This is a genomic window from Microbacterium meiriae (genome assembly GCF_040685015.1).
Lineage (GTDB): Bacteria > Actinomycetota > Actinomycetes > Actinomycetales > Microbacteriaceae > Microbacterium > Microbacterium meiriae.
Genome location: NZ_JBFBHD010000002.1, coordinates 842909 through 1073594, shown reverse-complemented (window position 1 = coordinate 1073594; position 230686 = coordinate 842909). Strand labels below are relative to the sequence as shown.

Here is a 230686-nt window from a genome sequence, read left to right as displayed (position 1 = left end):
CGTGCAAGGAGCCCCGTGACTGAAACCTCCCGCGTGCGGATCGTCGATTCCGCCGATGTGTCCGCCGACGCCGTCATCGGCGACGGATCCTCCATCTGGCACCTCGCCCAGGTCCGCGAGCAGGCCCGCCTCGGCGAGAACTGCATCGTCGGACGCGGCGCGTACATCGGTACCGGTGTGGAGATGGGCGACAACTGCAAGGTGCAGAACTACGCCCTGGTCTACGAGCCCGCCAAACTCGGCGACGGCGTCTTCATCGGGCCCGCCGTCGTGCTCACCAACGACACCTACCCCCGCGCGATCAACGCCGACGGGAGCCTCAAGAGCGCCCACGACTGGGAGCCGGTCGGGGTCACGATCGAGCGCGGCGCGTCGATCGGCGCCCGCGCGACCTGTGTCGCCCCGGTGACGATCGGCGCCTGGGCGACGGTCGCGGCCGGCGCCGTGGTCGTCAAGGACGTCCCGGCGCACGCCCTCGTCGCCGGCGTCCCCGCCCGGCGCATCGGCTGGGTCGGCGAGGCGGGCGTCCCGCTCACCCGTGGCGACGACGAGAACACCTGGGTGTGCCCCGCGACCGGGGCACGCTTCATCGAGACCGACGGAACACTGACCAAGGAGACCGTGTGAGCGAGTTCATTCCCCCCGCCAAGCCCCTCATCGGCGACGAAGAGCGCGAAGCCGTCGACCGCGTCCTGCGCAGCGGCATGGTCGCGCAGGGGCCCGAGGTCGCCGCCTTCGAGCAGGAGTTCTCCGCGCACTTCGTGCCCGGTCGCCCGTCCGTGGCGGTCAACTCCGGTACCGCGGGTCTACACCTCGGTCTGCTCGCCGCCGGAGTCGGCCCCGGCGACGAGGTCATCGTGCCGTCCTTCACCTTCGCCGCGACCGGCAACTCGGTGGCGCTCACCGGGGGCACCCCGGTCTTCGTCGACATCGAGCCGGACACGTTCTCCCTGGACCCCGAGGCCGTCGCCGCCGCGATCACGCCGAAGACCAAGGGCATCCTCCCCGTGCACCTCTACGGGCACCCGGCCCGGATGCGCGAGCTCGAGGCCCTGGCAGCCGAACGCGGCGTCGCCCTGTACGAGGACGCGGCCCAGGCGCACGGCGCGTCGCTGGACGGCCGTCCCGTCGGCTCGTTCGGCGAGTTCGCCATGTTCAGCCTCTACCCGACGAAGAACATGACCAGCGGCGAGGGCGGCATGGTGACCACGGCGACCGAGGAGATCGCCCGTCAGGTCAAGCTGTTGCGCAACCAGGGCATGGAGCGGCAGTACGAGAACGAGATCGTTGGCTTCAACGCCCGCATGACCGACATCCACGCCGCGATCGGTCGTGTGCAGCTGACCAAGGTGGACGGCTGGACGAAGACCCGTCAGCAGAACGCCGCCTTCCTCGACGCGAACCTGCAGGGCGTCGTCGTCCCGCCGGTCGCCGACGGCGCCGTGCACGTGTACCACCAGTACACGATCCGCGTCCCCGAGGATCGGGACGGCTTCGTCGCCGCCCTGAAGAACGAGTACAACGTCGGCGCCGGCGTGTACTACCCGATCCCGAACCACCGCCTCCCGTCGCTGACGCACTTCGCGCCCGGTCTCGACTTGCCGGAGACGGAGCGCGCCGCGCGCGAGGTCGCCTCGCTGCCCGTGCACCCGTCGCTCAGCCAGGGCGACCTCGAGCGCATCGTCGCCGCCGTGAACGCCGTCGCGAAGGCGGGTGCCTGATGGCAGACCTGCGCGCCGGTCTCCTCGGCGTCGGGATGATGGGTCGCCACCACGCCCGCGTGCTGCGCGAGCTGGACGGTGTCGAGCTCGTCGCGATCGCCGACCCGGGCGGCGACCCGCACGGCGTCGCGGGCGACCTGGAGATCCTGCCCGACATCGACGCGCTCATCGACACCGGCATCGACCTGGCCGTCGTCGCCGTGCCCACGCGGTTCCATGAGGATGCGGCGCTCAAGCTCGCCGCCGCGGGAGTCCACACCCTCGTCGAGAAGCCGATCGCGCACACGGTGGACGCCGGCCGGCGCATGGTCGACGCCTTCGCCGCGGCGGGTCTGGTCGGAGCGGTCGGGCACATCGAGCGCTTCAACCCGGCCGTGCAGGAGCTGCGCCGCCGGATCGAGGCGGGGGAGCTCGGCGCCGTGTATCAGGTGGTCACACGCCGGCAGGGCCCCTTCCCGTCGCGGATCGCGGACGTCGGGGTGGCGAAGGACCTCGCCTCCCATGACGTCGACCTCACGGCCTGGGTCGTGCAGAGCGACTACGAGCGGGTGTTCGCGCAGACCGCCTTCAAGAGCGGCCGCGAGCACGAGGACATGATCACCATCACGGGCCGCACCGCCAACGGCGTGATCGTGAACAACATCGTCAACTGGCTGAGCCCGATGAAGGAGCGCGTCACCGTGGTCACGGGGGAGAAGGGCGCGTTCGTCGCCGACACCTCCACCGGCGACCTCACCTTCTACGCCAACGGCACGATCCCCCTCGAATGGGAGTCCGTGTCCTCCTTCCGCGGGGTCTCCGAAGGAGACGTCACGCGCTACGCGTTCGCCAAGCGCGAGCCGCTGCGCGTCGAGCATGAGGCCTTCCGCGATGCCGTGCTCGGGCAGCAGACCGACGTCGTCACCATGGAGCAGGGACTGCGGACGCTGGCCGTGGTCGAGGCCGCCCTCGAGTCATCGCGGACCGCCGAGTCCCGGACCCTCTGACAGCCGGAGGGGTCGGCACGCGCGGGTAGCAGGCCGGCCCTGGACGGACCTCTCACCGCTGCGCTGCCGACCGCTCGGCGAGAGCGCGCGCGTAGACGTCCCGGTAGGCGTCCCGCCGTGCCCCGGGGGAGAATCGCCGTGCCGCGTCCGCAGCGATACGCGTCCGGCTCCACCGGTCGGGATCATCGCGGAGGTCGACGATCGCGTCGGCGACGGCGTGGGGACTGCGGGGCCTTACCAGGCGAGAGGCTTCGCGCGGGAGGAACTCCTCGTGTCCTCCGGTTCCGGTGGCCACGACCGGCAAGCCATGGGCCAGGGCCTCGGCGATGGCCACGCCGAACGTCTCGGTCTCGACCGGCAGGACGAAGATGTCTGCGGCGAGCAGCTCCGAGGACAGCCCGGCGGGAGAAAGCTGACCGGCGAGGCGAACGTGCCCCCCGACCCCCTCCTCCGCGGCGATCGCGCGCACGTCTGCCTCGAGAGGGCCGCTTCCCACCCACACCAGCTCGGCATCGATCCCCCGTGCCCTCAGCAGCGCCAGGGCTCTGATGGCGATGTCCGGTCCCTTCCGGGCGACGAGTCCGCCCACGGCGATCAGTCGCATCCGGGCGGGGATCGCGCGGTCGGTCACAGCATCGACGGGGGTCATGACCTCGTTCCCGATGACGGTCGACGGGCGACGACGGTGCTGGTCGATCACCCGCCCGAGCGCGGCGCTGACGGCGACCGTCTCAGTCGGTCGAGCGAAGAGCGTCTTCAGCAGGCGGAGAGATACGGCGCTGCGGACGGAGGCGGGTGGTGTGACGAGCGCGGAATAGTGCTCGGTGTGGATCCACGGTTGCCTGACGTGTACGAAGCGAGCGGGGATCAAGGCGGGCAACGCCATCGTGTGCAGCACGTCGTGGGTGTGCAGCAAGGCCTTCAGCGCACGCACCGCCCCGGGGAACGTCGCCGGCTGCGCGAAGGAGAAGGGCACGCGCACGATCCGCATGCTGTCGGCCTCATCGACCGGCGATCCCGCCTGGGCCGGCGGACACAGGTGCAGCACCGTCACATCCTGCTCCCGGCGTAGCAGCTCCACGTCGCGAAGGTTGAAGATCCCCACGCCCTCGGCACCGGGAGTGGGGAACCAGGGGGTGACGACGAGGACGCGCCGGCGGCGACCGAGGTCCGCGACGCTCACGAGACGGCGGCCTCGACGCCGGCGAGGTCGGCAGCGACGGTGCGTGCGCGCGCCGCCCAGGTGTGCTCGTGTCGCACCTCCCGCGCGCGCGCTGTGGCGGCGCGGAGTGCGTCGGGCGATGCGGACAACTCGTCGAGCAGAGCGGTGAGCGCGCCGGCCGTGTACGGGATCGCCCACCCGATGCCGTTCTCCTCGACGAAGTCACCTGCCAGTGTCCCGGCGGTCGCGACGATGGGCTTGCCGTGCCCGAGGTACTCGTACAGCTTCAGCGGGGCCGCGAACTCGCGGTACTCGATCGGCTCCATCAGCAGCGAGCCGATGTGCGCGTCCGCGTACAGCGGCTCCAGCTCGGCGCCCGACCGGTGCACCACGCGGGTTCGCGGCCCCAGCACATCCGAGTACCGATGCTCGTTGGCCGCCCACTCCGCCTCGCGCGTGCAGATCGTCATGGTGGCCTCTGCGCTGGCCTCGACGCCTCGAACGGTCTGCTCCATCCGGTAATAGTCGTTCGTCCCGCCGACGTAGAACAGTCCGAGCCCGGTGGTGGGGGCGACGCTGTCGATGGCCTCCGAAGCCGGCGGGAGGGACGCCGCCTGGGGACGATTGGCGGTCGGCAGGTACTCGGCCATGCGCATCGAGGGCAGGTAGATGCGGTCGACCGCTGAGCGGTAACCGCGCAGGTCTGCCCGGTACCGCCAGCGCAGGACGGACGCATACGGCTGACCGACGCGCTTCGCGTACTCCTCGAACTGCCAGTAGATGTCCCGGTAGAACAGCCCGACCGGGATGCCCGCGCGGCGGCACGCACGGAGGAATGCGATGTCGCGTGTCAGGCTGGTCGCGGGGGTCACCGGTTCGCCGAGACCGGTGGGCGTGGTCGCGGCCTCGGAGTAGACGAAATCGAAACGTCGTCCGTCGCGGATCGCGGTGCGCAGCTCCCGCATCCGGTCGCGGCGCTCGGCGTGCGTGCCTGAGACCTCGTGGACGTCGTACCCGATCTCCTCGAACGCGCGGCGCAAGCGCACGGGACGGATGCCACTGGCGCTCACCGCGTCCGGGTTCAGCCGGAACGGCACATGGAAGATCATCGCGGGGCGTGCGGTCACTGTCTCGGTCCTTCAGTCCTGCGGGACGATCGCCTGGATCGCCCGGTGCCAGATGTCGTTCTGCGGCTCGGCGGAGAGCTCGGCTGCGGACGCGTGCGACCGCGTCTTGAAGCCCTCGACCTGCTCGGGGGTGAGCGCATCGAGCGCGGCGGTCAAGGACGCCGGTTCGAAGTCTGCGGTCACGATCCCCAGGTCGTGTTCTCGGAGGATCTCGACCATCGACGGCGTCGGGCCGATGACCAGCGCGAGCCGCGCCTGCACGTAGTCGAAGAACTTGTTCGGCAGTGCGAGCTCGTTGTTGGTGTTCGTCGGCGGCAGCACGTGGATGCCGACGTCGTAGTCGTTGAGCGTCTCGATGAGCTCCGCGGACGGCACGGGGGGAAGGATCCGGATCCTGTCGCCCAGCTCGTCGGCGAGGGCCGTGAGGCTCCGGTAGTAGTCGGTGCCCTGCCCGACCAGGTAGAGATCCAGTGTCGCGCCGGAGGTCGACTGCGCCACGGCCCTCATCATGTTCTCGATCCGGCGACTCGGCTGGCTCCCGCCGGAATGGACGAGGCGCAGCGGACGGGACACCGGCGTCGGCGTGAGGTCGTGCAGCCTGGTGGCGTTGAGGACGACGCCGCCGTCGATGCCGAATTCGTCGCGGTAGCGATCGGCGATCGTGCGGCTCACCGTGGTGGCGGACGGGATCCGAGCCGCCCAGCGCTGGAGCTGCCAGCGGTAGTAGGGCTGACGCAGCTTCCGCCAGGCGGCGCTGTTGTCGTGAAGCCCGAGCCAGTATTCGTGGAGATCCAGGTGGATCTGCTCCGGGGCAGCCAGGGCGAGTGCGAGACCGACGGTGTCGAGGTCGTTGGCGAGCACGGCGTCGAACGACTGCCGACGAAGGAAGCGTCGCGCGCGGCGGACCGCCGGCGTGCTCCAATAGGCGCTGCGGTAGAGGTGGGCACGGATGAGCAGAGCGCGCAGCAGCACCGCCCACCGCGGCTCGGCCTCGGCGAGCTCGACGTGGGCGACGCTGGAAGCGGGGGCGGGCCCGTAGCCGCAGGTCACGACGTCGGCGGTCTCGGACAGACGCGCGATCTGCTTCAGTACTCGTGCATCCGACGCCACCTTCGACAGCGACAGGACGAGGACGCGGGGGCGGCCGGCGGTCATGCGCTCCCTCCGCCCGCGAGTCCGGCGAGCCGAGCCTGCACCTCGAAGTCGGCCACCGACGCGACCACCTCGTCGAAGGTCCCGACGCCGCCGACGACGCCGTTCTCGAGGTACAGCACCTGGTCGTAATCACGGATCGTGGCCAGGCGGTGGGCGATCGTCATGAACGTCACCTCTCCCTGGAGGGCCCGCATGGCTTCCATGACCCGTCCCTCCGTGGCCGTGTCGAGCGCGCTCGTGGCCTCGTCCAGAACGAGGACGAGCGGATCGGCGTAGAGCGCCCGTGCGATTCCCAGGCGCTGCTGCTGTCCTCCCGAGATCGCGAGCCCGCGCTCGCCGATACGGGCGTGGATGCCGCCTGGGCGGGAGAGCAGCTCGTCGAGCTGCGCCTGTTCGAGCACCTTCCGCACCTGATCCTCGTCGAAATCGTCCGTCCAGGTGAGGGCGACGTTCTGGGCGATGGAGGCGTCGAAGAGGGCGACCTTCTGAGGGACGTAGCCCACGCGAGAGCGCCACTGCGTCAGGACGTCATCGAGCGGCACGTCGTCTATCGAGATCAGCCCGCCGGTGGGTCGACTCAATCCGAGCGTGATGTCGATGAGCGTCGACTTCCCGGCGCCGGACGGCCCGACCACCGCGAAGCGGGATCCGAACGGCACGGTCAGCGAGACGTCCTGCAGGACGGCGCGCTCGGAGCCGGGGTACCGGAAGGTCACGTCGCGCAGCCGGAGCTCGCGCGGGTCGTCCGGCAGCGGGACCTCCACGCGCGCGACGGACCGCGCCGCCGGCGAGGACTGCGCCTCCTCGTCGGCGACGCGCGACAGCTCGCGGATCACGTCCTTGGCGTAGACCTCATTCGCGGATGCCGCGTTGAAACTCGTCTGGATGCCGTTCATGGCGGGGATCATACGGAATCCCGTCGCGGCGAAGAGGGAGATCGAGACCACTGCCGCGTCGATGCCTCCGAGCAGGAAGCTGGTGCCGCCGATCAGGAGGAAACCGCCGATCAGCGCTGCCTCGAACGAGTACTTCGGCACGATCCCGAGGAAGGAGATGTTGGCGCGCGCGGTCGTCGCGCGGCGACGGAGGCGCGTGACCTCGGCGCCCACCTCGTCGAGCTTGCCGCGGAGGGTGACCTCCTTGAGCGCCTCCATCATCTCGGTCATCACCGTCGCCACCCGATAGCCGTACTTCCGGTTGTGCTGACCGGCGAGGCGAGTGCGGGCGGTGACGACCTTGAGCATCACCAGCGAGATCAGCGACAGGTACACCACGGCTATCAACGCGGTGAGCGGCTGCGACAGCACCAGAACGCCCAGGACGGAGACGAAGGTCAGCGCGTTCCCGGGGACCTGGGAGAGGGGGAGGATGAATCCGAGGTTGGTGTTGGCCATCGAGCCGTCGACGATCCGCGTGATCTCCGCCGTGCTGAGAGAGGACCGATCCTGCCAGCTGCGCCGCGTGAAGGCGCGGAACAGACGGTTTCCTACCTCCAGTTCGTACCGTGCGAAGCGCCGGGTGGCGAACCAGTGCAGGATCACGGCGAGCACGCCCTTGAGGATGAAGAGGGCGCAGACGACGACGACGACCCAGACGGTCGCCGCTTCCGGGATCTCACCGATCAGTGGCAGGACGATGGGCTTGCCGCTGGCCAGCGGCGTCACGGACAGGACGATCAGCCCGAGCGCGAGGGTGTCCAGGATCGCCAATGCCGCGGTGAAGATCGAGTACCAGGTGTAGAAGGGCTTCGCCCCTCGCGGCAGCACTCCGAAAAGCGCGACCAGTGTGTGCCACAGGCTCTTCACCCGGCGTCCTCCAATGCTGATCCCGCCGGGTGATCGTGTGGCCGGCGGCGAACGGCGCCGCACCCGAGTGGCGGCGCCTCCGTCCCGGCGCATCTCGTGCTCCGGGGTTCACGGCCTCTTCCAGGCCTCTGTCAGAATAGCCGTATGCCTTTCGTTTCGACTGTGAGCCGCGTGCGCGCCGAAGGTGCCGCGGGAGCGACCCGGTGACGGCCGATCCGCGTCATCGCCGCGCGCTGCTGCTGTCCTACTCCGACATCGAGACCGATCCGCGAGTTCGTCGTCAGGTCGATTGGCTGATCTCGGACGGATGGGAGGTCGAGACGCTCGGCCTCGGCGGGCATCCGTCGCCCCAGGTCGTCGAACACCACGTGCTCGGGCCCGCGCCGCGCTGGACCACCACGCGATGGGGGACACTTGTCGCGCAGTTCCTGTTGACCGCGCCGGCACGATTCCGCGTGACGGTGACCAGCCGCATCCCTGAGGCGCTCCGCGCGCGGGTGCGGAGCGGGCGCTACGGACTCATCGTCTTCAACGAGTACGAGTTCACTCCCTGGGTGGACGACCGCCGCGATTTCACGCCCGAGGCTCTCGCCGGAAGACTGCATCTGGATCTGCACGAGTACCGGCGGACGGATCGTCGCCGCGACACGATCGGCGGGCGGCTCACGGCCGGGCACTACCGCTGGGTGCGCCGGCACATCGGAGCTGTGGCGTTCACCAGCCGGACCGTCGTGTGCGCGCCCATCGGAGAGCTCTACGCCGAGGAGTTCGGCTTCCCCGCGCCGGCGGTGGTGCAGAACGCGCCGCCTTTCGTCGCGCAGGAGCCGTCTCCGGTGGACGAGGGCGAGATCCGCATGCTCTTCCACGGCATGCCCAGCATGCACCGAGGGTTCACCGAGATCCTCGACGCGATGCGCACGCTCCCGCCCCGCTTCTCGATGACGTTCATGATCATGCCCAACGCCTTCATGCACGGCTGGCTGCGCGATCAGATCGCCGCGCATCCGGCCAGGGACCGCCTCCACATCGTGCCGCCGGCTCCGATGCGGGAGATCGCCGAGCGGGTCAACGAATACGACATGGAGATCATCTTCTATCGCCCTCGGGAGAAGAACCTCGAGTTCGCGCTGCCGAACAAGTTCTTCGAGTCCATCCAGGGCCGCCTCGCGATCGTCGTCGCAGACGGGCGGACGATGGCGCCCATCGTCCAGGAGTGGCAGAACGGGGTGGTGGTGACCAGCGGGTACGAGGGCGACGATCTGGCCTCCGCGCTGCAGGGTCTCACCGCGGCGGACGTCGAGCAGATGAAGCGCGGTTCGCATGCCGCCGCCGAGCGGCTGAACGCCGCCGCCGAAGGACGCAGCTTCCTCGAGGCGCTCTAGTCGATGCCCGGAGCCCCGGCGTGCGGGCGGGGGAGCGGGGGCGTTTAGACTTGTGTCCCGTGAAGATCGTCAGCGTCGTCGGGGCCCGCCCGCAGTTCGTCAAGCTCGCCCCCATCCACAAGGCCGCGAAGGCGGCCGGTGTCGAGCACGTCATCGTGCACACCGGCCAGCACTACGACCCGATGCTGTCCGATGTGTTCTTCGAAGACCTCGGGATCGGCACCCCCGACGTCCACCTGGGCGTCGGCAGCGGGTCCCACGGTGTGCAGACCGGCGCGATGCTCGCGGCCCTCGACGCCGTCTTCGACGAGCACCGCCCGGACTGGGTGCTGGTCTACGGCGACACCAACTCCACCGTCGCCGCCGCCCTCAGCGCCGTGAAGATGCACATCCCGGTCGCGCACCTCGAGGCGGGTCTGCGCAGCTTCAACCGGCGTATGCCCGAAGAGCACAACCGGGTGATGACCGACCACGCAGCCGACATCCTCCTGGCGCCGACCCAGGTGGCCGTCGACCATCTCGCCGACGAGGGGCTGGCCGAGCGCACCGTGCTCGTCGGTGACGTGATGACCGATGTCCTCTTCGAGGTGCGGGACGAGGTCTCCGGGCGCCCGTCCGTGCTGCTCGAGGAGCTGGGCCTCGCCGCCGGCGGGTACTACGTCGCCACGATCCACCGCGCCGAGAACACCGATGACCCGGCCCGTCTCGCCGAGGTCGCCACCTCGCTGGCGGGCCTGGACAAGCCGGTCGTGCTCCTCGCTCACCCGCGCGTGGTCGCCAAGGCCGCTGCGCACGGCATCGAGCTGACCCAGGGAACGCTCATCGCGCACGCGCCGCTCGCGTATCCCGAGCTCATCGCCGCCGCGCTGTCCAGCGCGGGCGTGGTCACCGACTCCGGGGGGCTGCAGAAGGAGGCGTTCCTGCTGGGCGTCCCGTGCACGACGGTGCGTACCGAGACGGAGTGGGTGGAGACGGTGCAGCTCGGCTGGAACGTTCTCGCCAACACCGCCGAGGAGATCGCCGCCGGGGTCACCCGTCCCCGCCCCGCCGACACCGACGAGGCGCCGTACGGCGACGGACATGCGGCGGAGCGGGTGGTGTCCGAGCTGCTCCGCGCCGCGGGGACCACCGACCGCGCGTGACCGCCGCCGCCCCCGTGCTGCGCGAGCGCCGCGGCTTCCGCACCGATGTGCAGGGGCTGCGGGCGATCGCGGTCGGGCTGGTGCTCGTCTACCATGCGGGCATCCCGGTCGTCACCGGGGGGTACGTCGGCGTCGACGTGTTCTTCGTCATCTCCGGCTTCCTCATCTCCAGTCACCTGCTGGAATCGCTGGAGCGGCACGGGCGCATCCGTTTCGCGGACTTCTACGCCCGTCGTATCCGGCGGATCCTGCCGGCCTCGCTCGCCGTGGCGTTGCTGACCGCGATCGCCGCGATCGCATTCGTGCCGCCGCTCGCGCTGGAGCGCGTCCTCCGCGACGCCCTGGCCACGATCCTCTACGTGCCGAACGTCTGGTTCGCGATCCAGAACACCGACTACCTCGCCGACCACTCGCCCTCGCCGTACCAGCACTACTGGTCGCTGGGCGTGGAGGAGCAGTTCTACCTCTTCTGGCCACTGATCCTGCTCGCGCTGTTCGTCGTGCTGCGCCGGCGGACGGGGATGGTCGTCGCCGCGATCGCCGCGCTCGGCGTCGCGAGCCTGGTCGCCGGCATCGTGCTCACGCCCGTCAACCAACCGGCCGCCTTCTTCCTGCTCCCCACGCGTGCGTGGGAGCTGCTGATCGGCGCACTGGTCGGTGCGATCCTCCTGCACGGCGCGTTCCGTGTGCCGGCCTGGTTCGGCGCCGTCGGAGGGTGGGCCGGTATCGCCCTGGTCCTGGCCAGCGCCGTGTTGTACGACGACGCGACGGTCTTCCCCGGCACGGCGGCGATCGTGCCGACCGTCGGCACGGCCCTCGTCATCCTCTTCGGCGCAGGCTCTCCGGCGTGGGGCCCCACGTGGGTGCTCTCTCTGAGGCCGATGCAGTTCATCGGTCTCATCTCGTACTCGCTGTACCTCGTGCACTGGCCGCTGCTGATCGTCACGCAGTCCGCGGTGGGGGAGGAGCACCCGTTGCGCCTGCTGGTCAAGATCGGCCTCGGCATCGTGCTGGCGGTGCCCCTCGCCTGGCTGCTCTTCCGCTTCGTCGAGACGCCGCTGCGGGCACCCGGCTGGCTCACCCGCCGGCGCCCGCGGTTCACGCTGCTCGGTACGCTCGCCCTCACCCTCGTGCTCGCCGCAGGCCTGACGGGCGCGGCGCACTGGGCCTCCGCGCGCGACGTCGGCACGGGTGATGCCGTGGCCGCCGCTCCGGACTTCCCGACGGACCCGCCTCGCGGCACCGGTTTCGTGCCGCGGAACATGACGCCGTCGCTCGCCGACGTGGCTGCAGATCTGCCCGTCCTCTATGCCGACGGCTGCCATCACGACGTCTCCCAGGAGGAGGTCCAGGACTGCACCTACGGGGACGGCGAGACGGCCGTCGCGGTCTTCGGCGACTCGCACGCGGCCCAGTGGTTCCCCGCGGTCTCGGAGCTCGCCGAGGAGCACGGGGGCATCGCGCTGTCGTCGTACACGAAATCCTCGTGTCCCGCCGTCTCCACCACGGTGCTGGATAAGGACGTGCCGTACACCTCCTGCGACCGCTGGCGCGAGGCCGTCCTGGAGCACCTGGAGGAGTCCCCTCCGGCGCTGGTCGTGATCTCCAGCTACGCGCACTACGATCTCGCCGACGCCTCCGACGCCCAGGCACGCACGCAGGACTGGGAGGCAGGCATGCGCACGACCGTCGAACGCCTCCGCGCCGCCGGTTCCGAAGTGCTCGTCATCGCGGACACCCCGCGATTCGAGTCGCCGCCGGCCACATGCATCTCCGCAGATGTGCTGGACACCACCCGGTGCGACGGCGCGCGCGACGAGGTCCTCGATGCTGCGTTCACCGCCGCGGAGAAGCGTTCCGTCACCGCGGCGGGCGGTGTGTACGTCGATCTCACCGACTACGTGTGCGACGACAGCGTGTGCCCCGTGATCATCGACGACCTGCTCGTCTATCGCGATGTGAACCATCTGACGACGGCCTTCGTGTCGTACCTCGCCCCCGCCCTCGAGGAGCCGTTCCGCGCCGCACTCGGCGACCGGGGCTAGAGGCGTGTCGGCGCGCCGCTCCTGGCGCGCGTCCAGCCGGTGCCCCCGTAGACTAGGCATCATGCGTATCGCCGTCGTGGCCCTCGGAAAGATCGGGCTTCCCCTCGCCGTCCAGTTCGCCTCCTCCGGTCACGATGTGATCGGCGTCGATGTCAACCAGAAGGCGGTCGACATCATCAACGCCGGGCAGGAGCCGTTCCCCGGCGAGGCCCACCTGGCGGAGAAGCTGCAGGAGCTCGTCCCCTCCGGCCGTCTGCGCGCCACGACCGATTACGCCGAGGCGATCCCGGGAGCCGACGCCGTCGTGCTCGTCGCACCCGTGTTCGTGAACGACGAGACATGGGAGCCGGACTTCCAGTACATGGACTCGGCGACGCGATCGCTCGCCGAGCACCTCACGCCCGGCACCCTGGTGTCCTACGAGACGACGCTGCCCGTGGGGACGACCCGGAACCGCTGGAAGCCCATGCTCGAAGAGGGTTCCGGCCTGACGGAGGGCACGGACTTCTTCCTCGCCTACTCGCCGGAGCGCGTGCTCACCGGGCGGGTCTTCGCGGACCTGCGCAAGTACCCGAAGCTCATCGGCGCGCTGTCCGATGAGGGGAACCGTCGTGCTCGCGAGTTCTACGAGTCCGTCCTGCAGTTCGACGAGCGTCCCGATCTCCCTCGCCCCAACGGCGTGTGGGACCTCGGGACGACGGAGGCCTCGGAGATGGCGAAGCTCGCCGAGACGACGTACCGCGACGTGAACATCGGTCTGGCCAACCAGTTCGGCCTGTTCGCCGCTGCGCACGGTATCGACGTCTACAAGGTGATCGAGGCCTGCAACTCGCAGCCGTACAGCCACATCCACCGCCCCGGCATCGCCGTCGGTGGACACTGCATCCCGGTCTACCCCCGCCTGTACCTGTCCACCGACCCCGACGCCGACATCGTACGCGTCGCGCGCCAGCTCAACGCGTCCATGCCGGAGCGCCTGGTGGCGCAGGCGGAAGGCATCCTCGGCGACCTGAGCGGTCTGCGGGCGGTCGTGCTCGGGGCCGCCTATCGCGGCGGCGTCAAGGAGACGGCGTTCTCCGGCGTGTTCCCGACCGTCGAGGCGCTGCGCGCCCGCGGAGCCGAGGTCGTCGTGCACGACCCGCTGTACACCGACGAGGAACTGCGGCGACTCGGTTTCGAGCCGTACGGCCTCGGTGGACCGGTCGACCTCGCCATCTTGCAGACGGACCACGCCGACTATCGTGAGCTCAGCCCGGCCCAGCTGCCGGGAGTGAAGCTGCTCGTGGACGGTCGCGCGGCCACGGACGCCGCGCTGTGGTCCGGAACGCCGCGGCTCGTGGTGGGGACGGCAGCCTGATGGATCTTCTCGTCGTCGGGTCGGGTTTCTTCGGCCTCACCATCGCCGAGCGCGCCGCGGAAGCGGGCCGCACGGTGACCGTCATCGATCGCCGCTCGCACATCGGCGGCAACGCCTACAGCGAGGCGGAGCCCGAGACCGGGATCGAGGTGCATCGCTACGGTGCGCACCTGTTCCACACGTCGAACGCGACGGTGTGGGAGTACGTCAACCGCTTCACGTCGTTCACGAACTACGTGCACCGCGTCTACACGACCCACAAGGGCGTCGTCTTCCCGATGCCGGTGAACCTGGGGACGATCAACCAGTTCTTCCAGGCCGCGTACACGCCGGACCAGGCTCGCGCTCTCGTCAAGGAGCAGGCGGGCGAGTTCGATGCGAAGTCCGCGACGAACTTCGAGGAGAAGGGCATCGCCCTCGTCGGCCGCCCGCTGTTCGAGGCGTTCTTCCGCGACTACACCGCGAAGCAGTGGCAGACCGACCCGCAGAAGCTCTCCGGAGACATCATCAGCCGGCTCCCGGTGCGCTACACCTACGACAACCGGTACTTCAACGACACCTGGGAGGGCCTGCCCACGGACGGCTACACGGCGTGGCTCGAGCGGATGGCCGACCACCCCCGCATCGAGGTGAAGCTGGACGTCGACTACTTCGACGAGTCCCAGCCGCTGAACAAGAAGGCGACCGTCGGTCAGGTCCCGGTGGTCTACACCGGTCCCGTCGACCGCTACTTCGACTACGCCGAGGGGGCGCTGAGCTGGCGCACGCTCGACTTCGAGCAGGAGGTGCTGGACGTCCGCGACTTCCAGGGCACCAGCGTCATGAACTACCCGGACATGGACGTGCCGTACACGCGCATCCACGAGTTCAAGCACTTCCACCCGGAGCGCAAGGACGTCTACGAGTCCGAGAAGACCGTGATCATGCGGGAGTTCTCCCGGTTCGCCGAGCGCGCCGACGAGCCGTACTACCCGGTGAACACCCCGGCCGACCGCGAGGGCCTGCTGGCGTACCGCGAGCTCGCGAAGGGGGAGAAGGACGTCCACTTCGGCGGTCGCCTCGGCACGTACCAGTACCTCGACATGCATATGGCCATCGGGTCGGCGCTGTCGCTCTGGAACAACACTCTCTCCTAGACTCGGAATCGTGAGTCACGCTGCTGTCGGGGCGCCCGGGACGCCCCGGCGCTATCTGCATTCGCTCTGGCTGCTGTCCGCGCGCGACCTCAAGGTCCGGTATGCGACCAGCTTCCTCGGTTACGTGTGGTCGGTTCTCGACCCGCTGGTGATGAGCGCCATCTACTGGTTCGTGTTCACGCAGGTGTTCAGCCGCGACGTCGGCGAGCAGCCGTACATCATCTTCCTCATCAGTGCGCTGTTGCCGTGGGTGTGGTTCAACAGCTCGGTGTCGGACTTCACCCGGGCGTTCAAGAAGGACGCCCGCCTCGTCCGCTCGACGTCGATCCCTCGTTCCATCTGGGTGAACCGCATCGTCCTCAGCAAGGGCATGGAGTTCCTGTTCTCCCTGCCGGTGCTGGTGCTGTTCATCGTCATCAACCTCCTGTTCGAGAGTCATGCCGACCAGGTCGTGCAGATCGGCTGGGGCGTGCTGTGGGTGCCGGTGGCCATCCTCATGCAGACCGTGCTGCTCGTCGGGCTCGGCCTGCTCGTCGCTCCGCTGTGCGTGCTCTACACCGACCTCGAGCGCACCACCGCCCTCATCCTGCGTGCGATGTTCTACGCGACACCGATCATCTACAACGTCACGGACCTGCCCGGCATCTTCCAGACCCTCGGCGCCTTCAATCCGCTCGCGGGGATCTTCATGCTGTACCGCATGCCGTTCTTCCCCGATCAGTGGAACCCGTTCACGCTCACCGTCAGCGCCGTGATGTGCCTGCTCATCCTCGCGCTCGGCGTCTGGGCGTTCCGACGTCTCGAGCGCCCCGTCCTGAAGGAGCTGTGATGGACGCCGCGATCGTCGTGCAGAACCTCGGCGTCCGCTTCCGCCGCAACCGTCGCGGGCAGCGGAACTTCAAGGACCTCTTCGCAGGAGCGTCCCGGCGCTCGCGTCCCGGCGAGTTCTGGGCGCTGCGTGACGTCTCCTTCACCGTGCAGCCGGGTGAGTCGATCGGCGTGGTCGGTCGGAACGGGCAGGGCAAGTCGACGCTGCTCCGCCTCGTGGCCGGCGTCCTCCTGCCCGATGAGGGCACGGTGAGCGTGAACGGCGGCGTCGCCCCGCTCATCGAGATCACCGGCGGATTCGTCGGCGACCTCACGGTCCGGGAGAACGTCCGCCTGACCGCCGGACTGCACGGCATGTCGAAGGACGAGGTCGCCCGTCGGTACGACGACATCATCGCCTTCGCCGAACTCGCCGGATTCGAGGAGACGCCCTACAAGCACCTCTCGAACGGCATGAAGGTGCGTCTGGCGTTCTCCGTCGTCTCCCAGCTCGACGAACCCATCCTGCTCGTCGACGAGGTGCTCGCGGTCGGCGACAAGGCCTTCAGGGAGAAGTGCTACAAGCGCATCGACGAACTGCTCTCGGACGGCCGCACGCTGTTCTTCGTCAGTCACAACGAGCGCGACCTGCGCCGGTTCTGCACCAGGGGGCTGTACCTGGATCGCGGCACGCTCGCCATGGACGCCCCGATCAAGGACGTCCTGGACCGCTACAACGCGGACTACTCCGTCTGAGACGACGCACCGACCCGGAGTGTCAGAGGCCGACGAGGCCGCGCAGATCTGCCGCGGCGGAGCGTGCATCGGCGATCGCCCCTGACACTCCGGAGCCGCTCTCGATCGCCGCTCGCAGTGCTGCGAGGCGCTGCGCGTAGGTCTCCACGCCGGAGCGCCAGGGGTCCTGGATGGACGACGGCGGCAGTGCGTCGCCCAGGCGCTGTGCATCGTCGATCAGGGAGTCGACGACGGGGATGGCGTCCTCGGTGCTCGCCCCCGTGACGATGTCGAGGCCGGGCTCGACGGCGCTCAACCAACCGGACACCTTGTCCCGGAAGACTTCGAGCGTCGGGTCATCGACCGGCGGCGCGGACGTCATCGGCGTCGGCTCCTGCGATGAACCGACAGGCGGCGTCCCGGACGCCCCTGGGCTCGGCATCCCACCGCGGAAGACGGCGAAGAACAGGACCAGCGCGATGACGGCCAGCGCGGTGACGCTCAGCCCGACGATCAGCCACACCCGGCCGGTGCGCTTCGGCGCGGGGGGAAGCGGGGCCCACCGTACCTCGGGCTGCGGCTCGTCCATGTCAGGCCTCCAGAGGGCTCATCGGCTCCCAGGTGCGATCGCGACCGATGCGGCCGCCGTCCCTGAGCCCGCGGAACAGGTTGCTCGTTCCGCGGACGGTGCGCTCCACGAAGACGAGCCGGATCAGCTCCTTGAAGAACGTCGCGGTCGTCCCGAGACCGAACAGCACGGGGTTGTAGACGCCGTGCACCCGGTAGTACTGCTTGATGAAGGCCCGGTTGCGCATGATGTAGTAACGGTAGGCGTTGCTCGAGGCGTTCATGTGCCGGATGCCCATGTCCCATTGGCGGATCTCGCGAGTGCGGCGCAGCACGAACTCGTCGACGATGACCGCGGTGGTCAGGCGCGAGGCCAGCCACCCGTACATCTGGTCGTCCCAGTAGATGAAGAAGCGGGGGTCGGGGAGGCCGATCTGCTTCACGATCGAGCGGTGGATGAACATCCCCTCGAAGCAGCCGCTGTTCATCTCCTTGTAGCCGGAGGAATCGAAGCCTGCAGGGGCGAAGGGGATCGGGATGCCCATGCGCTCCGCGATGCGGTACTGCCAGTAGAACTCGCTGCCGTCGTAGTCGTAGCGCCGTCCCTGGATGCTCTTGAAGCGCGGTGCCCAGGCGCCCATTCGGGCGAGACCGTCCGGGAGCACTTCGACGTCGTCGTCCATCATCCAGATCCACTGCGCGCCGAGGTCGTACGCCGTGCGCATGCCCTCGCTGAATCCGCCGGACCCGCCGGTGTTGACGTCGAGACGGCGATACACGAGGTCGGTGCCGATGTCGTCTCGGAAGGACTCGACGACGTCGGTCGTATCGTCCGAGGAGGCGTTGTCGATCACGATCACGTGGCCCGGCTTCGGATCCATCGCGGTGATGCTCGTGAGCAGGCCGGTCAGCAGATGCGAGCGGTTGTACGTGACGATGACGATCGCGGCGGAAGAGGGATCGAAGGCAGGAGCCTCGGTGGTCATGCCTTCTCCTCGAAGACCTGCTGCCAGGATTCGGGTGAGACGAGCTCCGGCAGTGCTTCCCGGTACTGACGCTGCAGTTCGGGCCATCGACGTCGCAGCTGAGCGTGCAGACGCACGGTGTCTCGGAGCATGCGGCGGTACTTGGCACGGTCGCGCGTGTAGATGTTCTTCCCGGACCCGTCGGCGGCGCTCACGAGCGCGCTGTCGTACAGCGGGACGCGCCACCAGTGTGCGTCACCCTTCCCGAACTCCACCTCCGGCCGAGCGATGTTCGCCGGGTCAGGGCGGTGCACCCAGTGCGAGAGCAGCGTCTTCAGCGTGAAGATCCGCAGTCGCAGGCCGGTCGGGCTGTCGAACTCGTTCTTCGGCAGCCGCTTGTAGACCTGTCGTCCGCGGCGCGAGTGCAGCACGCGCGCAGGATCGCGATGGACCACCGTCTCCGGGTATTCCGCGGCCAGGGCGCGTGCGGCCGGCATCGCCGTGGCCAGGTTGCGGCGCATGTGGTCGGGTCCGGAGAGCACGTCGCGGAGGGCGCGATTGCGCAGCGCCACCGGGTAGTACTGCATCATCATGAGGTGCTTCAGATCGACGCGCCGGCTGTGCACGATGAGGCGGCCGCCTCGGGGTGCTCCGGAGTGCAGGAGCCCGGCGACGATCCGGTTGCGGGCGTGGAAATAGGCCTGCCAGTCGATCGAGTCGTCCTTGTTCACCCAGGAGACGTGCCAGAGCGCGACGCCGGGCATCGACACGGTCGGGAAGCCCGCCTCGCCGGCCCGCAGGCAGAACTCGGCGTCGTCCCACTTGATGAAGGCGGGAAGGGACAGCCCGACCTTGCGCACCGCGTCGAGCGGGATGAGGCACATCCACCAGCCGTTGTAGTCGGCGTCCATCCGCATGTGCAGCAGCGGCGACTGGCGCAGGTTGGCGACGCCGAAGTCGTGCGGCATCTTCTCCTGGTAGAGGTTGCGCCACATGAACGGCCCCTCGTCGACGACCTCCGCCCAGCCGTGCAGCTTCGGGCGGTCGAGGAGGTCGAACATGTGTCCGCCGACGAGCACGGGCGTCGTCGCGAACTGACCGAAGACGATGGAGCGCCGCAGGGACTCCGGCTCAATGCGGACGTCGTCGTCCAGCAACTGCACGAAGTCGCTCTCCGGGCGCTGCAGGGACTCGTGCATCGCTCGGGCGAAGCCGCCCGATCCGCCGAGGTTGCCCTGGCGGATGACCTGCAGCGTCTCGCCCAGGCGCTCGGCGACCTCGGCGTAGCCGTCCTGGTCCGCGACGAGCTGCGTGCCCTGGTCGACGAGGAAGATGCGGTCGACGAACTCCAGCGCATCAGGGGAGGAGGCGAGCGCCCTCAGGGTCTCCACGCAGTAGTCGGGCTTGTTGTACGTCGTGATGCCGAGCGAGGCCTTCCCGGTGCGGGCAGGCTCCTGCTCGGTGGTCCACTCCGCGCCCTCGAGCACGGCGGGCTTCTCGTCGGCGACGATGTCGAACCAGATCCAGCCGCCGTCGCTGTACTGGGTGAGGTCGAGGTCGAACGAGGTCGTCGCCTCGCCGGTGACCTCGCGAGTGGCCACGCGCTGGCGGACTCCGCCGCCGTTGGAGCGGTAGACGAGGATGGTCGCCGGCCCCGTGGTCCGTACCGTGAGCTGCACCTCGCGGACGCTCGTCCAGTGCTGCCAGTACGACGCGGGGAAGGCGTTGAAGTAGGTGCCGAGGGAGACGCGCCGACCGGCCACGATCCGGGCGCGGTGCCGTCCCAGGATGTTGCCCAGGTGCGCGCGGCTGGAGACCCGGACCGGTTCCTCCTCGATCACCGACCACGTTTCCGGATCCGCGTACAGCGGGAGAAGATCGGGGTCGCGATCGAGCGGGAAGACGACGTTCTGAAGGACGTGGGCCACAGGGAGGTTCTCCGTTGTTGGTGCCGCGGTTGCTGCCTGAGGGGCAGCACGCGACTCGACGAGCAGTGAGTAGCCTACCGGTGGTCGCCTTCGGATCTGCGGAGAGCCGACCCCCTGCGCTCGGCGCGTCTGGCTAGACTGGCCGCGATGAAGGTACTGATCACCGGCGGGGCCGGCTACATCGGATCGACCGTGGCGACGGCGTGCATCGAGGCCGGGATCGAGGTCGTGGTGCTCGACGATCTGTCCACCGGGCTGGCGGCCTTCGGGGAGGGACGCCACCTCTACGTCGGCGACATCGCCGACGCCGCCGTCCTCGACCGGCTGCTGAACGAGCACCCCGACATCGACGCGGTCGTGCACTGCGCCGCGCGCATCGTCGTGCCGGAGTCCGTGGCCGATCCGCTCGGCTACTACGACAGCAACGTCGGCAAGACGATCACGCTCCTCCGGCGCCTCCGCGATGCGGGCATCCCGCGCATCGTGTTCAGCTCCTCCGCCTCGATCTACGCGGGGGAGACGGGCGACGGGGTCGACGAGAGCGGGCGTCTCGCTCCCTCGAGCCCCTATGCGACCACGAAGGCCATGGTCGAGCAGATCCTCTCCGATGCCGCCGCCGCCGGGGACTTCCGGGCCATCGCGCTCCGCTACTTCAACCCGATCGGTGCCGACCCGAAGCTCCGGACCGGACTGCAGAACCCCACGCCGTCGCACGCGCTCGGCAAGATCATGCAGGCGCGCGCGGCCGGTGAGCCTTTCACGATCACCGGCACGGACTGGGCCACCCGTGACGGGTCGGGCCTGCGGGACTACATCCACGTCTGGGATCTCGCGCTCGCACACGTCGCGGCGGTGACCCGTTTCGACGACGTCACGACGCCGGAGCAGCCGTACCAGGTGATCAACCTCGGCACCGGAGACGGTGTCACGGTACGGGAACTCGTGCAGGCGTTCGAGCGCGTGACCGGGGCACCGCTGCCTGTGGTCGAGACCGATCGTCGGCCCGGCGACCAGGCCGGGGCCTTCGCGATCGTGGACCGGGCGCGCGAGGTGCTGGGGTGGCGTGCGGAGCGCTCCGTCGACGACGGCGTGCGCGACGCGCTCGCCTGGGCGGAGAAGCTCCCCACCGTCCGCTGACCGCCCGCCGAGCTCACTCCTGTGGGCGCAGGGTGGGAATGGTCCCCGTGTGCGCCGCGTCGATGTTCTCGCGCCACGACCGGGACTGACCGGCGCGGAGTGCGCACAGCGCGAGCATGAACCACCCGGCGCCGACGAGGGTGAAGCTCTCGAACATCGAGTCCACCGCAAGGGTCACGAGCGTGATCGGCGTCCAGGCGTAGACGACGGAACGGCGGACGCTCGCGACCAGCCAGGAGCGGATCAACGCGATCCCGCCGAGCAGCAGGAACAGCACCAGCCCTGCCGCGCCCAGCTGCAGCAACACGTCGAAGAAGGCGTTCAGCGCGCTCTGGTGCCGGTCGTCGAGCTGGAAGTTGATGAACGTGAAGGGGTACTCGCCTCGAGCCCAGTCGCCGAACCACCCCCACCCGGTGATGGGCTTCACGGCGACGAAGTCGAGGATCATGTTCCACAGCTCGGCCCGCATGGAGAAGTCGGAGCCGGCGTCGAGCAGCGCGATGATCTGGTGACGCAGGGCGAACGCGACGGTGAGGGCGAGAGCGACCAGGACCCCCAGCGCCCATTGCACCAGGTTCCGACGCGCCGGAGCGGTGTGGCGGACGATGGTGAGCGCGACGGTCACGATCCCCACGGCGACCGCCAGGACGAGCACCGTCGGTGAGGACGACAGGAACGCCAGGCCGCCGGCCAGGGCGACGGAGACCACGGCGAGCGGGGGGTCGACGGACTGGGTGCGCCACTCGATGACGAATGTGATCAGGGCGAGCACCGCGATGAAGCCGAGCATGTTGCGGCTGCCGAACAGCCCCTGGACCGGACCGCCGGCGGCGAGGTTGCCCTGGATGTCCAGGAACGCGAACGGGAGGTCGAGGAGCACCCCCGAGAGGATCTCCACGCCGAGGGAGACGCCGAGGAGCACGCGCAGGGTGTCGCCGAGTGCGCGGACGGTCTGGAGCGTGTCGCGGATGTGCCCAATGGTGATGGCCAGGAACGCGTACCCGAAGAGCGACAGCCAGCCCAGCACGGTGTCGGAGCGGTCGGTCGTCCACACCAGGCTCACGAGCGCCCACGCGAGGAACGCCAGCAGGGAGGAGGGCGCGATGCGCAGCGGGGACAGCTCCTCCCTGCGCACCCAGAGGATCGCGGCTCCCAGGAGGCACAGGGCGGTGATGACGGTGGCGAGGGTGACCGGCGACGTCATCCGTCCGATGGCGAACGAGCCGAACACGGCGGTCAGTGCCGCGAGCGTGAAGGCCCTGGCCATCTCGGCCGAGCCGAGGAGACGGGCGAGCGGATGCACCGTCACGGCACCCGCCGCGTCGCCGTGCCGCGCTCGAAGACGAGGTCGCGCTCGCCGACGCCCACCAGCGGCACCGACTTGAGCTTGAACGACAGCAGCACCAGGAGCAGCCAGCCCCACAGCATGATCGGCGTGGACTCGGTGAGGCCCTGCACCAGGAGGACGACGGTGAACAGGCTCGGCAGCAGCGTCAGCGGGGAGTAGGGGCGGTGGGCATCGAGGTCCCACCGCGGGCGATCGACGGCGAAGAACCAGGAGCGCCACAGCAGGCTGCCGTACGCCACGGCCATCAGCACGAGTCCGAGGACGCCGAGCTGCAGCAGCACGTCCAGCCACATGTTGTGGGCGTGGAACACGGTGATCCCGTGGTCGACGATCCAGCCGTCGAAGGCAGGGTCCGTGGGGACCCACGGGCTGGAGAAGCCGTTGCCGATGACCGGGTGCTCCCCGACGCGTCCCAGGACCGCCGCCCAGATCTTGTTCGAGCGGCCGGTGAGATCGGCGCTGCGGCCGAGGAGACCGAGGAGGGGCTCGCGCAGCAGCCACAGGGCGAGGGCGAGGACTGCGGTGGACCCGATCGCGACGACGTAGATCCGGGTGCGGGCGGTCGGCGACGCTGCACGGCGCATCAGCAGGGCGACGACGAGGACCACGGCGGCTGCACCGGCGCACGCGAGCGCGGTCGCGGACGCGGTGCGGAAGAGGAAGTACGCCGCGAGGATCATCCACAGCGCGAGTGTCGTCCGCCAGCGGGCCTTCGCCGCGAACAGCACGCCGAACGTGATCAGCGCGAACAGCGAGACGATGCCGAGCAGATTCGCGTTGCCGAGGATGCCCTGGATGCGTCCCCCGTCGAACAGGTTGTCGCGGACCCAGTACCACTGGGGATCGATCTTCCCGGCGGGGATGTCCGCGAAGTTCGGCAGGAGAGGGCCGTGCAGGACCAACGACACCCACAGCTCGAGTGCGAGGGAGAGCCCGAGGATCCACTTGAAGGCGGACGACAGGGCGCGCACGATCTCGTGCCAGGTGAGCACGTGCGCGATGAACAGGCCGTTCACCGTGACGGCGGCCAGGAGCATGCCCGTGGCGACGGTGGGAACCCGCCACTGGGACCAGGCGACGGAGAGGAGGGCGAGCGCGGTGTAGCCGACGGCCGCCCAGGGGAGCCGGCGCCAGCGGAAGGGCTGCGGGCGGTTCCTCGCGAGCATCGGGACGCCGATCGCGAGGGTGGCCGCGCTGAAGAGCGCGAGCACGATCGCGGCGCCGATCTCGCCGAGCAGGTTGTACACCGCCGAGTGCGCGAACGCCACGAAGAGGACGGCGATGACGTATCCGCGCAGCAGGAGGTGCCCCGTGGACTCGCGCTCGGGCGCGGTGGGCAGGGCTGCCACCGGGTGCTTGGTGTACTGGGCCATCGCGACTCAGGCTACCGCGACGTGCCCGGATCCGACCTGTCCGTCGCACCGGGCTCTACGCTGGGGGCATGCTGCGCAGCCTCACCAACGTGCCCCGCGACTATGCCTGGGGATCGCCGTCCCTCCTCGCCGAGCTCGAAGGCCGCACCCCGACGGGTGCGCCGGAGGCCGAGGTCTGGTTCGGCGACCACCCGGGAGATCCCGCCGACCTCGCGGACGGGGGGACGTTGGACACGGTGACGGGCGGCACGCTGCCGTACCTGCTCAAGCTCCTCGCCGCCGCGCGGCCGTTGTCGATCCAGGTGCACCCGACCAGGGAACAGGCCCAGGACGGCTGGGCCAGGGAGAGCGCGCTGCCGCTGGACGACCCGCGGCGGAACTACCGCGACGCCAACCACAAGCCGGAGCTCATCGTCGCCCTGAGCGACCGCTTCGAGTCGCTCAGCGGCCTGCGTCCGATCGCGGACACGCTGCGCCTGCTCGAGGCCCTCGAGGACGGTCCGGGGGTGCGGGCCCTGCGGGAGCGGCTCTCGGGTGACGGCGACCCGCTCGGCGACGCGATCGGGTGGCTGCTCGGTGGAGGAGCGCAGGAGGAGGTCGCGGAGATCATCGGCGCCGTCGCCGCCGCCGGCGCCGCAGGGGAGGAGTTCCCGGCCCTGCGTGCGGTGGCCGCGATCGCCGAGAGCTCGCCGGGTGATCCCGGGGTCGTCGTCGCCCTGCTCATGAACCACCTCGTGCTGCGCCGCGGCGAGGGCGTCTTCCTTCGGGCGGGGCTGCTGCACGCCTATCTCTCCGGCCTCGGTGTCGAGATCATGGCCGCGAGCGACAACGTGCTCCGGGGCGGTCTGACCCCCAAGCGCATCGATGTGCCCGAACTGCTCGCCGTGCTGGACACCACGCCCGGCGAGGTCCCGGTCCTGCGGCCCGCGGGCGACGAAGCCGTGACGACGTACCCGGTGCCCGTGCCCGACTTCGCCCTCCGACGGGTCAGGATCGACGACACGGCGGTCACCCTGGACGTGTCCGGCCCGACCATGGTGCTGGCGACAGCCGGCTCCGTCCGGGTGACGGCGGAGTCGGGAGCGGAAGTCTCCGTCCCGATCGGCACGGTGGCGTTCGCCGACGCCGACGAGCGCTCCCTCACGCTGTCCGGGGCGGGCGAGGTCTTCGTCGCGACCCCCGGCCGCTGAGGGGTCGAGCGCAGGCGCGCGACACGCCGGTGGAAGCTCATGAACCTTCAAGAAACGCTTGAGGGTTTACGATCCGCGACTTGACCCGAGCGAATGACACGGGTGTAATTAGGTGAGCACGGCCCGCCAGGGGGGCGGTTTCTGAAGGGTTGGAGGTCGAGATGACGGGTTACCGTTCCGATGTGCCGGAGAACTGGTTCGTCGATCCGGTCAACCTCGGTGTTCCCGGGGTCCGCCGGTCCGACCCGGACGACGACAACGCCCTTGCCTGGCAGAGCGACGCGCTCTGCTCCCAGACCGACCCCGAGGCCTTCTTCCCGGAGAAGGGCGGCTCCACGCGGGATGCCAAGCGCATCTGCACGGCGTGCGACGTGCGTGGCGAGTGCCTCGAATACGCGCTGGCCAACGATGAGCGCTTCGGCATCTGGGGCGGGCTCTCCGAGCGCGAGCGGCGCAAGCTCAAGCGCCGCGCCAGCTGACGCCTCCACGGCGCGGCTTCGTGGGCGCGCCGGGAGCGGTGCGCTTCCTGGACTGACGCCCCGCATAGGCTGACCACGTCATGCCAGCCCGAGTTCATGCCCTCATCGTCGCGCGCCCCGGCCCCTCCGCCCGCGCCCAGCTCCTCCGCACGCTCGACGCCGTCCGTTCCCAGACGCTCCCGCCCGCGGCCGTCACGCTGATCATCTGCGGCGACGCCACCACAGCACGGGAGAGCGACGCCGTCGCCGCCACCGTCGAGGGCATCATCGAGGCGCGGTCGTCGACCTCGTTCGCCGAGGCCCTCGAGCTGGCGCGTCCACGCGTCCTCGACGGATCGGCGATCTGGATCCTCGCGCAGGACACCGCGCCGCACCCGCGGGCGCTGGAACGGCTCACGGGCATGTTGGAGCGTTCCCCGTCCGCGGCGATCGTCGCTCCGAAGCTCGTGGCCACCGACAACGAGCGCGAGATCGTCTCCCTCGGCGTGAGCATGACCACCTTCGGCCGCTCGGTCGAGCTGGCCGCCGGGGAGCTGGACCAGGGACAGCACGACCGGATGGACGACGCCCTCGGGGCGGACATCCGCGGCCTGCTCATCCGCGGCGAGGTGCGCGACGCGCTGCGGCCGGACCCCGCCCTCGGCGGTGCCGACGAGGGCCTCGACCTCGGCGTCCGCGCGCGGCTCGGAGGCGGGCGTGTGGTCCTCGCCCCGGCTGCGAGGGTCTCCGCGGCCCCGGATGGTCCGGCGGCGCTACCGGCAGGACGAGCCCGGAGGGCATTCGTCACCCGTCTCGCCCAGCTCCATCGGCGCCTCGCCTATGCGCCCGCGGCCGCCGTGCCGCTGCACTGGCTGACCTTCCTGCCGCTCGCGCTGTGGCGTTCCCTCACCCATCTCATCGGCAAGCGGCCCGAGGCGGTGTCCCCGGAGTGGGGCGCGGCTCTCCTCGCGATGATCCGCTTCGGCGCCGTGGCGCGATCGCGCGCCCGTATCCGCTCGTTCCGATCCTCCACCTGGGCGAGCATCGCCCCGTTGCGGGTCACCCCCGCGCAGCTGCGGCGCCGGCTCGACGACGGTCATGGCAGCGAACACGGTGCCGTCAGCGAGCTCCGCTTCTTCTCCGGGGGTGGGGCCTGGGCGGTGCTGGCCGCGCTCGTCGTGAGCATCGCCTCCTTCACCAGCCTCCTCGCCTGGCCGGCGCTGGGGGGCGGGGGCCTCCTGCCCCTGCGCGAGACCGTCGCCGCGCTGTGGCAGGACGCGGCGTGGGGGATGCGCGGGCTCGGCATCGACCTCGTCGGCCCTGCGGACCCGTTCGCCGCGATCGTCGCGGTGCTGGGCTCGCTGTGGCCCGGGGCGCCGTCCTTCGCGATGGTGCTGCTGTGGATCCTCGCACTGCCGCTCGCCGTCCTCGGGGGATGGTTCGCCGCGACCCGCGTCACCGACCGAGCCGGCCTGCGCATCTTCGCCGGCATCGCGTGGGCGCTCGCGCCGACGTTCCTCACCGCACTCGTGGACGGTCGGCCTTCCGCCGTGCTCGTCCACCTGCTGCTCCCGTGGCTGTTCCACTCGGCGGTGGTCGCCCACCGTTCCTGGGGCGCGGCCGGAAGCGCGTCCCTGCTCCTGGCGGCGGTCGTCGCCTGCGCGCCGGTCCTCGCTCCGGCGCTCGCGGTGCTGTGGGTCGTGGCTCTGGGGATCGTGCTGGGAACGGCGCAGTTCCGCGGGGCCGGCCGCCTGCTCTGGCTCCCGCTGCCGACCGCGGCGCTATTCGCTCCTCTGATCTTCTGGCAGCTCGCCCACGGCACGGCCCTCGGTCTGCTCGCCGATCCCGGACGGACGTGGCTCGGGCCGCAGGCGGCCGCCGACGCCGCCGGTCGCCTGGCGATCGCCGGTGGCTTCCCCACGAGCGATCTGGCAGGGTGGGCGACCGTCCTTCCCGGCACCTGGGCGGCGCTGCTGTGCGCGCCGCTCGCGCTGCTCGCACTGGGATCCGCCGTCTCGCCCCGGTGGCGTGCGGGGATCACCCTGCTGGTCGTCGCGCTCAGCGGACTCGCCACGGCGTTCCTCGCCGTCGGTGTCAGCGTCGCCTCTGCAGGAGCGACCGCGGTCCCGCTCTGGCCGGGCACCGGTCTGAGCCTCGCCTGGATCGGCGTCGTCGGCGCGGCGACGATCACGCTGGACACGGCGCTCACGCTTCCCCGACTGCGCGTGGCCGCCACGGGACTGGCCGCCCTCGCGCTGGTGGTGTGCGCGGTCCCCGCCCTCACCGCGTTCCACGGCGACCGTTCCGCGCTGACCAACGGCCCCGAATCCACGCTGCCCGCCTACGTGCGTGCGCAGGCGGCCGGGGACCGTCCGATCTCCACTCTCATCCTCACGCCGCAGAACGACGGCGGTCTCGCCGTCGAGGTGGTGCGCGGCGCGAGCGAGACCCTGGGAGCGCAGACGACGATGCTCTCCACGGCGGTCGAACCGCAGGGGACGGACCTCGCCGTCCTCGCCGTCGATCTCATCTCCGCCCGCGACTTCGACGCGCCGGCGCAGCTCCTCGCGCAGGGGATCAGCTACGTCCTCCTCGCCGAGGTACCGGGCGAAGGGGATCGCGCACGCACCCTGCGCACGGCCTCCGTCGCCGCGATCGACCAGCGGGCGGGCCTCGTGCAGGCCGGTTCGACGGACCGCGGGGTCCTCTGGCGCCTCGAGGGCGAGCCGGCGGAGCCGGCAGCGCTGAGCGCGACGCAGGAGGGGACCGCCAGGGTCGTCGTGACGCTGCAGCTCCTCGTCGTGCTCGCCGCGCTGCTCCTGTCCATCCCGACGCGCGCGTCGCGTCGGGCCGCCAGAGCGCAGTCGAGGATCGTCGGCAGGGCGCCGGAGGAACCTCTGGTCCTGCCACGCCACGCGGAGGACTCGGTGCCGGACGCGGCCGTCGTGCCGCCGGTCGGTACCGTCGAGGACCCGCAGGACGAACCCGCGCTCGCCGACGAGGCACTCGCCCCGATCGCCGACGCCGAACCCGCTGACGACGGTGCAGACCCCCGCCCGACGGCGGACGGCGAGGAGGACCGGCCGGATGTCTCGTCCGCCGACCACCAGGGAAGCACCAGCTCCGAGGAGGACCACCGATGACGGGCACTCGCGCGTTCCGCGTCGCCGCGACCAGCGCACGGGTCGTCACCGGCGTCGTGGTCGCCGCCGCCTGTGTGCTGGGCGTCGCGACCGCCGTGCACGCCCCCTGGCCGACCGTCACGCACGAGCCGGCGCAGGAGCGGGTGACCCCGCTCCCCGGAGACAGCGTCCTGGTGTGCGCCGGCGACTTCCGCGCGCTCGGTCGCAACACGGCCGCGCCGTCGGAGATGCGCCGGGCGGCGACTCCCGAGCTCACAGCGGGAGGCACGAACGGCGTCCCGTCGCAGACGGGGCTCGCGGTGCCTGACCTCGTGGACGGGCAGGAGGTGCCGGTGCTCACCGGAGCCGTCGTGGGGCGGTCAGCACCGCTCATCGCCGGCGCCGAGTCGTCGACTCTCGCCGCGGAGGACCTCGCCGGCTTCGCCGCCTCACCCTGCGGAGTGCCTCGGCTCGAGTCGTGGCTCGTCGGCGGGTCCGTGGGCACCGGAGCCGAGGACGTCGTCCTCCTCGCGAACACAGCCGACGTCCCCGCGACCGTGACGCTCGCGGTCTACGGATCGGCCCGCGGCGGACGGACGGTCATCGTCCCGCCGCGCACGCAGACGGCACTGCCGCTGACGTCCATCGCTGCGGGCAACGACGTCCCCGTCGTCAAGGTGAGTGCGGTCGGAGCGCCCGTCCGCGCCGTTCTGCAGTCGGCGCTGATGCAGGTGCTCGACCCGGTCGGGGCCGACCAGCAGGAAGCGGTGTCGGGCCCGCAGCAGCACGTCGTGCTCCCCGGCGTGCAGGCCTTCGCGGCAGCAGGGGACCAGGGCGACATGACGGTGCTGCGTCTGCTCGCGCCCGGAGCGGACGCGCTCGCCGAGGTCCGTGTGACCGCCGAGGGGGGTGGTGCCGGTCTGGACGCGTTCACGGTGCCGCTCACCGCCGACGAGCCCGCGCAGGTCTCGCTCAGCGGTCTCGAGCCGGGGACCTACACCGTGGAGATCGAGGCCGATGCCCCCGTCGTCGCCGGGGTGCGGCAGCAGGACGGCTTCGGAGCGGACTCCGATTTCGCGTGGGTCACCCCCGCACCGGAGATCGACGCGGAGGTCGCCTTCGCCGTGCCGTCCGGTCCGTCCCCGCGGCTGCAGCTGGCCAACACGTCCGATGAGGAGACCACCGTCTCCCTCTCGACCATCGACGGGGGCTCGCCGCAGGAGATCGTCATCCCGGCGGGGGAGACCCGTGGCCTCGACGTCGCAGCGGACACGACCTACGTGCTCCGTCCGGAGGGAGAGGTGCACGCCGCCGTCGCGATGACGGCGCCCGGCGCCCTCGCCGTGCTTCCGGTCCCGCCGTCGCCGGGGGTCGAGGCGTCGATCACCGTCTACCCCTGACGGGCGGGGTCAGCGGCCGTGGCCGAGATCCCACGGTTCCCGGCCGACGTACTCCGCCGCCGCACGGAAGACGGCACTCTCGATCGCCATCCGTCGATGCGCGGCGTCGTCGTGTCCCGGCGGGAGCAGCCGCTCGATCGGGATCCGGAAGAGGACGATCCTCCGCTGATCGCGGTCGAGGTGCCAACGCGGCACCTCGCCGTCGGCGTCGTACGTCGGCAGCGCACCGATCTCGAATCGGACGTCCTGGAGTTCCGGCCACGTCCCGCGCAGGAACTCGACCGCTGTGCCCACGGTGAGGTCGAAGCGATCGATGCGGCCGTCCAACGGGGCAAGCGGCGGCTTCACGACTTCGCTGCGTCCGAGACGACCGTGCCGGCCGTGCCTGGCACCGCGGCGAGCGGTGGCGGCGGGGACGGAACGGCGACGGGGCATGCCGAAAAGTCTAGGCGCTGTGGCGGCTCCCGGCGCGGCAGCCCCGCCGCCGCCGGGAGGCGCCGTACGCTGACGGAGATGGACGGACGACTGTGCTCGAAGGTCGGCTGCGCGCGCGAGGCCGTGGCCACCCTCACGTATGACTACGGGGATCAGATGGCCGCGCTCGGGCCGCTCGGTGCGGCGAACGATCCGCAGGCGCACGACCTCTGTGCGCCGCATGCGGACCGCCTCTCCGTCCCTGCGGGATGGCTGGTCGTCCGCCACGAGGCCCTGCGCGCCTGACCGACGCGACCGGCGAGGTGGTCAGGCGCCCAGACGGCGACCCGTCAGTCGCTCCGCACGTCGATCCGCGTTGTCCAGCGCGCGGCGTTCGCGCTCGCGGCGGAGGACGGTGACGCCGACCAGCACGAGCTCGGGCGGCGCCGCCGGTACGGGGGAGAGGAAGGGTGCGGCCTCGGCGAGCAGGTCGCGGGCCACGCGTTCCCGAGCAGCCGGGAGCATGCGCGGGGCGCTCACGAGGAATTGGGAGATGCGGCGGGCGAGCCGATCAGGAAGCCGCGCCACGTCGGCGACCTGCGCCCATGCCGTCAGCGCCGGAGGCAGCGTCGGGGCGAGCGTGACCAGCTGCGGGGTGCGTACCCGCTGGCTGTACGTGCCGGCGACCAGGTCGCCGAGGCGCTGGGAACGCGCCGTGAAGGCCCCGACCAGGACGGCGAGGCCGCCGAAGGTGAGATAGATCTCGAGGACGCCGAGCAGGGCGCGGATGAACGCGTGGCGGAACCCGGCCGCTCCGCCGTCCATCCGTACGATCCTGCCGCCGACGGCGAGCTTTCCGAGGCTGCGTCCCTTCAGCGCCACCTCCATCGTGATCGGCAGGATCACGAAGCTGATGACGAGGGAGGCCACGAGGGCGATGCGGTCGGTGGCGGTGTCGAGCACGCCGATGTCGAGAAGCCAGATGCGAAGGAAGATCGACCCGACGAAGACGGCGTAGCCCAGCAGCATGTCGATGACGGCGCCGGCCGCCCGGAGGAGGAACCCCACCGGCTGGACGTCGATCGCGACCGCCTCGCCGGAGAGCACCTCGTCGGAGACGTCGATCTGCGCGGACATGAGTACAGTAAATCAGGTGGATGCCGATGCCCTCACCGATGCGCGCCGGTCCGAATGGGAACGGCTGGACACCCTCAGCCGTGCCCGCCTGGACGGTGCCGGTGTCGACGAGCTCATCGTGCGCTACCGTGCCGCATCGGCCGACCTCGCGGAACTGAAGACGTCGGTCGGGGAGTCCCCGCAGGGCGCCTACCTCTCCACGATCCTCGTGCGTGCGCGGCTCCGGCTCACGGGGGCCGCGGACAGCATCCTCACCCAGACGTCGCGGTTCTTCCGCCTCCAGCTCCCCGCGGCGCTCTACCGCCTGCGTCGGACGACCCTGGTCATCGCGCTCGCCTTCGTGGCGGTCGCCGTCGGCACGGCCGCGTGGATCGCCGGTGACCCGGCGCTCGTCGCCACGCTCGGTCCACCGGACGCCTTGGAGCAGTACGCCGACGAGAGCTTCACCGGCTACTACACCGAGAACCCCGCAGCGGTGTTCATGGGGATGGTCTGGACGAACAATGCCTGGATAGCGATGCAGTGCGTGCTGTTCGGGGTGACCGGCATCTGGCCCGTCTACATGCTCGTGCAGAACGCCATGGGGCTGGGCACGTCGGGGGCGATCATGGCGATCCACGACAAGGCCGACCTCATGGTCCTGTACATCCTTCCCCACGGGATGCTGGAGATGACGTGCATCTTCGTCGCCGCGGCCGCCGGCCTGCACATGTTCTGGGCCTGGGTCGCGCCGGGCCACCGCACCCGCGGCGAGGCGCTCGCGGAGGAGGGCAGGGCGCTGGCCACCGTCGCCCTCGGGCTCGTGTTCGCGCTCTTCCTCTCCGGGCTGGTCGAGGGGTTCGTCACCGGATGGGCACTGCCCTGGCCGGTCAAGATCGGCATCGGTGCCGCGGCCCTCGCGGTCTTCCTCATCTACACGCTCGTGATCGGCAGGCGCGCCTATCGCCGCGGCGAGACCGGTGACCTCGTCGAGTACGAGTCCGGCACGCCGCGGCTCGTGGCGGGCTGAGGCACGGCGACCGCCGTCAGAGCCGCCCCGCCGCCTTGAGCTCGAGGTAGCGGTCGGCGATCCGCGGCGGGAGGTCCTCGGGGTCCGCGGCGATGGCTTCGCCACCGGCGCGGCGGATCGCGTCCGCGACGTTCTCGGCGTCCCGGAGCGTGCGCTCGGCGGCGGCGGCGAGATAAACGTCCTCCCGGGACTCCCGCGCGCGGGTGAGGGCGGCGATGCCGTCGTCCGTGACCGAACCGACCAGCACCGTCATGGCCCGTGAGGCGTCAGGGAAGGCACCGAGGAAGCCCCGTGCCGACTCGGCGGCGTCCTGCGCCGTGAGCACGACGAGAAGAGAAGGACGCGTGGTCAGCGTCCGCACCGCCGCGAAGGCCCCATGCCAATCGGTGTCGACGAGGCGGGCGTGCACCGGAGCCATGGCGTCGGTGAGAGCCGGCAGGAGCGCCGCGCCGTCCACCCCGGTCACCCGTGCCCTGGTCACCCTGTCGTGCATGAGCAGGTGCACGTGGTCGCCTGCCCGTGCCGCGAGCGCGGAGAGCAGGAGCGCGGCCTCCAGCGCCGCGTCGAGTCGTGTGCCGTCGCCCACCCGGGCTGCGGCCGTGCGCCCGGTATCGACGATGAGGACCACATGCCGGTCGCGCTCGGGGCGCCAGGTGCGCAGCATCGTCGTCCCCGCTCGTGCCGTCGCCCGCCAGTCGATGGAGCGGACGTCGTCCCCTCGCACGTACTCCCGCAAAGAGTCGAACTCGGTGCCCTGTCCCCGGACCTGGATGCTGGTGTTCCCATCGAGCTCCCGCAGCCGCGCCAGCCGCGAAGGCAGATGCTTGCGCGAGGAGAAGGCGGGCAGCACACGGATCGCGCCACGGACGGGGTGCAGTGCCTGTCGGCCGGCGAGCCCCAGGGGACCGCGGGAACGAAGCACGACGAAGGCGCTGACGAGCTCGCCACGGCGTCTCGGGCGGAGGGGGATGTCCACGCGCCGCCGTTCCCCGGGCGGAATGCGCAGGTGCTGCCGTTCCGACGGCGCTCCCGCGGTGGGCTGCCACGCGTCGCGGAGCAGGACGTCGAGCGTCCGCGTCCCCCGGTTCTGCACCGCCACGCTGACCGGCACCTGCTCGCCGAGCCGGGCGCGCGACGGGACGCGACGGGTGACGGTCGCCGCGCGCGGGTCGCCGGCCAGGACGACGTCGACGGCCACGAGGAGGAGGCACAGCCCGATCCACCCGCCCAGCACCGCATACGGCGGAAACCCCGCCAGCCCGGTGAGGACCAGCGGCACGATGCCGACGGCGAGGGCGACGGCGAGACGGCCCGAGACGAACACCTAGATCGGCACCCGGGTCTGCTGCACCACGGATGTCAGCACGGCGTCCGCCGACACGCCCTCCATCTGCGCGTCAGGACGGAGCTGGAGACGATGCCGCCAGACCGGGACGAGCATCGTCTGCACGTGGTCCGGCGTCACGGCGGTGGAGGCGTTGAGCCAGGCCCAGGCCTTGGCCGCGGCGAGCAGTCCCGTCGAGGCGCGGGGGCTCGCCCCGAGCTTGACGGAGGGGGAGTGGCGGGTCGCGCGGGCCAGGTCGACCACGTAGCCGAGTACGTCGTCGGTCACCTCGACCCGGGCGGCGGCCCGCTGGGCGGCGCGGATCTCGTCGGCGCCGATCACGGCCTCCACACCCGTGAGGTCGCGCGGCGAGAAGCCCTGGGCATGGCGCCGGAGCACGGACACCTCGGCGTCGCGCTCCGGCATGCCGACGACGAGTTTCATCAGGAAGCGGTCGAGTTGGGCTTCGGGCAGAGAGTAGGTCCCCTCGTGCTCGACGGGGTTCTGCGTCGCGGCGACGAGGAACGGGTCGGGCAGCGCGCGACTGACGCCGTCCGCGGAGACCTGTCGCTCCTCCATCGCCTCCAGGAGCGCCGCCTGGGTCTTCGGGGGCGTGCGGTTGATCTCGTCCGCGAGCAGGATGTGCGTGAACACGGGGCCCGCGCGGAAGTCGAACTCCCCGGTCCTGGCGTCGTAGACGAGGGACCCCGTGACGTCGCCGGGCATCAGGTCGGGCGTGAACTGGACGCGTTTGGTGTCGAGCCCGAGAGCCCGGGCGAACGACCGCACGACCAGGGTCTTCGCCACGCCGGGAACACCCTCCAGCAGCACATGGCCGCGCGCCAGGAGCGACACGAGCAGGCCGGTGACCGTGCCGGCCTGGCCGACCACCGCCTTGTCGACCTCGGTGCGGACGCGGTGCATGGCCTGTCGCAGCGCGGCGTCGTCGGCGGGACTGTTCTCGTCGGTCACGGGGTCTCCTCGGCTTCGGTCGGGAAAGGGGTGTGGGGCGGACGGATGGTCATGTGCCGCTCCGCGGGGACTGCGCGCTCGTCTCCACGGCGGTCTCGAGCTCGTCGAGGCGACGGGCGAGCGCGACGAGGGCGGCGTCGTCGGTGGGCGGAGGTCCCGCCAGCAGGCTCTGCAGCGTGCCGCGCGGGATCCGGAGACGGTCGGCGGCGGCGTCGGCGATCTCGTCCGCGTCCGCGTGCACAGCCAACCCGAGTCGTCGGGCCAGTCGCCTACGAGTGCCCTCCCGCAGTGCGTCCGCGGCGTGCGGGGCGTCCGCGGCCCTGGCCGTCAGCCGCGCGCGTCCGTGCATCGTCTCTGACGCGCGGACGGTCACCGGAAGGGTCTCGGCCACGAGCGGGCCGAAACGTCGGCCGCGGGCGAGCGCGACGGCCAGGCCCGCGGCGAGCAGCAGCAGGATCGCCGGGGTGACCCAGTCCGGGGTGAGGCTCCCGAGCGTGTCGGGGGTGGTGCCTTCGATGTCGGTGTCCTCGAACGACGGGACGTACCAGACGACCCGGTCGGTCTGCCCGAGCAGGGCGAGTCCGAGCGCGGCGTTGCCGTCCTCGGCGAGGGCCGCGTTGCTGAACAGCTTCACACCCTCGACCACCGCGCGGTAACCGTCCCTCTCGTCGACGAGCACGGCCGCGGCATCGTCCTCGCCGAAGCACCCGGTCACGTCGTCTGCGGGGGAGAAGAGCCGATCAGGGCGGATGGCGCCGACTTCGGCGAACTCGGGGACCGCGCAGGTGGCTGTTCTCGGCGCGGCCGAACCCGACGCGTTCTCGCCGATCGCGAGTTCGGCCAGCAGATGCGTGCCTGTGGAGAGGATGACGACGCGGTCGGCCGGCGCGAGGAGATCCGCCAGGGCGTCGTCGGAGAGCGTGTAGGGGTTGGTCAGGGCCAGCGTGGTGTCCTCGTCGAGGGCGGCGGCTGCCGCGGCCCGCGAGCGGACGACCTCGACCTCGACTCCCTGGTCCCGCAGCAGCTCGGCCAGGGCCAGGGCGCCGGTGCCGGACCGGCTCTCCGGATCGAGGGTGCCCCGCGCGCCGGGGCCGCTTGCCGCGAGTTGGGAGGCTGCGAGGGCGACCGCGACCACGAGCGCCGCGACGAGGAGCCACCCGAGGAGAGAGGCGGTCCGACGCCGCGGGCGCTCGGCGGTGGTGTCGACGGCGATCTCGTCCGATGCGATCGTCGTCACGCGGGCACCCCCTCGGGGCGGTGGGCGCGGAGGCGCTCGTCCGTCGCGGCGAGGTGCCGGTAGTCGTCCTCCGTGGCGGGATGCCGTAGGTAGCGCACGTCGTCGAAGGACGCGGCGGCCCGCCGCAGGGCGTCCGCCTCGTCGGTGAAGACCGCGCTCGCGGACCGGGCGAGGGACTGCGCCGTCGCTCCGGGCGCCGGATCGATGAGGTCGCGCTCGAGCAGGCTGCGGGCGATCGCGCGGTAGTGGAGCACGACCGCGGCGTCCCAATCGCTCTGGCGTGCGCTGCGCTCGGCGTCGGCGCGGAGCTGTGCCGCGCTGCGGTCGTCGGCGGCGCCGAGGAGGTCGCCGTGCGCGCGCCGGATCGCTCTCGAGCGTCGGGGGCGTCCCCACACGATCAGCGCGGTGACCAGAGCCGCGGCGATGAGCACCGTGACCACGATGAGTGCGGCCGGGCCGACGCTCGCCCCGTTCTCCCCGCTGAAGAGATCGGCGAGGAAGCGCATCACGTCGCGGGCGAGGAGGTCGAACCACGTGGGCTTCGCGTCCGCGTACCGCGGATTGGACAGCTCCTCCTCGGCCCAGCGTCGCGCTTCGTCCCCGTCCGGGACGAAGACGTCGTCGAACCGTCGCATCATGACGGCGGGGTGCTGCCCGGCGCCGTCCATCCGGCTGCGTCCTCGGCGGACGGCGGGGCGGGAGGGGCCGGTGCGGGCGGCGGCGGAGGGGCGAACGCGGTCGGCGCGGGAGAGGTCGGGAGAGGACCCGCCGCCCCCGGGAACGGCATCGGCGCCACGGGGGGCCCGCCGTACGCCGGGGAGCCGTAGCCCTGGGACATCATCACGTGCTCCGGCACCTGCCGGGGCGGGGGAGCGCTGGTGACCGCACGGGCGGGATCGATCGCGAACGGGTCGCCGAGCTGGTCTTCGGGCACACCGAGGTCGCGGCGCTCCACGTGGGAGAGGAGCGTCTGGTCGAGTCCCTCGTAGCGCATCCGGCAGTCGAGGTAGACGAGCACGCCGCCGGTGCTCTGCACGACGATGGTGATCGCCTGCAGGATCAGCAGCAGCACCTGCGGGGCGAGGAGGGCGAAGACGTACGCGATGACGGCGCTCGGCTCGCTGGACCCGGTCGGGGCGATGACCGTCCCGAGGAACGAGGAGAACATGGCGGTCGGGATGCTGACCACCTGCATCGCCAGGCCCATGATGAGGCTGATGAGGAAGGTCACGCCGAACGCGACCCAGAACCGGCCGCGGGTCAGGCGCCACGACCGCACGAACGCCTCCCGGAAGCGGGCCCGCTCCAGCACGAGGATCGACGGGACGAGCAGCAGCTTGGTCGACAGCCAGACCGTGAGCGGGATCGCCGCCAGGGCCAGGAGCACCACGACGAGCACGACGATGCCGATCATCTCCGGGGTGGCCCCGAGACCGCCGGCGATGAGAGCGGCGATGACGGCCGCGACGATCGCGAGGCCGCCGAAGAGCGCGAGCACGGAGAGGGACGCGAAGCCGGCGAGCCGCCAGAACGCCGGGGCCATGCGGCGCCACAGCATCCGCAGCGTGGCCTTGACGCCGACCGTCGCGTAGCCGACCTCGGCGGCCACCACCCCCTGCATGATCGCGGTGAACGCGACGGAGGCGAGCCCGACGACGAGGCCGGCGATGAGGTTGATGGCGATCGTGCCGGCGAACACGGCCTCGAAGTCGGGGGAGGAGGGGGAGACCGTCTCCAGCCGGGAGAACGTCGAGAACAGGACGAGCCCCATCACCCCGGCGGTGGCGACGACGACGATGAGCTGGATGACGACGGCGAACCCGAACAGGACCTTCGGGTTGTGCCGCAGCGCCGCGAAGGCCTTGCCCAGCAGCATGCCGAACGTCAGCGGATGAAGGGGGATGATGCCCTTCCGGGGAGCTGGGGTCCACGTCTGGCCGCTCACGGGCCTCCCTCCGTCGTGCGCTCCCATCGTGTCATATCCGGGCACTGAGGCGCAGACCTGCGGAGGGCGGGACTCGGTGCCATAAGGTAACAGTTATGACCTCACGCATCCTTGTGGTCGACGACGACACCGCGCTCGCCGAGATGATCGGCATCGTGCTGCGCACCGAGGGATTCGAGCCGGTGTTCTGCGCGGACGGTGCGCGCGCGGTCGACGAGTGGCGCGCGCAGCGCCCCGACCTGGTGCTCCTGGACCTGATGCTCCCCGGAATGGACGGCATCGAGATCTGCACGCGCATCCGCGCCGAGTCGGGTGTGCCGATCATCATGCTGACGGCGCGCAGCGACACGGCGGACGTCGTCCGCGGCCTCGAGGTCGGCGCCGACGACTACATGGTCAAGCCGTTCAACCCGAAGGAGCTCGTGGCCCGCATCCGCACCCGGCTGCGCCCGACGCCGCAGGCCTCCAGCGAGCAGCTGCGGATCGGCGACCTCACCGTCGACGTGGACGCGCACGAGGTGCGCCGCGGGACGACCCCGATCGCCCTCACGCCGCTCGAGTTCCAGCTTCTCGTGGCCCTCGCCTCCAAGCCGCAGCAGGTGTTCTCCCGCGAGATGCTCCTCGAACAGGTCTGGGGCTACCACTACAAGGCGGACACCCGGCTCGTGAACGTGCACGTGCAGCGGCTGCGGGCGAAGGTCGAGCTCGACCCGGACAACCCCAAGATCGTCATGACGGTCCGCGGCGTCGGCTACCGCGCCGGCAGCGTCACCTAGGGACCCCATGGCCGCGACGACTGCGACCACGGCCGTCGCCGTCCTCCGCGACTGGCGCGGCTGGCCGGACGTGCTGGCGGCGCTGTGGCGGCGCTCGCTCCGGTTCCGCACCCTCGCGATCACCCTCGTCGCCACGTCGCTGGCGATCCTCATCACGTGCGTCACGATGGCGCTGGTCATCCAGAACGACCTCTTCGTGTCGCGGAAGAATGTGGCCCTGGAGGACGCACGGCGCGCGGTGGACCAGGCGCAGTCCCTCCTGGACGTGGCGGAGGTGGGCGATGACCCCGCCGCGCTCACCGATCTGTGGAACGGCATCCCCGACACCCTCTCGCGCACGTCGAGCGCCGACCTGCTCGCCGGCTTCAAGATCCAGGACGGCTCGGGGACGGTCCGGCTCAACGGCTTCACCGCCGGGCTCACGCCGGATCTGCTGAGCCCCGAGCTGCAGGCCAGGGTCCGCGAGTTCGACGACCGGCAGGCGTGGCAGTCCGTCGCCCTGCCCACGGAGGACGGCGGCGTCGTGCCGGGCATCGTCGTGGGGCAGCAGCTCCAGGTGCCGCAGGCCGGGACCTTCGAGATCTACTTCGCCTACGACCTCGCCGACGCCGACCAGACCCTCGTGTTCGTGCAGCGCACCCTCTGGATCGCCGGCATCGGGCTGGTGGCCATCGTCGCGGCCATCTCCTGGATCGTGCTGCGGACCGTGTCCACCCCGATCGTCCAGGCGGCCGAGACGAGTGCGCGGCTCGCGGCGGGCGATCTCGGCGTGCGGCTGGAGGTGCACGGCGAGGACGAGCTCGCGACGCTGGGGCGCTCCTTCAATGCCATGGCCGACAGCATCGAGGCGCAGATCAAGGAGCTCGGCGAGCTCTCCATGGTGCAGCAGCGCTTCGTGTCCGACGTCTCACACGAGCTCAGGACCCCGCTGACGACGATCCGCCTCGCCGCCGACATGCTCAACGACCAGCGCGACGAGTTCGACCCCACGACCGCCCGCACCGCCGAGCTCCTGCACGCGCAGGTGCAGCGGTTCGACACGCTGCTGGCCGACCTGTTGGAGATCAGTCGGTACGACGCGGGGTCCGTGCAGCTCGAGCTGGAGGCGACGAGTCTCGCCCAACTCGCAGAGGACATCATCGAGCAGATGCGACCTCTTGCGGAAGGGCATGGCACGGAGATCCGCTTGGTGGCGCCCGGCGGCTACTCGCCGGTGGATATGGACCCGCGTCGTGTGCGGCGCGTGCTGCGGAACCTGATCGGCAACGCGATCGAGCACGGAGAAGGGCGTCCGGTCGTCGTCACGGTCGACAGCAACCAGCACGCGGTGGCCGCGGGCGTGCGCGACTTCGGGCTCGGGATGGACCCCGGAGACGCGGAACGCGTGTTCGATCGCTTCTGGCGCGCCGACCCGTCGCGGCAGCGCACCATCGGGGGCACGGGGCTCGGCCTGTCGATCGCCCTCGGCGACGCCACCCTGCACGGCGGCACCCTCGCCGTGTGGTCGGAGCTGGGGGTGGGCTCGCACTTCGTGCTGACCATTCCCCGCCACGACCGGGTGCTGGACGGCCCGAGCCCGATCTCGGTGGAGCCGCAGGAGCCCCTCACAGAACTCGGCGACGCGACGCAGCCGATCTCGATCGCCGAGACCTATTCCGATCTGCTCGACGGGAAGGACCAGTCATGAGCCCGCGCGCGAGGAGCCGATTCGTCCGTGGCGCCGCACTGGCGCTGGTCGCGCTGCTGCTTCCCGCGTGCGCCGGCCTGCCGACGAGCGGCGACGTCGCGGTCGGTCTCCAGCTGGGGGAGTCCCCGGACGACGTCGACGTGCTCCCCGTGGCTTCCGGTCCCGTCGCGGGGGCGGGCCCCGAGGAGATCGTCGAGGGGTTCCTCGAAGCCGGCATCACGACATCGGACAACTGGGCGACGGCTCGGGAGTTCCTGGCGCCTTCTCTGCAGCGCAGCTGGCGACCATCGGCGGGGGTCTCCATCGACGCTGGTCCCGAGGCCCGCACCCTCAGCTCGAACGTCCCCGACGACCAGGTGGAGGACGCTGAGGAGGCCGAGGTGCAGGTCCTCCTCGAGCTGGTCGCCAGCGTGGACGACTCCGGGGCGTACAGCGGTGCCCCCGGCGACTCGAGCGTGCCGTTCGCGCTCGCGAGGGGGGAGGACGGCGAGTGGCGGATCACCGAGGCGCCCGACGGCGTGGTGATCGACCAGAGCCGGTTCCCGAATGTGTTCGAGGGGTACTCGCTGCAGTGGTTCGACGCGCGCTGGTCCCGACTCGTCCCGGATATGCGGTGGTTCCCGCGACGCCAGAGCCCGGCGACGACCGTGACGCAGGCCCTCGTCAGCGGTACTCCGGCGGAGTGGCTCGATCCGGCCGTGCAGACGGCGTTCCCCGCCGACGTCCAACTGGCACAGGACGCGGTGCTCATCACGGGGCAGGCGGCCGAGGTGGCGCTGACCCGACCCGCGGCGAGCCTGGACGAGACCACGCTGGCCCGGATGCGCACCCAGCTGCAGGCCACGCTGAAGGCCGCGGGCGTGAACGTCACGCAGGTGCGTTTCAGCGTCGACGGCCGCGCGCTCGACGCGGGGGTCGTCGATGTCATCAGCACCCCGTCGGAGCCGGGGACGCTCGTGCTGAAGGACGGCAGGTTCGGTCGCATCGTCGGTGACGAGATCGCGTCGATCCCCGGGATCAGCGCGCAGATCCAGGCGGTCACGCAGCCGATCGAGGCGATCGACGTGGCCGCGGACGACGCGACCGCAGCGCTGCAGCTCGACGACGGCCACGTGTACCTCGCGACCGAGAACGGACGCAACGAGCTGGATGCCCGGTCCGGCCTCGTGCAGCCGTCCCTCGACCCCTACGGCTACGTGTGGTCGGTGCCCGCGTCAGCCCCGCAGGCGGTGCTCGCCGTCGGCCCCGATGTGGTCGGACACGAGGTCGCCGGCGCGTGGCCGAACGCCTCGTCCATCTCCGATCTGCGGGTCGCCGCCGACGGCGCCAGGCTCGCGGCTGTCGTCCGGGTCGGCGGCCAGCTCTGGGTGGTCGTCGCGGCGGTCGTCCGGGACGGCGCCGGTGTGCCCACAGAGCTCGGTGAGGTGCGACAGCTGCTCCAGCTCACCGAGCCGTCGACGGGGCTCGTCTGGCTGGGGCCCGATCGGCTGGCCGTGCTCACAGACTCCACGACGCCCCGTCTGATCGTGCAGCCGGTCGGCGGACCGGGCTCGGCCGAGAGTGCACCCAGCAATGCGGCGTCGATCGCCGGTGCCCGCACTCCGGCGGGTGTGCGCATCCTGGACACCTCGGGGCAGCTGTTCGCGCACGCGGGATCGGCGTGGCGGGAGGTGACGGAAGGCGTCTCCGTCCTGGCCACACGAACCGGCGAATGACCTCTCCTGCACGGAACGGCCTCGGCGCCGATCGAGTCCCGCCACAAGGGGATGGCTCTCGGGGGCACGCGCCTGACGGCAGGATCTCGACATGGGGTTCACGACACGGGTGGGCGCGCTCGCCGCGGAGACCGGGGCGCTGCTGCTCGCGGCGAGTTGTGCCGGATGCGACCGGCCCGGCATCGTGCTCTGCGACAGCTGCCGGGTCGCGCTCACCGCGAGGCCGCGCGACGTGCGGACCCCGGGCGGGTTGCGGGTCCGCGCCGCCCTCGACCTGGACGGTCCGGCCGCTTCCTGCATCCGGCGTCTGAAAGGAGCGGGGCAGACCGCGTTGGGACGACCGCTGGGCGCCGCCCTCTCCGCCGTCCTCCTCCCTGCTGTCGGACCGGGAGTCTGGGTGATCCCCGTCCCTACCTCGCGGGCAGCCTTCCGTCGGCGCGGCTACCGCGTGCCTGAGCTCCTCGTCCGGTCCGCCGGTGCGGAGCCGCAGCGCGTCCTCGCTCTCACCCGTCAGGTGCGGGACCAGCGCGAGCTGTCTGCCGTCGCGAGGGCCGACAATCTCCGGGGCGCGATGCGCGCACGCCGACGAGGGCTCGGCGCACCCGCGATCGTGGTGGACGACGTCGTGACCACGGGGGCCACGCTCGACGAGGCCAGCCGCGCCCTCGTCGCCGCCGGATTCGTCGTCGCCGGGGTCGTCGCGCTCGCCGCCACGCCGATGTCGGCCCGATCCGGATGAGGTTCATTGCAGACTCACCGGAGACACAGGGCCTCGGGCCGTGACATCGGCCGCGGGTCGGACTACGGTGGGGTGTCACAAGGCGACCACGGTCCGCCCTTGGCCGGGTGGACCGGGACAAGGAGGCAGCAATGGAAACGAGCATCGTGGGCGTCGGAGTGGGCATCACCGATCGCTTCCGCACCGTCGTCGAAGAGAAGATCGCCAAGATCCAGACACTCGCCGCCAAGGCGCAACGCCTGGACGTGAAGGTCACGCACCGGGTCTACCGCAACGGTCGGGTCCCGGACGAGACGGTCGAGTTGACGCTCGTCGGGAAGGGCCCCGTGGTCCGTGCCGAAGCGGTCGACGGCGACAAGTTCGTGGCGCTCGACCTCGCGATCGACAAGATGACCGAGCAGCTGCGCCGCGCGAAGGAGAAGCGCGTCGACGGACGACAGCATCCGCGAGGCCCGCACTTCGAGAAGGGCAGCGGTTCGCTCGAGGGCATCGACGTGCAGCCCGCCTCCGCCGAGGTGCTGCACGCCGTGGCGACGGGGAGCATCCCCGTGCAGAGCGAGGAGGAGGAGGACTACTCCCCGGTCGTCATCCGCACGAAGAGCTTCGAGGCGGAGTGGATGACGGTGGAGGAGGCCGTCGACCGGATGGAGCTCGTCGGGCACGACTTCTTCCTCTTCGTCGATGCGCGCACCGACCACCCGAGCGTGGTCTACCGCCGCAAGGGCTGGGACTACGGTGTCATCGCCCTCAGCACGCAGGCTCCGCCCGCTGAGGCGCTCGCCTCCTGACAGGACCGAGAACGGCCCGATCCCTGCGGGGATCGGGCCGTTCCCGTGTGAAGCTCGGGGGGCGTCAGTCGAAGATGCCGTCCAGGAGGCTGCCGATGACGAGCCCGCCGAGGATACCGGAGGCGAGGTCGCCGCCGCCCATGCCGCCGCCGCGACGGGGACCGCCGCCCCAGCCCCCGCCCCAGTCCTGGTCCTGCGGGCGCGAGGAGTCGATGTCCCGCTGTGCGAGCTGGAGAGCTTCCGCGGCGAGGTGGGCCACCCTGCGGGCCTGCGCCAGGGCCGCCTCGCGCGTCTCCTCGGCGGGCAGGAGAGCCGGCAGGTCGACCCGGAGCCGCTCGGCCTCGGCCAGACGGGTGCGGGCGTCGGCGCCGATCCATCCGCGGTGGCCGGCGATGAGGCCGCGAGCGACGCCGAGCTGCCGGTCGGCGTCGTCCATCGCGTGCTGCACCTGTGCGATGGACGGCAGGGGGTTCTCGGCCCGGTGTCGCGCCGTGGCGATGGCCTGGTCGAGGCCCGCGTTCGCTTCGCGCAGCTGGGAGAGCTCGGCGAACGGGTCGTTGGGCTGCCCGGAGGGGGTGAGCGCGGCCAGAGCCGCCTGCAGCCGCGCGACGGCTTCCGCCACGGCGGGCGTGGAAGGAGCGGTCCGCGCGGCGATGAGGTCGTTGCGGGAGTCGGCGATGACCTCGGCCAGCGTCGACTCGGCGCGCAGCGCCTCGATCTCGAAGTCCTCGACGGCATCGAGCAGGGCGCCGGCGCGGCGCGTCGCCTCGGTGGCCGTCTCCAGTGCGAGGTTCGCCTCCTCGTTCTGCTTCGCGGCACGGCGGCGCTCCGAGATGTCGGCGCTGTGGGTGGCGAAGCGGATCAGCTGCTCCGCCTCGGCGGCGCTCGCGGTGATCTGATGCATGGCGGAGTCGGAGTAGCGGGCGGACAGCCGGGACACGGTCTCGTCCGTCTGCGGGATGCGGGCGCTCAGAGCCTCCGCGTCGGCGCGCACCTGCGCGATGATCTCGGGCGCTCGCCGCACCTTCGCGACCGACTCCGCGAGCACGGTGGTCTTCTCGTCGAGCAGGTCCTGGGCCCAGTCGCAGAGCTGCAGGATCCGCGCGTTCCGCGTGCGCAGTTCCTCATCGGTGTCCGGGATCTCGTCGTGGTTGAGCTGGTGGAGCTGGAACGCCTCCCGCAGGTGCGTCCGGACCGACAGCAGCGCGGCCTTGAGGTCGGACGTCAGGGACTCGCCGAGCTCGGCCTCCGCGAAGACGAGCTCGTCGGAGGTGGTGCGGATCCGCTCGTCGGCGGCGACGAGTGCCTGCTCCGCGCGTCGGGCGAGGTCCGCGTCCTGCGCGGCGAGTTCTTCCTGTTCGCGTTTGCGTCTACCCCAAAATCCAGCCATGTGCCGATCCTAGTTTCCCCGGCACCCGCGCGGGCTGAGCATCCGCTTCAGGCGAACGGCCCGCCGCGGAGCTCAGGCGGGCACCGCGACGGCGTCCTCGCCGCCGACGGCCAACGGCGTCGCCTTCGCCGGACGTCCCCTCTTGGGCCGTTCGGTGGTCAGTTCCAGCGCCATCTCGGGGTGCGGGTGCTGCGCGAGCCGCGCCTCCGCCTGATCGAGCCAGCGGAGCTCGGCTTCCGCCGCGCAGATGAGGGAGTCGAGGACGAGCGACCACGCGAGGTCCTCGGGGCTGCCCGCCGCGAGCCCGGGGGAGGGCGTGCGGCGCAGCTCGTCCAGCCGCTGCTGTGAGGCGTCCCGCTGGCTGCGGAGGATGGTCGCGGCATCCACTCCGGGCAGCGTGGCGGCGACCGCGAGTTTCACGGCGAGCTCCTCGCGCGTCGCCGGAGCGCGGAGCACCGGGGCGGCGAGCCAGCGCGCCGCCTCGGCCGAGCCCGCTGCGGTGATGTGCCAGTAGACATGGCCGTGGTCGTCGGCCTCCCCGCGCTGGACGAGGCCGTCGCGCTCGAGTCGCTCCAGGGTGTTGTAGATCTGGCCGACGTTGAGGGGCCAGGTCGACCCGGTCCGGCGGTCGAACTCGTGGCGCAGCTGGTAGCCGTAACAGGGGCCCTGATCGAGGATGGCGAGCAGGCTCTGGCGTACGGACATGACCGGTCTCCCGAGGATGGTGGATGGAAAGCAGTGCCGAGTATATGCATACCCGGCAATTTCCCTGACGCGGCGCGGCGGCCGCCCTTGCAGGCGACGTGGAGGTCACAGCCCGGTAACATGGCAAAGCATGCCTGTCGCTCGCCTCGCGACGACCGGCGAATGACCCAATGACAGGGAGATGACATCCGTGGCGAATCCTCTTGAGAAGCTGCTGCGTGCAGGTGAGGGGCGGATCATCCGCCGTCTGAACCAGGTGGTGAAGGCGGTGAACGCCCTCGAGGAGGACATCTCCCAGCTCACGGACGACGAGCTGCGCAACGAGACCGCCGAGCTGCGCGCCCGGTACGAGAAGGGCGAGACGCTCGACCAGCTCATGCCGGAGGCGTTCGCCGCGGTGCGCGAAGCCGCGAAGCGGACGCTCGGCATGCGCGCGTACGACGTGCAGATCATGGGTGGCGCGGCCCTGCACCTCGGCAACATCGCGGAGATGAAGACCGGTGAGGGCAAGACCCTCGTCGCGACCTTCCCCGCCTACCTGAACGCGATCGCGGGCGAGGGCGTGCACGTCATCACCGTGAACGACTTCCTCGCGAGCTACCAGGCGGAGCTCATGGGTCGTGTCTACCGCGCGCTCGGCATGACGACGGGCATCATCGTGTCCGGGCAGACGCCCGCCGTGCGCCGCGAGCAGTACGCCGCCGACATCACCTACGGGACGAACAACGAGTTCGGCTTCGACTACCTCCGCGACAACATGGCCTGGCGTAAGGAGGACCTCGTCCAGCGCGAGCACTTCTTCGCGATCGTCGACGAGGTGGACTCCATCCTCATCGACGAGGCGCGCACGCCTCTGATCATCTCCGGGCCGTCGTCCGGTGAGGCGAACCGCTGGTTCGCCGAGTTCGCCAAGATCGCGCGCACGCTCGTCGCCGGCGAGGACTACGAGGTCGACGAGAAGAAGCGCACCGTCGGCGTCCTGGAGCCCGGCATCGAGAAGGTCGAGGACTACCTCGGCATCGACAACCTCTACGAGTCGGCCAACACGCCGCTGATCTCGTTCCTGAACAACTCCATCAAGGCGCTCGCGCTCTTCAAGAAGGACACCGACTACGTCGTCATGAACGACGAGGTCATGATCGTCGACGAGCACACCGGCCGTATCCTCGTCGGCCGCCGCTACAACGAGGGCATCCACCAGGCGATCGAGGCGAAGGAGGGCGTGCCGGTCAAGGCCGAGAACCAGACCCTCGCCACCGTCACGCTGCAGAACTACTTCCGCCTCTACGACAAGCTCGCCGGCATGACCGGTACGGCCGAGACCGAGGCCGCCGAGTTCATGTCGACGTACAAGCTCGGCGTCATCCCGATCCCCACGAACAGGCCGATGATCCGCAAGGACCAGCCGGATCTCGTGTACAAGAACGAGGCGGCGAAGTTCGCGCAGGTCGTCGAGGACATCGCGGAGCGCCACGCGAGCGGTCAGCCCGTGCTCGTGGGCACCACCAGCGTCGAGAAGAGCGAATACCTGTCGCGGCTGCTCGCGAAGAAGGGCGTCAAGCACGAGGTCCTCAACGCGAAGAACCACGCGCGCGAGGCGGAGATCGTCGCCCGCGCCGGTCGGCTCGGTGCCGTGACGGTCGCGACGAACATGGCCGGTCGAGGCACGGACATCATGCTCGGTGGTAACGCCGAGTTCCTCGCGGTGCAGGAGCTGAAGGCGAAGGGGCTCGACCCGGTGGAGACGCCGGAGGAGTACGAGGTCGCCTGGGACGAGACCTACGAGGCGATGAAGAAGGTCGTCGAGGAGGAGGCCGAGAAGGTCATCGAGGCCGGTGGCCTCTATGTGCTCGGCACCGAGCGCCACGAGTCGCGCCGCATCGACAACCAGCTGCGCGGTCGTTCCGGCCGTCAGGGCGACCCGGGCGAGAGCCGCTTCTACCTGAGCCTCACCGACGACCTCATGCGTCTGTTCCAGTCGGGTGCCGCCGAGGCGATCCTGGCCCGCACGAACTTCCCGGACGATGTGCCGATCGAGTCGGGCCTCGTGTCCCGCGCGATCCGCAGCGCGCAGTCGCAGGTCGAGGCCCGCAACGCCGAGATGCGCAAGAACGTCCTCAAGTACGACGACGTCCTCAACCGTCAGCGTGAGGCGATCTACGCCGACCGTCGACAGATCCTCCAGGGCGACGACATCGCCGACCGGGTGCAGCACTTCATCGAGGACGCGATCAGCGGCGTCGTGCGCGATCACACCGGCGAGGGACACAACGAGAGCTGGGACTTCGACGCCCTCTGGACCGAGCTGAAGACGCTCTACCCGGTGAGCGTCACGATCGACGAGGTCGTCTCCGAGGCCGCAGGCCGCAAGGGCGGCATCACCGCCGAGGGTCTCACGCGCGAGCTGCTCTCGGACGCGAAGATCGCGTATGAGAAGCGCGAGGAGTCGCTGGGCGAGGCCGCGACCCGCGAGCTCGAGCGTCGCGTGGTCCTGCAGGTGCTCGACCGCCGCTGGCGCGACCACCTGTACGAGATGGACTACCTCAAGGACGGCATCGGCCTGCGGGCGATGGCGCAGCGTGACCCGCTCATCGAGTACCAGCGCGAGGGCTACGCGATGTTCCAGTCGATGATGGGCCAGATCAAGGAGGAGTCGGTCGGCTACCTCTACAACCTCGAGGTCGAGGTCCGTCGCGCGGGCGACGCCGAGACCGCGGAGGTCGAGGCGAAGGGCCTCGCCAACGACGGCGGAGAGCAGAGGCTGGAGTACTCGGCCGCCAACGACGCCGGAGAGGTCGAGGTCCGCAACGACCGGGGCCAGGTGCAGCAGGCCGCGACCGACCGGATGCGTCAGGCCGCCGCGCGCGCTCAGGCACCGCAGGCCGCCGAGCCCGAGGAGGCTCCGCGCGGGGCCTTCGGGCAGCGCACGGAGCAGAGCGCCCCGGCCGCGGGCAACCGCGAGCAGCGCCGCGCGCAGAGCAAGAAGAAGAAGTAGCCCCCGGGTGAGAAGGAGGGCCAGTCCGTGCGGATTGGCCCTCCTTTCGTCCCTGTAGGCTTGATCGATGACACCATCGCGCACCTTCGACCAGTCGTCGAAGCTCAAGAACGTCCTGTACGAGATCCGCGGAAACGCCCTCGTCGAGGCGGCGCGACTGGAAGCAGAGGGCCACCGGATCCTCAAGCTGAACACCGGCAATCCGGCGATCTTCGGGTTCGACGCCCCGCATCAGATCGTGCACGACATGCTCGCCGCGCTCCCCACGGCCCACGGCTACAGCGACAGCAAGGGCATCATCTCGGCTCGCCGCGCCGTCGTGAGCCGGTACGAGGAGATCGACGGGTTCCCGCGTTTCGATCCGGACGACGTCTACCTCGGCAACGGCGTCTCCGAGCTGATCACCATGACCATGCAGGCGCTGCTGGACGAAGGGGACGAGGTCCTCATCCCCGCTCCCGACTACCCGCTCTGGACGGCAATGACGAGCCTCGCCGGCGGCACCCCCGTGCACTACCTCTGCGACGAGGACGACGACTGGCAGCCCGACCTCGAGGACATCCGGTCGAAGATCACCCCGCGCACCAAGGCGCTCGTGATCATCAACCCGAACAACCCCACCGGCGTGGTCTACTCGCGGCAGGTGCTGGAGGGACTCGTGCAGATCGCGCGGGAGCACCAGCTCCTCATCCTCTCCGACGAGATCTACGACCGGATCCTCTTCGACGACGCGGTGCACATCCCGACGGCGACTCTCGCCCCTGATCTTCTCTGCCTCACCTTCAACGGACTGTCCAAGACCTACCGCGTCGCCGGCTACCGCTCCGGGTGGATGGTCGTCACGGGTCCCCAGGACCATGCCAAGGGGTTCATCGAGGGGATCACCCTGCTGGCGTCGACCCGGCTCTGCCCGAACGTCCCTGCCCAGCATGCCGTGCAGGCGGCGCTGTCCGGAGTCCAGTCGATCGACGCCCTCATCGCCCCGACGGGGCGTCTTCACGAGCAGCGCGACATCGCCTGGGAAGGGTTGGAGGCCATTCCCGGCGTCTCCTGCGTGAAGCCCCAGGGCGCTCTCTACGCGTTCCCCCGACTGGACCCGAACGTGCACGAGATCCGCGATGACGCCAAACTCGTCTACGACCTGCTCGTCTCGGAGCACATCCTCCTCGTGCAGGGCACCGGGTTCAACTGGCCGACGCCTGATCACCTGCGGCTCGTGACCCTGCCAGAGCCGCGAGTGCTGAGCGAAGCCGTCGAGCGCCTCGGGAACTTCCTGTCGAGCTACCGCCAGTAGTCGCCGGAGGGGCGGACGGCTCGAGACCGGCCGCGAGCCGACGGACGGCAGCGACGAGCGCCGACCGCGGCGCGACGTCCGAGATCGGCCGGGCATGGAGGAGAGCCGCGTCGACGGCGCGCCGATCCAGGGGAAGGAAGACGATGTCGGTGAGCCCGGCGAACCGCTCCAGCGTGCGACGGATCTGACTCCGGGCATCGAGGCCGAGGGGGCCGGGACGGACCTGGTTCACGACCACCGTCACCGGCGTCTGGCCCACGAGGCGCCGGAGCTCGGCGTGGTCGCGGAGGAATCGGCTGATCCCCAACGGATCCGCTGCCGCCACCGCCACGACCCGGTCCGCCTCGCTCAGCGCTGCGACGGTCGCCGCGTGCCGCCGCGGGCCGACCACGTCGTAGGTCGCCTCCTCGTCCGCGTCGACGGCGGCCGAGACGTCCACGACGGTCTCCTCCGTCCATGTCCGGCAGAGGGAGAGCGTCGCCCGGACCCGCGCTTCGGACAGCTCCGGCCAGCGGTTGGGGCGGTTGAGCCCGGCCAGCACATCGACCTCGGCACCTCCGGCTGCGAGGCGGGTGGAGAGGCGGGTCAGTTCCGCCGGATCGAGCGCGCCGGCCTCGGCGCGACGGCAGGCGGCGGCGAGGCCCGGGGCGTCATCGTCCATCCCGAGGAGCAGCGCGAGAGCGGGGGCCACGGTGTCCGCATCGACCAGCGCCGTCCGGCGTCCGCGGCGCGCCAGCTCCACGGCGAGCTGGACGGCGACCGTCGACCGCCCCGGCGCCCCGTGCGGACCCCAGACGGCGATGACCCGGGACGGAGCCGACGGAGCCGGGGCGCCGGGCTGAAGGTCGGCGGACAGTGCCGCCGCGATCTCCCACCCCGCTGCATCCGCGCGCAGGGGAGGGGCGAGGCCCATCCGTATCGCGGCGCGACCGTCCGCGCCTCCGAGTGTGAGGACGCGGATGCCGGCGCGGTCGCACGTGGACAGCAGGTCGGTGGTCAGCACAGCCCTGCTCGCGGGAACGACGACGGCCTCCACCTCCGGATGCAGACGAGATGTGATCATCGCCGCGGAGGCGGAGGGGATGCTGGCGGCCGAGACGCCCTCCCACTCCAGCTCGGCGACCAGCTCGTCGGCCCGCGGCGCGGCCACCGCGATGAGGACGACGCTCACGACCCTGCCCCGACCGGGACCACGGAGAGTGCCGCACCGCCGGTGACCGCGGCGAGGACCGCCGCGACATCGCTCCGGTCGATCACGATCTCCAGCTCCGCGGTGGTGTCCGCCAGGAGCCCCTCCCGATCGAGGACGGCACGCACGACGACGTCTCCGACGAGGATGCGGGGCTCGTCATAGGAGCGCCCGTCCTCGCGCAGGGGCGCCTGCCAGATCTCGACCTCGGTTCCGGCCTCCACGTCTTCGGGAAGGCCCACGCTGCTCGCGACGACGACCGTCGTCGTACGGCTGTCCGCTGCCGTCGTCATCGCCGTCCTGGGCACCAGCTCGCCCTCCGACAGCGTCCGGGCCGCGACCTGGCCCGTGTCGAGCTGGTCTGGCCGGAGGTACTCGTCGGACACGGCCCCCAGCGCCACATCGACGGTCGCGAAGTCGGAGGCGCGGAGGACTTCTCCGCGGACGATCGTGCGCTGCGCCTGAAGCACCGGCGTCGCCTGATCGGATGAGGTGAGGACGAACCAGACGCCGGCCATCGACGCCAGGACGAGCACGATGCCCACCGCGAAGCGGGCATCTCCGCGGAAGCGACGAGGGGAACGGGAGAGCGGGGCCATGGCGATATGGTCACAGAAGCGGCCACCAGGGCCGTCGAGTTATCCACAAGCTCTCGCCACCCCGCACCTCCGCCGCCCTCCGCGCCCAGAATGAGGGCATGACACCCCCACACCCGCACACCCCCCGTTTCCTCGCGCCTGCGCAGGTGGCAGAGCTGCTGAGCATCGATGTGGACGAGGTGATCGCGCTCGTCCATGCCGGAGACCTTCGCGGCGCCCCCCTCGGTGCGCCCGCGCGCTGGCGCATCGAGGAGTCGAGCATCGAGGAGTACCTGGCCGCGCAGGTGGAGGAGGCGCGGCGGATGGCCCTGTGGCGGCAGTCGCAGGCCGCGAGCTTCCCCGAGCTGTGGGGACCCGCCGCGTCACGGCGTCCCTGAGCGTCAGAGAGTCGGAGCTCCCTGCACGCGGATCGCGGCGAGGGCGGCGTACGGCACGATCCGGAAGCCCCGTACCGCGTCGGCCCGGCGGGTGGCGCCGCTGTCGTGCTCGGCGAGATCGAGGTGGTCGGCGGCGGCGCGATCGATGGTCCCGTGGAGATCGTCGCCGACGAGGAGGCGGAGCTGCACCGGAAGACGGCGACGTGCGAGGTCGCGGAGGGCGAACCCCAAGGTCATCCGTTCGCGGAGCGTGGTCGCTCCACCGTTCGTGTCGTCGGCGAGGCTGCCCAGCATCGATCCGTGGTCGAGCGTGAGTCCGAGCACGGATGTCATCGGGATCAGCAGCATGGAGCTCGGCACGCGCGCGCCCTGGGGCACGCGCGAGACGGCGGCGAGCCAGTCCACGCCCAGGGACCGCAGGCCGACGGGCAGGTGAGCCCCGTCGACGAGGTGGAGTGTCGCTTCGATGTTCGCGGCGCACAGATGGCGCAATCGAGCGCGCAGGTCGAGTCGAGCGATGCGGAGTCGCTCGGACTCGGCGTCGCGGGCGGCGCGTTCCGCCTCCCACTCCGCGGCGAGCTGTCCTTCCAGGTCGTCGAAGAGGGAATCCCAGTGCACCCGACCGAGCGTAGGGGCGGACATCGTATCGTCCGAGTTATCCACATCCGCGCGGACGGTCGCCGCGGCCCTCGCCCGAAGCGCGGAATCTACGGGTTGTCCACAGACCTCCTCCTGCGCCGACCGTGCCGTACCGGGAACGTGTTCTACTGACGGCTCGCCGACGCCTCCGAGGGGAGATCGAGATGATGCTGGCCGAGTACTTCGGACCGCAGCCCACTCCGGCCGATGAGCTTCCGGACCCCGTGCTCCTCGTGCGGAGCCTCACCCAGGGGGCGCTCGAGGCCCTCGCCGGAGTGCGGGAGGTGGATCAGCTCGCCCGCTGGTTCAGCGAGGAGGCGTATCGCAGCGTCGTCACCAGGGCCAACCTCGCCGCCCGTGCGCGCAGTGCTCGCGGTGTCGCGCCGACCCGACCCACCTTCGTCATCCGGACGGTGCGGGTGACGCACCCACGGGACGGCATCGTCGAGGCGGTCGTCGTGGTCGCGGGCCCGGGGCGCACCCGTGCCGTGGCCATCCGACTCGAGGGACTGGACCGACGGTGGCGCGCGACGTCGCTCGCCATCCTCTGAGGCGGGGGAGCCTAGGCTGGTGAGGTGTCAACCCTCAGTGATCTCGCCCAGGCCCAGGGCCTTCTGACCGACGACGACGTGGAGTGGCTGCACCGGCTCGCCGGTGACGGACAGCTCCTCGCGGACCTCGCCTCCGCCGATATCGTCCTGTGGATCCAGACGGACGACGGCTCGTTCGTCGCCGTCGCTCACGCGCGACCGAGCGGTGCGGCGACGCTCTTCTACCGGGACATCGTCGGGGAGCGGGTGCGCCCGCAGTGGCGCACGCAGGTGCACGGCGCTTTCGAGTCGGCGGAGATCGTCGACTCGTCCTCGCCCGACTGGTTCGAGGAGACCCCGACCAGGGTGCGCGCGGTCCCGATCGTGATCGAGCGGCGCGGCGAGGACAAGGCTCCGCGCGTGATCGGGGTGGTGACGCGGCACACCAACCTCGGGGAGGTCCGCACGCCGTCGCGTCAGCAGATCACCTTCGACGAGTGTGCCAACGACCTGTTCCGCATGATCGCAGACGGCAGCTTCCCCGACCCTGCAGCGCCGACATCGCCGCGCCGCGGTGCGCCTCGGGCATCGGACGGTCTCATCCGGATCGACGTGGACGGCATCACGACCTTCGCCAGCCCCAACGCCCTGTCCGCGTTCAATCGGATGGGCTTCGACGACGAGCTGGAGGGCGAGTCCCTGGCCGAGGTGACCACCCGGCTCGTACCGCCGTCCCGCCAGGTGGACGAGTCGCTGCCCGTGGTGGTCACGGGGCGGGCGCCCTGGCGGACCGACATCGAGGCGCGGGGGGTGACGGTCTCCCTCCGTGCCATCCCCCTGAAGGATCACGGCACCCGCATCGGGGCGATCGTGCTCTGCCGCGACGTCTCGGAGCTGCGCCACCAGGAGCAGGAGCTCATCACCAAGGACGCGACGATCCGCGAGATCCACCACCGGGTCAAGAACAATCTGCAGACGGTGGCGTCCCTGCTCCGGATCCAGGCGCGACGCACGCACTCCGACGAGGCGCGGGATGCTCTCACGCAGGCCATGCGCCGCGTCGATGCGATCGCGGTCGTCCACGACACCCTCGCTCAGGGCCTCACGCAGAAGGTCGACTTCGACGAGGTCTTCCATCGTGTCCTCAAGCTCGTCGCCGAGGTGGCGTCGGCTCCCAACACGCGGGCCCGCACGCAGTCGACGGGACACTTCGGCGTGCTCCCGAGCGAATACGCCACGCCGCTCGCCCTCGCCCTGACGGAGGTGGTCACGAACGCGGTGGAGCATGGCCTCGCCGGGCAGGAGGGCGTCGTCACGATCGACGCGAAGCGCACCGAGGACAACCTCCGGGTGACGGTTCGCGATACCGGCCACGGGCTCCCGGAGGGCCGGATCGGTCAGGGCCTCGGCACGCAGATCATCCGCACCCTGATCCAGGGCGAGCTCGGCGGCACGATCGACTGGCGGGGGAGCGAGGGTGAGGGGACCGAGGTGGTCATCGACATCCCGCTACGCTGGCTCGAGCGCTGACGCCTCGTCGGAACACGCAGAAGCGGCCTGAGACGGTGTCTCAGGCCGCTTCTCGGATCTCAGGAGGCGCGGCGGGCGCGGGCGGCGCGGCGCTTGAGCGCGCGGCGCTCGTCCTCGGACAGGCCGCCCCAGACGCCCGAGTCCTGGCTGGTCTCCAGGGCGTACTGCAGGCAGATCTCGGTGACCGTGCACGTCGCGCAGACGGTCTTCGCCTTCTCGATCTGGTCGACGGCCGGGCCGGTGTTGCCGACCGGGAAGAACAGTTCGGGGTCGACGGTCAGGCAGGCGGCCTTGTCACGCCAGTCCATGGGGGCTCCTCGGTGTGGATTTCATGAGATGTCGCGATGCGACCTCTCGATTCGGGCGACGGTTCGGGTTCCGCTACCCTGTTGAGATACGGGCGGATGCCCGCTGATTGTGATGCGAACGCGAACGTTCGCCCCACGCCGCTGTGGGAGCACATGACTTTCTCTATTCTGTTACATGAATACCCTGAAATCAAGGGTTTTCTCGTCATTCGATCCCCGGGAGGACCACGTGCGCGCACCGGGAATCGCCCGCGCCGCCGCCGCCGTCCTGGCCGTCGAAGCGGTCGCCCTGCTCGTCTTCGCGGCCATCGAGATGGCGGGACTCGGGGCAGGGGACGCCGCATCGCTGCCGACGGCCATCGCTCTCATCGTCCTGACCCTGATCGGTGCCGCGGCACTGGGAGCCTTCGCCTTCGGCACCCGCGCCGGGCGCTCCTGGGCGCGATCGGGCGGGGTGGTGTTCCAGGTCCTCGCGATCGCCCTGGCGCTCGGCGCCCTCACGCTGCCGCCGATCCCGTGGGTGTTCGTGCTCGGCCTCGGGGTTCCCGCCGTCGCCGGCTTCGCCCTCCTCATCGCGAGCGCACGCCGTGAGGGGACGAGGCGCGAAGCGGAGTGACTCCGCCGCGACGCGTCAGGCGTCGATGCCGAGCTGCTTGCGCAGACGCGCGACGTGGCCGGTGGCCTTCACGTTGTACTGGGCACTCGTGATGATGCCGTCCTCGTCGAGGACGAAGGTCGAGCGGATGACGCCTTCGACGACCTTGCCGTAGTTCATCTTCTCGCCCCAGGCGCCGTACGCCTCGTGCACCGCGTGGTCGGGGTCGCTGAGCAGCGGGAAGGTGAGACCGTCGCGGTCGCGGAAGGCGGCCAGCTTCGCAGGCTCGTCCCTCGAGACGCCGACGACCTGGTACCCGGCGCCCTGGAGCGAAGAGATGCTGTCGCGGAAGTCGCAGGCCTCGGTCGTGCACCCCGGGGTCATCGCCGCGGGGTAGAAGTACAGCACGGTCTTCGTGCCGCGCAGATCGGCCAGCCGGACGGTGTTCCCGTCCTGGTCGAGCAGAGCGAAGTCGGGGGCGGCGGTTCCGGTTTCCAGGCGTTCGGTCACGCCCCCCAGCCTACCGTCCGGGCGGCTGCTCCGCCTTGTCGGCGAAGGTCTGCAGCAGCCGCTGCAGCGAGTCCAGCCGCGCCCGCCCCGTCTCGCTCAGCTCGCCGCGCTCCGCTGCCTCGATGAGGGCGCAGTCCGGCGCGTCCGGCAGGTGCGTGCAGCCGCGCGGGCAGTCCTCCGCGATGACGGCGAGCTCGGTGAAGGCGGCGAGGATGTTCGCGGGCTCGACGTGCCCCAGCCCGAAGGAGCGCACGCCGGGGGTGTCGATGACCCAGCCCGTGCCGCCTGGGCCCTCGTAGCGGAGGGACACGGTGGAGGAGGAGGTGTGGCGTCCCCGGCCGGTGACCTGGTTCACGTGTCCGGTGGCGCGGCCCGCGGTCGGGACCAGGGCGTTCACGAGGGTCGACTTGCCCACGCCGGAGTGCCCGACGAAGACGGTCGAGTGGCCGATGAGCGCCGCGCCGATCTCGTCGACGGGCATCTCGTCCTGTGCGCTCGTGAAGACGCGGAGGTCGAGGCCGTCGAAGTGCGCGAGGAAGGGCGCCGGGTCGGCGAGATCGGTCTTCGTCACCACGAGGAGGGGGCGGATCCCGGCGTCGAGGGCCGCCACGAGGTAGCGGTCGACCAGGCGGGCACGCGGCTCGGGATCGGCCGCGGCGACGACGATGAGCATCTGGTCCGCGTTCGCCACGATCACCCGTTCGACCTCGTCGGTGTCGTCGGCGCTGCGACGCAGGAGCGAGGTCCGCTCGACGATCCCCACGATCCGCCCGAGCGTGCCCTCGTCTCCCGAGGTGTCGCCGACGACGCGGGCCTGGTCGCCCGTGACGATCGGCGTGCGCCGCAGCTCGCGGGCGCGGGCGGCGGTGATCGTGCGCTCCTGCGGGGTGTCCTCGTCGAGGAGCACGGAGTACCGGCCCCGGTCCACACCCAGGACGCGGCCGACCTGCGCGTCCTCGTGCGCGGGGCGCCGCTTGGTGCGCGGTCGGTTGGCCTTCGGGTTCGGGCGGGTCCGGATGCTGCTCTCGTCGTAGTCCTCGAAGTCGTCCTCGAGGTCGTCGGCGTCGTTCAGCCAGCTCACCCGTCAGCCTCGCAGCATCCGCTCCCAGAGCGTGGTGAACTCCGGGAGGGTCTTGGCGGTGGTGCCGATGTCGTCGATCACGACGTCGGGGACGCGGAGGCCGATGAGCGCGCCGGTCGTCGCCATCCGGTGGTCGTGGTGCGCCGCCCAGGAGCCACCGCGGAGCGGGCCCGGCACGATGCGGATGCCGTCGGGGAGCTCTTCGGCGGTCCCGCCCAGAGCGCGCAGGTTGCCGACGAGCGCCGCGATGCGATCGGTCTCGTGGAGGCGGATGTGGCCGATGCCCCGGATCGTCGTGGGGCCGTCGGCGAAGGCCGCGAGACCCACGAGGGTCGGCGTCAGCTCGCTGGCGGCGGAGAGGTCGAGATCGAGCCCGCGGATGCCGGAACCGGCGCGCACGGTGAGGACCCCGCCGTGACGGCTGACGTGGGCGCCTGCAGCCTGCAGGATCTCGGGCAGCAGCGCCCCGGGCTGGGTCGAGTGCGCCGGCCAGCCGGTGATCGCGACGGAGCCGCCGGTGACGAGCGCGGCCGCGAGGAACGGTGCCGCATTGGAGAGATCCGGCTCGATGGGGATCTCCTTGGCGCGGGGGCCCCCGGCCTCCACCAGCCACTCGCCGACCGCGGGGCGCTCGATGCGGATGCCACGGCGGCTGAGGGCCTCGATGGTCATGTCGATGTGCGGCAGGCTCGGCAGCCGCTCGCCGGTGTGCACGAGGTGCAGGCCGACGTCGAAGCGTGGAGCGGCCAGAAGCAGCCCGGACACGAACTGGCTGGAGGCCGACGCGTCGATCTCCACGCGACCGCCGCGGATGTGACCGTGGCCGCGGATGGTGAACGGGAGGGCCCAGGTTCCCTCGTCGTCGATGTCGACGCCGAGGTCGCGCAGGGCGCTGATGAGCCCGCCCATGGGTCGGTGCAGAGCCGTCTCGTGCGCGGTGAGGTGGACGTCCTGCTCGGCGAGGCCGGCCAGCGGCGCGATGAAGCGCATGACGGTCCCGGCCTGGCCGCAGTCGATCGTCGTGCCGCCGCGGAGCTTGCCGGGCGTGATCACGAGGTCGGGACCGAACTCGTGGCCGGCGTCGACCTCCTCGATGCCGACGCCGAGCGCGCGGAGGGCCTCCACCATGCGCTGCGAATCGTCAGAGTGCAGCGGCGCGATCAGGCGGCCGGGGCCGTCCGCGATGGCCGCGATGAGGAGCTCGCGGTTGGTGAGGGACTTGGACCCGGGGATCGTGAGCTCGGCGTGGACCGGGCCGTCGATCGTGGGCGCGGGGTAGGCGCCCTGCACACGGGTGGGGGAATACCTTTTGGCGCTCATCGGTTCTCACCTTAGTAAACGCAACGCCGTCCTCGTGAGAGGCGGCTTCGGTGCGAAGGGAAGAGGATGCCTGCGACGCTGGAACGCGAGGTGATCGACCTCAGCCGCCTAGACTGGCCGGTGATGGACGACACCGCAACCGCAGCCACCGTCGGCGACCCTCGGCGCGAGTTCGAGGAGCAGGCGCTCCCCTTCATGGACCAGCTCTACGCCGCCGCGATGCGCATGACGCGCAATCCCGCGGACGCCGCCGATCTCGTGCAGGAGACCTTCGTCAAGGCCTACGGGTCGTGGTCGACCTTCGCGCAGGGAACGAACCTGAAGGCGTGGCTGTACCGGATCCTCACCAACACGTACATCAACATCTACCGGAAGCGGCAGCGCGAACCGTTCCAGGGCACCATCGACGAGCTCGAGGACTGGCAGCTCGGCGGCGCCGAGTCGACGACGGCCTCGCACAGCCGGTCGGCCGAAGCCGAGGCCATCGACCGCATGCCGGCGTCGGTCGTCAAGGACGCGCTGCAGGCAGTCCCGGAGGACTTCCGTCTCGCGGTGTACCTCGCCGACGTCGAGGGCTTCGCGTACCAGGAGATCGCCGACATCATGAAGACCCCCATCGGCACCGTCATGAGCCGTCTGCACCGTGGCAGGCGGATGCTGCGGGAGCTGCTGGCCGACTACGCCGCGGAGCGGGGAATCGCCGCGGCTGACCCGAGGAGCAAGAAATGAGCGACTGCGGCTGCGACAAGGCCCGTCAGGATCTGGAGGAGTACCTCCGCAATGAGGTGTGCAAGACGGAGCACGCCGAGATCCGCGAGCACCTGGAGAACTGCCCGGCGTGCCGGGACGAGGCTCTGGTGGCGACGACCCTCACCGAGGTGATCGCCCGTGCCTGCAAGGAGACCGCTCCCGAGGAGCTGCGCGACCAGGTGTTCGCCCGGCTGCGCGAGGTCCAGGCCGCACAGCACTGAGGCGCTGCGAGCGCGTGCGGGGCGTCGGAGACCGCCCGTAGGCTGTGTGCATGGCCCTCATCGATGCGCGCGGGATCCCCGCTGACCAGACCTCCGTCGACCGCCTCGCGGCACAGGACCTCGACTACCGGGTCCTCGATACGACGGACTCGGCGCGGGTGGCCGCCTTCCAGCGAGCGATGGCGCGCGGGTTCCTCGGCGCCGACCCCTCGGAGGCGGCTCGCGAGGAAGGCGTCGGCACCCTGAGGAGCCGGCGCAACATCGGCGTGTACGAGCCCGACACCCCGGCCGACCGTTTCCCCGTGGCGACCATCGACTCCTGGGTGACTCCGCTGACGATCCCCGGCGGTGAGATCGGCATGTGGGCGATCAGCGGAGTCACTGTGGCCGGCACCCATCGTCGTCGTGGCATCGCGCGGGCGCTGCTGGAGGGGGAGCTGCGCGCCGCCTCCGACGCCGGTCTCCCGGTCGCCGGGCTCACGGTGTCCGAGGCGACGATCTACGGACGGTACGGCTTCGGCTCTGCCGTCCCGGTGTCGCGGTTCACCGTCGACGTCCGCCGCGCCGGATGGGCGGGGCCCGGTCCCGCGGGCGGCGTCGAGTACCTCGAGCGCGAAGAGCTCGCGGCCGCGCTGGCGGAGGCGCACGAGCGGGCGCGTATCGCCCGATCGGGGCAGGTCCCCGGATGGCCGGCCCGCTGGGCGGGCATCAGCGGGCTCGCGAGCACAGACACCGACCGGGACCGGGTGCGCGGTATCCGCTATCGCGACGAGTCCGGGCAGGTGCGCGGCGTGATGGCGTTCCACCTCGCCGAGCGCGGGGGCACTTTCCGGTTCGCGCTGCACGTGCGTCTGCTCGTCGGCGAGACGGCGGAGGCGACGGCCGCATTGTGGCGATTCGCGCTGCAGCACGATCTCGTGGACGAGGTGACCGCCGACCTCCGTCCTCTCGACGACCCGCTGCCGTGGCTCGTCGGAGACCCGCGCGGGGTCACCCAGGAGGTGCACGACCACGGTTGGCTCCGCGTCCTGGACGTCCCCGCCGCGCTCACGGCCCGGTCCTACGCCGCGCCCCTGGACACGGTGCTCCGCATCGAGGACGCGCTCGGTTTCGCCGCGGGCACGTGGCGTCTGCGCATCGACGCCGAGGGGCGGGCGCGCGTCGAGGCGGCTCCGGATACCGGGGCGGACCTCGTCCTCGACGTCTCCGCGCTCTCGTCGATCTACGCAGGCAGTATCCGTGTCGCCGCGCTGCACGGTGCGGGCCGGATCGCCGGCGCGCCCGCGGCCGTCGAGGCCCTGGACCGCGCGTTCGTCGCCTTCCCGGCTCCGTCCCTCGACATCTGGTACTGATCCCCGGACGACGAGAAGGGCGCCCCGGCCGAAGCCGGGGCGCCCTTCTCGTCGTCCGAGAGCGGATCAGCCGAGGGTCACCGCCGCGCGGATCAGAGCGGCCTGCTCGGTGGCGTGCACCTTGGACGAGCCCGTCGCCGGAGACGCCGAAGCCGGACGCGACACGGGGCGGAAGGAGCGGTCGCCGGGGACATCCGCGAACGCGAGGGCCAGGAACGGCCAGGCGCCCTGGTTCTCCGGCTCCTCCTGCACCCATACGAGCTCGGCGTTCGGGTACGAGTCGGTGATCTTCTTCAGCTCGTCGATGGGTGTCGGGTAGAGCTGCTCCAGACGCACCAGGGCGATCTCCGGGTTCGGGTTCTTCTCCAGCTCGGCGCGGAGGTCCCAATGCACCTTGCCGCTGTGCACGAGGACGCGCTTCACGGCGGAACGATCGAGACCGCGGTCGTCGTCGATGACCGGCTCGAACCGACCGCCGGTGAACGCCTCGACCGGGCTCGTCGCTCCCCGCAGGCGCAGCATCGCCTTCGGGGTGAACACGATCAGCGGCTTGCGCGGGCGGGCATAGGCCTGACGGCGCAGCAGGTGGAAGTGCGACGCCGGCGTCGACGGACGCGCCACGATCATGTTGTCCTGTGCGCACAGCTGCAGGAACCGCTCGATGCGTGCGGAGGAGTGGTCCGGCCCCTGACCCTCGTAGCCGTGGGGGAGCAGGAGGGTGACGCTGGACTGCTGACCCCACTTCTGCTCCGCGGCGGAGATGTACTCGTCGATGACCGACTGCGCGCCGTTGACGAAGTCGCCGAACTGCGCCTCCCAGAGCACCAGGGCCTCGGGAGCCTCCACGGAGTAGCCGTACTCGAAGCCGAGTGCGGCGTACTCGCTGAGGAGGGAGTCGTAGACGAAGAAGCGGCCCTGGGCGTCGGACAGATTCGACAGCGGCAGCCACTCCTGGCCGTTCGCCCGGTCATGGAGCGCGGCGTGACGCTGTACGAACGTCCCGCGGCGCGAGTCCTGGCCGGCGAGGCGCACCGGAGTGCCCTCGACGAGAAGCGACCCGAAGGCGAGCAGCTCGCCGAAGCCCCAGTCGATGTTCCCGTTGCGGCTCATGTCGAGACGCTTCTCCAGCAGCTGCTGGATCTTCGGGTGCACGGTGAAGCCCTCGGGCTTGTTCACGAATGCATCGCCGATGAGGCGGATGACCTCCGCGGGGACACCGGTGACCTCGGGGGCTCCGACCTGGTCCTCGACCTGCGGGGCCTCCTCCGGGGCGATCGGGGTGGCTCCGGTCTCGGCGGCGTGCGTCTCGGCGAAGGCGATCTCCAGGCGGTTCTGGAAGTCGGCCTTGGCCTCGTCGTACTCCTCCTCGGTGATGTCACCGCGACCGACGAGCGACTCCGTGTACAGGCGGCGGACGGAGCGCTTCGCCTGGATGAGGTCGGTCATCAGCGGCTGCGTCATCGAGGGGTCGTCGCCCTCGTTGTGACCGCGTCGGCGGTAGCAGACGAGGTCGATCACGACGTCGCGGTGGAAGCGCTCACGGTACTCGAACGCGAGCTGGGCCACGTGGATGACCGCCTCGGGGTCGTCGCCGTTCACGTGGAAGACGGGTGCCTGGATCGTCTTGGCGACGTCGGTGGCGTAGACCGAGGTGCGGGCGTCGCTCGGCGTCGTGGTGAAGCCGACCTGGTTGTTGACGACCACGTGGATCGTGCCGCCGGTGCGGTAGCCGCGCAGCTGCGACATCTGCAGCGTCTCGACGACGACGCCCTGGCCGGCGAAGGCCGCGTCGCCGTGGACGAGGATCGGCAGCCAGGCGAAGGTGCCGATGGGCTTGCGGTCCTGCTTGGCGCGGACGATGCCCTCGAGCACGCCGTCGACCGTCTCCAGGTGCGAGGGGTTGGCGGCCAGGTACACGGGGAGCGAGGAGCCGTCGTCGGCGACGAAGGTGCCCTCGGTGCCGAGGTGGTACTTCACGTCGCCGGAGCCGCGCTGGTTGCCGGGGGTCTGCGTGCCCTCGAACTCGCGGAAGACCTGGCCGTAGGTCTTCCCGGCGATGTTGGTGAGCACGTTCAGGCGACCGCGGTGGGCCATGCCGATCGCGGCACCCTCGAGACCGGCGGTGGCCGCGCCCTGGAGGATCTCGTCGAGGAGCGGGATCAGCGACTCGCCGCCCTCGAGGGAGAAGCGCTTCTGACCGACGAACTTCGTCTGCAGGAAGGTCTCGAAGGCCTCGGCCTCGTTGAGCTTGCGCAGCACGCGCAGCTGCTCGTCATGGCCGGGCTTCTGGTACTTGACCTCGACCTTGTCCTGGAACCAGCGGCGCTGCTCCGGGTCCTGGATGTGCATGTACTCGATGCCGAGCGTGCGGCAGTACGAGTCGCGCAGCACGCCGAGGATGTCGCGGAGCTTCGCGACGCGGCGCCCGCCGAAGCCGCCGGTGACGAATTCGCGGTCGAGATCCCAGAACGTCAGCCCGTGACTCTCGATCTCGAGGTCCGGGTGCGAGCGCTGCCGGTACTCGAGCGGATCGATGTCGGCCATGAGATGACCGCGCACGCGGAAGGAGTTGATGAGCTCCTGCACGCGCGACTGCTTGTCGACGCGCTCGGCGAGGTCGACCGCGATGTCGGGGTTCCAGCGGATGGGCGCGTACGGGATGCGCAGCGCGGCGAAGATGTCGTCGTAGAAGCCGCGCTGGCCGATCAGCAGCTCGTGCACCTTCTTGAGGAACTCGCCGGAGCCGGCGCCCTGGATGACGCGGTGGTCGTAGGTGCTGGTGAGCGTGATCGTCTTGCCGATCGCGAGCTCGTTGAGCGTCTTGTCGCTCGCGCCCTGGAACTCGGCCGGGTACTCGAGGGCACCGGCGCCGATGATGCAGCCCTGGCCCTTCATGAGACGCGGGACCGAGTGGACCGTGCCGATGCCGCCCGGGTTGGTCAGCGAGACCGTGGTGCCCTGGAAGTCGGCGGCGGTGAGCTTGTTGGAGCGTGCGCGGGTGACGAGGTCCTCGTAGGCGGCGAGGTACTCGGTGAAGGTCATGGTGTCGGCGCGCTTGATGCTCGGGACCATGAGGGCGCGGGTGCCGTCCGGCTTGGGCAGGTCGATCGCGATGCCGAGGTTGACGTGCGCCGGGGCCACGACGGAGGGCTTGCCGTCGATCTCGGCGTAGAAGACGTTCTGGCTGCGGAACTCGTCGAGGGTGCGGATGAGCGCCCAGCCGATGAGGTGGGTGAAGCTGACCTTGCCGCCGCGGGTGCGGGCCATGTGGTTGTTGATGACGATGCGATTGTCGATCATCAGCTTGGCGGGGACCGTGCGCACGCTCGTCGCGGTGGGGACGGTGAGGGACTCGTCCATGTTCGCGGCGAGGGTCTTCGGCAGACCGCGCAGCGGGGTGACCTTGTCCTCCTCGGAGGGCGGCTGCGCCTCCTTGGATTCCTGCTTCGGCTTCGGCGCCTGGGCGGGGATCGGGGCGGACGCCGCGGGCTTCGCCGTGGTGCGGGCGACGGGCTGCGAGCCGATCACCGGGATGGGCGCGGTCACGGGGTGTGCCGGGGCCGTCGTCGCGGTGGGAGCAGCAGCGCCTCCGCCTGCGGTGGTCTCGGAGTGGTACTTCTCCAGGATGGGCCACCACTCCTTGTCGACCGAGTCGCGGTTCTCCTTGAACTGCTCGTAGAGCTCTTCGACGAGCCAGGAATTGGCTCCGAACCCCCCGTCGCCACCGACGCCGGTCACCTGGTTCGACACGCTCTATCGCCCTCTTTCATCGCTGAAGATCTCCGATGCGGACGCACGACGCAGGATGCGCTCGGGCCCGCACACTCTCGACCACCAAGCCTAACCTGTTTCGACCGGGGAGACGTCGAAGAGAGCGACCCGCGCCGCGCCGATCTGGGTACCGTGGAGGCATGGAGTTCTCAGGTGCGCAGCCGACCGTCGATCTGACCTACTCGGATGTCTTCCTGGTGCCGCGCCGTTCGGCCGTCACCAGTCGGTTGCAGGTCGATCTCGCCCCGCACGACGGCACGCCCGCGACGCTGCCACTCGTCGCCGCGAACATGAACTCGGTGACAGGGCCGCGCATCGCCGCCGTGCTCGCACGCCGCGGGGCGCTGGGCGTGCTCCCGCAGGACCTGCCGCTCCAGGAGCTCGACGCCGCGATCCGCGACGTGAAGGGGCAGCCGGTGCTCTGGGACACGCCGCTCGTGCTGCCCCCGGAGGCGACCGTCGCCGACGCCCTCCGCCTGCTTCCGGCCGCCGTGGGACACGGGATCGTCGTGGCCCACGGCGCGGCGCCGATCGCTGTGGACCGCATCGTCGGCGTCCTTCCGGCGACGCGTCTGGCGACCGCGTTGCCCGATGCACAGCTCGGCGACCTCGTGCACCGGGGGACGCCGTCCATCGACGCGGACGACATCGGCTCCGAGCGTCACGCCTTCGACGTCATCACCGAGGCGGACGTCGAGATCGTCACCGTCGTGCACCACGGCCACCTCGTCGGGACGCTGAGCGCGCGCAGCGCCTTGCGCGCCACCCTGTACCGCCCGGCCGTGGACGCCGACGGCCGCCTCGCGGTGGCCGCGGCGGTCGGCATCAACGGCGATGTGGCGGCCAAGGCGAAGGCGCTCGCGGCCGCCGGCGTGGACGTGCTCGTCGTCGACACCGCGCACGGTCACCAGGAGGGCATGCTCCGGGCGCTGCAGGAGGTCGCGTCCCTCGGCCTCGGGCTCCCGATCGTCGCGGGGAACATCGTCACCGCGGACGGCGTGCGGGATCTCGTCGACGCGGGCGCCTCGATCCTCAAGGTCGGCGTCGGCCCCGGGGCGATGTGCACGACCCGGATGATGACGGCGGTCGGTCGTCCGCAGTTCTCCGCGGTGCTGGAGACCGCCGAGGCCGCCGCCGAGGCCGGAGCGCACGTCTGGGCCGACGGCGGGGTGCGCTACCCCCGCGACGTCGCCCTCGCGCTCGCGGCCGGTGCCGCCTCCGTCATGGTCGGCTCCTGGTTCGCCGGGACGATCGAGGCCCCGGGGGAGCTCCAGCACGACGCGGACGGGCGGCTGTTCAAGGAGTCGTGGGGGATGGCGTCCACGAAGGCCGTGCAGGCGCGGTTCGGTCGGCTCGACGCGTACGAGCGGGCGCGCAAGGAGCTGTTCGCCGAAGGCATCTCCTCCTCGAAGATCTATCTCGACCCGCTGCGGCCGGGAGTGGAGGACCTGCTCGACATGATCACCTCGGGCGTGCGGTCGTCCTTCACGTACGCCGGTGCTGCGACCGTGCCGGAGTTCCACGAGCGCGCCCTCGTCGGACTGCAGTCCGCGGCGGGATATGAGGAGGGCAAGGCGCTGCCGGTCAGTTGGTGATCGCCTGCCGCGTCCACAGTCCGCTTCTGTAGAATCGAGCGCACTATGGACGACCCTCCCAGTTGCCGAACATCGCCCCACCGTCCCGTTCTCTCCCCGGAGAGGAAGATCTGATGGACTACATCATGTTGGGCGTGGGGCTTCTGCTCACGGTCGGCACCGGCCTCTTCGTGGCGAGCGAGTTCGCCCTCGTGAACCTCGACCGCGCGGATCTGGAGGCGCGGCAGGCGCGCGGGGAGTCCCGCCTCTCCCTGACGATCAGCGCTCTCCGGCACACGTCGACGCATCTCTCGTCTGCACAGCTCGGCATCACGCTGACCACGCTGCTGACCGGATACACGATGGAGCCGGCGCTGTCGAACCTCCTGCGTCCCACGCTGGTCGCCTGGAACATCCCGGAAGCCGCCGTCGCTCCCATCGCGACCGTGGTGGCGATGTTCGTCGCGACGGTGCTCTCGATGATCCTCGGCGAGCTCGTCCCGAAGAACTTCGCGCTGGCGCTGCCCCTGGCCACGGCCAAGCTCGTCGTGCCCTTCCAGATCGCCTTCACGACGGTGTTCAAGCCGGCGGTGGTCGTGCTGAACGGCAGCGCCAACGGCGTGCTGCGCAGCATGGGCATCGAGCCCAAGGAGGAGCTCTCCGGCGCCCGCAGCGCGGAGGAGCTGTCGTCGCTCGTGCGACGGTCGGCGAGCGCCGGAGTTCTGGAGGCCGACACCGCCACGCTGCTGGACCGCACGCTCACCTTCTCCCGGCTCACGGCGGCGGACGTCATGACGGCGCGCCCGAGCATGCACGCGATCGCCGCCGGCGACTCCGTGGACGACGTGATCCAGCTCGCCCGGCGCACGGGCCACAGCCGCTTCCCGGTGTTCGACGAGGACCTCGACGACATCACCGGCGTCGTGCACCTCAAGGCCGCCATCTCGGTGCCGCGGGAGCGTCGCGCCGAGGTGCCCGTCGGCGCTCTCGCGACCGATCCGCTCCGCGTGCCGGAGACCGCCCATGTCGACGCGCTCATCTCGGACCTCCGCGGCCGGGGTTACCAGCTCGCGGTCGTCGTCGACGAGTACGGCGGGACCGCCGGCATCGTGACCCTGGAGGACCTCGTGGAGGAGCTCGTCGGCGAGGTCTCCGACGAGCACGACCGGACGAGGGCCGGGATCATCCGGAACCGCGACGGGGTGACCTTCCCCGGCGAGCTGCGCCCGGACGAGCTGCGCAGCCGCGCGGGCGTCGAGGTGCCGGAGGGCGATGTGTACGACACGGTCGGCGGCTACGTCATGAGCGTTCTGGAGCGGGTGCCTGTCGTCGGCGACGAGGTGCCCCTGGAGAGCGGCACGCTGCAGGTGGTCCGCATGGACGGACGCCGGGTGGATCGGGTGCGCTACGTCCCGAGACCGGATGCCGTCATCATCGAGGGGGTGTCCCTGTGAGCGATTGGGGAGGCCTCGCCTGGCTCGTCGTCCTGCTGGCGGCGAACGCGTTCTTCGTCGGCGCCGAGTTCGCGGTGATCTCCGCGCGGCGCTCGCAGATCGAGCCGAAGGCGGAGCGCGGCTCGCGTCCCGCCAAGACGGCGCTGTACGCCATGGAGCACGCGACGCTCATGCTCGCGACCTCGCAGCTCGGCATCACGATCTGCTCGCTGCTCATCCTGAACGTCTCCGAGCCCGCCATCCACCACCTGCTCGCCGTGCCGCTGCACGCCGTGGGCTGGTCGGATGGTGCGGTGGACGTCGTGTCGTTCACGATCGCGCTGCTCATCGTGTCGTTCCTGCACGTCGTGTTCGGCGAGATGGTGCCGAAGAACCTCGCGTTCTCGATTCCGGACCGGGCCGTGCTGCTCCTGGCGACGCCGCTGGTGTGGGTGTCGAAGTTGTTCATGCCGGTGATCTGGCTGCTGAACGCGGCGGCGAACGGTGTGCTGCGCCTGTTCCGGGTGGAGCCGAAGAACGAGGCGGCGTCGACCTTCACGCTCGATGAGGTGGCGACGATCGTCAGTCAATCGCGCCGGGAGGGCGTGCTCATGGACACCGCGGGCACGGTGACGGCCGCGGTGGAGTTCACCGACAAGAAGGCCCGCGACGTGGCCGTGCCGCTGAGCGACCTGGTCACACTGCCGCAGACGACCACGCCGGACGACATCGAGAAGGCGGTGGCCCGCTACGGGTTCTCGCGCTACGTGATCGTCGACGACGAGGACGTCCCGATCGGCTACGTCCACCTCAAGGACATCCTGCGGGCCTCCGAGGGGCCGGACGCCGAAGCCAAGGTGCTCGAGCCGATCCCCGGCAAGCGCATCCATCACATGGTGCCCGTGCAGGAGGACACCGACCTGGAGGACGCTCTCGCCGTCATGCGACGTGCGGGCCGTCACCTGGCCAAGGTCCGCGACGCGCGGGGGGAGACAACCGCCGTGCTGTTCCTGGAGGACATCCTCGAGGAGCTCGTCGGCGAGGTGCAGGACGCGACCCGTCGCGTCCGCGGTCACTGACGTCGCGACACGCGAAGGCCGCCGGCTCCCACGGGAACCGGCGGCCTTCGTCGTGGGCGTCAGCGCCAGTGCGCCCGCTCGTACTGCGGCGGCCAGGCGACCTCGGCCCCCAGCTCGTGCGCGGCGCGGAGCGCGAAGTGCGGGTCGCGCAGCCACTCCCGTCCGGCGAAGATCGCGTCGGCCGCGCCGTCGGCGAGCACCTGTTCGGCCTGCGCGGCCGCGGTGATGAGGCCGACGGCCGACACCGGGATCCGCCCGCCCTGGCGGACGGTCTCGGCCAGCGGGACCTGGTAGCCGGGGGAGACGCTGATGCGCTGGTGCGCGACGAGGCCGCCGCTGGAGACGTCGATGAGGTCGGCGCCGTGCGCGGTCGCCCAGGTGCCGACCGTCGCGGCCTCCTCGGGCGTGAACCCGCCCTCGGCATGATCGGTCGCCGAGATGCGGACCAACAGCGGCACGTCGTCGCCAGCCGTCTCGCGCACCGCGTCCACGACGCGCAGCAGCAGCCGGGCCCGGTTCTCCAGCGAGCCGCCGTACTCGTCCTCACGGAGGTTGGACAGCGGCGACAGGAACTGGTGCAGGAGATAGCCGTGGGCGCCGTGGATCTCGATGACGTCGAATCCGGCCTCCCGCGCCCGCCGGGTCGCGGCGGCGAACCCGTCGACCACGCGGTCGATGCCCGCCGCGTCCAGCGCTACCGGCGCGGCGAACCCCTCGTAGGCCACGGCCGACGGTGCGGTGGTCGTCCATCCGCCCTCGGCGGCGGGGACCGTGCCGCGCTCGTCCGCCCACGGCCACCAGGTCGAGGCCTTCCGCCCGGCGTGCGCGAGCTGGATGCCCGCTGCCGCCCCTCGGTCGTGGATCGCCCGGACGATCGGGGCCAGGGCGTCGCGCTGCGCGTCGTCCCACAGCCCGAGGTCGCGGGGAGAGATGCGCCCCTCCGGCACGACGGCCGTGGCTTCGGCCACGATGAGTCCGGCGCCCCCCGAAGCGAACTGCGCGAGGTGGGTGTGGTGCCACTCCTGCGCGACGCCGTCGACGGCGCTGTACATGCACATGGGGGACACCCAGAGGCGGTTGCGGATCGTGGTGGACCGGATGGTCAGCGGGGAGAAGAGAAGACTCACCGTTCGACGGTACCGCCGACGCGGACGGGACAGGGCCGTCGGGCTAACGTGGAGTCATGAGCGACGTGCGCGAGTGGTCCCGCAACGACGCGGCGTGGTTCTTCCGCGCTCCGACCGTCGAGGACGACAAGTATTCGCGGGGCGTCGTGGGGGTGCGCACGGGATCGGCCGCCTACCCCGGCGCCGCAGTGCTCGGCGTCGAAGCCGCCTGGCGCACCGGTGCCGGGTTCGTCCGCTACGTGGGCGCGCCGTCGGCGGTCGCGGCGGTGCTCTCGCGGCGCCCGGAGACCGTGGGCGGGCCGGATGCCGGACGCACGCGGATCGGTGCCTGGGTGATCGGCTCCGGGACCGACCCGGACGACCGGAGCGCGACGGAGGCGCAGGCACTGCGGGAGATCGTCGGCGGCGACGTCCCCGTGGTCATCGACGCCGGAGCGCTCGATCTGGCGCCGACCGCACGCGCCCCGTTCGTCGCCACGCCGCACGGCCGGGAGTTCGCGCGGCTGCGGGAGCGCATCGGCATCGACGGGGCCTCGGACGATCTCGCAGATGTCCGCGCCGTGTCCGCCGCGATCGACGGCGTGGTGCTGCGCAAGGGCGCGCGCACCGTGCTCGCCGCACCCGACGGCACGCTGATCGCCGTCGAGGCGGGAACGGGCTGGCTCGCGACGGCGGGCACGGGCGACGTGCTCGGCGGGATCGTCGCCGCCGTGATCGCCGCGAATCCGGACAGCCCGCTCGTCGAGTCCGCTGCGGCGGCCGTCTGGCTGCACGGGCACGCCGCCCGCATCGCCGCCGCGGCGACAGCGGGCGCGAGCGGCCATCCGATCGTCGCGCTCGACGTCGCGGAGACGCTGCCCCGCGCGGTCGCGGACCTCCTGTCGTGAGGACCTCGACCCGGAGGAGCGCGCTCGCCCTGTGGATCGCCTTCCTCCTCGTCCACCTCGTGACCGCGTGGCTGGGCTGGGTCTACCCGAGCCAGCCCATGGGGGACGTCGTGCTCGTGTACGAGCCCTGGGCCACCGCGGCGTGGAGCGGCGGGGAGGTCGTGGGCGTCACGGAGTCCTGGGTGTATCCGCAGCTCGCGCTCCTGCCGATGATGCTCGCCGCCGGGCTCGCCGCACCGTTCCTCCCGCTGCTCGGCGTCTCCGGCGCCTACCTCATCGGCTGGGCACTGCTGGTGACGGCGCTCGACGCCCTGGCGTTCGCCGTCCTCGTCGGGCGCGGACGCGTACGGGCGCGTCGGACAGCCGCGTGGTTCTGGTGTGCGGCGCTGCTGCTCCTCGGACCCATCGCGCTGTACAGGATCGATGCCGTGACCGTGCCCCTCGCCGTCGTCGCCGGTCTGTGGTTGGTCACCCGCCCCACCATCGCCGCGGCGCTGCTGACCATCGGCGCCTGGATCAAGATCTGGCCCGGTGCGCTCCTCCTCGCGGCGGTCGTGGCCGGGAGGGCGCGGCTGCGGATGCTCCTGACCGCCGCGGGGGTCACCGCCGGTGTGGTGGTGGCGCTCCTGCTGCTCGGCGCCGACACCGAGATCCTCGGCTTCCTCACCGCACAGACCGGCCGGGGGCTCCAGATCGAGGCGGTCGCCGCGACGCCGTTCCTCTGGATGGCCGTGACGGGGGCCGCCCGCATCGAGTACAGCTACGACATCCTCACCTTCCAGATCGTCGCGCCGGGAGCGGAGGTCGTCTCCACGGTCCTCACCCCGCTCCTCGCCCTCGCCGTGGTCGTCGTCGCGCTCGCCGGCGGGGTCAAGGCCGCCCGCGGCGCGTCGTTCGCGCGACTCTTCCCGCCGCTGGCCCTGCTCCTGGTGACGGTGCTCATCGCTCTGAACAAGGTCGGCTCGCCGCAGTTCCAGACCTGGCTGCTGGCGCCCGTGATCCTGTGGCTCGTGCTCGACCGCCGCCGCGCGCGGGCCGCCGCGGCGCTCGTGCTCGCGCTGTGCCTGCTCACCTGTCTCGTGTATCCGCTGAGCTACGACGGGCTGCTGCGGGCCGAAGCCGCCCCCGTCCTGCTGCTCACGATGCGGAACGTCCTGCTCGTCATCCTCGCCGTCGTGAGCGCCGTCGCGCTCGCGCGTGTCCCCGTCGTCCGCCGTCCCCGAACCCAGGAGTGAACCCATGTTGATCGCCTTCTCCGTCGCCCCCAGCGGCACGCCCGCCGATGGCGCCGACCGCAGCGATGCCTCCGTGCACGATGCGGTGGCCGCCGCGGTGCGCGTCGTCCGTGCTTCCGGGCTCCCGCACCGCACGACGAGCATGTTCACCGAGATCGAGGGGCCCGACTGGGACACCGTGATGGACGTGGTCAAGCGGGCGACCGAGGCGGTCATGCCGTACGGATCGCGGGTGTCCCTCGTCCTCAAGGCGGACATCCGTCCCGGCTACACCGGGGAGCTCGACGCCAAGGTCGAGCGCCTGGAGGCGGCGATCGAGGAGTCCGACGACCGGTAAGCTGAACCGGTGAATCCCTCGACACCTTCGAGGGGTGCGGCGAAGTGGGCGCTCCTCTCCCTCGCCATCGGCAGCTTCGGCATCGGCATGACCGAGTTCGTCGTCATGGGCCTGTTGCCGAACATCGCCGCCGACCTCCTCCCGTCCGTCTGGGCGTCGAGCCAGGAGGAGGCGCTGAGCCAGGCCGGCTGGCTGATCTCGCTGTACGCGCTCGGCGTGGTCATCGGCGCCCCGACCATCGCCGGCTTCGTCGCCCGCTATCCGCGGCACCGGGTGATGATCGTGCTCGCCCTGGCGTTGACGGTGTTCAACGCGCTCACCGTGGTGCTGCCGACGTTCGAGCTCGTGGGGGTGTCTCGCTTCCTCGCCGGGCTCCCGCACGGTGCGTATTTCGGCATCGGTGCGCTCGTCGCCGCCGACGTGATGGGACCGGGCAACCGTGCCAAGGGCGTCGCGTTCATCCTCACCGGACTCACGGTCGCCAACGTCATCGGGGTGCCGCTGGGTACCTTCCTCGGTCAGGCATGGGGCTGGCGCGCGGCCTTCGCCGTCGTCGCGCTCGTGTTCGCGCTCGCCACCGTCTTCATCGCGCTGTTCGTACCCGCACACCCGGGGAACCCCGGACGCACGATGCGGGCCGAGCTCGGAGTGTTCCGCATCGGTCAGGTGTGGTTCACGCTCGGCGTCGGGGCGATCGGGTTCGGCGGGTTCTTCGCCGTCTACAGCTACATCGCCCCGCTCGTGACGGAGGTCGCCGGATCGCCGGACTGGGTCGTGCCGATCGTGCTCGTGCTCATGGGGCTCGGCATGACCGGCGGGAACCTCGTCGGCGGTCACCTCGCCGACATCGACCTCCGCCGCACACTGCTGCTCGGTCTCGCCGCGATGGCGGTCGTGTTCGCTCTCCTCGCGGTGCTCTCGTTCTGGATCGTGAGCCTGAGCCTCGTCGTCGTGCTCGTCGGGTTCGTCTCGTCCGTGCTGAGCCCGACGATCCAGACCCGGCTGATGGACGTGGCCGGCGACAACCAGTCCATCGCGGCGGCCATGAACCACTCCGCCCTGAACATCGGCAACAGTCTCGGCGCCTTCCTCGGCGGCATCGTGATCGCGGTCGGCTGGGGCTTCACGGCGCCGGCGTGGACCGGCGCCGTGCTCGCAGTGGCCGGTCTCCTCATCGCACTGGTGTCCTACCGCGTGGAGGCGCGGCGGGTCGCGCAGACGCCGGTCCTCGCGTCGTAGAGTGACGGGGTGACCACCCCCGACGAGGACCTCCCGCTCGCCGGCACCGTCGTGCTGCTGCGGCCCGCCGCCGACGGCTTCCAGGTGCTGCTGCTGCGCCGTCCGTCGCGAGGCTCGTTCGCAGACGCCTGGGTCTTCCCCGGCGGGAAGGTCGAGCAGGGGGACCGTCAGCCGGGCGCTGCAGAGGTCGACGACGCGCGTCGCGCCGCCGCCAGGGAGACCGCGGAGGAGGTCGGACTGACGGCGCGCGATCTGGTGCCGCTGTCGGAGTGGCGGCCGCCGGCGGAGGCGCCGGTCCGGATCCGCACTTGGTTCTACCTCGCCCTCGCGCCGGACGCCGAACCGTCGCCGTCCGCCGACGAGGTCGTCGAGCTCGCCTGGGTGTCACCCGCCGAGGCTCTCGCCCGTCACGCGTCAGGAGAGTGGCGACTCTTCCCGCCGACTTGGCTCACACTGCACCGACTCTCCGCCTTCGCCGATGTCGATGCGGCGCTGGCCTCCGGCGGGGCTGTCGAGCTGTTCCAGACACAGGTGCGCGATGAGGGCCGGGCGTTCGGCTGGGCACAGGGGACCCTCCACGCCCACACCCTGCCGTGGCGGTTCGATCCGGTGTGACGCGGCTCAGGCGTCGAGCAGACGCCGTAGGTGCGCGCCGACGGCCTCGGTCTCGATGAGGAAGCCGTCGTGGCCGAAGTCGCTCGTGAGCACCACCGCTTCGCCGTCGAGCACGTTCGCGATGCTCCGCGCGATCCGCTGCTGCCCGTCGACGGGGAAGAGGCGGTCGCTGTCGATGCCGAGGACGAGGGTCTTCGCGGTCACCGCCTTCAGGGCCTCCTCGACGCCGCCGCGGCCGCGACCGACGTCATGCGAGTTCATCGCCTCGACGAGGGTGACGTAGCTGTTCGCATCGAAGCGCCGCGTGAACTTGTTGCCATGGAAGTCGAGGTACGACTCCACCGCGAAGCGCCCGCCGTGGCCGAGCGGCGACACGTCGGACTGCCAGGAGCGCTGGAACCGCTGGTTGAGCTCGATCGGGCTGCGGTAGTTCAGCAGAGCCATGCGGCGGGCGAGGGCGAGGCCGCGATGCGGACCGTCGCCGTCCTCGAGGTCGTAGTACTCGCCGCCCTGGTAGCGCGGGTCCATGCGGATGGTCTCCAGCTGCACGGTGTTGAGCGCGATCTGGTCGGCGGTGGTGACCGGGGGAGAGGAGAGCACCGCGAGCCGCTGCACCCGGTCGGGCTGCGACACGGCCCACTCGAGCGCATGCATGCCGCCCATCGAGCCGCCGATCACCGCCGCCCAGCTGTCGATGCCGAGCGCGTCGGCCAGGCGCACCTGCGCGGCGACCTGGTCGCGGATGGTGAGGTAGGGGAAGCGCGACGCCCACTCGTAGCCGTCCGGGGCGATGCTTGCCGGCCCCGTCGATCCCTGGCAGCCGCCGAGCATGTTCGGCGCGATCACGAACCACTCGTCGGTGTCGAGCGGCGCACCGGGGCCGACGACGTCCTCCCACCAGCCGGCGGTCGGGTGGCCGGCGCCGGCCTCGCCGCGCACATGGCTGTCGCCGGTGAGGGCGTGCAGGACGAGCACCGCGTTGTCGCGGGCGGCGTTCAACTCGCCCCAGCTCTCGTAGGCGAGGCGGATGCCGGGAAGCTGTGCTCCGCTCTCCGCGGTGAAGGCGCCGAACGCGGCGAAGCGGCGGCCGCCGACGGGATCGCCGTCCCGCCAGGCGCCGGTGGCCGGCGGGCGGGCACGGAGCAGCCGGACGTCGGCCTCCGTCACCGGTGCCGACGGCACCGTGTCCTCGGAGGTCGTCTGCCAGTCCATGTCTCCATTCTCGCCTGGCCGGTGGGTCTCGGCCCGCAGGTTACGACACGGGCACGACGAAGGCCCCGAGCCGTGCGGTCCGGGGCCTTCGTGGAGGGCGTGCGGGTCAGGCGCGCGCGGCCTCCGAGACGGCACGCGCGGCGGCGAGCGCCTGGTCCAGATCCGCCTTGAGGTCCTCGATGTTCTCGAGGCCCACGGACAGGCGCACGAGGCCGGGGGTCACACCCGCGGTGAGCTGCTGCTCAGGCGTGAGCTGGGCGTGCGTCGTGGAGGCCGGGTGGATGACGAGCGAGCGCACGTCGCCGATGTTGGCGAGGTGGCTGAACAGGGAGAGGCTGTTGACGAACTCCCGTCCGGCCTCGACACCGCCCTTGAGCTCGAACGACAGCACGGCGCCGACACCCTTCGGTGCGTACTCGTTCGCCGTGGCGTACCAGGGCGAGGAGGGAAGGCCGGAGTAGTTGACCCCGGCCACGTCGTCGCGGCTGTCCAGCCACTCGGCGATCTCCTGGGCGTTCTGCACGTGGCGCTCGATGCGCAGCGACAGCGTCTCGACACCCTGGATGAGGTTCCACGCGCTCTGCGGGGCGATGGCCGAGCCGAGGTCGCGGAGCAGCTGCACGCGGGCCTTGATGATGTAGGCGAGCGGGTCGCCGACCGCGGCCGTGTAGCTGGCGCCGTGGTACGACGGGTCCGGCTCGGTGAGCCCGGGGAACTTCTCGACGTTCTCCGACCACGCGAACGAACCGCCGTCGATCACGACGCCGCCGATCGTGGTGCCGTGGCCGCCGAGGAACTTCGTGATCGAGTGGACGACGATGTCGGCGCCGTGCTCGAACGGACGGATCAGGTACGGCGTCGCGATGGTGTTGTCGACGATCAGCGGGACGCCGTTCTCGTGGGCGATGTCGGCGACCGTGCGGATGTCGAGCACGTTGATCTGCGGGTTGCCGATCGTCTCCGCGAAGAAGAGCTTCGTGTTCGGACGGACGGCGCGGCGCCACTCCTCCGGGTCGTCCTGATTCTCGACGAAGGTGACCTCGATGCCGAGCTTGGCCAGGGTGTACTTGAACAGGTTGTAGGTGCCGCCGTAGATCGAGCTCGACGCGACGAAGTGGTCGCCGGCCTGCGCGATGTTGAGGATCGCGAAGGTCGAGGCGGCCTGGCCGCTGGAGAGGACGAGGGCGCCGGTGCCCCCTTCGAGTGCGGCGAGGCGCTGCTCCAGGACGTCCTGGGTCGGGTTCTGGATGCGGGTGTAGATGTTGCCGAACTCGGCGAGCGCGAAGAGGTTCGCGGCGTGGTCGGCGCTGTCGAACACGTAGGACGTGGTCTGGTAGATCGGCGTCGCCCTGGCCTTGGTGACGGGGTCGGGGGCGGCGCCCGAGTGGATCTGCTTGGTCTCGAAACGCCAGGTCTCGGGTGCGGACATGTGTTCCCCCTGGAACGGTCGGAAGGTCGGATGGGCTGGTGCCCTTGCAGCGAGAGTACGGAATATCGCGCCGTGTCAACAGCGACCGGGAAATGTGACGTAACACGGCGTGCGGTCCGGAACGGGCGGAACCCGCGCGGACATCGTACGGTGGAGGACATGGCCAACAGACGTGCAGTGGTGACAGGTGCGAGTTCCGGGATCGGTCAGGCGACGGTGCGGGTGCTGCGGGCGCGGGGGTGGGACGTCGTCGGCGTCGCCCGCCGTGCGGACCGCCTCGCCGCTCTCTCCGCCGAGACGGGGGCGTCGACCATCGCCTGCGACCTGACCGACGACGCCGCGGTGACGGCGCTCGTCGGAGAGCTGGAGCGCACGGGCCCGGTCCACGCCCTCGTCCAGGTCGCCGGCGGCGCGCGGGGGACCGACCGCGTCGAGGACGCCGCGCTCGCCGACTGGCAGTGGATGTACGACGCGAACGTGCTCGCCACGCAGCGCCTCGTGGCGGGGCTGCTGCCGCTGCTGCGCCGCACCGCGGACGCGGACGGTCACGCCGACCTCCTCTTCGTGACCTCGACGGCTGCGCAGACCGCCTACCCGGGTGGTGCGGGGTACAACGCGGCGAAGGCTGCCGAGGCGATGCTCGTCCGGGCGCTGCGCCAGGAGCTGAACGGCGAGCCCCTCCGCGTGGCCGAGGTCGCTCCGGGCATGGTGCACACCGAGGAGTTCACGCTGAACCGGCTCGGGGGCGACGCCGTCGCGGCGGAGGCCGTGTACTCGGGCGTCGAGGCGCCCCTCCTCGCCGAGGATGTGGCGGACGTCATCGCCTATGCCCTGGAGGCCCCCGCTCACGTGAACCTCGACCTCATCACGATGCGGCCGGTCGCCCAGTCGGCGCAGCACCTGCTCGCGCGGGGACCGCTGCGGGTCCGGCCCGTCGAGTGACCGGAGGACGCACCCTCGCCGAGCTCGCGGAAGAGGGACTGATCGACGCGGGGTGGGCGGAGGCGCTGGCCCCGGTGCAGGACACCATCACGGCGCTCGGGGAGCGGCTGCGCGCCGAGCAGGCCGCGGGTCACGGGTACCTTCCCGCGGGACCGAACGTGCTGCGGGCCTTCCAGCGACCGCTCGCCGATGTCCGGGTGCTCATCACGGGTCAGGACCCCTACCCGACCCCCGGCCACCCGATCGGGCTGTCGTTCGCCGTCGACCGCGACGTGCGCCCCTTGCCGCGGAGCCTGGTGAACATCTACAAGGAGCGCGAAGCGGACCTCGGGCTGTCCCCCGCGCCGCACGGCGACCTCACGGCGTGGAGCGATCAGGGCGTGCTGCTGCTGAACCGCGTCCTGACGGTCCGCCCCGGAGCCGCGGCCTCCCACCGCGGCTGGGGGTGGGAGCAGGTGACGGAGCTCGCGATCCGCACCCTCGTCGCGCGCGACCAGCCGCTCGTCGCGATCCTCTGGGGGCGTGACGCGGCGAACCTTCAGCCTCTCCTCGGTGACACCCCGGTGATCGCCTCGGCGCATCCGTCCCCGCTCTCCGCCAGCCGCGGCTTCTTCGGCTCCCGCCCCTTCTCCCGCGCGAACGCGCTCCTGGAAGAGCTCGGCGGCGCTCCGGTGGACTGGAGGGTGGAGGGTGAGGGGCCCGGCCCCCTAAGCTGAGCCCATGCAGTTCGAGCCCGGGGACCGTCGTCGCGTTCTCCCGCGTCATCTGCGACCGGCCGCCGCGCCGGACACGTTCTCGTACGCGATCCGCCCCGCCAGGGCCGTAGATCTCCCGCACGTGCGCGAGATCTACAACCACTTCGTCAGCAACTCGGCCGTCACTCTGGACGAGCGCCGCAGCAGCATCCCGTACTGGAGAGACAAGTTCGCGCTCCTGGAGCGGCTCGGGCTGCCTTTCCTCGTGGCGGTGTCGCCCTCCGGCGCGATCCTCGGCTATGCCCTCGCGCAGCCGTGGGCCGGGAAGAACGCCTACCGGTACACGGTGGAGGACTCCATTTACCTCGGGCCGGGCGCGGCGGGGAAGGGACTCGGCTCCGCTCTCCTGCAGGCCCTGATCGACGCTTGCGAACAGCGCGGGCTGCGCGAGATGGTCGCCGTCGTCAGCGATCAAGGGGCGGACGCCTCGATCCGGCTGCACGAGAAGCTCGGCTTCGAGGAGGCCGGGCGCATGGGGCGGGTCGGCCGGAAGTTCGGTCGTGACCTGGGCACCGTCTACCTGCGCCGAGCCCTGCGCCCGTCCCGCCCCCGCCGTCGCCTCTCGCTCTTCCCGCGCTGACCCACCCCTTTGTGTGCGCCCCGGCCCCTTGCGGACGCGCGCAACGGGGTGGGAGGCACGCAAGGGGGTGGGTCGACGATCAGGCGTCGGGGATGACGGGGATCGCGGAGAGCAGCGTGCGGGTGTAGTCCGCCGACGGGTGGAGAAGGACGTCACGGGTCGGACCGCGCTCGACGATGCGGCCGTCCTTCATGACGACGACCGTGTCGCAGAGGTTCTGCACCACACCGATGTCATGGGACACGAGCAGCAGCGTGAACTCGTCCGCGACCCGCAGCTCCGCGAGGAGCTCGAGGATCTGCGCGCGCACCGTGACGTCCAGCGCCGACAGCGGTTCGTCGCCGACGAGGATCCGCGGACGATGGACGAGCGCGCGGGCGAGGGCGATCCGCTGCCGCTGCCCGCCGGAGAACTCGTGCGGGTAGCGGTCGCCCATCTCGGGGTCGAGGCCGACCTGGGCGATGACCTCTCGCACCCTGGCGCGATGATCTCCGTCGATGCCGAGTGCCCACAGCGGCTCCCGCACGATCTGCCCCGCCGTCATCCGGGGGTCGAGGGACGCGTAGGGGTCCTGGAAGACGAGTCCGGTCTGCCGGCGCAACCAGTGCAGCGATCGTGCGGAGGCAGTGGCATCGACGGTCCGGCCGTCTATCGACACGCTCCCCGCGGTCGGACGGTCGAGCCCGAGCAGGAGCCGCACGAGGGTCGACTTCCCGGATCCGGACTCGCCGATGATCCCGACGGAGGCGCCCTCGGGGACGTCGAGGTCGGTCGGCTCCAGCGCCGTCTGCCGCCGTGCGTGCTCGAACGCCGTCCGCTTCGGCAGGACGAAGTCCCGCCGCAGCCCTCGTGCTTCGATCAGGCTCATGCCGTGCCTCCGTCGGGACGCCACAGCGTCGCGGTCGCGTCCCGCAGCAGGCCTTGCGTGACCGGCGAGGAGGGCGCGGTCAGCAGCCGCGACACCGGGGCGCTCTCGACGACGCGACCGTGCTCCAGCACCACGCCCGCGGTCGCCACCTGGGACAGCACCGCGAGGTCGTGCGTGATGAACAGCAGCGACATGCCCTCGTCGGCCACGAGCCGGAGCAGCAGCGACAGGATCTCCGCCTGGATCGTCACGTCCAGGGCGGTCGTGGGTTCGTCCGCGATCAGCAGCCGCGGACGGCAGGCGAGGGCCATCGCGATCGCCACGCGCTGCCGCTGACCTCCGGAGAGCTGGTGCGGGTACCGGTCGACGATGGTCTCCGGGTCGGGAAGCCGCACGCGGGCGGCTTCGGCGATCGCCCGGTCGCGCGCCTCGCGCCGCCCGAGGCCCTCGTGGATGCGGATGGATTCCGCGATCTGGCGGCCGACGGTGCGGATCGGGTTGAGCGCGGTCCGCGGCTCCTGGAAGACGATGCCGATGTCGTCGCCGCGCAGCCGGGCGAGATCGCGGTCCGGCATCCCGATCAGCTCGGTGTCGTCCCAGCGGATGCTCCCGTGCGCTGTCGCCCCGTCCGGCAGGAGCCCGAGGACGGCGAGCGCGGTGAGGGACTTGCCGGAGCCCGACTCGCCGATCACGCCGAGGCGCGCGCCGTCGGGCACCTGGAACGACACGCCGTCGACGACGCGCCGTCCGTCGATCTCGATGACGAGATCCTCGACCGTCAGACTCATGCGACCACCGCCGGTGTGTGCGTCTCGGCGGCGCGGTGCCGCAGTGTGGGATCCGTGGCCTCGCGGAGCCCGTCGCCGAGCAGGTTGAGGGCGAGCACGGTGAGGGTGATGGTGAGTCCGGGCCAGATCACCGTGAGGGGGTGCACACCGATGTAACGCTGCAGATCGGCGAGCAGCAGCCCCCAGCTGGGTTCCACGACCGAAGCGCCGAACCCGAGGTAGGACAGGCCGGCCTCCGCGAGGACGGCCACGGCCATCGACCACGACAGCTGCACGATGAACACCGGCGCCACGTTCGGGAGGAGGTGACGGACGAGGTTCTGCGCGGGGGTGAGGCCGGACGCGCGCGCCGCGAGCACGAAGTCGCTCTGCTGTACGCGGCGCAGCTCCGGACGCGTGACCCGCGCGATGTTCACGCCGAACCCGATCCCCACCGCCCAGATCACGACCCAGAGCGAACCGCCCCACACCGACGAGATCATCATCGCGATCAGCAGCACGGGGAAGGCGATGAGGATGTCGACGAGCACGGCCACCGTCTCCCGGACGATGCGGGTGGTCAGGGCGCCGAGGGCGGCGAGGGCGATGCCCACGAGCGTCGCGACGAGTCCGGCGCCCACGCTGACGAACACAGTGGTCCGCGCCCCGGCCATGAGCAGGCTCAGGATGTCGCGACCGGTGTCGTCCGTGCCGAGCAGGTGCGGCCAGCTCGGCGGCAGCCAGCGGTCGCCGATGTTCGAGGCCCGCGGGTCGAATGGCGTCCAGAAAAGCGACACGACGGCCGCCAGCGCGACGACGGCGATGACGATCAGCCCGAAGCGACCGGTCGAGGTCCGCCACAGCCGGGGGAACCAGCGCGCGCTCATGCGGCCTCCCGCTGTCGAGGATCGATCGCCCGGTGCAGCAGATCCACGAGGACGCCGACCACCAGCACGAAGCCGGTCAGCACGAGCAGCTCGCTCTGCACCTTGACGAGATCCCGGGTGCCGACGTCGGTCACGAGCATGCGGCCGATGCCCGGAAGCGTGAACAACTGTTCGATCACGACCGAGCCGACGATGATCCCGGCGACCTGGAGGCCGAGGACCGTGATGATGGAGAGCCCGACCGCGGGGATGCCGTGCTGGATGAGGGCGCGGGTCTTGGTCAGTCCCTTGGCGGCCGCGGTGCGGACGAAGTCCTGCCCGGCCGCCTGCAGGGTCGCGCTGCGCACGAAGCGCATGAGCATGGCCCCCTCGACGATGCCGATGGTGAGGGCGGGCAGCAGCAGCGCCTCGATCGCCCTGCCCGGCGTGGACCATCCGGTGCGGGGGAAGCCCTGGGGCGGCAGCCAGCCGAGCCACACGGAGAACACCACGATCAGCATCATGCCCGCCCAGACGACGGGCACCGCCGCGAGCGCCTGCGCGCCGACGCTAAGCGCGGTACCGTCGCGATGGCCGCGCCGCAGGGCGGCGAGGATCCCGAAGGGGACGGCGATCAGCACGGCGATCGCCAGCGACATGATCCCGAGCGGGACGGTCACCTGCGCCTTCAGCAGGAGCTCCTCGCCGACGGATGCGCCGGACAGCAACGACGTGCCGAGGTCGCCCCGGAGGATGCCGGCGATCCAGTCGGTGTACTGCACGAGCAGGGGCTGGTTCAGGCCCAGTGACTCCCGCAGGGCCTCGACCTCGGCGGGCGAGGCCTGCGTGCCGGCGATCAGCTGCGCGACGTCGCCGGGGAAGACCCGCAGCGTGAGGAAGATGAGCGCGCTCGACACGAGGAGCCCCGCGATCAGCAGGGCCCCTCGGACGAGCGCGTAACGCAGCACGGGGAGTCGGCCGTCGTCAGCTCGCCGCGGAGACGGTCACACCCGCGAGGTCGATGCGCGAGTTGATCGAGTCCTCAGGGAAGCCGCTGACGAGCGGGCTCACGGCGGTGATCGTCTGGCCGTTGTAGAGCCAGTCGGCCGCGTGGTCCTCGGAGACGATGCGGGCCGCCTCGGCGAGGAGCTTCGCGGAGGCGTCCGCGTCGACCTCCGCCATCGCCTGCGCGTAGAGGTCCTGCACCTCGGCGTTGTCGTAGCCGAAGTAGTAGTCCGGATTGGCGAAGTTGCCGAAGTCCCGCGGCTCGACGTGCAGGACGAAGCTGAGGTCGTAGTCCTTGTTGGTGTAGACGTCCTCGAGCCAGGTCGGGAACTCCACGGAGTCGACCTCGAGGTTCACACCGACCTTGTCGAAGTCCGAGATGAGGACCTTCGGCACGGTGGTGCCGTAGAACGACGGGATTGTCAGGGTGAGGTCGAGATCCTCCTGGCCGGCCTCGGCGAGCAGCTCCTTCGCCCGGTCGGGGTCGTAGGAGATGACGTCGGAGAGGTCCTCGTAGCCGGGGTCGAGCTCGGGGATCGGACCGTACAGCGTGGTGCCGGCGCCGACGGCCTCGATGAGCGCGTCGTGGTCGATCGCCAGGCGCAGGGCCTCTCGCACCCGGACATCGTCCAGCGGGGCCTTCTTGTTGTTGAAGGCGAGCGTGGCCTTGTCGGTCGTGCGGCCCGTCGTGAGTGTGAAGTCGCCCGAGTCCTCGAGCTGGGGAGCAAGGTTGGGGTCCACAGCGGTGAGCACGTCGACGTCGCCGGCGAGAGCGGCGTTCACTCCGGCCGTGAAATCGGGGATGTACTGGAACTCGACCTCGGCGACGCCGGCCGGCTCGCCCCAGTACTCGTCGTTGCGGGCGAAGGTGATCGTGCTGCCCTTGTTCCAGCGCGTGAGCGTGAAGGGCCCTGTGCCGTTCTCCGCGGTCTTGAGGTCGGTGGTGTCGCCCTTCTTGAAGACGAGGCCGGCCGGGCCGGTGAGCGAGAAGAGGAAGTTCTGGTTCGGCTCCGACAGCGCGATCTGGACGGTCGTGGCGTCCGGGGCCGAGATCGAGGCGACGGACGCGAACTCCGCGTTGCCCTGCACCGTCGTGTCGGTGCGGACGGTCTCGTACGACGCCACGACGTCGGCGGAGGTGAGGGGCGAGCCGTCGTGGAAGGTGATGCCGTCGTTGAGGGTGAACGTGTAGGTGAGGCCGTCGTCGGACACCTCGTAGTCCGAGGCGAGCCGCTCGACGATCTCGTTCTCCTGCGTGCGGCTGACCAGTCCTTCGTAGATGTTGTCGATGAGGACCTGCTCGAGAGCGGCGCCGCTGGTGTGCCGGATGTCGAGGTTCGTGGGTTCGAGCACGAGACCGACGTGCAGGGTGGCGTCGGGGTCGGGCTCGCCGCCCGCGGACGGGGCAGGCTCGGCGGAGCCGGAGCAGGCGCTGAGGATCACGGCGGTGGCCGCGAGCGCGGAGATCAGCGCGAGGCGTCGATGACGTCGGAACATGGGAGTTTCCTCTCGGTGCGGCAGGTGCTGTGTGCCGGTGGGACGAGCCTAGGGTCGGGCAGAGGTATGCGGGGCGGGTGCGGAACGGAACGTCATATTCCGGCCGTGACCGCGGAGGCGACGAGTGCCGCGAGGTCACGAGGTGCCGTCTCCTGCACGTTGTGCGTGGCGTCCAGCACCACGACGCGGGCGTCGGGGAGCCGCTGCTGGAACTGCTCCGCATCGGCAGCGCTGACGAAGCCGCGCTCGGCGCGGACGAGCGTGACGGGCGCTGCCACGGCCGCCAGATCATCCCAGCCGGTCTCGTGCAGCACCGAGGGGGCCGCCGCGGTGCCGGGGTCGTGAGCGGCCAGCGCGGTCGCCGCGAGGTGCGCGAAATGGTGCTTCCACTCCACGCGCCCGTCTGCACGCACGCGCGTGTTGAGGAAGACGCCGCGCTCCGTCTCGGGGCGGGTGCCGCCGAATCCGAGGGCCATCGCCTTGTCGACGAGCTCCGCACGGCTGGCGAAGTCCGTCGGGCCGGCGTAGAACTCGCGCAGGGCGGCGGGGCCGGCGGAGACATCGATGCCGGGGGTGATGTCCACGACGACCAGCGCCGCAACCAGGTCGGGTCGGGCCGCGACGACAGCGGCGCCGGTGAGCCCGCCGAGAGACTGTCCGACGAGCACCTGCGGCCGGGACGTCCATGCGTCCAGCGCGGCGACCACGTCCGCGGCGAGGGTGCGGGGGGAGTAGTCCGCATCGTCACGCCAGGCGGAGTCGCCGTGGCCGGCGAGGTCGATCGCGAGGAGCGGCTGTCCGAGCGCCAGCGCCGTCGTGTCCCACGTGTGGGCGTTCAGCCCCGCGCCGTGCAGGAGCGTGATGCGCGGGGTCTCGGTGCCGAAGCGCAGCGCGCTGACGGACCGGCCGTCGGGAAGGGGGAGGGTCAGTCGCTCCACCGTCGGGAGCGGGACGCCGAGAGCATCGGCCTGTGCGGGAAGATAGGAGAACTCGCTGCTGTCGATCGCCACGCGGCTATTCTGCGCCCGAAATCGCCGCCACGGGAAATGCGAGAGCACATCGACAATTCAGTACCGGTATCCGGTGTGCGTTCAGCTCGGATTTTGCGCAGCATGCTTGTCGATCTGCATTTCGACCTCCCCTCGGGGTGCCGCTCTCCCGCGCACTCGCCGGAATATCATGGGGGTATGACCGAACAGCGCGTGCACCTGTCCAAGACGGAGCCTGCGGCCTATCAGGCCCTCGACGCCTTCTCGAAGACGGTCGGCACGATCTGTGCCGAGAACGGGATCGACGATCGGCTGAAGGAGATCGTCATGATCCACTGCTCGCAGCTGAACGGGTGCAGCTACTGCACGCGGATCCACGTGGACCGCGCGGTCGCTGCCGGATTGGACGCCGACACGATCAGTCAGATCGCCGTGTGGCGTGAGAGCGGTGTGTTCAGCGATCGCGAGCGTGCCGCCCTCGAGCTGGCCGAGGCCTTCACCTTCATCGCGGAGGACGGCATCTCGGACGAGGTCTACGACCTGGTGGGGAGCGTCTTCACCGAGAAGGAGTACGCCGCGCTGAGCTGGGCGTGCGTGTCGATCAACGCCTTCAACCGCATCGTCATCGCCGGGCGCTACCCGGTGCCCCCGCGCGGCTCTCAGGCGGGCGCGTGACGGTCCTCGACGTCGAGGGCGTGACCAACGTCCGGGACGTCGGCGGGATCCCCGTGGCGGGTGGACGCATCCGCCACGGCGTTCTGCTGCGGTCCGGTCAGCTCTCCACGGCGACGACGAAGGGCGCCGCGCGCCTGCGGTCGGCGGTGCGCCACATCGTCGACCTCCGCGACGGCGAGGAGGTCGCCGCGGAACCGAGCGAGATCGAGGGCCCGGAGACGACCCACCTTCCGCTGTTCCTCGGGTCGGTGCGCTCCTTCTTCGAGTCCGACACGAGTCTCGACGACCTGTACCTGCATCTTCTGGAGGAGAGCGGCGAGCGGCTGGTCGCCGCCGTCCGGGTGATCGCCGCGGGGGAGCCGACGCTGGTCCACTGCACCGTGGGCAAGGACCGCACGGGGGTGACGGTCGCGCTGGCGCTCTCGGCGGTCGGCGCCGACAGGGAAGCCGTCATCGCCGATTACGCTCTCACCGAGTCGCAGCTGCCGGCCGAACGGTCACGGCGCATCGCCGCGTACCTGCGGTCGCAGCATCCCGAGGCGGTGCACGCCGTGGATCTCGCCACCCGCTCACCGGCCGAGGTGATGCGTCGGCTGCTCGCGGAAGTGGACGAACGGTGGGGGTCGGCCGCCGGCTATCTGCACGCGAACGGCATGACGGATGACGAGCTCGCCGCTCTGCGCGATGCGCTCGTCGAGCCCGTGTCGGAGGATGCCGCCGCCGAAGGTTAGGCAAGCCTTCGCTTGGTGTACGATGGGATCACCATGGACACCACGCTCGACACCCGGGGCACGCGTGCGGCACGCCGCGCGGCGCGCCGTCGCGCACACCACCTGGTCACCGCCGACGAGCATTCGCTGCTCGACCTCGAGGCGTTCCTCGCGACTCTCCCGCTCTGTGCGTCCGGTCGCATCTTCATCGAGGTTCCCGATGCCTCCGACATCGGCGTGATCCATGCGCCGGGCCGCATGACGGTCACCTGGCTCGCGCGTTCGGCGCGCTCCGGAGCCCCGGGCAGCGGGCGCGGCTGCACCCCGGGTCAGGCGCTGGCCCGAGCCACGTGCGCATGGGCTGACGAGATGCTGCTAGATGACGAGGTCGAGACGCACGTCACACTGCTCGGCGGCTACCTCGGCACGGCCGACATCGTCGAGCACCTCACCGACCGCCTCGGCGTCGCCGCGCACCGCATCCGCGTGCCGGAGCGCTTCGGTCTGCTTCCCGTCGAGAGCTGAGTCAGCGGGTGCGGCGCACGTAGTTGCCGTCTTCCAGTCCTGCTTCGATCTCGAAGCGGTTGCGCAGCGGGTCCCGTCCCGCGAACAGGTAGAGCACCGGCATCAGGAAGCCGTAGCGCAACCACTGCTGCTTGTGGACGGCCTCGTGGCGCAGCACCGCGTCCGTCGGCCGCGCGTCGCCGGTGAGGAAGCACCCGCCGACGCAGACGCCGCCGCGGTGGAAGGTCCACCGGGGCATGCCGCGGAAGACCCAGAGTCCGCCGCGCCGTTCGATCGGACCGGTGCTCCACAGCGTGCCCCAGATCCAGCCGACGGCCGTTCCCCAGAGGTAGCCCAGTCGGCTGATCGGCGAGCGCAGCAGGAACGAGGGGATGCGGCGATCCGCCCGGCGCCCGCGGGCGAGGCGTTCCGCCGCGATCGTCTCCCAGCCCGCCCTGGCACTCATGCGACGGCTCCGACGAGGCGCAGAATCGCGCCGAGATCGTCGACCGCGTCGGCGGGCGTGCGGGGTGCGAAGCCCGCGATGGTCGCCCCCGCCAAGGGGACGCGGGCCCGCAGTTCTCTGATCGCCGTGCTCAGAGACGTCGGAGTGACGCCGAAGGGGACGGCAGCGGATACCCCGCTGAAGGTCGCGGGGTCGAGGACGTCGACGTCGATGTGCACCCAGACGCGTTGGGCGCCCGTGTCCTGCACGGCGTCGGCGAGCGCGCCCGGATCGTCCAGATCGGTCACCGCGAGGTTCCGGAGGCGGCCCCAGTCGTCGGTCTCGGCATCGTCCACGTTCCGGACGCCCACGGTGACGACACGGTCTCGGGAAATGCCGGGGGAGAGGGCGAGCTGCGGTTCTCCCTCACCGACAACGGCGCGCAGCGCCATGCCGGAGAACGCGCCGGAGGGCGATGTGTCCGGAGTGTGCAGGTCGGCGTGCGCATCGCACCAGACCACCGCGAGGTCGTCGGTGCCTCCGGGGAGCGTGTCGAGTGCGGCGACGGTGATGCTGCAGTCGCCGCCGATCAGCACGGTCCCGGCTTCGAGATGCCCGGCCACGAGCTCCCGGGTCCGCGCGAGCGCGCTGAGTCGTCGGACGCCCGTGCCCAGCGATTCCCCCGCCTCGACGGGGACGTCGAGGACGGTCGTCGCCGCACGCGGCAGATCGCCCGCGATGGCCGACGCGCCGTCGACGAGGAGCATCGCGCGGGCGGCGGGTGAACCCTGCCACTGCGGCACGACGAGGAAACGCACCATGGAGACCTCCCGGAGACGGAACGGCGGATGCCCGGGCGTGCGCCCGGGCATCCGCGACGGGGTCAGTTGCCTTCGAGCGCCTGCCGCGGCGCGCTGCCGCCGGCCTTCAGCTCGGCGAGGCGCGCCTCGACCTCGGTGAGCTCCCCGAGGTCCTCGAGGCTCTCGAACTGGGCGTCGAGGCTCGAGGCGGCCAGTTCCGCCTTGCCCTGGGCGAGAGCCTCCTGGCGGCGGACCTTGTCCTCGAACCGTCCCAGCTCGCTGGTGGGGTCGAGCACGTTGATCGAGCTGACCGCGTCCTGCACCTTGGTCTGCGCCTCGGCGACCTTGGCGCGGGCGAGGAGCTCGCTGCGCTTGTTCTTGAGCTCGTTGAGCTTGTCCTTCATGCCGTTCAGGCCGCTCTTGAGCTTGTCGACGATCTCGGTCTGAGCCGCGATCTGCGGCTCGGCGCTCGTCGCCTCCCGCTCGGCGCTGATCTGGCGCTGCAGGGCGATCTTCGCGAGGTTGTCGAACTTGTCGGCGTCAGCGCTGTTGCCCGAGCCGCGCATCTCGTCGGCCTTGCGGCTGGCGGCGAGGGCCTTGTTGCCCCACTCGGTGGCCGCCTGCACGTCTTCCTCGTGGTCGCGCTCCAGCAGCCGCAGGTTGCCGATGGTCTCCGCGATGGCGGACTCGGCGTCGGCGATGCTGTTGGTGTAGTCGCGGACGAGCTGGTCGAGCATCTTCTGCGGGTCTTCCGCAGAGTCCAGGAGGGCGTTGATGTTCGCGCGGACGAGGGTGGAGATCCGTCCGAAGATGGACTGCTTGGTCATGCGTGGTTCCTTTCAGAGGGGCGTCTTCGAGAGCTTGGCGTATGTGTCTGTGCGAGGGATCAGAAGCGTCGACCTCCGGACCGTCCTCGTCCGCCACCGCGGGATCCGCCGCCGCCGAACCCGGAGCTGCGGAAGCCGCCCGAGGAGCGCCAGCCGCTGCTGCGCCGCGAGGAGCCGCCGCCCCCGCCGCCGGCGAGCAGTCCGCCGATGATCCCGCCGAGGATGTCCCCGCCGATGCCGGAGCCGGTGGAGCGGGACCCGGAGCCGCCGAAGACTCCGCCCCAGCCGTCGTCCGCGTAGGCGCCGGGGGAGTACGCGCGCAGGTCGGCCTCCGCCGCGGATGTGGCCTCGCGCGCGAGACCGAGGGCGCGCTGCGCCTCGGCGAGGGCGCGCTCCATCTCGGTCGTGCGCAGGGTGAGCGCCTGGGTGAGGGCGGCGTCCGCCGCAGCGAGCCGGGTGCGGGCGGTGGAACCCACCGTCCCCCGACGCGTTTCGATGAAGTCGCGCGCAGCGCGGATCTCCGACCCGGCCTGGGCGAGCGTCTGCTCGAGGAGCTGCTGTGCGCGACGCGCGCGGTCCACGGCTTCCCGCCCCTGGGCGATCGCGCCGTCGATCTGGGCGTTCGCAGCGGTGAGCGCGTCCAGGGCCCGCTGCGGGTTCCGCGGCGTGCCGAGGAGATCCTGGTGCGCCGCCCGCAACTGCGCGGTGACAGCGCCGGACGCGGCGGCCAGAGCGCCGGTCGGATCGGGGAGCTGCGATGCTGCGGTGACATCGGCCTCCAGCTCCGCCACGAGGGCCTGCGCCTGCGCTTCGATGGCGGACAGCTCGGCGCCGAGGGCGGTGATCGCCTGGACGAGCTGCTCGGCCTGTGCGACCGCCTGTTCGGCGGTGCGGATCGCGAAGGCGGCCTCTCCGCTGCGGCCGGCGGCCAGGGCCTGAGCCGCCGCATCGATCGAGCGATCCGTCAGTGCCGCACGTTCCTGAGCCTGCGCGGGGTTGTCCGCCACGGTGGCCAGCGTGCTCTGGTCGTACGTTCCGGAGAGAGCAGCGAGCGCGGGTGCGGCGGAGGTGAGGAGCGGCATCAGCTGGTCGCGCTCCCGACGCACGCGCTCCAGCTCCTGCGGCGCGTTCTCTTGCAGCTTGCGCAGTTCGTCGAAGGCCTCGGTGTTGTCGTCGAGGATGTCGTCGATCTCGTCCGCCAGCCGGATGATGCGGATGTGCCACGCGCGCCGGTCGTGGATGGAGTCCTCGATCTCGTCGTCGAGCTTCTGCCGGAGGTCGAACGCCTCGGCGATCTTCGCCTTCGCCTCGTCGATGGCGCGGGAGAACTCCGCGGTCGCGCCCTCGCCGTATTGCGCCACGGCGAATCCCAGCTCCTCCCGGCTCGAGGTGATGGCGTCGTCGGCGCGGACGAGCGCGGCGCCGGCCTGCTGCTCCACCTGCGCATCGGTGAGCGTGGAGAACGGATCGGCGGGGTCCGGGGTCTCCGGCATGGCGCCCCGCTCGCGGATGGCTGCGTTGCGGCGCGAGCGACGGACCAGGGCCACGACGAGCCAGATCAGCAGGGCGGCCGCGACCACCCCGACGATGATCAGCGTGACGCGGAGCGCTCCGGCTCCGCCGTCCCCCTGGATCTCGTCCGCGGCCAGTGTGATGGCGCCGACCCAGTCGCCGCTGCCGGCGAGCGGGGCGATGGCGTCCTCGATGGCGGCGAGCTGCCCGTCGCTCAACGGTCCGGAGGAGTCCGCGGAGATGTAGAGGCTGCGGCCCTCGACGGCGATCGCGAGCAGGTACTGTTCGGGGCCGAGCCGGTTGTCGTTCGCGACCTGATCGGCCCAGTCGACGCTGTCGCTCGGGTCGGTGAAGTCGTCGACGAGGACGACGAAGAGGTCGGCGGAGGAGTTGTCGGTGAGCTCCTGCAGGCGCGACTCGACCTGTTCCTCCTCGGCGGGGGAGAGGATGTCGGCCTGATCGGTGACGTACCCGGAGTCGAGCGTGAGCGGATCGGTCGCGGACGCCGCCGAGGCGGACAGCGCACCCGTCGCGACCGCGAGGGCCAGAGCACCCAGCGTCAGCCACCGTTTCGTCATCGTGTTCCCTCCGACCGGCAGCCGAGCCCCATGTGTCGAGTCTATGCACTGGGTACGACACGCGACAGCACTCGCGCGCGTCTCGGCGTTCGCCCTCAGCGGAGGCACATACGCTGGAAGGCATGGACGACAGGTACGGATCGGACGTGCTGGCGGCGGGCTGGCGCGAGCGCGGCGCGAAGCCGGTGCCGCAGGTGCCCGCGGAGGTCGATCTCGTGGTCGAGGTCGCGGCGGACGGGTTCTGCGGCGCCGTGACCAAGGTGCAGGGCGGCACCGTGGAGCTCGAGGACCGGCTCGGGCGGCGGCGCCTGTTCCCCCTCGGCGGCGGCTTCCTCATCGACGGAGCTCCGGTCCGCCTCGCCGCCCCGGCGGCGTCCGCACAGGGACCCCGTCGCACGGCCTCCGGATCTTTCGCGGTGGCGGATCAGCGGGCGCGGACGGCGCTGCCCAGCCGCATCCTCGTCGAGGGGCGGCACGACGCCGAGCTCGTCGAGAAGGTGTGGGGCGCCGACCTGCGCGTCGAGGGCGTCGTCGTCGAGTACCTGCAGGGCGTGGATCTGCTCGACGAGCTCCTCGCCGCTGAGCCCCCGAGTGCGCGACGGCGGTACGGAGTCCTCGTCGACCACCTCGTGCCGGGGTCGAAGGAGTCCCGCATCGCCGAGGCGGTCGCCCGCGGCCCGCACGGCCGGCACGTCCGCATCGTGGGCCACCCGTTCGTGGACGTCTGGCAGTGCGTCACCCCTCGGGCACTCGGCATCGCGGCATGGCCCGAGATCCCGCGCGGCGTCGACTGGAAGACCGGCATCTGCCGCGCGTTCGGCTGGCCGCACGAGACCCAGGCCGACACGGCGAGGGCCTGGCAGCACATCCTGTCGAAGGTCACGACCTACCGCGACCTCGAGCCCGCGCTCCTCGGGCGGGTGGAGGAGTTGATCGACTTCGTCACCGCGCCCGCGGGGTGACCGCGTCCGGCCGCGGGACCGCCGGCGACTACCCTGGATCCATGCCCGAACCGCGTACCTTCCGCGACGAACCGGTGTCCTTCGTGCGTCGGAGCGGCCGGATGTCCGAGGCGCAGGAGCGCGCCTTCACCGATCTCGCCCCGCACTATCTGCTGGATGTCCCGCGCGCGGTGGCATGGACCTCCGTGCACCCCGAGGCGCGGCTGGACGTCGCCGCCGAGTACGGCCGGGAGGCCGATCTCTTCGTCGAGATCGGGTCCGGCCAGGGGCATGCCATCGTCGCCGCCGCGTCGAGCCGTCCGCACGACGACTTCCTCGCGGTGGAGGTCTTCCGTGCGGGGCTCGCCCGGACCATGCTCGACGCCGACCGCGCGGGTGCACAGAACCTCCGCGTCGTGGAGGCCAATGCGCCGGAGGTGCTCTCCTCGTACCTGCCGGAGGCAGCGGCGGCCGAGGTGTGGATCTTCTTCCCCGATCCCTGGCACAAGAAGCGCCACACGAAGCGTCGCCTGGTGCGCCCGGGATTCGGGGACACGGCCGCCAGGGCGCTGCGCGACGGCGGCCTCCTCCGGCTCGCGACCGACTGGGAGGACTACGCACTGCAGATGCGGGAGGTGCTCGACGCCGAGCCTCTGTTCGAGCGGGCCTTCGAGGGCGACTGGGCCGAGCGGTTCGACGGCCGCGTCATGACCGCTTTCGAGCGGAAGGGCCGCGCGAAGGGCCGCGACATCCGCGATCTCGTGTACCGCCGACGGGATCGTGCATGACGGAGGCCTCTCCGAGTGCGCCCATGGGGGTGCGCCTCGTCCCCGCGGCGCTGGTGTGCGCGGCCGCCCCGGCCTTCTTCGTCGTGGCGCTGCCCTGGCTCGGCTGGCTGCTGCTGGCGCTGGGCGTCGGTGCCGCCCTGCTCGTGGAGCGCCGCGGCGAGCCGCTGACCGGGGCCGACGGATCCGGGCGGCCCTCGCTCACCCGTGACCTCTCGCTGATCGCGCTCGGCATGCTCATCGTGAGCGTCATCCCGCTCGCGGCGGAGCTCGACAACCTGGCCATGCTGCGCTTCACCCTCGCGCTCGGCGGTGCGGTGCTCGTGCCGTATCTGCTCTCGCGGTTCGTCTTCCGCGACCGGGCGATCCGGTTCCCCTGGCGGACCGGGCAGCGCTGGGGACTGCTCCACTGGGGCTGGCTCGTCGCGGTGCTGGTGCTCGGCTGGCTGATCCTGCCCTTCTACTTCATCACCAGCGGCGTCTATCAGAACTGGCCCGTGGTGGACACGCCCGATCTCATCGCGCGGCTGTTCGTCGGCGTCGGCGCGGTCGGCATCTGGGATGAGCTGTTCTTCATCTGCACCGTCTTCGCGCTGCTGCGTCGCCATTTCCCCGATGCGCTGGCGAACGTGCTGCAGGCCGTCGTCTTCGTCTCCTTCCTCTGGGAGCTCGGCTACCGGGAGTGGGGGCCGCTGCTGACCATCCCGTTCGCGCTGCTGCAGGGGTTCATCTTCCTCCGCACCCATTCGCTGGCCTACGTCGTCACGGTGCACCTCCTCTTCGATGCGGTGGTCTTCGCCGTCCTCGTCCACGCCCACAACCCCGGGCTCCTGCCGATCTTCCTGGTCTGACGGGGTGACTTCGCGGTCGTCAGCGGTCACACTCGATGCATGACCGAGTGGGTGCTGCACGTCGACATGGATCAGTTCATCGCGGCAGTCGAGGTGCGGCGCCGTCCGGAGCTGGCCGGCCGTCCGGTCATCGTCGGGGGACGCGGTGATCCGACCGAGCGGGCCGTCGTCTCGACGGCGTCGTACGAGGCCCGCGCGTTCGGCATCGGGTCGGGCATGCCCCTGAAGATCGCGGCGCGGAAGGCGCCGGAGGACGCGGTGTTCCTGCCCGTCGATCACGCGGAGTACGAGCGGGCATCGGACGAGGTGATGGCCGCGCTGCGTGCACTGCCGGACGTGGTGCTCGAGGTGGTGGGATGGGACGAGTGCTTCCTCGGAGTCGCGACCGATGATCCGGAGGGCGTCGCGCGGGCCGCCCAGCGGGCGGTGGAGGAGGCCACCGGCCTGCACTGCTCGGTGGGCATCGGCGACAACAAGGTGCGGGCGAAGAAGATCGCGACCGAGTTCGGCAAACCGCGGGGGGTCTTCCGGCTGACCGCCGACAACTGGTTCGCGGTGATGGGCGACCGGCCGACGCGTGACCTGTGGGGCGTGGGACCGAAGGTGCAGAAGCGCCTGGCGACCCACGGTATCGCGACGGTGCGCGAGCTGGCGGCCGCGGACGAGGAGACGCTGGTCGCGGAGTTCGGTCCGAAGATGGGGCGGTGGTATCTGGGTCTGGGCTCGGGGCTGGGGCCACGGATCGTCGACGACACCCCGTGGGTGGCCCGGAGCCACAGTCGGGAGACCACGTATCAGCAGAACCTCACGACACGCGACGCGGTACAGGATGCGCTGCGCGAGCTCGCGGGGCACGCGTTCGACGACTGCGCCGTCGAAGGGCGTCCGGTCACCCGGGTGCACCTCAAGGTGCGGTATGCGCCGTTCGAGACGAAGACCTTCGGCCGGAAGCTCCCGGATCCCACGACGGAACGAGAGGACGTGGTCGCGATGGCACTCGCTCTCGGCGAGACCCTCGACGCCGACCGGGAAGTGCGGCTGCTCGGTGTCCGTGCCGAGATGACCATGCCCGACGAGCCGGACGGCGCGGAACGCACCCCCGTGCGCGGTCGCATCTGACTCAGTCGCGGACCATTGCGGCGATCGCGCTCACCTCGATGAGTGCTCCGGACACGCCGAGGCCCGCCACCCGTGCGGCGGTCACCAGGGGCGGGGCGCCCTCTCTGGCGAGCGTGGCGGCCACGGCGCCGTACGCCGCGCGCAGATCTGCCTCCTGATCGATGAGGATGGTCCAGCTCACGACGTCGTCGAGCGTCGCCCCCGCGGACTCCAGTGCGACTCGGGCGTTGTCGAGAGCGCGAAGGGACTGCGCGGCCACGTCGGGGGAGACGACGGCACCGGAGGCATCGACGCCGTTCTGCCCTCCGATGTAGACGGTGGTCGCCCCGGGCGGGATGACGGCGGCGTGACTGAAGGCAGGGCTGCGGACGAGGCCGTCCGGTTGCAGGAAGGTGATGTCCATGCGCAGATCATGCCCGAGGGCACCGACATCGCGCACCCCTGGTCTCACACGGGGTCGGACGGGACGAGCGGTGGTGGGGCCGGGACGCTGGTCACCGTGCCGGTCGTGCCGAGGTTGCCGAGGGCATCGAAGACCGCGATCACGACCGCGGCACTCGCCACGGCACCGTGCAGCGGGTGGTGCCAGAACTGCAGCCGCGCGGTCAGCCGGTCTGCGCTCACGCTGACCACGAGTGCCCGCACGCCCTCGTGCCGGTGCACGCCCTCCGCCGTCCTGGCCGCGTCGACGAGCGGCGCGAGCAGATCATCGATCCCGGTCGTCCCGTCCCGCCGGACCCGCACCTCCACCTCGCTGCGCCGGGCGCCATGGGTGGAGTCGTTGACGACGGGATCCGAGAGCAGGCGCGCATTGGGGATGTGGAGGGTGCGCCCGTCGACGGTGTGCAGGATCACCGCGCGGGCGTTGAGCTCGGTCACGGTCCCGGCGATGACCGAATCCAGGGCCTCCACGACGATCTCGTCGCCGATGCGGACCGTCTGCCGTGCCTGCAGCAGCACACCGGCCGCGAAGTTGTCGGCGACGCCGCGGAGGACGAGGATCGCCACGATGCCGAGGATGACGACGATCGCGAGCAGAGGCTGGACGTTGGCGCCGAGCATCGCGAGCGCGATGCCGAAGCCCAGCAGGAGGATGGCGTAGCCGACGAACTGCGCGATCGCCGTCCCGACGGCGGCGGAGATCCCGGGGGCACGCCGGAGCAGGGCTGTGGTGCCCCGGCGTGCGAACCGCGAGATGATCCAGGTCGCGAGGGCGACGAGCAGGGCGAGCAGCAGCTGCCACCAGTCGATGTCGGTGGGCAGCAGATCCTGCAGGTCCATGCCGCGGGCTCCTCGCGATGGTGGGGGCCGGCCGCGGCCTACTGCAGCGCCTTCGCCTTGATGAGGGAGTACTCGTCCGGCGTGATGGTGCCGGCGTCGAGGAGTGCCTTGGCCTTCGCGATCTCCTCGCTCGGACTGCTGCCGGCGACCTGCTGGATGTAGGCGTTCGCGGCCTCCTGCGCCCGACGCGCCTCGGCGCTGCTGCGTTCGGCCATGCCGTTGCCGCGGGCGATGAGGTAGACGAGGGCGGTGAGGAACGGCACGAAGATCAGGAAGAGGATCCACACGGCCTTCCACCAGCCGCTCAGCTTGTGATCGCGGAACAGGTCTCCGATGATCGCGAACAGAGCGAAGAGGTACGCGGTGAAGGCGAAGATCCATAGGAACCACCAGATGATGTCCCAGAACGATGCCCAAAATCCCATGACTGCTCCTTTCTCGGTGCCGCCGTCGCCGGGGCACGCTCGGAACATACCGGCGGCCGTGATCCTCCGCACCGGTTCCGTGGGGAGTTCACCCGGGTGACTCGGGTCCGCGACGCGTCCTCGGCCGGACGCCGCCGGAGCGTCGGCAGTACGCTTCCCTCGACGGCGGAGGGAGCCCCGATGAGCGCAGTGCGCAGACCGTCCTGGCTGCTGAGCACTCTGGACGGCTACCAGCGCGGGTGGATCGTGCGGGACGTCCTCGCCGGCCTCTCCGCGGGTGCGGTGGTGGTGCCGCAGGCCATGGCCTACGCGACGATCGCCGACCTCCCGGTGCAGGTCGGCCTCTACACGTGCATCGTGCCGATGCTCGTCTACGCTCTTCTGGGCGGCAGCAGGGCGATGAGTGTCTCGACGACCTCGACCATCGCCACCCTCACCGCGACGACGCTGGTCTCGGCGGGCGTCGCTGCGGGGCCGGACGACGCTCTCGGCGCGCTCATGATGCTCACCCTCCTGGTGGGGGCGGTGCTGCTGCTCGCGCGGGCGTGCCGCCTGGGCTCGCTCGTCGAGAACATCAGCGGAGCCACCGTGCTCGGACTGAAGATCGGGGTCGGGGCGACGGTGGCCGTGGGCCAGCTGCCGAAGCTCCTCGGAGAGTCGTTCGACTTCTCCGGCCACGGCTTCCTCCGGTCCCTGGTCGCCGTGGGAGGGGCGTTCGACAGCGTCAACGTGCCCACGCTGCTCCTCTCGACCGGATCCATCGCCACCCTCCTGCTCCTCAAGCGCTTCGCTCCGCGGGTGCCGGGCACCCTCGTCGTCGTCGCGGCCGGCATGCTGCTCGTCGGGGTCGGCGGGATCGATGAACTCGGGGTCGACCTCATCGCCCCGGTGGCCGGTGGTCTGCCCGTTCCGGGCATCCCTGACCTGTCAGAGACCGCGGCCCTCGTGCCGGGAGCGCTCGCCATCGCCGTCATGGCCTTCCTCGAGTCCGCTGCCGTCGCGCGCAGCCTGCGCCAGGCGACGGAGCCGCAGATCGACAGCGACCAGGAGCTCTTCGCGACCGGGGCGGCGAACACCGTCGGCGCATTCTTCGCGGCCATGCCCGCAGCAGGCGGATTCTCGCAGAGCGCGGTCAACCAGGGAGCCGGCGCCCGCTCCCAGCTGGCGACGCTGACGACGGTCGCGCTGGCCGTCCTGGTCGCGCTCTTCCTCGCTCCTGTGCTCAGCCTGCTGCCGGAGGCGACGCTGGCCGCCATGGTCTTCACGGCGGTGGCCGGACTCATCAACATCCCCGAGCTCGTGCGGTGGGCGCGCATCAGCAGAGTGGACTTCTGGGTCGCGACCGCGGTCGCGGCGATCGGCCTCACGGCGGGACTCCTCCCTGCGGTGGCCGTCGGGGTCGTGGTGACCCTCGTCCTCGTCTTGCGGGAGCTCAACATCCCCCGGGTCCGGGTCGTGGGGCGGAGGGGGAGTGCTCTCGGTCTGGAACCGGAACGGGGGCTGTACACCGCGAACGCGCTGGCCAACCAGCGGCTCATCGTCCAGACGGTCGCGGCTCAGGCCGAGCCGGTGCGGACGCTCGTGCTCGGGCTGCCGCAGCAGGTGGTGATGTCCATCACCGTGCTCGACACCCTGGAGGCGCTCGACCGGGAGCTGGCTCAACTCGGTGTGCAGCTCCACCTCGCGGCTCTGCCGGAGGAGGCGTCCGTCGTCGCGGCGCGGACCCCTTGGTACGCCGGGCTGGTGGAGGCGGGCCGCGTGCACCCTGCCGTCGATGTCGGGCTCCGGGCCGCGGCGGACCGGGAGGAGCGCGGGGGCGTTCACCCGGGTGAAGTGCCCGACGAGCGGTGACGCGCGGTCATCGCCTGCCTAGGCTGACGGCACGAGGGATCCGTGGGGCGATCGATACCGGGGAGAGCATGCCCGACCGCAGCCGGAACCGGAGAGCGAGACGATGATGGCGGCGCGCGGGGGACTGACGTGGCGGTGGTCGCGGTTCGGTCTCGGCGTCCTGTACGCCGTGCCTCCGATCGCGGTCGCACCGTTCGACCCCGCTCTCGCGCTGGCGCTGAGCATCGGGGTCCTGCCCGCGGCCGTCATCGGACTGCCCCCGCGGCGGCGGGCCCGCTCGGCGATCCCGGTGCTGGGGGCGCTGGTGGCGCTGGGGCTCCTGCTCGGCGCCACCCTCTCCCTCGTACCGATCTTCGCCGTGCTCGCCCTGGCCGTGCTGGCGGTGCTGGCCAGCATGCTCGCCGCGCGGGAGCGCGCCGGACAGCTCGCTCTGACCCTTGTCCTGCCCATGGTCGGGATCGGTCTGAGCTTCCCCCTGTCTTCGACGACGCTCCTTCTGGCGGGCGCGATCGTCACGGGTTCGATCTACGCGTGGCTCATCGCGCTTCTGTGGCCGGAGCACGGGGCGGGTGCGCGGGCCCCGGCGGCCATGCCCAAGGGGCGAGCCCTGCTGATCTACGGGATTCTCCTGGGCGCCGCCGCGGGGACGGCGGCCGCCATCGGCTTCGCGACCGGGGTCGAGCACGTGGGCTGGGCGACGGGCGCCGTGCTGCTCGTGATGCGTCCCGTGCGTGGGCAGCTCGTCCTCCGCAGCGTCGGTCGGGCGGCGTCGGTGCTCATCGGAGCGCTGGCGGCCGCCGGTTTCGCGTTGCTGTCTCCGAGTGGTGCGGTGATCGGCCTCGCGATCGGCGTCGTGCTGGGGTGTCTCGGCGCGGTGCAGGAGAGCCGGTGGTATGTCGCCCCCGCCTTCACGACCTTCCTCGTCCTCACCCTGCTGCTGTCGACATCGGTCGAGTCGCCGACCGCGCGCTTCCTGGAGCGGACCCTCGAGACGTTCCTGGGCGTGGCCCTCGCGCTGTTCTTCGGGGCGCTGGTGCCGGCGTTGTTGGCGATCCGACGGCCGGTGCGCGCCGGCGTCACCGAGTGAGCCCGGTCCGCGATACCTCTTGCGGGACCGCTCCCACCTTGCAATAGACTGCCCGCGAGGGGGAGCAAGATCGAAATCGGGGGGTTTCGAGTGCTGCACGATGTACGGAGGGCGGGAACGGACGAGAGTCCCCTACCTGCTGCGGTGAAGGGCGAGGTCCGTCGAGAGCGCCTGCTCTCGCGATTGACGGCCGCGATGGACGGGCCGTGGACGCTCACGCTCGTGAGCGCGCCGGCAGGATCAGGGAAGACCAGGCTGCTGTTGCAGTGGGCGCAGGATCTCCGCGCCGATGCGGAGATCGCGCTCGTGTGGGTGGCGCTGGAGCGCGGGGAGGCGGACCTGCCGCTCGTGCGTGCGGCCCTCGAGCGGATCGACGATCCCGGCTTGCAGGACGCGCTGTCCCAGGTGTCCTCCCTGCGGTCCGCGGCCACGGCGCGGGCGCTCGCCCGGGCCCTCAGCGAGGCGAGGGGGCGCATCGTCGTCGTCGTCGACGACGTGCACCGTGTGGAGGACGAGGAGACCGCGCAGCTGATCTCGACGTTCGTGCAGAACGCCCCGGGCAACGTGCACGTGGTGCTCTCCGGACGAGGGACGAGAGCCATCCCTCTGGCGCGTCGACGCATCGCGGGGGTGGCGCTCGAACTGGACGCCCGCGCGCTCGCGTTCGACCCGACCGAGGTCAGGGCGTTCTTCCGCACGCGGGGTATCCGGCTCTCCCAGGGGGAGATCAGCTCCGTGCTCTCCCGAACCGAGGGATGGGCGACCGGCCTGCAGCTCATGATGCTCGACGCCGCGGGGGCGCAGACCGTGCTCTCCCGTCCGCTCCGCGGAGACGCCCCCGAAGTCGCGGACTACTTCGTCGAGGAGGTCCTCGGCGACCTGGACGGCGAGCTCCGGTCTTTCCTGGAGGCGACGGCGGTCGTGGAGACCTTCACCGCCGAACTCGCCGCAGTGCTCTCGGAAGCCGGGGCCGTGACGGCCCTGATCGACCGGCTGCTCCGCCTCACCGTGCTCGCGGGACCCGACGCCGCGGACCCGCCCCGCTACCACTATCCGCCACTGCTGCGGGAGTTCCTCCTCGGCCGGCTGCGGGAAGGCGGCCCCGACCGAGAGGAGCAGCTCCACCGTCGGGCGGCGGACTGGTTCGCCGCCCGACAGGAGCCTCTCCTCGCGTTGCGGCACGCGGTCCGCGGTGGGGAGACGGCCTGCACGACCGGCGTCCTGCGGCGCTGTGGGATGCAGCTCGTGCTGGACGGCCGCGCGGACGCGGTGCGGCAGGTGATGGGGGAGCTGCCGGCTGCCCTGCGATCGGTGCCGACGGTGCGGATGCTGATCGCCGCGGCGGAGTTGTCCTGCGGGGACCCGTCGGCCGCCGTGATCGTGCCGTCCGTCGACGCGGGGGAGTCCGACGTCGACCGTCGGTGGCGGCACGGGATCGAACTCCACACCGCGTTGCGCCGGGGCGGGATCGCCGAGGCGCTCGACGGGGCGGGCGCCGCCCTCCGCGGCCTCAGCGAAGAGGAGCAGCTCGACACCTACGCCCTCCTGGAGGCCGCGACGGCGGAGCTCTACATCGGACGGCTGGATCAGGCGGAGGCGACCGCGCGACTCGCGGGGGATCTCGCGCGAGCGATCGGGGCGCGCGCGGCGGAGCTGCAGGCCGAAGCTGTCCTCGCCACCAGCGTGCTGTTCCGCGGGAGGCTCCGCGACGCCATCGTCGCGGGAGCCGCTCTCGAGCACCGCTGGCACGAGTTCGACGAGCCGGACAATCCCTTCTTCGAGGTGACGCGGGTCTGGCGTTTCTGGGCACCCTACGAGGGCATGCAGACCATCGACGAGGCGCAGACCCTGCACACGGCGGCGCGGGTGATCGCCGACGGCGGAGAGACCGCGATCGCGCGGGGCCTGCAGGGGATGCGCGGGCTGCTCGAGGCGGACCGGTCCGCGGATCCCCGCGAGGCGGCCGTGCGGCTCCTGGACACCCTGACCCCCCGTGATGATCTGCCGCTTCCGCCGCACTGGTACGCCATGATGGCGCCCTTCGCCGTCCATGCCTTCGACCGGCTGGGGGAGCCGACGCTCCGCGACCGTTTCATCACCGACATGGAGGACGCGCTCGGGGATACGGGGGATGTGCTCGTGCTCCGCGCGATCGCCGCCGTGCACGACCGCCGGGACGGCATCGCCCGGGGTGCGCTGGCGTCGGTGCTGGAGGGGGCGACCCCGTGTCTGCTTCCTGCGTCGATGATCGACGCGTGGCTGGTGGAAGCCGAGCTCGACGTGCACGACGGGGAGCCGGATCGGGCGCAGTTGGCGCTCGCGACCGCCCTCGCCCTCGCGGAGCCGGAGGACCATGTGCGCCGCATCGCCGAAGCGGGACCCGTCGTGTCGCGGCTGCTCGCGGCCCGGGCGACGGTCGGGGCGCGCACGCACTTCGCCGATCGGGTGCGAGAGCGGCTCGCCGCCGCCGGGGTCCTCGTCGAGGAGGAGGTGACGCAGCGCGAGCGCATCGTGCTGAGCGCCTTGAGTCGCAACGCCACGCTGCGCCAGATCGCACAGCAGGAGTACATCTCGCCGAACACGGTGAAGACGCACGTGCGCAACATCTATCGCAAGCTGGGCGTCTCGGACCGCGACGGGGTGACGGCGGCCGCCCAGGCCCTCGGACTGCTCTGAGGACCGGGGCGGCCGCCGGGTCGTCAGTCGCGGGCCATGGCGGCCGCCAGGTGCGCCTCCAGGTCGAGATAGGCGTCGTCGGCGATGTCGAACACGACCTGGGCGATGCTCCCGCCGCGGAAGTCGAATCCGTATCCGTACAGGGACGAGACCGGGTCGGCGCTGTCCCGTCCGATCGTCAGGCCCTCCCCGCAGAGCGAGAAGTGACCGAGGACCGTGCGGATCTGCTTCTCGTCGACCTTCTCCTCGTCGATGTAGAGCCGCGCGGGCCCGACGCCCTCCCGGTACTCGCCCATGCCCTCCTTGACGAAATCGACCCCGATGATGTGCTTCCCGGAAGTGGGGGCGGGGCCGGAGATGCGGTCCTCCGGCGGGATCCCGAGGAAGTTGTAGACGTAATGGATCTGACCGTCCTTGACCACCAGAGCGTGGCCGCCGAACCGGGAGCCGTGCGCGAAGATGACGCCCTCGGTGTCGGGCGTGAACTCGACCTCCGCCGCGATCTTGAAGGAGACGCCGTGGGTGTTCGCCGCCGACCGCTCCGGCACCTCGCTGGTCCCCGGATAGTAGACGAACCGGCCGGAGGGCGGCGCGGGCTGATGGAACTCCATCGCCACGAAGGTCTCGAAGTCCTTCGGGTTCCCGATGATCTGGAGGTCGTTCAGCGGGAGCACCGCGTTGGCCTTCGCCTCTTCCATCCAGAGCGCCTTGAGCTCCTCGAGCTTGTCCGGGTGCTCCGCGGCGAGGTTGACGGCCTCGGCGCGGTCGACGTCGGTGTGGTACAGCTCCCATTCGTCCTCGTCGAAGTGCCCCGTGCCGCTGATCGGGCCGTGGACGGTGACGGCCTTCCAGCCGTGGTGCCAGATGCCGCGCTGCCCGAACATCTCGTAGTACTGCGTCTCCTTCTCCGTGGGTGCCTCCGGCGCCGCGTCGAACGAGTACGCCATCGAGACGCCGGACAACGGCGTCTGCTCGATGCCGTTGTACACCTCTGGGAACTCGACGCCGCAGGCCTCGAGAATCGTCGGCACGATGTCGGTGGAGTGGTGGTACTGATGACGGACCTCTCCACGCGCGCTGATGCCGGCCGGCCAGTGGATCACCAACGGATCGCAGACGCCGCCCTGGTAGGTATAGCGCTTGAACATCTTGTAGGGCGTAGAGAAGGCGGCGGCCCAGCCCGTCGGGTAGTGGTTGTAGGTGTCGGGGGAGCCGAGCTTATCGACCATGCGCAGGTTCTCGGCCTCGTCGTCCGGGTACCCGCCGAAGATCTTGCCCTCGTTGACCGAGCCGTTCGGGCTGCCCTCTCCGGAGGCGCCGTTGTCGGCGCAGTAGATGATGAGGGTGTTGTCCAGCTGTCCCGACTCCTCGAGGTAGTCGACGATACGGCCGACCTGGGCATCGGTGTACTCGCTGAATCCGGCGTAGACCTCGGCCATGCGCGAGAACATCGCCTTCTCCTCGGCATCCAGGGAGTCCCACGGGCGTACTTCGTCGGCGGCCGAGAACGAGCCTTCCGGCATCGGGTTGAGCGGGGTGAGCTCGGTGCCCTCCGGGACGATGCCCTTCTCGATCATCCGGGCCAGCACCCACTCGCGGTACGCCTCGTAGCCGTCGTCGAACATGCCCTTGTACTTGTCGATGTATTCCTGCGGGGCGTGGTGCGGGGCGTGGTTCGCGCCGGGGCAGAACCAGAGGTACCAGGGCTTGTCCGGCTCCGTCTGCTTGACGTCGCGGATCATCGACAGCGCCTGATCGGCGAGGTCCTTCGACAGGTGGTAGCCGTCTTCAGGGAGGGCGGGCTGGTCGATGTAGTGGTTGTCCTCGGCGAGGGAGGGGTACCAGTTGTTGGTCTCACCGCCGATGAAGCCGTAGAAGCGGTCGTAGCCCTGCGCCAGCGGCCAGTGCTTCTTGGAGGCGCCGGCCGTCCACTCGTCGATCGGGACGTTGTGATTCTTGCCCACCCAGAACGTCGACCAGCCGGCGTCGCGCAGGACGTGGGCCATGGTCGTGTTCGAGTCGGGGATGTGGGAGTTGTATCCGGGGAACCCCGTGGACGACTCCGAGATCGTCGCGAAGCCGTTCAGGTGGTGGTTGCGCCCGGTGAGAAACGTCGAGCGGGTCGGCGAGCAGAGCGCCGTCGTGTGCCACTGGGAGTAGGTCAGACCGTTCTGCGCCAGGCGATCCATGGTCGGCATGTTGATGCGTCCGCCGTACGGGGACCACGCCGCCATGCCGGTGTCGTCGTACAGGACGACGAGAACGTTGGGTGCTCCCTCTCGTGGCTTCGCCGGGAGGAAGGCCTCCCAGTCGGCCTCCGAATCGCGGACGTCGAGTTCGATCCTGCCCTGGAAGTCACGGGCCATGTCCATCTCCTTCATCTCTGCCGAACCGCCTTCCCCGCACAGTACTGCCGCGCCGGCGCCGTGGTCACGGATGCGAGCCGCGTTCATCCGGGTGATCTCCTCTGCCAGCCGGACGCTGTGCTCAGAAGCTGCCGATGCCCTTGCCGATCATGGACACGCCGATGACGAGCAGCAGCACGGCCATGATGACCGCGTTCTCTGCGGCGAGCCAACCGCGCAGGGCGTCGAGCGGCGCGCGAAGTCGTGCGGCGGCGATGAGATAGCCGATGACGGGAACGAGGACCGTCGATGCCCCGATCAGGGTGAAGACGGCGATCACGAGGATCGTGGAGCCTGCGTCCAGCGACGCGCTGCCGATGTCGACGCCGGCACCGGCCGCGAGGAGGAGGTTCTTGGGGTTCACCGCCGACAGCAGGAGCCCGAGACCGAGGGCGGTGCCGAACGACATCGTGTCGATCGCCTTCATCCATGACGGCAGGGCCGCGGGCTGCCCCGCTTTCGGGCGTTTGCGCCACTGACCGACGGCCAGGACCAGCAGCAGGAGGCCGAGGATGAGCTGGATGACGCCGCGGATCGGCCGGGAGGCGTCGGGATCCTCCTCCGGAAGCACGGCGGAGAGCAGGGTGAAGACGGTGACCGCGGCGACGATGCCCACGATCCATCCCAGGAGGAACCCGATGCTCGTGACCCGCGCCTTCGGGGACAGGAGCATGAGGATCGCGGCGATGATCGGCACGGGGCTGATCGCGACACCCACGGCGAGGGGGAGGATCTCCCCGATGACGGCACCCATTCAGCTGCCCTTCCTGTGCGGAGCCGACGAGGCGGCATCGGTCGGCGAGAGGTCGGTGATCGCCGCGCGGTTGGTCGCGTAGACGGTCTCCCGGTCGAGGAGGCCCAGGGTGCGGAGGCGGCGGAGAGTGTTCGGACGGACGCGGCTGAAGGCCAGCGAGATCGACTGGGTGTCGAGCCACTCCCGGAGCGCCTGGAAGGCCTCGGCTCCGGTGACGTCGACGTCCGTGACGGCTTCCATGTCGATCACGACATGCTGGACGGCGGAGGGGCCCGCGGTGCGGACCGCGTCCTTCACGGCCGCGGAGAACACAGCGCCGTTCGCGAAGAACAGCGGGGCCGCGAGCCGGACGACGATGACCCCCGGTGCGGTGGTCGTGCCGGCGGGAGCATCCTCCAACAGGGATTCCCCGGGGTCGCCCGAGGTTTCCAGCACGTCGATCGCCGGATGGGAGGCGCGTTGCGCGAGATTGATGAGGGCGAGCACGAAGGCCACGACGATTCCCGCGATCGACCCGACGAACAGTGTCACGAGGAAGCAGACGGCACCGATGACGAACTCGAACCGATCCAGCCGCCACAGCCGGATGAAGTCGCGGATGCCGAGGAGCGGGATGATCGCCACGCCGACGATGGCGCCGATCGCCGGGGAGGGGATGTCGGCGAGGAGCGCGGTGCCGAAGAGCAGCAGCAGGAGCGTCCCGACCGCGAGCACGAGCGCGGGGAGCTGCGTGCGCGAGCCCGCCTGGTCCATCGCGGCGGTGCGCGAGGTCGAGGACCCGACCGCGAAGCTGCCCTGAGCGCCGGCCGCGACGTTCGCGACGCCGAACGCCAGCAGATCGCGGTTGGCGTGGAACGGGTAGCGGTGCTTCTCGGAGTACGAGCGCGACACGAGCAGGCCCTCCGCCGTGGTCACGAGGGTCAGGGCGATCGCGGAGGGGATGAGGGCGAGCCACAGCGACCAGTCGATGACCGGCCAGGTGAGCGCGGGAGGGCCGGCGGGGACCTCGCCGAGCACATCCACGCCCCGTCCGGCGAGGCCGGTGAGGACGACCACGACGGTCGTCGCGACGAGCACGATCAGCGCCCAGGGGACGGCGCGGAGGTAGCGCTGTCCGACGAGTAGCACCGCGACGGAGACGGCGGCGAGGAGCACGGACCAGCCATTGAGCGAGGGGAGACCTGTGACCAGCGCGACGACCTTGTCCACGAACTCCGCACCGGAGTCGATCTTCACGCCGAGCATCTTCGCGATCTGGCTGACCATGATGTCCAGCGCCAGGCCTCCGACGAAGCCGACGAGGATCGGCTTGGACAGGAAATTCGCCAGGAACCCGAGCTTGAAGACGGCGAGCAGCAGGAACATCCCGCCGCAGAGGATCGCCTGGGCGAGGGCGAGGGTGGCGTAGTCGGCGCTCCCGGCGACCGCGAGCCCGCCGATGGAGGAGGCCACCAGCGCGGCGGCGGCGGCATCGGGGGAGGCGACCAGCTGACGCGACGACACCACGAGCGCATAGACGACGGTCGGGATGATCAGCGCGTACAGTCCGGCGGTGGCGGGGAGCCCCGCGATCTGCGCGTATCCGATGTTGAGGGGGATGGCGATCGCCAGAAGGGTGACTCCCGCGGTGAGCTCGGTCGCGAGGTTGCGTCGGGTCAGGCCCGCGAGCGGACGCGGCATCCGGTCTCCCTTCCCGCCCGATGGATGGTTCCGGCTTCAATATGGCATCGACGGCAGCCGACGACCAGAGGGACGAAGAGCCTCGCCCTGGTGATTTCGGATGAAAGAGTCGCCCGCGCCGCGTCAGCGTCGTCGGAAGCGGCGTCGGGTGGGCACCGCGGAGGGCTCAGGGGTCGGAGCCGGCGCCGGGAGGGCGGTGCGGTCGCCGCTCACCCAGCGCACCCACGTGGAGCCCGGGTCGCCCTCCAGGACGAGGGCGCGCACGAGCAGGGTGAGCGGGATGGAGAGGATGGCGCCGAGCGGCCCGATCACGAAGGTCCAGAAGATCACGGAGAAGAAGCTCAGCGTGAGGCTCAGGTCGACGGCGTCGCTGACGAACTTGGGCTGGACGAGCACCTGGAGCACGACGTTGACCACGCAGTACACGGCGATGACGCCGAGCAGCAGCGGCCAGCCGCCCACCACGAAGGCGAGGATCGCGGGCGGGATGAGTCCCAGCACGAAGCCGATGTTCGGGATGAAGTTCGTCACGAAAGCGAGGATCGCCCAGACGACCGGGGCGGGAACGCCCATCCACCAGAGCGCGAGGCCGTCGACGATCGCCACGACGGCGCCGAACGCGGCATTGACGACGTAGTACCGGCGGACCCCCGTCTGCAGGCGGGCGATGCGCTGCAACGCCGGGCCGTGCGTGGCGCCGAAGAGTGCAGGTGCCGTCCGGTAGCGAGCGGCGTCCGCCGCGAGGAAGATGATGTAGGCGCAGACGAAGAACAGGGCGGTGGCGACTCCGAGCACCGCGCTGCCCAGGCTCCCCGCCACACCGAGCAGGGTCTCGGGGTCGAGGACCGAGGCTGCGGCATCCGCCGCCTCCTGATCGAGTCCGAGGGACTGCAACCAGGCGACGATCTGATCGGCGGCGCGCACCAGCCCGTCCTGAGACGCGAGGTCGCCGACCAGACGGGCGAACTGGGTGCCGGCGAGCCACAGCAGCGCCGCCATCGCCAGCAGGATCACGTAGGCGAGCACGATCACGGCGGTCGTCCCCACCCAGGCGGGCCGACCGGGGCGCTGGAACGGACGGCGGATCGGTTCGCAGATCACCACGATGACGATCGCGAGGGCCAAGGGACCGAAGACCTCACGCGCCAGCGAGACGCCGGCGAGGACGATCGCGCTCGCCGCCAGGATCAGCAAGGTCCGCAAGGCGGGCGAGGACGCGCGGTCTGCCGCGGGGCCGGAAGGAGTCGGGAGCGAGGTCACGCGGCCAGCGTAGTCCCCGGCACTTTCATCCGGGTGATTGCGGGCCCACCCCCTGGAAGGGCGCTCGGGCCCGTGGTTTCGTGTTGCCATGCCGCCTCCCGTACGTTCCACGAGGCCGGGACCGGCGATGCGTTTCCGGCCGCCCGCCCCGCCCATCGGCGTCCTGCCGCGGGAACGCGTGACCGCAGCGATCACGGCGGCCGTGGAGGCCCACGGGGTGACGGTTCTCAGCGCGCCCAGCGGCTACGGCAAGACGACGGCGGTCATGGCCTGGGCGGTGGCGCGCGACGACGTCGCCTGGCTCACGCTGAGCGCCTCGGACGACGATCCCGCGCTGCTGACGTCCGGGGTGGTGAATGCGCTGGCGCTCGCCGCCGAGCGCACGGGGCGCGCGTTCGCCGTCCGCCGCGATATCGAGGATCCGGTGCGCGCCTACCGGCAGATCTGCGCGGCGCTTCAGGACCCCGAGCATCCGATGCACCTCATCGTGGACGACGCACACCGTGCCGGCGAGTCCTGGCGGGAGGGACTTCTCGGCCTCCTCGCCGATCAGCCTCCGGACGGACTGCACCTCGTCCTCGTCGGGACCACGTTGATCGAGGTCACCCTGTCCCGCCATCGACTCATGCATCCCGGATCGTTCGTCGGCGTGGAGACGCTCCGGTTCTCGACGGACGAGATCCGTCGTCTGCTGCGGTCGGTGCCCCGAGGTCTCGATGCGACCGCCGTGCGAGAGGAGACCGGCGGGTGGCCCATAGCGGTACGGCTCGTCCTCGTGGGAGGTGCGCTGCCGTCGACGGCCGCGTCCACGGCCGCGTCGTTCCTCGGCGAGTACGTCCGCGAGCACGTGCTGGACGCGTTGCCGCCCGCGCTCGCCGACTTCGTGCTCGACGGCACCGCCTGCGCGGAGCTCACCCCGGAGACCGCCGCACTCGTGACGGCGAGGGAGGACGCCGCCGACCTCCTGGAGAGCTGCGTCCGACTCGGCCTCTTCCTGGACCGGTTCGACGGCCCGAACGGCCCGACGTACCGGTGGCACCCCGCGTTCGCGCGTCGGTGCGCCGACCTCGCGCGGACGGATGCCGCCCGTTTCGCCACCGTGCACCGCCGGGCCGCCCGTGCTCTGGAGCACACGGATCCGATCGCCGCCGTGACGCACGCGCGGCGCGCCGGGGATCGCGCCGGTGCCAGGGCCATCCTCCTCCGGCACTGGTTGGGCCTCGTGGTCGGCTCCTCGGCCGGCGACGTGGAGCGGACGGCGACGACTCTCCTGCGCGACAACCCGGACGATCCGCACCTGCTGCTCGTGCGAGCCGGGGCCAGCGATGTCCTCGGGGACCATCGTGTCGCCCGGGAGCTGTGCCGACGGGCCGAGGCCCTCCTCGACCGCACGCCGGGGGAGGCCGCCCCTGCCGTCCTCCTCATCGTCCGCCTGCTGCTCGCGGAGTCGTCCGTCGAGGTGGCGGTGTCCGGTCCCGAGATCCGCGCGCTGCTCGATGCCGAGGACGACAGGATGTACGGCGGTCGGGTGGCGCTCAACCACCTGCTGGGGTGGACCGCTCTGCGCAGTCGCGAATCGCCGGACCTCGCGATCGAGTACTTCTCTGCAGCGGCGCGCGAGGCGCAGGAAGCGGGCGACCGGGAGCTCACGTCCCGCGCCGCCGGGCATCTCGCCTACGGCCTCGCCACCTCCGGCCGGCTCACGGAGGCCGCGACCGTGCTCGCCGAGGCCGAGAGTACCCGCGAGACTCTTCTTCCGCGGAACACCTTCGCGCGCGGCAGCGCCATGGCCGCCGCGGGGTGGGTCGCGTACTGGTCCGGCGAGGCGGAGGAGGCGGTCCGGATCTTCGACGCGGCACGGGAGGAAGCCGCATCCGGCCGCGACCTCGCCGGGCATGCACGCATGATGGGCGCCTATTCGGCCGCGCTCACAGGAGACCCCGCGATATGTCGCCGGGCTGCCATCGGCGTGCAGGAACTCCCCATCGACGTCGTGCAGGGGGTGGCGTGGCCGGCGTTCCGAGAGTCGTCGGTGGCCCTGCTCGAAGAGGCGGTGGGGCGGAGGGAGCGCGCACTGCGCATCGCGAAGAAGTACGCGAGCGGTACCGACCTCCCGCTCGTGGGCGTCGCCCTGTCCGGAATCCTGCGTCGCGCCGAGGATCACGCTGCGGCGCTGGAGATGCTGCGATCGTTGCGGGGCGCCTCCGAGCTGTCGTACGTCAAGGCCGCCACCTTGATCACCGCGGCTGCGCTCCGGAGGGCGACCGGCCACCAGGAGGACGCGCATGACCTGTGCGAGGCCGCACTCGCCGTCGCGTCCGCGGAGAACCTCGTCGTGCTCTTCGGTCCGCGGGAGGTCGCGGTGCGCCGGCTGCTGCAGGCGCATGTGCATCACGGCACGCAGTTCGAGGAATTCATCGAGACATGCCTCGCCGTCGACGCGGTCGGATCCGTGACCGATCGGCTGTCGGAGCGGGAACGCGACGTCTTCCACCAGATGCAGACGGCGCGCACGCTGCCGGAGATCGCGCAGGAACTCTCCGTGTCGGTCAACACGGTGAAGACGCATCAACGCGCGATATACCGCAAGCTCGGGGTGTCGTCCCGGCGGGAGGCCGTCCACGCCATGGTGTGAGAGGTGAGCCGTCTCACGACGCTGCGCCCAGGGTCGCCGCCAGGGCGGCGTTCGCGACCGCGGAGGGTATCGCCTGCGTCGCCAGGATCCGATCGCCGCCGTCCTCGACCTCGCGGACGAACCGGACGTCCCAGCACTGTTCGACGAGGATCACGGCGGCGACCGAGCCGACGGGGACCCAGGGGAGGAAGTGTCCGACGTCTTCGACGCAGATGAGTCCGGGCGCATACAGGCGGAGACCGGCGAGCGCGAAGTCGTCGCCGTCGATCTCCGTGATGCGGTGTGCGTCGGCATCCCGCCGCACCACGAGGAAGTCCAGCACGCGCAGGGTGCCTGCTTCGACCTGCCGCAGGAGTGGCTCGAGAACCGGTGGTCCCGGGTGCTCGCGGCGGAGCTCGATCACGACGAACGCGACGTCGCCCAGCACCCGGCTTCTCATGACCGCCCTCGATCCTCCATCACTCCGTCCTTGATGGTGACAGCCGCGCGAGAGCCCGAGTACCCCCTCTCACCCGGAGCGGGTGAGAGGGGGTACGCGCCCCACGGTCGCGGTGCCATCCTGTTGCCGGACGAAGGGTGGCGACATGAAGGAGTTCCGATTCGGGCCCGTCGAGTTCTACCTCGTGGGCTTCGACGGCGACCGGCCGGACCCGGCGACGTTCGGGGCGCTGACCGACCTCGTGTCGAGCGGTGTCGTGCGCGTGCTGGACTTCGTGCTGGTGACGAGGACGGCGGACGGGGAGCTCGACATCCTCGAACTGGACGAGGGCGACGGGTCCCCGGCGCTCGGCGGGCTCGAGCCGATCGTCGCCGGACTCGCGAGTGAGGACGACGTCCTCGCTCTGGCGGAGGTCGTGCCACCGGGACGATCCGCGGCCGTGGTGGTCCTGGAACTCCTGTTCGCCCGGACCCTGGCCCAGGATGTCGCCGCCGCGGGAGGCCAGGTGCTGCGCACCGAGCGCATTCCGGCTCCCGTCGTGAACGCGGTGATGGACATCCTCGAACAGGAAGGTGAATGACATGCCCTTGCGGAGATTCGGCCGGCCGGGGCTCATCGGTCTCGCCGCACGGACCGCGGTGGTCGCCGGAACGGCGACCGCGGTGCAGGGAGCCGCCATGCGGCACCAGGAGCGCCGCGCGCAGAGCGAGTACGAGCAGCAGCAGTATGAGGCCGCTCAGCAACAGGCCCAGATGGACGACGCGGCCCGCACCGCGGCTGCGCGGTATGCGCCGCCGGCGTCCCCGCCGGCCGCGCCGCCCGCACCGGCGGACGACCTGATCGCCAAGCTGCAGGAGCTCGGGTCGCTGAAGGCCTCCGGTGTGCTGACGGAGGAGGAGTTCACCGCGGCGAAGCAGAAGCTGCTGGGCTGAGCGCCCGCGACGATCGAGACGAGGCGCCCATGAGCGAGATCGACGATCTGCGGGAACGATTGCGCGCGCTGGAGCAGGAGAACGAGAAGCTGCGTCGCCCTCGACGCCGGGTCTCGGCCCGGAGCATCATCGCCGGGATCGTGCTCGTCGTCGCAGTGCTCCTCGCACCGATCGCGGCGATGGGGACGTGGACGCGGCTGCAGCTCGTCGATGCGGATCGGTTCGTCGCGACGTTCGCTCCACTGGCCCAGGACCCGGACGTCCAGGACTTCGTCGCCGATCAGGTGACGACCGCCATCGATGAGCAGGTCGACCTGGATGCGGTGGTCGGAGAGCTCTTCGATGGGCTGCGCGCCCTCGATCTGCCGCCCCGCGCCACCGCCGCCCTCGGGCTCCTGGAAGCACCGGCCGCGTCCGGGCTGTCGTCGCTGATCGACAGTGTCGTGCGCGAGGTGGTGTCGTCGCCGCAGTTCGCCGACATCTGGGCGGAGTCGCTGCGCTTCACGCATGAGCGTGCCGTCGCGATCCTCCAGGACGACCCGGGCACCGCACTGCAGCTGAGCGACGACGGCGTGCTCTCGGTGGACGTGGGGGCGGTCGTGGAACGCGTCAAGGAGGCTCTCGCCGAGCGTGGGGCCGGCGTGGCCGACCTCATCCCCGTGATCGATCGCACCATCCCGGTGGTGCAGGCGGACGCCCTCGCGTTGGTGCGCACGGTCTACCAGATCGCGGTGGCCGCAGGGTTCTGGTTGCCCTGGGTCGTGCTCGGCCTCGTCGTGCTCGGCGTGCTGCTGGCGGTGGACCGGCCGCGGGCGCTGTTCTGGACGAGCGCGGGCTTCGCCGTCGTCTTCCTGCTCCTCGCCGCGGGGATGGGGATCGGACGCGGGTTCTTCGTCAGCGCCGTCAGTCCGTCCATCATGACGGCTGCGGCGGCCGAATCCCTCTTCGATCAGCTCACGGCGCTCCTCGGGTCCACCATCGTCGCCCTCGCTCTCGTCGGCGTGCTCATCGCGCTCTGGGCCTGGCTGGCCGGATCGAGCCGCAGCGCCTCGACGGTGCGCGGTGCGACCGAGAGCGGCTCCGGGGCGCTGCGCGAGGCGGCGGAGGCTCGGGGGATATCCACGGGACGATTCGGGCGGGCGGTCGACCGCTATCGGGGCGCGATCCTCATCACGGGGATGGCGATCGGTGTGCTCATCCTCGTGGCGACGCGCCCTGTGACCTTCGGTGCCGTCGTGGGCGTGGCGATCGGCGTCCTCGTGCTGACGGTCCTCGTGGAACTGCTGCGCCGCCCGGACTCCGCAGCGGATGAGACGGACGAGCCGGTCGAGGATGACGCCACTGAGATCACCCTTCCCGGGTGAGAACCGTTGTCCACACGGACGCCGGCTCGGAAGACTCGTGCCGAGGAGCGCGGACGCGCCCTGAACGAAGGAGAGACGATGTCGGAATTCAACGCAGACTTCTCGGGCGAGATCACGCTGGACGTCCGCGACTCCCGTCCCGACTGGTCGCCGTACGAGCTGCGGAAGGCGCCGGACGGAGCACCGAACGTCCTCGTCGTGCTCTACGACGACACCGGGCTCGCCTCCTGGTCGCCGTACGGCGGTCGCATCGCGATGCCGACCATGGATCGTCTGGCCGCCGGGGGCCTCACCTACACGCAGTGGCACACCACGGCGCTGTGCTCGCCGACGCGGTCCACCATGCTCACGGGGCGCAACCACCACGTCAATCGCGCCGGCGTGATCATGGAGGGCACCAACGGCTTCCCGGGCTTCGCGGGACGGCTCCCGGCGGAGTGCGCGACGATCGGGCAGGTGCTGCAGGAGAACGGCTACAGCACGTTCTGGCTCGGCAAAGACCACAACGTCCCGGAGGAGGACATCGCGCCGGGAGGCAGCCGCTCGATGTGGCCGCTGCAACTCGGGTTCGACCGGTTCTACGGCTTCCTCGGTGGCGAGACGAACAACTGGTACCCCGATCTCGTCGAGGACAACCACTTCATCGAGCAGCCGTACCGCCCGGAGGACGGGTATCACCTGTCGAAGGATCTCGCCGACCAGGCGCTCGCGATGATCCGGAACCAGCAGGCCTCGAACCCCTCAAAGCCCTGGTACATGTGGTTCTGTCCCGGCGCGAACCACGCTCCGCACCACGCGCCGCAGGAGTACATCGACAAGTACAAGGGGGCGTTCGACGACGGCTACGACGCCTATCGCGAGTGGGTGCTCGCCCGCATGATCGAGAAGGGCGTGCTGCCGGAGGGCACGCAGATGACGCCGTTCAACCCGTTGCCGGACGAGGCGGCGAACCCGGCCGACCACGTGCGCCCGTGGGCGGAGCTGAACGACGACGAACGGAGGCTGTTCGCGCGGATGGCCGAGGTCTTCGCCGGCTTCTCCGAGTACACGGATGCCCAGGTCGGTCGGATCGTGGACTACCTGGAGGAGACGGGGCAGCTGGACAACACGATCATCTTCTACTGCGCCGACAACGGCGCCTCGGGGGAGGGATCACCGGACGGCTCCGTGAACGAGAACAAGTTCTTCAACGGCTACCCCGACGATCTCGCCGAGAACCTCGCGATGATCGACACCCTCGGCTCCGCGGACACCTACAACCACTATCCGACCGGGTGGGCGGCCGCGTTCTCCACGCCGTTCCAGATGTTCAAGCGCTACTCCCAGTACTCCGGCGGCACCTGCGACCCGATGGTCGTGCACTGGCCGAAGGGGATCGCGGCGAAGGGGGAGCTGCGCCACCAGTACCACCACTCGGTGGACGTCGTGGCGACAGTGCTCGACGTCATCGGCATCGAGATGCCGGAGTCCTACCGTGGGGTGCCGCAGAGACCGCTCGACGGCGTCTCGATGAAGTCGTCCTTCGACGCGGCGCCGGACGGTCCGACGCAGAAGACGGTGCAGTACTACTCGATGCTCGGCACGAGGGGCATCTGGAAGGACGGCTGGAAGGCCGCCGCCGTACACGCGCCGCTGAGCGGCAAGGGCCACTTCGACGACGACGTGTGGGAGCTGTATCACGTGGCGGAGGACCGTTCCGAGTCGAACGACCTCGCCGCGACCCACCCGGAGAAGCTGCAGGAGCTCATCACCGCATGGTTCGCCGAGGCGGAGGCGAACTTCGCCCTTCCGCTCGATGACCGCTCCGCCCGCGAGATCCTGACGGTCCCGCGGCCCCAGGCCGAGTCGCCCCGGGATCGCTATGTGTACTTCCCCGGCACCGCGGCGGTACCGGAGAGCGTCGCGGTGAACGTCCGAGGGCGCTCCTACAAGATCATCGCCGACGTCGTGCTCGACGAGGGTGCCGAGGGCGTGCTCTTCGCGCACGGCTCGCGCTTCGGCGGGCACTCCCTGTTCCTCAAGGGCAACAGGCTCGTCTACGTGTACAACTTCCTCGGCATCCCGCCGGAGCAGTCGTTCACCTCGGACGAGCTCACCCCCGGCCCGCATACCCTCGGCGTGGAGTTCGTCCGCGAGGGGGCGGGGGAGCACGGCGAGTCCGTCGGCACGACCACGCTGTACGTCGACGATCGTGCGGTGGCGTCAGGTCCGATGCGGGCGCAGGTCGGGAAGTTCACGCTCTGCGGCGACGGACTCTGCGTCGGGTGGGACAGCGCCGACCCGGTGAGCGCGCAGTACCGCAACCCGTTCCCGTTCACCGGCGGCAAGCTCCTGGGCGTGGCGGTGGACGTGAGTACGGAGCAGTATCTCGATATGGAACTCGAGGCAGCGGCGATGCTGTCGCGCGAGTGATCTACCGGAGCGGGCCGAGGCCTAGCATGAGGGCATGACGGCGATGATCGAGGTCCCCGGCGGCACGCTCCTCATGGGGTCGGACGAGTTCTACCCGGAGGAGGGGCCCGTCCACGAGCGGCGCGTGGAGCCGTTCACGCTGGACGAGCATCCCGTGACCAATCGCCAGTACGCGGCCTTCATCGAGGACACCGGCTACGTCACGATCGCCGAGCGGCCGATGGACCCTGCCGACTACCCAGGCGTGCACCCGGATGACCTCGTCCCCGGGGCCATGGTCTTCACGCCGACACGCGGTCCCGTCGACCTTCGCGACTGGCGTCAGTGGTGGCGGTGGGAGCCCGGGGCGTCCTGGCGGCACCCCTTCGGGCCGACCTCGTCGATCGATGACCGTCTCGATCATCCGGTCGTGCAGGTCGCGTACCCCGATGCCGTCGCCTACGCCGCGTGGGCCGGCAGGCGCCTGCCCACCGAGGCGGAGTGGGAATGGGCGGCGCGCGGTGGCCTCGTCGGTGCCCGCTTCGCCTGGGGGGAGGACACGAAGCTGGACGGCACCCTCATGGCGGATACCTGGCAGGGTGCCTTCCCGTACCGGAACGATGGCGCCGACGGGTGGATCGGCACCGCTCCGGTGGCCTCGTTCCCCGCCAACGGCTACGGCCTGCACGACATGATCGGCAACGTGTGGGAATGGACGGCGGACTACTGGACGCACCGACATGTACCGCCGAGAGCCGTGGGCGTCGAGGCGGGACATCGCGCGAGCCTGCTGTCCTCCGAGCCCGGGTCGCCCATCCCGCGCCGCGTGCTCAAGGGCGGCTCGCACCTCTGCGCTCCGGAGTACTGCCTCCGCTACCGCCCTGCGGCGCGATCGGCGCAGGCAGAGGACACCGCCATGACCCACATCGGCTTCCGCTGCGCCCTCTGACCGCCCGGCACTGCCGGACTCAGGCCGGGTCGGGGAACACGGACGCCCAGTCGTCCTTGACGCTGACCACGGTGTAGCCGCGGTCGTCGGCTGCGCGCAGGGCCTTCTCGGCTCCCGTGTCGTAGGGGGTGTCGTCGCGGCCCGCGTCGTCGTGATGGATCAGCAGCGCGAGTCCGCGGCGAGGGCCGCCGTGCGCGAAGTCGAGCATGGGCATGTCCCCGTTGGAGTTGCCGGCGGCGAGCAGCGGACGCCGACCGATCCGGCTCCAGATCCGCACCGGTTTCTCCGGACCGTCGTCGAAGAACGCCAGGGCGGACGAGTAGCGGACGCTGGCATCCTTCTCGTCGTAGGTGAGCCCGAGCGCCGAGCCGATCACGCGCTCAGGAGGGACGCCGTAGTTCGCCTGGGTCATCGGCCGCATGAAGTCGCGCTCGCCGCCGGAGACGATGTAGCAGGTGAAGCCATGGGCTTCGAGGTAGCGCAGCAGCTCCACCATCGGCGTGTACACGGAATCCGCGTACGGGCGACCGAGGATCGGGTGCTGCGCGGAGCGGTAGAACTCCGTGACCGAACGGGCGTAGTCCTCCACGCTGACACCGTCGGTCAGCCCCAGGAGCGCCTGGATGATGACACCGAGGTCGGAGTCGTCGCCGGCGTAGTGCTTGTCGATCGCGGTGCCGAGCCAGGCGAGGTCACCGGTCACCGCCGCGCGGTACGGCTGGTTCTCGGCGAGGGACGGGTCGCGGGTGGCCGCCTCGCGCCAGCGCTCGACCACGTAGTGCAGCTGGGTGGGCATGGGCTTCTCCGACCACAGTGTGCCGTCGTTGTCGAACACGGCGATCCGTTCTTCGACGGGGACGGCCTCCGGGCCTGTGGTCGCGGCGGCGACGAACGCCTCGATGGCGCGGCGCGTGGTGGTGTCCCGCCAGGATGACAGGGGAGTGGAGTCCATGACCGCGATCCTCCCAGGCGCGGCGTCGGATGCCGAGCGTCCCTCACCCGGAGCGGACGAGTCCCGTTGCCGCCCGGGCGTGCGGGAATACCGGCGGAGGGTATGAGGTTGTGCCGAAGGAGTACCCCAGGGGGGTATTCCGAGGAAAGGAAAGCATGATGAGCACGAGCGAGTACCAGGTCACCGGAATGACGTGCGGCCACTGCGAGATGGCGATCCGCGACGAGGTGTCGCGCATCCCCGGTGTCGAGGGTATCGATGTCAGCGCGCAGAGCGGGAGACTCGTGGTGCGCAGCTCCGCCCCCGTCGACGACACGGCCGTGCTGGCCGCCGTGGACGAGGCGGGCTACCAGGCGGTACGGTCCTGATGGACACCCCATCCGCGACCAGCGTGGAGCTGGAGATCGGCGGCATGACCTGCGCGTCGTGCGCGATGCGGATCGAGAAGAAGCTCAATCGTCTCGACGGCGTCACCGCCACCGTGAACTACGCGACCGAGAAGGCGAGCGTCACGGTGCCGGCGGGCGTCGACACCGCCCTGCTCATCGCCGAGGTCGAGAAGACCGGCTACACCGCCGTCGTCCCTGCGCCTCCCGCGCCGGAGGGTGCGCAGCCCGACGGAGAGCAGCCGGATCCGGAGCTCACCGCGCTGCGGCAGCGGCTGATCGCCGCCGTCGTGCTCACCGTCCCGGTCATCGCGATGGCGATGATCCCGGCGCTCCAGTTCACGTACTGGCAGTGGCTGTCGCTCGCGCTCGCGGGACCTGTGATCGTGTGGGCGGCCTGGCCGTTCCACAAGGCGGCCTGGATCAACCTCCGGCACGGAGCGGCCACGATGGACACGCTCATCTCGATGGGCACGCTCGCCGCGCTGCTGTGGTCGCTGTACGCGCTCTTCTTCGGCACCGCCGGGGTGCCAGGTATGACGCACCCGTTCGAGCTGACCGTGGCGCCCAGCGACGGTGCTGCCAACATCTACCTCGAGGTCGGAGCCGGGGTGACCACGTTCATCCTCGCCGGGCGCTACTTCGAGAAGCGCTCGAAGCGGCAGGCCGGCGCGGCGCTCCGCGCGCTGCTGGAACTCGGCGCGAAGGAGGTCGCCGTGCTCCGCGACGGCGTCGAGACGCGGATCCCGACGAGCGAGCTGCGGGTCGGGGACCAGTTCGTCGTGCGTCCAGGGGAGAAGATCGCCACCGACGGTGTCGTGGTCGGCGGCACGTCCGCGGTCGACGCCTCCATGCTCACCGGTGAGTCGGTGCCCGTGGAGGTCGGCGCGGGCGATGCCGTCACCGGAGCCACCGTGAACGCCGGCGGACGGCTGGTGGTCCGTGCGACCCGGGTCGGCGCCGACACCCAGCTCGCGCAGATGGCGCGGCTGGTGGAGGACGCGCAGACCGGGAAGGCCGAGGTCCAGAGGCTCGCGGACAAGGTCTCCGGGATCTTCGTGCCGATCGTGATCGTCATCGCCCTCGGCACGCTGGTGGCCTGGTTGGCGGCCGGATTCCCTGCGTCCGCCGCGTTCACCGCCGCGGTCGCGGTGCTCATCATCGCCTGCCCCTGCGCGCTGGGTCTGGCCACGCCGACCGCCCTGCTCGTCGGCACCGGTCGCGGCGCCCAGATGGGCATCCTCATCAAGGGCCCCGAGGTGCTGGAGTCGACCAGGAAGGTCGACACGATCGTGCTCGACAAGACGGGGACGGTCACCTCCGGTCGCATGACGCTGACCGCGGTGCACACCGACGACGGGGTGGAGCGCGAGGAGCTGCTGCGGCTGGCCGGCGCCCTCGAAGACGCCTCCGAGCACCCGATCGCTCAGGCTGTGGCGGCCGCGGCCACCCGCGAACTCGGCGCCCTGCCGGCCGTCGAGGAGTTCGGGAACATCGAGGGCAAGGGTGTCCAGGGCATCGTGGACGGTCACGCCGTCGTCGTGGGACGCACCTCGCTGCTCGCCGACTGGTCGCAGCACCTGTCCGCAGGGCTGAGAGCGGCCACGACCGAGGCGGAGGCTCAGGGCACGACCGCGATCGCGGTGGGCTGGGATGGCCGGGCCCGCGGAGTGCTCGTCGTCGCCGATACGGTCAAGGCCACGAGTGCGGAGGCGGTGGCGCAGCTCCGCGCACTGGGGCTGACCCCCGTCCTGCTCACCGGTGACAACCGCGTGGTGGCGGAGCAGATCGCACGCGAGGTCGGGATCACCGAGGTGATCGCCGAGGTGCTGCCCCAGGGCAAGGTCGACGTCGTGCGCCGGCTTCAGGACGAGGGCAAGGTCGTCGCGATGGTCGGGGACGGCGTGAACGACGCGGCGGCCCTCGCGCAGGCGGACCTCGGGATGGCGATGGGGACCGGAACCGACGCGGCGATCGAGGCGAGCGACATCACCCTCGTCCGCGGCGACCTCCGCAGTGCCGCCGACGCGATCCGCCTGTCCCGCCGCACGCTCGGCACGATCAAGGGCAACCTGTTCTGGGCCTTCGCCTACAACGTCGCGGCGATCCCGCTCGCGGCGCTCGGCCTGCTCAACCCCATGCTCGCCGGTGCGGCGATGGCGTTCTCTAGCGTCTTCGTCGTCGGCAACAGCCTCCGCCTGCGGTCCTTCCGCAGCAGGGCGGTGGACACCCCGTGAACGAACGACAGAGGAGCACCGACATGTCCGATTCCCCCGCAGGATCCTGCTGCAGCGTCCCGCGCCAGAGCGGCGTCTCCGCCGACGGGCGCACCGACCTGCTCGCCGTGCCGGCCGAGGGCATGGCCGAATGCCCGGTGATGGCCGGAACACCCGTGGTGATCGCGACCGCCGAGGCCGCGGGCCTGTACCGCGACCACGAGGGCACGCGCTACTACTTCTGCTGCGCGGGCTGCGGGCCGGCGTTCGACGCCGATCCCGCGAAGTACACCAGGGCGGCCTGAGCCCCCATCCGTGCGGGGCCGCGACAGAATCGGCCCCGCACGGCATCATCGACGTTGGAGGGAAGACATGAGCACCTCGCACCACGACCATTCCGCGCACGGCCACCCCGCGGCAGCCGGGACCGGGACGCAGACGAGCCACTCCGGACACGCGGACCACACCGCGCACGGAGACCACACGGACCACGCAGGACACACCGGGCACACCGGGCACACCGGGCACACCGGACACGAGGGACACGGAGGTCACGGGGGCCATGGCGGTCATGGCGACCACGTCGCCCAGTTCCGGCGGCTGTTCTGGATCATGCTCGTCCTCGCGGTCCCCACCGTGCTGCTCTCGGGCATGTTCGCGATGATCCTCGGCTACCCGCTCCCCGACATCCCGGGCCTGGCATGGGTGTCGCCGGTCCTCGGCACCGTCATGTACGTGTGGGGAGGGAAGCCGTTCCTCACCGGCGCCGTCAGCGAGATCCGTGCGCGCAAGCCCGGGATGATGCTGCTCATCGGTCTCGCGATCACCGTGGCGTTCGTCGCCTCGTGGGGAGCGAGCCTCGGCCTTCTGCACCACGAGCTCGACTTCTGGTGGGAGCTCGCCCTGCTGATCGTCATCATGCTGCTGGGGCACTGGATCGAGATGCGGTCGCTCGCGCAGACCACCTCCGCCCTCGACTCGCTGGCCGCCCTCCTGCCGGACGAGGCGGAGCGCGTCGAGGGCGATCAGGTCGTGCGCGTCTCTCCTTCGGACCTCCGCGTGGGAGACGTCGTGGTGGTGCGCCCCGGCGGCAGCATCCCCGCGGACGGTCGCATCGTCGACGGCCGCGCCTCGATGGACGAGTCCATGGTGACGGGGGAGTCCCGCACGGTCACCCGCGCGACCGGCGACCCCGTGACCGCGGGCACCGTCGCCACCGACTCCGGGCTGCGCGTGGAGATCACCGCGACCGGCGACGACACGACGCTCGCGGGGATCCAGCGGCTCGTCACGGAAGCGCAGAACTCCTCGTCTCGCGCGCAGCGCCTCGCCGACACGGCCGCGGGCTGGCTGTTCTGGTTCGCGTTGGGTGCCGCCGTGATCACCGCCGTCGTGTGGAGCGCCGTCGGCCTGCAGGATGACGCCGTGATCCGCACGATCACCGTCCTCGTGATCGCCTGCCCGCACGCACTGGGACTGGCCATCCCGCTCGTCGTGTCGATCGCGACCGAGCGTGCGGCGCGCGGCGGCGTCCTCGTGAAGGACCGGCTCGCCCTGGAGAGCATGCGCACCGTCGACACCGTGCTGTTCGACAAGACCGGCACCCTGACCAAGGGCGAGCCCGTCGTGTCCGAGGTGTCGGTGGCCGGCGCGGAGACCGCGGACGAGGTGCTGGCGCTCGCCGCGGCCGCCGAGGCCGACAGCGAGCATCCGCTGGCGAAGGCCATCGTGCGCGCTGCGCGCGACAAGGAGCTCCCGGTGCCGGCCAGCCGCGACTTCTCGTCTTCTCCTGCGGTCGGTGTGACCGCGACGGTGGACGGAGCCGTGATCCGGGTCGGCGGCCCGCATCTGCTCACGGAGGAGGACGCCCAGGAGCTCCCCGTCGCGGAGGGCTGGCGTGCAGACGGTGCGATCATCCTGCACGTGCTGCGGGACGGCCAGGTCGTCGGGGCGCTCAAGCTCGCGGACGAGGTGCGTCCGGAGTCGCGGGACGCGGTCGATGCGTTGCATGCGCTCGGCGTCAAGGTCGTGATGATCACCGGTGACGCGGAGGCCGTCGCGCACACCGTCGCGGCGGACCTCGGCATCGACCGCGTGTTCGCCGGCGTCCGGCCGGAGGACAAGGCGGCGAAGGTGCAGGAGTTGCAGCGCGAGGGCCGCAAGGTCGCGATGGTGGGAGACGGCGTGAACGATGCGCCCGCCCTCGCCCAGGCCGACGTGGGTCTCGCGATCGGCGCAGGGACCGACGTGGCGATCGCTTCCGCGGGGGTCATCCTCGCGGGCGACGACCCCCGCGCCGTGCTGTCGGTCATCGAGCTGTCCCGTGCCTCCTACCGGAAGATGAAGCAGAACCTCTGGTGGGCGGCGGGGTACAACCTGCTCTCCGTGCCGCTCGCCGCGGGGGTGCTCGCGCCGATCGGCTTCGTGCTGCCGATGTCCGTGGGTGCGGTGCTGATGTCGCTGTCGACGATCGTGGTGGCCCTCAACGCGCAGCTGCTGCGGCGGCTCGACCTCCGTCCTGAGGTCGTCACCGCAGAGATCCGGCGGCGCTGAGCCTCACACGCCGCCGTCTCGGTCCCGGCTCAGTGCCGGCGGCCGAGGCGGCGGAGAGCGCGGACGCCCAGGACCGCCGTCAGCACCCAGGGCCCGACGACGATGATCGGGTCGAGCCACGTGTGCCGGAGATCGATGCGGCCTCGTCCGAACCGTGATGCGAGCGGACGGTGACGGGGCTCCGCGAGGACGCCGGTCTGGGTGATCGGATCGTCCGGTCGCCGGGTCACCAGGGAGCGGGCGTGCGCTGTCACGGCGTCCACACGGTCTCCCAGGACGAGCAGCAGCCAGCGGGTGTTCTTCGTCTCGCTGAACCGGTCGTAGGCCACGCGCCGGATGGCTCCGGACACGCCGTGCAGCGGCTGCGCGGTGCCCCAGACCGGGGGCAGCATGCCGTGTTCGATCGAGCGCTCGCGGCCGCGGTCGGGGCCCTGACGCTCCGGGAGGTCCCAATGGGCGCCGGTGTCGCCGACATCGTCCACCTGCTGCCAGGTGCGGCGGTGCTCCGGGGCGAGGTCGGCGCCCCAGCCCGGGATCCGTGCGCGCAGCTCGTCGGGGGTCGGCGCGGGGACGGGTCGAGATCCTTCGTACGGCATGGTCATTCCTCTCCGACGACGATGAGCGGCTTGATGCAGTCGTCGAGCTTGGACGAGAACACGTGGTAGGCCTCGGCGATGTGCTCCAGGGGGAAGCGATGGGTGAGCAGCTCGGACGGGCGGATGTGCCCCGCCTGGATGTGTTCGAGCAGTCGCGGCCACTGCCTCTTCACGGGTGCCTGGTTGCCGCGCACCGTGAGGCCTTTGTTGATGATGTCCCCGAGACGGACGGAGGTGACCAGCGGCCCGTAAGCCCCGAGGATCGAGACCGTCCCTCCCTTGCGCGCGCTGTCGATGGCCCAGTTCACGGCGACGGGGGAGCCGCCCTGCAGCTTCAGTTTCGCGCCGGTCACGTGCTGGACGACGCTGCCGTCCGCCTCCGCGCCGACCGCGTCGATCACCACGTCGGCGCCGAGGTAGCCGGTCGCCTTCTTCAGGGCGAGGACGATGTCACCGACCTCATGGAGGTGCATCGTCTCGGCGAAGGCGAACTGCCTGGCCTTCTCGAGCCGGTAGTCCAGGTGGTCGACGACGATGACGCGTCCCGCGCCGAGGAACCAGGCCGAGCGCGCGGCGGCGAGGCCGACGGGACCGGCGCCGAACACGACCACCGTGTCCCCTTCGGCGATGTCACCCTGCTGAGCACCGAAGTAGCCCGTGGAGAACGCGTCTGTGAGCAGCAGCGCATCCTCCGAGGCGAGCCATTCCGGGATCACCGACGGGCCGACATCGGCGAACGGCACACGGACGCGCTCGGCCTGCCCGCCGTCGTACCCGCCAGTCGTGTGCGAGTAGCCGTAGATCCCGCCGACGGCGGTCGCGTTCGGGTTCACGTTGTGGCAGTTCGAGAAGAGGCCTCGGCGGCAGAAGTAGCAGGAGCCGCAGTAGATGTTGAAGGGCACCATCACCCGGTCGCCAGGGCGCAGCGTCTCCACCGAGGAGCCCACCTCCTCCACCACCCCGACGATCTCGTGACCGAAGGTGTGCCCGATGCGGGTGTCGGGCATCATGCCGTGGAAGAGGTGGAGATCCGATCCGCAGACGGCAGCCCTCGTGACCCGCACGATGGCGTCGTTCGGATGCTGGATCGTCGGATCGGGCTTCTCCTCGACCCGGATCTTGTACGGTCCGCGGTAGGTCATCGCCTTCATCGGGTGCTCCTTCGCTGCGTCGGGGTGACCGACGCTAAGCACCGCCTCGAGGATCACTCAGGGCGTTGACGAACGGCGCAGGAGAGCGTAGAGCGGGTGCTCACCTCTCGGGGAGGGCCCCGGTCTCCGCACGCGCACGACGGCTGCGGGCCGCGAGCACCAGGCCACCGAGGACCGCGGCGAGGAGCGAGCCGACGAGGACGCCGATCTTCACGTGATCGTCCGCGACGCTGCTGCTGCCGTACGCGAGTTCGCCCACCAGCAGCGAGACCGTGAACCCGATGCCCGCGAGCAGGGACATGCCCGCGAGATCCGGCCAGCGCAGCGACTCATCGAGGCGCAGGGTCGGCACGCGACTCAACAGGAAGGTCGTGAGCAGGATGCCGATGGGCTTCCCGAGCACGAGCCCCACGATGATCCCGATCGTGATCGGATCGGTCAGCGCCGAGACGAGGCCGTCCATGCCGCCGATCTCGACCCCGGCCGCGAAGAACGCGAACACCGGCACGGCGACGAGGGTCGCCACGATGCCCCAGCGGTCGGCGAAATGCGCGGCGAGCCCGTCGTACACCGGGGCACCGTCGCCGTCCGTTCCGGTGCGCACCCGCGCGCGGTCCGTCGGGCGCACCGGCACCATGAAGCCGAGCAGGACGCCGGCGACCGTCGCGTGCACCCCCGAGGCGTGCACGAATGCCCACACGGCGAGAGCGAGGGGGAGCAGGATCCACCAGGATCGGATGCCGTTCTGCACGGCGAGCGCGAAGCCTGCGAGGGGGAGGAGCGCGAGGATCAGCCAGGGGAAGCTGATGGTCTCGGTGTAGAAGGTGGCGATGATCGTGATGGCGATCAGGTCGTCGATGATCGCGAGGGTCAGCAGGAACACCCGCAGGGCCGGCGGGAGGAAGCGGCCGACCACGGCGAGCACGGCGATCGCGAACGCGATGTCCGTGGCCGTGGGGATCGCCCACCCGCGCAGCACGTCGGCGCCCGAGGCCGCGTTGATCGCGACGAACAGCAGGGCCGGGACGACCACGCCGCCGACCGCGGCGGCGATCGGAAGCGCGGCACGGCGCGGATCGCGCAGGCGCCCGGCGACGAACTCCTCCTTCAGTTCCAGACCGACGACGAAGAAGAACACCGCGAGGAGGCCGTCGGCGGCCCAGGCACCGACACTGAGCTCGAGGTGCCACTCCGAGACCCCGAAGCGGAAGTCCCTGATCGCCTCGTACCACGGGGCGGCGGGGGAGTTGGCGAGGATCAGGGCGGCGAGCGTGGCGGTCAGCAGCAGACCGCCGCCGAGCACGTCGCTGCGGGCGGTGGAGCGGATGCCGCGCCAGAGCTCATGCGGCGCGAGACGGAAACGGGCAGGGGACGACGAAGAAGACACAGGGATACCTCACGGCAGATGGATGGGTGACGCGATGTCGCCGCACCCGTCCGGGTGCGGCCTATCCCTGTGGCGGCGGGCAGCCCGCGATCTCGCCGTGCGAGAGGGTGCCCCAGACGCTCGTCCACCCGTTCGTGCCGGGGTGCAGGACCACGCGCATCCACTCCGTCATCGGCGTCGCGGACGACAGACGGCGCGGAGCGCGCGTCGAACCGGCGATGAGGAGGGAGGGCACGGATCCAGGCTATCGGTCCGTGCGTCGGGGCTGCTGACGGGACCCTGGGCGCACGAGAAGAGGGACCGTCCGTGCGGACGATCCCTCTTGCTGTATGTGGGTTGTACGCAGAACTGATTCTGCAGTGTGATTCCGGGGGTAGGGTCACGCCTTGGCGAGGATGATCCTCTAACCTGTCCGCGATAATCCTCCGATTGCTGCGCTCAGCGATCTTCGGGAAGAAGTTCGTGCAATCTCGAGCAGGCGCGATTGGGGCTGATGCCGCCGGAGCATCTGGGCGATGTAGCGTGAAGGTATGACCGACGCGACGGGTGCAGGCCGACGTTGGCGGCGTGTCCCAACCGAAACAGTGCTCGAGATGGGCAAGATCACCCTTCTAGCCGGCGCCGTCGAGGGCATGATCTACAGCGTGGCGGACTGGCTGGGACCTGAGATCCACGGGCTCGTCTCACCACGACGGCAGGGAGCCGACTCTGTGAGGAGGAAGCTCGCATCCTCCGGAGCGTCCCGCGCTTTCGCAACTGCCGTGGATATCGACGTGACCCGTTGGCATGACTGGCTTGAAAGCGCAGGTACCGCGCTGTCCGAGCGAAACCGCATGATCCATGCCCGCCTGGTCTACGTCTCGGGTGAAGATGGACGCGTTCAGTTCGCCCGCGCCTCACGGGACGGCCGAAAGACCCGTAGGCCCCTTCACGAGATTGTTGCTGTGCGAGAACAGCTCGAAAGCGTGGCCGATGAGGGTGACGCGCTAAACCTTATCGGACTCGTTCATCACGCACGCTGGAGCCGCCTCGCCGAGCTGGACGTGGTGGAGCAGGAGGGGACGTGACGGTGGTCGCCCGCAGGACCACTTCCTACCCGGCCTAACTCGCGTCGCAGTCGGCTGAAGGACTGCCCGAGAGAACGCTACGACCAACGTCACCTCGAGCGACTCCCCACATCGAGCGGCTCCGGCTCGGTGCCCTGAGCTGCTGGTGTTGCGCATATATGTAGCCGCGAGCGGACTCGGATCGCAGAGGTGGTTAGTGGCACCAGGTAGCGCCGGTCTAGGTGGTGAGTCGGCTCGGGAGATGCTCGCCGATGTAACCAATGTAGATCCGCCCGTCGACTTGCACGGCGTCGTAGACATGCATACGCATCGCTTTGCCGTTGTCCTGGCTCAATCGGAAGTGCGCACCCATGAAGATGTTTCCGGACGCGGCCACCGACAGCGGCACGGGCAGGGTGCGTGGACCCGAGAACTTCGAGTTCGACTTGACGTCGTTGCTCTCGTCGCTCGCGAACGATGAAGGCGTGATCCGGGCGGACTTCTCCTCCGCATACCTGTGAAGCCCGCGCACACCGCCTTCCCACTGGCGCGCATACAGCTCGAGCTCACACGCGAAAGTCCACGCATCGGCCAGAATCACAGATCGCAGCTTGGCGCTTGCGATTCTGTCCGCAGCCTTGCGGTTGCCGGTGAACTGAACCGCCGGTAGCAGCTCTAGGTATGCGAAGAGCTCGTCGACCGTGGTGGGCGCATCCTTGTTGATCGGATCGTCAGCGTCGAGCCCCGGCACGTCCCAGGCGACGGCATCGGTACCGTATGCGACTCTCGCCAGTTCCGCGGCGACGTGGTCGGCCCGCCGGCGTTGTTGATCCGCGAGGTGCCGTTGAGCCTGCAGATCGGCTTGCGCCTCCTCGTACGCATCGTCCGCGAGGGCGAGGAGCGCGGAAAGTTCCTCCACCTCGGCCTCGAGCTCCGCGCCGCGAGTGAGTATGTCGTTCACTTCGCGGCGCGCTGCGTCGCTGATGGGCGAACTCGCAACAGTCTGATCCATTGCGGCCCAGAGAACAGACTGAAGCCGTTCGCTGAGGTCGGCGTCGTGCGAACTCTCCAGTCCGAAGAGTGTCTCTGCGTCAGCAAGAAGGCCAGCCACAGCGTTGACGACCGAGTCTGGCGCGCTATCGCCGGCAGACTGGGCTCCGCTTTCCGGGTCGAGGGGCGCTGAGAGGGCCTGTTGGGTGTGTTCTGCTGATGGGGCGGGGCTCGCCGGGTGATCGTTCGGGATCGCCGAAGTCTCGAGACCTCGAGTGCTGCGCAGCCGAGCTATTGCTTCTCGGCGACGCTCCTGGATGGTGTCCGAAAAAAGATCGGAGAGGGCGCTTGTGTGCGCGCGAGTGAACTCGGCATTGACGAGCTGGAGAGCTGCGGGTAGTGGCTGGTGGAGCGCCCATCGCATCGCCTGCTGATGGAGGCGCATCCAGAATGACTTCTCGGTCGTGTCTGCGACTTCTGCTGCTGAGAACCACCAGTGCCGTCGTGCGTCGAGAGTGTCCTCGGTGTCGAGGTTCGGCTGGAACACATGGACGCTGCCGGGGAAGACCCGGTAGCCGGGCTGAACCAGGGCGTTGAATTCATCGACGGCGTCATCAGCGAGCCGCCAGAACGTAGCGACTCCATGAAGTGCGCTGAATCGTCGTTCGAACGCTCGGTCGTGCGCTTCATTCCAGGCGCGCGACCCCGTTACAAACGCGGTGACGTTGCGTTCTGGATTGTTGAGGACGTCGTCGAGGAAGTCGCCGACGCCCTCTTTGCGAACCACACGCAGACCCTCGCTGAAGTTCGCTATCGAATCTGCTGTTCGGCTCTCGAGCTCAGTCGTGAGGATGGACGTTAGCTTCGGGGCGGTGAACGCGGAGTCCTCTCGGCTAGCGTCGATGTCGTACTGTAGCCAACCGACCTGACGTTCCGGGTGGACGGCAATCGTCACTCGCGTGTCGTAGATGAACGGTGCGTCACCGACGCGAAAGCGCCAGCGTTCAGCAGCGAACCCGTCCACGGCGGCGAACTCGCGGGATGCCTGGAAGCCTCCGCCAATGGGGGTTAAGTCATTGCTCAGCGAACTCGTAATGGAAGGTGATCCGCGGCGAGTCGAGAGCCATCGCTCGAGGGCTGTGGCGGTTCTCTGGAAGTACACGTGCGGGTCATCGCCAGTGATAGGTACCCGTTGGATCACTCGGTGCTTCAGAGCCACTGCTTCTCCCCATGCTTCTCGCGGACAGCGAGTCGTTCGTCTGTGTCCCGAACGATCAGTTCCTGATCATAGTGATGTGAAGTCATCCTTCAACGGCGCGATTCGCTTGAGGTAGTGCGTCGGTGGTGGTGGTTACGGCTCCTCCGATTGGCCGAACACGAGTTCATCTGCTGCCCGAGGTATCTCGCTTTCTCGTAGGTCAATACGCGGCCGCGAAAGCCTAGATCGACGCTGTGTGGCAGGAAGCCCGGAATACCTGAAAGCCGGTCAGCAGTATGGCGGGCTATCGACAAGGGTTGCCGAGTAGCGCATCGCCACCCCCGCAGCGACGCGGTGCGTACGCGCAGCAAGTCGAAGGCTAGCCATCGACCTACGTTGTGCTCCCTATGATGGGAGCCACAGTTTGATAGAGGGGGACCTGTGTCTGAGAAGTTCTTGGCGTACGAAGCCGTAGGGATCGCGAAGTTGCTTCGAACGAGAGCGCTCGCCGTTCCGTTTTACCAGAGGTCCTACTCCTGGCGCACAGCCACGGAGGGTGGTGCTGGAGACCACGGGAGTGAGAAGCTTCAAGTCGTCGAATACTGGTCAGACCTGCAGGCTAGCTTCACAAATCGGGACTCCTACTTTCTCGGCACGACGGTGCTTGCGCGAGACGGCGAGGAGGGGCGCCAGCTGGTCATCGACGGGCAGCAGCGGCTGGCGACGACATCGCTTCTTCTCGGCGCCATCCGCGATGAGTTCTACGACCGAGACGAGAAAGACTTCGGAGACTCCACACAACAGGACTTCCTTGGGAAGTTCGACCGGCGTGCAAGGGCTGACCGCCCTAAACTGATTCTCAACTCCGACGACCGTGATTACTACGAGCGCCGGATTGTGCAGCGCGACGAGACAATGGCCCCAACAAACTCGAGTCAGAGCCTGATTCAGGAGGCTTTTTCTTATCTTCGGGAACGTGTCAGAGCCTTTGCTGAACAGGCCGGAACCGGTTGGCGGGACCGCCTAAACGACCTCATCGGATGGCTGGAAGACGACGTTCAGGTCGTCGCTATTGAGGTAGCCTCCGAGGCAGATGCATTCCTTATCTTCGAGACCCTGAATGACCGCGGCGCTGACCTTACAATTGCTGACCTACTCAAAAATTTCCTCTTCAGCCAGTCTGGACCCCGGCTGGACGAGGTTCGTGACAGCTGGATATCGACGCTCGCTAACCTGAATATCGAAAAGGTTGGTAATCAGAGGTTCACGGACTTCGCCAGACATCTGCTGAGCTCGCGTGTTGGTCCGACTCGTGAACGCGATGTCTATCAGCGGATCAAGAGCGAAGTAGGCACCACCGCCGACGCAGTGAGCTTCGCGCAGGAGCTGAAGGATAGTTCGCGGCTTTACTACGCCATACTTTCGTCCGACAGTGAATATTGGGGCGACTACGCCGCATCTGTGTCCGACGCGGCGGAGGTGCTTGTTGAGCTGAATCTCGAGCAGTACCGTCCACTGATGCTGGCGGTATTGGCGAAGTTCGACAAATCTGAGATTGAGCGCTTCGTTCCGTCTCTCGTCTCCTGGGTAGTGCGGGGCCTCGCCGTCGGGTCCCTGGGAGCCGGAGTGGCCGAGTCCGCATTCAGTGAAGCGGCGCGAGAGATCAGGAACGGCAAGATCACTCAGACAGGAGGGATCCTGAACACCCGAGTCGGGAATCTCGTTCCAATTGACTCCGAGTTTCAGGCAGCCTTCGCGAGCTGGAGGGTTATGAGAGGTTCGCTTGCGCGGTACATCCTGCGTGCGCTCGAGTTGAAAGAGCGTGGAGAGTCCGAGCCTGAACTGGTTGTAAACGACGATGTCGATGCGGTGAACCTCGAGCATATTTTGCCGAAGAACGCCCGGCTCGAAGATTGGCCATCCTTCAATGAAGATGAGCAACGATCCTACGTGCACCGAATTGGGAATATGGCCCTTCTGCGGAAGGGGCCGAATGGCCGGATCGGAAACAAGGCCTGGGGCGTCAAGAAACCGGTCCTGTCAAGTTCAAGCCTTCTAATAACGAGCGCAGCGGGAGCAGAGAGTGATTGGACTATGGCGGTAATAAATCAACGACAGGCCAAACTCGCTGAACTCGCAGTTCAGACCTGGCCGCGAACGCCGCGTTCCTGAGGCGGATTGTAAACGTGCCTCACTTACGCAGCCTTTTGATAAAGCCTGCGCTGACATGGACGTCGATCAAGCTTGCGCAAAAGTACTGGTCGGTCGGTGACGGCACCGAACATCGCCCGCGCCGAGCAAACGCTCTTGACGTGGACCAGATAGAGGAACTGTGATGAGGATCACGCGAGGTGTTGAGCTTCCGGAGGAGCTCCTCGCTGCAGCTCGGGCGGGTGAACTGGTGCTTTTCGTTGGCGCCGGCGCATCGATGGGCGGGAAGTCCGATCTACCGGACTTCAATGAGCTCGCTCGGCAAATTGCCGACAGAGTCGGCCGCGTCTTTGATGGCAAGGAACCGGCCGACGCGTTCCTCGGCCGACTGTCGAATGAATTTCCCCATGTGCGCGACATCGCGCGCGACATCATCGCGCGCCCTTCATCGTCCGCGAACGACACCCACCGCGGGATTGCTCGCCTAGCCGCGGCGACTTCGGCCTCCGTGGTCACGACCAACTACGACGAACACATCACAGCAGCATCAGCAGCTGAGAATCTTGTCCTGGGGGAGACTTTCAACGCTCCGGCGGTGCCTCTCGCGCGCAGTTTTCGCGGTGTGGTTCACCTCCACGGGGCCGTGTCCCGCCCAACTGACGAGCTCGTCCTGACGGACGCAGACTTCGGTCGCGCCTACCTTACCGACGGCTGGGCGAGACGATTCGTGCAGGATCTCTTCACCAACCGAACTGTTCTGTTCATCGGTTACAGCCACAACGACGTGGTTGTCACGTACCTCGCGCGTGGCCTCCCCCCGAACACCCGTCGATTTGTGCTCACCGATAAGCCGGAGAATCCGCGGTGGAACGATCTTCGGATCGAGGCGATTGAGTATTCGTCTGCTGACGACCACAAGGCTCTGCCCGAAGCTCTGGACGCATGGGCGACTCTCGAGCGTATGGGCCACCTGGATCATCACGAACGAGTGCGTTCTATCGTTCGGGGCGGCCCACCGAAGATCCCCGACGAGGCCGACTACCTCGCGTATGCCATCACCGTCCCATCCGGCGTGCGCGCGTTCGCCAAGTCCGCCACCGGTCCCGAGTGGTTACGTTGGGCGGAGACGCAACCATCATTCCAACAACTGTTCGATCCCGGCATTGAAATGTCCGAAAGCGCGCGAGTGCTCACCGGATGGTTCTCGGAAACCTACGCGATGGAACCCGCCCGAGCCGATCTCGCGATGCGAGTGTTCGCCCGACATGGACCACTCGTCAACCCATACCTTCGATACGAACTCAGCATCCGCAGCGCCAGAATGCCGAAGGAGCATTCGCATCTCGCGCGGCAGTGGGCGCTCATCGTCTCAGCCGCGATGAGCACAGCCCCCCGAACGCACGAGTTCTGGTTCCAAACGTACGGACACGACGACCTATCGTCGTCAGAGCTCCTCCCATTCGTGCGCGAGGCTATCGCTGCACGCCTCACTCTGGCGGAAGAGCCGTCATGGTTCTCGGACGAAGGCACAGACGAGTCGACACGATTGAAGTTCGGCATCGAGTGGATCGGCGACAAATCCGATATGAGCCGCCTGATGGAGCGTGTCCGGGCGGACCTCGTCCCGGTCGCTGCGCAGGTAGTTCAACTACTAGAACAAGCCATCGCCAATGCCTACGAGATCCTTGACGCATTCGATGCGAACCACTTCGACAGTTGGTCCTTTCGTCGCTCAGCCATCGAACCGCACACCCAGGACGAACACCGCGACATCGAAGACGAGCTCATAGACACTCTTCGCGATGCTGCCTTCATACAACAGCGCGTAGATGCGTCCATTCGACCAAGGTGGCTTTTTAGCCCATACGCTCTACTGCGCCGACTCGCCGTTCACCTGTTGCGGGAAGATGGCGACCGCACAGCGAACGAGAAGATTGAGGAGCTTCTCAGAGGTCCTGGCGTCTACGACCGCCACCTCAAGCACGAAGTCTTCGCGCTTGTCACCTCGACCGCGGCCGACCTCGACGACGCCGCCAGAGAGGAATTCCTGGCCGCTGTGCTCGAAGGGCCGCCCTCGTTCAACGCCGACCAAGAGACCGATGCTCGTCTCCGCGAACGTGTGATGTTCGACCTACTTGAATGGACTTCGAGGCACGTCTCCGACTGGGAGGAGCTCGAGGCGGAGATCAGTAGGATCAGGGCGGGCCGACCAGAAATCGGCGTGCGTCCCCACGCCGATTTTGACTCCTGGATGGAGTCCGGCACCTGGGGTGGTAGCCCACCGATGGACACCAGCGACTTCGTTGAACTGGCTCAACGGGGAAATGCTGGAGCCGCGATCCGCGCCTTGATGGACCACGACTTCAGCGAGCGCAACTTCGGCGGCTCGAGCATCGCGGACGCATGCGCCGTAGTTTCGGCAGCGGTCCGATCTCATCCCGAACTAGGTAGGCCGCTCGTCGATGCCCTGGTTCCTACACCGTTCATGCACCAGCAGGACCTCCTCGCTGCCGTACTCGAGGGCTGGGAAAACGGGAGCCTTAACGATACTGAGGCGGATGTCGCGGCGACGACAACTGACTTGCTCTATGCACGCGGTGACCTCGTGCGACCGACCGCTCGCCTCTGCCTCTCGCTGGTGAACCGCGAGATCGGCAGTAGACCCGAGCCCTTGCTCACCCTGACCGACAAACTCATCAACTCGATATGGACCGACGAAGCAGAACAGTATGAGACCGGCTCGTGGACCGACCCCCTTACTGAGGCCCTAAACACATGGCCGGGAGCATACGCCCAATACTGGTTGCATCGGATCAGCCTTCGCTGGAGAATGGGCGACGATTGGAATGGGCTTAGCGACTACGAGAAGGCCAGCCTCGACTCGATCCTCAATGACTTCGGATCGGCCCATCGGCCTGCGCTAGCTATCCTGGCTACGGATCTGCGTTTCCTTTTCGCCGCCGACGAGACCTTTGTCACGTCGAAGGTGTTCCCCCTGTTCGATCCATCAGCTGGCGGCGAACGTGCAGCGCTGATGTGGAGTGCCTTCCTCCATAACCCTCGAGTCGACGACGCACTCCTCGACGCAGGATTCTGGGAGGCCCTTCTCCGAGGACGTGCTGCGAACGGCGGGGCCGCACAGCGTGACTCCAGTCAGCAGTACTGGAGACTGATTGCTGCCGCATCGATCTACTCGTCAGCTCAGGCCATCGACCGATCCGCTTTGCTTCAGCAACTCTCATTGCCTGCCGACCAGCCGGATCTTCTTCGCTTCTTAGACGCACTTCGGGCAGAGGTATCTGACCTGGAGCTCGACCGACGTCCGACCGCTTGGGGATGGATCCAGACTGAGTGGCAGTCGCGTATCGACTCCAGCAGCGGGGGGCAGTCCCCAGAAGAACGCACGGCGTGGGGTGACCTCGGACTCGCCCTCGGCGAACTTGCGCCTGAGTCGCTCATCGTAAGCGCGACCGCTCCTGGCCCGCTGTCGCGTAACAGCGCGTATTCGCACATTCCCGAGCCAGTACTGCGCGCTCACGCTGAGGATTTCGTGCGTGATGCCACCCGCCGTGGTCAGCTCACGACGACTGCTGACTGGTCTGTTCAACACGAGCTCAGCTCCCTGTTTGCCGTCGTTGGCTCCCTAACCCCACCAAGGGTGCAGCGAGCCTTCGCTGAGGTCGCCGTGGGCTTGGGAATTCATCAAGCCGCGAGTTGGACGATGTAGTTGCAGGTATTGCGGGTTGCGCTCAGGGAGCGTAACAACGTGCCTAAGCCCAACGGTGAGAACTCGCGAGGCGTTGACCTCATCGGCATCCGTAACCGCACCGCGGACGAGACCTCTCTCGCGCTGATGCTGTGTTGCATGGCTCGACCTTTTCGGTGCGGGGCCGTCGCGGTCGGCTTGTCGTGTATGTCGTGCGCTACGTTGAGCGAGTGACTGAACAGACGGCGCAGCCCGGTTGGCATCCAGACCCGTCTGGGCAGTTCGAGCAACGATACTGGGATGGCGCCGCGTGGACGGACCATGTGTTCGCCGGCGGCGCGCAGTCCGTCGCTCCGTTGGCGCCAACCCGTGCCGAGGCCCGCGCACTCACAGCACGGACCGCAGCCGACCAGCGCCCCGAGCAGATCGCCGCGCGTGCGGCTTCGGCGGACCAGGTGTCCTCGTCTGTCGGCGCCCACAATCCGCTGGTCCTGGAGAACATCCCGCTGGTCGGCGCCCGCAAGCACGCTGAGAAGCTGCGCTCCGAGGTCGCGCGACTTCAAGGACTCATCGACCAGTACGGGCTCCAGGAGGTGGCCGCCCTCGATGACCTGAAGCGCCACCTGAACCGGGAACTTGATGGCGTGCGGGGGCAGGTCGCCGCCGCTGCGGCGGAGTTGTCGTCTCGTCAGGCCGACATCGCGGCGACGGAGGCATCACTCCTCGACCTGCGCGGCGCCGCCGAGGTTCAGGAACTTGGCCTCTATGACTATGAGCATCCTGCGGAGGACTCCGTCGCCCTGGCGACGCAGCTCGAAGCGCTACGTGCAGACATCAAGACGGCCGTCCGCACCGGTCGCGCGACGCAGGCGACGAGCAACTTCACCTTCAACAACAGCACGGCCAAGGGTGCGAAGTTCGTTCGCGACATGTCGAAGCTCATGCTCCGCTCCTACAACGCCGAGGCGGAGAACTGCGTGAAGGCGGTTCGCGCCGGGAACCTGGCCACAGCACAGAAGCGCCTCACCTCGGCGCAAGAGCAGATCGCTCGGCTCGGCACGATGATCAACTTGAGCATCACGTCGTACTTTCATCAGCTCCGGCTGCGTGAGCTCGAACTCGCCAATCGACACCTCCGTGCTGTTCAGGCGGAAAAGGAAGCCGAGCGGGCTCATCGCGAAGAGCTCCGGGAGCAGCGCAAGGCTGAGAAGGAGCTGGCGGCCGAGAAGGCGCGCCTGGAGAAGGAGCGCGGACACTACGCGAACACTATCGCGGCCCTCGAAGCCAATGGCGATCTTGAGGGCGCAGAGCGGATGCGCGCGCGCCTCGCAGACGTCGAGCACGCCATCGAGAACGTCGACTATCGTGCGGCGAACATCCGCGCCGGCTACGTGTACGTCATCAGCAACGTGGGATCCTTCGGGCCCGACGTCGTGAAGATCGGCCTCACCCGGCGCCTCGAACCGATGGACCGTGTCAATGAGCTCGGCGACGCGTCCGTGCCGTTCCGATTCGACGTCCACGCGCTGTTCTTTGCTGACGACGCCGTCGGCATCGAAGCGATGCTCCATCAGCAATTCGCTGACCGCCGCGTCAACCAGATCAATCTGCGACGAGAGTACTTCCGAGCCACGCCGACCGAGGTGCGGGAAGTGTTGAAGGCGCACTCCGTAGAACTTCTCGACTTCAAGCTCGAACCGACAGCTGAGGAGTATGCGGCGACTCTCGCCTTGCGTCGCTCCTAGTCCGACAAAGCGGCGCGGCCGACCTACAGCCTGGCTGGAATGCGAGAACCCCCGCCCAGACGGGCGGGGGTTTCGCTGTACGTGCCCCCGACAGGAGTCGAACCTGCGACCTACGGTACCGGAAACCGGCGCTCTATCCACTGAGCTACGGAGGCGTACCGATCGACAATATCACTCGTCGGGGGTGGTCTCCGACCCACCGGCCTCGGTGACCGGCGCGGCGCGCAGTTCGTCGAGCGCTGCGGCCAGCTTCTCCGCGAGGTAGCGGTGGCCATCGGTGGACGGATGCTTGCGCCCGATCTCCACGTCGATGACGGCGAGATAGTTCTCGTCAGTGATCCAGTCCCGCTCGATTGGGGAGATGTACCACCAGCCGCGGGCCGAGGCGAGAGCCGCGAGGTCCCGATCGATCCGTGCCGTCTGCGCCCCGACCGGGAGCTCGTGCGGCGCGGGCCCGAGCACGACGATCGCCGCCTCCGGGTAGCGCGCCGTCAGCGCGTCCCATGCGGCGGTCACGGCGTCGCGATAGCCGGCCTCGCCCTGCGCCCGGTCGTTGATGGAGCCCTGGATGATGACGAGATCCGGGTCGAGGGCCGGGTCCAGTGCCGCGATGCGCTCGCCGAAGGTGGGGCCGTCGATGCCGGGCTTGAGGTAGCCGCTGCCCCGGACGCCGTCCACGATGGTCGTGCCGCGCAGGAGGTCGGCGAGCACGTACGCATACCCCAGGGTGGGGTCGGAGGCGGCCGAGCCGTAGGTCCAGGAATCACCGAAGACGAGGACGGTCGGCTCCTCCGGGAGCGCGAGCGGCGCGGGAGCGATCACCGCGATGGATTCGTCTCCGGCTGCCGCGCCGACGGGGAGGGACGACGGCGCCGGAACCCAGGGGCGCCAGACTCCGAGGACCCCCGCGGCGACGGCGACGAGAAGAGCGGTGGCGACGCCCGCGATGCGCAGTCGACGAGAGGCGGCGGGGGCGTTCATGGCACGAGAGTAGATCACGGAACGCGGAACGCAAACTCTTCGCGACGAGGGGCGGCGGAGAGGGGCGGCGCGCCCCCGTAAACTGGGGAGTCTATGAATCCTGAAACGCTCGCCCACGCCCTCCTCGCCGTCCTCGCCCCCATCGCCGAGGAACGACGTCCGGGCGAGCCGTTCGACCTCTCCGCCGCCGACATCGTGCTGGAGCGCCCGCGTAACCGCGACCACGGCGACTGGGCCTCGAACATCGCCATGCGCCTGGCCAAGCCCTTCGGCACGAACCCGCGTGAGCTCGCCCAGCAGATCGCCGACGGACTGGTCGATGTGGACGGCATCGCGAGCGTGGAGGTCGCCGGTCCGGGCTTCCTCAACATCCGTCTCGACGCCGCCGCCGCCGGTGCGCTCGCGAAGGTCATCGTCGACGCCGGTCCCGCCTACGGGACGAACTCCTCGCAGGAGGGCGTCAGCGTGAACGTCGAGTTCGTCTCGGCCAACCCCACCGGTCCTCTCCACATCGCGCACACGCGCTGGGCGGCCCTCGGCGACGCGATCGTGCGCCTGCTCCTCGCGAGCGGCGCCCGCGCGGTGCGTGAGTACTACATCAACGACGCGGGCGTGCAGATGGACCGCTTCGCCGCGTCCGTGCTGGCCGCGGCCAAGGGGGAGCCCACGCCGGAGGGCGGCTACCCGGGGCAGTACATCGCGACGCTCGCCGGTCGCGTGCTCGAAGCGCGTCCCGACCTGCTCGATCTCCCGGAGGAGGAGCAGCTCACGGTCGCCCGCGAGCTCGGCTACGAGTACCAGCTCGCGGAGATCAAGAACTCGCTCGAGCGCTTCAACGTGCCGTTCGACGTGTGGTTCTCCGAGCGCACCCTCCACGCGAAGGACGCCTCGGGGTCGAGTCTGATCGACCAGGCCGTCGACCGTCTGCGCGAGCAGGGTCACGTGTTCGACGAGGACGGCGCTGTCTGGGTGCGCACGACGGACTTCGGCGATGACAAGGACCGTGTGATCCGCCGCTCGAACGGCGAGTACACGTACTTCGCCGCCGACGCCGCCTACTACCTGAACAAGGGCGACCGCGGCTTCCGCGACAAGATCTACCTTCTGGGCGCCGACCACCACGGCTACGTGCACCGTCTCAAGGCGGTCGCGGGGGCGGCGGGGGACGACCCCGCGAAGAACATCCAGGTGCTGATCGGCCAGATGGTCTCGATCAACGGCGCCCGCCTCAGCAAGCGTGCCGGCAACATCATTGAGATGGACGACCTGCTCGACTGGCTCGGCACGGACGCGCTGCGCTACTCGCTGGAGCGCTCGCCCGCCGACTCGCCGCTCGACCTCGACCCGGAGCTGCTGCAGAAGCGCACGAACGACAACCCGGTGTTCTACGTGCAGTACGCACACGCCCGCACCCACAACGTCGCGCGCAACGCCGCCGACTCCGGCATCGACCGCTCCGTCTTCGCCCCGGAGACGCTCACGCACGAGACCGAGGCGGCGCTGCTGGGCGCGCTCCAGGAGTTCCCCCGCATCGTGGCGTTCGCGGCCGAGGTGCGCGAGCCGCACCGCGTCGCGCGCTATCTGGAGGAGCTCGCCGGCCTGTACCACCGCTGGTACGACAACTGCCGGGTGATCCCGCTGAGCGACGCCCCGGTGGAGGACGTGCACCGCACGCGCCTGTGGCTGAACGATGCCGCCGGCCAGGTCTTCCGCAACGGACTCGACCTGCTCGGCGTGTCCGCGCCCGAGCGCATGTAGGAGCGCCATGAGCGACGACAACCACACCCTCCCGTATCCGAAGCCCTCGGACGAGCACCCGACGCTCGTGGTCCCGGACGCGGCGGACGGTCGGGGCGGCGCCGGACGTCGTCGCCGGCGGTGGCCGTGGGTCGTGCTCATCGTCGTGGTCGTGCTCGCCGCCCTCGTGGTCGCGGCCGAGTTCGTCGCCCGTGCGGTGCTGCCCGGTGTCGTCCGATCGATCGTCATCGAGCAGCTCGACCTCCCTGCCGACCAGCAGCTGGACGTCGAGACCGAGGGGATCCTCCTCCCACAGCTCCTCGCCGGTCGTCTCGACACCCTGCGCCTGTCGACGGAGGCCGTCACGCTGCAGGGCATCACCGGTGCCGCCGACGTCACGGCGACGGGCGTTCCGCTGCGGGGCGGCGACCTCGACGGCGCGGACGGCACCATCCGCATCGACCAGGAGCAGTTCACCGCTCTGCTCGCCGACTCGGAACTCCCTGTCGACACCGTGGAGTTCGTGGCACCGAACGCGACCCTCGGCGGCTCGTTCGACGTGCTCGGCACCGCGGTGCCGGTATCCGTGACCCTGACCCCCGGGGCTGTCGAGGGCGACCTCGAACTCACCCCGGTGGCGGCGAGCATCGGCGGCGTCGACATCGATCTCGATCGTGTGGGCTCGTCCCTCGGATCCCTCGGCGAGGGGATCACCGAACCGCGGCGCGTCTGCATCGCGGACCAGCTGCCGGCCGGCCTCACCCTGACGGGAATCGAGATCGTCGACGACCAGGCCGTGATCGACATCGACGTGGACGGGGCGATCGTTACGGACGAGACGCTCCAGGAGAAGGGGACCTGTGACCGCTGAGCGGTCACGCACCGGTCACGTGGCCAGGCGCTCCTCCAGACGCGCGGCGAGCTCCGCCGGCCGTTGCAGGGGGATGCCGTGTCCGCACCCCTCGGCGACCTCGAGGGTGCTGCGGGGATGCACCCGGTCCAGCAGCGCGGCGGAGCGGCGCATCATCGGCTTCTCCTCCGCACCGACCAGGATCAGGGCGGTGCCGGGATGCGCGCGCCACGCGGGCGGAGGCGTGAAACGGAGGTTCTCCTCTACCGCGCGCAGCAGGGTCGTGCGCGAGATGGCCGCGGAGGTCTCCAGATAGCGGGGGAGCAGCGCGTCGGGAATGAACAGCTCGCGGGCCTGAAGGCGGGCGAAGCGCTCGTTCCTGGCGAGCCCTGCCGTGAGGCGGAGCAGCGCGAGGGTCGGGCCGACGGCGCGCAGCGGTTCCGCCTGAGCGCTGATGACCACGGCGTCGGCGACGAGGTCCGGTCGTCGTGCCGCGAGCAGGACGGCGAGCTGGGCGCCGAGGGAGAACCCGACGACGGTCGCCGGTCGCGTCTCCTGCTCCAGCAGCGGGACGAGCGCCGCGACCGTCTCCTCGTGCGACACGTAGTCCGCTGTCGCGCTGCGGCCGTGTCCCGGAAGATCCGGGAGGATGACCCGCCGTGCGGGGTCGAGGTGACTGCGCAGCGGCTCCCACATCCAGCCGGCGACCCCGCCCCCGTGCAGCAGGAGGAGGGGAGGGGTTCCTGCGGAGCCTGTCGTCTCGTGATGCATGTCACTCCGTCTCGAAGCTCGCGGCCATGCGGCCGACCGTGTCGATGGCGCTCTCCAGCGTCGCGCGATCGAGGGGCCCCAGGGTGCGGGCCGCGGAGAGCAGGCCGAGCGTGGCACTGGACAACGCGAGAGCCAGGGCCTCGGGCTCCACGTCTGGCACGATCCGGCCCTGCTCCTGCAGCTCACGGATCCCGGCGACGACCTGTTCGTGACGCATCCGGTACCGGGCGGGTGGCTGCGCGGCGACGTGCGCACCGAGCACTCCCGCGTCGTCGAGGAACGCGGCCGTCATGAGCTCGTCGCCGAGCAGGGCAGCAGCTGTGGCGCGGTAGAGGGCGCTGAGCGAGGGCTGCGGTCCTGCGGTACGGGCGACCGCATCGGCGATCCGAGACGTGCCGCGCTGGAGCAGCGCGTCGAGGATGTCGCGCTTCGCCGCGAACTCCAGGTAGACCGCGCCCTTGCCGATGCCGGCCGCGCGTGCGATCGCGGCGACGCTCATGGCATCGAACCCGTCGGTCAGCACCATCCGCTCCGCGGCATCGAGGATGCGAGCGCGCCGGTCGGGCACGAGCGGCCTAGGCATCGGAGCCTCGGGCGAACCAGTCCCGGAGGGCGGGGATCACGAGGTCGGGGCGGTCGCGTTGCACCCAGTGTCCGGCTCCCGGTGCCACCAGGAGCCGGCCGGCCGGCAGCGCGTCCGCCGCCTCCTCGATCCTCCGAAGAGGCACGCCGGAATCCCGGTCGCCGTGCACGAGCAGGACGGGGACCCGGATCTTGGCGAGCCGGTCGCGGTAGTCGGTGCGGAGTCGCAGCGGTCGCACCTGATCCCGCTGCCAGTCGCCGAACGTCGTGAGGCCGGAGCCGGTCGCTGCCTCGGCGAGCACCGCATCGACGAGAGCCGGGTTGCGGGCGTCCGGGGAGTGCACGAGATCCTGGAGGCCGCGCATCATCGCCTTCCGGTCGCGCGCGTAGGCGCGTGTCATGGCGCCGAGCAGCCCCGAACGCAGGAGCAGGAATGTCGACAGGTGCGAGAGGGCACCGAGGCGTCCGTCCGTCAGCCGTGGCATCAGCCCGTAGCTGCCGAGGAGGGCGGCGGAGCGCGCAGCGTCCGGGCGGTCGAGGAGGTGGCCCAACGCCAACCCGGCACCCAGGGAGAGTCCGCCGACGACGTAGACCTGCAGGTCGAGGGCATCGACGAGGTCGCCGACGTACTGCACCAGGCGCTCCTGCGTCAGCGGCGCTTCGAGGCGCGGACTGCGTCCGAACCCGGGGTGGTCCGGTGCCACGACGCGGTGTCCGGCGGCCGCCAACGCCGGTCCGACCTCGCCCCAGGAGAGTTCTGCACTGTCGGCGCCGCCGCCGTGCAGAAGGAGCACGGGCGGCTGCGTCTCCGCCGCGGGGCACCATTCCGCGACCGACACCCGCGCGCCGGGAACGGTCACGGTGTGCCGTCGTGGTGCGGACATGCGCCCCCTCTCGTTGTGACCACCATATCGATTGCGGTCACAACGAGGAAGGTCACTTCTTCTCGGCGGTGCCGTTCTCCTCGGCCGCCGCGCGCTGGGCGTCGCGCAGCTCGGCCGTGGCGATCTTGACGTCCACCTCGGCGCGCTGCAGCCGCCGCTGGACGAACGTGCGTGCGCCGAACCGCTCGTGCAGGCGGTCACCGCGCTCCTCCTCGGCCGTGACGATGTAGGCGCACGAGACGAGGATGACCTGGGTGGACAGCTGGAGCCAGATCAGCAGCGCGAGGAGCGAGGCGAACGAGGCGAGCAGGGGGTTGCTCGTCGCACCGCCGACGAAGAGCCCGGAGAGCTGCTGCAGCACGATCAGGCCGAAGGCGCCGAGGAAGGCGCCGCTCCACAACGACCGCGCAGCGGGTCGGACGCCGGACAGCAGGAGGAAGGCGCCCACGATCAGGGCCGCGTCGAGGATGAACACCACGAGGAGCGACAGGATCCGGACCGTCCAGGCGAGCAGAGGGGAATCCGACGGCACCCCGAGCAGGTCGCCGATCCAGGTCACCCCGAGCTGTCCGATGAAGGTGATCCCGGCGGCGAGCACGAACGCGAGGCCGATGCCGATGCCGAGAAGCAGGTTGCGGACGATGACCCAGATCCACAGGATGTCCGCCTGGATCGTGCCGGCGATGGTCCGGATGGCCGTGCGGAGCGAGCCGATGGCGCCGAGCGCGGCACCGACCAGCGCGACGAGGGAGATGATGCCGGCGATCGAGAACGACGCCGGAGTCCGGAGGTCCTTCGTATTGATGACACCGCCCTCGCCGATGAGCCCGGGGACCGCGGACTGCACGGCGTCGATGATCGCGCGCCAGGCCTCCGGGTTTCCGGAGAGCCAGAGGGCCGCGAGGGAGAAGCCGAGGAGCACGCCGGCGAAGACGCTGAACAGGGCCCGGTAGGTCACGCTGTCGGCGAGCATCGGACCGCGGCGCTCGGAGTACAGAAGCACCGCCCTGACCGGGCGCCGGGCCAGGGCCCAAGCGATCACCGGTCCCGTGATGCGGGCGACGAGTCCCGGTCGGGCCGGGGCTGCGGAACGGTTCTCGGAGTCTCGCGTGTCGGTGTCTGCCACGCCCCCACCCTATGAGCCGCTCGGCACCCCTCCCCAGGGGGTTGACGCGGCGTGTCACCATGACCAGGCGGGGACAGGGGGTGCCCTAGAATCGGGGCAACTCGATGTGCGCCTCCGCCCGAGATCCGTCCCACGATTGGTGTTCCGTGCTCGACTCTGCCGCCACGCTCGCTCCGGATTGGCTCGTCGTCCCCGACGACCCGAACGATCTCGCGGTCGGGGTCTGGCCGTCCTCCACGGAGCGCGACGAGGACGGAGCCCTCGTGCTGGCGGGTGTGACGGCGCCGGAGCTCGTCCGGGCCTACGGCACGCCGCTCCTCGTGCTCGACGAAGACGAGGTGCGCCGCCGCGCCAGGGCCTTCCGCGACGCTTTCGACCGCGCCGCCTCCGCCCACGGCACGACCGCGCAGGTGTACTACGCGGGCAAGGCGTTCCTGTGCACGACGGTCGCCCGGTGGGTTGTCGACGAGGGGCTCCGCATCGACGTGTGCACCGGCGGCGAGCTCGAAGTCGCCCTCGCCGCGGGGGTCGCTCCGGCCTCGCTCGGCTTCCACGGCAACAACAAGTCGGTCGCCGAGCTCGAGCGCGCGGTCGCCCTCGGCGTGGGGACGATCGTCGTCGACAGCGCGATCGAGATCGAGCGCCTGGCCGCCATCACCGCCCGCACCGACGCCGTGCAGCGCGTCATGGTCCGGGTCATCAGCGGCGTCCACGCCGAGACCCACGACTTCCTCGCCACGGCGCACGAGGACCAGAAGTTCGGCTTCCCGCTCGCCGAGGCGGAGGTCGCCGTGGCACGGATCCGCGAGATCCCCGGGCTGGAGTTCGCCGGACTGCACTGCCACATCGGCTCCCAGATCTTCGGCGTGGCCGGCTTCCGCGAGTCGGCCTCCCGCGTGCTCGAACTGCACGCCGCCCTCCTCGAGGACGGCCCCGTGCCGCAGCTGAACCTCGGCGGCGGGTTCGGCATCGCCTACACCCGCATCGACGACCCCACCCCCATCGACGAGCTCGCCGGCGGCATCGTCGCGGCGGTGGCCGAGGGCTGCGCGGCGCGCGGCATCCCCGTGCCGGCGCTGTCGTTCGAGCCCGGGCGTGCGATCGTCGGCACCGCGGGCGTGACGCTCTACGAGGTCGGCACGACGAAGGACGTCACGGTCGCCTCGGGGGCGACCCGGCGTTACGTCAGCGTCGACGGCGGGATGAGTGACAACGCCCGCACGGCCCTCTACGGCGCCAGCTACTCCGCCCGCCTGGCCTCGCGCGCGGGCACGGGCGACCCGCAGTTGAGCCGGGTGGTCGGCAAGCACTGCGAGTCCGGCGACATCGTCGTCGATCACGAATATCTGCCCGGCGACGTCACCCCGGGGGACCTGCTCGCGGTGCCCGCGACGGGCGCGTACTGCGCCTCTCTCGCGAGCAACTACAACCACGTCCCGCGGCCGCCGATCGTGGCGGTGCGCGAGGGCCGCTCGCGGGTGATCGTCCGCGGCGAGACCGTCCACGACCTGCTGGCCCGCGACGCGGGCATCGACGGGGCGCACGCCCCCGAGGGAGCACGATGACCCACCCCAGAAGGAGCACCCATGACTGACTACAGACGACTTCGCGTGGCGCTGCTGGGCGCCGGAGCCGTCGGCTCCCAGGTGGCGGCCCTCCTGCTCCGCCACGGCGACGAGCTGGCCGACCGCGCGGGTGCCGCGCTGGAGCTGGCGGGCATCGCGGTGCGAAACCTCGACGCGCCCCGCGACGTCGAGCTGCCGAAGGAGCTCTTCACGACCGATGCCGAGTCGCTCATCCTCGGCGCCGACATCGTGATCGAGCTGATCGGCGGGATCGAGCCCGCCCGCACGAACATCCTCCAGGCCATCGGCTCCGGCGCCGACGTGGTCACCGCCAACAAGGCGCTGCTGGCGACCCACGGGCCGGAGCTGTTCGAGGCCGCGGATCGCGTCGGCGCATCGGTGTACTACGAGGCGGCGGCCGCCGGCGCCATCCCGATCATCCGTCCGCTGCGCGACTCGCTCGCCGGCGACCGCGTCGTGCGCATCATGGGCATCGTCAACGGCACCACGAACTACATCCTCGACCGGATGGATACCGAGGGCGCCGACTTCGCCGACGTGCTCGCCGACGCGCAGCGCCTGGGGTATGCGGAGGCCGACCCCACCGCCGACGTCGAGGGCTACGACGCCGCGCAGAAGGCCGCGATCCTCGCCAGCCTCGCCTTCCACACCGCGGTGCCGCTGGAGGCGGTGCATCGCGAGGGCATCACCTCGATCACCGCGTCGATGATCGAGGAGGCCCGCGCGGCCGGCTTCGTCATCAAGCTTCTCGCCGTCTGCGAGCGGATCGAGGCGAACGGCGCCGAGTCCATCTCGGTGCGGGTCTACCCGGCACTCGTCCCCGTGTCCCACCCGCTCGCCTCCGTGCACGGTGCCAACAATGCCGTCTTCGTCGAGGCGGAGGCCGCCGGCTCTCTCATGTTCTACGGGGCGGGCGCCGGCGGCGTGCAGACGGCCTCGGCCGTCCTCGGCGACGTCGTCTCCGCTGCGCGTCGGCATATCGCGGGCGGCGTCGGCGTGGGCGAGTCCACCCGGGCGAATCTCCCCGTCGTGCCCATCGGCCACGTCACCACGCGGTACCAGATCACCCTCGAGGTCTCCGACGCCCCCGGCGTGCTCGCGACCGTGGCGGGCATCCTCAGCGACGGCGGAGTGTCCGTCGCGACCGTCGTCCAGACCGTCGAGGGCGAGGACGAGCCGACCGCTCGCCTCATCATCGGCACGCACCGTGCGACCGAGCAGGCCCTCAGCGACACGGTGGACGTGCTGGCCGACAGCGATGTCGTCGCCCGTGTGGTGTCCGTCCTCCGGGTGGAAGGCGAGTGACCACGGTGACGGCTACGGCTCCCGAGGAGCACGGCGCCCGCATCGGCCGCACGGTCGAGGTGACGGTGCCGGCGACGAGCGCCAATCTCGGCCCCGGCTTCGACACGCTCGGCCTGGCCCTGAGCATCTACGACCGTCTCGAGGTGACCGCTCTGCCGGAGGGGGAGCTCGAGATCGAGGTCTCCGGTTCGGGCGCCGCGGACATCCCCCGGGATGCGACCAACCTCATCGTCCGGACGATCGCCTACGTCTTCGCGGACGTCGGCAGGCCGATGCCCGGCCTGCGCATCGTGGCCGAGAACGCGGTCCCGCACGGCCGCGGCTTGGGGTCCTCCGGTGCGGCCGTCGCTGCCGGCGTACTCGCGGCGAAGGGGCTGCTGGCCGGCGACGTCGACCTCTCCGACACCGATCTGCTGCGCCTCGCGACCGAGCTCGAGGGCCACCCGGACAACGTGGCGCCCGCGCTGTTCGGCGGGCTCACGATCGCGTGGATGGGGGAGCGGGGTCCGCAGCACAAGAAGCTCCTCGTGCATCGGGGCGTCTCGCCCCTCGTCCTCGTCCCCGCGTACACGATGTCGACCTCGCAGGCCCGCTCGCTGCAGCCGCCGCACGTCTCCACGGCCGACGCCGTGTTCAACGTGTCCCGGTCGGCTCTGCTCATCGCGGCGCTGATGCAGAGCCCGGAGCTGCTGCTGGACGCGACCGCCGACCGCCTGCACCAGGACTACCGCGCCGGCGCCATGCCCGAGACGCAGCGCCTCGTGCAGGCGCTGCGGGCCGCCGGATTCGCCGCCGTCGTCTCCGGCGCCGGCCCCAGTGTGCTCGTCCTCGCGGACGGTCCGGGCAGTCGCCTGGACGCCGTCGAGGTGGCCAATCGGGTGACCGACACCCCGTGGGAGGCGCTCCTGCTCGCCGTCGACGTCCGTGGTGGTACAGTGGGGGATCGAGCGGAGGGCTCCACGTAGCATTCGTGAATCTGGCCCCATTGCATCTCTTGCAAGACCCGCACGCAAACCCCTGAGGCCCAAGTGCCGAGGCTGGCTGACGCCGAGCGTCAGCCCGTGCGATCGTGCGCAGCACCCGTTGTGCGCGTTCACGCTCATTTCCCATGACCTATAAGGGAGTACTCGTGGAGAACCTCTCCGAGACCCAGAACGATCAGGCGGCTCCGACCGCCGACGCCCCCGTCGCCGCGCAGGCGACCGAGTCCGCTCCGGCCAAGAAGCGCGCGCCGCGCCGGGCGAGCACCGCGACGGCCGCTGCCAAGGCCGCCAAGGCGGAGGAGTCCGGCACCGCCGATGCTCCCGCCGCTGCCGGCGACTCCGCCGAGGGGGCAGAAGCCGCGCCCAAGGCGAAGGCTCCGCGCCGCACCCGCGCGAAGAAGGCGGACGCCGAGGCCCCCGCCGAGACCGCTGCCGCCGAGCCGGCGCCTGCTGCCGAGGCCGCCGAGGCACCGGCCGAGGCCCCGAAGTCCGGACGCGGCCGTCGCACGAAGAAGGCGGACGCCGAGGCCCCCGAGGCGAAGACCGAGAAGGCCGAGGCGGCACCGGCCGACGGCGCGACCGAGACGGCCGACGCGGGCACCGCCCAGGGCGGCCGCACCAAGAACGACGCGGCGAAGAACGAGCCGAAGAACGACGGCGCTGCCGCGAAGAACGAGGCCGAGGCGGACGCCCCCGCGAAGGACGCGTCCGGCGAGGGAGACAACGGCGACGAGCAGGGTGGTCGAGGCCGCAGTCGCAACCGCAACCGCAACCGCGGCCGCGGGCAGGGCGGCGGTCAGGAGCAGGCGCAGAACGCACCGGCCGACGACGACCAGTCCGGCAACGGCAACGGGCGCAACCGTCAGCGCAACAAGCGTCGCGGTGCCGGCCCGGTCGACGAGTTCGAGACCGAGATCACCGAGGACGACGTCCTCATCCCGATCGCCGGCATCCTCGACGTGCTCGACAACTACGCCTTCGTGCGCACCACCGGCTACCTCGCCGGGCCCAGCGACGTCTACGTCTCTCTCGGCCAGGTCAAGAAGTACAACCTCCGCAAGGGCGACGCGGTCGTCGGCTCCATCAAGCAGCCGCGCGAAGGCGAGCAGCAGGGCCGCCAGAAGTACAACGCCCTCGTCAAGGTCGACTCCATCAACGGCCTCTCGGTCGACGACGCGGCCACCCGCGTGGAGTTCGGCAAGCTCACGCCGCTCTACCCGCAGGAGCGTCTGCGCCTGGAGACGGCTCCGGAGAAGCTGACGCAGCGCATCATCGACCTCGTCGCACCGATCGGCAAGGGCCAGCGCGGCCTGATCGTCGCGCCGCCCAAGGCCGGCAAGACGATCGTCCTGCAGCAGATCGCCAACGCGATCGCGCAGAACAACCCCGAGGTGCACCTCATGGTCGTGCTCGTCGACGAGCGCCCCGAAGAGGTCACCGACATGGAGCGCACGGTGAAGGGCGAGGTCATCGCCTCCACCTTCGACCGTCCAGCGGAAGACCACACGACGGTCGCCGAGCTCGCGATCGAGCGCGCCAAGCGCCTCGTCGAGCTGGGCCGCGACGTGGTCGTGCTGCTCGACTCGATCACCCGCCTCGGACGCGCGTACAACCTGGCCGCTCCGGCGTCCGGCCGCGTCCTCACCGGTGGCGTCGACGCATCCGCGCTCTACCCGCCGAAGCGCTTCTTCGGTGCCGCCCGCAACATCGAGAACGGCGGATCCCTCACGATCCTCGCCACCGCGCTCGTCGAGACCGGCTCCAAGATGGACGAGGTCATCTTCGAGGAGTTCAAGGGCACCGGCAACAGCGAGCTGCGCCTGTCCCGCCAGCTCGCCGACAAGCGCATCTTCCCGGCGGTGGACGTGAACGCGTCCAGCACCCGCCGCGAGGAGATGCTCCTCTCCGCCGACGAGGTCAAGATCACCTGGAAGCTGCGCCGCGCTCTCGCCGGCCTCGACCCGCAGCAGGCGCTGGAGGTCGTGCTCGGCAAGCTCAAGGAGACCCACTCCAACGTGGAGTTCCTCGTTCAGATGCAGAAGTCGATCCCGACGCTGCCCTCGGGCGCCCACGGGCACGACAACAACATCCGCTGAGGCCCGACGTGTTCGAGTCCGTCCAGACTCTGATCGACGAGCATCGCCGGGTCCAGGAGGAGCTCTCCGACCCGGCGGTGCACGCCGACGCGGCCCGCGCCAAGCGTGTCAACCGTCGGTACGCCGAGCTGTCGCGCATCGTCGCGGCGCACGAGGCGTGGACGAGCGCCGTCGATGATCTGGAGGCGGCACGCGAGCTCGCCAGGGAGGACGAGGCGTTCGCCGCCGAGGTCCCCGCGCTGGAGGAGGGCGTGCAGACCGCGCAGGAGCGCCTCCGACGACTCCTCATCCCGCGCGACCCCGACGACGCCCGCGACGTGATCATGGAGATCAAGGCGGGGGAGGGCGGCGCCGAGTCGGCGTTGTTCGCCGCGGACCTGCTGCGCATGTACGTGCAGTACGCCGCGTCCAAGGGGTGGAAGACTGAGCTGCTCGAGCGCAACGAGTCCGACCTCGGCGGCTACAAGGACGTCCAGGTCGCCATCAAAGGCTCTTCGTCCGACCCTGCACAGGGCGTCTGGGCGCACCTGAAGTACGAGGGCGGCGTGCACCGCGTGCAGCGGGTGCCGGCCACGGAGTCGCAGGGACGCATCCACACGTCCACGACCGGCGTGCTCGTGTTCCCCGAGGTGGACGAGCCCGAGGAGATCCAGATCGATCAGAACGATCTGAAGATCGACGTGTTCCGTTCATCGGGCCCCGGCGGCCAGTCGGTGAACACCACCGACTCCGCGGTCCGGATCACCCACGTGCCGACCGGCATCGTCGTGTCGATGCAGAACGAGAAGTCGCAGTTGCAGAACCGTGAGGCCGCGATGCGCGTGCTGCGCGCCCGACTGCTCGCCAAGCAGCAGGAGGAGCTCGACGCGGCAGCCTCCGACGCGCGCAAGTCGCAGATCCGCGGCATGGACCGCTCGGAGCGCATCCGTACCTACAACTTCCCGGAGAACCGGATCGCGGATCACCGGACCGGGTTCAAGGCGTACAACCTCGATCAGGTCATGGACGGTGCGCTCGACCCCATCATCGAGAGCGCCATCGCCGCCGACGAAGAAGCACGCCTCGCCGCCGTGGGCTCCGAGGGCTGAGCGGCCGCCCGCCGCGTCACGTGCGCGTCGCGTACCGGTGCTCGGGCCGTCCGGTCGATCCGTACCGCAGCCGCACCTCGACGATCGTCCGTGCGGCGAGAGCCGCGAGGTGCCGTTGCGCGGTGGCCCGTGAGATGCCGACCCGCTCGGCGACCTCCGCGGCCGAGGCCTCGCCGTCTCCGAGCGCTGCGAGCACGCGCTGCTCGGTGGCCGAGCGCGAAAGGGACACGGGCTCGCCGCCGCCGTGCAGGATCGCGAGCGCCCGGTCCACGTCCTCCTGCGTGAGGGGACGCTCACCCGCGAGCAGGTTGCGATAGCGCAGGTACCGGTCGAGGAGGCCGGTCAGTCCGCGACGGTCGAACGGTTTCACGAGATAGCCGATCGCGCCGGCCCGCAGGGCTCGTCGCACGGTGGGCGCGTCGTCCGCGGCGGAGATGAGGATCGCGTCCACCCCGACCTCGCGGACGAGTCCGATGCCGTCGCCGTCGGGGAGGTAGACGTCGGCGAGCAGCAGGTCGGGGCGTGTCGAGCGCACGAGGTCGCGAGCCTCGCCACAGGAGCGCGCGGTACCGGTCACGGTGTATCCGGGATGGTCGTCCACGACCGCCCGATGCAGGTCGGCCACCCGGAAGTCGTCGTCGAGGATGAGCGCACGCAGCGGTTCCGTCACAGGTCCTCCTTCGAGAGATGCGGAGTGGGGTCGACGGCATCTCCGATGCGGGCGGCGAACACCGCGCCGTGGCCGGTGCCGCCGGGGTCGATGATCCAGAGGTCGCCGCCGCTCCGACGGGCGATCTCCGTGGCCAGGGGCAGGCCGATACCGTGCCCGTGCACGCGATCCTCGCTTCCCGCGTCGTCGGCGGGCGCTCGGAGGTCGGGCTCCCGGATACCGGCGCCGGAGTCGGAGACGGTGACGACGAGCGCGCCGCCGTCGCTCAGCGCGGAGACCTCGACCCACCGCGGGTTCCTCGTGCCCGCGACGGCGGCGGCGATCGCGTTGTCGACGAGATTGCCGAGCACGCTCGCCACGTCCTCCGCCCGACGCACGGTGCCGATCAACTGCGTGTCCTCCGCGATCCGCAGGGCGACGCCCCGTTCGGCGGCCTCCACGCCCTTGGCTCCCAGGAAGGCGTGCAGGAACGGATCCCCCACGAGGTCGAGGCCGGCGACGGGGAACGACACGGGACCGCGGCTCACCAGCTCGTCGAGGAAGGCGCGCGCATCGGCGACACGGCCGGCGTCGATAAGGCCCGCAGCCACGTGCAGGCGGTTGGCGAACTCGTGGCGCTGGACGCGCAGTGCTGAGGTCATCGTGCGCACGGCCTCCAGCCGCTCGGTGAGGGCGATGAGGTCGGTGCGGTCGCGCACGATCAGCACGTCACCGAGTTCCTGCCCGTCGCGCCGCACCGCGCTCGACTCGAGATAGAGCATCCGGTCGCCGACGACCGCCTCCGCACGCTCGCGGGCTCCCGTGGCCGTGTCCCGTACGACGGGTGGCAGCGGGAGCTCGCCCACGCGGCGGCCGACCGGGTCGTGGAGCCCGAGGAGCCGATCCGCCGCGGCATTGCTCACCCGCACGACACCGTCCTGATCGACCGCGAGCACGCCGTCGCCGACACCGTTCAGCACCGCCGTCTGGTTCTGCACGAGGGCGACCAGCTCCTCGGGCTGCACGCCGAGGGTCAACCGCTCCCAGCGGCGGCGGAGGAGAAGGAAGGTCGCGAGCGCGAGCGCGAGCGCGCCGGCGGCCGTCAGCCCGATCGCGGCGAGCACGGGCGGGAGGTCGTCGAAGACCCCGGTGCGCTCGAACCCGACGCTGATCTCGCCGACCGGCGTGCCGGTATCGTCCCGCACCGGCACCTTCGCGCGTGCCGACTCGCCGAGCGTGCCGGTCTGCCAGTCGACCACCTCGTGGCCCGCCAGCACCTCGGCGAACGGGGTGCTCACCACTTCGCCGATCCGCGACGGCAGGGGGTGGGCGAGGCGGATGCCGTGGTCGTCCGTGATCACCACGAACAGAGCCCCGGTGCGCGCCATGACGGCGGCGGAGATCTGCTGCAGCTGCCCGTCGCGCAGCGCCGCCGCATCCGGCTCGTCGTCCGACGCGGAGATGGCGGTCACCGTCTCCCGCACCTGCGCGTCCTCCGCCAGGGTCCTGGCGATGCCGAGTGCCGTCGACTCCGCCTCGGCGCGCAGCTGCTGGACCGCGAGCGCGAGATACACGCCCGTGCACAGCGTCACGACGAGGGCGACGGCGGCGAGATGCAGCAACAGGGCGCGGGTCGCGAACCGGACCCGCTTCTCCGTGGACATCGTCACCTCGCTCCCGACGCGCAATATGCGCAGAAGTCACGGTACGCGCACAACAGCCGGGAATGCGGCATACCGCGCTCCGCGTCTCCGGATTGCCTAGCCTCGTCAGGATCCGTCAGCGATGACGGAGCGACGACGAAGGAGTCACGCATGTTCCACGCATCGATCGCGCTGATCGCTGCCGCCGAGGAGGCACCCACCTACGACGTGGCCTTCGTACCGCCGGAGGGGGTGCTCGTCATCCTCGGCTTCACGATGGTCCTCGTGTTCATGACGCTGATCATGACCAAGCGCCTCACGCCCATGGTGGCGCTGATCCTGGTGCCCACCGTCTTCGGGCTGTTCGCGGGGGCGGGTCTCGGCCTGGGCGACATGATCCTCGACTCGATCGGCACCATGGCGCCCACGGCGGCGCTGCTGATGTTCGCCATCATGTTCTTCGGCATCATGATCGACGTCGGCCTCTTCGACCCGCTCATCCGGTTGATCACGCGGTTGCTCGGCGATGACCCGGCGAAGGTGGTGCTCGGGACCGCGATCCTCGCCGGCGCCGTGTCCCTCGACGGCGACGGCTCGACGACCTTCATCATCACGACCTCCGCGATGCTGCCCATCTACCTGCGCCTCGGCATGAGCCCCGTCGTCCTCACCTGCGTCGCCGGCCTCATGAACGGCACGCTCAACATCGTCCCCTGGGGCGGACCGACCGTGCGCGCCGCGACCGCGCTCGGCGTGCAGCCGACGGAGATCTTCGTGCCGATGCTTCCCGCGCTGGGCGCGGGCATCGTCGTGACGCTCGGCTTCGCCTGGCTGCTCGGCCTGGGGGAGCGGCGTCGTCTGGGGCGGATCGATGCGGACGGGCGGCTCACCGGAGCCGACGGCGGTGTGCTCGCCTCCGTGCCCCGCATCTTCCGCGGCGCCGAGCTCAAGCCGGGCGCGCGCGCCTCGCTGCGCACCGGCAACCTCGTCGTCGTCGCCGGCGGACACGCCCCGGTCGCGGCCGGGAGCGTCGACCCCGCGGACACGGCGATGGCCGACACCATGCTCGATCCGGCCCGCCCCACCCTGCGCCCGCGGCTGATCTGGTTCAACCTCCTGCTGACCGTCGCCGTCATGGTGCTCCTTGTCGTCGACATCCTTCCGCTGCCCTACGTGTTCATGGTCGGGGCCGGCGTCGCCCTCGTCGTCAACTTCCGCGGCATCAAGGATCAGGCGGCGGAGATCGTCGCGCACGCCCCGAGCATCGTCGGCGTCGTATCGATGGTCATCGCGGCCGGCGTCCTCGTGGGAGTCCTCTCCGGCACCGGAATGGTCGACGCGATGGCGACCTGGATCACCACCGTGCTGCCACCCGCGCTCGGACCGTTCCTCGCCCCGATCACGGGTGTGCTGTCCATCCCGTTCACGTTCTTCATGTCGAACGACGCCTTCTACTTCGGCATCCTCCCCGTGCTCGCACAGAGCGCCGCGAACTTCGGCATCGATCCGGTCGAGATGGCCAGAGCCTCGATCACCGGGCAGCCGGTGCACCTGCAGAGTCCGCTGGTCCCCGCGATCCTGCTGCTGGTCTCGCTCGCCGGGGTGAACCTCGGAGACCACCACCGGAAGGTGCTGTGGCGCGCGGTCATCGTGTCGCTCGTGATGCTGGGGATCGGCATCCTGGTCGGCGCCGTCCCGTTCTTCGTCGCGCAGTGACGAAGGTCGCCGGCCGCGGGGCGAGCGTCAGATGGAGTAGTCCGGGGCGGTCAGCAGGGCCCTGGTGTCCTCTCCGGCGGTCCGCTGGCGCGGCTTCGCGGGAACGCCGACGAGCACGCTGTCGGCGGGTGCGTCCTTGGTGACCACGGCGTTGGCGCCCACGACGGAACGGGCTCCGACCGTGACGGCGCCGAGGATCTTCGCCCCCGCGCCCACGGCGACGCCGTCCTGCAGGGTGGGGTGCCGCTTGCCGACGTCCCGTGTCCGGCCCCCGAGCGTCACGCCGTGGTACATCAGCACGTCATCGCCGATCTCCGCGGTCTCGCCGATCACGACGCCCATGCCGTGGTCGATGAAGAAGCGCCGGCCGATCCGGGCTCCGGGGTGGATCTCGACGCCCGTCAGCCACCGGGAGATCTGCGACCCGGCGCGCGCGAGGAGCCGGAGGCGCCGCCGCCACAGCGCGTGCGAGACGCGGTGCGCCCAGATGGCGTGCAGGCCGGGGTAGAGCAGTGCCACCTCGATCGCGGTGCGCGCGGCCGGATCGCGAAGGCGCGCGGCGGCGATGTCCTCGCGCATTCGCCCGATCATGCCCATCGACGACCTCAGTCCTCGCGCAGGTCCTCGAACAGGGCGGTGGAGAGGTACCGCTCGCCGGTGTCCGGGATGATCACGACGATGGTCTTGCCGGCGTTCTCCGGGCGCGCGGCGACGGTCAGGGCCGCCGACACGGCGGCACCGGACGACATGCCGACCAGCAGACCCTCCTTCGCCGCGAGCTCGCGGGCCACGCGCAGCGAGTCCTCGAACTCCGCCGTGATGATCTCGTCGAGCACCTCGCGGTCGAGCACGTCGGGTACGAAGTTCGGGCCGATGCCCTGGATCTTGTGCGGTCCGGGGTGCCCCTCGGTGAGGACGGGGGAGTCCTTCGGCTCGACGGCGATGACCTGGACCTCGGGCTTCGCGGCCTTCAGCGCCTGCCCGGTGCCGGTGACCGTCCCGCCCGTGCCGACGCCGGCGATGAAGATGTCGACCGCGCCCTCGGTGTCCCGGAGGATCTCCTGCGCCGTGGTCTCGCGGTGGATCTGCGGATTCGCCGCGTTCTCGAACTGGCGGATCCAGACCGCGCCAGGGGTCTCGTCGACGATGCGCTTGACCTCCTCGATCGCGCCCTTCATGCCCTTGGTGGGGTCGGTGAGGACGATCTCCGCGCCGAACGCCTTGAGCAGCACACGGCGCTCCTTCGACATCGAGGCGGGCATCGTGAGGATGACACGGTAGCCGCGGGCGGCGCCGACCATGGCGAGGGCGATGCCGGTGTTGCCGCTCGTGGACTCCACGATGGTGCCGCCGGGGGAGAGCTCACCCGCGGCCTCCGCCGCATTGATCATGGCGATGCCGATGCGGTCCTTCACGCTGGACGCCGGGTTGTAGTACTCGAGCTTGGCGAGCACGGTGGCGCCGAGGCCCTCGGTCACGCGGTTGAGGCGGACGAGCGGCGTGTTGCCGAAAGCGGTGGTGATGTCGGGGTGGATGCCGGACATGGGGGAGCCCTTCCTGTGCGGGTGCGCTGCCGATCCAGCCTAGGCGAGCCCGAGGGGGGACGGGGCATTGTGACGTGCGCGCACTCTACGCTGGAGCCATGCCCGACCTCTCCCTCGCTGCGGCCGTGCGCGCCGCGGCGCAGCGTCTCGCCGACGCCGGCGTGCCCGACCCCCTCGTCGACGCCGAGCTGCTCGCCGGACACGTCCGAGGACAGCGCCGCGGGGAGGTGCAGGCGGCCATCGTCCGGGGCGACAGGCTCGACGACGACGACGCGACCGCCTTGGACGCGCTCGTCGCCCGACGCGCAGGCCGCGAGCCCCTGCAGCATCTCACCGGCACCGCACCGTTCCGGCATCTGGAGCTCGCGGTGGGCCCTGGTGTCTTCGTCCCCCGGCCCGAGACGGAGACCGTGGCGCAGTATGCGATCGACGCCCTTCTGGGGTCGGGCGATCCGTCCCCCATCGGCGTCGATCTCGGCACGGGCAGCGGGGCGATCGCGCTTGCGATGGCGACCGAGGTGCCGCACGCCCGGGTGTACGCCGCGGAGATCTCCCCGGAGGCCCACGTCTGGGCCCGTCGCAACGTCGAGGGTGTCGAGAACCTCACGCTCGTGCTGTCCGATCTCGCCGATGCCTTCCCCGAACTGGACGGCACAGCCGCGGTCGTCATCTCGAACCCTCCGTACGTCCCCGCTCAGGCGATCCCGCGCGACCCCGAGGTCCGGCTGTTCGACCCCGCCCTCGCGCTCTACGGCGGAGAGGACGGGCTGGACGTCGTCCGTGTGCTCAGCACCAGGGCTCTGCGTCTGCTGCGGCCGGGGGGCACGCTGGTGATCGAGCACGGAGAACTGCAGGGCTCCCCGATCCGCGAGCTGCTCGCGGCTGACGGATGGCGGGCCGCAGCCACCCATCGCGATCTGACGCTGCGCGACCGCGCCACCACCGCCGTCCGCCCCTGATCAGCAGACGTCGAGCTCGTCCCGAACCCGCCCCGCGTAGAATCGAACCGTCATGTCCCCCATCTTCGACTGCAGCGACGAGGCGCAGCTGCTCGCCGGGATGCGCAATGCGCGCCAGGCGATCGGCCGCGGCGACCTCATCGTCATCCCCACCGACACCGTCTACGGCGTCGCCGCCGACGCCTTCTCGCCGCCCGCGGTGCAGCGCCTCCTGGACGCCAAGGGTCGCGGCCGCAATCAGCCGCCGCCCGTGCTCGTCGGCACGAAGGAGACGCTGACGGCCCTCGCGGAGGCTGTTCCGGAGCCCGTCCAGCGTCTCGTCGACGCGTTCTGGCCCGGGGGGCTCACGATCGTGCTGCCGGCGCAGCCCTCGCTGGTGTGGGATCTGGGGGAGACCAAGGGCACGGTCGCCGTCCGCATGCCCGAGGGGCGGGTGGTGCTCGAGCTGCTGGCCGAGACCGGACCGCTCGCGGTGTCCAGTGCCAACCTCACCGGCAAGGCGGCAGCGATCTCCGCGCTCGACGCGGAGAAGATGCTGGGCGACAGCGTCGCGGTGTATCTGGACGACGGCATGAGCAAGGACGGCGTCGCGTCCACGATCATCGATGCGACCTCGCTCGTCCGCCGCGCGGGTGACGCCGAGCAGGGCGTCGTCCGGATCCTGCGGGACGGCGTCGTGACCAGGGAGCAGCTGCGCGAGGTCCTGGGCGACCTGCTCGAGCCGGACCCGCAGGACGAGGATTCGTGAAGCAGTACCTCTTCACGATCATCGTCACCGCCGCGATCACCTTCGTGCTGACCTGGGCGGTGTGGCGGCTGAGCCTCCGCTTCAAGCTGTATCCCGGCATCCGCGAACGCGACGTGCACACCACCCCCACGCCCCGACTCGGCGGCGTCGCGATCTTCCTCGGCATCGTCGCCGCCTTCGCGGTCTCGGCCGCCAACCCGTTCTTCCAGAGCATCTGGACGCCGCCGCAGACCATGTGGTCGATCCTCGCGGCCGCCCTGCTCATCGCCGTGATCGGGGTCATGGACGACCTCTGGGACATCGACTGGATGATCAAGCTGGGAGCGCAGTTCCTCGCCGCCGGCATCATCACGGTGGGCGGCGGCCTGCAGATCCTCTCCCTGCCGTTCGGCGACCTGATCGTCGTGTCGAGCTGGCTGAGCATCACGATCACCATGTTCGCGATCGTGATCGTCATGAACGCCGTGAACTTCATCGACGGTCTCGACGGTCTCGTCGCCGGCGTCTGCCTGATCTCGAACGGCGTCTTCTTCGCGTACTCGTACATCTTCACGCGGGACTCCGGGGCGTCGAGCTACTTCAACCTCTCCACGTTCCTCGCCGCGGTCCTCATCGGCGCCTGCCTCGGTTTCCTCCCGCTGAACTGGAGCCCGGCGAAGCTGTTCATGGGTGACTCCGGTGCTCTCGTGATCGGTCTGCTCATGGCGACCTCGGCCATCGCGATCACCGGGCAGATGGATCCGTCCGCCCTGGACCCGGAGCGCCTGGGGCGTTCGCAGCTGGTCGGCGCCTTCCTGCCGATCCTGCTCCCGTTGCTGGTCGTGCTCCTCCCGCTGCTGGACTTCGGCCTCGCCGTGCTGCGTCGGATGAGCGCGGGGCGATCGCCGTTCTCGCCGGACCGCAAGCACCTGCATCACCGGATGCTCGACCTCGGCCATCGCGACCGCGATGCGGTCCTGATCTTCTACGCCTGGACGGCCGTCATCTCCCTCGCCGTCCTCCTGATGTACGTCGGCGCCCGAGAGGACTGGCCCGGCCAGTACCTTCCGGGTGTCGCGTTCGGGGTCGTCGGCATCGCCGCATGCCTCGTCATCACCCTGAGTCCCACCCGCCGACGCAAGACCGCCGCGGGCGTCGCGCCCGACCCGATCCCCCTGGAGCCCCGATGAGTCCGAGCCCCGTTTCCAGCACCCCGATCCTGCGTCGCACCCTCGTCTGGTCGGCGGTGGCCACCGTCGTGCTGGCGCTCGTCGCCGGCGGGATCGGCTTCGCCGTCGCGCAGGGGGAGGGGCTGGTCAGCGGTCTCCTCGGTGTCCTCCTCGCCGCGCTGTTCCTCGGGATCACGGGGCTGAGCATCCTCATCGCCAACCGGTGGTACGGCGATCCGCTGTACGTGCAGCTCTTCTTCGCGATCGTGCTGGGCGGGTGGCTGCTGAAGCTCGGGGTCTTCGTCGTCGTGATGATCCTGCTCGCCGGACAGCCGTGGATCGAGCCGATGGTGTTCTTCCTGTCGATCGTCGCGGGGGTGCTCATGTCCCTCATCATCGACGTCGTCGTTCTCACCCAGATGCGGCTGCCGAACGTCAGCGACACCACGCTGCCCACCGAGGTGCCGGAGGACCGCGCCCCCGGAGCGGTGAACGATGCCGCCGACGGCCCTGCGGACGCGGCCCCGCGGTCTTAGGGCACCCTTGGATTCTGATAGTGTTGAGGAGTGCCCGCCGCTCGCCCGCGAGCGCTTGCGCTGTGTAGCACACCGACCATCGTCGCCCCGGTTCTGACCGGTGCCCCGAAGCTGGAGCCCGCGCTGTTTAATCTTGCTGCGACCCTGACCCCCCGACTCGCGTCCTCTGATGGCGAGTTCCACGGCCCTTCGATCGATGAGTTCTTCCCGGAGATCCTCTTCCACGTCGGACCCATCCCGGTCAACCGGATCCACCTGATCCAGTTGCTCTCGGTGATCGCCGTCGTCCTGATCCTCTGGCTCGGCACCCGCCGCATGAAGGTCGTGCCCGGCCGGTTCCAGAGCCTCGTCGAGATGGGCCTCGGCTTCGTCCGCGGCGGCATCGCGCACGACCTGCTCGGCCGCAAGGACGGCGACCGCTTCCTGCCGATCCTCACCACGATCTTCTTCATGGTGCTGTTCATGAACGTGACGGGAATCATCCCGTTCCTGAACATGCCGGGAACGGCGATCATCGCGGTGCCGCTCACGCTCGCCGTGGTCAGCTACGTCACGTTCATCTACGCCGGCATCAAGAAGAGCCCGAAGAACTTCTTCAAGAACGCGCTCTTCCCGTCCGGCGTGCCGTGGCCGGTCTACTTCATCGTCACGCCGATCGAGCTCATCTCGACGTTCATCATCCGCCCGGTGACCCTCACCCTGCGACTGCTGATGAACCTCGTCGTCGGCCACATGATCCTGGTCCTCTGCTTCGCGGCGACCCAGTTCTTCTTCTTCACCGCGGGCGGCGGCTGGGCTGCCCTCGGTATCGGAACCCTCGCCTTCGGCGGCGCCTTCACTCTCTTCGAGATCCTGGTCGCCGTCCTGCAGGCCTACGTCTTCACCGTCCTCACCGCGGTCTACATCCAGCTCGCGGTCGCAGAAGAGCACTGAGCGGGCGGGCAACAGCCCTCCCACCCAACGAAAGGAAAAACCCGTGGACGCAACTACGGTTCTCGCTGAAATCAACGGCCACCTCGCGGCGGTCGGCTACGGCCTCGCGGCCATCGGCCCGGCCATCGGTGTGGGCATCGTGGTCGGCAAGACCATCGAGGGCGTCGCCCGTCAGCCCGAGCTGGCCGGTCGCCTGCAGGTCCTCATGTGGATCGGTATCGCCTTCACCGAGGCGCTTGCGTTCGTCGGCATCGCCGTCGGATTCATCCCCTTCCCGTAATCCCCACCGACTTCTGAAGGAGACAGGATGCTGAACGCTCTTGTCACGAACCTCGCGGCTGAGGGTGAGGCGGCGAACAACCCGCTGATCCCCGCGTGGTACGACATCATCTGGTCGGGCTTCTGGTTCCTCATCATCCTCGCCGTCATGTGGAAGGTCGCCCTTCCTCGTCTGACGAAGATGCTCGACGAGCGGTCCGCCGCCATCGAGGGCAACATCGCCAAGGCCGATGAGGCGCAGAAGCAGGCGGAAGCGGCTCTCGAGGAGTACACCCGACAGCTGGCCGAGGCACGCACCGAGGCCGGTGAGATCCGTGAGGCCGCCCGTGAGGACGGCAAGAAGATCATCGCCGAGGCGAAGGAGACCGCAGCCAGCGAGGCCGCGCGTCTGACCGCCACCGCGCACACGCAGATCGAGGCAGAGCGCCAGACGGCTCTCGTCTCCCTGCGCAGCGAGGTCGGCTCGCTCGCTCTGGACCTCGCCGGCGGCGTGGTCGGCGAGACGCTCTCCGACGACGCCCGCGCGGCCGCCGTGGTCGACCGCTTCCTCGCCGATCTCGAAGCATCCGACCTTCGACAGGCTCAGGTCCCGGGCGGGCAGTCGTAATGGGCAGCGCGACCGCTCAGGCACTCGCGGCATCCACTCAGACGCTTGCCGCAGCGAAGGACGTCACCCTCGAGACCGCGCGCGAGCTGTTCGCGGCCGCGCGGGCCGTGGGCGAATCGTCTCAGCTGAGCGGCGCGCTGGCTGACACCTCGGCTCCGACCTCGGCGCGGCAGAACGTCGTGTCCGCGGTGTTCGGGCAGTACGGCTCCGCGGCGCAGGATGTCCTGCGCACCGCTGTCGCCGAACGCTGGTCGAACGCCTCCGAGCTGATCGACGGTCTCGAGGAGCTCGCGATCCGGGCGGCGACCATCGCCGAGCCCGGCGCGGACATCGAGGGCGAGCTCTTCGGCTTCTCGCGGGTGATCGCGGCGAACCCGGAGCTCGAACTCGCGCTCGGCAGCCGGCTCGGGGGAGAGGACGCCAAGGCCGCCCTGGTCGAGCGTCTCCTCGTCGATGCCTCCGCCAGCGCTCCGACGGCCCTCATCGTCACGTCCCTCGTGCGTCAGCCGCGCGAGCGCCGGGTGCGGCAGCTGCTGAGCCGGGCGATGCGTATCGTCTCGAACCAGCGCGGTCGCCTCGTGGCCACGGTGCACACGGCGACCGAGCTCAGCGACGCGCAGCGCACGCGACTCGGCCAGACGCTCTCGCAGCGATACGGCGGCCAGGTGTCCCTCAACGTCGTCATCGACCCCAGCGTCGTCGGAGGCCTGCGTGTGCAGATCGCCGATGACGTCATCGACGGCAGCATCTCCGCACGACTCGCCGACCTTCGCCAGAAGCTCGCGGGCTAACACGACTTCGCGCGGGGAACCGCGCACCCAGATACAAAGGGAAGACAATGGCAGAACTATCGATCAGCCCCGACGTCATCCGTGACGCGCTGAAGGATTTCGCCGCCGCGTACGAGCCCACCGGGGCCGCGGCGACCGAGGTCGGCACCGTCATCGACGCCGCCGACGGCATCGCTCACGTCGAGGGACTTCCCGGCGTGATGGCGAACGAGCTCGTGACCTTCGCCGACGGCACCAAGGGTCTCGCGCTGAACCTCGACGAGCACGAGATCGGTGTCGTCGTCCTCGGCGACTTCACCGGCATCGAGGCCGGTCAGGAAGTCACCCGCACGGGTGAGGTCCTCTCCGTCCCGGTCGGCGACGGCTACCTCGGCCGTGTCGTCGACCCGCTCGGCAACCCGATCGACGGCCTCGGCGCGATCGCGACCGAGGGTGTCCGCGAGCTCGAGCTCCAGGCCCCCGGCGTCATGCAGCGCAAGTCGGTGCACGAGCCCATGCAGACCGGCATCAAGGCGATCGACGCGATGATCCCGGTCGGCCGCGGCCAGCGCCAGCTCATCATCGGCGACCGCCAGACCGGCAAGACGGCCATCGCGATCGACACGATCATCAACCAGAAGGCCAACTGGGAGTCCGGCGACGTCAACAAGCAGGTCCGCTGCATCTACGTCGCCATCGGTCAGAAGGGCTCGACCATCGCTTCGGTGAAGGGCGCGCTCGAGGAGGCCGGCGCTCTGGAGTACACCACCATCGTGGCGGCTCCGGCGTCCGACCCCGCCGGCTTCAAGTACCTCGCTCCGTACACCGGTTCGGCCATCGGCCAGCACTGGATGTACGGCGGCAAGCACGTCCTCATCATCTTCGACGACCTGTCGAAGCAGGCCGAGGCCTACCGTGCCGTCTCCCTGCTGCTGCGCCGCCCGCCGGGCCGCGAGGCCTACCCTGGCGACGTCTTCTACCTGCACTCCCGTCTGCTCGAGCGGTGCGCGAAGCTGTCCGACGAGCTCGGTGCGGGTTCGATGACCGGTCTTCCGATCATCGAGACCAAGGCGAACGACGTCTCGGCGTACATCCCGACCAACGTGATCTCGATCACCGACGGCCAGATCTTCCTGCAGTCCGACCTCTTCAACGCCAACCAGCGTCCTGCGGTCGACGTGGGTATCTCGGTGTCGCGTGTCGGTGGTGACGCTCAGGTGAAGTCGATCAAGAAGGTCTCCGGAACGTTGAAGCTGGAGCTGGCGCAGTACCGCTCGCTCGAGGCGTTCGCGATGTTCGCATCGGACCTCGACGCCGCTTCGCGTCGTCAGCTCTCGCGCGGTGCCCGTCTGACCGAGCTGCTCAAGCAGCCGCAGTACTCGCCGTACCCGGTGGAGGAGCAGGTCGTCTCGATCTGGGCCGGCACCAATGGCAAGCTCGACTCGATCGAGGTCGAGGACGTGCTGCGGTTCGAGCGCGAGCTGCTCGACTACCTGCGTCGCAACACGAAGGTGCTCGACACGCTGCGGGAGACCAACGTGCTGGACGACGCCACCGTCGCCGAGCTCGACAAGCAGACCGACAACTTCCTCCTGGAGTTCCAGGGCGGCAAGGGCCACGCCATCGGCGCCCCTGGCCACGAGGAGCACGCTGCGGCCGAGGCCGAGGACGTCAACCAGGAGAAGATCGTCAAGGGTCGTCGCGCGTAACCGCGTGAGGTACTGATTCATGGGCGCTCAACTCAGGGTCTACAAGCAGAAGATCTCTTCTGCTCAGACGACCAAGAAGATCACGAAGGCGATGGAACTCATCGCGGCTTCGCGCATCCAGAAGGCGATGGCACGCGTCAAGGCGTCCACCCCCTTCGCGCGGGCCGTGACGAGGGCCGTGTCCGCCGTCGCGACGCACTCGAACGTCGACCACCCGCTCACCCGCGAGCCCGAGACGATCCGCCGCTCCGCGGTCGTGATCTTCTCGTCGGACCGCGGTCTCGCCGGAGCCTTCAACTCGCAGATCCTCCGTGAGGGTCTCGAGGTGGCGGAGCTCCTGCGCGAGCAGGGCAAGGAGCCGGTGTTCTACCTCGTGGGCCGCAAGGCCGTCGGGTACTTCCAGTTCCGTCGCATCGCGGCCGCTGCAGAGTGGACCGGCGACACCGACACCCCCTCGTTCCACACGGCGGAGGAGATCTCGCAGACGCTTCTCGAGGCCTTCAACCGTGGCGGCGAGGACGGCGGCGTCGACGAGATCCACCTCGTGTACAACCGCTTCGTCAGCATGATGACGCAGTCGCCGGAGTCCGTGCGCCTGCTGCCGCTGGAGATCGCGGAGGCCGACGACTCGGAGGCGGGCAGCACCGTCTACCCGCTGTACGAGTTCGAGCCCGACGCCGAGACGGTGCTCGACGCGATCCTGCCGGTGTACATCCAGAGCCGCGTCTTCAACGCCCTCCTGCAGTCGTCCGCCGCCAAGCAGGCCGCGACGCAGAAGGCGATGAAGTCGGCCAGCGACAACGCCGACAAGCTCATCACCGACTACACCCGCCTGCGCAACAACGCGCGTCAGGCCGAGATCACCCAGCAGATCGCCGAGATCGTCGGTGGCGCCGACGCTCTCGCATCGAGCTGACAGACCCTCAGGAAAGAGACGAAGAAATGACCACCACCGCCACGGCTGAGCAGCCGGCGACCGCGGTCGTCGGGCGCGTCGCCCGCGTCAACGGTCCGGTTGTCGACATCGAGTTCCCGCACGACTCGATCCCCGACATCTACAACGCCCTGAAGACCACCATCGTGATGGGCGAGGAGTCCACCGAGATCACGCTCGAGGTCGCGCAGCACCTCGGCGACGACCTGGTCCGCGCCATCGCCCTGAAGCCGACCGACGGCATCGTCCGCGGTCAGGAGGTGCGCGACACCGGTGAGGCCATCTCGGTCCCCGTCGGCGACGTGACCAAGGGCAAGGTCTTCAACGTGATCGGCGAGGTGCTGAACCTCGAGCCCGGCGAGACCATCGAGGTCACCGAGCGCTGGCCGATCCACCGCAAGGCCCCGAACTTCGACCAGCTCGAGTCGAAGACGCAGATGTTCGAGACGGGCATCAAGTCGATCGACCTCCTCACCCCGTACGTGCTGGGTGGCAAGATCGGTCTCTTCGGTGGTGCCGGTGTCGGCAAGACCGTCCTCATCCAGGAGATGATCCAGCGCGTCGCGCAGGACCACGGTGGTGTGTCGGTGTTCGCCGGTGTCGGTGAGCGCACCCGTGAGGGCAACGACCTCATCCACGAGATGGAGGAGGCGGGCGTCTTCGACAAGACCGCCCTCGTCTTCGGCCAGATGGACGAGCCGCCGGGGACGCGTCTGCGCGTCGCCCTGTCGGCTCTGACGATGGCGGAGTACTTCCGTGACGTGCAGAAGCAGGATGTGCTGCTCTTCATCGACAACATCTTCCGCTTCACGCAGGCCGGTTCCGAGGTCTCCACGCTGCTGGGCCGCATGCCCTCCGCCGTGGGTTACCAGCCGAACCTCGCCGACGAGATGGGCCTCCTGCAGGAGCGCATCACCTCGACGCGCGGTCACTCGATCACCTCGCTGCAGGCGATCTACGTGCCGGCCGACGACTACACCGACCCGGCCCCGGCCACGACCTTCGCGCACCTCGACGCGACGACCGAGCTCTCCCGTGAGATCGCGTCGAAGGGTCTGTACCCGGCCATCGACCCGCTGACCTCGACGTCGCGCATCATGGACCCCCGCTACTTGGGCGAGGACCACTACCGCGTGGCCACGACGGTGAAGCAGATCCTCCAGAAGAACAAGGAGCTGCAGGAGATCATCGCCATCCTCGGTGTCGACGAGCTCTCCGAGGAAGACAAGATCGTCGTGTCGCGTGCACGTCGCATCCAGCAGTTCCTCTCGCAGAACACCTACATGGCGAAGAAGTTCACAGGCGTCGAGGGCTCGACCGTGCCGCTGAAGGAGACCATCGAGTCGTTCGATGCGATCACCCGGGGTGACTTCGACCACGTCGCCGAGCAGGCCTTCTTCAACGTCGGTGGCATCTCCGACGTGGAGGAGCGCTGGGCGCAGATCCAGAAGGAGAACGCCTGACCATGGCGCTGCATGTCAGCCTCGTCTCCGCCGACGCGGAGGTCTGGACGGGAGAGGCGAGCCTCGTCGTCGCCAAGACCGTCGAGGGCGAGATCGGCTTCATGTCCGGTCACGAGCCGGTGCTGGCCATCCTCGCCGAGGGTCAGGTCCGGATCACCCAGACGGATGGCGCCAAGGTGCTGGCGAACGCGCAGGACGGCTTCCTCTCCATGGAGGGCGACGTCCTGACGATCGTGGCCGGCAACGCGGCACTCATCTCCTGACAGTCCTGTACATCGCGTCCGCCTCGACACCCGCCCGGGTGTCGAGGCGGACGCGTCTCTTTCCCCTGAGGTCCCATGAAGATCCTGCTTCCGCCGTCCGAGACCAAGCGCGAGGGCGGTGACGGCGGTCCGCTGGATGTGCCCGCGCTGGCACTCCCGGACCTCACACCGCAGCGGACCGCCGTGATCGACGCTCTCGTCGCTCTCGCCGCCGATGAGGACGCGAGCCGGCGCGTGCTGAAGCTGAGCGATCGGCAGCGGGGGGACATCGCGCACAACCGTGTCATGAGGAGCGCGCCCACGATGCCCGCGGTGGACCGCTACACCGGTGTACTGTTCGACGCCCTCGACGCGGCGTCGCTCTCGACCGCCTCCCGTCGCTGGCTGGACGCCCACGTGTGGATTCACAGCGCTCCGTTCGGCCCGGTCGCGGCCCTGGACGCGATCCCGACCTATCGCCTGGCAGCCGGCACCACGCTTCCGGGGATGCCGCCGCTGCGTCGCCACTGGGCCGATCCGACGGCGGCGGCGATCGCGGCCGATGCCCCGGCTTTCGTGCTCGATCTGCGCAGCGAGGCGTACGCGGCACTCGGACCCGTGCCGGCCGGGGTGCCGTCCGTGTACGTGCGGGTCGTCACGGCGCAGGGGAGGGCGCTGAACCACTTCAACAAGAAGTCCAAGGGGCTGCTCGTCCGGGCACTTGCCGAGGACCGGCCGCGTCTCGGCTCGCTCCGTGGGCTGCACCGGTGGGCACAGGCGCACGACGTCGTTCTGCGGGACGGCGCCGCACCGGGGGAGATCGAGCTGGTCGTCGCCGACTGACGGTCCCGAGGCCGGCGAATCGCCCCCGGCGGTCGTTGCCGCCCCCTGGGCGCACCGCTACCATGTCCAATGCGAGGCGGGGAGTCTCGTGGCGGGGGACGAGAGCCGTCTCCCCTGACCAGAGAATGTGAGCCTCATGGGTTACGACGACTACGGAGCGGGCTATCTCGGCCTGCTCTTCGCCTACTTCTTCGTCATTCTGCTGATCGCGGTCGCCGGGTACGTCCTGGTGTCGCTCTTCTACATGAAGATCTTCCAGAAGGCCGGCGTGCAGGGCAACTGGCGTGCCTGGGTGCCCGTCTACAACATGATGATCTTCTTCAAGCTCGGTGACCTGAGCCCGTGGCTCGTCCTGTACGGCATCGCCGGCACGGCCCTGCTGAGCTGGATCGGCATCGGCTTCCTGTTCTCGCTCGCGCTCTCGGTGCTCTCGGTCATCGCCGCGTGGCGCGTGGGCCTCAAGCTCCAGAAGGACGCCGTCTGGGTCGTCCTCTACGTCTTCCTCTCCATCGTCTGGCTCGGTATCAACGCGTTCGACAAGTCGCGCTGGAACCCGAACATCCAGCCGGCCTCCTGGGCGGGCAACGGCTTCCTCGGCGACCGCACGGTGTGGGACGGCATTCCCGTCCAGCCGGCAGCGGCCGCCCCGCAGCAGGGCTACGGTGCGCCGCAGGGATATGGGGCACCGCAGGGCTACGGCACCCCGCCGCAGGGCTACGCGCCGCCGACGCAGGCGTACACGCCGCCTTCGGCACCCGGCTACGCGCCGCCCGCCGGCCCCACCGCCCCGGCGACGGGTGCGCCGATCCCTCCGGTGCCGCCCACGACGCCTCCGGCGCCTCCCGCGGCTCCGCCCACGACGCCTCCGGCCCCGCCCGCGGCTCCTCCCGCCGCTCCTCCGGCTCCGCCGACCACACCGAACGATCCCACGCAGCCGCCTGCGTGACGACGTGAGGAGAACCCCCGGTCTTCGGATCGGGGGTTCTTCGCGTCCGTGGCTCCTCCGTGTCCCCACATGCCGCTAACGTGGAGACATGGACTCGTCGCAGCGGAGGGAAGTCGTCCCTCCTCCCGTCGCCCCGCGCCCCGTCCACCGCCATCCCGGTGCGGTCCCGAGGAGCGAGTTCCACTACGATGTGTGAGTATCCTGCGCCCGCCCCATCCGCCGCAGGTCCATCGGAGGCAGTTCGTGGCTGAGACCAAGACGCACACCCTCACGGTTGCGCATCGTCCGTTGCGGCTGTCCTGGGCCGGCGTCACCGACCAGGGGCGCCGCCGGGAGACGAATCAGGACGCCCTCCTCGCCGAGTACCCGCTCTTCATCGTCGCGGACGGCATGGGAGGTCATGCCGGCGGGGAGATCGCGAGTCAGAGCACAGTCGCGCGCCTGCGGGCGATGGTCGATGCCGACGACGTCACCCCCTCCGCGATCGAGAAGGCTCTCGCGCTCGCGGTAGACGACATCGCCGAGCACCCGGACACCACCGACGAGGGGACCGGCACCACGCTCACCGGCGTCTACCTGGACGAACAGGGAGACGAGCCGCACTGGGTGGCACTGAACATCGGTGACTCGCGCGTGTACCTGCTGCGCGACGACCGGCTGCTGCAGGTCACGACCGATCACTCCGTCGTGCAGGAGCTCATCACCGCCGGCAAGCTCAGTCCCGAAGAGGCGGAGGGCCACCCGTACAGCAACGTGATCACCCGCGCGGTCGGTGCGAGCGAGCTCACGGCGCCGGACTACGTCACCATCGACGTGCGGCCGGGCGACCGTTTCGTCATCTGCTCCGACGGTCTCACGAAGGAGCTCACGGACTACGGCATCCAGCACTTCCTCCGCGCTCATGCCGACCCCGCGGAGAGCGTCGACGCGATGCTCGCGGCGGCCCTCGACAACGGAGGGCGCGACAACGTCACCGTGATCGTGCTGCAGGTCGACGATCCCGAGGATCCTTCCTCCCCACCCGCGGACTCGGGGGAGTAGCGCTCCGGACCCTGTGGAGAGGCCCTATCCGCCCCGGCGGTGAGCTCCACTGGAGGCATGCACTCCTCGCCCCTGGTCCTCCCGTCCGCCATGGCGCCGGCCCGGCGGCGCCCGCTTCCCCTCATCGCCGCCGTCGTCCCCGTGGGAGTCGGTCTGGCTCTCTGGTTCACGACCGGTGCGCTGCATGCGCTCTGGTTCGCGGCTCTCGGGCCGCTGATGCTGGGCGCGTCGCTCCTCGACGCAGCCCGCGGACGTCGTCGCGAACGGCGAGCCGAGGTGCTCCGGATGGACGCCGCATGGGCAGAGGTCGAAGCCCAGCTGCACCGCCGCCACGCGGAGGAGCGCGCAGACGAGGAACGTCGGCACCCGGATGCCGCCTCGTGTCTGCGCAGCCGCCCGTTGCAGGATGCCCGGCCGCCCGACCACGACACTCCGCTCGTCGTGGGACGCGGATCCCGGGTCAGCACCGTGCGCTGCGAGGGCGGTGACGACGAGCGCGCCGCTGCGTTCCGCCGCCGGTGCGGTGTCCTGGAAGACGCGCCGCGGGTCGTCCTCCTCGGTCGAGGAGTATGCCTGCGGGGCCCGCAGCCGCTCGCCAGGGCCGCCGCACGTGCGCTCGTCGTCCAGCTCTGTCTCCGCTTCTCCCCGACTGTGCTCTCCCTCGTCGGCGACCCGGCGCGGGACGGGGCGCTGGCGGGCTTCCCGCACATGCAGCAGGCGCGACGCGGTGGTTTCCGGCTCGCCCTCGCAGAGGAGGCCGCATCGGCCCCGAGCGCCGATGCGGTGATCTGGACCCTGCCGACCGGTGCGGACGTTCCGGACGGCATCACGACGGTGGTCGACATCGTGGAACCCGGTGCGGCGACTCTGCGCACCCCGGACGGCGAGGACGGGGTGGACGTCGAGTACCTGTCGTCGGCGCAGGCGACGGCGGCCGCCGAGCTGTGCGGCGGGAAAGGGTCCGCGACGGAGGCGACCGGGGCGGCGGTGGCGCTCCGGGACCTTCCGCAGCCACCGGTGGGCCCAGGCCTCCTCGTGGCGCTCGGTCGCGGAGCACACGATGCCCCGGTGATGGCCGACATCGTCGAGGACGGCCCGCACGCGATCGTGACGGGGATGACGGGGACAGGCAAGAGCGAACTCCTCATCACATGGGTCGCCGCCGTCTGCGCGGGGTACGGGCCGGAGCGGGTGAGTGTCCTCCTCGCGGACTTCAAAGGAGGGACGGCCTTCGATCGCCTGCGTGAGCTGCCGCAGGTCGTCGGCGTCCTCACGGACCTCGACGAGACGGAGGCGCGGCGCGGCGTCGCCAGCCTGGCCGCAGAGATGCGCCGCCGTGAGGGTGCCCTCGCGGCGGCGCAGGCGCGCGACGTGCGTGAGACCGACCTTCCCCGACTCCTGATCGTCGTCGACGAGTTCGCCGCCCTGCTGCAGGAGCACACAGAGCTGGCGGCGGTGTTCACCGACGTCGCGGCGCGGGGGCGCGCCCTGGGCATGCACCTGGTCCTCGGCACGCAGCGCGCCGCCGGGGTCATCCGCGATGCGCTCGCGACGAACTGCCCGCTGCGGCTGAGCCTGCGCGTCGCCGAGACTTCTGACAGCAGGGCGATGCTCGGCACCTCCGGCGCCGCCGAGCTTCCCGGCGGAGCGGAGGGCCGAGGCCGTGCGCTCCTCCGTCGCCCGCAGGACGACGAGCCGCTGCCGGTGCGCATCGCCCTCACCGATGACGACGTCATCCGACGGATTGCGCAGCGATGGGCGGGAGCGCCGACGTCTCCACCTCCGTGGCGACCCGCTCTCCCGACGCGCCTCCCGCTCGACGCGCTGCTGACCGCTCGGGCAGGGTCCGCGCCTTCGGAAGCCGGGCCCTGCCTGGTGCTCGGACGCGCTGACGAGCCCGAGAATCAGGCGCAGCCGCTGGAGGTTCTGCATCCTGGCCGCGACCGCGGGCTCGTGGTCCTCGGCGCCCCGGGAACGGGGCGGACGACAGCCTTGCGTGTGATCGCGGCGCAGCATCGCCACAGCGGGTGGTTCCCGGATGATCCCGAAGCGGCCGTCGACCTGCTCGCCGCGTGGGTCGAGGGCGGCACGGCGCCACCCGACGTCGTGCTCGCGGATGATCTCGATCTGCTCCACGCGCGCCTGCCTCTCGACGTCGGCCACGAGTTCGTCCAGCGGTGGGAGCAGCTGGTGCGATCATCGGCCACCGTCACCTGGGTGCTCGCGGCCGGTCGGGCGACGGGTCCGCTGGCCCGCGTGCTGGAGGCACTCCCGCGTCGGGCCCTGCTGCGGATGCCGACCCGCGTCGAGCACATCGCCGCGGGCGGCGAGGTCGCTCACTTCCGACGCGATCGTCCGCCGGGGAGGGCCGTGTGCGGAGAGCGGGAGATGCAGTTCGCCTGGGTCGAGGGTCCCGGGGTGGAGTCGCGCTCCGGAGAGCTGCGGGGGAGCACGCCGGTGTGGGTGCCGCAGGCGGAGATCACGGCGTTGGTCACCCCGGGCGTCGTCGGCGTCGTCGCGGCGTTGGCGGCCGCGCATCCCGACTGCGACGTACAGGCGGTGGGTCCGGAGGTGAGGGGAACGGGGCGACCGCTCGTGCTGGTGGGCGATGCCGAGATCTGGCAGCGTCAGTGGGCACTGTGGCAGCGGGTGCGATCGCAGGGGGAGGTGCTCATCCGGGCGGAGCGGCCCGGCGAGCTCCGCCAGCTCGTCGGCATCCGCGCTCAGCCGCCGTACGCGCGACCGGACGCCGGGCGGGCCTGGTCCGTGATCGGAGACCGCCCTCCCCGGCGGGTGGTCCTCCCGGCGCTGGACCGGCGATGACGGTCAGCGGCACGGGGACGACGAGGTCGGGTCAGATGCCCGCACCCGGACGGATCGCGCCGACGTTCGCGCCGCCTCCGAGCACCGTGAGCGGCAGGGAGTCGGCCAGTCCGGTCACGTCGGCGTCGCTGAGCCCGCCCGCGCGTGCCAGCAGCGTGGCGGCCACGATCGTGGACGCGCGTGCGCCGCCGTCGAGCATCTTCAGCGCCACCGTGGTCCCGTTCGGGGCGACCATCACCATGACACCCTCCGCGCCGCCCTTGGCGAAGACCCCGAGCCGTTCGATCGCGATCGTGTCAGGGCGCCCGGGGCCGTCGATGGTCCAGGGGTTCTCGCGCACCGCCTTCACCAACGAGCCCGCCACGCGGTGCAGCGCGAAGGGGGAGCGCTCGGAGGCGGTTCCGATGCGGTGGATCGCGCGGGCCAGTCCGGTGAGGCTGAGCGCGTACACGGGGGCACCGCAGCCGTCGATCGCGGTGTGGGCCATCTTCTCGCCGGTCAGCCGGGCGATCACATCGCGGATGTGCGCCTGGAGCGGATGCGAGGGGTCGAGGTAGCCGTCGGTCGGCCACCCTGTCGCGACGCAGGCGCGGAGCATCGCGGCGTGCTTGCCCGAGCAGTTCATGCGGATGCGCGCCTCCTGGCCGTGCTCGCGCACCATCTCATCGCGGGTCGCGGAGTCGCTCGGCCAGGCGGGAGGACACGCGAGGTCGTCCTCGTTGAGGCCGCCCGCGGTGAGCATCTCGCGCACGACCTCGGCGTGCCGATCGGTGCCGGAATGGCTCGCCGTCGACAGCGCCAGCTGCTCGCCCTCGAGTACCGCACCGGCGGTGAGGCAGGCGACCGCCTGCAGGGGCTTCAGGCTGGAACGGGGGAGGATCAGCGCATCCGCATTCCCGTGCCGCGCGACCACCTCGCCCTCGGGGGAGAGCACCACGGCCGCCCCGGCGTGACGCGACTCGATGAACCCGCTCCGCTCCACGACGGCGAGCTCGACGGAATCCTGAACGGTGAGAGTCTCCAGCACCCGACAACTCTACCGGCGGGTCCGGCCCAGCCTGGTCGGGTGCCGAGTCGGCGCCGTGTCGGCCGCACCTGGCAGACTGAGCGCATGCCAGAGCAGACGACTCCGCGGTCCCTCGGCGAGCATCGCTACGCCCTCACCTCCACCTGGACCGGCAACACCGGATCCGGCACGAGCGGCTACCGGGACTACCGCCGCGATGTCACGATCGAAGTCGCGGGCAAGCCCGAGCTGCTCGCCTCCTCCGACAAGCCGTTCCGCGGCGATCCGGCGCGGTGGAATCCGGAGGATCTGCTGCTGGCCTCGCTCTCCGAGTGCCATCTCCTGTCGTACCTGCACGCCTGCGTGACGGCCGGAGTGGTGGTCGTGTCCTACCGGGACACCGCGAGCGGCCTGATGCGCGAGAACGGCGCCGGCGGCGGTTCCTTCGTCGAGGTGCTGCTGCGCCCGGAGGTCGTCGTCGCCGAGGCCTCGATGATCGAGGCGGCCGAGCGCGCGCACGCTCAGGCGAACGAGTGGTGCTTCATCGCCAACTCGGTCAACTTCCCCGTCCGGCACGAAGCGACGGTGACGGCCGCCGGCTGAACGGACTCCTCAGCGGCGTTCGTGCGGGAGCGCCTGCTTGATCTTCTCGATCGTGTTCTGAGCCGGCGCCTCGTTGTAGGTGCCCGCGAGCTCCTGTCCGGAGAGCGCGTGGATCGCGGCCATGATCTCGTCGGTCGCGAGCCGGCGCGCGCGGCCGCTCGTGGCCGGTCCGTGCGGCGACAGATCCAGGGGCTCGCCGAAGCGCACGGTGATCCGCTCGGACAGCGTGGGCATCTTGGCGCCGACCGGCATCACCTTGTCGGTGCCGATGAGTCCCACGGGGACGACGGGTGCTCCCGTCTGCAGAGCGAGGAAGGCCACGCCCGTGCGCCCCTTGTACAACCGGCCGTCGGTGGAGCGGGTGCCCTCAGGGTAGAGCGCGACGGCGAGGCCCTCGTCCAGGAGCTGACGCTGCAGGTCTAGGGCGTCCAGCGCCGCCTGGCCGGCGCCGCGGCGGACCGGGATCGCACCGATCGCCTCGAAGAACGTCTTGGACGCCCAGCCCTTCATGCCGGTGCCCTCGAAGTAGCTCGACTTGGCGAGGAAGTGCACGGGACGCGGAGCCGCCACCGGGATGGCGATGGAGTCGATGAACGACAGGTGGTTGCTGGCGAAGATCACCGGCCCGGTGGTGGGGACGTGCTCACGTCCTTCGATACGCGGCCGGTAGACGAGCCGGGCGAGCGGGGCGATGAGGCTGCGGCCGAGCGTGTAGGTGAAGCCGGCGTGCCGGGGCTTCGGGGAGTCCTCTGAGGGGGTTTCGGGGTCCACGGACTGCTCAGAGCTCATCAGAGCAGGCTACTCCCGGATCCATGCCGGCGTGGGAATGAAGACTCGCGCCGCCGCTTCCCAGCGCGAGCAAAGGGCGATGAGGCAGGATGGAAGCTCCCGCCCGCGATCGTGAGGTCTTCCTGTGCGCACCCGTCCGCTGCTCGTCCTGTCCACCGTCGCTGCGGCGACCCTGCTGCTGGCGGGATGCTCCGGGAACGGCGATCCGCAGAGCACCTCCTCTCCGGACGCCTCCGGGTCGAGCCAGTGCCTCGTGAACGCGAAGGCCGGCGACACCTCGGACGCCATCGAGGTGGACGGCGAAGGTCTCGACGCCAAGATCACGGTTCCCGCCGATGCGGAGTTCGCGAACGTCGAGCGGACCGTCGTGTCCGAGGGCGAGGGAGACGACCTCGCGGCGAACGACCTCGTCTCCGTCCAGTATCAGATCGTCGATGCCGCCAGCGGCGACGTGGTCGACTCGTCGGCGCGCGGCGAGGACGGCACGCTCCCCGTGCTCCTCGACCCGAACCAGTCGTCGCTGTTCGTCGCCGCGCTCGAGTGCGAGCCGGTCGGATCCCGCGTCGTCCTCGCCATCCCCGGCAGCGCGCTCGGTGAGGGGCAGAGCAACATCGTCGTCTACGCGGAGGCCGTCGACCGGCTCCCCGAGGTCGCCTCCGGCAAGGAGGTCGAGCCGACCGCCGGCATGCCCGAGGTCGAGCTCGACGACGATGGCAAGCCGTCCGTCACGATCCCGGACGGCGATGCGCCGACCGAGACGAAGGTCTCCGTCCTCAAGCAGGGCGACGGCGCAACGGTGGCGTCCGGCGACCTCGTCGTGGTCCAGTACCTCGGGGTGAAGTGGTCCGACGGCGAAGAGTTCGACTCCAGCTGGAGCCGCGATGCGGCCCCCGCCCAGTTCCAGACGACCGGAGTCGTCGCCGGGTTCCAGAAGGCGCTCGAGGGTCAGAAGGTCGGTTCGCAGGTTCTCGTCGTCATGCCGCCGTCCGATGGCTACGGCGCGAGCGAGGGGCACGAGCTGCAGGACGAGAGCCTCGTGTTCGTCGTCGACATCCTCGCCACGACTCCGGTCCAGCCGCAGCAGTAGCCGCGGCCCGGGAGAGCCGGCGGCGTGTCCTAGGCTGGCGTCATGCGTCGCGTCATCATCCTCGGCTCCACCGGTTCCATCGGCACGCAGGCGCTGGATGTGATCCGCGCCAATCCGCGACGCTTCGAGCTCGTCGGTCTCGCCGCGGGGTCGAACGCCACGATGGTGGCCGAGCAGGCGGCGCAGTTCCAGGTGGAGCACACGGCTCTCGGCGCGGTCGAGGCGGAGCAGCTGGTCCGCGACGTCGAAGCCGATGTGGTGCTGAACGCCATCACCGGCTCGATCGGTCTCGGCTCGACGCTCGCTGCGCTGGAGGAGGGGCGGACCCTCGCGCTGGCGAACAAGGAGTCGCTGATCGTCGGCGGTGATCTCGTGCTCGCCGCCGCGGCACCCGGGCAGATCGTCCCCGTGGACTCCGAGCACTCCGCGCTCGCCCAGGCCCTGCGCTCCGGCACACACGATGAGATCCGCCGTCTGGTGGTCACGGCCTCGGGTGGCCCGTTCCGCGGCAGGTCGCGCGACGAGCTCACCGGAGTGACCCCGGAACAGGCGCTGGCGCATCCGACGTGGAACATGGGTCGCACGGTCACCACGAATTCGGCGACCCTGGTCAACAAGGGGCTTGAGGTCATCGAGGCGCACCTGCTGTTCGACGTGCCCTACGACGACATCGACGTCGTCGTGCACCCGCAGTCGATCGTCCACTCCATGGTGGAGTTCGTCGACGGCTCGACCATCGCGCAGGCCTCGCCGCCGGACATGCGTCTGCCGATCTCGCTGGGCCTGGACTGGCCGCACCGCGTGGGCGGTGTGGGCCGTCCGCTGGACTGGACCACGGCGACGTCCTGGACCTTCGAGCCGCTCGACGACGACGCCTTCCCCGCGGTGGCGCTCGCAAAGGCCGTCGGGCGCGCCGGAGGCACTTTCCCCGCCGTCTACAACGCCGCCAACGAGCAGGCCGTGGACGCGTTCCACGAAGGGCGCCTGCCGTTCCTCGGCATCGTCGACACCGTGCAGCGGGTCGTCGACGCGCACGACGCTCCGGACGCGTTGACCGTGGAATCGCTCGCGGCGGCCGAGGACTGGGCGCGGCGGAAGGCCGACCAGCTCATCGCCGCCGTCTGACGCGGCGCGGGCTCAGTCCTCGTCCGGGTACGGCACGGGCCAGCGCGGCTCCGGCACCGGCCAGCCGGCGGCCTTCAACGCACGCCGGGAGAGCTCGCGGGCCGAGTACGGCGTCCGCACCCCTCGGATGTCGCGGTAGTCCTGGTGCCCGGGGCCGGCCCAGAGGATCGCGTCGCCGTCGCCGACGAGTCCGACGGCGGCCACGATCGCGGCCTCCGGCGGGGAGTACTCGTGGATCTCGGCGTCGGGACGGGCGCGACGCGCGCCGTCGACGAGCGTCGCGCGGATCGACGCCGGGTCTTCGAATCGCGGGTGGTGATCCGTCACGACGAGGATGTCGCTGCCCTCCACCGCGGTGCGAGCCATGTCGAAGCGCTTGCTGGCGTCCCGGTCCCCGTCGGCCCCGAAGAGCATGAGCACCTTGCCGGGAGTCACCCGCCGCACGGCGGCCAGGGTCTTCTCGAAGGCGTCGGGCGAGTGGCCGAAGTCGACGAAGACGGCCGGCCCCCGCGCGCCTGAGACGAGCTGCGTGCGCCCTGGCAGGTAGGCGTGGATGCCGCCGTCGCGCTGCAGGGCCTCGACGATCCGCTCCCAGGCATAGCCGCCCTCGAGCAGCATGACGATCGCGAGCGCCGCGTTCGCGGCCATGTGGGGGCCGATCACCGGGACGGTCGTGGTGAGCGTGCCAGCCGGTCCCGTCATCGTGAACGTCGTTCCGGTCGTCCGCTCGTCGTCGATGACGACCACCCAGTCCGCTCGCGATGCCTGATCGGCGTCGGCGGCGATGGAGGGCGTCCCGACGGTGATGACGGGGATCTCGGAGCGCTCCACGACCAGGGCCCCGGAGGAGGAGTCGAGGCACACGACGCCGCGGACGGCGCGATCGGGCCGGAAGAGCGGCAGCTTCGCCTCGAAGTACTCCTCCATGTCGGCGTAGTCGTCGAGGTGGTCGTGGCTGAGGTTCGTGAACCCCGCGACGTCGAACCGGATGCCGTCGACACGGTGCCGGGAGAGGGCCTGGGCGCTGACCTCGACCGCGACGGCCTCGACCTCGCGCTCCCGCATCAGCGCGAGCAGGGCGTGCATCTCCGAGGCCTCAGGGGTGGTGAGCCGCGAGACGATGACCTCGCCCGCGATGTGTCGTTCGGCCGTGGAGGAGAGCCCGGTGACGACGCCCATCTGTTCGAGGATGCCCTCGAGGAGGTGCGAGACGCTCGTCTTGCCGTTCGTCCCGGTGGTCGCGAAGAGGAGGGGAAGCGGGTCCTCCGCTCCCGTGCCGTACACCCAGGCGCTCAGCGCGCCGAGCACGCCGCGGGGGTCGTCGACGATGAGGATCGGGAGGCCGGCGTCCGCGGCGATGTCGGCGCCCGCCTGGTCCGTGATCACGGCGACCGCCCCCTTCTCGGCAGCGGTCTTGGCGAAGTCCGCGCCGTGGCGGTTCACGCCGCGGATCGCGACGAACGCCTCGCCGGGACGCAGGTCCGCCGTGGCGAGGGTGATGCCACTGAGAGCGACGCCCTCCACGTCGCCGCGCACGGAGCGGGCGAATCGGGAGGCGAGTTCGGACAGCTCGCGCCGGGGCGGGTTCGCGGGGCGGAGCACGGGGGGCAGGGTCGGCTGTTGTTCCATCGACATGTCGTCTCCATGTTCTCATGACGGCGGTGTCGGCCCGGGCGGGTCGGTCCGCCGCGCGCCGGAGCCGGGCGCGGCGGACCCGGGGCTCAGGCGCGGCGGCGGAACGCGAGCACGGCGACCACGAGAGCCGCGACACCGGCCAGGAGGCCGCCGGCGCCCAGCGCGATACCCAGGGCGTCGTCGCCGGCATCGGCCGTCGCGGGCTGCGGTACGGTGCTCGTGCCGTGACCGCCCTCGGCGTTGTCCGTCACCGTCACGACGGGAGCGGGGGAGTCGAGGTCGTGAGGGTCCTCGCCCTTCTCGGCGAGCTGCGTCCACTCCGTCGCCCCGTCGACGCACTGCTGGACCACCGGGAAGGCGAGCGTCTCGGGCGTGTCCTCATCCAGTCCCACCGACATGCTCACGGCGCCGCGGAGGTCGGTCGGCACGGGCGTGAGGGCGGTGTAGGTGACCGCGCTCACGAGACCGTCGTCGCCGCGTTCCACCTGGATGCTCCAGTCGCCGTCGAGCGTCGGGGCGACGGAGGCGAGGCCCTCCGGCATGGTGACGCGCAGGGCTGTGGTGGGCGAGGTGCCGCACCCGTGCGAGAAGGAGAAGGTCAGCACGCCGTGGTCACCGGCGGCGAGCTCGTCCGGGCTGACGGTGACGTGGGCGCCGGCCATCGCCGGGACGGCGAGGGCGAGGGCGAGTCCGCCGATGATGCCGGTGGCTCCGAGGAGGGCGCGGCGCGGACGGCGGGGGCGGATGGTGGGGTTCGACATGGGGTCTCCAGATGCTCGTGTGGGGGCGCGCGGGAACAGCGCGGCCCGAAGGGGCCGTCTCTCGAGGACGGCAGGGTCGGCGGGGCGGCTCAGCCGCCGACGGGCACCGGCGGACCGCGCCGCGACACCACCACGGTCATCGCGGCATCGAGCGGAGAGCGGAGAGCGGAGCGCAGCGGACGCGGCGGTGCGGGAGGCGCGGAGGTGGGAGTCGCCGCGCGCCGGAGCGCGGCCTGGAACCAGCGGGCGATCGCGCGCAACACGCTCTCGCCGTGCCACAGCAGCAGCGTGGTCAGCACCGCGCAGGCGAGGTGCGCCGACAGCATCAGCGTGTCCGGGCCGGGAGCCGGGGACAGCGGTGCGAGCGCGCCCAGGTCGAGGTGATGCGCGTGCGTGCCGATGACGGACGCGCCCCCCGCTGTGGGCGCACCCAGAAGCTGGAAGAGCAGATGGAACGCGGCCTGCGCCAGGAGCACGGCGACGGCGACCCGTGCGCGTGACGGCCGACCGCCGGCCACCGCGGCGGAGAGCGGGACGAAGAGCACCGCGACGGCGGCGATGAGCAGGGGGTGCGGAGCGGCGCCGCCGGCGAGCGTGTGCGACACGGCTGCGAGGAGCGTGGCGATGGCGGACACGGCGGCGGCGCGGAGGAAGCGCAGCTGCCGGGATGTCATCCCGCCAGCCTAGCCATGCTGTGCGAGCCGGGCGGATTCCTAGGCGGTGGGCAGTAGCGTGGGCACGTGGAATTCCTGCTCTATCTGGGCGGCATCGTGTTCATGCTGATCGGCCTCGGGCTCTCGATCGGTCTGCACGAGGTCGGTCACCTCGTCCCTGCGAAGCTCTTCGGCGTGCGTGTCGGCCAGTACATGATCGGCTTCGGGCCGCGCCTGTGGTCGAAGCGGATCGGCGAGACGGAGTACGGCTTCAAGCTCCTGCCTCTCGGCGGCTTCATCTCGATGTCGGGGATGTATCCGTCGTCGAAGGACAGCGGACCCGCGTCCGGCGCGTTCCGCACGCTCATCCAGGATGCGCGCTCGGCCAACGACGAGACGATCGCCGAAGGCGCGGAGGATCGGGTCTTCTACAAGCTGCCGGTCTGGAAGCGCGTGATCGTCATGCTCGGCGGACCGCTCATGAACCTCGTGCTGGCCGTGGTCATCTTCACCGTCCTCGTCAGCGGAATCGGCGTGCAGCAGGGCACCACGACGGTCGCGGCGGTGAACGAATGCGTGGTCCCTGCCTCATCGTCGGCGACCGAATGCGGTGCCGACGATCCGGAGTCTCCGGCGGCGGCGGCCGACGTGCAGCCCGGCGACGTCCTCGTCTCGATCGACGGGACACCGGTGGCGACCTTCGCCGAGGCGACTGCGATCGTGCAGGCCTCGCCGGGACAGCCCCTCGATCTCGTCGTGCGCCGGGACGGCACGGAGCAGACGCTCACCCTCACGCCGATCGCCGCGGAGCGCACCATCACGGATGCGAGCGGGCAGCCGGTGCTCGACGACGACGGCGAACCCGTCGTGAAGGAGGTCGGCTACGCGGGCATGATCGCGCAGATGGGCTACGTGCAGCAGCCGCTCACCGCCGGACCGCAGATGGCGGCGGACACGGTCGCCCGGGTCGGCTCGCTCATCGTCACGCTGCCCGTGCGGCTGTGGGACGTGGGCGTGTCGTTGGTGACGGGTGGGGAACGCGATCCGAACGGGCCGCTGAGCGTCGTCGGTGTCGGGCGTCTGGCGGGCGAGGTGGCCGCGACGGACGCGCCGGTTCTCAACCGCTTCGCCGTGCTGCTCGGCCTCCTCGGGTCGCTCAACGTCGCGCTCTTCGTGTTCAACCTCATCCCGCTGCTGCCCCTCGACGGCGGACACATCGTCGTCGCGCTCTGGGAAGGGATCAAGCGGGCGTGGGCGAAGCTCTTCCGGCGGCCGCCGCCGGCTCCGGTCGACGCCACGAAACTCGTCCCGCTGACCGTCGTCGTCGCGACGCTGCTGATCGCGATGGGAGCTCTGCTGTTGGTGGCCGACCTCTTCAACCCGGTCAAGCTGCTGGGCTGAGCGACCGGGACGCACTCAGCGCAGGGCGTGCGCGACCAGACGCTCCAGCGTGCGGATGCCGTCGCGGGACAGGATCGACTCGAGGTGGCCCTGCACCGATGCGAACCCGTCGCCCCGGAGGGCGTAGACGTCGCCGGTCGCCGGATCCGCCGACACCTCGGCCGCGCCGACGGTCAGCGTACCCGGGTCCACCCGCGCTGTGAACGTGTTGTAGAACCCGATCGACGCGTCCTCGCCGAAGATCGGCACGGCCTTCTGCAGCCCCTGATGCGGAGCGTCGAGGGGCGTCAGCGCGATCCCCATCCGGTCCGCCAGGATCTGGTGGCTCAGGCAGACCGCGAGCAGCGGGGCATGCGCCTGCAGGCGGGCCGCCACGACCTCGCGCATCCGGGCGATGCGCGGGCTCGCGTCGTCTCGGGGGTCGCCGGGGCCGGGGCCGGCGACGACGAGATCGGCCGTCTCGACCGCCTCGTCGTCCACGTCGTCCCAGGACGCGATGGTCACGTCGAGCCCGAGGTGCCGCAGCTGATGCGCGAGCATCGTCGTGAAGCGGTCCTCGGCGTCGACCACGAGGGCGGAGCGGCCGGAGAACGGCCCCGTGAAGTCCTCACCCTGCGGGTTCAGCCAGAACTCGGCGAGGCGGGCGTTGCGCGAGGAGAGGAGCGCGGCGACGTCCGGGTCGTCGGCGAGACGCCGGGGCTCACCGGGGGCGTCGGCGTCGCTGCGGGCTTCCGCCACACGGTCCCGGTCGATCGCGCCGATGGCGCCGAGCACACCCGCTGCCTTGCCGTGGGTCTCGGAGACCTCGCCGTGCGGGTCGGAGTGGCGGACGAGGGTGGCGCCGACGGGAACGCTCAGCTCGCCGTCCTGCAGATACACCGTGCGGATGAGGATCGGCGCGTCGAGGTCGTGGCCGCCGTCGGCGTTGGGGGTGAAGAGCGCGGCGACGCCGGAGTAGTAGCCCCGCGGCTTGCGCTCGTGCCGCCGGATCACGGCGCAGGCGTTCTGCATGGGGGAGCCGGTGACGGTGGGGGCGAACATCGTCTCGCGGAGGATGTCCCGGGGGTCCAGAGCGCTCCGGCCGCGCAGCATGTACTCCGTGTGCGTCAGCCGCGACATCTCCTTCAGATGCGGGCCCGTGATGCGTCCGCCGTCGGCACAGACGGCGCTCATCATCTTGAGCTCCTCGTCCACGACCATGAACAGCTCCTCGGTCTCCTTGGTCGAGGCCAGGAAGTCGGTCAGCGTCTCCTTCGTCGCGCCGCCCGCCGGATGCCGGAAGGTCCCCGAGATGGGGTTCATGGTGACGACGCCACCGCGGGCCACGACGTGCGCCTCCGGGCTCGCCCCCACCGCGATGTGGCCGGGGGTGAACACCGCGAACGTCCAGTAGGCCCCGCGCTCATGGGCGAGCAGAGCCCGGAACCAGGTGAGGGCCGCCTGCCGTTCGTCCGCCTCGACGGTCGCCGTGAAGTCGCGACGGATGACGAAGTTCGCCCCCTCGCCGCGGCCGATCTCGTCGGCGATCACGGTCTCGACGATGGCGGCGTACTCCTCGTCGGCGATGTCGAAGCCCTCGTCGCGCAGTGGGATCGGCGCGGTGGGAAGCGCATCGAGCACAGCCGCGGTCGGCAGATGGAGGTGCTCGTCCACGACGATGCAGCGCAGCGGCGCCCCGTCGTCCTGCGCGACGAATCCGCGCTCTCGGACCTGCCGGTAGGGGACGAGGGCGAAGACCTCCCGGGGCTCTCCTTCGGACGTCAGAGGGATGTCGGAGAGCAGCTCGACGTCGGTCACGGCGCCGGTGAGCAGCTCCACGGTGTCCGCGCCGTCACGGGCGATCAGCACGAAGGACGCGGTGGGATCGGCGCTGAGCTCGTCGAGGCGAGAGAGGGTCATCGATGTCTCCTGTGCGAGGGCTCCGGCTCGGCGCAACGAAAAGACCGCCCCGGAGGCGGTCTGGGTTCGAGGGAACGCGAACACACCGCCTAGGAGGCGGGCCACCAGGTGATGTGCGCGATCATGGGGCGAAACTACCACACCCGCCGCATCCAGCCCTTCCGCATCCTGGCGGCGTAGGCTGGGATCGTGCCAGCAGTGAATCTTGGGATGCCGAAGGTCCCCGAAGTCCTCGCCCCGCGTCGCAAGTCCCGTCAGATCAAGGTGGGCAAGGTGCTTGTCGGCGGCGATGCGCCCGTCAGCGTGCAGTCGATGACGACGACGAAGACCACCGACATCAACGGGACTCTGCAGCAGATCGCGGAACTCACCGCCTCCGGCTGCGAGATCGTCCGCGTCGCCGTGCCGTCGCAGGACGACGCGGATGTGCTGCACATCATCGCGAAGAAGAGCCAGATCCCGGTCATCGCGGACATCCACTTCCAGCCGAAGTACGTCTTCCAGGCGATCGACGCCGGCTGCGCCGCCGTGCGGGTCAACCCGGGCAACATCCGGAAGTTCGACGACCAGGTCGGCGAGATCGCCAAGGCAGCGAAGGACGCGGGTGTCTCGCTCCGTATCGGCGTCAACGCGGGCTCCCTCGACCGTCGCCTGCTCGAGAAGTACGGCAAGGCCACGCCGGAGGCCCTCGTCGAGAGCGCTGTCTGGGAGGCGTCGCTGTTCGAGGAGCACGACTTCCACGACTTCAAGATCTCGGTGAAGCACAACGACCCCGTCGTGATGGTCAAGGCCTACCGCCAGCTCGCCGAGCGGGGCGACTGGCCGCTGCACCTCGGTGTGACCGAGGCGGGACCGGCCTTCCAGGGCACGATCAAGAGCGCGACCGCCTTCGGCATCCTGCTGGGGGAGGGCATCGGCGACACCATCCGCGTCTCGCTGTCCGCGCCGCCGGCCGAGGAGGTCAAGGTCGGTCACCAGATCCTCCAGTCCCTCAACCTCCGGGAGCGCAAGCTCGAGATCGTCTCGTGCCCCTCGTGCGGTCGGGCTCAGGTCGACGTCTACACGCTCGCGGAAGACGTCACCGAGGGGCTCAAGGAGATGACGGTGCCGCTGCGCGTCGCCGTCATGGGCTGCGTCGTGAACGGCCCGGGTGAGGCACGCGAGGCCGACCTCGGTGTCGCGTCCGGCAACGGCAAGGGCCAGATCTTCGTCAAGGGCGAGGTCATCAAGACCGTCCCGGAGGCTGACATCGTCGCCACCCTCATCGAGGAGGCGAACCGCATCGCCGCCGAGATGGGCCCGGACGCTCCGCTCGGCACCGCCCAGGTCGTCACCGCCTGATCCGAGGAGTGCCGTGTCCGACATCCTCCTGCCCGCGCCGGTCCAGACGATGATCGACGCGATCAATGCCGGAGACACCGAGGCCTTCGTTGCCGCGTTCGCCGTGGGAGGCTTCGTGAACGACTGGGGCACCGTCAAAGCCGGCGCCGACGGCGTACGCAGCTGGGCGGACAGCGACGCGATCGGCGCCGGGGCACGGATGACCGTGCTCTCCGCCACCACGGACGGCGACATGACGCGCATCCGCTTCGGGTGGAGCAGTCGCGTCTTCAACGGCGAGTCCGATGGGATCTTCGTCGTCGACGGCGACCGGCTCGCCAGCTTCACGATCCCGCCGTCCCACTGACACCCCGTGCCTGATCGGCACCATCGTTCCGTCGTCTCTCCGAGGAGCCCCATGACCACGCCCACGATCGTCACCTTCCCGGACGGCAGCCTCCGCGGAGACGCCGTCGTGACCCGCGTGGCGGACGACGCCGACGGAGCCGTGGTCGTCGTCGACGCCACGCCGTTCCACCCCGTCGATCACACCTGGCCCGATCAGCCCGGCGATACCGGCGAGATCTCCGGCGAGGACGGAGCCGTCCACGTGACCGAGGCGCTCATGGCGGCGGTCTCGGATGACGGCGCGTTCGCGGTGGGCAGCGCGATCCCCGTCAAGCGCGGGACCGAGGGGTGGACCTGGCTGGTGGGCCAGCGGCTCGATGGTGCCGCGCCCGCCTGGCTCGCGGAGGGGACGCGCGTGGCGCTCTCGGTCGACGAGGCGCACCGTGCCGGCCTCAGCCGCGGTCACACCGCGTGCCACCTCGCCTCCCTCGCTCTCGATATCGCCGTCTCGGACCTTTGGCGCAAGGACCCGGGGGAGGATGCGCTGGGAAACCCGGACTTCGAGGGACGGGCGAACCAGTCCAGCCGCATCCACGAGGACGGCGCCGTCGACGAGTACCGCCTGGGCAAGAGCCTGCGCCGCGCGGGATTCGACACCGAGACGTTCGCGGCGACGTTGTCTGACCGCGAGCACCGCATCAATACGCAGCTCGCCGCGTGGGTCGCCTCGGCTGCCGCGAGCCGCATCGAGGTGGACGGACCGACGATCGTGGACCGGCGGCGCTGGCACTGCGAGCTCCCGGAGGGCGAGGCCGTCATCCTCTGTGGCGGCACCCACGTCCGTTCCCTCGCGGAGTTCGCCGCCATCACGGTGGCCCTGGACCTGTCCGACCCTCAGCTGCTCGTGATGACGACGACTGCGACCCCCGCCTCCTGAGCCCTCGCGTCAGGCGATCACGCGAGGACAGGCGCCAGCCGCCGGTGTCGCCTGCTGTCGCGTGACTGCCTGTGAACGAGTGAGGTCAGCGCACGAACCCCGCCTGCACTCGACCACCCGCCATCGTCAGCTCCTCATCGACCCGCGCCGCGAAGCCGGGGAAGTCTCCAGCGAGCAGCGGGGTGCTGAGCTGGTCCGCGCGCTCGGGGCTCCACGCGCGCAGACGTCGGGGGAGCCACTTCCCGGATCCGATCCACTGCCCGCTGGCCAGCAGCATCAGCTCGGCCATGCGCTCGAACAGCAGGCCGGCGACGACGCGCTGCTCGAGAGGGTCCGTCGCGTCCTGGAGGTCGTCGAGGAGATCGGTGATCACGTACCGCCGGATCCGCGACTCCGTCTCACTCAGCACAGAGCCGAGAGCGAGCACAGCGGACCACCGCGTCCTCAGTTCCGCGAGCGCGGGCGTCGACCGGATCGCGGCTCCTTCCACGAGCATGTGCGCGATGACGGGGCGGTGCTGGGCCACGCCGCGGTCCGCCCACTCCCGGAACCCTTCCACCGTGTACGCGAACACCTCGAAGATCTCGTCCTCGAACGCGTGGGTGGCGGCCTCGCTCACCTGTGACACGTCGGCGAAGAGGTCGTCGTCGATGAGGAGGAGGTCGATGTCACTGGTGGGCGTGCGCTCCCCACGGGCCGTGCTCCCGGCGACGATCGCGATCCCTGCACGCGGATACCGCGCCGCGAGGAAGCGCTCGATGCGCTCTGCCTGATCCATCTCGACAGGGTATCCGGCGCGGACGCAGGCGGCCGCTGCGGTACAGGCAGTCCTGCCCGGGAGCGCCTGACTCGGCGTCTTCGCCTGATCCCCGGCCGCGGGCTCAGACGGCGAGCTCGATCTCACCCGTCCCGATGTCCACGCGCACGACGCGCACCTGCACCACATCGCCGGGCTTGGTGTCGGGGGTCACCGGCGCGGTCGTGGTCACCGCAGGGTCTGCGATCTGGACGGCGGCCCGCTCGCCCCGGAGCTCGATCACCGTGGCCTCGATGGTCTGTCCGACGAGCGGAGTGAGCAGCGCGGCCTCGACGCGGTTCACGGTGTCCGCGTCCAACTGCGACGCCCGCCGACCCGATTCCTGCATGAGCGCGGGGAGCTCTCCGAGGGAGGAGCGGGCCCATCCCGGCACCGGCTGCCCGGTCGACACGGCGAGGCAGATGGCGAGCACCCAGCGGTCGACCAGTCGGCGCAGGGGTGCGGTCGCGTGCGCGTACGGTGCTCCGATCGCGGCCTGCACGGCGTCGGCGGGTGGTTCGCCGTCGAACACGAGGTACCCCGCGCCGCGGAACAGCGAGGCGGCGGCCTCCAGCACGGGGAGCGTCATCGGGTCGGAGCGGTCGAGGCCGCGGAGGTACTCGCCGTAGGTGCCGTCGGTCCACGGCCGCCCGAGTGCCTCCGTCTGGTGCCGGAAGGCCGCGAACGCCGCCTCGTCGGGTTCCGGCATCGTGCGGAGGATGCCGACGCCCGCGTCGATCATGAGCGCGGCGGCCGCCATCCCCGTCATGAGCGACAGCTGCGCGTTCCACTCCTCGGCGGGCAGCGGGCTGCGGCGCTCGATCGCGTAGGAGCCGTCGTCGGTGCGCACGACCTCCTCGTCCGGCATGTTCAGGCTGGCGCCACCGCGGCGGCGCTCCTGCTCCAGACGGAGGGAGCCGATCTCCGGCAGCAGGGCCGCGTGACCGCCGTCGCCCCGGTCGAGCGCCTCCTGGGTGGAGGCGTAGTCGAGCTGGGCCCGGGAACGGATGAGGGCGCGCTCCAACCGGAAGTCGATCACGGATCCGGCCGCATCCAGGTGGAACGTCCACACCAGGGCGGAGCGGTCGACGTCGGGGAGCAGGGAGGCACGGTCCTCGCTCAGCACGGGTGGGTGCAGCGGGATCGAGCCGTCCGCGGCGTACAGGGTCTGTCCGCGCCGGCGGGCCTCCGCGTCCACGGCACCACCGGGGGTGACGAAACCCGGCACGTCCGCGATCGCGTAACGCACCCGATAGCCGTCGCCGTCCCGTTCCAGGTGGAACGCCTGGTCGAGGTCGCGGGCACCGGCCGGATCGAGGGTCGCGAACGGCACATCCGTGAGGTCGAGGTCGGGGAGAGTCGCCGTGGCGGCTTCCGCCTCCGCGAGTACGTCGGCGGGGAACTCCGTCGACGCGTCCAGATCCTCCCGAAGGGCCGAGAGCGCCGCGGCGAGCTCGGTCTGGGCGGCGGAGGGGGCGACATGCGAGCGGCGCTGGGGCATGCTGCCAGCCTAGGTCGACCGCCGCAGGGAACCCGGGCATCCGGCCCGCGTGCCCGCACCGGCCGCTAGCGTGGGGACATGACCACTGCTGCCAAGGCCCAGACCCTCGTCGGACTCTATGACGCCCCGGAGATCCTCCGCGTGGTGAACGTGTGGGACGTCGTCTCCGCGCGTGCCGTCGCCGCACTGCCGGAGACCACGGCGATCGCGACCGCCGGTCACGGCATCGCGGCGTCGTTCGGCTACGACGACGGGGACACCCCGCGCGACGTCATGATCGACATGGTCGGACGGATCGCCGCGGCCGTGTCCGTTCCCGTCACCGCCGACCTGGACGACGGATACGGGGACGCCGGGGAGACCACCCGCCTCGCGATCGCGGCCGGCGTCGTCGGCGCGAACGTCGAGGACCGCCTCAAGCCGCTCGACGAATCGGTCGCCGTCGTCGAGTCCATCGTGAAGGCTGCGGAGGCCGAGGGCGTGCCCTTCGCCCTGAACGCCCGCACCGATGCGTTCGTGCGTGCCGGGTCGCGGCCCGTGGAGCAGAGCATCGCGGATGCCATCCAGCGCGGCCGCGCCTTCCTCGACGCCGGTGCCACCGCGGTGTTCGTCCCCGGCATCCTCGATGCGAACGTCACGCGACAGCTGGTCGAGGGCATCGGGGAGCGCAAGGTCAGCGTGATCGGAATCCCCGGGGCGCTCGCCGCGTCCGAGTACGAGAAGCTCGGCGTGGCCCGCATCTCCTACGGTCCGCTGCCGCAGCGGGTCGCGCTGACCGCGCTGCAGGAGCTCGCCGAGAGCCTCTACCGCGGCGGCGTCGTGCCGCAGGGGCTGCCGGCCCTCAACTGAGCGACGAGGCGGGTGACCGCGGCTCACTACACTTGAGCCGTGGTCACTCGTCTTTCGAACTTCTTCCTCCGTACGCTCCGCGAAGATCCTGCCGGTGCCGAGGTCGCCAGTCACAAGCTGCTGATCCGCGCCGGGTACATCCGACCGCAGGCAGCAGGCATCTTCGCGTGGCTGCCGCTCGGGCTGCGCGTCAAAGCGAAGATCGAGACCGTCATCCGCGAGGAGATGGCCGCCGCCGGTGCCCAGGAGGTGCACTTCCCCGCACTGATGCCGCGCGAGGCGTACGAGGCGACCGGGCGCTGGGACGAGTACGGCGACCTGCTGTTCCGCCTCCAGGACCGCAAGGGCGGCGATTACCTCCTGGCGCCGACGCACGAGGAGGCCTTCACGCTGCTGGTGAAGGACCTGTACTCGTCGTACAAGGATCTGCCGCTGACGATCTTCCAGATCCAGGACAAGTACCGCGACGAGGCCCGGCCGCGCGCCGGTCTCCTCCGCGGGCGCGAGTTCACGATGAAGGACGCCTACTCCTTCGACGCCTCGGACGAGGGGCTGGACGTGAGCTACCAGGCGCAGCGGGACGCCTACGAGCGCATCTTCCAGCGGCTGGGCCTCGAGTACGCGATCGTGCAGGCCGACGCCGGCGCGATGGGCGGTTCGCGGAGCGAGGAGTTCCTGCACCCGACGCCCGTCGGGGAGGACACATTCGTCCGCAGCGCCGGGGGGTACGCGGCCAACGTCGAGGCCTTCAGCACGCCCGTGCCCGCTCCGGTCCCGTTCGACGCCGATGGCGCTCCGGTGATCTTCGATTCGCCCGACACGCCCACCATCGAGACGCTCGTCGCGCACTGCAACCGAGAGCTCGACGGCGAGTACACCGCCGCCGACACGCTCAAGAACGTCGTGCTCGCCCTGAAGCACCTCGACGGCACCCGTGAGCTCGTGATCGTCGGCATCCCCGGCGACCGCGAGGTGGACGAGAAGCGTGCCGAGGTGGCCTTCGCCCCTGCCGAGGTGGAGACCGCGACCGCGGACGACTTCGAGAACAACCCGCTCCTGGTGAAGGGGTACATCGGTCCCTGGTCGCCTACGGGTGCGGTGCTCGGCGAGGAGTCCGCCACGGGCATCCGCTACCTCGTCGACCCCCGCGTGAGCGAGGGGACGAGCTGGGTCACCGGCGCGAACATCGACCAGAAGCACGCGCACTCGGTCGTCGCCGGGCGCGACTTCGAGGCGGACGGCATCGTGGAGATCGCGAACGTGCGCGCCGGCGACCCGGCGCCCGACGGCTCCGGTCCGGTCGAGCTCGCCCGCGGCATGGAGATCGGTCACGTCTTCCAGCTCGGGCGGAAGTACGCGGAGGCGCTCGGCCTCAAGGTCCTCAACGAGAACGGCAAGCTCGTCACGGTCACCATGGGGTCGTACGGCATCGGCGTGACGCGGATCCTGGCGATCATCGCCGAGCTCAACAACGACGACAAGGGCCTCATCTGGCCGGCCTCGGTCGCGCCGTTCGACGTGCAGGTCGTCGCCGCCGGCCGTGACCAGGTCGCCTTCGATGTCGCGGAGGGCCTGTCCGCGCAGCTGGAGGCGGCCGGCCTCGACGTGCTCTACGACGACCGCCCGAAGGTGTCGCCCGGAGTCAAGTTCGGCGATGCCGAGCTCGTCGGCGTCCCGAAGATCGTCATCGTCGGCCGGGGAGCCGCCGACGGGCAGGTGGAGTTCTGGGACCGTCGGACGGGCGAGCGTGAGGCCGTCTCGGTCGCCGAAGCGGTGGAGCGGCTCTCCGCCGCGCGCTGAGCCGGCGCTCGGAGCGGGCCGCTCAGCAGGTGATGCGGCCGTGGTTCATGATGTCGTCGTCCGGGGTGTCTCGGGTCACGAGCGCCTTGAGCGCCCCGGCGGCCATCGCGACCTTGCCCTTCGCGGGCTCCCAGAACTCGGCGACGACCGGAGTGACTTTGAGCAGCGCGATGCCCGGGGTCCCCAGGCCGTCCTCGAACCAGATGTCGAGGGAGGGGGAGTAGAGTTCCTCCATCTTCGCGCGGTCGTGGACGATCTCCGCGGTGCCGGCGACCGACACGTAGCGCATCCCCTTGGCGTCGCAGTAGGCCAGCCCCACGTCGTGATGACGACGGGCCTCCTCGACCTTCTCGGTGTCCTCCGCGGTGAAGAACCAGATGGCGCCGGCATCGTCCATCTGCCTGGTCGACATGGGGCGGCTGACGAGGTTCCCGTCCGGGTCGGTGGTCGTGAGCATGGTGAAGTCGATGTCCTCCACGAGTTCGGCGACGCGGGCGAGGGCTTCGGGACCGGTGATCTCTGTCATGTCGCCATGGTGACGCCTTCCCCGGCGGCGGGCACGGGTGTTGACACCGCTCCTTCTCCGTGCTCCGGAGCCCCGGGGTACGGTCCCTCGGCGTTGCGTCCCGCCGACCGGATGCCGCGTGGGACGCTGGGGGCATGACCGAGGAACCGCTGCCGGCAGCCCTGAGCGACGAGATCAACCGTGTGCTGGACGAGGCGGGTGTGGCCACGGACCGTCGCCTCGTGATGCGGATGCTCCGCACCGCGCTGCTGCTGGGGGAGGACGGCACCGACCGCCTCGACCTCAAGATCGCTTCCGCCGCCCTGGCCGAGATGCGGGACGCGTTCCGCCTGTTCGCGCCCTTCCGCGGGGTGCCGAAGGTGACGGTGTTCGGGTCCGCCCGCACCCTCCACGACGACCCGCTGTACCTGCAGGCGCGTGATGTCGCCGCGGCCCTCGCGAGCGACGGCTGGATGGTGGTCACGGGCGCCGGGCCGGGGATCATGCAGGCCGCGGCCGAAGGAGCCGGGCCCGCGCTGTCGCTCGGTGTCTCCATCCGTCTCCCCTTCGAGGAGAAGGCGAACAGCCTGGTCGCGGGAAGCGATCAGGTCGTCGCGATGAAGTACTTCTTCACCCGCAAGCTCATGCTCATCAAGGAGTCGAGCGGCTTCATCTGCCTCCCCGGCGGATTCGGCACGCTGGATGAGATGTTCGAGCTGCTCACCCTCCAGCAGACGGGCAAGGCCGAGCCCACGCCGATCGTGCTGCTCGACGAGAAGGGCGGATCGTTCTGGCAGGGCATGCGGCGCTTCGTCGACGAGCACCTCGCGCCGATGGGGGTGATCTCCCCCGGTGACTTCGATCGGGTCGTCGTCACCGATTCCGTGGAGGAGGCTCGCGCCGAGATCACGGGGTTCTGGCGCAACTACGATTCGCTGCGGTGGGTCGGCGACACCCTGGTGCTGCGCCTCAAGGCCGAGCCGACGGATGCGGAGATCGAGGAGCTCAACGCCGGCTTCGCAGGGCTGCTGTCCACCGGGCGCATCGAGCGCACGGCTCCGCGGTCCCCGGAGGTCGCCGACGACGACCGGCTCGACCTCCCGCGCCTCGCCCTGCACCTGAATCAGCGTCAGGTGGGCAATCTCTTCCGCCTGATCGGGGCCCTCAACGCGCTCCCGTCCGCGCCGAAGGTCTGACCCCGCGACGCATCCCACGACGCAACAGGCTCCCACGCGGAATCAGGCTGTTCCCGCGGTGAGCGCCTGCTGCCGCGCGAATGCCTGTGCCCGGGCGCGGATGGCCCGGGGGCGCGGCACACGGTATCGTGGTACGGATGTCGCGCGTGCATTCGGGCGCGACGAGAGCTGAATAGGGAGGCCGTCATGGACATCGAACTGAGTCTGCTGCGAGGGATCGAGAAGGAGAAGGCGATCCCGTTCGACGAGCTCCTCGCGATCATCGAGCAGGCGATCCTGACCGCGTACTCCAAGCACGTCTCGCCCGAGGGTGCCGCGCCGGAGGGCGTCCGCGTGCACCTCGACCGCAAGACCGGCCACGTCGCCGTCCTCCAGGTCGTCCGCGACGACGAGGGTGCGATCATCGGCGAAGAGGAGGCGACGCCCGACGACTTCGGGCGCATCGCCGCGTTCGCCGCCAAGCAGGTCATCAGCCAGCGCCTCCGGGACATCGCCGACGACGCCGTCCTCGGCGAGTTCAAGGGCAAGGAGGGCGACATCGTCGCCGGCGTGATCCAGCAGGGGCCCAACCCGCGCATGATCCACGTCGACCTCGGCTCCGTCGAGGCGATCCTCCCGCCCGAGGAGCAGGTGCCCGGCGAGGAGTACACGCACGGGTCCCGTCTGCGCGTCTACGTCACCAGCGTCGCCAAGGGGCTCAAGGGTCCGCAGATCACTGTGTCGCGCACGCACCCCGGCCTCGTCCGCAAGCTCTTCGCCCTCGAGGTGCCGGAGATCGCCGCCGGACTCGTCGAGATCGTCGCGCTCGCGCGTGAGGCGGGCCACCGCACCAAGATCGCGGTGAAGGCCAACGACCCGGCGATCAACGCCAAGGGGGCGTGCATCGGTGAGATGGGGCGCCGTGTGCGAGCCGTCACGGAGGAGCTGGCGGGGGAGAAGATCGACATCGTCGACTACGACGCCGACCTGCCGACGTTCGTGGCGCACGCGCTGTCGCCCGCCAAGGTCACGAGCTCGTTCGTCCTCGACGCGAGCACCAAGGCCGTCCGCGCCCTCGTGCCCGACTACCAGCTGTCGCTCGCGATCGGCAAGGAGGGTCAGAACGCGCGTCTGGCCGCCAAGCTCACGGGTGCGAAGATCGACATCCAGCCGGACAGCGTCCTCGACTGATCCCGGTCCGTCCTCGACGCCACGCCCGGTGGCGGCGAGGACGGACGGAACGCAGGTGTAAGATGGAACCCGTACGAACGTGCGTCGGTTGCCGCACGCGTGCTCCCCGCTCCACTCTGCTCAGGGTGGTTGCCCAGAACGACACCCTCATCCCCGATGAGCGTGCTGTCCTGCCGGGGCGCGGCGCGTGGGTGCATCCGACACCCGAGTGCATGGAAGCCGCTCTGCGGCGTCGAGCTTTCGGAAGAGCACTGCGTGTGACCACTCAGCTGGACACACGGACCTTCGAACAGCACCCACCAAGAAACAAAGGCTGAACAGCTATGGAAACAAAGTGAACGGCTCGAAATGAGACCCGTCCGCGACTAGTGGTCTGCCCTGTCTGGGCAGACCGACCCAGACAGGAGAATTGTGGCTGGTAAACCACGCGTACATGAGATCGCCGCCGAACTCGGCGTCGACAGCAAGGTCGCACTTGCGAAGCTCAAGGAACTCGGCGAGTTCGTGAAGAGCCCGTCCTCGACGGTCGAGCCCCCGGTGGCGCGCAAGCTGCGCGCCGCGATCGAGGCCGACCCGTCCCTCAAGGCCGGGTCCGAGCCCGCTGCGGCGAAGCCCGCCGCGAAGCCGGCACCGAAGTCCTCGGCGCCCACCCCTGGCCCGAAGCCCGGACCCAAGCCGGGTCCTGCGGCTCCGGCCGCCCCGGCACCGGCGCCCGCCCCCGAGGCGGAGAAGGCTCCGGCACCGTCGGCGCCCGCGAAGTCCGCGGCTCCGGCCTCGGCCGCGCCGTCCTCCGGTGACGGCAACGCGCCGAAGCCCGGCGCGCCCCGTCCCGGCAACAACCCGTTCTCGTCCGCTCAGGGCATGGGCCAGCGTCCCGCCGGCCCTCGTCCCGGCAACAACCCCTTCGCCTCGGCGCAGGGGATGGGCCAGCGGCCGACCCCCGGCAACATCCCGCGTCCGCAGGCGCCGCGCCCCGGTGCTCCGCGCCCGGGTGCCCCGCGTCCCGGCTCGCCGCGTCCCGGCGCTCCCCGCGGCGGCCAGGGTGGTCGTCCCGGTGCTCCGTTCCAGCAGCGTACGGGCGGTCCCGGTCGCCCCGGCGGCGGTGGCGGTCCCGGTGCGGGTCCCCGTCCCGGTGGCGGTTTCGCCGGTCGTCCGGGTGGCGGCGGTGGCCGTGGCCGTGGTCCCGGTGGTGGTACCGCCGGTGCCTTCGGTAAGGGCGGCGGCAAGAGCAAGCAGCGCAAGTCGCGGCGGGCGAAGCGGCAAGAGTTCGAGATGCGGAGCGCCCCGGTCGTCGGTGGCGTCAACGTCACCCGCGGCAACGGGGAGATCATCCGCATGCGTCGCGGTGCGTCCATCGCGGACTTCGCCGACAAGATCGAGGCCCTGACCGGCTACACGGTGCAGCCGGGCACCCTCGTCACGATCCTCTTCAACCTCGGCGAGATGGCCACGGCCACCGAGTCGCTGGATGAGGCCACGTTCGAGGTCCTCGGTGAGGAGCTGGGCTACAAGGTCCAGATGGTCTCGCCCGAGGACGAGGACAAGGAGCTCCTCGAGGGCTTCGGTCTCGACCTCGAGAAGGAGCTGGAGGAGGAGAGCGAGGACGACCTCGAGATCCGTCCCCCGGTCGTCACCGTCATGGGTCACGTCGACCACGGTAAGACGCGCCTCCTCGACGCGATCCGTCAGACCAACGTCATCGAGGGTGAGGCCGGCGGCATCACCCAGCACATCGGTGCTTACCAGGTCTGGACCGAGCACGACGGCATCGAGCGGGCGATCACGTTCATCGACACCCCGGGTCACGAGGCGTTCACCGCCATGCGTGCCCGTGGTGCGCAGGTCACCGACCTCGCGATCCTCGTGGTCGCGGCCGACGACGGCATCATGCCGCAGACGGTCGAGGCGCTGAACCACGCCCAGGCGGCGAACGTGCCGATCGTGGTCGCGGTGAACAAGGTCGACAAGCCGGAGGCCAACCCGGCCAAGGTGCGTCAGCAGCTCACCGAATACGGTCTGGTGGCCGAGGAGTACGGCGGCGACGTCATGTTCGTCGACGTGTCGGCCCGTGCCAACACCGGCATCCAGGAGCTCCTGGACGCGGTGCTGCTCACGGCGGACGCCGGTCTCGACCTGACTGCCAACCCGAACAAGGCCGCTCGCGGTGTCGCCATCGAGGCGAAGCTCGACAAGGGCCGCGGTTCGGTCGCGACGGTGCTGATCCAGTCCGGAACCCTCCGGGTCGGCGATGCGATCGTGGCGGGCACCGCCTACGGCCGCGTCCGCGCGATGATCGACGAGAACGGCGAGGTCGTCGAGGCGGCTGCGCCGTCCCGACCGGTCCAGGTGCAGGGTCTGAACTCCGTGCCGCGCGCCGGCGACGTCTTCATCGTCACCGAGGAAGACCGCATGGCGCGTCAGATCGCGGAGAAGCGCGAAGCCGTCGAGCGCAACGCCCAGCTGGCCAAGGCCCGCAAGCGCATCTCGCTCGAGGACTTCACCCGTGCTCTCGAAGAGGGCAAGGTCGAGTCGCTTAACCTCATCATCAAGGGTGACGTCTCCGGTGCCGTCGAGGCGCTGGAGGAGTCCCTCCTCAAGATCGAGGTCGACGATTCGGTGCAGCTGCGCATCATCCACCGCGGTGTCGGTGCGATCACCGAGTCCGACGTGAACCTGGCGACGATCGACAACGCGATCATCGTGGGCTTCAACGTCCGCCCCGACACGAAGGCGCGCGAGCGTGCTCAGCGTGAGGGCGTGGACATCCGCTTCTACTCCGTCATCTACAACGCGATCGACGAGATCGAGAGCTCGCTCAAGGGCATGCTCAAGCCGGAGTACGAAGAGGTCCAGTCGGGTGTCGCCGAGATCCGCGAGGTGTTCCGCTCCTCGAAGTTCGGCAACATCGCCGGTGTCATCGTGCGGTCCGGGACGATCACGCGCAACGCGAAGGCCCGTGTCATCCGAGACGGCGTCGTCATCGCCGATGGCCTCGCCATCGAGTCGCTGCGCCGGTTCAAGGACGACGTCACCGAGGTGCGGACGGACTACGAGGCCGGTATCGGCCTCGGCAAGTACAACGACATCCAGATCGGCGACGAGATCGAGACGACCGAGATGGTGGAGAAGCCGCGCGGCTGACCCGCACGGCTCCGGCGGCTGCCTCCTCCTCCCATGACGGGGGAGGGGGCAGCCGCCTCCGCGGTTCGCTGGGAACCGCGATGCACAGAGGTGGGAGAAGGAACAATGGCTGGTGAACGACAGGCCCGACTCGCGGATCGCATCCGCGTGATCCTCGCCGAGCGCTTGGAGAAGGGGCTGCGCGACCCGCGTCTCGGCTTCGTGACCATCACCGACGTCCGCGTGAGCGGCGACCTGCAGCACGCTTCCGTGTTCTACACGGTGCTCGGTACGGAAGAGGAGCGCCTCGCCAGCGGCGCCGCGCTCACGTCCGCGACCGGAATGCTGCGCAGCGAGGTCGGTCGACAGCTCAGCACGCGACTCGTCCCCACGCTCGAGTTCATCCCGGACGCCCTCCCGGAGAACGCGGATCACATCACCGCCCTGCTCCGTGAGGCGCAGGAGCGGGACGCGGAGGTCGCCAAGCTGGCCTCTTCCGCGACCCACGCCGGTGAGGCCGACCCCTACCGTGCGGACGACGACGAGGACTGATCCCGTCTGATACCCTCAGGTCCGCGGCGGGACAACCGGTGGATCTGGGGGGATCGACATCGAGTCTCGGAACGCGCCTGCGGGGTCGTCCGTCGCGCCCGGCGACGTCGAGGCGCTGCTGGACGAGCTTCGGGCTCGGGAGCTCGCGTGCGCCCCGCACGTGGCCGCGCGGCTCGTCGCCGCGCTTCCGGAGGACCCGGCTGCCGTCATGGCGGTGGCGGCCCGCCTCACACCGGAGCAGCGGCGAGGTCTCGGCCGGCTGCCGTGGCCGCTGCCGTCCGCCGCCGATGCCGTCCCTCTCGGCATGCTGTCGACCCCGGACCGGCTGCTGCTGCTCACCGTGGCGTTGACGTTCGAGGATGACCTCGATCCGGTCCTCGCGGTGGACGGGCGCGGCGTGGAGGAGGTGCGGGCGAGCGGCGCCTCGCCTTACCTGGTGATCCACGCGGGACGCGTCCGGTTCGCCGATCCCCGGATGGAGACGCGAGTGCACGCGACCGCGTCGGCGGCTGAGGTCGCGCATACGCACGCGCGCCTCGCCGCGCTCGCCGTCCGGCGGCGAGATCGGGTGGCTGCGGCCTGGCATCGCGCCCGTGGAGGCGCCGCCCGCGATCGTCTGTCCGCGGCGGCGTTGACGGCGGGTGCCCGCGCCGCGGCCGCAGAGGGACGCACGGAACGCGTGCTGCTGCTCGCCGCCGAGGCCGCGAAGCACGCGGCCGGCGACATCGGCGAGGAAGCGCGAATGCTCGCCGGGTGCGCGGCGCTCGCATGCGGTCATGCGGCGGATGCCGAGGAATGGTTGGGAAGCCTCGTCTGCGGTGCCGCCGAGCACCGTCGGGGGCGAGCGCTCGGACCGTTCCTCGTCGCCCGCACGTTCCGGTACGGAGCGGTGCCGGCCGTCGATCCGCAGCGGCTCGCTCCGCTGCGTACGGCGGACGGCGACTCCTGGGCGCGGTCCGCGGCGCTCCTGGCGATCCTGTGCGCGGAGCGCGGCGACCGCAGGGCGGGGCGCCGCTGGCTCGCCGATGCCCGTGACGGGGCCTCGCGCGTCGGCGGGGACGGCGTCCTGCGGGACGCGGTCGAGTCGCTGTGCGGCCTTCTCGCCGGGGAGGTCGTCACGGGTGACGTACCAGGAGCCGGCGGGCTGCTGGGCGCCGTGTCGGGGGCGCTGTTCGCCGCGTGCGGCGGCGACATCGACGAGGGCCTGCGGCTGCTGCAGACCGCGGATCTCCCCGGGGTGGGGGAGCGCGATCCGATGATCCCCGGTTTCGAGCACAGCCCACTGGGCCGGGCCTACCGGATCGTCACCGAGGTGCTGCTTCTGGTCTGGCGGGGAGACATCGGTCGCGCCAGGCTGCTGCTGCGGCAGGCAGCGGTCGAGCTCCCCGTTGCGATCCCGTTCGCGGGACTCGGCGTGGTGCTGGCGCGGCGGCTCGATCTCGCGGTCCTCGGCGCTTTCAGCCCGATCGCCAGGGCTCTCACCGCCGTGCTCCCTCCGGCCGCAGACATGGACGTACTGGTGGACCGCGCTGTCGAGGCGTTCCTGAACGGCTCCTTCGAGGCGGCCGCCGGTGCGATCGGGCTGTGGCGGGATCGCGGGGAGCCGCAGGCGCGCTTCGCGGTGCCGGGAGTGGAGGAGGTCGTGCTCGTCCCCGAGGCCGGACGGGCGTCACCGGCGGTGCGCCCACCGGAGACGGAGTTCGCCGACGCCCTGCGTCACGCCGTCGCGCCGTCCGGCGACGGTGCCTGGCGCACGGAGCAGGAGACCCTGCGAGAGGCGGCACGACGGCTTCGGTCGCCCTTCGCCCGCGGCCGCGTCGAGACGCTGCTCGGGGTCAGGTCCGGGCTGCACGGGGATCCGATCGAGGCCCGCAGTCACCTCGCGCAGGCCGAGATACTGTTCGAGGCCGCCGGGGCGAGCGCGTGGGGGCGTGCCGTCCGCCGGCGTCTGCAGCGGCTGGAGACCGACCCGCATGTCACGGGCGGCGCGCATCTCCCCGTGTGCCGGAGCGCCTGGGCGCAGCGGCTGACGTCGCGGGAGCTGGAGGTCGCGATGCTCGCCGTCGAAGGCACGGGGAACCGCGCGATCGCGGAGCGCCTGTCGGTGTCGATCCGGACGGTCGAGGTGCATCTCGGACGCGTGTTCGCGAAGCTGCACGTGCGCAATCGTGTCGAGCTGACCGTGTTGGCGCACCGGACCGAGCAGTACCTCTGAGCAGCGCTCACCGCGGCAGCGAGAGTCCCTCCCCGTCCGCTTCCGCGAGTCCGTCTGCGATCAGGGAATCGATCGCCCGATCCCGCTGATGCAGGTCGGGCCATGCCGGGAGGACCGCCGTGAGCGGAACCGGCTCGGGGGCCGCATCGCGCAGGAGCCGGAGCACGGCGCCGCGGGCCTGGCGGTCCGACCCCTCGAACGTGGCCTGTCGCCGTCGCTCGTCTCCGGTATCGGGTCGGCCGGCTGCGAGCCACGCGCAGGTGTCAGCCAGCGGGCAGCGCTCGCACCGGGGCGCGCGCGACGTGCAGATCGTCGCGCCGAGTTCCATCGCCGCGGCGTTGAGGACGCTCGCCTCAGTCACCCCCTCGGGAAGCAGGGAGGACATGAGAGCGAGGTCGCGGCGGGATGGTGGCCCCGGTTGTGCCCGTCCATCGACGGCTCGTGCCAGGACGCGCCGTGTATTGGTGTCGACGACGGGATGTCGGTCGCCGTACGCGAAGACGGCCACGGCACGGGCGGTGTAGTCGCCGATGCCGGAGAGGGCGAGGAGGGCGTCGACGTCGCGCGGCACGACGCCTCCGTGCCGTTCGACCACCTCGATGGCGGCCCGGTGCAGCCACAGGGCCCGCCGCGGATAGCCGAGGTTCGCCCACTGGTGCACGACGTCCGCCGTGGACGCTGTCGTCATCGCGCGGGGCGTGGGCCACCGTGTCAGCCACGCGTCGAGATGCGGGATCACCCGGGTCACGGGCGTCTGCTGCAGCATGAACTCACTCACCAGGACGCCCCAGGCGCCGAACGTCGCATGGAAGTCCGGCCGGCGCCACGGGAGGTCGCGCGCCGCCTCGGCGTACCAGCCGAGCAGGGGCGTCAACGTCGCAGGGGACGGTGCGGGCGCGGCCATCCCTCCAGCCTAGGCGAGCGGTCGCCGCTCTCGGCCTCGGTAGGCTGGAGGGATGGCGACCCCCGGTATCCTCCTCGTCGACAAGCCCGGCGGGCTGACCAGTCACGACGTGGTCGCCCGCACCCGCCGGGCCTTCGGGACCCGCAAGGTCGGCCACGCCGGGACTCTCGACCCGATGGCCACGGGGCTGCTCGTCATCGGCATCGAGGGCGCGACCCGCCTCCTCACGTACATCGTGGGCGCCGACAAGACCTACGAGGCGACCATCCGGCTCGGTGCCGTCACCTCCACGGATGACGCGGAGGGCGAGATCCTCCACACTGCGGACCCCGCCGCCCTCGTCGCTGTCGAGGACGCGGCGATCGATGCCGGGGTGGCCGCGCTGACGGGCGCGATCTCCCAGGTCCCGAGCGCGGTGTCGGCGATCAAGGTCGACGGTCGTCGCGCGTACGACCGGGTCCGTGCGGGGGAGGAGGTCGTCCTCGAGCCGCGGGAGGTCGTCGTCTCCCGGTTCGATGTCCTCGCCCGTCGCCGCGACGACCACGCCCTCGACCTCGATGTCGTGGTGGACTGCTCGTCCGGCACCTACATCCGCTCGCTCGCCCGCGACCTGGGCGCTGCCCTCGGCGTCGGCGGTCACCTGACGGCGCTCCGCCGCACCCGCGTCGGCCCGTTCGACGTGCGCGACGCGGTGTCGATCGACGCGCTCGACACCGCTCCCGTGCTCACCCCCGGCGAGGCCGCCGCTCGCGTGCTCCCCGTCCTCCCCGTCACGGCGGACGAGGCCCGCGATCTGCGCCACGGCAAGCGTCTGGCGGGGCAGGCGGTGCGCCTGGACGGTCCGCTCGCCGCGGCCATCGAGGACGACGGCGTGCTGGTGGGGATCGTCGAGAAGCGCGGCGCCGATGTGAAGAGCGCCATGAACATGCCGGAGGTCTCCCGATGATCCTGTGGTTCACGATCGTGCAGATCGTCGTCGCCGTCGCCGCCGGGCTCTTCTGCCTCGGGGCCGGGTTCGCCGGTCGGCGCCCCAGCGACTTCTCGGTAGGCGCACTCGCGCTCGTCGAGGTGCTGCTGTTCGCGCAGGTCGTCGTCGCCATCGTCGCGCCCCTCGCGGGGAATCCGCCGACCGGGGACCTGCTGGAGTTCTGGGTGTATCTCGTCTCGGCGGCTCTGCTCCCGATCGGTGCGGTGCTCTGGGCCCTCATGGAGCGCAGCCGGTGGAGCACTGTCGTTCTCGGCGTGGCCGCCCTCGCGATCGCGATCATGCTGTGGCGCATGCAGGTCATCTGGACGATCCAGGTCGCCTGAGCGCGGACCGGGAGCGGACGCCGGGCGGCTCACCCGGCTCTAGGATGGAATGCGCTATGAGCTCCACCGCCCCCTCCACCCGGATGACCGGCATCGGTCGTGTCCTGGTGATCGTCTACGCCGTGATGGCGCTGGCGGCCACCGGGCGCAGCTTCGTGCAGATCGTCCGTCGATTCGACGAGGCCCCGCTGGCCTACACGCTGTCTGCGCTCGCCGCGGTCGTGTACGTCCTGGCGACGCTCGCGCTCGTCTTCGCGCGGCGTCGGGGCTGGTACACCGTCGCCTGGGTCGCGATCGTCTTCGAGCTCACCGGTGTCCTGGTCGTCGGCGTGCTCAGCCTCGTCCTCCCCGAGCTCTTCCAGCACGAGACCGTGTGGTCGCTGTTCGGGCGCGGCTACCTCTTCATCCCTCTCGTCCTCCCGGTCTTCGGGATCTGGTGGCTCCGCACGCACCGGCCCGTCGAGGCCGCGCGTCCGGTCGAGGTCGCCGCGTGATCGTGTTCCGGAATCCGGACGAGGTCCCGGACGGCTACGGCCCCAGCGCCGTCGCCATCGGGAAGTTCGACGGCGTGCACGAGGGGCACCGGGCGGTCATCCGCCGTCTGGAGGAGGCCGCCGCAGCCTCGGGGAGCCGTGCCGTCGCGGTGACGTTCGACCGCAACCCGCTCGCCGTGATCCGTCCGGACCGGTGCCCCGAGAACGTCGTGACCGTCGACCGCAAGCTGGAACTCCTCAGCGAGCTCGGCCTCGACGCGACGCTCGTGCTCACGTTCGACGAGACGCTCGCCGCCCGCAGCGCCGAGGACTTCGTCGTCGACATCCTCGTCGGCGCGCTGCACGTGTCCACCGTGCTCGTCGGTGCCGACTTCCGCTTCGGGCACCGGGGTGCAGGAACGCCCGAGCTGCTGCGCGCACTCGGCCCCCGCTACGGCTTCACGGTCGAGGTCGTGGACGACGTCTACCTTCCGGGTTCCAGCCGACGGGTCTCGTCGAGCTGGATCCGCGAGCTGTTGATGGCGGGGGATGTCGCCGAGGCCACTCGCGCGCTCGGACGGTATCCCGACGTGCGCGGCGTCGTGGTCCACGGTCTGAAGCGCGGACGCGAGCTCGGCTTCCCGACCGCGAACCTCTCCACGATCGTCGACGCGTTCGTGCCCGCCGACGGCGTCTACGCCGGATGGCTCGTCGACCACGACACGGGGATCCGGCATCCGTCGGCGATCTCGGTGGGAACGAACCCCACCTTCGACGACGTGCTCGTGCGTCAGGTCGAGGCCCATGTGCTGGGGGAGACCGGTCTCGACCTCTACGGTCATGACGTGACGGTCGAGTTCGTCGAGCGGCTGCGCGGCATGGTCGCGTTCGAGGGCATCGAGAAGCTGATGACGCAGATGGCCGCCGACGTCGCGCAGGCCGCGGCCATCCTCGACGAACCCGTGTAACACGGCGGCACCCTGCTTCCGCGGCCGGGGGCCGGGATGGCATAGAATGGCATCAGGCTCCCACCGGTCCCGCACGTATCGCGTGCTCCGGCGGGAACACCGATCCACAGTCCGCACGGTCCTGGCTCACGCCACACGCGGACGACGAGAACGGCTCACGGCTCCCTGAGGGAGCCGGAGCCCTTCAGGCTCAGGAGGAGCATGCCGACCACGGCAACCGCCGCCCCGCGGCGCAAGAAGACGTCCCGTCGCGATGACGAGGCACCCCTCATCCCGATCCTCGCGCGCAAGGTGCGCGAGATCGAGGCGAAGTCCCAGCGCGGCAAGCTGGGCCCCACGAACCGCACGAAGTTCCAGGTGATCGCGTTCCTGGTGCGCGAGGAGCGCGCCAGGGTCAAGGCCGACACCGAGATCACCGATGCGGCCCGCGCCGAGCTGCTCAAGCGGCTCGACGGCGTAGCGACGATCCTCGCGAAGACGGCCGCTCGGGACACCTCGCTCATCCAGCTGCTCGAGGCCGACCAGGCCACCTCGCCGGTCGCCAAGCGGATGCGTCGCGACTGGCTGCTCGAGTCCGGTGCCGAGCTTCCCCCCGAGGAGCTCATCATCGCCGACCCCGCGCCCGTACAGGTGTCGGTGGTGCCCGCGGCCATCGCGGAGCGTCAGGTCACCCCGCCATCGGTCGAGGCCCGCCAGCTCGCCAACCCGTTCCTGGCGCCCGACCTGACGCCGCGTCCGGCCAGCACGCCGCGCCGCCGTCTAGACGGCTGGGAGCTCATGGGGCCGCTGTACAAGGCATTCGAGACGGGTGCGGGCGGTGCCGCGGCGTCGATGGAGCTTCCCCCGGCCCCCGAGTTCGATCACCTCTCGCCCAAGGGCCGCGAGATCATGGTGCACCAGTCGCGCTTCCTCGAGGCCGTCCGTGCCGGGCACCGCAGCTTCCTGCTCGCCGACGAGCCGGGCCTCGGCAAGACGGCGCAGTCGGTGCTCGCGGCCTCCGTCGCCGGCGCCTATCCGCTGCTGGTCGTCGTGCCCAACGTCGTGAAGATGAACTGGGCGCGCGAGGTCGAGCGGTGGACGCCGCAGCGTCGTGCCACGGTCATCCAGGGCGACGGCGATGACATCGACGCCTTCGCCGACGTGTTCATCGTGAACTACGAGATCCTCGACCGTCACATGTCGTGGCTGGCGTCGATCGGCCTGCGCGGCATGGTCGTCGACGAGGCGCACTTCATCAAGAACCTCTCGTCGCAGCGCTCGCAGAACGTGCTCTCGCTCGCCGCGCAGGTGCGCGAGCGCACGCCGGGGCACGATCCGCTCATGCTCGCGCTCACCGGTACCCCGCTCATCAACGACGTCGAGGACTTCGACGCCATCTGGCGTTTCCTCGGCTGGACGAACGGCGAGAAGCCCGGACCGGAGCTCATGGAGAAGCTCGACGCGACGGGACTGACGCCTGCCGACAAGGCCTTCTACCCGGAGGCCCGCGACGCGGTGATCTCGATGGGCATCGTGCGACGGAAGAAGAAGGACGTCGCCGCCGATCTGCCCGACAAGCTGATCGCCGATCTGCCCGTGCAGCTCGACGACGAGTTCGGCCGCAGCATCCGCCAGGCCGAGCGCGAGCTGGGGGAGCGGCTGGCCGCCCGTTACCGTCGCATCATCGAGGCACGCGGCGACCGCGGCCTCGTCCCGGGCGAGATCGACGACGACATCGTCCGTCTCGTCGCGCAGAACGAGCTCGAGGAGTCGAAGGCGGCCGGCACCGGGGGAGACAACGTCTTCACCATGGTGCGCCGCATCGGTCAGGCGAAGGCGCTTCTAGCGGCGGACTACGCCGCGCAGCTGCAGCGGTCGGTCGGCAAGGTCGTGTTCTTCGCGAAGCACATCGACGTCATGGACCAGGCGGAGGCGCACTTCGCTTCGGCCGGCATCCGCGCGGTGTCCATCCGCGGTGACCAGACGAACACAGCACGGCAGCAGGCCATCGACGACTTCAACGGCGACCCCGAGGTCGGCATCGCGGTGTGCTCGCTCACGGCGGCCGGCGTCGGCCTCAACCTGCAGGCGGCGTCGAACGTCGTGCTCGCGGAGCTGTCGTGGACCGCGGCCGAGCAGACGCAGGCCATCGACCGCGTGCACCGCATCGGACAGGACGAGCCCGTCACGGCGTGGCGGATCATCGCCGCCCACACGATCGACACGAAGATCGCGGAGCTCATCGACCAGAAGCAGGGGCTCGCGGCCCGCGCGCTGGACGGCGAGGCGACGGAGGAGACCGCCAGCGAGTCGGTGCAGCTGGCCGCGCTGATGCATCTTCTGCGCGAGGCTCTCGGCGGCCGCTGAGCGAGCGTCAAGAACAAGAGTTCTTAACGCTGCTGCAGGCGGAAGTTCCTGTCGCGGCGCGAACTTCGTCGGCATCGGTCGCTGCGGCCGTCAAGATCGCGGGTTTTCGACGCGCTCGAATGGCCACGCGAGGGGGCGGCGCGCTAGTGTCGATCGCAGGCACTGTCGCCTCACCCCCATCCCTCGACCTCCGAAGGCAGCAGCATGAAAATCGGCATCCTGACGAGCGGCGGCGACTGCCCCGGACTCAACGCGGTCATCCGCGGCATCGTGCTCAAGGGCACCACGACCTACGACCTCGAGTTCGTCGGCATCCGCGACGGATGGCGCGGCGTCGTCGAGGGCGACTTCATGCCCCTGACCCGGCACGAGGTGAAGGGCCTGTCCAAGGTGGGTGGCACGATCCTCGGCACCAGCCGCACCAACCCGTACGAGGGGGAGCGCGGCGGTGCGGAGAACATCGCGAAGACGCTCTACGGCCACAAGATCGACGGCATCGTCGCGATCGGCGGCGAAGGCACCCTCGCGGCGGCGGACCGTCTCGCCAAGGACGGCATCAAGGTGCTCGGCGTTCCGAAGACGATCGACAACGACCTCCGGGCCACGGATTACTCCTTCGGCTTCGACACCGCCGTGAACATCGCCACGGACGCCATGGACCGGCTCCGCACCACGGGTGACTCCCACCAGCGCTGCATGGTCGCCGAGGTCATGGGTCGTCACGTCGGCTGGATCGCGCTGCATGCCGGGATGGCCGCCGGGGCCCACGTCATCTGCATCCCCGAGGTGCCGATGTCGCTGGACGAGATCACCGCTCTCGTCACGAGCGCCCACGATCGCGGTCGCGCACCGCTCGTCGTCGTCTCCGAGGGCTTCAAGCTCGCCGGCATGGACGAGGCCTACAGCGACAAGGGCCTGGACGCGTTCAACCGACCGCGGCTGGGCGGCATCGGCGACCTGCTCGCCCCCGAGATCGAGCGGATCACGGGCATCGAGACCCGCGCCACGATCCTCGGCCACATCCAGCGCGGCGGCTCGCCGTCAGCGTTCGACCGCGTCCTCGCGACCCGCCTCGGCCTGCACGCCGCAGACGCCATCGTTGACGGCGCCTGGGGGCAGATGGTCGCGATGCAGGGCACCGACATCGTCCGCGTCCCGTTCGCCGATGCTCTCGGCGAGCTGAACACGGTGCCGCGCTACCGCTACGACGAGGCCGCCGCCCTCTTCGGCTGACCTCCGCCCGGCTTCAGGCTCTCGCGCCGCTTCAGGCGTCTTGCTGTCGTTCTCGCCTGTTCTTGCGTGAGAGCCTGTGTCCGCGCGCTCGCCTGTTCCCTCGGCCTCACGCCGTGTCAGGCTCTCGCGCCGCTTCAGGCGTCTTGCTGTCTTCCTCGCCTGAACTCCCGTGAGGGCCTGTGCTTGTGTTCGGTCCGCTATCCGCGACCCGTCGCTCGATGGTCTGCGCGATGGAGCCCCTGCGCGAGCGCGGCCAGGACGGTGTCCTCGACATGACGGTCGTCGACCATGACCTGGTGATAGTCGAAGCGGAGGACCGTGTAGCCGCGGAGTGCGAGCCTTGCGTCAGCAGCGAGGTCGCGCCGCCGGTCGCCCGCGGCGCTATGGTGGCGGAAGCCGTCGATCTGGATGGCAAGACGCTCGCCGATGACGCCGTCGAGCGGATGGCCGTCCACCCACACCTGCTGCCGCACATCGATGCCGATCGCCCGCATCCGCTCGACGAAGACCGTCTCGGGACCGGAGTCCGACCGGCCGCGGACGGCTCGAGCGAGGCGATTCGCGGCGTCGCACCGCCACCGCACTCGCACGAGCGTGTCCAGTTCCACGGCCCCGTGGCGGAGCGCGGATTCCCAGATCGCGCGGGCCTCGATCAACGGCCGGCATCGCGCGACCTGGAACAGGGCGCCTAGGACGGGATCGACCGCCGCCCGCGGATGCACCGGAACGGGCCCCTGTGCGCAGTGCACCTGGACGCCGACGCGATCGAATCGAGAGGCGGTGCGGGGGAGGGCGACGTGGACCTCCGCGGCCCCGACATCCCACCACCCGGCGAGGGCCGCCGCGCTCACGCAGGTGACCCTCCCGCCCACGGATGCTGTGGCCCTGCGCCGTGGATCGACCTCAGGGACGAGCAGCCACGACCGGCGCACGCGCTCGAGCGTCCCTTCCCGCACCGCCCGACGCATCTGGTACTCGGTGAAGCCCGCCTCGCGCACGCGCGACGAATGCGCGGATCCTCCCTGCTCCCGGACCCAGCTCTCCACCCGTGTGCGTGTCACCCCTCCACCCTGCGGGCTCCCGCTGCCGCGCTTCACCACGCCACCGCGGATGGGGAGGCGCTTCCCGGAACTCTCTGCCTGTGCAGGAGCAGTGCTCGGTCGTGAGCACAGGCCATCACGCGAGTTCAGGCTAGGACAGGCATGGGCGCCTGACGCCCCGCGCGTGCCTGACTCCGCGCCGATGCCTGTGCCGGCGTCGCGCCCCGTGAGCACAGGCGCGCGCGCGAGTTCAGGCCAGGTCAGCGCGCAGGCGCCTGATGCCGCGCGAGCGCCTGATGTCGCGGGTCAGGCGAGGTGGAGGGTGTCGAGGAGCCAGGCGATCTCGAACGCCCGCTCGCGCCAGGAGTTGTACCGTCCGCTCACGCCCCCGTGCCCCGCGACCATCTCGCACTTCAGCAGCACGTCCTTCGCGCCGGCCTCCCGCAGCCGGGCGACCCACTTCGCCGGCTCGACGTAGAGCACCCGGGTGTCGTTCAGCGAGGTCACCGCGAGGATCCGCGGATACTCCACGCCGTCGCGCACGTTCTCGTACGGCGTGTACGACTTCATGTACGCGTAGACCTCGGGGTCGTGCAGCGGGTCGCCCCATTCGTCCCACTCGATCACGGTGAGGGGGAGCGACGGGTCGAGGATCGTCGTCAGCGCGTCGACGAACGGCACACCCGCGAGGATGCCGGCGAAGAGCTCCGGGGCGAGGTTGGCGACCGCGCCCATCAGCAGACCCCCGGCACTGCCGCCCTCCGCGACGAGCTGGGCCGGGGTGGTCGTCCCCTCGTCGACGAGGTGCCGGGCGCAGGCGACGAAGTCCGTGAAGGTGTTCCGCTTGTGCAGGAGCTTGCCGTCTTCGTACCACTGCCGACCCATCTCGCCGCCTCCGCGCACATGCGCCACGGCGAAGACGACTCCGCGGTCCAGCTCCGAGAGCCGTGCGACCGAGAAGCCCGGGTCGATGGAGTGCTCGTACGAGCCGTAGCCGTAGAGGTGGACGGGACGCGTGGTCGCACCGGGCTCGCCGAAGGAGCGCTTCCACACGAGGGAGATCGGCACGCGGGTGCCGTCCTCCGCGGTGGCCCACTCCCGACGCTGTCCGTAGTCGGCGGGGTCGTAGCCGCCGAGCACCGTCACCTGCTTGCGCAACACGAGTTCCCGCGTCGCGAGGTCGAGCTCGTACACCGTGCCCGGCGTGACGAACGACGTGTACCCGAGTCGCAGGAAGGGGGAGTGCCACTCCGGGTTGCCGCTGACCCCCGCGGAGTAGAGGGGCTCGTCGAACCGCAGCTCCTCCACCGTGTCGGTCGCGTAGTCCAGGAGGCCCACGCGCTCGAGGCCCTCGCTGCGATACTCCACCGTGGCGAAGTCGCGGAAGGCGTCCACTCCGAGCAGTCGCCGTCCTGGCTGATGGGCGACGACGACGCGGCGCTCGCCCTGCGGGTCGTCCGCCGCTACGGAGACGAGTTCGAAGTCCAGGGCGTCGTCGTTGTGCAGGATGAGGAGCCGGTCCTCACCGTCCACCACCGCGTGCTCGAGCGAGTACTCCACGCCTTCGCGCCGCGGCCACACCGTGCGCGGCTCCGCCGTGATGTCGCCGGCGAGGTCGACGAGGTACTCCTCGCTCGTGATGCTGGAGCCCACACCGATCACGAGGTAGCGCCGGCTCCGCGTGATCCCGGCGCCGAGCCAGAACTTCTCGTCGGGCTCGTGGAAGAGCGTGATGTCGTCCGCCACCGGGGTCCCGAGCCGGTGCAGCCACAGGGTGTCGGGGCGCCACGCATCGTCGCGGGTCGTGTAGAGGATGCCGGTGCCATCCGGGGTGAAGAACGCGCCGCCGGTGTTCGGGATCTCGTCGTCCAGCGTGACGCCCGTCTGCAGGTCCCGCACGCGGACCGTGTAGAGCTCGTCGCCCTCGAAGTCCGTCGACCACAGCAGCTTCGTCGCATCATCGGAGGTGTCGAACGCGCCGAGCGAGAAGAACTCGTGCCCTTCGGCCTCGACGTTGCCGTCCAGCAGCACCACCTCGCCGGGCACGGGCACCCCCGGCTCGAGACGCGGCGGCGTCCAATCGCCTTCGACGGCGGCGGCGCGACAGTGGATGCCGTACTGCGCGCCTTCCTCGGTGCGGCTGTAGTACCACCAGTCTCCACGCCGTGTCGGCACCGAGAGGTCGGTCTCCTGAACCCGTCCCTTGATCTCCTGGAACAGCGTCTCGCGGAGCGCGGCGAGGTGCGCGGTCTCGGCCTCGGTGTGCGCGTTCTCCGCCTCCAGGTGTGCGATGACCTCGGGGGAGTCCTTGGCGCGCAGCCACTCGTACGGGTCGTCGACCGTGTCGCCGTGATGCGTGCGGAGGGTGGAACGGCGGGCGGCGATCGGGGCGTCAGTCACCGTCCCACGCTATCCCAGGTCGAGTTGACCGGCACGGGGGACGGTGGCAGGATTTACCGGGGCCGGTAAACGGAAGTCAAACCCACGGTGAACTCTTCGTTCGTCACGTCGATCCCGTCGACATCTCCCTCTTCCTCAAGACCGAAAGCGAACGGTGGAAACCGCAGCCCTCATCGTCGTGCTCGTCATCGCGCTGGCACTCTTCTTCGATTTCACGAACGGGTTTCACGACACCGCGAACGCGATGGCCACGCCCATCGCGACCGGAGCGCTCAAGCCCAAGACAGCGGTCCTCCTGGCCGCTCTCCTCAACCTCGTCGGCGCCTTCCTGTCGACCGAGGTGTCCAAGACCATCTCCGGCGGCATCATCCAGGAGGATGCGATCATCGCCGCGGGAGCGGAACTGTTCCTCTCGTTGATCTTCGCCGGACTCATCGGCGCCATCACCTGGAACATGCTGACGTGGCTGCTCGGCCTGCCGTCGAGCTCGTCCCACGCGCTCTTCGGCGGACTGATCGGCGCGACGCTCGTCGGCGCCGGTCTCGGCGGCATCGACTTCGGCGCCGTGCTGTCGAAGATCGTCCTCCCCGCCCTCATCGCCCCCATCACGGCCGGCATCATCGCGTACGTCGCGACGAAGATCGCCTACTCGGTCACGCGTCGCTACGACGGCAAGCCGGACGGACGGGACGGATTCCGCTGGGGTCAGATCTTCACGTCCTCCCTCGTCGCCCTCGCACACGGCACCAACGACGCGCAGAAGACGATGGGCGTCATCACGCTCGCCATGATCACCGTCGGCTGGCAGTCCGGTGCGCACCACGAGCCCGAGCTCTGGGTCATCATCGCCTGTGCGTTCACTATCGCCCTCGGCACGTACCTCGGCGGCTGGCGCATCATCCGCACGCTGGGCAAGGGCCTGACCGACGTCAAGCCGGCTCAGGGCTTCGCGGCGGAGAGCTCGACGGCCGCGACGATCCTCGCCTCCAGCGCCCTCGGATTCGCGCTCTCCACCACCCAGGTGGCCTCGGGCTCGGTCATCGGATCCGGCCTCGGTCGTCGCGGGTCGACGGTCCGCTGGCGGACGGCAGGACGCATCGGCGTCGGCTGGCTGCTGACCCTGCCCGCGGCCGGAGGCGTCGGCGCCCTGGCGGCACTGCTCGTCGTGTGGCTCGGCCCGTGGGGCGTCGCCATCGACGCCGTCCTCGCGGTGGCGATCATCCTCGGGCTGTACATGCGCTCTCGGCGCAACGCCGTCACGCCGGCCAACGCCATGAGCGACGTCGCCGAATCCCACCTCGCCGTCGAGGTTCCCGACACCCCGCCGCCCACGCGTCGCCAGCAGCGCATCGCCCAGGCGAAGGCGGAGGCGAAGGCCCGTGCCGAGGCCAAGGAGAAGGCGAAGGCCGAGGCGAAGGACAAGGCGAAGAAGAAGGCCAAGGCCAAGGCGGACGCGAAGGCCGCGAAGACCGGCAGCGCCTCGTCGTCCGACGCGTCGCAGAACGGGGACTCGGCATGAACGTCACGATCGACTGGATCGCCTTCCTGCAGGTGTTCGCCGCCGCGCTCATCGGCGCCGCCGCCATCGTCACCTTCTACGCCCTGGGCCTGCGTCTGCTCGTGCGCAGCGGGCGGGCGCCCGTCGTGAGCCCCGCGGAGTTCACCGACGCCATCACGGTGATCTCGGAGAAGGAGCTCAAGCGGGCCGCCAAGCAGGCGGCGAAGGCAGCGAAGAAGAGTCCGCTCACCGAAGGGCAGAAGACCCTCGCGCTCGTGGGCGCCTACGGCTGCTTCGTGCTGTGCGCCGCCGCGGTCATCGCCGGCATCCTCCTGATCGTCATCGGCCACTGAGTCCGCGGTGCGCCGGGCGCGTCGGTGACCGGCCGTAGGCTGAGGACATGTCCGCAGCGAAGGGAACACCACCGGTCTTCGGTCGGTACGCCCCCGCCTCCCACGTCCTGATCCATGTGAGCGATCCGCACTTCCTGGCCGGAGGTGCGGCGCTGGGGGGACGGTACGACGTCGAGCGCACGTTCGCGCGGACGCTCGAGGCGATCCGCGCCGTGCATCCCGCTCCCGCCGCCATCGTGATCACCGGGGACCTCGCAGACCTCGGCGAGCCGGATGCGTACCGCCGGCTGCGTGCGGCGATCGAGCCGGTCGCCGCCGAACTCGGCGCTCCCGTGGTCTGGGTCGCGGGTAACCATGACGAGCGCCCGGTGCTGCGCGAGGTCCTCCTCGATGCCGAGCCCACGGAAGAGCCGGTCACCGGGGTGTGGGATCTTGACGGGCTGCGTCTGGTGGCCCTCGACACGAGCGTTCCCGGGTGGCATCACGGCGACCTCGACCCGGCGCAGCTCGCGTGGCTCGCCGAGGTCCTCGCCGAGCCGGCGCCGCACGGCACGCTCCTGGCGATGCACCACCCGCCGCTGCCCAGCCATCTGCCGCTGTTCGACATCCTCGAGCTGCGGCATCAGGACGAGCTGGCCGCCGTCATCCGGGACACCGACGTCCGCGGCATCCTCGCCGGTCACCTGCACTACTCCTCGCACGGGCTGTTCGCCGGCGTCCCGGTGAGCGTGGCGTCCGCCACCTGCTACACGATGAACGTCGCGCGCCCCGCGTCTGAGGTGAACGGCATGGACGCCGCCCAGGCGTTCCAGCTCGTGCACGTGCGGCCGGAGACCATCACGCACACCGTCGTCCCGGTGGTCGATGCGCCGACCGGCGACTACTTCTCCGAGGAGTGGGTCGCCCGCATGGCGGCGCTGACGCCGGAAGGACGCCTGGAGGCGTTCTCCAGAAAACCCCCGCAGGGACCGGCGTAGACTGGACGCATCCCCCGACCTTTCCGTTCGCCACGACCCACGAGGATGTGACATGGCTTCTGCCGCGCCCGCCAATACCCGTACCGAGACCGATTCGCTGGGGAGCATGGAGATTCCCGCCGAGGCGTACTGGGGGATTCACACCGCCCGCGCCGACGCGAACTTCCCGATCACGAAGCGCCCCATCTCGGTGTACCCCGAACTGGTGATCGCGCTCGCGATGGTGAAGCAGGCCAGCGCGAGGGCCAACAAGGAGATCGGGGTCCTCGACGCCGAGCGCGCCGACCTCATCGACCGCGCGGCGCAGCGCGTCATCGACGGCGAGTTCCACGATCAGTTCACCGTCGGCGTCATCCAGGGTGGCGCCGGCACCTCGACGAACATGAACGCGAACGAGGTCATCACCAACATCGCGCTCGAGATGGCCGGACGCGAGAAGGGCGACTACGCCTTCCTCTCTCCGATCGACCACACGAACCGCAGCCAGTCGACCAACGACGTCTACCCGACCGCGGTCAAGATCGGCCTCTCGCTGACGCTGCGCTCGCTGCTCGACGAACTGGACGCCCTGCGCGTGGCGTTCCTCGGCAAGGCGGGGGAGTTCCACGACATCCTCAAGGTCGGCCGGACCCAGCTCCAGGACGCGGTGCCCATGACTCTCGGCCAGGAGTTCCATGGCTTCGCCACGACCCTGGGCGAGGATCACAGCCGCCTCACCGAGAACGCCTCGCTCATGTTCGAGATCAACATGGGCGCGACCGCCATCGGCACCGGCATCACCACCCACCCCGACTACGCGCCGGCCGTGCTGAAGCACCTGCGCGAGATCACGGGGCTCGACCTCGAGACGGCCACCGACCTCGTCGAGTCCACGAGCGACACGGGCGCCTTCATGTCGTTCTCGTCGTCGCTCAAGCGCAACGCCATCAAGCTCTCGAAGATCTGCAACGACCTGCGGCTGCTGTCGTCCGGTCCGCAGGCGGGCCTCGGCGAGATCAACCTGCCCGCACGGCAGGCCGGTTCCAGCATCATGCCCGGCAAGGTCAACCCGGTGATCCCGGAGGTCGTGAACCAGGTGGCCTTCGCGGTCGTCGGCGCCGACATGACGGTGACCATGGCCGTCGAGGGCGGTCAGCTCCAGCTCAACGCCTTCGAGCCCGTCATCGCGCACTCGATCTTCCAGTCGATCACCTGGATGCGTCAGGCCATGTGGACGCTGCGCGTGAACTGCGTCGAGGGCATCACCGCCAACCGCGACCGTCTGGGCGCGATGGTCGGCGCGTCGGTCGGCGTCATCACGGCGCTCACGCCCTTCATCGGCTACGCGGCGGCCGCGGCTCTGGCCAAGACGGCTCTGCTGACCAACCGCAACGTCGCCGACCTGGTGGTCGAGGCCGGGCTCATGTCCCGCGACGAGGTGACCAAGCAGCTCTCTCCTGCCCGCCTGTCGGGCCTGGAGGCGGTCACCGCGGCCATCCCGATCGTCACCCCGGACGACCTCATCCAGATCTGAGCGTCGACCGGATACGGGAAGGGGACGGGAGCTCGCAGCTCCCGTCCCCTTCGTCGTGTCCGAGTCAGTCGAGGATGCGGCAGTGCGTCGTGAGCTCGCCGATCCCGTCGATGCCGACCGTGACGGTCGAGCGGTCGCGGAGGAAGATCTGCGGGTCGCGGGAGTAGCCGGCGCCACCCGGGCTGCCCGTCGAGATCAGGGTACCGGGCAGCAGCGTGAGCGACTGGGAGAGGTGCGCGATGAGCTTCGCCACCGAACGCACCATCTGGTCGGTGCTGGCGTCCTGCACGGTGTGCCCGTCGACGACGGTCCAGATGTGGAGGTCCTGCGGGTCGGCGATCTCGTCGGCGGTCACCGCGAACGGGCCGGTGGGGGTGAAGCCGTCGAACGACTTGCAACGGGACCACTGCGCCTCGGAGAACTGGATGTTCCGGGCGGTGATGTCGTTGACCACGGTGTAACCCCAGACGTGCGCGAGGGCGTCCGCCTCCGGGACGTCCTTCGCGGGGGTGCCGATGAGCACGCCCAGCTCGGCCTCGTAGTCGACGGCCTCGCTGAGGCTCCGCGGCCAGGAGGTCGTCTGATCGTGACCGGTGAGCGAGTTGGGCCACAGGGTGAACACGGTCGGCGCGGCGTCGGTCTTGAGGCCGAGCTCGCTGGAGTGGGCGGCATAGTTGAGCCCGACGGCGAGCACCGCCGGCGGCGCGATGACCGCGGAGGCGAAACCCCAGCCGGTCAGCGGGTGGCGCGGGGCCGTGCCGTCGCGGAGGGCGGCGCGGAGCTCGTCGAGTCCGGCGTCCCCTCGCTCGATCAGCTGCTGCAGGGTGGCAGGCGCGTCGGACAGGAGATCGGAGACGAGGATGGCGTCCGAGCCCTCCACCACGGCGAGAACCGCACGGGAGGAGTCTGGACGGCACAGGTGAGCGAACCGCATGGTTCTACGCTACCGGGTGCCCGCGGCCGGTCGGGTGGAGGAAGCCCCCAGAGCCCGGCGCGGATGCTTGTGCCCCATAAGCTTTGACCATGACCTTCGGAGGACCGTCCGACCCCCAGCAGCCCGCGCGATACACGCCCCCGGCGGGGACACCACCACAGCCCTCGGCGTACTCCGCCGCGCAGTACGCGCAATCGCCCTACCTGCCGCCGTCCTACGGACAGCAGCCGGGCTATGCGTCGGCTCTCGCGCAACCCACGCCCTACACACCGCCGGCGCCGGTCGCGCCGTCGCCCGCGGAGTCGCTGCCGGCTCTCCCGGTGCCGAACAAGAAGGGCCGCACGATCTCGCTGTGGCTCTTCGGCTTCCTCGGCTTCCTGCTGCTCGCACTCATCGGCTATTTCGGCTGGGCCCTCGGCCCGACCGCCTCGGTGATCGGGCTCGTCCTGGCTGTGATCCCGCTCACGATCGTCTTCCTCGGAGTGCGCATGATCGACCGTTGGGAGCCCGAGCCCAAGCGCCTCGTCGCATTCGCCATCGCCTGGGGTGCGGTCGCCGCCGTCGGCCTCACGCTCCTCGTCGACATCGGGCTCACGATGCTGCTGGGCATCCGGTCCGAGGAGTTCTCGGCGGTGGTGCAGGCCCCCATCGTCGAGGAGTTCTGGAAGGGCCTCGGGGTCTTCCTCATCTTCCTGCTCGCGCGGCGGTCCTTCGACGGGCCGGTCGACGGCGTCGTCTACGGGGCGCTCGTCGGTGCAGGCTTCGCGTTCACCGAGAACATCCAGTACTTCGCCATCAGCCTCATCGAGGGCGGCGGGGAGCAGCTCGGCGTCACGTTCATCGTGCGGGCGGTGCTGTCGCCGTTCGCGCACGCGATGTTCACCTCGCTGACCGGCTTCGCGATCGGCCTCGTGGCCCGCCGGCACGCCTCCGCCGGAGCGGCCGCCGGAGCAGGTCTGCTCGGCATGGTCGGGGCGATCCTCCTGCACGCACTGTGGAACGGATCGGCCACATTCGCGGACTTCTTCGGCCTCTACTTCACCCTGCAGGTACCGCTGTTCATCGGCTTCATCCTCGGGATCATCGCCTTGCGCAGGGAGGAGGCGCGGCTCACCCGGGCCCGCCTGGCCGAGTATGCGGCCGCCGGCTGGTTCACGCCGGAGGAGGTCACGATGCTGGCCACGCCGGCCGGGCGCAAGGTGGGGCTCGCCTGGGCCGCGCAGCTGCGCGGCGACCGCCGGCCGCTGATGCGCGAATTCATCAAGGATGCGACGGCTCTGGCCGCGGTCCGCCAGCGGGCGATCACCGGACGAGACCCGCTCGCCGTCGAGGACGAGCGTGCCCTGTTGATCCGGACCAGGGCGGCACGCGCCGCGCTGCTGGCCTACTGAGCGGCGCCCCCGCAGACAGACTCAGCGCCCGGTGCTGCGGCGATGCCTGCATGTCTCCCGGGCGCTGAGTTGATCTGCCACCAGGGTGCACCCGCGTCCCGCGAACTGTCAAGAGCCCCGGGGGACTTCGGAGCGGAGTCCCTCGGCGAGGTGTTCGCTGTGAGCAGGTGCCGTCGCGTTGACCGGCCGCGCGACGGTCGGGTTGGATGGAGCCATGACTGATCGCACAAAGCCCGAGTTCGACGCCCCGACCGGCCCTGCCCCCGCAGAACTGGTCATCCGCGACATCATCGAGGGTGACGGCGCCGAGGCCAAGCCCGGCGACACCGTGACCGTCCACTACGCCGGTGTGGAGTTCGAGTCCGGCGAGGAGTTCGACTCGTCGTGGGGTCGCGGGGAGACCATCCAGTTCCCGCTCCGCGGCCTGATCCAGGGCTGGCAGGACGGCATCCCCGGAATGAAGGTCGGTGGCCGCCGCGAGCTGATCATCCCGCCGCACCTCGCGTACGGCCCGGCCGGGGGAGGACACTTCCTCTCCGGCAAGACGCTGATCTTCATCATCGATCTCGTCGCCGTCGGCTGACTTCGTCGCTCCGAAGCGCCCTGCACCCCGTGGTGCGGGGCGCTTCTGCATGTCGAGACATTTCTGTTCGTCACGGGAATACATGCGAGTGAATGTATGTTGTCGGAAGGGTGCCGCGGACGATCGCGGTGCCATCCCTTCGCCGCCGCCGCGGCCGACGTCTCCTGAGGAGCAATCATGAGCAGCATCGACATCCCCGGTTACCGCCCCGGCACCTGGGTCCTCGACCCGTCCCACAGCGAGGTGACGTTCAGCGTCCGCCACATGATGATCTCGAAGGTGCGCGGCACCTTCGGTGTGAAGAGCGCGACGCTCGTGGCTCCGGAGAACCCCCTCGAAGCCAAGGTCGAGGCCTCCGTCGACGTGACCTCCGTCGACACCAAGGACGAGGGTCGCGACCAGCACCTCCGCTCCGCCGACTTCTTCGACACCGAGAACTTCCCGACCATGGAGTTCGTCTCGACCGGCGCCCGCGTCGAGGGCGGCGACTTCCTCGTCGACGGCGACCTCACCATCCGCGGCATCACGAAGCCGGTCACCTTCGAGCTCGACTTCGGCGGCTTCGGCAGCGACCCGTGGGGCAACTACAAGGCCGGCGCCTCCGCCAAGACCGTCATCAACCGCGAGGACTTCGGCCTCACCTGGAACGCCGCGCTGGAGACCGGCGGCGTGCTCGTCGGCAAGGACGTCACGATCACGCTCGACCTCCAGGGTGCGCTGCAGCAGGACTGACGCGCAGACCCTGTGAACCCCGGGCCCGTCAGGGCTCGGGGTTCTCTGCGTCGTAGTCGCGGAAACGAGGATGCCGCCGGGCGAGGACCGCGACGAGGGCGATCACGATGATCCCTCCGAGCAGCGGCGGGAACCACAGTGACGTCAGCGTCGCGAGCGTCCCGGCGTAGAGGGCGCCGACGCGGGGGCCACCGGTCACCACCACGACGAACAGGCCCTGCAGGCGTCCGCGCATGGCGTCCGGCACCGCCGCCTGCATCATGGTGTTGCGGTAGATCGAGCTGACGTTGTCCGACGCGCCGGAGAGGGCCAGCGCCACGCAGGCGGCGACGATCAGTGCGACGTGCGGTCGGTCTTCTCCGGCAGGCGTCGCGGAGAACGCGCCGATCAGGAGGACGAGGCCGAACAAGGCGATGGCGGCGCCGTAGGCCTCCCCCGCGCGGGCGATGCCGCGGCCGTGCCACCGGTACTGCACCACGCGCCCGGAGAACAGGCTCGAGGAGAAGGTGCCGACGGCGACCGCCGCCGTGAGGATGCCGGTGGTGAAGGCCCCGCCGCCGAGGATGACCGTGCCGAGTGCCGGGAAGAGCACGAGCGGCTGTCCGAACGTCATCGCGATGATGTCCATGACGTACTGCATCCGGATGTTGCCCGCGCGGCGGAGGAAGCGCCAGCCGTCGACGAGCGAGGCGAGGCCGGGGCGCACGATGTCGCCTTCGGGTCGCAGGGCGGGGAGCGTCCACAGGCCGAGGAACATCGACAGCATGAGCACGACGTCGATCGTGTACGTCCAGCCGTATCCGGTGAGCGCCACCAGGAGCCCGGCGAGGGCCGGACCCGCCATGACCGTGAGCCCGAACGCGACGCCGTTGAGCGCGGACGCGGCCGCGAGCATGCTGCGGGGGATGAGCCGGGGGACGATCGCGGTCCGCGTGGCCATGCCGACGGAGTTCGCCGCCGAGTTCACGATGCTCAGCGCGTACAGCCACCAGATCGTCTCCGTGCCGGTCCAGGTGAGCGCCGCGAGCAGCCCCGTGGAGGCGAAGGTCACGGTGGCGGCGATGAGCGCGACCCGCCGCCGGTCGAACGCGTCGGCGAGCATCCCGCCGTAGAGGCCGGCGAGGATCATCGGGAGGAGGCCCGCGACGGCGATCATCGAGACGGCGAACGTGCTCGCGGTCAGATCGAACACATGCAGCATCACGGTCACGATGGTGAGCTGACCGCCGATGCCGGCGAGTGTCGAGCCGATCCACATCCGGGCGAAGGCCGGGCTCGCCTTCAGCGGAGTCAGGTCGATCAGATGGCCGCGTCGGGAGCTCACAGGGCGGTCTTCTTCTGCACATCCCGAGCCTAGTTGACCCCACGCGCCTCGTCCCGGGCGCCGTGTCCCGCCGTGGTCGTCCGGGCTGGTAGACTCGTCAGGTTGCCGTTCGATCGGCCGCGGATAAAGAGAGCTCACGCATCAGGCGTCGGGCGCCGCGCAACAAGCAGAGAGGGGATCGAATCTATGGCACTGGAAGCAGACGTCAAGAAGGCGATCATCGAAGAGTACGCGACGCACCCCGGTGACACCGGATCCCCCGAGGTGCAGGCCGCGATGCTGACGCAGCGCATCAAGGACCTCACCGAGCACCTGAAGGAGCACAAGCACGACCACCACTCGCGTCGTGGTCTGTTCCTGCTCGTGGGTCAGCGCCGTCGTCTGCTCGGCTACCTCCAGAGCGTCGACATCGAGCGTTACCGCTCGCTGATCGCACGCCTTGGTCTTCGCCGATAAGGCACCACGGACCCCGCGTTCAATCGCGCAGAACATTCTTGAGAAGGCCGCCCCACGGTGTGGGGCGGCCTTCGTCATGTCCGGACTTGTCCTGGCCATCACTTTCCGGTAGGAAAGTTCTAGAGCTTTCCACCAGGAAAGTCGGGGAGGCCACGATGGAGCAGAAACCGATCGCTGGTCAGGACCCTCTGGCCCCGCCGGACTCCGAGACCGCCAGTCAGTACCTGGCAGCGGCCCAGGCGGTGGTCGAGCGCCGCGATCGCGCGGTCGACCGGCGTGCGCTCGCGCGGCTGGAGATCGGCAACGCGGTGGTGACGGCCGCCTACCTCGTCGCCTTCGCACTCGTTCTCCGGCGCGGCGATGTGCTGGCGTCGCAGATCGTCCTGTTCACCTTCCTCGTGTGGGGGCAGTTGTCCAGCGGGATGGCGCAGCGCACCGGGCTGCAGTGGCGGATGACGCGTTCACGATTGCCGTTCCTGCTCGGAGGGGGAGCGGTTCTCATCGGCGCACTCGTGGTGTTCGGCTTCGCCGCCCTGGACACGCGGCTCCCCGAAGCCGTGGTACTCCTTCCCGCCGCCGTGGTGCTCGTCGGCATCGGGGGGCACGGAGTCGTGCAGCTCCTCCGAGCGTCGAACGACTCGCACCGTTCCCGCCCGGGTCCCGTCGCTCTTAAGGGCCCACGTCGTTGGGGCACCGCCCTGGTCGGCATCGCGATCGGAGTGCTGACCATGCTGGCGGGATCGCCGGACGATGTGCTGCGAAGCGCGATCTCGCTGCTCGTGATGCTCTGCCTGGTGGCGTGGATAGCGGTCTCGACCTCGGAGGTCGGGCTGCCGGCGATCGGCGCGTCGTGGCGGTGGCCGCATGTGCTCGTCTTCTTGCTCGCCGCGTGCGTTCCGGTGACCCTCGTCTTGGGTGCGGGAGTGCTCGGCGATGCGGGGTGGGCCGGAGTCTGGGGTGGGGTTGCCGTGATCGTGTGCTTCGCGGTGGTCACCTGCATCCCGGGACGTGCGGAACGTGACTGACTCCCATGCCGTCCCGCACCCGCGAACGCGGTTGGATGACAACTTCGCGTCCCCGATCCGCTTCTCGCTCATGGCGGGCTTGGGAGACGGGATGGAACTCGACTTCGCGGCGCTGCGCGAGATGCTGCAGTGTGGCGACTCGCCCCTGAGCAAGGCGATCACCCATCTGCAGGCGGCGGGATACGTGACCGCGCGCAAGGGGACCGTCGGCGGGCGCTCGCGCACGTGGGTGCGGTCGACGAGCACGGGCCGAGACGCCTTCGCAGCGCACCTCCAGGCGCTGCGGGAGATCGTCGCCCTGGGCGGCAAGACGTCGTTCTGAGACCCCGTCAGGCGGTGGCACCCACGAGATCAGGGTGGTGGATGGCCGCCACGTCGGGGTGTGCGCGCAGTCGGGACTTCATGGCGTTCTCGCCGTAGGTCGCGTGGATCGGATTGCTCGGGTCCTCGGTGACTCCGGTCGCCTCGGCGGCGAGGTCGGCAGGGAGCTCGAGCAACGGGAGCTGCTGATCGAGCGCCGGGTTGAAGAAGAACGGAATCGAGATGCGCTCCTCGGGCGCCCGCGGCGAGATCACCCGGTGGTTCGTCGCCTTGAGGTAGCCGCCGGTGGCGTACTCGAGCAGCTCGCCGATGTTGACGACGAAGGCGCCCGGCACCGGGGGAGCCGACACCCACTCGCCGTCACGCTCGACCTGGAGTCCGCCCTTGCCCGGCTCCACCCAGAGCAGCGTCAGCACGCCGGAATCCTTGTGCGCACCGACGCCCTGCTGCGGTTCCGGCTCGTTCGTTCCCGGGTATCGCACGATCTTGATCAGGGTGGACGGATCGCGGAACGGCTCGTCGAAGTAGTTCTCCTCCGCCCCGAGGGTGAGGGCCCAGGCGCGCAGGAGCTTGCGGGCGATCTCCGTGAGGGTGTCGTGCCACTCCGTGACGACCTCCTTGAGCTCCGGCTGCGCGGCGGGCCAGAGGTTCGGTCCGGTGAGGCGGTTGAAGGCGGGGCCCCCTTCGACCGGCTCGCGTTCGGGGCCGATGTCGATCTGCTCGCGCCAGTCGACCTTGCCCTGCGTCCGCTCCCCGCCGATCCGGGTGTAGCCGCGGAAGTGCGGGCTGTTGACGTTCTCGATCGCGAGCTTGTCCTCCTCCGGCAGAGCGAAGAAGTCGAGGGCGGCCTGATGCAGCCGCGCTTCCAGTTCGGGAGAGATGCCGGTGCCGGTCAGGTAGAAGAAGCCGACATCGTGCGTGGCCGCGCGGAGGTCGTCGCGGAAACGCGCCGCGGCCTCGGGGCCGTCGTCGAGCTGGGACAGGTCGAGGATGGGGAGCGAGAGTTCAGCCATGGACCGAGGCTATGTCGCGGATGAGGCCCGAGGATGCTCTGTTGCATTCCATTACTTCGGTGGCCGGTGTCGGGCGGGCGCCGATCACGGTGCTAGAGTCTCGTCGGTAAGGGATGCCTTACCTCAGTCGCCTGCCAGAGAGTGTCTCCCGTGCTCGCCACCTTCCTCATCGGACTCCGCGAGGGTCTCGAAGCCGCGCTCGTCGTCGGCATCCTCGTCGCTTACCTCCGCCGTCTCGGTCGCCGTGACGCGCTGCCGAAGATGTGGGCCGGGGTCGGCCTTGCGGTCGCCCTCGCTCTGGGCATCGGCGCGATCCTCACCTTCGGGGCCTACGAACTCACGTTCCAGGCGCAGGAGCTGATCGGCGGCGGGCTGTCCCTCGTCGCGGTGGCGATGGTGACGTGGATGATCTTCTGGATGCAGCGTGCCGGCCGCACCATGAAGGCGACCCTCGAGGGCGGCATCGACCGCGCGCTGACGGTGGGCGGTCTCTGGGCGCTCATCGCGATCGGCTTCGTCTCCGTCGCCCGGGAGGGGATCGAGACCACGCTGCTGCTGTGGTCGATGGTGCAGTCCTTCGGCGATGCCCCCTCGGCCCTCCTCGGCGCGCTCCTGGGACTCTCCGTGGCCGTCCTGCTCGGCTGGCTCATCTCCCGCGGGGCGCTGCGCCTGGACCTGCGGCGGTTCTTCGCCTGGACGGGTGGCTTCCTCGTGATCGTCGCGGCCGGTGTCCTCGCCTACGCTCTGATGGATCTGCAGGAGGCGGGAGCACTTCCCGGTCCCTTCACCGCCGCCGCTCCGCTCGACCCGGCCACCGGCGCCGTCGCCGTGGGCGCGGCCGGCTTCCCGTTCGGCTGGGCGTTCGACGTGTCGGCGGCGATCACTCCCGGCGGCGCGCTGGCCTCCGTCCTGCAGGCCACGGTCGGCTTCATGCCCGCCATGACCTGGCTGCAGGTGCTCGCCTGGGGTCTCTACATCCTCGTCGTGGGCGGGCTCTACCTCCGCGGCCTCCGCTCGGCACGCCCCTCGACGCGCGGCGCCTCCGCCGCCACCCCGACGTCCTCCCTCACACAGCAAGGAGCAGCATGATCACCTCGCACCGGGTCCTCGCCGCGGCAGCCGCCGCGGGCACCGCCGTCCTCCTCCTCAGCGGCTGCGTCGCGAAGAGCGATGCCCAGGCGACGGCGGCGTTCGACGTCTCATCCACCGCCACGGACTGCGCCGTCTCGGCGTCCACCGCGAAGAGCGGGACGCTGACGTTCGATGTGAAGAACGACACCGACCAGGTCTCCGAGTTCTACCTGCTGGCCGAGGACGGTCTGCGGATCGTCGGCGAGGTCGAGAACATCGCCCCGGCTGCGTCCCGCACCCTCACGGTGGTCGCCCAGCCGGGCGAGTACTTCACGCTCTGCAAGCCGGGCATGGTCGGCGACGGTGTCGGCCGGGCCTCGTTCACGGTGACCGGAGACCGCGTGGCGGTGGACGGCCCCGACGCCGAGCAGAAGCAGAAGGCCGTCGATCTCTACGGGGCGTTCGTGAAGGATCAGGTCGGGCAGCTCGTGCCGGCCGTGGAAGACCTCGTGGCCGCCTACGAGTCCGGCGACGACGAGACCGCCCGCACGCTCTTCCCACAGACGAGGGCGTTCTACGAGCGCATCGAGCCCGTCGCCGAGGCGCTCGGGGACCTCGACCCGCGGATCGACTATCGAGAGGTCGATGCGGTGGCCGAGGGCCTGGACTGGACCGGCTTCCACCGCATCGAGAAGGACCTCTGGGTGCCGGCGGAGGACGCGCTGAACGCCGACGGAGAGACCCCGGCATGGCAGGACTGGGCGCCGTCCACGCCCGCGGAGCGCGCCGATTACGGCGACCTGCTCCTGGCCGACGTGCAGGAGCTGTACGACTACGTGCACTCGGACGACTTCACCACCGCACTGGACGACCAGGGGATCGGCGGCATCTCCAACGGCGCGATCGCCCTGCTCGACGAGGTGGCCACCGGCAAGATCTCCGGCGAGGAGGACTGGTGGTCCGGCACGGATCTCTTCGACTTCGCCGCGAACGTCGAGGGCTCCAAGATGGCCTTCTCGCTGGTGCAGGACTTCGCCGCGGCGCAGGGAGACGACGGCGAGGCCCTCGTCTCCGAGATCGAGACCGGATACACCGCCCTCGAGGAGTCCCTCGCCGCGCACGGCTCGCTCGCAGAGGGCTTCGTTGGGTACGGCGAGCTGACCGAAGCGGACAAGCGGGAGTTCACCGATCTCATCAACGCCCTGGCGGAGCCGCTCTCGCAGCTCACCGGCACGGTGCTCGACTGACGACGGTGCACGGGCAGGCATGGACGTGAACGAGTCGGAACCGGAGGCCCACGAGGCATCAGCGGGGGTGCCTACTGCGCCCTCCGGCGGCGGTCTCAGCCGCCGCGGGCTGCTCGGGCTGGCCGTCGGCGGCGGGGTCGCGGGCCTGGCCGTCGGCCTCGGGGCCGGGACGGCCGGCGGCGTGGCGCTCGGACGCGCACGAGCCGCGGAAGACGCCGAGTCGCGGTACGAGTTCTTCGGCGCGCACCAGGCGGGCATCACGACGCCCGTGCAGGACCACCTGCACTTCGCGAGCTTCGACATGATGCCCCGCACCGACCGGGACGACCTCATCTCCCTGTTGCAGGACTGGTCGTACGCCGCGGCGCGGATGACGCAGGGCCTGGAGGTGAGTGCGAGCGGCGCGGTGAACGGTCCCGCCGAAGCGCCCCCGGATGACACGGGGGAGGCGCTGGGGCTCCCCACCGCGGGCCTGACCCTCACGTTCGGGTTCGGTCCTGGACTGTTCGAGAACGAGGACGGCGATCGCTACGGTCTCGCCGCCCAGCGGCCACCCGGTCTCGAGCGGCTTCCGGCCTTCCTCGGGGACGACCTCGATCCCGCGGCGTCGCACGGCGACTTGTGCATCCAGGCCTGTGCCGACGACCCCCAGGTCGCGGTTCACGCGATCCGCAACCTCAGCCGCATCGCGTTCGGGCGGGCGCGCCTGCGCTGGTCGCAGCTCGGATTCGGTAAGACCTCTCGTACCACGGCCGGCCAGGCGACGCCGCGCAACCTCTTCGGCTTCAAGGACGGCACGGCCAACATCCTCGCCGACGACGCCACGGCGCTCGCGGACCACGTCTGGGTCTCGACCGACGACGAGCCGTCCTGGATGGCCGGCGGTTCGTACCTCGTCGCGCGGAAGATCGCCATGCTCATCGAGACCTGGGACCGGGTGCGGCTGGCCGAGCAGGACACGATCATCGGACGGGACAAGGGCGTGGGGGCGCCGCTCTCCGGCGGTGACGAGTTCACGGCCCCGGACTTCCGCGGCACGAAGATCGATGCGAACAGTCACGTCCGGCTCGCGCATCCCGAGCAGAACGACGGCATCCGCATCCTGCGCCGTGGGTACAACTACGTCGACGGCAACAACGCCCTCGGGCGACTCGACGCCGGGCTGTTCTTCCTGTCCTACCAGCGTGATCCCGCCCAGTTCATCAGCCTGCAGCGCCGACTGTCGACCGACCGTCTCAACGAGTACATCCGTCACGTGGGCTCAGGCATCTGGGCGATCCCGCCGGGCGCGCGACCGGGTTCGTACGTGGGGGCGGAGCTGTTCGCCTGAGCAGGACTCAGCCGGCGGCGACGTCTTCGAGGACGGCGACGGCGTCCGCGGCGAACGCATCCGCTCCGGCGTGATCGTGAGCGGTCACCGTCACCACCGCGTCGCCGAGGAACAGCAGCAGCTGGCCGTGGGCCCCGTGCAGCCGCCACGCCCGCCCCGGACCCTGCCAGCCCGCGAGCGCATAGCGGTCGTAGCCCGGGTTGACGCCCGCGACGACGCCGTCCTCGTGCATCGCGTCGATCCACTCCGGGGCGACCAGTCGACGACCCTGCCAGGAGCCGCGATCGCGGATGAGCAGCCCCAGGCGCGCGACCTCCTCGGTGCGGAGCGGCAGGCCGCCACCCGCCTCGATGCGTCCGTTCGGGCATCGCGACCAGACCACGTCCTCGATGCCGAGCGGGGCGAAGAGGCGCGTCGAGAGGTAGTCGCCGATGTCGCCCACGCGGGTCGCGAGGGCGGTCATCGCGGTATAGGTGCTCGCGTTGGAGTACTGGAACACACGCCCGCGCGAGGGCCGTCGCAGGAACTCGCGGGCCAGATCCGGCCAGTCCGTCATCAGTGTCTCGGACCACGGAAGGTCGATGCCGCTCGACATCGACAGCAGGTGACGCAGGGTGACCTGAGCGACACCGTCGCCGAGCTCGTGGTCCGGGAGGAGGGTGGCGACGGTGTCGTCCAGGCGGATCAGTCCGTCGTCGGCGGCGAGGGCCGTGGCCAGCACGCAGACGCCCTTCGCGATCGAGTGCACGTCCTCCCGGACGTCGGGTGCCCAGCGGTGACCTGCGGTGTCCTCGCCGATGCGCACGTGGAGCCCGTGCGCGGCGAAACCCTGGGAGTCGGCGATGGCGACGAGCCGATCCCTGACCTCGGACGCGGGGTGGGCGGCTGTCATCGCGGACGCCGGGATCCGGTCGGATCGTTGCGGCGGCCTTCCCGCGACGCGAGCTCGGGATCGGCGAACAGCCACCGCGGCCGCGGCTCCACGAGCGGACGGAACACCCGCCGCACGGGCGTGGTCGCGAGCAGCAGTGCGAGGACCACCGAGAGCGCCGTGACCGCAGGGAGCCAGAACCAGGTCGGCTCGAGGTCGCGCAGCACGCCGCTCTCGCGGAACGGGTAGAGCACGAACGAGTGCAGGAGATAGACGTACATCGTGTACTGGCCGAAGGTGGTCCACCAGTAGGACCCGCGGGGGATGAGGACGAAGAACGCAGCGCAGAGGACGACGGCGAGGAGCAGGAGCGCGAAACGGATGCCGCCGGCCCACCACTGGTCCCCGACGAGGTCGGAGTAGGAGGCCTCGTAGAACAGCCAATGCCGCAGATCGGTGGCCTGCCAGACGGGGAGCCAGTTCCACGCAGCCCACCCGGCGGTGCCGAGGACGGCGACGGCGGTGATCCGGACCCACCACGGGCGGAAGTCGAGGAGACGCAGGCGGTCGACGATGTTGCGCTCCCTGAGCCACCAGCCGAGGGCGAAGAAGGGCAGCAGGCCCAGGGTGCGCGAGAGCGAGAAGGTGCTGTCGACGTTCGGGAGATAGCCCGCGCCGACGGAGATGACCACCGTCCACAGCAACGGCCAGCGCAGCAGGGCGAGGTAGGGGAGGACGAGGCGGAAGATCCCGAGCGCGAGCAGGAACCAGAGCGTCCAGCTGGGCTGAGTGGGGTTCGGGGTGGTCTCTCCCTCCACGAGCCACTTGGTGAGCGTCCAGAGGGCCTCGAAGATGACGTAGGGGAGGATGATGTCGGTGATGACGCGGGCCATCTGCGTCCGGGTGGGGGAGCCCGATTTGGAGAAGTAGCCCGAGATGATCGCGAACGCCGGCATGTGGAAGGCGTACAGCGCCAGGTAGAGGGCGAAGGCGATGTCCGAGTCGTAGATGAGGCGCTGGATCGCGTGCCCCAGGACCACGAGGACGATGCAGGCGTACCGCGCGTTGTCCCAGAAGGGCACGCGTCGGCGTTTGCGGTCGACCGGCCCTGTGCTGGACCCCGTCGTCCCGACTCCGGTGGTGCTCATTCTCCGAGGCTACCGGCCGGGAATAAAGTTGCCCTGCACGCGTTGACCCAATTACATTCAAATGAATAGAACCGGATGTCGAGCATCCGATTCGGAGAACACGGAGCAATCATGAGCGAGCAGTCAGGCGCGCAGGCGATGCAGTTCGGCATCATGTCGGTCAGCGACATCACCCGCGACCCCACCACGGGAGTCACCCCCAGCGAGCAGGAGCGGATCAAGGCGACGCTGGCCATCGCGACGCATGCCGAGGAGGTCGGACTCGACGTCTTCGCGATCGGCGAGCACCACAACCCGCCGTTCTGGTCGTCCAGTCCCACCACGTTCCTCGCCGCGCTCGCCGCACAGACCGAGCGGCTCATTGTCTCGACCTCGACGACGCTGATCACGACGAACGACCCGGTGCGCATCGCGGAGGAGTACGCGATGCTGCAGCACGTCTCGGACGGCCGCATGGACCTCATGCTCGGTCGTGGCAACACCGGTCCGGTGTACCCCTGGTTCGGCCAGGACATCCGCCAGGGGCTTCCGCTGGCGATCGAGAACTACGCGCTCCTGCACAAGCTGTGGCGCGAGGACGTCGTGGACTGGGAGGGCAAGTTCCGCACCCCGCTGCAGGGCTTCACCTCGACCCCGCGTCCCCTCGACGGCATCGCGCCGTTCGTGTGGCACGGCTCCATCCGCACACCGGAGATCGCCGAGCAGGCCGCCTACTACGGTGACGGGTTCTTCGCGAACAACATCTTCTGGCCGAAGGAGCACTACCAGCGCCTCATCGAGCTGTACCGTCAGCGCTTCGAGCACTACGGTCACGGCACGCGGGAGCAGGCGATCGTCGGTCTCGGCGGCCAGGTGTTCATGGCGGCGAAGTCGCAGGACGCGGTGAACCAGTTCCGCCCGTACTTCGACAACGCCCCGGTCTACGGTCACGGTCCCAGCATGGAGGACTTCACCGAGATGACCCCGCTCACCGTGGGATCGCCGCAGCAGGTGATCGACCGCTATGCGGCGATGCGGGAGCACTACGGCGACTACCAGCGTCAGCTGTTCCTCATCGACCACGCCGGCCTGCCTCTGAAGACGGTGCTCGAGCAGCTGGACATCCTCGGTTCCGAGGTCGTGCCGGTGCTCCGCAAGGAGCTGGCGAAGGACCGCCCGTCCACGGTGCCCGACGCGCCGACCCACGCCGCGCGCGTGCAGGCGACCTACGGAAACGGACCGACCCGGCAGGCGCGTCCCGGCGCGAACCGCGGCGACAACCTTACCGGGGACTCGCCCTACCAGGACACGCCGGCTCCCGCGGGAGCCGCGTTCGGACTCGGCCGGAAGGAGGCCTGACATGACCACGCGTCGCATCGCCGTCGTCTCGGCGGGTCTCTCCAACCCGTCGTCCACCCGGATGCTCGCCGACCGACTGGCAGCGGAGACCGTGAAGGCGCTCGCGGAGCGCGACATCGAGGCCACGGTCGACGTGATCGAGCTGCGCGACCACGCGCATGACATCACGAACAACATGCTGACCGGCTTCGCGCCGCCTGCACTCGAGACGGCGATCAACACCGTCGTCTCGGCCGACGCGCTGATCGCGGTGACGCCGATCTTCTCCACGAGCTACTCCGGGTTGTTCAAGTCGTTCATCGATGTGCTCGACCCGGACGCGCTCACGGGGAAGCCCGTGCTGATCGGGGCGAACGCGGGGACACCGCGGCACTCGCTCGCGATCGACTACGCGATCCGTCCGCTGTTCGCCTACCTGCACGCCGAGGCCGTCTCCACAGGGGTCTTCGCGGCGTCGAGCGACTGGGGCGGCGCCGGAGACGATGTCGCACCGTTGGCGAAGCGCGTCGAGAAGGGGGCGAGGGAACTCGCCGAGGCGGTCGCGCGCCGGGAGGCTGCCACCGTCGTCGACCCTTTCGATCCCGCGACCTACCTGGGTGAGGGGCGCTCGTTCGGCCACATGCTCGGCGGTCTCGCCGGAGAGTGACAGGGGGCCTCTCGAGAGCGACATGCCCCGTGCCTTTCGGCGCGGGGCATGTCCGTGTCTGCGGAGAGGGATGCGGGAGCCGTGGACCGGCTCCCGCATCCGCACGGTCAACCG

At 70.3% G+C, this 230686-nt stretch carries 206 protein-coding genes and 1 tRNA gene (1 of these 207 only partly in view); 126 read left to right on the top strand and 81 right to left on the bottom strand.

Going from position 1 to position 230686, the window contains the following annotated elements; genetic code table 11:
- Positions 1-15 precede the first annotated feature (15 nt).
- The 3 genes from AB0N68_RS13675 to AB0N68_RS13665 are packed head-to-tail and all read left to right on the top strand — an operon-like array spanning position 16 to position 2707.
- Complete coding sequence (locus AB0N68_RS13675) at positions 16-627, top strand: acyltransferase (RefSeq protein WP_240742946.1); 612 nt, start codon at positions 16-18, stop codon at positions 625-627.
- Positions 624-1721 carry a DegT/DnrJ/EryC1/StrS family aminotransferase gene (locus tag AB0N68_RS13670; RefSeq protein WP_280566247.1) on the top strand — a complete coding sequence of 366 codons (1098 nt, stop codon included), beginning with the start codon at positions 624-626 and terminating at the stop codon, positions 1719-1721. Before AB0N68_RS13675 ends, AB0N68_RS13670 begins: the two co-directional genes overlap by 4 nt.
- Positions 1721-2707, top strand: coding sequence for a Gfo/Idh/MocA family protein (locus tag AB0N68_RS13665; protein ID WP_280566246.1), 987 nt, complete (start codon positions 1721-1723; stop codon positions 2705-2707). Before AB0N68_RS13670 ends, AB0N68_RS13665 begins: the two co-directional genes overlap by 1 nt.
- Positions 2708-2759: 52 nt before the next feature.
- Here the strand turns inward: AB0N68_RS13665 and AB0N68_RS13660 are convergent, their stop codons facing one another.
- The 4 genes from AB0N68_RS13660 to AB0N68_RS13645 are packed head-to-tail and all read right to left on the bottom strand — an operon-like array spanning position 2760 to position 7956.
- Positions 2760-3890: a glycosyltransferase gene (locus tag AB0N68_RS13660; RefSeq protein ID WP_280566244.1), complete on the bottom strand. Its 1131-nt coding sequence runs from the start codon at positions 3888-3890 to the stop codon at positions 2760-2762.
- Positions 3887-4996, bottom strand: a complete 1110-nt coding sequence (locus AB0N68_RS13655) for a glycosyltransferase family protein (RefSeq protein ID WP_280566226.1) — start codon at positions 4994-4996, stop codon at positions 3887-3889. The genes AB0N68_RS13660 and AB0N68_RS13655 overlap by 4 nt, the downstream gene beginning before the upstream one ends.
- A 12-nt stretch (positions 4997-5008) precedes the next feature.
- Positions 5009-6151: a glycosyltransferase gene (locus AB0N68_RS13650; RefSeq protein ID WP_280566223.1), complete on the bottom strand. Its 1143-nt coding sequence runs from the start codon at positions 6149-6151 to the stop codon at positions 5009-5011.
- On the bottom strand, positions 6148-7956 hold the full coding sequence (locus AB0N68_RS13645) for an ABC transporter ATP-binding protein (RefSeq protein WP_280566221.1): 1809 nt from the start codon (positions 7954-7956) through the stop codon (positions 6148-6150). Before AB0N68_RS13645 ends, AB0N68_RS13650 begins: the two co-directional genes overlap by 4 nt.
- Positions 7957-8159: 203 nt before the next feature.
- Here AB0N68_RS13645 and AB0N68_RS13640 point away from each other — a divergent pair, with 203 nt between their 5' ends.
- From AB0N68_RS13640 to AB0N68_RS13610, 7 genes are all read left to right on the top strand, one after another.
- Positions 8160-9338 (top strand): glycosyltransferase family protein, encoded by a 1179-nt coding sequence (locus AB0N68_RS13640; protein ID WP_280566219.1) that lies wholly within the window; start codon positions 8160-8162, stop codon positions 9336-9338.
- 59 nt (positions 9339-9397) lie between these two features.
- Positions 9398-10480 (top strand): non-hydrolyzing UDP-N-acetylglucosamine 2-epimerase, encoded by a 1083-nt coding sequence (gene wecB / locus AB0N68_RS13635; RefSeq protein ID WP_280566217.1) that lies wholly within the window; start codon positions 9398-9400, stop codon positions 10478-10480.
- A complete protein-coding gene (locus tag AB0N68_RS13630) occupies positions 10477-12525 on the top strand; it encodes an acyltransferase family protein (RefSeq protein WP_280566215.1) in 2049 nt (682 codons plus the stop codon). The genes wecB and AB0N68_RS13630 overlap by 4 nt, the downstream gene beginning before the upstream one ends.
- A 61-nt stretch (positions 12526-12586) precedes the next feature.
- Positions 12587-13882 (top strand): nucleotide sugar dehydrogenase, encoded by a 1296-nt coding sequence (locus AB0N68_RS13625; protein ID WP_280566213.1) that lies wholly within the window; start codon positions 12587-12589, stop codon positions 13880-13882.
- The gene (glf, locus tag AB0N68_RS13620; protein ID WP_187663711.1) at positions 13882-15018 is read left to right on the top strand and encodes a UDP-galactopyranose mutase; all 1137 of its coding nucleotides are present in this window, start codon (positions 13882-13884) and stop codon (positions 15016-15018) included. The genes AB0N68_RS13625 and glf overlap by 1 nt, the downstream gene beginning before the upstream one ends.
- 10 nt (positions 15019-15028) lie before the next feature.
- A complete protein-coding gene (locus AB0N68_RS13615) occupies positions 15029-15847 on the top strand; it encodes an ABC transporter permease (RefSeq protein ID WP_259953200.1) in 819 nt (272 codons plus the stop codon).
- A complete protein-coding gene (locus tag AB0N68_RS13610) occupies positions 15847-16581 on the top strand; it encodes an ABC transporter ATP-binding protein (RefSeq protein ID WP_187663713.1) in 735 nt (244 codons plus the stop codon). Before AB0N68_RS13615 ends, AB0N68_RS13610 begins: the two co-directional genes overlap by 1 nt.
- 22 nt (positions 16582-16603) lie before the next feature.
- On the opposite strand, the gene AB0N68_RS13605 is transcribed toward AB0N68_RS13610, so the two are convergent.
- Genes AB0N68_RS13605 through AB0N68_RS13595 form a run of 3 tightly spaced genes read right to left on the bottom strand, consistent with a single transcriptional unit; the run spans position 16604 to position 20020 of the window.
- Positions 16604-17149 carry a hypothetical protein gene (locus AB0N68_RS13605; RefSeq protein WP_280566208.1) on the bottom strand — a complete coding sequence of 182 codons (546 nt, stop codon included), beginning with the start codon at positions 17147-17149 and terminating at the stop codon, positions 16604-16606.
- 1 nt (position 17150) lies between these two features.
- A complete protein-coding gene (locus AB0N68_RS13600) occupies positions 17151-18113 on the bottom strand; it encodes a glycosyltransferase family 2 protein (RefSeq protein ID WP_187663715.1) in 963 nt (320 codons plus the stop codon).
- Positions 18110-20020, bottom strand: a complete 1911-nt coding sequence (locus AB0N68_RS13595; RefSeq protein WP_187663716.1) for a glycosyltransferase — start codon at positions 20018-20020, stop codon at positions 18110-18112. Before AB0N68_RS13595 ends, AB0N68_RS13600 begins: the two co-directional genes overlap by 4 nt.
- Before the next feature lie 147 nt (positions 20021-20167).
- On the opposite strand from AB0N68_RS13595, the gene galE reads away from it, so the two are divergent.
- Positions 20168-21157 (top strand): UDP-glucose 4-epimerase GalE, encoded by a 990-nt coding sequence (galE, locus tag AB0N68_RS13590; RefSeq protein WP_280566204.1) that lies wholly within the window; start codon positions 20168-20170, stop codon positions 21155-21157.
- A gap of 13 nt (positions 21158-21170) precedes the next feature.
- Here galE and AB0N68_RS13585 read toward each other — a convergent pair whose 3' ends face one another.
- Both AB0N68_RS13585 and AB0N68_RS13580 read right to left on the bottom strand, forming a co-directional pair.
- Positions 21171-22466, bottom strand: coding sequence for an O-antigen ligase family protein (locus AB0N68_RS13585; protein WP_259953211.1), 1296 nt, complete (start codon positions 22464-22466; stop codon positions 21171-21173).
- Entirely contained in the window at positions 22463-23878 is a 1416-nt protein-coding gene (locus AB0N68_RS13580) for an O-antigen ligase family protein (RefSeq protein WP_280566200.1), read from the bottom strand. Before AB0N68_RS13580 ends, AB0N68_RS13585 begins: the two co-directional genes overlap by 4 nt.
- Before the next feature lie 68 nt (positions 23879-23946).
- Here AB0N68_RS13580 and manA point away from each other — a divergent pair, with 68 nt between their 5' ends.
- From manA to AB0N68_RS13560, 4 genes are all read left to right on the top strand, one after another.
- Complete coding sequence (gene manA / locus AB0N68_RS13575; protein ID WP_268776541.1) at positions 23947-25068, top strand: mannose-6-phosphate isomerase, class I; 1122 nt, start codon at positions 23947-23949, stop codon at positions 25066-25068.
- 161 nt (positions 25069-25229) lie between these two features.
- Positions 25230-25547 (top strand): WhiB family transcriptional regulator, encoded by a 318-nt coding sequence (locus AB0N68_RS13570; RefSeq protein ID WP_149084934.1) that lies wholly within the window; start codon positions 25230-25232, stop codon positions 25545-25547.
- 80 nt (positions 25548-25627) lie between these two features.
- Positions 25628-28669, top strand: coding sequence for a glycosyltransferase (locus AB0N68_RS13565; RefSeq protein WP_280566195.1), 3042 nt, complete (start codon positions 25628-25630; stop codon positions 28667-28669).
- A complete protein-coding gene (locus AB0N68_RS13560) occupies positions 28666-30048 on the top strand; it encodes a DUF5719 family protein (protein ID WP_280566193.1) in 1383 nt (460 codons plus the stop codon). Before AB0N68_RS13565 ends, AB0N68_RS13560 begins: the two co-directional genes overlap by 4 nt.
- Before the next feature lie 9 nt (positions 30049-30057).
- Here AB0N68_RS13560 and AB0N68_RS13555 read toward each other — a convergent pair whose 3' ends face one another.
- On the bottom strand, positions 30058-30483 hold the full coding sequence (locus tag AB0N68_RS13555) for a hypothetical protein (RefSeq protein WP_280566191.1): 426 nt from the start codon (positions 30481-30483) through the stop codon (positions 30058-30060).
- A gap of 78 nt (positions 30484-30561) precedes the next feature.
- Here AB0N68_RS13555 and AB0N68_RS13550 point away from each other — a divergent pair, with 78 nt between their 5' ends.
- Positions 30562-30768, top strand: coding sequence for a DUF3499 family protein (locus AB0N68_RS13550; protein ID WP_025103036.1), 207 nt, complete (start codon positions 30562-30564; stop codon positions 30766-30768).
- Between the two features lie 21 nt (positions 30769-30789).
- Here AB0N68_RS13550 and AB0N68_RS13545 read toward each other — a convergent pair whose 3' ends face one another.
- A complete protein-coding gene (locus AB0N68_RS13545) occupies positions 30790-31599 on the bottom strand; it encodes an RDD family protein (RefSeq protein WP_259953233.1) in 810 nt (269 codons plus the stop codon).
- A gap of 16 nt (positions 31600-31615) precedes the next feature.
- On the opposite strand from AB0N68_RS13545, the gene AB0N68_RS13540 reads away from it, so the two are divergent.
- The gene (locus AB0N68_RS13540; RefSeq protein ID WP_280566187.1) at positions 31616-32608 is read left to right on the top strand and encodes a stage II sporulation protein M; all 993 of its coding nucleotides are present in this window, start codon (positions 31616-31618) and stop codon (positions 32606-32608) included.
- Positions 32609-32624: 16 nt separating this feature from the next.
- Here the strand turns inward: AB0N68_RS13540 and AB0N68_RS13535 are convergent, their stop codons facing one another.
- The 5 genes from AB0N68_RS13535 to AB0N68_RS13515 all read right to left on the bottom strand — a co-directional run bounded on the left by AB0N68_RS13535 (position 32625) and on the right by AB0N68_RS13515 (position 38086).
- Positions 32625-33932, bottom strand: coding sequence for a DUF58 domain-containing protein (locus AB0N68_RS13535; RefSeq protein WP_280566185.1), 1308 nt, complete (start codon positions 33930-33932; stop codon positions 32625-32627).
- Positions 33933-34856 (bottom strand): AAA family ATPase, encoded by a 924-nt coding sequence (locus AB0N68_RS13530; protein WP_280566260.1) that lies wholly within the window; start codon positions 34854-34856, stop codon positions 33933-33935.
- A gap of 97 nt (positions 34857-34953) precedes the next feature.
- Complete coding sequence (locus AB0N68_RS13525) at positions 34954-36141, bottom strand: DUF4350 domain-containing protein (RefSeq protein WP_280566183.1); 1188 nt, start codon at positions 36139-36141, stop codon at positions 34954-34956.
- On the bottom strand, positions 36138-36779 hold the full coding sequence (locus AB0N68_RS13520) for a DUF4129 domain-containing protein (RefSeq protein WP_280571710.1): 642 nt from the start codon (positions 36777-36779) through the stop codon (positions 36138-36140). The genes AB0N68_RS13525 and AB0N68_RS13520 overlap by 4 nt, the downstream gene beginning before the upstream one ends.
- A complete protein-coding gene (locus AB0N68_RS13515; RefSeq protein ID WP_280566179.1) occupies positions 36776-38086 on the bottom strand; it encodes a glycerophosphoryl diester phosphodiesterase membrane domain-containing protein in 1311 nt (436 codons plus the stop codon). Before AB0N68_RS13515 ends, AB0N68_RS13520 begins: the two co-directional genes overlap by 4 nt.
- 95 nt (positions 38087-38181) lie before the next feature.
- Here AB0N68_RS13515 and mtrA point away from each other — a divergent pair, with 95 nt between their 5' ends.
- The 5 genes from mtrA (at position 38182) to hpf (ending at position 43791) form a co-directional block, all read left to right on the top strand.
- Positions 38182-38862, top strand: a complete 681-nt coding sequence (gene mtrA / locus AB0N68_RS13510) for an MtrAB system response regulator MtrA (protein WP_025103044.1) — start codon at positions 38182-38184, stop codon at positions 38860-38862.
- A gap of 7 nt (positions 38863-38869) precedes the next feature.
- Positions 38870-40549 carry an MtrAB system histidine kinase MtrB gene (mtrB, locus tag AB0N68_RS13505; protein ID WP_280566175.1) on the top strand — a complete coding sequence of 560 codons (1680 nt, stop codon included), beginning with the start codon at positions 38870-38872 and terminating at the stop codon, positions 40547-40549.
- Complete coding sequence (locus tag AB0N68_RS13500; protein ID WP_187663728.1) at positions 40546-42264, top strand: LpqB family beta-propeller domain-containing protein; 1719 nt, start codon at positions 40546-40548, stop codon at positions 42262-42264. The genes mtrB and AB0N68_RS13500 overlap by 4 nt, the downstream gene beginning before the upstream one ends.
- Positions 42265-42355: 91 nt before the next feature.
- Positions 42356-43003 carry a ComF family protein gene (locus tag AB0N68_RS13495; RefSeq protein WP_259953261.1) on the top strand — a complete coding sequence of 216 codons (648 nt, stop codon included), beginning with the start codon at positions 42356-42358 and terminating at the stop codon, positions 43001-43003.
- A gap of 131 nt (positions 43004-43134) precedes the next feature.
- On the top strand, positions 43135-43791 hold the full coding sequence (hpf, locus tag AB0N68_RS13490; protein ID WP_085607163.1) for a ribosome hibernation-promoting factor, HPF/YfiA family: 657 nt from the start codon (positions 43135-43137) through the stop codon (positions 43789-43791).
- A 64-nt stretch (positions 43792-43855) separates the two neighbouring features.
- On the opposite strand, the gene AB0N68_RS13485 is transcribed toward hpf, so the two are convergent.
- On the bottom strand, positions 43856-45181 hold the full coding sequence (locus tag AB0N68_RS13485) for a coiled-coil domain-containing protein (protein ID WP_187663730.1): 1326 nt from the start codon (positions 45179-45181) through the stop codon (positions 43856-43858).
- A gap of 72 nt (positions 45182-45253) precedes the next feature.
- Positions 45254-45886, bottom strand: coding sequence for a PadR family transcriptional regulator (locus AB0N68_RS13480; RefSeq protein ID WP_280566171.1), 633 nt, complete (start codon positions 45884-45886; stop codon positions 45254-45256).
- A gap of 190 nt (positions 45887-46076) precedes the next feature.
- Here AB0N68_RS13480 and secA point away from each other — a divergent pair, with 190 nt between their 5' ends.
- The gene (gene secA / locus AB0N68_RS13475; protein WP_187663732.1) at positions 46077-48881 is read left to right on the top strand and encodes a preprotein translocase subunit SecA; all 2805 of its coding nucleotides are present in this window, start codon (positions 46077-46079) and stop codon (positions 48879-48881) included.
- Between the two features lie 67 nt (positions 48882-48948).
- Entirely contained in the window at positions 48949-50175 is a 1227-nt protein-coding gene (locus tag AB0N68_RS13470) for a pyridoxal phosphate-dependent aminotransferase (protein WP_187663733.1), read from the top strand.
- Here the strand turns inward: AB0N68_RS13470 and AB0N68_RS13465 are convergent.
- Together AB0N68_RS13465 and AB0N68_RS13460 are read right to left on the bottom strand one after the other, a co-directional pair.
- Positions 50066-51346 carry a CpaE/TadZ family protein gene (locus tag AB0N68_RS13465; protein WP_280571712.1) on the bottom strand — a complete coding sequence of 427 codons (1281 nt, stop codon included), beginning with the start codon at positions 51344-51346 and terminating at the stop codon, positions 50066-50068. The two genes, AB0N68_RS13470 and AB0N68_RS13465, sit on opposite strands and share 110 nt — an antisense overlap.
- Positions 51343-51963, bottom strand: a complete 621-nt coding sequence (locus AB0N68_RS13460; RefSeq protein ID WP_280569538.1) for an SAF domain-containing protein — start codon at positions 51961-51963, stop codon at positions 51343-51345. The genes AB0N68_RS13465 and AB0N68_RS13460 overlap by 4 nt, the downstream gene beginning before the upstream one ends.
- Before the next feature lie 98 nt (positions 51964-52061).
- On the opposite strand from AB0N68_RS13460, the gene AB0N68_RS13455 reads away from it, so the two are divergent.
- Entirely contained in the window at positions 52062-52340 is a 279-nt protein-coding gene (locus AB0N68_RS13455; RefSeq protein ID WP_259955251.1) for a helix-turn-helix domain-containing protein, read from the top strand.
- A gap of 3 nt (positions 52341-52343) precedes the next feature.
- On the opposite strand, the gene AB0N68_RS13450 is transcribed toward AB0N68_RS13455, so the two are convergent.
- Positions 52344-52958 (bottom strand): hypothetical protein, encoded by a 615-nt coding sequence (locus tag AB0N68_RS13450; protein WP_187664133.1) that lies wholly within the window; start codon positions 52956-52958, stop codon positions 52344-52346.
- A gap of 185 nt (positions 52959-53143) precedes the next feature.
- Between AB0N68_RS13450 and AB0N68_RS13445 the strand changes: the two genes are divergently transcribed.
- Positions 53144-53530, top strand: a complete 387-nt coding sequence (locus AB0N68_RS13445) for an Rv3235 family protein (RefSeq protein ID WP_187663737.1) — start codon at positions 53144-53146, stop codon at positions 53528-53530.
- 24 nt (positions 53531-53554) lie between these two features.
- Positions 53555-55039 carry a sensor histidine kinase gene (locus AB0N68_RS13440; protein ID WP_187663738.1) on the top strand — a complete coding sequence of 495 codons (1485 nt, stop codon included), beginning with the start codon at positions 53555-53557 and terminating at the stop codon, positions 55037-55039.
- A 59-nt stretch (positions 55040-55098) separates the two neighbouring features.
- Here AB0N68_RS13440 and AB0N68_RS13435 read toward each other — a convergent pair whose 3' ends face one another.
- On the bottom strand, positions 55099-55347 hold the full coding sequence (locus AB0N68_RS13435) for a WhiB family transcriptional regulator (protein ID WP_017203224.1): 249 nt from the start codon (positions 55345-55347) through the stop codon (positions 55099-55101).
- 229 nt (positions 55348-55576) lie between these two features.
- Here AB0N68_RS13435 and AB0N68_RS13430 point away from each other — a divergent pair, with 229 nt between their 5' ends.
- The gene (locus AB0N68_RS13430; RefSeq protein WP_187663739.1) at positions 55577-55963 is read left to right on the top strand and encodes a hypothetical protein; all 387 of its coding nucleotides are present in this window, start codon (positions 55577-55579) and stop codon (positions 55961-55963) included.
- 15 nt (positions 55964-55978) lie between these two features.
- Here AB0N68_RS13430 and bcp read toward each other — a convergent pair whose 3' ends face one another.
- Genes bcp through aroA form a run of 3 tightly spaced genes read right to left on the bottom strand, consistent with a single transcriptional unit; the run spans position 55979 to position 58853 of the window.
- Complete coding sequence (bcp, locus tag AB0N68_RS13425) at positions 55979-56452, bottom strand: thioredoxin-dependent thiol peroxidase (protein WP_259955259.1); 474 nt, start codon at positions 56450-56452, stop codon at positions 55979-55981.
- Positions 56453-56462: 10 nt separating this feature from the next.
- A complete protein-coding gene (gene rsgA, locus AB0N68_RS13420) occupies positions 56463-57533 on the bottom strand; it encodes a ribosome small subunit-dependent GTPase A (protein ID WP_259955260.1) in 1071 nt (356 codons plus the stop codon).
- Between the two features lie 3 nt (positions 57534-57536).
- Positions 57537-58853, bottom strand: coding sequence for a 3-phosphoshikimate 1-carboxyvinyltransferase (gene aroA, locus AB0N68_RS13415; protein ID WP_313366668.1), 1317 nt, complete (start codon positions 58851-58853; stop codon positions 57537-57539).
- Between the two features lie 66 nt (positions 58854-58919).
- On the opposite strand from aroA, the gene AB0N68_RS13410 reads away from it, so the two are divergent.
- From AB0N68_RS13410 to AB0N68_RS13400, 3 genes are read left to right on the top strand one after another with little or no spacing between them, the layout of a single operon-like run.
- The gene (locus AB0N68_RS13410; RefSeq protein ID WP_025103063.1) at positions 58920-59582 is read left to right on the top strand and encodes a sigma-70 family RNA polymerase sigma factor; all 663 of its coding nucleotides are present in this window, start codon (positions 58920-58922) and stop codon (positions 59580-59582) included.
- Positions 59579-59824 carry a zf-HC2 domain-containing protein gene (locus AB0N68_RS13405; RefSeq protein WP_025103064.1) on the top strand — a complete coding sequence of 82 codons (246 nt, stop codon included), beginning with the start codon at positions 59579-59581 and terminating at the stop codon, positions 59822-59824. The genes AB0N68_RS13410 and AB0N68_RS13405 overlap by 4 nt, the downstream gene beginning before the upstream one ends.
- Before the next feature lie 50 nt (positions 59825-59874).
- The gene (locus tag AB0N68_RS13400; protein ID WP_268776523.1) at positions 59875-61176 is read left to right on the top strand and encodes a GNAT family N-acetyltransferase; all 1302 of its coding nucleotides are present in this window, start codon (positions 59875-59877) and stop codon (positions 61174-61176) included.
- Between the two features lie 66 nt (positions 61177-61242).
- Here the strand turns inward: AB0N68_RS13400 and AB0N68_RS13395 are convergent, their stop codons facing one another.
- Complete coding sequence (locus AB0N68_RS13395) at positions 61243-64926, bottom strand: multifunctional oxoglutarate decarboxylase/oxoglutarate dehydrogenase thiamine pyrophosphate-binding subunit/dihydrolipoyllysine-residue succinyltransferase subunit (RefSeq protein ID WP_187663744.1); 3684 nt, start codon at positions 64924-64926, stop codon at positions 61243-61245.
- A gap of 161 nt (positions 64927-65087) precedes the next feature.
- On the opposite strand from AB0N68_RS13395, the gene guaB1 reads away from it, so the two are divergent.
- From guaB1 to AB0N68_RS13380, 3 genes are all read left to right on the top strand, one after another.
- On the top strand, positions 65088-66542 hold the full coding sequence (gene guaB1, locus AB0N68_RS13390; RefSeq protein ID WP_313366670.1) for a GMP reductase: 1455 nt from the start codon (positions 65088-65090) through the stop codon (positions 66540-66542).
- 113 nt (positions 66543-66655) lie between these two features.
- On the top strand, positions 66656-67975 hold the full coding sequence (locus AB0N68_RS13385) for a hemolysin family protein (protein WP_060923227.1): 1320 nt from the start codon (positions 66656-66658) through the stop codon (positions 67973-67975).
- Positions 67972-69033, top strand: coding sequence for a hemolysin family protein (locus AB0N68_RS13380; RefSeq protein ID WP_280569553.1), 1062 nt, complete (start codon positions 67972-67974; stop codon positions 69031-69033). The genes AB0N68_RS13385 and AB0N68_RS13380 overlap by 4 nt, the downstream gene beginning before the upstream one ends.
- 59 nt (positions 69034-69092) lie before the next feature.
- On the opposite strand, the gene AB0N68_RS13375 is transcribed toward AB0N68_RS13380, so the two are convergent.
- The gene (locus AB0N68_RS13375; protein WP_280569555.1) at positions 69093-70160 is read right to left on the bottom strand and encodes an NADH:flavin oxidoreductase/NADH oxidase; all 1068 of its coding nucleotides are present in this window, start codon (positions 70158-70160) and stop codon (positions 69093-69095) included.
- Positions 70161-70216: 56 nt separating this feature from the next.
- On the opposite strand from AB0N68_RS13375, the gene AB0N68_RS13370 reads away from it, so the two are divergent.
- From AB0N68_RS13370 to AB0N68_RS13350, 5 genes are read left to right on the top strand one after another with little or no spacing between them, the layout of a single operon-like run.
- A complete protein-coding gene (locus AB0N68_RS13370) occupies positions 70217-71047 on the top strand; it encodes an ADP-dependent NAD(P)H-hydrate dehydratase (protein WP_313366671.1) in 831 nt (276 codons plus the stop codon).
- On the top strand, positions 71044-72282 hold the full coding sequence (locus AB0N68_RS13365; protein WP_280565942.1) for a phosphatidylglycerol lysyltransferase domain-containing protein: 1239 nt from the start codon (positions 71044-71046) through the stop codon (positions 72280-72282). Before AB0N68_RS13370 ends, AB0N68_RS13365 begins: the two co-directional genes overlap by 4 nt.
- A 4-nt stretch (positions 72283-72286) precedes the next feature.
- Positions 72287-72619, top strand: a complete 333-nt coding sequence (locus tag AB0N68_RS13360) for a thiamine-binding protein (RefSeq protein WP_187663750.1) — start codon at positions 72287-72289, stop codon at positions 72617-72619.
- A 9-nt stretch (positions 72620-72628) separates the two neighbouring features.
- Entirely contained in the window at positions 72629-73858 is a 1230-nt protein-coding gene (locus AB0N68_RS13355) for an MFS transporter (protein ID WP_187663751.1), read from the top strand.
- A gap of 9 nt (positions 73859-73867) precedes the next feature.
- On the top strand, positions 73868-74473 hold the full coding sequence (locus AB0N68_RS13350; protein WP_280565940.1) for an NUDIX domain-containing protein: 606 nt from the start codon (positions 73868-73870) through the stop codon (positions 74471-74473).
- 6 nt (positions 74474-74479) lie between these two features.
- Here the strand turns inward: AB0N68_RS13350 and metX are convergent, their stop codons facing one another.
- Together metX and AB0N68_RS13340 are read right to left on the bottom strand one after the other, a co-directional pair.
- Positions 74480-75685: a homoserine O-acetyltransferase MetX gene (gene metX / locus AB0N68_RS13345; protein ID WP_280565938.1), complete on the bottom strand. Its 1206-nt coding sequence runs from the start codon at positions 75683-75685 to the stop codon at positions 74480-74482.
- A 106-nt stretch (positions 75686-75791) separates the two neighbouring features.
- Positions 75792-77114 (bottom strand): bifunctional o-acetylhomoserine/o-acetylserine sulfhydrylase, encoded by a 1323-nt coding sequence (locus AB0N68_RS13340; protein WP_259955127.1) that lies wholly within the window; start codon positions 77112-77114, stop codon positions 75792-75794.
- A gap of 159 nt (positions 77115-77273) precedes the next feature.
- Here AB0N68_RS13340 and AB0N68_RS13335 point away from each other — a divergent pair, with 159 nt between their 5' ends.
- The 3 genes from AB0N68_RS13335 to AB0N68_RS13325 are packed head-to-tail and all read left to right on the top strand — an operon-like array spanning position 77274 to position 79391.
- Positions 77274-78056, top strand: coding sequence for an SDR family oxidoreductase (locus tag AB0N68_RS13335; RefSeq protein WP_280565936.1), 783 nt, complete (start codon positions 77274-77276; stop codon positions 78054-78056).
- The gene (locus AB0N68_RS13330) at positions 78053-78772 is read left to right on the top strand and encodes a uracil-DNA glycosylase (protein ID WP_363332909.1); all 720 of its coding nucleotides are present in this window, start codon (positions 78053-78055) and stop codon (positions 78770-78772) included. Before AB0N68_RS13335 ends, AB0N68_RS13330 begins: the two co-directional genes overlap by 4 nt.
- A 4-nt stretch (positions 78773-78776) precedes the next feature.
- Positions 78777-79391: a GNAT family N-acetyltransferase gene (locus AB0N68_RS13325; protein ID WP_280565933.1), complete on the top strand. Its 615-nt coding sequence runs from the start codon at positions 78777-78779 to the stop codon at positions 79389-79391.
- A gap of 79 nt (positions 79392-79470) precedes the next feature.
- Here AB0N68_RS13325 and AB0N68_RS13320 read toward each other — a convergent pair whose 3' ends face one another.
- From AB0N68_RS13320 to AB0N68_RS13295, 6 genes are all read right to left on the bottom strand, one after another.
- Complete coding sequence (locus tag AB0N68_RS13320; RefSeq protein WP_313366672.1) at positions 79471-80259, bottom strand: ABC transporter ATP-binding protein; 789 nt, start codon at positions 80257-80259, stop codon at positions 79471-79473.
- Positions 80256-81047, bottom strand: coding sequence for an ATP-binding cassette domain-containing protein (locus tag AB0N68_RS13315; protein WP_187663759.1), 792 nt, complete (start codon positions 81045-81047; stop codon positions 80256-80258). The genes AB0N68_RS13320 and AB0N68_RS13315 overlap by 4 nt, the downstream gene beginning before the upstream one ends.
- Positions 81044-81913, bottom strand: coding sequence for an ABC transporter permease (locus AB0N68_RS13310; protein WP_313366673.1), 870 nt, complete (start codon positions 81911-81913; stop codon positions 81044-81046). Before AB0N68_RS13310 ends, AB0N68_RS13315 begins: the two co-directional genes overlap by 4 nt.
- Positions 81910-82860: an ABC transporter permease gene (locus AB0N68_RS13305; RefSeq protein WP_313366674.1), complete on the bottom strand. Its 951-nt coding sequence runs from the start codon at positions 82858-82860 to the stop codon at positions 81910-81912. The genes AB0N68_RS13310 and AB0N68_RS13305 overlap by 4 nt, the downstream gene beginning before the upstream one ends.
- Positions 82861-82876: 16 nt before the next feature.
- Positions 82877-84394: an ABC transporter substrate-binding protein gene (locus AB0N68_RS13300; RefSeq protein ID WP_363332906.1), complete on the bottom strand. Its 1518-nt coding sequence runs from the start codon at positions 84392-84394 to the stop codon at positions 82877-82879.
- A 92-nt stretch (positions 84395-84486) separates the two neighbouring features.
- Positions 84487-85404 carry an alpha/beta fold hydrolase gene (locus AB0N68_RS13295; RefSeq protein WP_363332904.1) on the bottom strand — a complete coding sequence of 306 codons (918 nt, stop codon included), beginning with the start codon at positions 85402-85404 and terminating at the stop codon, positions 84487-84489.
- Between the two features lie 177 nt (positions 85405-85581).
- Here AB0N68_RS13295 and AB0N68_RS13290 point away from each other — a divergent pair, with 177 nt between their 5' ends.
- The 3 genes from AB0N68_RS13290 to AB0N68_RS13280 are packed head-to-tail and all read left to right on the top strand — an operon-like array spanning position 85582 to position 87293.
- The gene (locus AB0N68_RS13290) at positions 85582-86058 is read left to right on the top strand and encodes a carboxymuconolactone decarboxylase family protein (protein WP_292796748.1); all 477 of its coding nucleotides are present in this window, start codon (positions 85582-85584) and stop codon (positions 86056-86058) included.
- Entirely contained in the window at positions 86055-86789 is a 735-nt protein-coding gene (locus AB0N68_RS13285; RefSeq protein ID WP_313366677.1) for a tyrosine-protein phosphatase, read from the top strand. Before AB0N68_RS13290 ends, AB0N68_RS13285 begins: the two co-directional genes overlap by 4 nt.
- A gap of 33 nt (positions 86790-86822) precedes the next feature.
- Entirely contained in the window at positions 86823-87293 is a 471-nt protein-coding gene (locus AB0N68_RS13280) for an SIP domain-containing protein (protein ID WP_313366678.1), read from the top strand.
- 1 nt (position 87294) lies between these two features.
- Here the strand turns inward: AB0N68_RS13280 and AB0N68_RS13275 are convergent, their stop codons facing one another.
- From AB0N68_RS13275 to AB0N68_RS13260, 4 genes are all read right to left on the bottom strand, one after another.
- Complete coding sequence (locus AB0N68_RS13275; protein WP_313366679.1) at positions 87295-87738, bottom strand: Fe-S oxidoreductase; 444 nt, start codon at positions 87736-87738, stop codon at positions 87295-87297.
- Positions 87735-88538, bottom strand: coding sequence for an arginase family protein (locus AB0N68_RS13270; protein WP_313366680.1), 804 nt, complete (start codon positions 88536-88538; stop codon positions 87735-87737). The genes AB0N68_RS13275 and AB0N68_RS13270 overlap by 4 nt, the downstream gene beginning before the upstream one ends.
- Positions 88539-88600: 62 nt before the next feature.
- A complete protein-coding gene (locus AB0N68_RS13265; RefSeq protein ID WP_187663768.1) occupies positions 88601-89344 on the bottom strand; it encodes a PspA/IM30 family protein in 744 nt (247 codons plus the stop codon).
- 59 nt (positions 89345-89403) lie between these two features.
- Positions 89404-91434, bottom strand: coding sequence for a TPM domain-containing protein (locus tag AB0N68_RS13260; RefSeq protein WP_313366681.1), 2031 nt, complete (start codon positions 91432-91434; stop codon positions 89404-89406).
- Between the two features lie 122 nt (positions 91435-91556).
- On the opposite strand from AB0N68_RS13260, the gene AB0N68_RS13255 reads away from it, so the two are divergent.
- Genes AB0N68_RS13255 through AB0N68_RS13240 form a run of 4 tightly spaced genes read left to right on the top strand, consistent with a single transcriptional unit; the run spans position 91557 to position 95130 of the window.
- Positions 91557-92396: a DUF3097 domain-containing protein gene (locus tag AB0N68_RS13255; protein WP_187663770.1), complete on the top strand. Its 840-nt coding sequence runs from the start codon at positions 91557-91559 to the stop codon at positions 92394-92396.
- Between the two features lie 41 nt (positions 92397-92437).
- Positions 92438-93163, top strand: coding sequence for a tRNA (guanosine(46)-N7)-methyltransferase TrmB (gene trmB / locus AB0N68_RS13250; protein WP_187663771.1), 726 nt, complete (start codon positions 92438-92440; stop codon positions 93161-93163).
- Positions 93160-94011 carry a CPBP family intramembrane glutamic endopeptidase gene (locus AB0N68_RS13245; RefSeq protein WP_313366682.1) on the top strand — a complete coding sequence of 284 codons (852 nt, stop codon included), beginning with the start codon at positions 93160-93162 and terminating at the stop codon, positions 94009-94011. The genes trmB and AB0N68_RS13245 overlap by 4 nt, the downstream gene beginning before the upstream one ends.
- Before the next feature lie 39 nt (positions 94012-94050).
- On the top strand, positions 94051-95130 hold the full coding sequence (locus tag AB0N68_RS13240; RefSeq protein WP_363332899.1) for a DNA polymerase IV: 1080 nt from the start codon (positions 94051-94053) through the stop codon (positions 95128-95130).
- Position 95131: 1 nt separating this feature from the next.
- On the opposite strand, the gene AB0N68_RS13235 is transcribed toward AB0N68_RS13240, so the two are convergent.
- Genes AB0N68_RS13235 through AB0N68_RS13225 form a run of 3 tightly spaced genes read right to left on the bottom strand, consistent with a single transcriptional unit; the run spans position 95132 to position 96836 of the window.
- Complete coding sequence (locus AB0N68_RS13235; protein WP_313366684.1) at positions 95132-95533, bottom strand: RidA family protein; 402 nt, start codon at positions 95531-95533, stop codon at positions 95132-95134.
- A 44-nt stretch (positions 95534-95577) separates the two neighbouring features.
- Positions 95578-96411 carry a mechanosensitive ion channel family protein gene (locus AB0N68_RS13230; RefSeq protein ID WP_187663775.1) on the bottom strand — a complete coding sequence of 278 codons (834 nt, stop codon included), beginning with the start codon at positions 96409-96411 and terminating at the stop codon, positions 95578-95580.
- 38 nt (positions 96412-96449) lie between these two features.
- Positions 96450-96836, bottom strand: a complete 387-nt coding sequence (locus AB0N68_RS13225; RefSeq protein WP_187663776.1) for an SHOCT domain-containing protein — start codon at positions 96834-96836, stop codon at positions 96450-96452.
- 180 nt (positions 96837-97016) lie between these two features.
- Between AB0N68_RS13225 and AB0N68_RS13220 the strand changes: the two genes are divergently transcribed.
- The 3 genes from AB0N68_RS13220 to AB0N68_RS13210 all read left to right on the top strand — a co-directional run bounded on the left by AB0N68_RS13220 (position 97017) and on the right by AB0N68_RS13210 (position 102450).
- Positions 97017-98687, top strand: coding sequence for a SulP family inorganic anion transporter (locus AB0N68_RS13220; protein ID WP_363332896.1), 1671 nt, complete (start codon positions 97017-97019; stop codon positions 98685-98687).
- Positions 98688-98790: 103 nt separating this feature from the next.
- Positions 98791-99774: an FUSC family protein gene (locus AB0N68_RS13215; protein ID WP_187663778.1), complete on the top strand. Its 984-nt coding sequence runs from the start codon at positions 98791-98793 to the stop codon at positions 99772-99774.
- A 90-nt stretch (positions 99775-99864) separates the two neighbouring features.
- Complete coding sequence (locus AB0N68_RS13210; RefSeq protein ID WP_363332894.1) at positions 99865-102450, top strand: winged helix-turn-helix domain-containing protein; 2586 nt, start codon at positions 99865-99867, stop codon at positions 102448-102450.
- A 23-nt stretch (positions 102451-102473) separates the two neighbouring features.
- Here the strand turns inward: AB0N68_RS13210 and AB0N68_RS13205 are convergent, their stop codons facing one another.
- The 4 genes from AB0N68_RS13205 to AB0N68_RS13190 all read right to left on the bottom strand — a co-directional run bounded on the left by AB0N68_RS13205 (position 102474) and on the right by AB0N68_RS13190 (position 108549).
- The gene (locus AB0N68_RS13205) at positions 102474-104816 is read right to left on the bottom strand and encodes an arylsulfatase (RefSeq protein WP_268776501.1); all 2343 of its coding nucleotides are present in this window, start codon (positions 104814-104816) and stop codon (positions 102474-102476) included.
- Positions 104817-104937: 121 nt separating this feature from the next.
- Positions 104938-105609, bottom strand: coding sequence for a GAP family protein (locus AB0N68_RS13200; protein ID WP_268776500.1), 672 nt, complete (start codon positions 105607-105609; stop codon positions 104938-104940).
- Positions 105610-107289: a SulP family inorganic anion transporter gene (locus tag AB0N68_RS13195; RefSeq protein ID WP_313366686.1), complete on the bottom strand. Its 1680-nt coding sequence runs from the start codon at positions 107287-107289 to the stop codon at positions 105610-105612.
- Positions 107290-107412: 123 nt separating this feature from the next.
- Positions 107413-108549, bottom strand: a complete 1137-nt coding sequence (locus tag AB0N68_RS13190; RefSeq protein ID WP_232089217.1) for an AI-2E family transporter — start codon at positions 108547-108549, stop codon at positions 107413-107415.
- Positions 108550-108676: 127 nt separating this feature from the next.
- Between AB0N68_RS13190 and AB0N68_RS13185 the strand changes: the two genes are divergently transcribed.
- On the top strand, positions 108677-111184 hold the full coding sequence (locus AB0N68_RS13185; RefSeq protein WP_363332891.1) for a winged helix-turn-helix domain-containing protein: 2508 nt from the start codon (positions 108677-108679) through the stop codon (positions 111182-111184).
- A gap of 13 nt (positions 111185-111197) precedes the next feature.
- Here AB0N68_RS13185 and AB0N68_RS13180 read toward each other — a convergent pair whose 3' ends face one another.
- Positions 111198-111623 carry a DUF6325 family protein gene (locus AB0N68_RS13180; protein ID WP_187663785.1) on the bottom strand — a complete coding sequence of 142 codons (426 nt, stop codon included), beginning with the start codon at positions 111621-111623 and terminating at the stop codon, positions 111198-111200.
- 145 nt (positions 111624-111768) lie between these two features.
- On the opposite strand from AB0N68_RS13180, the gene AB0N68_RS13175 reads away from it, so the two are divergent.
- The 5 genes from AB0N68_RS13175 to AB0N68_RS13155 all read left to right on the top strand — a co-directional run bounded on the left by AB0N68_RS13175 (position 111769) and on the right by AB0N68_RS13155 (position 117259).
- A complete protein-coding gene (locus AB0N68_RS13175; RefSeq protein WP_259955235.1) occupies positions 111769-112203 on the top strand; it encodes a DUF6325 family protein in 435 nt (144 codons plus the stop codon).
- A gap of 1 nt (position 112204) precedes the next feature.
- The gene (locus AB0N68_RS13170; RefSeq protein WP_259955234.1) at positions 112205-112555 is read left to right on the top strand and encodes an SHOCT domain-containing protein; all 351 of its coding nucleotides are present in this window, start codon (positions 112205-112207) and stop codon (positions 112553-112555) included.
- A 29-nt stretch (positions 112556-112584) separates the two neighbouring features.
- Positions 112585-113919 carry a hypothetical protein gene (locus AB0N68_RS13165; protein ID WP_313366688.1) on the top strand — a complete coding sequence of 445 codons (1335 nt, stop codon included), beginning with the start codon at positions 112585-112587 and terminating at the stop codon, positions 113917-113919.
- 78 nt (positions 113920-113997) lie between these two features.
- Entirely contained in the window at positions 113998-116331 is a 2334-nt protein-coding gene (locus tag AB0N68_RS13160) for an arylsulfatase (RefSeq protein WP_313366689.1), read from the top strand.
- A 34-nt stretch (positions 116332-116365) separates the two neighbouring features.
- On the top strand, positions 116366-117259 hold the full coding sequence (locus AB0N68_RS13155; RefSeq protein WP_313366690.1) for a formylglycine-generating enzyme family protein: 894 nt from the start codon (positions 116366-116368) through the stop codon (positions 117257-117259).
- Between the two features lie 19 nt (positions 117260-117278).
- On the opposite strand, the gene AB0N68_RS13150 is transcribed toward AB0N68_RS13155, so the two are convergent.
- Entirely contained in the window at positions 117279-118211 is a 933-nt protein-coding gene (locus tag AB0N68_RS13150; RefSeq protein WP_313366691.1) for an HAD family hydrolase, read from the bottom strand.
- Between the two features lie 158 nt (positions 118212-118369).
- Between AB0N68_RS13150 and AB0N68_RS13145 the strand changes: the two genes are divergently transcribed.
- The 4 genes from AB0N68_RS13145 to AB0N68_RS13130 all read left to right on the top strand — a co-directional run bounded on the left by AB0N68_RS13145 (position 118370) and on the right by AB0N68_RS13130 (position 123366).
- Complete coding sequence (locus tag AB0N68_RS13145) at positions 118370-118579, top strand: heavy-metal-associated domain-containing protein (protein WP_025103117.1); 210 nt, start codon at positions 118370-118372, stop codon at positions 118577-118579.
- Positions 118579-120834 carry a heavy metal translocating P-type ATPase gene (locus tag AB0N68_RS13140; protein ID WP_187663792.1) on the top strand — a complete coding sequence of 752 codons (2256 nt, stop codon included), beginning with the start codon at positions 118579-118581 and terminating at the stop codon, positions 120832-120834. The genes AB0N68_RS13145 and AB0N68_RS13140 overlap by 1 nt, the downstream gene beginning before the upstream one ends.
- A gap of 23 nt (positions 120835-120857) precedes the next feature.
- The gene (locus tag AB0N68_RS13135) at positions 120858-121118 is read left to right on the top strand and encodes a YHS domain-containing protein (RefSeq protein WP_187663793.1); all 261 of its coding nucleotides are present in this window, start codon (positions 120858-120860) and stop codon (positions 121116-121118) included.
- 67 nt (positions 121119-121185) lie between these two features.
- Positions 121186-123366 carry a heavy metal translocating P-type ATPase gene (locus AB0N68_RS13130; protein ID WP_363332885.1) on the top strand — a complete coding sequence of 727 codons (2181 nt, stop codon included), beginning with the start codon at positions 121186-121188 and terminating at the stop codon, positions 123364-123366.
- A gap of 29 nt (positions 123367-123395) precedes the next feature.
- Here AB0N68_RS13130 and AB0N68_RS13125 read toward each other — a convergent pair whose 3' ends face one another.
- The 4 genes from AB0N68_RS13125 to AB0N68_RS13110 form a co-directional block, all read right to left on the bottom strand.
- The gene (locus AB0N68_RS13125) at positions 123396-123962 is read right to left on the bottom strand and encodes a hypothetical protein (protein WP_268776495.1); all 567 of its coding nucleotides are present in this window, start codon (positions 123960-123962) and stop codon (positions 123396-123398) included.
- 2 nt (positions 123963-123964) lie between these two features.
- Positions 123965-125113 carry a zinc-dependent alcohol dehydrogenase gene (locus tag AB0N68_RS13120; protein WP_313366693.1) on the bottom strand — a complete coding sequence of 383 codons (1149 nt, stop codon included), beginning with the start codon at positions 125111-125113 and terminating at the stop codon, positions 123965-123967.
- Between the two features lie 100 nt (positions 125114-125213).
- Positions 125214-126500 (bottom strand): Na+/H+ antiporter NhaA, encoded by a 1287-nt coding sequence (gene nhaA / locus AB0N68_RS13115; protein ID WP_313366694.1) that lies wholly within the window; start codon positions 126498-126500, stop codon positions 125214-125216.
- A 61-nt stretch (positions 126501-126561) separates the two neighbouring features.
- Positions 126562-126735: a hypothetical protein gene (locus AB0N68_RS13110; RefSeq protein WP_164498170.1), complete on the bottom strand. Its 174-nt coding sequence runs from the start codon at positions 126733-126735 to the stop codon at positions 126562-126564.
- 295 nt (positions 126736-127030) lie between these two features.
- On the opposite strand from AB0N68_RS13110, the gene AB0N68_RS13105 reads away from it, so the two are divergent.
- Positions 127031-127567: a hypothetical protein gene (locus AB0N68_RS13105; RefSeq protein WP_313366695.1), complete on the top strand. Its 537-nt coding sequence runs from the start codon at positions 127031-127033 to the stop codon at positions 127565-127567.
- 217 nt (positions 127568-127784) lie between these two features.
- Here the strand turns inward: AB0N68_RS13105 and AB0N68_RS13100 are convergent, their stop codons facing one another.
- Positions 127785-129755: a hypothetical protein gene (locus tag AB0N68_RS13100; RefSeq protein ID WP_363332881.1), complete on the bottom strand. Its 1971-nt coding sequence runs from the start codon at positions 129753-129755 to the stop codon at positions 127785-127787.
- Positions 129756-130175: 420 nt separating this feature from the next.
- On the opposite strand from AB0N68_RS13100, the gene AB0N68_RS13095 reads away from it, so the two are divergent.
- The 3 genes from AB0N68_RS13095 to AB0N68_RS13085 all read left to right on the top strand — a co-directional run bounded on the left by AB0N68_RS13095 (position 130176) and on the right by AB0N68_RS13085 (position 137336).
- Positions 130176-131906 (top strand): DUF262 domain-containing protein, encoded by a 1731-nt coding sequence (locus AB0N68_RS13095; protein ID WP_313366697.1) that lies wholly within the window; start codon positions 130176-130178, stop codon positions 131904-131906.
- Positions 131907-132069: 163 nt separating this feature from the next.
- Positions 132070-135612: an SIR2 family protein gene (locus AB0N68_RS13090; protein WP_313366698.1), complete on the top strand. Its 3543-nt coding sequence runs from the start codon at positions 132070-132072 to the stop codon at positions 135610-135612.
- Between the two features lie 209 nt (positions 135613-135821).
- On the top strand, positions 135822-137336 hold the full coding sequence (locus AB0N68_RS13085; RefSeq protein WP_313366699.1) for an SNIPE associated domain-containing protein: 1515 nt from the start codon (positions 135822-135824) through the stop codon (positions 137334-137336).
- 82 nt (positions 137337-137418) lie between these two features.
- On the opposite strand, the gene AB0N68_RS13080 is transcribed toward AB0N68_RS13085, so the two are convergent.
- A tRNA-Arg gene (locus AB0N68_RS13080) sits at positions 137419-137491 on the bottom strand.
- Between the two features lie 16 nt (positions 137492-137507).
- Positions 137508-138317, bottom strand: coding sequence for an SGNH/GDSL hydrolase family protein (locus AB0N68_RS13075; protein WP_313366700.1), 810 nt, complete (start codon positions 138315-138317; stop codon positions 137508-137510).
- A 93-nt stretch (positions 138318-138410) separates the two neighbouring features.
- Here AB0N68_RS13075 and argS point away from each other — a divergent pair, with 93 nt between their 5' ends.
- Together argS and AB0N68_RS13065 are read left to right on the top strand one after the other, a co-directional pair.
- The gene (gene argS / locus AB0N68_RS13070; protein ID WP_313366701.1) at positions 138411-140075 is read left to right on the top strand and encodes an arginine--tRNA ligase; all 1665 of its coding nucleotides are present in this window, start codon (positions 138411-138413) and stop codon (positions 140073-140075) included.
- Positions 140076-140082: 7 nt separating this feature from the next.
- Positions 140083-140925: an LmeA family phospholipid-binding protein gene (locus AB0N68_RS13065; RefSeq protein WP_313366702.1), complete on the top strand. Its 843-nt coding sequence runs from the start codon at positions 140083-140085 to the stop codon at positions 140923-140925.
- A 15-nt stretch (positions 140926-140940) separates the two neighbouring features.
- On the opposite strand, the gene AB0N68_RS13060 is transcribed toward AB0N68_RS13065, so the two are convergent.
- The 4 genes from AB0N68_RS13060 to AB0N68_RS13045 are packed head-to-tail and all read right to left on the bottom strand — an operon-like array spanning position 140941 to position 144267.
- Positions 140941-141675, bottom strand: a complete 735-nt coding sequence (locus AB0N68_RS13060; RefSeq protein WP_313366703.1) for an alpha/beta fold hydrolase — start codon at positions 141673-141675, stop codon at positions 140941-140943.
- A 1-nt stretch (position 141676) separates the two neighbouring features.
- Positions 141677-142258 carry a TetR/AcrR family transcriptional regulator gene (locus tag AB0N68_RS13055; protein ID WP_268776479.1) on the bottom strand — a complete coding sequence of 194 codons (582 nt, stop codon included), beginning with the start codon at positions 142256-142258 and terminating at the stop codon, positions 141677-141679.
- Positions 142251-143141, bottom strand: a complete 891-nt coding sequence (locus AB0N68_RS13050) for an alpha/beta fold hydrolase (protein WP_313366704.1) — start codon at positions 143139-143141, stop codon at positions 142251-142253. Before AB0N68_RS13050 ends, AB0N68_RS13055 begins: the two co-directional genes overlap by 8 nt.
- Positions 143142-143193: 52 nt before the next feature.
- The gene (locus AB0N68_RS13045) at positions 143194-144267 is read right to left on the bottom strand and encodes a YihY/virulence factor BrkB family protein (protein WP_313366705.1); all 1074 of its coding nucleotides are present in this window, start codon (positions 144265-144267) and stop codon (positions 143194-143196) included.
- A 146-nt stretch (positions 144268-144413) separates the two neighbouring features.
- Between AB0N68_RS13045 and lysA the strand changes: the two genes are divergently transcribed.
- The 5 genes from lysA to prfA all read left to right on the top strand — a co-directional run bounded on the left by lysA (position 144414) and on the right by prfA (position 151325).
- Positions 144414-145832, top strand: coding sequence for a diaminopimelate decarboxylase (lysA, locus tag AB0N68_RS13040; RefSeq protein ID WP_259954977.1), 1419 nt, complete (start codon positions 144414-144416; stop codon positions 145830-145832).
- A 21-nt stretch (positions 145833-145853) separates the two neighbouring features.
- Entirely contained in the window at positions 145854-147158 is a 1305-nt protein-coding gene (locus AB0N68_RS13035) for a homoserine dehydrogenase (protein ID WP_187663808.1), read from the top strand.
- A complete protein-coding gene (gene thrB / locus AB0N68_RS13030; protein ID WP_313366706.1) occupies positions 147155-148123 on the top strand; it encodes a homoserine kinase in 969 nt (322 codons plus the stop codon). Before AB0N68_RS13035 ends, thrB begins: the two co-directional genes overlap by 4 nt.
- 164 nt (positions 148124-148287) lie before the next feature.
- Entirely contained in the window at positions 148288-150237 is a 1950-nt protein-coding gene (gene rho / locus AB0N68_RS13025; protein ID WP_363332875.1) for a transcription termination factor Rho, read from the top strand.
- Positions 150238-150245: 8 nt separating this feature from the next.
- On the top strand, positions 150246-151325 hold the full coding sequence (prfA, locus tag AB0N68_RS13020; RefSeq protein ID WP_313366707.1) for a peptide chain release factor 1: 1080 nt from the start codon (positions 150246-150248) through the stop codon (positions 151323-151325).
- A gap of 16 nt (positions 151326-151341) precedes the next feature.
- Here the strand turns inward: prfA and AB0N68_RS13015 are convergent, their stop codons facing one another.
- Positions 151342-151995, bottom strand: coding sequence for a response regulator (locus tag AB0N68_RS13015; protein WP_280568498.1), 654 nt, complete (start codon positions 151993-151995; stop codon positions 151342-151344).
- Positions 151992-153638: a sensor histidine kinase gene (locus AB0N68_RS13010; protein ID WP_313366708.1), complete on the bottom strand. Its 1647-nt coding sequence runs from the start codon at positions 153636-153638 to the stop codon at positions 151992-151994. Before AB0N68_RS13010 ends, AB0N68_RS13015 begins: the two co-directional genes overlap by 4 nt.
- Before the next feature lie 150 nt (positions 153639-153788).
- On the opposite strand from AB0N68_RS13010, the gene AB0N68_RS13005 reads away from it, so the two are divergent.
- Positions 153789-155333 (top strand): CitMHS family transporter, encoded by a 1545-nt coding sequence (locus tag AB0N68_RS13005; protein WP_313366709.1) that lies wholly within the window; start codon positions 153789-153791, stop codon positions 155331-155333.
- A gap of 27 nt (positions 155334-155360) precedes the next feature.
- Here the strand turns inward: AB0N68_RS13005 and epsC are convergent, their stop codons facing one another.
- Both epsC and cysK read right to left on the bottom strand, forming a co-directional pair.
- Positions 155361-155930 (bottom strand): serine O-acetyltransferase EpsC, encoded by a 570-nt coding sequence (gene epsC, locus AB0N68_RS13000; RefSeq protein ID WP_292797914.1) that lies wholly within the window; start codon positions 155928-155930, stop codon positions 155361-155363.
- Positions 155931-155938: 8 nt separating this feature from the next.
- Positions 155939-156877: a cysteine synthase A gene (gene cysK / locus AB0N68_RS12995; protein WP_292797911.1), complete on the bottom strand. Its 939-nt coding sequence runs from the start codon at positions 156875-156877 to the stop codon at positions 155939-155941.
- Between the two features lie 98 nt (positions 156878-156975).
- Here cysK and prmC point away from each other — a divergent pair, with 98 nt between their 5' ends.
- The 16 genes from prmC to AB0N68_RS12915 all read left to right on the top strand — a co-directional run bounded on the left by prmC (position 156976) and on the right by AB0N68_RS12915 (position 172858).
- The gene (prmC, locus tag AB0N68_RS12990; RefSeq protein WP_187663816.1) at positions 156976-157836 is read left to right on the top strand and encodes a peptide chain release factor N(5)-glutamine methyltransferase; all 861 of its coding nucleotides are present in this window, start codon (positions 156976-156978) and stop codon (positions 157834-157836) included.
- A gap of 52 nt (positions 157837-157888) precedes the next feature.
- Positions 157889-158584 carry an L-threonylcarbamoyladenylate synthase gene (locus tag AB0N68_RS12985; RefSeq protein ID WP_187663817.1) on the top strand — a complete coding sequence of 232 codons (696 nt, stop codon included), beginning with the start codon at positions 157889-157891 and terminating at the stop codon, positions 158582-158584.
- Entirely contained in the window at positions 158581-159753 is a 1173-nt protein-coding gene (locus AB0N68_RS12980) for an MraY family glycosyltransferase (protein WP_187663818.1), read from the top strand. The genes AB0N68_RS12985 and AB0N68_RS12980 overlap by 4 nt, the downstream gene beginning before the upstream one ends.
- Positions 159750-160268, top strand: coding sequence for a Cg1360 family ATP-synthase-associated protein (locus AB0N68_RS12975; RefSeq protein ID WP_280568483.1), 519 nt, complete (start codon positions 159750-159752; stop codon positions 160266-160268). The genes AB0N68_RS12980 and AB0N68_RS12975 overlap by 4 nt, the downstream gene beginning before the upstream one ends.
- Before the next feature lie 111 nt (positions 160269-160379).
- On the top strand, positions 160380-161201 hold the full coding sequence (gene atpB / locus AB0N68_RS12970; RefSeq protein WP_136035259.1) for a F0F1 ATP synthase subunit A: 822 nt from the start codon (positions 160380-160382) through the stop codon (positions 161199-161201).
- Between the two features lie 43 nt (positions 161202-161244).
- On the top strand, positions 161245-161481 hold the full coding sequence (atpE, locus tag AB0N68_RS12965) for an ATP synthase F0 subunit C (RefSeq protein WP_025103147.1): 237 nt from the start codon (positions 161245-161247) through the stop codon (positions 161479-161481).
- Positions 161482-161508: 27 nt separating this feature from the next.
- Positions 161509-162087, top strand: a complete 579-nt coding sequence (locus AB0N68_RS12960) for a F0F1 ATP synthase subunit B (RefSeq protein ID WP_363332870.1) — start codon at positions 161509-161511, stop codon at positions 162085-162087.
- Complete coding sequence (locus AB0N68_RS12955) at positions 162087-162878, top strand: F0F1 ATP synthase subunit delta (protein ID WP_363332868.1); 792 nt, start codon at positions 162087-162089, stop codon at positions 162876-162878. The genes AB0N68_RS12960 and AB0N68_RS12955 overlap by 1 nt, the downstream gene beginning before the upstream one ends.
- Before the next feature lie 47 nt (positions 162879-162925).
- Positions 162926-164566, top strand: a complete 1641-nt coding sequence (gene atpA / locus AB0N68_RS12950) for a F0F1 ATP synthase subunit alpha (protein ID WP_062634989.1) — start codon at positions 162926-162928, stop codon at positions 164564-164566.
- Positions 164567-164585: 19 nt separating this feature from the next.
- Positions 164586-165482 (top strand): F0F1 ATP synthase subunit gamma, encoded by an 897-nt coding sequence (locus tag AB0N68_RS12945; RefSeq protein WP_187663821.1) that lies wholly within the window; start codon positions 164586-164588, stop codon positions 165480-165482.
- A 26-nt stretch (positions 165483-165508) separates the two neighbouring features.
- Entirely contained in the window at positions 165509-166963 is a 1455-nt protein-coding gene (gene atpD / locus AB0N68_RS12940; RefSeq protein ID WP_187663822.1) for a F0F1 ATP synthase subunit beta, read from the top strand.
- Between the two features lie 2 nt (positions 166964-166965).
- Positions 166966-167226 carry a F0F1 ATP synthase subunit epsilon gene (locus AB0N68_RS12935; protein WP_025103153.1) on the top strand — a complete coding sequence of 87 codons (261 nt, stop codon included), beginning with the start codon at positions 166966-166968 and terminating at the stop codon, positions 167224-167226.
- Positions 167227-167301: 75 nt separating this feature from the next.
- A complete protein-coding gene (locus AB0N68_RS12930) occupies positions 167302-168048 on the top strand; it encodes a YaaA family protein (protein ID WP_268776470.1) in 747 nt (248 codons plus the stop codon).
- A gap of 136 nt (positions 168049-168184) precedes the next feature.
- Positions 168185-168994 (top strand): large exoprotein, encoded by an 810-nt coding sequence (locus AB0N68_RS12925; protein WP_313366711.1) that lies wholly within the window; start codon positions 168185-168187, stop codon positions 168992-168994.
- A 243-nt stretch (positions 168995-169237) separates the two neighbouring features.
- The gene (locus AB0N68_RS12920; RefSeq protein ID WP_187663825.1) at positions 169238-170035 is read left to right on the top strand and encodes a PP2C family protein-serine/threonine phosphatase; all 798 of its coding nucleotides are present in this window, start codon (positions 169238-169240) and stop codon (positions 170033-170035) included.
- A gap of 57 nt (positions 170036-170092) precedes the next feature.
- Positions 170093-172858, top strand: coding sequence for an FtsK/SpoIIIE domain-containing protein (locus tag AB0N68_RS12915; protein ID WP_280568448.1), 2766 nt, complete (start codon positions 170093-170095; stop codon positions 172856-172858).
- 31 nt (positions 172859-172889) lie between these two features.
- Here AB0N68_RS12915 and AB0N68_RS12910 read toward each other — a convergent pair whose 3' ends face one another.
- A complete protein-coding gene (locus AB0N68_RS12910) occupies positions 172890-173885 on the bottom strand; it encodes an asparaginase (protein WP_259953683.1) in 996 nt (331 codons plus the stop codon).
- 84 nt (positions 173886-173969) lie between these two features.
- On the opposite strand from AB0N68_RS12910, the gene AB0N68_RS12905 reads away from it, so the two are divergent.
- A complete protein-coding gene (locus AB0N68_RS12905) occupies positions 173970-174467 on the top strand; it encodes an OsmC family protein (RefSeq protein WP_259953684.1) in 498 nt (165 codons plus the stop codon).
- Between the two features lie 9 nt (positions 174468-174476).
- Here AB0N68_RS12905 and AB0N68_RS12900 read toward each other — a convergent pair whose 3' ends face one another.
- Entirely contained in the window at positions 174477-175256 is a 780-nt protein-coding gene (locus tag AB0N68_RS12900) for a lysophospholipid acyltransferase family protein (RefSeq protein WP_259953685.1), read from the bottom strand.
- Between the two features lie 124 nt (positions 175257-175380).
- Here AB0N68_RS12900 and AB0N68_RS12895 point away from each other — a divergent pair, with 124 nt between their 5' ends.
- Both AB0N68_RS12895 and dxr read left to right on the top strand, forming a co-directional pair.
- Positions 175381-176343: an FKBP-type peptidyl-prolyl cis-trans isomerase gene (locus AB0N68_RS12895; RefSeq protein WP_187663830.1), complete on the top strand. Its 963-nt coding sequence runs from the start codon at positions 175381-175383 to the stop codon at positions 176341-176343.
- 42 nt (positions 176344-176385) lie between these two features.
- A complete protein-coding gene (gene dxr / locus AB0N68_RS12890; RefSeq protein ID WP_187663831.1) occupies positions 176386-177468 on the top strand; it encodes a 1-deoxy-D-xylulose-5-phosphate reductoisomerase in 1083 nt (360 codons plus the stop codon).
- Between the two features lie 12 nt (positions 177469-177480).
- On the opposite strand, the gene AB0N68_RS12885 is transcribed toward dxr, so the two are convergent.
- From AB0N68_RS12885 to AB0N68_RS12875, 3 genes are all read right to left on the bottom strand, one after another.
- Positions 177481-179097: a Mur ligase family protein gene (locus tag AB0N68_RS12885; RefSeq protein ID WP_187664138.1), complete on the bottom strand. Its 1617-nt coding sequence runs from the start codon at positions 179095-179097 to the stop codon at positions 177481-177483.
- A 92-nt stretch (positions 179098-179189) separates the two neighbouring features.
- Positions 179190-179864: a YcnI family copper-binding membrane protein gene (locus AB0N68_RS12880; RefSeq protein ID WP_280569756.1), complete on the bottom strand. Its 675-nt coding sequence runs from the start codon at positions 179862-179864 to the stop codon at positions 179190-179192.
- Between the two features lie 89 nt (positions 179865-179953).
- Positions 179954-180538: a hypothetical protein gene (locus AB0N68_RS12875; protein ID WP_187663833.1), complete on the bottom strand. Its 585-nt coding sequence runs from the start codon at positions 180536-180538 to the stop codon at positions 179954-179956.
- A 66-nt stretch (positions 180539-180604) separates the two neighbouring features.
- Between AB0N68_RS12875 and AB0N68_RS12870 the strand changes: the two genes are divergently transcribed.
- On the top strand, positions 180605-181918 hold the full coding sequence (locus AB0N68_RS12870) for a M50 family metallopeptidase (RefSeq protein ID WP_259953691.1): 1314 nt from the start codon (positions 180605-180607) through the stop codon (positions 181916-181918).
- 15 nt (positions 181919-181933) lie between these two features.
- Here AB0N68_RS12870 and AB0N68_RS12865 read toward each other — a convergent pair whose 3' ends face one another.
- Positions 181934-183817, bottom strand: coding sequence for a chorismate-binding protein (locus AB0N68_RS12865; protein ID WP_280569753.1), 1884 nt, complete (start codon positions 183815-183817; stop codon positions 181934-181936).
- A 210-nt stretch (positions 183818-184027) separates the two neighbouring features.
- On the opposite strand from AB0N68_RS12865, the gene ispG reads away from it, so the two are divergent.
- Genes ispG through AB0N68_RS12850 form a run of 3 tightly spaced genes read left to right on the top strand, consistent with a single transcriptional unit; the run spans position 184028 to position 186422 of the window.
- Complete coding sequence (ispG, locus tag AB0N68_RS12860) at positions 184028-185158, top strand: flavodoxin-dependent (E)-4-hydroxy-3-methylbut-2-enyl-diphosphate synthase (RefSeq protein WP_025103167.1); 1131 nt, start codon at positions 184028-184030, stop codon at positions 185156-185158.
- Positions 185159-185171: 13 nt separating this feature from the next.
- On the top strand, positions 185172-185504 hold the full coding sequence (locus AB0N68_RS12855; RefSeq protein WP_280569748.1) for a nuclear transport factor 2 family protein: 333 nt from the start codon (positions 185172-185174) through the stop codon (positions 185502-185504).
- A 51-nt stretch (positions 185505-185555) separates the two neighbouring features.
- Entirely contained in the window at positions 185556-186422 is an 867-nt protein-coding gene (locus AB0N68_RS12850; protein WP_292794236.1) for an alanyl-tRNA editing protein, read from the top strand.
- An 85-nt stretch (positions 186423-186507) separates the two neighbouring features.
- Here the strand turns inward: AB0N68_RS12850 and AB0N68_RS12845 are convergent, their stop codons facing one another.
- Positions 186508-187200: a nucleotidyltransferase domain-containing protein gene (locus tag AB0N68_RS12845; RefSeq protein WP_280569742.1), complete on the bottom strand. Its 693-nt coding sequence runs from the start codon at positions 187198-187200 to the stop codon at positions 186508-186510.
- A gap of 103 nt (positions 187201-187303) precedes the next feature.
- Positions 187304-188719 (bottom strand): RNB domain-containing ribonuclease, encoded by a 1416-nt coding sequence (locus AB0N68_RS12840; protein WP_280569740.1) that lies wholly within the window; start codon positions 188717-188719, stop codon positions 187304-187306.
- A 78-nt stretch (positions 188720-188797) separates the two neighbouring features.
- Between AB0N68_RS12840 and AB0N68_RS12835 the strand changes: the two genes are divergently transcribed.
- Positions 188798-189568, top strand: a complete 771-nt coding sequence (locus AB0N68_RS12835; RefSeq protein ID WP_268776460.1) for an isocitrate lyase/PEP mutase family protein — start codon at positions 188798-188800, stop codon at positions 189566-189568.
- A 39-nt stretch (positions 189569-189607) separates the two neighbouring features.
- Positions 189608-191368, top strand: a complete 1761-nt coding sequence (locus tag AB0N68_RS12830) for a proline--tRNA ligase (protein WP_280569736.1) — start codon at positions 189608-189610, stop codon at positions 191366-191368.
- Positions 191369-191390: 22 nt separating this feature from the next.
- On the opposite strand, the gene AB0N68_RS12825 is transcribed toward AB0N68_RS12830, so the two are convergent.
- Positions 191391-191894 (bottom strand): pyridoxamine 5'-phosphate oxidase family protein, encoded by a 504-nt coding sequence (locus tag AB0N68_RS12825; protein ID WP_187663842.1) that lies wholly within the window; start codon positions 191892-191894, stop codon positions 191391-191393.
- Between the two features lie 134 nt (positions 191895-192028).
- On the opposite strand from AB0N68_RS12825, the gene AB0N68_RS12820 reads away from it, so the two are divergent.
- The 6 genes from AB0N68_RS12820 (at position 192029) to AB0N68_RS12795 (ending at position 200126) form a co-directional block, all read left to right on the top strand.
- The gene (locus AB0N68_RS12820; RefSeq protein ID WP_187663843.1) at positions 192029-193069 is read left to right on the top strand and encodes an LOG family protein; all 1041 of its coding nucleotides are present in this window, start codon (positions 192029-192031) and stop codon (positions 193067-193069) included.
- Positions 193070-193255: 186 nt separating this feature from the next.
- A complete protein-coding gene (gene nusA / locus AB0N68_RS12815; protein ID WP_280569733.1) occupies positions 193256-194239 on the top strand; it encodes a transcription termination factor NusA in 984 nt (327 codons plus the stop codon).
- A gap of 62 nt (positions 194240-194301) precedes the next feature.
- Entirely contained in the window at positions 194302-194556 is a 255-nt protein-coding gene (locus AB0N68_RS12810; protein WP_083391685.1) for a YlxR family protein, read from the top strand.
- A 94-nt stretch (positions 194557-194650) separates the two neighbouring features.
- Positions 194651-197380, top strand: a complete 2730-nt coding sequence (gene infB, locus AB0N68_RS12805) for a translation initiation factor IF-2 (protein ID WP_363332857.1) — start codon at positions 194651-194653, stop codon at positions 197378-197380.
- A 105-nt stretch (positions 197381-197485) separates the two neighbouring features.
- Positions 197486-197911 (top strand): 30S ribosome-binding factor RbfA, encoded by a 426-nt coding sequence (gene rbfA, locus AB0N68_RS12800; RefSeq protein ID WP_187663847.1) that lies wholly within the window; start codon positions 197486-197488, stop codon positions 197909-197911.
- Between the two features lie 160 nt (positions 197912-198071).
- Complete coding sequence (locus tag AB0N68_RS12795; protein ID WP_313366780.1) at positions 198072-200126, top strand: LuxR C-terminal-related transcriptional regulator; 2055 nt, start codon at positions 198072-198074, stop codon at positions 200124-200126.
- 7 nt (positions 200127-200133) lie between these two features.
- Here AB0N68_RS12795 and AB0N68_RS12790 read toward each other — a convergent pair whose 3' ends face one another.
- Positions 200134-201030 (bottom strand): iron-sulfur binding domain-containing protein, encoded by an 897-nt coding sequence (locus AB0N68_RS12790; protein WP_280566075.1) that lies wholly within the window; start codon positions 201028-201030, stop codon positions 200134-200136.
- Between the two features lie 52 nt (positions 201031-201082).
- Between AB0N68_RS12790 and truB the strand changes: the two genes are divergently transcribed.
- The 6 genes from truB (at position 201083) to AB0N68_RS12760 (ending at position 207361) form a co-directional block, all read left to right on the top strand.
- Entirely contained in the window at positions 201083-201976 is an 894-nt protein-coding gene (gene truB / locus AB0N68_RS12785; RefSeq protein ID WP_280566073.1) for a tRNA pseudouridine(55) synthase TruB, read from the top strand.
- Positions 201973-202341, top strand: a complete 369-nt coding sequence (locus AB0N68_RS12780) for a hypothetical protein (RefSeq protein ID WP_280566071.1) — start codon at positions 201973-201975, stop codon at positions 202339-202341. The genes truB and AB0N68_RS12780 overlap by 4 nt, the downstream gene beginning before the upstream one ends.
- 56 nt (positions 202342-202397) lie before the next feature.
- Positions 202398-202835 (top strand): hypothetical protein, encoded by a 438-nt coding sequence (locus AB0N68_RS12775; protein ID WP_232089220.1) that lies wholly within the window; start codon positions 202398-202400, stop codon positions 202833-202835.
- Positions 202832-203782: a bifunctional riboflavin kinase/FAD synthetase gene (locus tag AB0N68_RS12770; protein WP_268776453.1), complete on the top strand. Its 951-nt coding sequence runs from the start codon at positions 202832-202834 to the stop codon at positions 203780-203782. Before AB0N68_RS12775 ends, AB0N68_RS12770 begins: the two co-directional genes overlap by 4 nt.
- A 201-nt stretch (positions 203783-203983) precedes the next feature.
- Entirely contained in the window at positions 203984-206128 is a 2145-nt protein-coding gene (locus AB0N68_RS12765; RefSeq protein ID WP_280566068.1) for a DEAD/DEAH box helicase, read from the top strand.
- A 204-nt stretch (positions 206129-206332) separates the two neighbouring features.
- Entirely contained in the window at positions 206333-207361 is a 1029-nt protein-coding gene (locus tag AB0N68_RS12760; RefSeq protein ID WP_187663854.1) for a 6-phosphofructokinase, read from the top strand.
- A gap of 197 nt (positions 207362-207558) precedes the next feature.
- On the opposite strand, the gene AB0N68_RS12755 is transcribed toward AB0N68_RS12760, so the two are convergent.
- The gene (locus AB0N68_RS12755; protein WP_363332850.1) at positions 207559-208422 is read right to left on the bottom strand and encodes a DUF559 domain-containing protein; all 864 of its coding nucleotides are present in this window, start codon (positions 208420-208422) and stop codon (positions 207559-207561) included.
- A 285-nt stretch (positions 208423-208707) separates the two neighbouring features.
- Positions 208708-210801 (bottom strand): S9 family peptidase, encoded by a 2094-nt coding sequence (locus AB0N68_RS12750; protein ID WP_280566064.1) that lies wholly within the window; start codon positions 210799-210801, stop codon positions 208708-208710.
- Positions 210802-210955: 154 nt separating this feature from the next.
- On the opposite strand from AB0N68_RS12750, the gene AB0N68_RS12745 reads away from it, so the two are divergent.
- The 4 genes from AB0N68_RS12745 to AB0N68_RS12730 are packed head-to-tail and all read left to right on the top strand — an operon-like array spanning position 210956 to position 215142.
- A complete protein-coding gene (locus tag AB0N68_RS12745; protein WP_259953728.1) occupies positions 210956-212320 on the top strand; it encodes an inorganic phosphate transporter in 1365 nt (454 codons plus the stop codon).
- Positions 212317-212652, top strand: a complete 336-nt coding sequence (locus tag AB0N68_RS12740; protein ID WP_187663858.1) for a peptidase — start codon at positions 212317-212319, stop codon at positions 212650-212652. Before AB0N68_RS12745 ends, AB0N68_RS12740 begins: the two co-directional genes overlap by 4 nt.
- A 47-nt stretch (positions 212653-212699) precedes the next feature.
- Complete coding sequence (locus tag AB0N68_RS12735) at positions 212700-213629, top strand: phosphodiesterase (protein WP_280566063.1); 930 nt, start codon at positions 212700-212702, stop codon at positions 213627-213629.
- 52 nt (positions 213630-213681) lie between these two features.
- Complete coding sequence (locus AB0N68_RS12730) at positions 213682-215142, top strand: aspartate ammonia-lyase (RefSeq protein WP_187663860.1); 1461 nt, start codon at positions 213682-213684, stop codon at positions 215140-215142.
- A gap of 64 nt (positions 215143-215206) precedes the next feature.
- Here the strand turns inward: AB0N68_RS12730 and AB0N68_RS12725 are convergent, their stop codons facing one another.
- Positions 215207-216076, bottom strand: a complete 870-nt coding sequence (locus AB0N68_RS12725; RefSeq protein WP_280566061.1) for a fumarylacetoacetate hydrolase family protein — start codon at positions 216074-216076, stop codon at positions 215207-215209.
- Positions 216077-216165: 89 nt separating this feature from the next.
- Here AB0N68_RS12725 and AB0N68_RS12720 point away from each other — a divergent pair, with 89 nt between their 5' ends.
- The 3 genes from AB0N68_RS12720 to AB0N68_RS12710 all read left to right on the top strand — a co-directional run bounded on the left by AB0N68_RS12720 (position 216166) and on the right by AB0N68_RS12710 (position 218782).
- A complete protein-coding gene (locus tag AB0N68_RS12720) occupies positions 216166-217467 on the top strand; it encodes a PrsW family intramembrane metalloprotease (protein ID WP_268776448.1) in 1302 nt (433 codons plus the stop codon).
- Between the two features lie 214 nt (positions 217468-217681).
- Positions 217682-218050 carry an FKBP-type peptidyl-prolyl cis-trans isomerase gene (locus AB0N68_RS12715; protein WP_025103196.1) on the top strand — a complete coding sequence of 123 codons (369 nt, stop codon included), beginning with the start codon at positions 217682-217684 and terminating at the stop codon, positions 218048-218050.
- 177 nt (positions 218051-218227) lie between these two features.
- Complete coding sequence (locus AB0N68_RS12710) at positions 218228-218782, top strand: YceI family protein (protein WP_187663862.1); 555 nt, start codon at positions 218228-218230, stop codon at positions 218780-218782.
- Between the two features lie 28 nt (positions 218783-218810).
- On the opposite strand, the gene AB0N68_RS12705 is transcribed toward AB0N68_RS12710, so the two are convergent.
- Complete coding sequence (locus AB0N68_RS12705; protein WP_313366782.1) at positions 218811-220106, bottom strand: MFS transporter; 1296 nt, start codon at positions 220104-220106, stop codon at positions 218811-218813.
- 186 nt (positions 220107-220292) lie between these two features.
- On the opposite strand from AB0N68_RS12705, the gene rpsO reads away from it, so the two are divergent.
- From rpsO to AB0N68_RS12690, 3 genes are all read left to right on the top strand, one after another.
- Complete coding sequence (rpsO, locus tag AB0N68_RS12700) at positions 220293-220562, top strand: 30S ribosomal protein S15 (protein WP_017203073.1); 270 nt, start codon at positions 220293-220295, stop codon at positions 220560-220562.
- 155 nt (positions 220563-220717) lie between these two features.
- Positions 220718-221587: a hypothetical protein gene (locus AB0N68_RS12695; RefSeq protein ID WP_280566055.1), complete on the top strand. Its 870-nt coding sequence runs from the start codon at positions 220718-220720 to the stop codon at positions 221585-221587.
- The gene (locus AB0N68_RS12690) at positions 221580-221909 is read left to right on the top strand and encodes a transcriptional regulator (RefSeq protein WP_280566053.1); all 330 of its coding nucleotides are present in this window, start codon (positions 221580-221582) and stop codon (positions 221907-221909) included. The genes AB0N68_RS12695 and AB0N68_RS12690 overlap by 8 nt, the downstream gene beginning before the upstream one ends.
- Positions 221910-221916: 7 nt before the next feature.
- On the opposite strand, the gene AB0N68_RS12685 is transcribed toward AB0N68_RS12690, so the two are convergent.
- Positions 221917-222921, bottom strand: a complete 1005-nt coding sequence (locus AB0N68_RS12685; protein WP_259963049.1) for an isopenicillin N synthase family dioxygenase — start codon at positions 222919-222921, stop codon at positions 221917-221919.
- 150 nt (positions 222922-223071) lie between these two features.
- Here AB0N68_RS12685 and efeU point away from each other — a divergent pair, with 150 nt between their 5' ends.
- Genes efeU through efeB form a run of 3 tightly spaced genes read left to right on the top strand, consistent with a single transcriptional unit; the run spans position 223072 to position 226569 of the window.
- A complete protein-coding gene (gene efeU / locus AB0N68_RS12680; protein ID WP_280566050.1) occupies positions 223072-224010 on the top strand; it encodes an iron uptake transporter permease EfeU in 939 nt (312 codons plus the stop codon).
- Complete coding sequence (efeO, locus tag AB0N68_RS12675; protein WP_280566048.1) at positions 224007-225239, top strand: iron uptake system protein EfeO; 1233 nt, start codon at positions 224007-224009, stop codon at positions 225237-225239. Before efeU ends, efeO begins: the two co-directional genes overlap by 4 nt.
- A 19-nt stretch (positions 225240-225258) precedes the next feature.
- Positions 225259-226569 (top strand): iron uptake transporter deferrochelatase/peroxidase subunit, encoded by a 1311-nt coding sequence (gene efeB, locus AB0N68_RS12670; RefSeq protein WP_313366784.1) that lies wholly within the window; start codon positions 225259-225261, stop codon positions 226567-226569.
- A 7-nt stretch (positions 226570-226576) separates the two neighbouring features.
- Here efeB and AB0N68_RS12665 read toward each other — a convergent pair whose 3' ends face one another.
- Complete coding sequence (locus tag AB0N68_RS12665) at positions 226577-227461, bottom strand: serine hydrolase domain-containing protein (protein WP_187663870.1); 885 nt, start codon at positions 227459-227461, stop codon at positions 226577-226579.
- Positions 227458-228588 (bottom strand): acyltransferase family protein, encoded by a 1131-nt coding sequence (locus tag AB0N68_RS12660; protein ID WP_268776443.1) that lies wholly within the window; start codon positions 228586-228588, stop codon positions 227458-227460. Before AB0N68_RS12660 ends, AB0N68_RS12665 begins: the two co-directional genes overlap by 4 nt.
- A gap of 111 nt (positions 228589-228699) precedes the next feature.
- On the opposite strand from AB0N68_RS12660, the gene AB0N68_RS12655 reads away from it, so the two are divergent.
- Positions 228700-229926, top strand: a complete 1227-nt coding sequence (locus AB0N68_RS12655) for an LLM class flavin-dependent oxidoreductase (protein WP_280566044.1) — start codon at positions 228700-228702, stop codon at positions 229924-229926.
- 1 nt (position 229927) lies between these two features.
- Positions 229928-230572 (top strand): FMN reductase, encoded by a 645-nt coding sequence (locus AB0N68_RS12650; RefSeq protein WP_268776441.1) that lies wholly within the window; start codon positions 229928-229930, stop codon positions 230570-230572.
- 107 nt (positions 230573-230679) lie between these two features.
- Here the strand turns inward: AB0N68_RS12650 and AB0N68_RS12645 are convergent, their stop codons facing one another.
- Positions 230680-230686, bottom strand: the end of a protein-coding gene (locus AB0N68_RS12645; RefSeq protein WP_136052140.1) for a DUF5302 domain-containing protein. 173 nt of this gene lie beyond the right edge of the window; the window shows 7 of its 180 coding nt (coding positions 174-180); its start codon lies off the right edge, out of view; it ends in the stop codon at positions 230680-230682.

Bases quoted from the DNA above. Each gene is read 5' to 3' on its own strand.
- AB0N68_RS13665 (WP_280566246.1), top strand. From the start codon at position 1,721: ATGGCAGACCTGCGCGCCGGTCTCCTCGGCGTCGGGATGATGGGTCGC.
- AB0N68_RS13650 (WP_280566223.1), bottom strand. From the start codon at position 6,151: ATGACCGCCGGCCGCCCCCGCGTCCTCGTCCTGTCGCTGTCGAAGGTG.
- AB0N68_RS13625 (WP_280566213.1), top strand. From the start codon at position 12,587: ATGCGTATCGCCGTCGTGGCCCTCGGAAAGATCGGGCTTCCCCTCGCC.
- glf (WP_187663711.1), top strand. From the start codon at position 13,882: ATGGATCTTCTCGTCGTCGGGTCGGGTTTCTTCGGCCTCACCATCGCC.
- AB0N68_RS13610 (WP_187663713.1), top strand. From the start codon at position 15,847: ATGGACGCCGCGATCGTCGTGCAGAACCTCGGCGTCCGCTTCCGCCGC.
- AB0N68_RS13605 (WP_280566208.1), bottom strand. From the start codon at position 17,149: ATGGACGAGCCGCAGCCCGAGGTACGGTGGGCCCCGCTTCCCCCCGCG.
- AB0N68_RS13600 (WP_187663715.1), bottom strand. From the start codon at position 18,113: ATGACCACCGAGGCTCCTGCCTTCGATCCCTCTTCCGCCGCGATCGTC.
- galE (WP_280566204.1), top strand. From the start codon at position 20,168: ATGAAGGTACTGATCACCGGCGGGGCCGGCTACATCGGATCGACCGTG.
- AB0N68_RS13580 (WP_280566200.1), bottom strand. From the start codon at position 23,878: ATGGCCCAGTACACCAAGCACCCGGTGGCAGCCCTGCCCACCGCGCCC.
- manA (WP_268776541.1), top strand. From the start codon at position 23,947: ATGCTGCGCAGCCTCACCAACGTGCCCCGCGACTATGCCTGGGGATCG.
- AB0N68_RS13570 (WP_149084934.1), top strand. From the start codon at position 25,230: ATGACGGGTTACCGTTCCGATGTGCCGGAGAACTGGTTCGTCGATCCG.
- AB0N68_RS13565 (WP_280566195.1), top strand. From the start codon at position 25,628: ATGCCAGCCCGAGTTCATGCCCTCATCGTCGCGCGCCCCGGCCCCTCC.
- AB0N68_RS13560 (WP_280566193.1), top strand. From the start codon at position 28,666: ATGACGGGCACTCGCGCGTTCCGCGTCGCCGCGACCAGCGCACGGGTC.
- AB0N68_RS13555 (WP_280566191.1), bottom strand. From the start codon at position 30,483: ATGCCCCGTCGCCGTTCCGTCCCCGCCGCCACCGCTCGCCGCGGTGCC.
- AB0N68_RS13550 (WP_025103036.1), top strand. From the start codon at position 30,562: ATGGACGGACGACTGTGCTCGAAGGTCGGCTGCGCGCGCGAGGCCGTG.
- AB0N68_RS13545 (WP_259953233.1), bottom strand. From the start codon at position 31,599: ATGTCCGCGCAGATCGACGTCTCCGACGAGGTGCTCTCCGGCGAGGCG.
- AB0N68_RS13530 (WP_280566260.1), bottom strand. From the start codon at position 34,856: ATGCACCGCGTCCGCACCGAGGTCGACAAGGCGGTGGTCGGCCAGGCC.
- AB0N68_RS13520 (WP_280571710.1), bottom strand. From the start codon at position 36,779: ATGATGCGACGGTTCGACGACGTCTTCGTCCCGGACGGGGACGAAGCG.
- mtrA (WP_025103044.1), top strand. From the start codon at position 38,182: ATGACCTCACGCATCCTTGTGGTCGACGACGACACCGCGCTCGCCGAG.
- mtrB (WP_280566175.1), top strand. From the start codon at position 38,870: ATGGCCGCGACGACTGCGACCACGGCCGTCGCCGTCCTCCGCGACTGG.
- AB0N68_RS13500 (WP_187663728.1), top strand. From the start codon at position 40,546: ATGAGCCCGCGCGCGAGGAGCCGATTCGTCCGTGGCGCCGCACTGGCG.
- AB0N68_RS13495 (WP_259953261.1), top strand. From the start codon at position 42,356: ATGGGGTTCACGACACGGGTGGGCGCGCTCGCCGCGGAGACCGGGGCG.
- hpf (WP_085607163.1), top strand. From the start codon at position 43,135: ATGGAAACGAGCATCGTGGGCGTCGGAGTGGGCATCACCGATCGCTTC.
- AB0N68_RS13485 (WP_187663730.1), bottom strand. From the start codon at position 45,181: ATGGCTGGATTTTGGGGTAGACGCAAACGCGAACAGGAAGAACTCGCC.
- AB0N68_RS13480 (WP_280566171.1), bottom strand. From the start codon at position 45,886: ATGTCCGTACGCCAGAGCCTGCTCGCCATCCTCGATCAGGGCCCCTGT.
- AB0N68_RS13470 (WP_187663733.1), top strand. From the start codon at position 48,949: ATGACACCATCGCGCACCTTCGACCAGTCGTCGAAGCTCAAGAACGTC.
- AB0N68_RS13460 (WP_280569538.1), bottom strand. From the start codon at position 51,963: ATGGCCCCGCTCTCCCGTTCCCCTCGTCGCTTCCGCGGAGATGCCCGC.
- AB0N68_RS13455 (WP_259955251.1), top strand. From the start codon at position 52,062: ATGACACCCCCACACCCGCACACCCCCCGTTTCCTCGCGCCTGCGCAG.
- AB0N68_RS13445 (WP_187663737.1), top strand. From the start codon at position 53,144: ATGATGCTGGCCGAGTACTTCGGACCGCAGCCCACTCCGGCCGATGAG.
- AB0N68_RS13435 (WP_017203224.1), bottom strand. From the start codon at position 55,347: ATGGACTGGCGTGACAAGGCCGCCTGCCTGACCGTCGACCCCGAACTG.
- aroA (WP_313366668.1), bottom strand. From the start codon at position 58,853: ATGAGCGCCAAAAGGTATTCCCCCACCCGTGTGCAGGGCGCCTACCCC.
- AB0N68_RS13410 (WP_025103063.1), top strand. From the start codon at position 58,920: ATGCCTGCGACGCTGGAACGCGAGGTGATCGACCTCAGCCGCCTAGAC.
- AB0N68_RS13405 (WP_025103064.1), top strand. From the start codon at position 59,579: ATGAGCGACTGCGGCTGCGACAAGGCCCGTCAGGATCTGGAGGAGTAC.
- AB0N68_RS13400 (WP_268776523.1), top strand. From the start codon at position 59,875: ATGGCCCTCATCGATGCGCGCGGGATCCCCGCTGACCAGACCTCCGTC.
- guaB1 (WP_313366670.1), top strand. From the start codon at position 65,088: ATGGAGTTCTCAGGTGCGCAGCCGACCGTCGATCTGACCTACTCGGAT.
- AB0N68_RS13385 (WP_060923227.1), top strand. From the start codon at position 66,656: ATGGACTACATCATGTTGGGCGTGGGGCTTCTGCTCACGGTCGGCACC.
- AB0N68_RS13370 (WP_313366671.1), top strand. From the start codon at position 70,217: ATGAGCGACGTGCGCGAGTGGTCCCGCAACGACGCGGCGTGGTTCTTC.
- AB0N68_RS13360 (WP_187663750.1), top strand. From the start codon at position 72,287: ATGTTGATCGCCTTCTCCGTCGCCCCCAGCGGCACGCCCGCCGATGGC.
- metX (WP_280565938.1), bottom strand. From the start codon at position 75,685: ATGGACTGGCAGACGACCTCCGAGGACACGGTGCCGTCGGCACCGGTG.
- AB0N68_RS13340 (WP_259955127.1), bottom strand. From the start codon at position 77,114: ATGTCCGCACCCGAGACCTGGCGTTTCGAGACCAAGCAGATCCACTCG.
- AB0N68_RS13335 (WP_280565936.1), top strand. From the start codon at position 77,274: ATGGCCAACAGACGTGCAGTGGTGACAGGTGCGAGTTCCGGGATCGGT.
- AB0N68_RS13325 (WP_280565933.1), top strand. From the start codon at position 78,777: ATGCAGTTCGAGCCCGGGGACCGTCGTCGCGTTCTCCCGCGTCATCTG.
- AB0N68_RS13320 (WP_313366672.1), bottom strand. From the start codon at position 80,259: ATGAGCCTGATCGAAGCACGAGGGCTGCGGCGGGACTTCGTCCTGCCG.
- AB0N68_RS13315 (WP_187663759.1), bottom strand. From the start codon at position 81,047: ATGAGTCTGACGGTCGAGGATCTCGTCATCGAGATCGACGGACGGCGC.
- AB0N68_RS13310 (WP_313366673.1), bottom strand. From the start codon at position 81,913: ATGAGCGCGCGCTGGTTCCCCCGGCTGTGGCGGACCTCGACCGGTCGC.
- AB0N68_RS13300 (WP_363332906.1), bottom strand. From the start codon at position 84,394: ATGTTCCGACGTCATCGACGCCTCGCGCTGATCTCCGCGCTCGCGGCC.
- AB0N68_RS13290 (WP_292796748.1), top strand. From the start codon at position 85,582: ATGACCGAACAGCGCGTGCACCTGTCCAAGACGGAGCCTGCGGCCTAT.
- AB0N68_RS13280 (WP_313366678.1), top strand. From the start codon at position 86,823: ATGGACACCACGCTCGACACCCGGGGCACGCGTGCGGCACGCCGCGCG.
- AB0N68_RS13275 (WP_313366679.1), bottom strand. From the start codon at position 87,738: ATGAGTGCCAGGGCGGGCTGGGAGACGATCGCGGCGGAACGCCTCGCC.
- AB0N68_RS13270 (WP_313366680.1), bottom strand. From the start codon at position 88,538: ATGGTGCGTTTCCTCGTCGTGCCGCAGTGGCAGGGTTCACCCGCCGCC.
- AB0N68_RS13265 (WP_187663768.1), bottom strand. From the start codon at position 89,344: ATGACCAAGCAGTCCATCTTCGGACGGATCTCCACCCTCGTCCGCGCG.
- AB0N68_RS13260 (WP_313366681.1), bottom strand. From the start codon at position 91,434: ATGACGAAACGGTGGCTGACGCTGGGTGCTCTGGCCCTCGCGGTCGCG.
- AB0N68_RS13255 (WP_187663770.1), top strand. From the start codon at position 91,557: ATGGACGACAGGTACGGATCGGACGTGCTGGCGGCGGGCTGGCGCGAG.
- trmB (WP_187663771.1), top strand. From the start codon at position 92,438: ATGCCCGAACCGCGTACCTTCCGCGACGAACCGGTGTCCTTCGTGCGT.
- AB0N68_RS13245 (WP_313366682.1), top strand. From the start codon at position 93,160: ATGACGGAGGCCTCTCCGAGTGCGCCCATGGGGGTGCGCCTCGTCCCC.
- AB0N68_RS13240 (WP_363332899.1), top strand. From the start codon at position 94,051: ATGACCGAGTGGGTGCTGCACGTCGACATGGATCAGTTCATCGCGGCA.
- AB0N68_RS13235 (WP_313366684.1), bottom strand. From the start codon at position 95,533: ATGGACATCACCTTCCTGCAACCGGACGGCCTCGTCCGCAGCCCTGCC.
- AB0N68_RS13230 (WP_187663775.1), bottom strand. From the start codon at position 96,411: ATGGACCTGCAGGATCTGCTGCCCACCGACATCGACTGGTGGCAGCTG.
- AB0N68_RS13225 (WP_187663776.1), bottom strand. From the start codon at position 96,836: ATGGGATTTTGGGCATCGTTCTGGGACATCATCTGGTGGTTCCTATGG.
- AB0N68_RS13220 (WP_363332896.1), top strand. From the start codon at position 97,017: ATGAGCGCAGTGCGCAGACCGTCCTGGCTGCTGAGCACTCTGGACGGC.
- AB0N68_RS13215 (WP_187663778.1), top strand. From the start codon at position 98,791: ATGATGGCGGCGCGCGGGGGACTGACGTGGCGGTGGTCGCGGTTCGGT.
- AB0N68_RS13205 (WP_268776501.1), bottom strand. From the start codon at position 104,816: ATGGCCCGTGACTTCCAGGGCAGGATCGAACTCGACGTCCGCGATTCG.
- AB0N68_RS13200 (WP_268776500.1), bottom strand. From the start codon at position 105,609: ATGGGTGCCGTCATCGGGGAGATCCTCCCCCTCGCCGTGGGTGTCGCG.
- AB0N68_RS13195 (WP_313366686.1), bottom strand. From the start codon at position 107,289: ATGCCGCGTCCGCTCGCGGGCCTGACCCGACGCAACCTCGCGACCGAG.
- AB0N68_RS13185 (WP_363332891.1), top strand. From the start codon at position 108,677: ATGCGTTTCCGGCCGCCCGCCCCGCCCATCGGCGTCCTGCCGCGGGAA.
- AB0N68_RS13180 (WP_187663785.1), bottom strand. From the start codon at position 111,623: ATGAGAAGCCGGGTGCTGGGCGACGTCGCGTTCGTCGTGATCGAGCTC.
- AB0N68_RS13175 (WP_259955235.1), top strand. From the start codon at position 111,769: ATGAAGGAGTTCCGATTCGGGCCCGTCGAGTTCTACCTCGTGGGCTTC.
- AB0N68_RS13170 (WP_259955234.1), top strand. From the start codon at position 112,205: ATGCCCTTGCGGAGATTCGGCCGGCCGGGGCTCATCGGTCTCGCCGCA.
- AB0N68_RS13165 (WP_313366688.1), top strand. From the start codon at position 112,585: ATGAGCGAGATCGACGATCTGCGGGAACGATTGCGCGCGCTGGAGCAG.
- AB0N68_RS13160 (WP_313366689.1), top strand. From the start codon at position 113,998: ATGTCGGAATTCAACGCAGACTTCTCGGGCGAGATCACGCTGGACGTC.
- AB0N68_RS13155 (WP_313366690.1), top strand. From the start codon at position 116,366: ATGACGGCGATGATCGAGGTCCCCGGCGGCACGCTCCTCATGGGGTCG.
- AB0N68_RS13150 (WP_313366691.1), bottom strand. From the start codon at position 118,211: ATGGACTCCACTCCCCTGTCATCCTGGCGGGACACCACCACGCGCCGC.
- AB0N68_RS13145 (WP_025103117.1), top strand. From the start codon at position 118,370: ATGAGCACGAGCGAGTACCAGGTCACCGGAATGACGTGCGGCCACTGC.
- AB0N68_RS13140 (WP_187663792.1), top strand. From the start codon at position 118,579: ATGGACACCCCATCCGCGACCAGCGTGGAGCTGGAGATCGGCGGCATG.
- AB0N68_RS13135 (WP_187663793.1), top strand. From the start codon at position 120,858: ATGTCCGATTCCCCCGCAGGATCCTGCTGCAGCGTCCCGCGCCAGAGC.
- AB0N68_RS13130 (WP_363332885.1), top strand. From the start codon at position 121,186: ATGAGCACCTCGCACCACGACCATTCCGCGCACGGCCACCCCGCGGCA.
- AB0N68_RS13125 (WP_268776495.1), bottom strand. From the start codon at position 123,962: ATGCCGTACGAAGGATCTCGACCCGTCCCCGCGCCGACCCCCGACGAG.
- AB0N68_RS13120 (WP_313366693.1), bottom strand. From the start codon at position 125,113: ATGAAGGCGATGACCTACCGCGGACCGTACAAGATCCGGGTCGAGGAG.
- AB0N68_RS13105 (WP_313366695.1), top strand. From the start codon at position 127,031: ATGACCGACGCGACGGGTGCAGGCCGACGTTGGCGGCGTGTCCCAACC.
- AB0N68_RS13090 (WP_313366698.1), top strand. From the start codon at position 132,070: ATGAGGATCACGCGAGGTGTTGAGCTTCCGGAGGAGCTCCTCGCTGCA.
- AB0N68_RS13075 (WP_313366700.1), bottom strand. From the start codon at position 138,317: ATGAACGCCCCCGCCGCCTCTCGTCGACTGCGCATCGCGGGCGTCGCC.
- argS (WP_313366701.1), top strand. From the start codon at position 138,411: ATGAATCCTGAAACGCTCGCCCACGCCCTCCTCGCCGTCCTCGCCCCC.
- AB0N68_RS13065 (WP_313366702.1), top strand. From the start codon at position 140,083: ATGAGCGACGACAACCACACCCTCCCGTATCCGAAGCCCTCGGACGAG.
- AB0N68_RS13060 (WP_313366703.1), bottom strand. From the start codon at position 141,675: ATGCATCACGAGACGACAGGCTCCGCAGGAACCCCTCCCCTCCTCCTG.
- AB0N68_RS13055 (WP_268776479.1), bottom strand. From the start codon at position 142,258: ATGCCTAGGCCGCTCGTGCCCGACCGGCGCGCTCGCATCCTCGATGCC.
- AB0N68_RS13050 (WP_313366704.1), bottom strand. From the start codon at position 143,141: ATGTCCGCACCACGACGGCACACCGTGACCGTTCCCGGCGCGCGGGTG.
- AB0N68_RS13035 (WP_187663808.1), top strand. From the start codon at position 145,854: ATGACTGACTACAGACGACTTCGCGTGGCGCTGCTGGGCGCCGGAGCC.
- AB0N68_RS13010 (WP_313366708.1), bottom strand. From the start codon at position 153,638: ATGTCCACGGAGAAGCGGGTCCGGTTCGCGACCCGCGCCCTGTTGCTG.
- AB0N68_RS13005 (WP_313366709.1), top strand. From the start codon at position 153,789: ATGTTCCACGCATCGATCGCGCTGATCGCTGCCGCCGAGGAGGCACCC.
- epsC (WP_292797914.1), bottom strand. From the start codon at position 155,930: ATGGGCATGATCGGGCGAATGCGCGAGGACATCGCCGCCGCGCGCCTT.
- cysK (WP_292797911.1), bottom strand. From the start codon at position 156,877: ATGTCCGGCATCCACCCCGACATCACCACCGCTTTCGGCAACACGCCG.
- prmC (WP_187663816.1), top strand. From the start codon at position 156,976: ATGCCCGACCTCTCCCTCGCTGCGGCCGTGCGCGCCGCGGCGCAGCGT.
- AB0N68_RS12985 (WP_187663817.1), top strand. From the start codon at position 157,889: ATGTCCCCCATCTTCGACTGCAGCGACGAGGCGCAGCTGCTCGCCGGG.
- AB0N68_RS12975 (WP_280568483.1), top strand. From the start codon at position 159,750: ATGAGTCCGAGCCCCGTTTCCAGCACCCCGATCCTGCGTCGCACCCTC.
- AB0N68_RS12960 (WP_363332870.1), top strand. From the start codon at position 161,509: ATGCTGAACGCTCTTGTCACGAACCTCGCGGCTGAGGGTGAGGCGGCG.
- AB0N68_RS12955 (WP_363332868.1), top strand. From the start codon at position 162,087: ATGGGCAGCGCGACCGCTCAGGCACTCGCGGCATCCACTCAGACGCTT.
- atpA (WP_062634989.1), top strand. From the start codon at position 162,926: ATGGCAGAACTATCGATCAGCCCCGACGTCATCCGTGACGCGCTGAAG.
- AB0N68_RS12945 (WP_187663821.1), top strand. From the start codon at position 164,586: ATGGGCGCTCAACTCAGGGTCTACAAGCAGAAGATCTCTTCTGCTCAG.
- atpD (WP_187663822.1), top strand. From the start codon at position 165,509: ATGACCACCACCGCCACGGCTGAGCAGCCGGCGACCGCGGTCGTCGGG.
- AB0N68_RS12935 (WP_025103153.1), top strand. From the start codon at position 166,966: ATGGCGCTGCATGTCAGCCTCGTCTCCGCCGACGCGGAGGTCTGGACG.
- AB0N68_RS12930 (WP_268776470.1), top strand. From the start codon at position 167,302: ATGAAGATCCTGCTTCCGCCGTCCGAGACCAAGCGCGAGGGCGGTGAC.
- AB0N68_RS12925 (WP_313366711.1), top strand. From the start codon at position 168,185: ATGGGTTACGACGACTACGGAGCGGGCTATCTCGGCCTGCTCTTCGCC.
- AB0N68_RS12915 (WP_280568448.1), top strand. From the start codon at position 170,093: ATGCACTCCTCGCCCCTGGTCCTCCCGTCCGCCATGGCGCCGGCCCGG.
- AB0N68_RS12905 (WP_259953684.1), top strand. From the start codon at position 173,970: ATGCCAGAGCAGACGACTCCGCGGTCCCTCGGCGAGCATCGCTACGCC.
- AB0N68_RS12900 (WP_259953685.1), bottom strand. From the start codon at position 175,256: ATGAGCTCTGAGCAGTCCGTGGACCCCGAAACCCCCTCAGAGGACTCC.
- dxr (WP_187663831.1), top strand. From the start codon at position 176,386: ATGCGTCGCGTCATCATCCTCGGCTCCACCGGTTCCATCGGCACGCAG.
- AB0N68_RS12885 (WP_187664138.1), bottom strand. From the start codon at position 179,097: ATGGAACAACAGCCGACCCTGCCCCCCGTGCTCCGCCCCGCGAACCCG.
- AB0N68_RS12880 (WP_280569756.1), bottom strand. From the start codon at position 179,864: ATGTCGAACCCCACCATCCGCCCCCGCCGTCCGCGCCGCGCCCTCCTC.
- AB0N68_RS12875 (WP_187663833.1), bottom strand. From the start codon at position 180,538: ATGACATCCCGGCAGCTGCGCTTCCTCCGCGCCGCCGCCGTGTCCGCC.
- AB0N68_RS12865 (WP_280569753.1), bottom strand. From the start codon at position 183,817: ATGACCCTCTCTCGCCTCGACGAGCTCAGCGCCGATCCCACCGCGTCC.
- ispG (WP_025103167.1), top strand. From the start codon at position 184,028: ATGCCGAAGGTCCCCGAAGTCCTCGCCCCGCGTCGCAAGTCCCGTCAG.
- AB0N68_RS12850 (WP_292794236.1), top strand. From the start codon at position 185,556: ATGACCACGCCCACGATCGTCACCTTCCCGGACGGCAGCCTCCGCGGA.
- AB0N68_RS12845 (WP_280569742.1), bottom strand. From the start codon at position 187,200: ATGGATCAGGCAGAGCGCATCGAGCGCTTCCTCGCGGCGCGGTATCCG.
- AB0N68_RS12840 (WP_280569740.1), bottom strand. From the start codon at position 188,719: ATGCCCCAGCGCCGCTCGCATGTCGCCCCCTCCGCCGCCCAGACCGAG.
- AB0N68_RS12835 (WP_268776460.1), top strand. From the start codon at position 188,798: ATGACCACTGCTGCCAAGGCCCAGACCCTCGTCGGACTCTATGACGCC.
- AB0N68_RS12825 (WP_187663842.1), bottom strand. From the start codon at position 191,894: ATGACAGAGATCACCGGTCCCGAAGCCCTCGCCCGCGTCGCCGAACTC.
- AB0N68_RS12820 (WP_187663843.1), top strand. From the start codon at position 192,029: ATGACCGAGGAACCGCTGCCGGCAGCCCTGAGCGACGAGATCAACCGT.
- nusA (WP_280569733.1), top strand. From the start codon at position 193,256: ATGGACATCGAACTGAGTCTGCTGCGAGGGATCGAGAAGGAGAAGGCG.
- AB0N68_RS12810 (WP_083391685.1), top strand. From the start codon at position 194,302: ATGGAACCCGTACGAACGTGCGTCGGTTGCCGCACGCGTGCTCCCCGC.
- rbfA (WP_187663847.1), top strand. From the start codon at position 197,486: ATGGCTGGTGAACGACAGGCCCGACTCGCGGATCGCATCCGCGTGATC.
- AB0N68_RS12790 (WP_280566075.1), bottom strand. From the start codon at position 201,030: ATGGCCGCGCCCGCACCGTCCCCTGCGACGTTGACGCCCCTGCTCGGC.
- truB (WP_280566073.1), top strand. From the start codon at position 201,083: ATGGCGACCCCCGGTATCCTCCTCGTCGACAAGCCCGGCGGGCTGACC.
- AB0N68_RS12780 (WP_280566071.1), top strand. From the start codon at position 201,973: ATGATCCTGTGGTTCACGATCGTGCAGATCGTCGTCGCCGTCGCCGCC.
- AB0N68_RS12775 (WP_232089220.1), top strand. From the start codon at position 202,398: ATGAGCTCCACCGCCCCCTCCACCCGGATGACCGGCATCGGTCGTGTC.
- AB0N68_RS12765 (WP_280566068.1), top strand. From the start codon at position 203,984: ATGCCGACCACGGCAACCGCCGCCCCGCGGCGCAAGAAGACGTCCCGT.
- AB0N68_RS12760 (WP_187663854.1), top strand. From the start codon at position 206,333: ATGAAAATCGGCATCCTGACGAGCGGCGGCGACTGCCCCGGACTCAAC.
- AB0N68_RS12740 (WP_187663858.1), top strand. From the start codon at position 212,317: ATGAACGTCACGATCGACTGGATCGCCTTCCTGCAGGTGTTCGCCGCC.
- AB0N68_RS12735 (WP_280566063.1), top strand. From the start codon at position 212,700: ATGTCCGCAGCGAAGGGAACACCACCGGTCTTCGGTCGGTACGCCCCC.
- AB0N68_RS12730 (WP_187663860.1), top strand. From the start codon at position 213,682: ATGGCTTCTGCCGCGCCCGCCAATACCCGTACCGAGACCGATTCGCTG.
- AB0N68_RS12725 (WP_280566061.1), bottom strand. From the start codon at position 216,076: ATGCGGTTCGCTCACCTGTGCCGTCCAGACTCCTCCCGTGCGGTTCTC.
- AB0N68_RS12720 (WP_268776448.1), top strand. From the start codon at position 216,166: ATGACCTTCGGAGGACCGTCCGACCCCCAGCAGCCCGCGCGATACACG.
- AB0N68_RS12715 (WP_025103196.1), top strand. From the start codon at position 217,682: ATGACTGATCGCACAAAGCCCGAGTTCGACGCCCCGACCGGCCCTGCC.
- AB0N68_RS12710 (WP_187663862.1), top strand. From the start codon at position 218,228: ATGAGCAGCATCGACATCCCCGGTTACCGCCCCGGCACCTGGGTCCTC.
- rpsO (WP_017203073.1), top strand. From the start codon at position 220,293: ATGGCACTGGAAGCAGACGTCAAGAAGGCGATCATCGAAGAGTACGCG.
- AB0N68_RS12695 (WP_280566055.1), top strand. From the start codon at position 220,718: ATGGAGCAGAAACCGATCGCTGGTCAGGACCCTCTGGCCCCGCCGGAC.
- AB0N68_RS12685 (WP_259963049.1), bottom strand. From the start codon at position 222,921: ATGGCTGAACTCTCGCTCCCCATCCTCGACCTGTCCCAGCTCGACGAC.
- efeO (WP_280566048.1), top strand. From the start codon at position 224,007: ATGATCACCTCGCACCGGGTCCTCGCCGCGGCAGCCGCCGCGGGCACC.
- efeB (WP_313366784.1), top strand. From the start codon at position 225,259: ATGGACGTGAACGAGTCGGAACCGGAGGCCCACGAGGCATCAGCGGGG.
- AB0N68_RS12665 (WP_187663870.1), bottom strand. From the start codon at position 227,461: ATGACAGCCGCCCACCCCGCGTCCGAGGTCAGGGATCGGCTCGTCGCC.
- AB0N68_RS12660 (WP_268776443.1), bottom strand. From the start codon at position 228,588: ATGAGCACCACCGGAGTCGGGACGACGGGGTCCAGCACAGGGCCGGTC.
- AB0N68_RS12655 (WP_280566044.1), top strand. From the start codon at position 228,700: ATGAGCGAGCAGTCAGGCGCGCAGGCGATGCAGTTCGGCATCATGTCG.
- AB0N68_RS12650 (WP_268776441.1), top strand. From the start codon at position 229,928: ATGACCACGCGTCGCATCGCCGTCGTCTCGGCGGGTCTCTCCAACCCG.